Raw genomic sequence first — 230686 nt, forward strand, 5'->3', positions numbered from 1 at the left:
CTCGAATCCGATCAGGGCCCGATCTATTTGGTCGGCAAAATTTCGGTGACGCGCGCGAAATGAGCTGCGCTAGAGCAAGAGTAGGCTGCTAGCAAGGAAGACCGCGCGGAACAAAAACAGTGACGGCGAAAGTTGAACGACAAAACGAAGTGCGGCGAAAAATCGATTGGCAGAACTGTCGGCGGAAAACATCGTATCCAGCCACATCTGCTACTACTAATTGGAAGCTCTCCACAGTACGCGCGCACGGCAAGCGTACGAGTAAAGGCCGAGAACGCTGGTAAACTCATGCAGCGCGTTCGTACCATTGGATCAGCCCGCCGAGTCGTTCGCAACGACTGTTTCGCGAGCTGCTCACATACCGCTCACCATCGCTTTGAATCTGCCGATCATACAGATGGCCCAGCCAGCCTTGCACTTCCCGCCCGACCGTGACTGCCGCACGGCAACTCTATCAGCAATAAGATGCAAACACGTTAGAGGAATCGACCCCTGAAAGAACCATGATACTACGGGATTCCGTGGCAAACAGCAGCGACGCCCCGCACCCTTCGCGCCTTGGATATCTGTTTTCGCAGCAACTGAAACTCTGTTAAATGGTGTGGGGAACGGTTCATTGGGCCACCGTATTTGTCGTTGGTTGTTTTCAAGGGTTTTGTTTGCAATTCCTTTACTGGTTCAAGTCATGTCTGTCGCGGTTTGTGGACGTCGATCGCCGTTTCGTCTACGTAAAAAAACCGCCGGTCGCGGGCGTCGTTGGGGAGGATCGATGCCCTCCCCAACTTCGCCGCCACCAGCGGTTTCCCCCAAACACTTCCACTTTCTAGAGGTGGTACTCGTTCTTTACCGTGTCGTACCATGACGCATCCCTGATACTCTCCTCAGCTTGCCAAAACTTGATGCCGAAAATCCCAGGTTTCAGATTGTGGTGTTGTACGATGTGGTCGTAGCCCCCACCGCTGTACAACGTGTCTGTGGTATGGTCGTTGCCGCCGTCGATCCAATCGTTTCCGGCACCACCGGACAAGTAGTCCGTGCCGCTTTGACCGTAGAGCTTGTCGTGGTCGTTGTTGCCAAACAGGTGATCGTCGCCGCTCCCTCCATACAAGGCGTCGTTACCACGCCCCCCTCCCAGGCGGTCGTTGTCCTTACCGCCGTTCATCACGTCATGGTCGTTGCCGCCAGACAGATAGTCGCGGCCGGCCTGCCCGGTCATGATGTCGTTGCCGTTTAGCCCGTAGAGCCGGTCATTTCCGCTGCCTCCATCGATCCGGTCGTGGCCATCGCGGCCCACCAACCTGTCATGTCCATCCATGCCCCACAGCGAATCATTGCCGCCCCCGCCATAGAGCGTGTCGTTGCCGGTTTCACCATATGCCGTCATTTCGATGTCGCTGCGATTGACGACGTAGTCATTGCCGGCCCCAGCGAATACTTTGATTTCGTCGACCTTATCCAAGTCGTAATCCTTGCGTTTTTTCAACTTCCATTTGCCATCCTTTTCCTGGTAGATCTTGACTTCAACTTCGTCGTGATCGTGGTACTGAATGTAAATCTTCTCGGATTTTTCCGAGCCTTCGACTTCCAGGACGCCGTCGTCCAGGTCGATGTCGACACCGGCGGTCATCACACGGCGATCTTCCAGGTTCTCAAACTGCATCGTTCGTTTCTTGGTAGCGTTCATCGTTTCTGTTCCTTGCGTTTTCTTGTTTCAGTGTTTTGGTTGTTTGAATCTTCCGTTCCTGCCTTCAGATCACCTTCGCGATACGTCCGCGGCCAAATGTGGTGGCTTTTTTTGAAAAAACGCTCGAATTGGTGAGTTGTCGCAGTAAGTCCTTGCAGTGCTGTAAGTTGTTGCCAATAATCGAACGGCGTGGCCCAGTACTTCGCCCAAGATGAGAGCAATTCCGTGGATAATGGACCGACTCCTCATTCCGATTTGGTCGAGAATCTAGTGTTTCGCTTTGAAACGGCGTGGCAGGAGGGCGAGCCACCACGGATCACGGATTTTCTACCGGAACGGAAGGACGACCGGTGGGGCGTGCTCGTGGAATTGGTCCATGTCGACTTGGAGTTCCGAGTCAAGTCGGACAATCACATACGAGTCGAGCGATATTTCGATCAATTTCCCGAATGGGCCGATCATGCGGACGACGCTGTCGAGTTGATCGCCGCCGAATACAACTTCCGCGCCCGCGACGATTCGCCGCCTAGTCTCGATGAATACCGCGGGCGGTTCCCCAGGCTTTGGGATCGGCTGTTGGATCGGCTAACGGCGACATTTCGCGCGGCCGGTGAGACGTTGCAAGGCTCACGTTCGCAGTTGGACAATGATGGAGAGCAAACCCAGATTTACGGTGCTACCGGTGACCCAGCAGTTGCCTCGACGGGAAATCGCGGTGGTTTTCGTTATCGCATTATTAGTAACCATGCCAGCGGTGGACTGGGGGACGTGTTTCTCGCACACGACAGTGAGGTCTCTCGTGAGGTAGCGCTTAAGCAGCTTAAATCTCAATTCGCGGATGACCCCGATAGTCAGGCGCGGTTTCTCCGCGAGGCGGAGATCACCGGCGGGTTGGAACATCCGGGCATCGTTCCAGTTTACGGGATGGGGGCGTACGGGGACGGGCGGCCGTATTATGCGATGCGGTTCGTGCGGGGCGGCAGTTTCAAAGCGGCGATCGAGCGGTACCACGAGATCGTCGGCGTGCGAGAATTGGAGAGCCTACGCACGTTGAAGCTTCGCAAGTTGCTGGCGCGGTTCATCGAAGTGTGTCACGCCATCGACTACGCCCACAGCCGAGGCGTTGTGCATCGCGACATTAAGCCGGCAAACATTATGCTCGGTAAATACGGAGAGACGTTAGTGGTGGATTGGGGGCTGGCGAAACCAATCGGCCGGGGGACGACCAGCAGATCAACGGATGAGGTCACGCTGCGTCCGCAGTCGGGCAGCGGTTCGTCGGCGACACAAATGGGCAGCGCCGTGGGAACACCGGCGTACATGAGTCCCGAACAAGCGGCCGGGCAGGTCGATAGTCTCGGACCGGCGACGGACGTGTTTAGTTTGGGCGCCACGCTTTACCATCTGTTGACCGGCCAATCTCCACAGACATCGCTGGAGGTGCCCGTCGTGATAGGCCGTGTCACCCGCGGCGAATTTCAGTTACCAAGTGAAGTTTGCGGTGATGTTCCCGCGGGGTTGGAGGCGATCTGCCTCAAAGCAATGGCGTTGCGACCTGAAGACCGCTACCGAACAGCCGGTGCAATCGCGGCCGACATCGAGAATTGGCTGGCTGACGAGCCGGTCGCTGCGCATCGAGAACCGTGGCAGGACCGCGCGCGGCGGTGGATGCGGCGGCATCGCTCATTCGTTTCATCGGGAGTAGTCGCTGGCGTACTATTGATCACCACTGCAGTTGCTGGGCTATTCACATGGGAACACGCTCGTCAAGAAGCTCGTTTCCGCCGTGACCAGGTTCAAACTGCCGTCCTTACCGCCGACGAATCGGCCATCGCCGAATTGCGCGGGGATCGTTTTTCGGCGGCCGTCGCGATTCTCGACACCGCGCTTGAGCAACTCAAGTCCCAGCCACAATTGACGGATCTTCGCTCGCGCATTGAGCACCGCCGAGAACACGTGCAACAACTCGTAGATTTTTATAGGCTCGCCGCGCAAGCTGAAGAACTGGCTATTTTTGAAAACGACGCTGCGGCCACCATCGCATCGCAAAGCGCATTGGATGCGTTGAAGATCTTCGACTATGCCGATTGGTGGGAGCATCTGCCGGACGAGGAACTTTCGGCTCAGCAGGCCGATCGCTTGCGCCAGGCTGTCTATGACCAGCTGTTGTTGCTGGCGCTTTTCAAGGGCAAGTCGATCCTTTTGAATATTCTGTCACCGACCTCGGTCGAGGAGAGCCGCCAGTTGTTGGATATCGCAGAGTTGGCGCAAAGTTTTCGACGTGCGGAGTCGATTACCGCGTTGCAGGCCTGTGCGAATATGCGGTTAGGGAGGGGGTTGGTTTTTCCCGACATTATGAGTCTCCGACCAAAATCTGCTGCTGATAACAATGCGGTCGGGATCATGATATGGAGTATGTCGCAAAATCCCGTCATGCGCAATTTGGTCCTTGCCGGGCGGAGTTTCGATGGGGATTTGCTGGAGGTCGCGCGAGGATTTCTTGTTCGGGCGGCCGCATTGGATCCGGACCGCTATTTGACAATGTTCACACTGGGGTTTGTCTGTCGGCAACTTGGGGATTACGCTGCAGCTCAGCAGGCTTTCAATCAATGCATCGTGTTGCGTCCCGATGACTGTCTCGCGTATTGCATCCGTGCGGAAACGTATTTAGCTGAAGCCGCCGATACCGGGAACCAACAGCGGAAAACCGCATTATTGCATGAGGCACTGGTCGATGCAGAGAAAGCCCGCGATCTCGCCCCAATGACCCATTATGTGCATTGGTACCGCGGACTCGTTCTTCGTGATATGGAACAGGCGCCCGAGGCGGTTGCCGCATTCATCGAGGCGGTACGACTCGGCAAACCGGCCGTTCGAGACCTCAACCGGGTGCTCAACAAGAATCGTGAATCAGTCGAAGAAACTCGAGCGTATGCCAACCAATTGTTAGAAATCGAGCCGGACAATACCGACTATCGGATGTTGCTGGCGACGGCCGAGTGGTCATTGGGAAATGATCCTGCCGCGGCGGTTGCGGCCGAAAGCGTACTGGCAAAGCAACCCAATCGTGCGGCGGCACAGGCGATCCGGGGGACTGCCGCAATTCACTCAGGTAATCGAATTTCTGCGATTTCGGATTTTCGTGCCGCACTGGACAATGATCCTGAGAACTATGAAGCGGCGATGGGACTGAGCCGCAGCCTCGTGTTCACAAAGGAATACCCGGCCGCCCTCGCGGCATTTGATCGCGGAATTTCAATTGCGAAAACGGACTGGCAAACCGCCGAAGCCCAACTGGGCCGAAGTGAAGTGCTGATGCGAATGACGCGGTTCTCTGCTGCGGCGCACGCTCTGCGAGCTGCTGTGGCCCACGACCCAAGTTGCAATTTTGAGAAGGTCGCTAAACTAGCTGCCGAATACAAGGCGACTGCCGTCACGGAAATCATTGACAGCCGACGAGCTTCGAAATTCGGCGAAAAATCATCTCGGCGTCATTTTCCGGTGCTGCCCTTATTGAATGGTGGCTTTGAGTTAGGACTGTCTGCGTATTGGGGACAGGCCGAAGCAGGGAAACCGATTTGGTGGAATCGAGGTGGATGCCGATCGCTCGCTGAAGTTTCAGGTGATGATCGGCACAGCGGTGAATTGTCGTTGCACATCCAGCACACATCACCGGCCGCTGACGGGGTGATTGCAGAGACAAGTCAGACTGTGCCCGCCACACCGGATGCCCGTTACCAAATCTCATTGTGGGCCAAGGCCGATGGTTTGGCGGTCAATGGGGCGTATGTTGTCATCGGTTCGGCAGCCAACGTCCCGCACGTCGCACTCCCTGCGGGCACGTACGACTGGCAGCAAGTAACTGGCGAATACACTGCCAAAGGTGACCAAGTGCGGTTGCGAATCATATCCCGCGATGTGGGCGACGTGTGGTTGGATGACATCCGTATTGAATTGGCAGGGAAATAGACGCGGCCGGCGAATCGTTATCAGCGTTCCGCAACGGTGCGAGTTGTGCTCTGCCGCGTTTGACCAGGAGGATCCGTCGTACGGATTCAAATGAGGCGGTTCGGCACATCCGGTCATCCTCGTCGCGTCACGATACGTCTGATCGGGTCGCCTCGGTCAGGCGTTCTTGAATTTGTTTGAGTATTCGCCGGACGCTACGTTCGGCGCGGCCGGTTTGTTCGGCAATTTCGATGCTGTTATAGCCCTGCAGTCGCAATTCAACGATCGGCCGGTCTTGAGGCTTGAGCGTTTTCAGGAACGCTTCCGTTTCGTCGACAAGCATGGTAGCCTCCTCGGGACCGGGCTCCCCGCTGCCCGGGATATGGTCCAACGGATCGGCATCGGCGCGGACCGATTGGTCTTTGGACATGTCCCGTTTGCCGGCGCCATGATATTTTGCGCTGCGGCGAACTTTGTTGAGCGTCATCGTGACCAACAACTGCCACAAATCCCGTCCGGCCCCTAATTCGAACTCGCCTTGTTGCACACGGACAAAAAGACTTCGGTAGACGGATTGCAGGATGTCCTCGGGGTCGACCCGCCGGGCCAAGCCGGCTCCCATTTGCCTGCGGGCGACCGCGACCAACCCGGCAGTATGATCTTGGACAATCTTCACCGCTGCTACCTCGTCACCGGCCCGTAGTTGATCTAACAGGATGCGAAATGTTTGTTCTTCGGTCATGGAATCACTCGAGTGGATTTGTGTCTTGAAACAAGACGTTGCTCCGCAAGGGGGGGGGAGTCACGCCCCCTATTCAACCTTTTTCAAAACTCCGTTGCGGTGGTTCAGGAAACTAACCTGCAAGATGTTGTCGAACGTGTCACAGAATTTCAGAACTTCTTAGGAATCGTTCTCACCATGAGGTGCGACGTCCGCAGTGAGTCGAAAATCTCCAAGAATCGCGTAAAGACACGGGATCACCAACAAGACCAATACCGTGGATGCCAGCAAGCCAAAGGCGATGCTGGCCGCCAGCGGGATCAACACCTGCGCCTGCAGGCTGCGTTCGAATAGCAGCGGAAGCAAGCCGGCGATCGTCGTCAAAGACGTGATCACAATTGCCCGAAAGCGTTGCCGGCTCGCCTGTCCTGCCGCCTCGACGATGTCGGCGCCTTCTTCACGGCGCATTTTTAAAAATAGAACCAGTAGAATCGAATCGTTGACGACGATCCCTGACAAGGAAATGAAACCTAAGCCACTGGGCATACTTAAGTCGATACCCATTAGCCAATGCCCCCAAATCACACCAATCAATGCAAACGGGATCGCCGTCATCACAATCAGTGGTTCGGTGTAACTACGAAACTGAAAACTCAACAGTACAAACACGCCAATTACGCCGATAATCATGGCTGCCATCATTGAATTTAGAGTGGTGGCCGATTGTTCGACCTCTCCAGAAAATGAAACTTCGATGTCCGGAAATGTTTCATGGAACCCTGGCAAATAATCGCGTTCGATTTGATTGAACAATTGTGCTGTATTGACCAGTCGTTGATCGACGTCTCCCAGCAGGGTCACCGTGCGGCGGCTGTCGACCCGCCCAATTTTCGACCAACCGCGGGTGCGGTCGGCAATCGCAATTGATCCGAGCGGCACCAGTTTGCCACCAGGGATGGCGAAATGGAAATACTCCATGTCGGCGATGCTGTTTTGGTCTTCTGGGCGTAGTCGCACGTCAACTTCGTAGGCCTCACGACCGATTTGGATCTCATCAGCCGTCACTCCGTAAAATCCAGCCCGAACCTGTCGGGCGACAGTGGCGGCGTCCAAGCCCAACCCAGTGGTTCCCTCACGGAGGCGAATGCGGACTTCCGGTTTACCGCGACGAAGATCGTCGGTGAGATTTAATACGCCGTCAAAACGTGCTAGCCAAGAGTGAAACTGCGTCGCCGCCACATCTAATTGTTCAAGATCGTCCCCTTGTAAACGAATTTCAATGGCGCGGCCTTCGGGGCCGATTATGGGTTCAGCAAAGTTCATCATGTCGACGTCAGTCGGCCGCACGAGTTTTTCCCGCCAGGATTCGACAATCTCATCGATGCGCCCGTCGCGAATCTCGGCCTCAAGAAGATTGACCGAGACTGTGGCGACGTGCGGACCGGTCTCAAAGGCGTCAATGTTTTTGTTGAATTGTACGTAGACCGACTTGATCAGGTCTTGTTCACCGAATTGTCGTGATTTGAACTCGCGATTCACATCGACTAGTGCGTCGGTAAGTTGTTGAACAACCTCTTCCGTCCGTTCAAGCGGGGTGCCCTGCGACATCATCAGCCGCGCGTCGATGACGTCCCCATCGAGGTCTGGAAACGCCTGGAATTTAACAATCCCTCCAGCGAACATTGACAGTGTGCCGATCAACATGGCGATCACACAGCCGACCCATAAATACCGCCACCGCAATAGTACGTCGATGGCGCTGCCCAAAACGCGTTCACGGCAGATGTCGATCATGCGGTCGATCAATCGCCTGACGGCGTTATCATCTCTGCTGTTCTTGTCCGTCAGAGAATGCGCCAAGTGCGATGGCAAGATCAAAAATGCTTCTACCAAACTTACAGCCAACACGAGGATCAAAATGATCGGCATCACCCGCAGGACTTTGCCGATGTTTCCACTAATCGTCACTAACGGCCCTAGGACGCAGACGGTTGTGATGAAAGAGGAAAACACGCCTGCCTTGACTTCATTAACGCCGTCGATTGCGGCTTGAGTTGCTGGTTTTCCGCGGGCGGAATGTGTGGCAATATTTTCGGCGATCACGATGCCATCGTCCATCAACAAACCCAATGCCATGAGGATACCAATCATCGTGATCATGTTAATCGTCATTCCAATTTGCTCGGCGAACCACAGCGCGCCCAGAAACGAGACGGGCAGGCTCATGACTACCCAAAACGATAACCGCACGTTGAAGAATAGCCACATGGCCAAGAAAACGAGCAGTCCTCCTTGCCAGGCGTTCTTAATAATCAAATTCAGCCTGCTGTTGACGAGGGTCGACATGTCCTGGGTGACATCAATGGTCATCTGTGGATGCCGGATGCGCTCATTCTCGACGATTGATTTAACGACATTTGCCACGTGGATCGTGTCCTCAGTCTTCGTCTTCTCGACCACCAAAATTCCCGCCCGGCGGCCATCGACGAGCACCTTGTCCTCTTCGAGTTCAAAGGTATCGGTGATGGTGCCAAGATCCCCCAACCGAATTTCGCCGCCCCCATGGCTACCGACGATCACAAGCGTTTCTAATTCTGAGGGTGAGCGGCGTTCCTCGACAAAACGGACAAGAATTTCGTGTTCGCCGGTTTCGATGGCACCGGCCGGTAAGTCGACGTTTTGGCGGCCAACGACATCGGCTACGTCCGCGACGCTGAGGTCGTATTGCATTAGCGCATTGGCGGACAGTTCAATCCGCAGTTGATTGTCCGAAAACCCTCGGATATTAACGGTAGACACCAGAGGATCTCGCTGCAGTCGCTCCTTGAGGTCTTCGCAGTACGCCTTCAAATCTCGCGGCGATATGGGGCCGCTCACAATCAGCGATAGTACCAACTCCGTGGTTCCGAGCCGTTTGATCACTGGATCTTCGACGTCGTCGGGGAAGTCATCGATGGCAGCGATTTCTGTTTCAATGTCGTCCTTAAATACCGCGAATTCGCCGCTGTCGACCATCTCGACCGTGATAATAGCGATGTTTTCCCGCGCTTCGGAGCGAATTTCCTTGACGTACTTGATGCCATCTAGGGCGTCCTCGACGCGTCGGCAGACGACGTCTTCCACTTCCTGGGCCGTTGCTCCGGGATACGGGACACGAATCTCCACTTCAGGGACAGTGAAATCCGGAAACGTCTCGCGGCGCAGAGTTCCCGCCGTCATGATGCCGATCACCAGGAAAACCAGCATCAACAGATTGGCAGCCGTAGGGTGCGTGGCGAAGAAGCGAATCATTTGACGCTCCCTTTGCCTGTTGCCTGCGCTATGATTTCGTTCAGTAAGACATCGTCTTCAACCGGATCGACTAGCATCCCCAGAATTGCGGGTGTTGGATCCGAGACGACGACAATCTCTCCGGCGTGAAGTCCCGTATTGATGCACACAAAATCGCCCTGAAGAAAATCGACATCGATGGTCCTTCGCTGCAAACGGCCCTCACCATTGATGATATACACCGCGCCTTCATGCATGGCGCTGCGAGGTATCACAACTTTGCCCACGCGCGGTTTGGACCACAGTTCGACTTCACAAAACATGCCTTTGACCAACGGCGGGCGTTTACCGGGAATCACTTTCTTATAGGGATCGTCGACTGCTACCACGACAGCGACACTCCGCGTAGTAGGATCGATCTGTTCGCGGATGCCGGTCACGCGAGCCTCCCAATCGATGGTCAGGTCTCCCGCACGCACGCGCACCGCCGCCTTAATGCCGAACAATTTGGCGAGTTTCTCCATGCTGACGCTCAAGGGCGCGATCGGCGCCGCGTTGGCGCCCATCAACTTGCGGGCTTGATCCATGGGAACCTGCGCCTCGACTTCTGTGATTGCCGTGCTATAAGCCTCGAAGAGGACTTCGCCGCGAACGAGAAACTGCCCTGCTTGAATGTCGACGTCCGCCAAGCGGCAACTAAACGGTGCTTTGATAACGCATTTTGAAATGTCGATCTCGGCCTGTTTCAGACTCGACTGTTTAACCGCCAACTCCGCATTGTGGGCCTGCAACTTAGAGGGGAGCAAGTTCAGGAGATTGCGCTGTGATTGCACACTTTGCCGTTGCGCCAAAACTTCGCGTTCCTTGGCATCCACGTCGGCAGGGGGGATGGCGTTCGTTTGCGAAAGTTGGCGGAGCCGGCGCAACTCCTGTTCTGCCAGTGCCAATGCGGCATCCTCGATTGTCAACGATGCTCGGTAATTGGCTTCGTTCGTCTCCAACTCCGACAGTTGCGCCTTGACGCGGTCGATGTCTGCTTTGAGTTGGGCTGCTACCAACTCCAGTTCGTGCGGGTCAATCTTGAGCAGCGTTAGCCCTTTGGCAACAAGGCTCCCTGCTTTCAGGTGGGGATTTGTTTCGATGACACGTCCCTGCACCTCGGCGATGGCCTTCCAGGTGCGGCCCGGTTCGGCCGTACCATAGCCCCACACACGGGGCACCACATCGACTTGGGGGGCCGGAATCACCCGCAGCGTCCGCGAGACTTCGATGACCGGGTTGTGCTTAAGCTGTGTCCGTCCTGCAACCATATATATAGCGACGCCCACACCAAGAATTAGAGGTGGAAAGATGAGCCATTTGCGGAGCGGCCGTGCCGCCCCTGGGTGGTCAGTCATGGTCAGATCCCTGTCTGGAGACTTTGAGATTTTGTCGTGCGCTCGTTTGCTCATTGAGGCACTGGCTCAATTACGGTCGATTGTAAGCAGAGAATCCGCGCGAAATCAGCAAGTTTTTCAAAAACCTGCGGATTTGTACGATCATTGATTTTTTCCCACGATGCCGTTCGTCCGTCGACTTCCTGTCATTGAAGCACGGCTGGCGGATCCCAAATGCGGTTCGCCCGGCCATGTTTCGTATGCGTTTCCTCATTCTGCAGATCCCGGTCTGAAGCTCTCGATGAACAAGAAACCTCTGACGCGTTTCACTTAGCATTCCCCCAATAGGTGATCTTACCATTGGGTTGGTTTTGAGAAGGGGATTTAGGGTATCCCCAATGATGTCCGCCACTCCGGTGATGACCGCCGCCAATCTCCATGGAAATAATCGACAACCAACGCCAGTCCTTCCTCCAACTCCGCCGAGACATCGCCCATCTCCTCGTGTCCCAACTGTTGGCAGCATGGATAATCGATCAGTATTTCGATGTGGCCCCGACGAAACGTGGCACGAGGACATCCGTAAAGTTCGCTACGTCTTTTCCCTAGATACTTTGAGTCATTCCTGGTCTCTTCATTCGCTTCATAACCCAACAACTCATATTCTTCATCATCACACCTAAAATCCTAGATGCTTTAGCCCATTGCTTTTCTTGTCTTTCGTTTCCCACTCTTCCCAAGCAGTCTTTTCGAAGGTCCAGACTTGGAAGCAGCGCGCAGTTCGTCGTTATCCAAAAGATTCGACGCGCCCGAACGGTTCGCCCGATGGAAGTCGAGGCTGGCGACCATTGTCAGTAGCGGATCGCGATTGCTGTACGCATTTCGGATTTGCTGCTTTTGCCATGTATCGACACCTTTGTATTTCTTGCCAACTTCCACGTACCAATGCTTGATCCAATCATGGTTCATCTGGTCGCCGTACTTTGCTCCCTCGGAGAACTTACTCGATCCTCCCTTTGCTTCAAACATGCCAAAGATGTCTAGGCTGCTGTTCTTGCCCCAAAAGTCAGGGCCGTTGTTTTACCGCTTCCAACTTAATTTCCAGTCTTCAAAGCCCAAGGTCTGCGCGATCATTCGCAGGCCGTCTTCGCCGATAATTTCCGTAACTATGTTAGTCTTCGTCAACACGCCAGCGGCGGCACTTCCAAGTTCATAAACGGATCGCAGAGCCATCGCAACTCGGTTTCGCGATCGAACTCGCCGACGTCGGTGATCGTTCCCGTCGTCTTCATCTTCCTCCACAGAGAACCCTATCATGGACCTAAATATGCGCGAGGTTACTGGCCGGAACTGGCCGCGTTGATTGAAATGCTTCGACGTCGCGGTTCAAAAACAATGATGAGCCTAAGCTGAACCTGCAATGGATATTTGCTTGAATCAGACTTTGAAAAACTGATGGCGAAAATAACCTACCGATGATCGATTGATAACACAATTCGTGAGCTTGTCTCCGCCGGTGCGCAACGGCAGCGCCGGCAGTGCGGCTTCGGATGGTCGAAAGCTCATGCAGCGCGCTCGTACCACTTGATCAATCCGCCGAGACGTTCATAGCGAACGATCTCATCGAGTACGATCGTCTCATTTTCCGGCGGTGGGTCGGTGCACGGGGGTGTCAGGAAATATCGCGAAGAATGCGCACGATCGTCGTTGAAATATTGGACATATTCACGGACGAGGTCGTTCAGATGCTGTTCGCCAAACACCAGGAAATAGTCCAAGCTTTCTTGCTTGATACTTTGAATCACTCGCTTGCAGCGCGAATTCAGGTTCGGGCTCTCCACGGTTAGGACCTTAACCTTCACCCCTTCGGCTTTGAGCACATCGTCGAAATGTGCGGTGAATTTTGTATCGCGATCGCGCATCAGGTAGGCCGGCTTTTTGTCGCCATCCGAGGTGTGCATCAAAAGTCCCTCGCCTGCCCTGCCCCGCTCTCGCCATAGGGTGCGTTCGCTTTTATTTGTTACGGCGGTTAACAGCCACGATTTCGCTTTGTCCAAAGAGCTGTTTGGATCGAAGAGGGTTTTGAATGGGGGGCGACAAGGCAAAATGACGCCCGTCATTTAATAGTCGTTTCCTTCGCTCAGAATCAGACCGTGACACTCCATCCACGTCGGCGGCTCGCATTTTTCGGCCAGTTTGCGGATCACCGGCTCGGGAACAGCGTTGCTGCGAGCATTGTTCTGGTGCAGCAGTTTTTCAAATGGCGGTTCGAGGTAAACGATCTCGATGCGGGCGTGGTAGTCGGCGAATAGGTTGATCCACCGTCCACGGGTTTGCCGCATTGTGTTGGTGGCGTTGAAGGCAAACGGAGTTCCCGCTCGAAGAAACTCTCGACAACGCTCTTTGGCAAGTTGGGCGACATTTCCCTGGTCGTCGGTTGGTTCAACATCGAGTTCGCTACGAATGTCGTCCAATGACACAACGGGAAGATCACTACGTTGTTGTCGTAGCCATGTGTCCTTTCCACTGCCGGGTAGTCCGGACATGAGGGTCACGTGGCCGGAGTACTCCTCATGTGGGGCATAATGCAGGTTCGGCGTGTCCTGGCGAAAGAAGGTGAAGCGTGCGTGGTCCGTGGCAAACGGGTATGGCTGGTCAAAGCAATCGGCGTCTTCTGCCATTAACTTCCAGATGTGCAGGTTTTCTTCCGGGCGGGACATCGAATCGGTATCCCGACCACGGGTGTCTGCCAAGGCGAACAAATACAACAATTGGTTACTGACTAAGCAGGAGAGACGCACCACTTCATGGGTTGGCTCGTCCCGTTCAAGCAGAAATGCGGGGCGACCGTGATAACGGACCAGCCGGGCGATCTCTTCACGAGTTGTTAAATCGCAACCGAGTTCACGCAGGACCGTACGGGCAACATGCTCGCCTTTGACGGCGTGTTTCGGCGAACGGACTCGTCCCGTCCCGGATTCGACTTCGGTCGTCAGCGGCTTGGCGACATCGTGAAATAAAGCCGTGAAGGTAAGTACGGTTCGCTCATGTGCAGAGAGCGATGGCCATTCATCAAGTTCATGGAGTTGCCGGAGCACCAATTTTGTGTGTGTCCAGACATCTCCTTCGGCGTGCCACTGGACATCCTGGGCGCAATCTGCCATCGCCTGACACCACGGCTGAGATTCCGCCCAATCCGTGAGGTCCTCCAGTGATGCTTGTTTGAGTTGCTCCCAGTTCATGACCAGATGTCCATGCCGTCTGCCAATAGGTTTGGCACCATTTGCTGATGCTGCCAGTGGGTGCTTTGTTTGATCTTCTCAACAAACTCCGGGCGCACAAATTTCGCCCGCCCGGTGACAATTCCGTCAGCCTCGATTCGCAGGTACAACCCTTCCATCAGATTGTCCGTTTGCTTGGTGATGGGATTGTCGAAGCGGCTGTCGAAATGCGACGGGGCAATCAGATGCTCCAACTCCTCACGGTCAACGGTGCCGGCGTGCAGGACCGGGACCGTCTCAATGCCGGTACCCTCCAACAAGGTCAGCCGCTGCTCCAAATCAAGAAACGCCTGCCGCCCCTTGTCGTAAATGTCGAATTCGAAGAAATAGTGCGTGAGACTCCGGTAATGAATCGAATGCCGAGCGTAGACCCATTCTCCGAAGAGAATGTGGCGATTCTCCAACTTTTTCTCCAGCACATGCCGCTTCACTGCCGCCCACTGTTTGAAGAGATCGTACTGCGGGTGCATCCCTTCGGTGATGAGATGCCCCCGGCATTGTAACACCAATTCACCAGCATCAGAGAAGTGAATGCCGACATTGGTGCCGTCGATCTTCTCTTCGACAATGAGCGTTTTATTCGAAACAAACGCCTGCGATTCCGCTTCGCCGAGATGCTTGTCGTCATCTGTTCCCGTTGACCCAAACAGGTGCGGAGTGCGAGGGTACTTGGTGAATTCACCATGCGACCTACCCATCAGATGGCTCCTTTTGTTTGAGATTGAGAAATAAGGGATCGAATCAACTGATCGTATTCATTTTTCATCGGCAACTCGAACTCAGTACGAATCCGCCGACGACGTGCCGTGACCTCTTCACCTGTGACCGGATTGACTGCAGGCTTATCATACTCTTCCCACAGCAATCCCACTCCACGCTTCTGCCAATTGGGGATGTCGTTGAAGTTGATCCCGTATTGAAATAACAGTTCGTTCTTCTGGCTCACCGACAGACCCAACAGTCGCTTCGTGGCTTGCTGCTCGTTTTGGCCGTCTTTGCGCAGAGTCCAATAGCACAAGGAATTCAATGCGTTGCGGGCAGCATCTTCGTTCCGCCAGCGGTAGTAATCTACCACCAGTTCCAACGTGGGCAACTGCGAAATCCGGCAATCGAACGATGCAGCTTGGCCAAGGCGCAGCGAGAATTGGGCGCTGGCTTCACCAGCCAGTGTTGAGTTGTACTTGCGGAGTTTTCGACCAAAGAGCTGTTCAGCCGGATCGAACAACAGAGAAATCTCGTCGCTCTCCGTGTAGGCGTACAGCACCCGAAATCCGCACGTCATCAGTGACTCAGTGGTCTGTACCATCAGATCACGGAAGCGCACGTCAAACGGAGCCTGGAACCGGCAGACCTCTTTTGTAAGCCGAGTGAAGCTGCGACCGTCCAGCCGTGCGACCATGAACATGCTCGGAAGCACGCACAAATCGGCGCTGGTCTCAAAAACCCGCATCTTCTTGTCAAGATCGTCAAATTTCATCGTTCCACTCCTCGACGACAAAACCGGATCCTGTCAGTCGGACGTAGTACAGCTTGTCGAATCCTTCATCAATTCTCGGTAATTCGAGCTTTTTGGCGGTGGACAGGATTCCCACTTCGGGAATGCTCTCAACTCTGTTCTGATTTCGACCAAGGCATTCATCGACCTTCGAGCGAAAGTAGTAACCAGCGACGGAATACTTGGCCTCCTTCGCCGCAGCAATATACTTCCCTCGCTCCTCACGGTTCGGATTTGTGTTGTCGATGACAAATGGTTGTTGCGTCTCCAGGCAAGCCGCCAAGAACTGTCGTTCCCGGTTGCGAGTATTGAGTAAATCGAGGCTGATTCGAACGTGCGTCGAGAAGAACCGTTCCTTGTAAAAGGACGATTTTCCAGATGCTTGCAGCCCCATAAATACCACTGCCTCCATTTGACTCTCCATCCGACTATCCCAATACAAAAATCCCGCACGGTTGACCTGCACCGTGCGGGCTTCGGTTGAATTAGTCTTTAAAAGTAGTGGTGCCGGTATACGCCGTCAAAAGCAGCCTTTTTCGAGACAGCATCTCTTGAAGAGTTTGCCGGAACCGCAGAGGCAGAATTTATTTTGCCCCAACTTTTCCTCAAACTGTTTCTCGCCGTGAATGATCCGTATGCCACGCTTCACGTGTGTTTCGGACAAGTAGCCCTTGCGACGTTTACTCATCGTCTCGAAAAAAATATCTGTACGTCAAATTGTTCATAGTGCAGCTGTCGCATGGCGCACTTGCTCCTTTGTTTTGGTGATGCCCCAATTGACACCCCTTCGCAATAAAAGTTCGCCTCGTCAGTGTGGGGCGGAGCGAATCGTGAAACGAACCGTTGGGGCAGATTTGGTGTCAGAGGCATGGTAACCTGTTGTCTCGGCAATCGTTGTGACTCTTGGCTTTGCCGACAACAGATTAGGTTTCTGCAACATGGATGAAGTGCCCACGTGCTCCTGACGATCACCACAACTCAACATCCTGCGGCCGATCTGGGGTATTTGCTGCATAAGCACCCGGATCGGTTGCAGAGCTTCGATCTCAGCTTCGGAAAGGCGCATGTCTTCTATCCCGAGGTGTCGCAGGATCGTTGTACGGCTTGCCTGTTGCTGGATGTTGATCCTGTGGGGATGGTGCGGGGCAAGAACCGCAATCAGAATTTTCTGCTGGGGCATTACGTCAACGACCGGCCCTATGTCGCCTCGTCGTTCATGAGCGTGGCAATCTCGCAGGTGTTCGGTTCGGCGCTGGGCGGGCGTTGCAAAGATCGGCCTGAGTTGGTGACGACGCCGATCCCTTTGTCTGCTCGGATCGATGTGCTTCCCGTGCGGGGCGGTGAAGATTTCGTGCAACGGCTGTTCGAGCCGTTGGGCTATACCGTCGAAGCGACACGTCATCCCCTGGACGAGCAGTTTCCCCAGTGGGGTGAAAGCCCGTACTTTTCAGTGACGAACACTGGCGTGAAAACGCTGGCAGAACTGTTGTCTCATCTGTACGTGCTGATTCCCGTCTTCGATAACAACAAGCACTACTACGTCGGCAACGAAGAATTGGAGAAGTTACTCGCCAAAGGAGCGGACTGGTTGGCCGGGCATCCCGAGAAAGAGCAGATCACCCGGCGTTATTTGAAGCATCAGTCCGGCTTGTTTCAAGAAGCCATGTCTCGTCTCATCGAAGAGGAGGATAGCGAGACAGTCGATACCGATAGCCCCAACGGGGGTGACGAAGACGTCATGGAAAGGCCGCTCAGCCTCAACGTACAACGACTCGGTGCGGTGTTGGCGGTGTTACGAAGCAGCGGTGCCAGAACGGTGCTGGACCTAGGTTGCGGCGAAGGGAAGTTGCTGCGTGAATTGATTAAGGATATTCAGTTCGATCAGATCGTGGGCCTGGACGTGTCGATGCGTTCGCTGGAAAAGGCCCAGCAGCGTCTCAGATTGGATCGACTCCCCCAGCGGCAAGCGGAGCGGCTGACGTTGATGCATGGCTCATTGATCTATCGTGACAAGCGATTGCATGACTTTGATGCTGCGGCGTTGGTGGAGGTGATCGAACACCTTGATCCGCCGAGATTGGCGGCACTGGAACGAACCGTTTTTGAGTTCGCTCGCCCGGGCACCATCGTGCTGACCACGCCGAATCGGGAATACAACGTGATGTGGGAGTCGTTGCCCGCCGGGAAGTTCCGGCATGCGGATCACCGGTTTGAGTGGACCCGGCAGGAGTTTCAGGCCTGGGCGAACACAGTAGCTGAGCGATACGGCTACACGGTGCGATTTTTGCCGGTGGGGCCGGACGATGATATTGTCGGATCGCCGACGCAAATGGGGGTATTTGAACTTGAATAAACGTGTCCATCACCACTCAAACCTCATATTCTCTGTCGGCACGCAAGTCGTGGCGCTGCGGGATCTCATCGGGGCCAACGGTCGCATCCTGCATCCTCGTGGGTCGGTCGGCGTGGTAGTGCGTCCGCCTCGGGATTTAGAACATTCGTACCGGGTCAAGTTCCTGGACGGCGTCGAAGAGTCACTCAAGTCAGGGGAGTTGACACCATTGGCGAAGTTCAAGGAGGGGGAGATTGGTGATAGCAATGTCACCGTTGAGCGGAGCAATCTGTTTGAGCGAGTGATTTTTCGTTGTGTGATCGGTTCCCGGGCTTACGGTTTGGACGATGAGCAGTCGGACATCGACTACCGGGGCTTTTACTTACCGCCTGCCGATCTCCAATGGTCGCTGTACGGCGTGCCGGAGCAACTCGAATGTGAGGAGACACAAGAGGCATACTGGGAGATTCAGAAGTTCTTGATCTTGGCTCTCAAGGCGAACCCCAATGTCCTGGAATGCCTCTACACTCCCCTGGTGGAGAAGGCAACCCCGCTGGCAGAGGAATTGCTCGACATGCGGTCGATTTTTCTCACCCGGCTGGTTTATCAGACCTACAACGGCTACGTGATGTCGCAATTCAAAAAGATGCAAGCCGACATCCGCAACCACGGAAAGGTGAAGTGGAAACACGTGATGCACCTGATCCGGCTGCTGATCTCCGGCATCAGCGTCCTGCGACACGGCTTCGTGCCGGTCAAGGTGGAGGAATACCGGGAGGAACTGCTGTCGATCAAACGTGGTGAGGTGGCCTGGGAGGAAACGGAAAAGTGGCGGCTCAGTTTGCATGCGGAGTTTGACAAGGCATTGGCTGAGACAAAATTACCGGACCGGCCTGATTACAGCAAGGCGAATGACTACCTCATCAAAGTCCGGCGAGAAGCGGCGCTAGAAGGTTGAAGGAGAAAGGCTGGAGGATGAAATCTGATTCGGGGGTTGTTGATTTGAAACGTCGGACGATGGCGTTTGCCGTACGTATTGTGAAATTGTACGGGGCATTGCCGAAGACCACGGCGGCACAAGTGATTAGCAAACAGTTGTTGCGGTCCGGGACATCGGTGGGTGCACACTACAGGGAGGGCATGCGAGCCCGCTCAGCGGCGGAGTTCATCAGTAAGATCGAAGGTGGTTTACAAGAGTTGGAAGAAACGGACTATTGGGTGGAATTACTGGTCGAAGCGGAAATTGTTCATCCCGATCGTCTGGCAGATCTCCGCAAAGAGATCAACGAACTCACCGCAATCCTTGTCACATGCGCCAAAAATGCAAAGCAAAAAGCAAAGTAGCAATGTCTAATTTCATCCTTCCCCCTTCATCATTCCGCCTTTCAGAGCACCCCTTCCCACTGCTGTTCGCAACGATCAGCGGAGCGCACCTGTACGGCTTCCCTTCGCCCGATTCGGATTTCGATCTGCGGGGGGCGCATCTGCTTCCGCTGGAGGACGTGATCGGCTTGAATCCCGGAAGGGAAACGGTCGAAAAATCCGGGATTCACGACGGTCTGGAAATCGATCTCGTCACGCACGACATCAAGAAGTTCATGGGGCTGCTTCTGAAGAAAAACGGGTACGTGCTGGAGCAGTTGCTCTCGCCGCTGGTGGTACACAGCACGCCGGAGCACGAAGAACTGAAAGCCATCGCTCCCCAGTGCATCACCAAACACCACGCCCACCATTACCTAGGCTTCGCCGCTACGCAGTGGAAGCTGTTTCAAAAGGAAGACCCGCCGAGGGTCAAGCCGCTGCTGTATGTGTATCGCGTCCTGCTGACCGGCATTCACCTGATGCGGACCGGCGAGGTGGAAGCTAATCTCGTTCGTTTGAATGAAACAGCGAAGCTTCCGTACATCCCGGAGTTGATCGAACGGAAGGTCAGCGGTACGGAAAAAGGCACGCTCGATCAGGCGGACCTGGCGTTTCATCAGCGGGAATTCGACCGTTTGTTGTGTGAACTCGAAACGGCACACGAAGAGAGCCGCTTGCCGGAGCGTCCGACTGCGGGTGTGGTGTTGAATGATTTGTTGGTGCGGATGCGGTTGAAGTCTTCAACATAGGAAAGAAACGGAGCCAGCCAATGTCTCGATTTAAACCCCGATTCGCAACCGCCGCAACTCCGAACGAGCGAATGGATGCGTTGTGTGAATTCATTGAGTACTGGCTTGGTCCTCGGATGGACGAGTACGGCGAACCCAATGAAGCTGTCAATGCATGCTCATTGCCCATGCCGCTGCGAATACTCTATCAATTTGCGGGACGATGGCCAGGATTCGACAAACGGCGAGAGTCAATTTGGGCCGTTGGTGCCTTTTCTTGTCAGGACTCCCTACGGTCGCTCAATAAACTGGAGGTGTCGGGGAAGAATCGAGTCAGGTTCATCGACGAGAATCAAGGATGCTGGGTTTGCTCAACGCAAACCGATGGGGATGACCCTCCAGTTTGGTGTGACGGCGATCTTTGGGATGAGGATGGCGAGCCACTCCAGGGAGAGAAAAAAGTCTGTGAATCATTGTCTAGGTTCCTGGTAACATTTGTACTTCAAGAAATTACAGTCGGCTCTCGATTGTGCCTAAGTGACAACGGCCTCAGTAAACGATTTGAGGAGACGAAAGACAAAGCCGTGGTGGTTTGGGAAAATGGACCCTACGTGTATGGCTCCGAGGCAAGCTTTTTCTTGTGGAATCACGTATTGGTAGCGAATCTCTGGGGAAGTCTTTGTTTTGGAGCAAACGATGACCGAGCGCTCAGATTTCTAAGGGAGAATCAAGGTGAGGTTTTCACGATAGGTCTGATGGCCGGGCTGCCGTGGCGACTCGACATCAGACAAGACGGGTCTGCTTATCTCAGGTACTTCGACTGGCCTGTTGAGGAGGAGGCAGAAGTGGGAGGTGGAACATTCGACTTTGGTTCCCTGTTGAAGCTGCTTACGGAAGAGATTTCTCCCGAGGGGCATTCAGCCAATAGCCCGGTGCTGTTCCTCCAGCGCCGAGGCCAGTCATATACCGAAGGGAATCATTTTCTGAATGAGAAAACAGTTTCTGAGCTTTTCGAGCAAGCTCTTAGAAACCTGGCTCCTTCCAACGATGAGTTGCCTCGATTTTACAGAGAACGATGGCCGTACTGATGATGCACATCAAAATCCCCAAACTCTCCCTCGTCGTCCTCGTCGGCCCCAGCGGCTCTGGCAAGAGTACGTTCGCACGCAAACACTTTCTGCCGACCGAAGTGCTCTCCTCCGATGCGTGCCGGGCGATGGTTAGTGATGATGAAAATGACCAGACCGTCACGCCGGACGCATTTGAGTTGCTCACGTACATTGCCGCTAAGCGGTTGGCGTTGGGGCGGCTGACGGTTGTGGATGCGACGAACGTGCAGCCCGAATCCCGCCAGCCGTGGGTGCAGTTGGCTCGCAAGTACCACTGCCTGCCGGTGGCGATCGTGCTGAACGTACCTGAGAAGTTGTGCCACGAGCGAAATCGAGGGCGTGAGGACCGCTCGTTCGGTCCGCACGTTGTACGGCAACAGCGTTCGCAACTTCGGCGGTCTTTGCGACGGCTGAAGCGAGAGGGCTTTCGGCATGTCTTTGTGTTGGAGAGCGTCGAAGAGGTCGAAGCGGCAACGGTGGAGCGGGTTGCGTTGTGGAACGACAAGCGGGATGAACACGGGCCGTTTGATATCATCGGCGATGTGCACGGCTGCGGTGACGAACTTGAACAATTGCTTGAACAATTGGGATACGTGAGGACAAGGCTGAAGGCTGAAGGAGGAGGGATGAAGGAAGCGGACGCCCTGTGGTTTCCGCCTTCATCCTTCAGCCGTCAGCCTTGCGTCTATGCTCATCCTGCAGGCCGCAAAGCCGTCTTTGTCGGAGACTTGGTGGACCGAGGACCACGTGTTCTCGATACCCTGCGAATCGTTCGTAACATGGTTGAGCACGGCAGCGGACTGTGCGTTCCCGGCAATCACGACGTGAAGTTGTTGCGGAAGCTGAACGGCAAGAACGTCCAACTCACGCACGGTTTGGCCAATTCCGTCGCCGAAATCGAGGCTCTGCCTGATGACACCCGTGATCCATTCAGCAAGGCCCTCGCCAAATTCATCGATGGTCTCGTGAGCCACTACGTCCTGGATGACGGCAAACTGGTCGTCGCCCATGCGGGGATGAAAGAAGAAATGCAGGGACGTGGTTCCGGCAAGGTTCGTGACTTCGCCTTGTACGGAGAAACCACGGGAGAGACCGACGAATTTGGTTTGCCTGTGCGCTACAATTGGGCTGCGGAGTATCGTGGTTCGGCGACGGTGGTCTATGGCCACACCCCCGTTCCCGAACCAGAGTGGCTCAATCGCACGATCAATGTCGATACCGGTTGCGTCTTCGGCGGCAAATTGACGGCACTCCGCTATCCTGAGATGGAGACTGTCTCCGTCCCGGCGAAGCACACCTACTGTGAACCGTCACGCCCATTTCTTGTTGAGGAAAAGGAAGCACCGGCACTGTCGGCTCAGCAACTTCATGACGACGTGCTGGATGCGGAAGACGTGCTCGGCAAGCGCATCATCTCTACCCGGCTGAGCCGCAATGTCACGATCCGTGAGGAGAACTCCACAGCTGCGCTGGAAGTCATGAGCCGTTTCGCCGCAAATCCAAAATGGCTGATCTACTTGCCGCCCACAATGTCGCCACCGGAAACGACCAGCGAGGAGGGATTGCTCGAACATCCCGCCGAAGCATTCCACTATTATCGCAGTCAAGGTGTTGCGAATGTCGTCTGCGAAGAAAAGCACATGGGATCGCGGGCTGTGGTCGTGGTCTGCCAAGACGCTGAAGCGGTCCAAGAGCGATTTGGAGTGACCGAGGGCGAGGCCGGTATGGTTTACACACGAACAGGCAGACGATTCTTTAACGACTTGGACCTGGAAGAACAATTCCTGGCACGCCTGCAAATCGCATTGACCAATGCTGGGTTTTGGGAGCAATTCAACACATCATGGGCCTGTTTCGATTGTGAATTGATGCCGTGGTCTGCCAAAGCGCAGGAACTATTGCGCACGCAGTACGCTGCAGTGGGAGCTGCGGGAAATGCCTCACTCCCCCAGGCTGTCGGAGTTCTTCAGCAAACAGCAGGGCGGTTGAATGATGGGCACAAGATCGAAGAGATCGTGACTTGTTATCGTCATCGCAGGGAAAACGTCGAGAATTTCATCACGGCTTACCGGCAATATTGTTGGACCGTTGATTCGTTGGATGATCTGAAACTGGCTCCGTTCCACCTGTTGGCAACGGAGGGTGGCGTTCATATCGACCAGAACCATATCTGGCATATGGAGACGCTGGAGAGAATTTGTGCGGAAGATCCTACGTTGATGTTAGCCACTAATTTCCATGTGGTTGATGTCACCGATTCGGACAGTCAAACTGAGGGGATCGATTGGTGGACCGGTCTGACTGCCGGCGGGGGTGAAGGTATGGTGATCAAACCATTGGAATGGGTCGTGCGCGGCAAAAAAGGGTTGGTGCAACCTGCCGTGAAATGCCGTGGCCCAGAATACCTGAGAATCATCTACGGAGCCGACTACACGGCGGACCAGCATCTGTCACGCCTGCGAAACCGCAGCTTGGGACGCAAGCGATCATTGGCTGTGCGAGAATTTGCTCTTGGAATTGAAGCCTTGGAACGATTTGTGCGGAGGGAACCATTGCGGCGAGTCCACGAATGTGTGTTTGGCGTACTGGCCTTGGAAAGCGAACCGGTCGACCCTAGGTTGTAGGATGACTGCTTATTGCGCTGCCCGATATTTACTGCTACCTCCAAATTTTTGCCCCGCCGATTTTCACAAATCGATTGACCGTTTTCGCTTCAGCGATCTGGTGTCCTCTAGTAATCACCGGGAATTGTTCCCTCATCCAATCGCATGGGCCGAGGTAACTGCATTATGAGGAGCCCGCCCAATGAAACGAACATTTTGTGCCTTGTCGATGCTGCTGTTAGCTGGCTGTGGCGACCAAAGCGAGCAACCTTTGATCCAGGGGCCGATACGTTTTCTTGAAGTTAAGACCGGAGAAAACAGACGTGAGGGTGGCGGTTGTTTTACAGATGCCAGATACGGGAGGTTGTACCGGGATTACTTGCTGGTAACTCGTAACCCCAGCACGGAAGACGAGTACACGGAAGTGATTCCTGCGAATCGTATCTGGAAAGTAGAATTCAATAAAAAAAGTGGGGTTAAGCCCACTCCCCCTGCGTCACAAACATCCACAGTCCCCTCCGCCGATTCCACTCATTGACCAGCATCCCCCTGACTGGCATTATTTATTTCGTTAGGGTTGCTTGCACTCCGCTGCTGGACGGGGGCAACGCCAGTTGCAATGCCGGTTTGCGGCATCATGATTCGCTCTGGCCGGTGATATTGCATCATCGCCAGCACGGCGTAGGGGGGAATTGTAGTGTCCTTCCAGTATTCACTGGGCAGCAGCACTCAAGTCGCGGAGCGGTCGGCCTTGGTGATGATCCAGAATTCCACGTCATCTTTGAGGTGATAGGTGGAGAAGATGCGACCGCCGTCGCTCAGGGCGTCTTCGTTGGTTTGCTTGTCCTCATCGCACAGATCGCCCCAATCCCCTGAGACGTGGCGATGAATGAACTCTGTGGGCGTTTGACCAGTCTTTTTAAAGGCATCCAATGCACCGGGGTGTCAACGATTTGTCCGAGAGGGAATTTGGAATTGGTCATCAGCGTCTCCTTTTGTTTGAATTGATTGACGCTGGTGTAGGTGGTGTCCCCTGGTTGATGGGAATGGAAACTAGGTGGAGATTCTGTCCGCAGCCCAGTGACCGGGAAGAGGGACAGGGATTGCGGGTGCTTGTAGAAACAGAAAATGATTGAGCGTCATCGGGAGCGGGTGGAGCGGGCTAAGCGAAGGCACCGGGGACTTTGAGCCAGTCGACCGACAAATAGGACTGCCTATGATGGCCTTTACGCTCCAAGTCGGTGTTGGAAAAATGGGCGGGACTGGTCGGGTTGTGCTTGTTTTGCGGGTTATGATGTGGCAGGATGGGACTTACGTGACTGTGTTGAATCGGTAACACTAACTATCCACACCGTAAGAACCACTCGTTCAACCCTCTGCTTTTGCCAGGAAAATGGAATGAAAATCGTCGCTGTGCTGACCGCTACCATTGCTCTTTACGCTTCTCATGCCCAGGCAGCGATGATTTACCAAAACGATTTCGAGGGAACTGTTGGAAGTGAGTGGTCCAACACATCCACATCGGTAACCCCCATCGGTGGTCGGACCTTTCTCGGAGAGTTCACCACTGAAACAGTATCGCTGTCGCTAACGGGACTTGCTCCACACACGGTAACAACGATTGAATTTGATCTTTTCATTCTGAAGTCCTGGGACGGAAGTCAAGTCAATCATACTGGAGGGAACCAAGGTGTTGTTGGTCCCGATTCATTTCAATTTGGAGTGGACGGTGTGACCCTGTTAGATGAAACATTTCAGAATCCATTCTACACTTTCACGCAATCTTATCCTGACGGTGGAAGCAATCCACCACTCACTGGAGCCGAAGAACATAACACCCTTGGTTACTATGGAACTGGAACAAACCAAAGGTTAGAGGGAGATTCGGTCTACCATTTGGAATTCACAATCTTTCACTCGGCGAACGACATTAAACTCGACTTCTCGGCGTTTTTGCAGGATGAGGCAAACAATGGCGATGACCCGAGTCCTGCTCGGCATCGGCGGCTTGGCCCTGGTCGGATACGGCTGGCGACGTAAACGGCAACAAGCTGCGTGACGATCAACCTCCAAACAATTTCAAACCGTTGGCGTGTAAGCGTCGGCGGTTTTTTTGTTGGTGTGTTTGAATTGCATTGCGATGTCCTCACTCCCCCGTCTCTTCCCGATAACGTGAAAGGCAACGGTAAAAACTCGCTCGGCTCTTCCCTGTTTTCTGACGCCAGTACGTCTGTTGTTCGTTCACGTCATCTGGATGTTTCGCCATCGCCTCCCGCAAACAACGAACGTCATGAGCCTTGGTGCCCTGGCATGCTCTCCAAAAACTGATCCAGATGTTATGAGAATCTAATAGCCCGATGTTGGGCAAGGAGATTCTCTGATGAAGAAGACACGGCGGCGGCATTCGCCGGAGCAGATTGTTAAGAAGTTGCGTGATGCGGAAGTCATGCTCAGCAGTGGGAAGAGCATGGTAGAGGTAGACGGCAAAGCCTATGACCTAATAAACGGAACCACGATTCTATTTAAAAATCGAGATGGCAAAGTCGAGGTTAAACAAATCACTAGCTTGCCGAGTAGTTTCAGTTTTGATCAAGCATCGCTAATAAAATACGCTCACGAAAAACAAGAAGTTGTCGATTTCTACAGCGACGAGCAACCATCTGAGGGTCAGTTGAACGAGACCCCAAAGGATTAGGCAACCCGTTGCATCCCAAACGCCTCTCCAGGCGGCCTGACATGCTAATCAATCGATTCTAAGGGGCGTTGGGAGTCCCCAGTAATTTGTCATCAGTTTCGTATCACCGCCACCACAATTCTCTTCGTCTGCAATTTTTCCAATGGTGAAAAAGCAGCACGATGAAAATAGGATATTTGATCGCTAACTACGTCTAGTTCCGCGAGTCTTCCTTGGATAGAATACGGCAGGATAACTTGTCTTTAGGACGAGTTGCTGGCCAAAGCCTTTCTGAATCAACGACGATGTGAGTTAGTCCATGATCTGGCAATGGATCTTCATCTTGGGTGGTGCGTCGGTTCTCTTTTTTTGATCACAGCCGCCGAGAGAGCACGTTTACGCAAATTGCTTGATCGACCGTGTGCCGGTATCCATTGGCATCGCCGGTTTCCAACAGTCAAGCATGACGACATCCGTGAATTTCTCGCCTTATTCACTGAGGCGTTTGCCTTCGATTCCATTCATCGAAGCAAGTTCTCCCCCGACGATCAGCCCATGGCGTTGTATGAGGCTCGGTACATCCCACATCTGTCGATGGACGACCATTTTGAGTTCGAGTCTCTCGATGAAGTGCTGGATTCCCGTTATGGGATCGATTTGTCATCCGTGTGGCACCAAGACATAACCCTAGGCGAACTCTTTGCCCTGACGCAACTTACAAGTACGCCCCGAGCCACCAAACTCTCTTAGGGACGCTCATTTGTGCCAATGCCTTGGCTGGCGTTATTCCGCTGGTGGTGTCCATATGATGCGGCAATCAGGTAGAGCTTTTTGGAGTTTATCGATTCCGGCTTGAGTGACTCGAGTGTTGTCGAGGTCCAGAACTTCAAGGTTGGTCAATCCTTGGAGATGTTCAAGGCCAGCATCACTGACTTGGGTGTTTGAAAGTCTAAGATCATAAAGGTTGGTAAGCTCTCGGAAATGTTCCAACTCCACATCGCTGACATGAGTGGTTCCGAGCGAAAGTACGTATAGTTTGGTCAATCCTTGAAGATGCTTTAAGCCGGCATCACTGACTTGGGTGCCAGCTAAATCAACTGTAAGGACTCGCTCGAACGCTCCCAAATACTCATCATCCACTGCATCAGGAATCCAGAAAGGACGAATGATTTGTGATTGCGTCTCTCCGCCAAGCATTCTAACCTCAGCAATGACTGTTTGATTGCGATGATACGGCAACCAGACCATCAACGCCCCACCGCTAATCAGCAACACCACGGCGATGAGCACCAGCGTGCCCGTGCGTGGTAGGCGGCTTTTGGGGGCAGAGTCAGTCATGATGTACGCTCATTTGTGTCAGTGGTTCGACGTTATTCGGATGATGGTGTCCACTCGATTTTGCAATCGGGTAAGGATTGTCGGAGTTTCTCGATTCCTGCTTGCGTTACTTGGGTGTCCCCTAGCGACAGATTTTTTAGGTGGGTCAACCCACGAAGATGCTCAAGCCCGGCATCACTGACTCGTGTGTTTGTGAGTCCCAGGGTCTTAAGGTTGGCAAGCCCTTGAAGGCTTTCAAGTCCTACATTGCTGACTTGAGTGCCGTTGAGAGATAGACCTCGAAGGTTGGAAAGCCCTCGAAGATACACAAGTCCCGCATCACTGACGTGGGTGTTGGTGAGTGACAGGATTTCGAGATCGGCAAGCCCTTCGAGATGCTCAAACTCTGCAGGACTGATTTGGGCACCGGTTAATCTAATTTGAGTAACTCTTCCGAATACACTCAAATATTCATCATCTACTGAATCCGGCATCCAACTGGGGGGAAAAACCTCGGTCACAACATCACCACCCAACCGCTCAATCACCGAGGTCGCCCGCTGCCCACGATGATATTTCCTATACGGTTGCCACACCATCAACACTCCATCGCCAATCAGCAACACCACGGCGATGAGCAATAGCGTGCTCGTGCGTGGCAGGCGGCTTTGGGGCGATTGTGATTCGGTCATGGCGAACGATCCTTTCCGCTCGGATTGTATCAGGGTCCAATCTAGGAGGGCAGAGGAATTGCGTGAGCAATACTTTTGCGGAGATAATGATCTGCAACGTTATTCGCCAAGAAGATCAAAGCCGGTCCTCTGGACACCGTGCCGCTGGATGAGAATCCGTATGCCGACTGGTCAGCCCACCTGTTCACGGTGGATCGCACCCAATACATCATTCTGTCAAACACGAAGTCGCTTTGTTCGTGCGTGATATTCGGTAAAGGAATCCCTGATCGGCTATCGCCCAAAGAACCCCCGTTCGATTCTGAACTGGCTTACCGTTTTGAATGCCGTACACGGGCAGGATGGACTTTGCATCTACGATGTTTCTCAGATCATGAATCAGCGATTGAATTCTGCTGACTTCGCCCTAGGTTTCTTTTGCGGAGGCTGCCACCTCCTGAGTCGTCTGCTTTTCCTCAGTGGGCTGATCTTTCGGCTGACTTTTTGTCAGTTGCCCACAAACCGTAGCCGTCATTGTCGTCATGCCAATGACGAAGAAGCCGACCAGCCTCGGAGAACAAAGTGTGGTGCAGTTCATCGAATGTCTTTCGCAGGACCTAAGCGAGCCGCGATCGGCACAGAGAGTTGGAAGAGGGTTTGGCACGGGGAGGCCGGTCGCCAATTAAAACTCCCCCTGCCCCTCCCGCGTCTGACGTCCCGATTTCATGTCTCCCCTGCTCTGCTGCGTTTAGTTTCAGACGGGCCAAAGCCGTGCGCTATCAAAACGTGCGTATCAAGCGGGGCCTTTGACGGACTGATCGGTCAGCGTGACATTCAACTCGCGTGCGCCCTTAGCTGCGGAATTTAGAAAAATCCCAAATTATTGAGAATATTGTGTTAAGTTCGGGGCCGATTGGCTAATGCCTAATATTAGAAGGGATAAATATGGTCCAACAGATCAAAGAGCAGGCTTTCTGCATGAGTGATCCGACGGTACATGACGCCACTCCCGAGCAACTTGATGAGGACTTCTGTCAAAAATTAGCCTCGGTGCAGAACATATTGTTGAGCTATGTCATCTCGCTTGTTCGGGACGTCGACACGGCACGTGACATCACTCAAGAGACCAACTTAGCGCTCTGGCGGAAGCGCCGCTCGTATTCACCTGCTGAGAGCTTCAATAGCTGGGCGCTACGATTTGCTCATCTCCAGACACTGGCGGCCCTGAAATCGCGCCGACGTGATCGTTTGGCATTTGATCAGGAGTTAATGGGGCAGTTGGCCAGTGAGGCAGCCGATGTCTATGGGGATCTCGAAGATCGCGTTCTAAAGCTGCGGGAATGTTTATCCCGGTTGCCCAGGCACCAGCACGACATCGTCTTGCTGCGGTATCACAACGAGTCCCAATTGACTGCAGAAGTTTCCCCGGGGGCAAATACCATTGATTTTGAACTGACGTCGTCCTGACAGTCCTGGGAGGTCCGGACAACAGTAGGCTCCCGGCGGTTTGCCTTTTATTCGATCCCAGCTGGGTACATAGTGATGAATGGGCGTGTTTCGTAACATTCAAACGTCAGCAGTGCCGGTTGACAGGTCGATGTCGATGCGGGAGAGGGAACGATTGATTCAGTTGTCCAAAGAGTCTGACTCAGTGCATCCCGAGAGTGTGCCAGCTTCTGCTCGGCACGTACGCTGCCGTTCCCGTTGATCGTTGAGACCTGACTCAACTGCAACAAGTTCGACAAGGAAAGTAACCCAATGAGACGTTTGAGCTTCTGCATCGCGCTGATCACTTACTTGAATGCTCTTGCCGCACCCCAAGTCGTTCGCGGGGAGGAACAAACGGAGCTTTCTCAAACGGCAAAGCCGCCGAATCTGTTGTTCATTTTGACTGACCAACACCGACAGGACGGTGTGGGGGCATATGGCCTGAGTTCTGTCAAGACGCCACACATTGACCGTCTAGCTATCGATGGAATTCGTTTTGAGCTCGCCTATGCAGCTCAGCCTGTCTGTTCTCCCAATCGCGCTTCGATTTTCTCGGGATTGTATCCGCATGGGCATGGCGTGCCGGAGAATAATATCCCTCTTCCCGAAAAAGTTGTGACGTTTGCAAATCGGCTGCAGTCTGCCGGCTACGAGACCGGCTACTTTGGAAAGTGGCATCTTGGTCGCCGCTTTGGAACGGGCTTTGAACAGTTCCCGGAATATCCAGCAGACGGACGTGGGAAGGATCATTATTTCATCATGGCCGATGGCAGTCGACGATATGCACCTGACGTGTTGACGGATGATGCGATCGAATTTCTCCGCAAGAAACGGGACCGTCCTTTCTTTGCAATGTTGAGCTACTATCCCCCGCATCCACCTTATTCGGTTCCGCAGAAATATGAGGATCTTTATCTCAAGGACTATCCTGATGAGCCGTTGAGGCGTAGTTATTACGGAATGTGCACGAAAGTGGACGAACAGATCGGCCGTTTGCTGGATGTTCTTGATGAATTGGATGTGCGGGACAATACGCTCATCGTGTTCACCACGGAACACGGACACTTCTTTCAGGGGGGAGGGGGACGAGGCGACCGCCTAGACAAACGGAGTCTCAAACGAGCCTGCTATGATGAAGCCGCTCGGATTCCCCTAGTCATGTGTCTGCCCGGTGTGATTCCCGACGGGCAGACGAGCCGTCAGCTGATTTGCTCGGTGGATCTCAAGCCGACGCTGCTCAATCTACTTGGGCTTGAAATCCCTGAAAACCTGCACGGACATGACCTGAGTGAGGTTGTCCGGGGGCGCGTCAAGCAACTTCGCAACTATCTCGTCTTTGTCAATGTGCCGTTCGTCGAACAGCCTGAGCGCGGACTGGAGCGTTGCGTCCGCAATGACCAGTGGAAGCTCATTCTGTCCGATACGGTCAACCCCGAACTCTACGACATGCACAACGATCCCCAAGAGCATCACAACCTTTATGAGCAGAGGCGGGACAGTCCAGTAGTTCGGGGGCTGGTCAATGACTTGGCCGAATGGTCCGACGAAGTTCATGATCCGCTGACGCCACAGCTGATCAATCAGCTCGCACCATCTGAGGCCGGCATCCAACAATCTCCCTGATATGGCGACGGATGGTTGGTTGGTGTATTCTGCCATATTGTCTATAGCGGGGCATTCCAGAATCGGCACTTTGAGGAAGCACAATATCTGATGAAAAATTCTGAATCATCAACTCACCGGCGGCGGTTTCTGAAATCAGTCGTGGCCGGTGTTGCAATTGGATCGTCTGGTGTGCAGGTTCGTTTGGCAGAGGGAGCTGACAATCAGAAAGGCCAGACACCGGCGTCATTTCCAGAGATCGCCAAAGGTGAAGTCCTTCGCACAGATGGTGAGCTTGTTGCTGAGAATGCACTTCGTGAGTCAGCGCGCACGATTCCGGTCGCTGGCCGGAGCGATGTGCTCGTCTGTGGCGGCGGGCCGGCTGGAATTGGCGCAGCTCTGGCGGCGGCTCGTGCCGGAGCGAGTGTGCAGCTCATTGAAGTCGGCGGTTGTCTGGGAGGGGTTTGGACGGCCGGACTGCTGACCAAAATTCTCAATGGCGGGGGGAAAGCAGGAGTCATGCAAGAACTCCTCTCCGACTTGGCTGAGCGCGGTAGTTCCGTCGCGCGGGAGACATCCGGAACCGTCTACGACCCGGAGTTGATGAAGCTGCTGCTTGAGGAAAAGTGCATTGAAGCGGGTGTGAAAATCCAGTTACATACACGGCTCGTGGGAACCGTCACCAATCAGAAGAATCAGATTGTCGCGATCATCACGGAATCAAAATCGGGTCGGCAGGCCTGGGTGGCACAGCGATTCATCGATTGCTCCGGCGATGGCGATTTGGCTGCACAGGCGGGATGCCAGTTTGACGTTGGCATCGGCTCCCAGTGCGAATGCCAACCGATGTCACTGATCGCGCTGCTCACAGGGATTGAACCGTCGGAGGTTACGGAATTCATACGAGAAAATGGATCAGCGGCCAAATCTCGATTGCTAAAACTCATGCGGGGGGCAGGAATCAAACCTTCCTATCGCGCTCCCACGCTTCGGCATCTGCATAGCGGCATCTTTTCGCTGATGACGAATCATGAGTACGGGGTTTCTGCGACAGATGCCGGCCAGGTTACCGAAGCGACGATTCGCGCCCGCGCCGAAGTGCATGCCATCGTTCATGATCTCAGAAAACTTGGCGGACCATGGAGCAATCTTGCAGTCGTGTCGTCGGCGGAACAAATTGGTGTTCGTGAAGGCCGCCGCATTCGCGGCCGCTACACCATTACCGGCAATGATATTATCACCGGATTGCGACACAAAGATGCGGTCTGTCGGGCGAATTTTGCCATCGATGTTCACAACGTATTCCCCGATGGTTCGAATCCTGCTGACGTGAAGCGTTATCGATCTGCGGGGGTCAAGGCATATGACATTCCGCTTCCCGCACTGATCGCGGCTGATGTGGACGGTTTGATGATGGCCGGCCGCTGCATCAGCGGTGACTTCATCGCTCACTCAAGCTACCGCGTGACCGGGAATTCTGTGCCCATGGGCGAAGCAGCTGGTTTGACGTCCGTTGCGTCCCTCAAACAAGGAGTCATGCCACATGAACTCTCCTGGGACACGGTCCAGAAGGCTACCTAATTTCACGAGCTCGAGGATGGCGATGATCGATTGCGGTAGGGGCGACCCTTTCGGGCCGCCCGCCGTGCAAATCCGTATGTGAGGGATTACCGCATACGGCTCCTCCCTTGAGTCGGGCGCGAAACCGAACGTCGGGGTAGAGGTGAAAAATGCGGAACAGGTGCTTGCGAACCAAGCGTTGCTTGCGTTTCCAAGTCCAGCGCTGTCGGCCCCGCTGACTGCGCATGGAACGCTGTCTTACTAACACACCCTGAAATCGATCCGGCAGCGTGCCGTTTAGAACTCGCCGATGATTTCGCCACCCGAGCGAGTCCAGAGCGCGCGATAGAGTGTCTCGTCAATCGAATCTCCCGCTCCACGGACGCTCCCATCCATCAACAGGACATTGGCAATGCCGGAGTGATAGCTGCGGGCAGCGGTTAGTTTTGACGAGCCGGAGATCGCATCGGGGATCTGGCTGTTGGGCGTCAAGAATCCGTTCATCACCGGGCCAAAGGGAACAGTCCCTCGCAGCCAGGCGGTTAATCGAAAGCCTTCCGTATTCGCATAGGGAGGTGCGGCGGCAACTTCAGCGTAGCCCCCTTCGGCAACCATAATAAAATGCATCGCCTCGGCGCTTCTGATGTGTGGTACGCCAGTTACCGCGTGCCGCGTACGGCTCGAATCGGTTACAAGCTCGCACTGGATGCCATGGCACCCCGTTCGCAATCGGATACGGACCGGGCCTTCCCACTGCCGCTCGTCGTCCTGGGGTTGGGATTGATTGGTGTCAATCCTGAACAATGCCTGCCCATTGTCGTCGAGCAACCACGGTTGTTGCAGGATCTGACTGAAAGTGCCGAACGCGCTTCGGTGACCCGCCAGGACAACATCGTAATTGTGGGCATCGATCCGGAACGCGGCTTCGGCACGGACCATCCGCTGTTCCAACTGGACTGGGTAGCCGGTTCGGCGGAAGAGGCGGTGAAACAAATGCGTCAAAGTCGTGCTTGCATCGTGCCCGATCACTTTCTGACTGAGACCGGACTGCAGGTGGGTGATGGGTTCGATCTCGTTCCGCCGGACCGGCCCGAGAAACCAGTGCTCTATACCATTGCCGGAGCGGTTCGGCTTCCCGGTTGGCATTGGCAGACCAAACTCACTGGCTTTCGGTCTCGGACGCATCGTGCGGCGGCACTGGCGTTTGCCAATTATGACCTGGTGGCTGAAGATTTTGACTTCCCTGTCGCGACACATGTCTGGTTGAACTATACCAATTCGCAGGCAGACCCCGATAAGATTGCTACTGCTGCCCAGACAATTCATGACAGCAGTTCGCAGCGCAATCCCTCGCAGATGAGCGGCAACGGCGAAGAACCAACAGTACGCATCATGCCTGTAGAAGCCATACGCGACATGACAGGAACCAATGCCGCCAGGTGGATTTGGGCGATCAGCCAACTACCGATCCTGGCCACAGCCATTGCGGCGATTGGCGTGCTGAATGTTATTTTGGCTTCGGTGCGATCCCGGCAGTGGGAGCTGGGCGTGCTGCGCTCGATTGGGATTTCGCAATCGGAGATCATCCGCTCCATTTTGGCCGAAGGCCTGTTGATTGGTATTGTGGCGAGCCTGCTCAGTCTTGGCTTTGGAATCATGGCTGGTTGGTGCGGTTGCGGGATAGCGCAATACGTCAGCTTTTTTGGAGGTCTGCATCCCGCGCTGCAAGTGCCGTGGCTGGCAATCGGTGTCGGTTTGTTGTTTGTTTGTGGGCTATCTGTGTTGGCCGCACTCTGGCCCGCCCTGGCAATCGGCCGCTTGCGCCCGCTGATGTTACTCGAACGTGGCGGAATCGCGGGGTGAGCCCAAGGTGGCAATTGTGCTCCAACGTGCGGTATGCAAAACCAGCGACGAGGCGACCGTCTCGTTGAGGCACTGAAATAGGCCCATCTGCGCGGTCGAAAAACCAACTTCAAAAAGTTCGAAGAGAGTTTGGCACGGGGAATGTATCGCACGAACTGAAGCGGGGCCGGCGTTTACCTGCGGGTGCTACGGGCGATCGGCTTTCTGGTTATTTACCCATCTCCCGTTGAAGCCACGCACGGGCGTAGGACCAGTTGCGTTTGGTTGTGCGCGGAGAAACTCCTAGAACCTCGGCTGTTTCTTCGATGGTTAGGCCGGTGAAGTACCGCAGCTCGACGAGCTTTGATAACTGACTGTCTTGTTGGGCCAGTTTTTCGAGTGCCTCGTCCAATGCGAGCAGGTCGTCGACATTCTCGGGATTGGTGATCGATTCATTGTCGTCTAAGTCGTGGCGATTGAGTTCGCCCCCCCGTTTGATACGGCCCTTGCGACGCGCGTTCTCAATCAGAATCCGACGCATTGCTTCGGCGGCGGCCGCAAAAAAGTGCCCGCGCCCGTCCCACTGCTTTGAGTTATCTCCCACAAGCCGGAGAAATGCTTCATGGACCAGGGCCGTTGGCTGTAGCGTTTGCCCCGATCTCTCTTGTTTCATGCGGCTCGCTGCCAATCGACGCAGTTCATCGTAAATCAGCGGCAACAGTTCGCTCGCTGCTGCCTGATCGCCCTGCTCGATGGCGGAAAGGATTTGAGTGACATCACGGTTCATTGCATACCTCTTTTTAAGCTGCGGCACAGTCTGGATGTCGATGCAACGAAGAAAATCTAAATAATGTGGCCCTCGTTAATCGGAAATGGCGCATTATACCTTGTCCGGCAAATGTCTTGCACATCAACAATGCACGAAATCTAAGGAGTCGCAGAATGTTTCAACGAAACCTCCAATGCGTTATCTTTTCTGGCATCCTCATGGGGTCCAGCCTGCTGTTTGCTCAGCCACCCGGCCGCGGTGGCCCTCCTGAAGGTCCGCCGAGGGAAGTGATTCTCCGAATCTTCCAACAAGCAGACAGTAATCGCGATGGCAGCGTAACAAGAGCGGAGTTAACGACTGCTTTGCAAAATCAGGCGCGCGGGAACCGGCGTGAGCGTGGAGGTGCGCCGCCTCAACAAGAGAACCAAGCAGACCACCCGCGTCGTGAGCGCGGAGAGCAAGGAGAGCACGGCCATCACGGACCGCCGCAGCCGGGCCAGGTATTGCCCGAACCGGTTGCCGAATCTTTGGATTTGAACGAGAAACAGACGCGCCAGCTCGCTGCTTTGCAAGCCGACGTCGACAAACGTCTTGCGGCGATACTTACGGACGAGCAAAAAGAGCAACTCAAGAACGCTCGACCGCCGCATGGACCGGGTCAGTTCAAAGGAGAAAAAGGCGAGCAACCAGGCGGTCGTCCCCAACGCCCGCAGCGACCGGAATAACGCGGAGGGTGTTGACTCTTTCGCAATGTCAGGCAGCACGGTTGAGCCGGAGTCATGGAGTGGGCCAGCTGCCGACTGCAACGATTGTGTTTCGCTGGTAAGCCGAAATCGGAATGGATTAGAATGTGATAATGGCCGATTTATCCGAACGCACAATTTTCTTACAAGCGATCGAAGAGGAAAACCTCGACGATCGCTTGGCCTATTTGGACTCTGTGTGCGGTGATGATAAGGATTTGCGTGCCTCGGTCGAAGCCCTTCTTGCTGCCCACAACGGACCTGCTACGTTGTTGGACCACCCGATCGGTTCCGACGGCAGTCGCCCGTCGCCATCTCACTTCGAATTGGGCGAACCGATCGATCACATTGGCATGCAGATCGGTCCCTACAAATTGTTGGAGTTGATTGGCGAAGGCAGTTTTGGCCTCGTTTTCGTGGCCGAACAAGAACACCCCATACGTCGCAGAGTGGCATTGAAAATCCTCAAGCCAGAACTGGGGTCGAAGGAGGTGCTCGCACGGTTCGAGGCCGAGCGCCAGGCCGTCGCGATGATGAATCACCCGAACATTGCTCAGGTGTTTGATGCGGGTGTTACGCCAAATGGACGGCCCTACTTTGCGATGGAACTGGTCCGCGGGCTGCCGATCACCCAGTTATGCGATAAACAGCGACTGAACATCCGCGAGCGACTGGAGGTCATGGTCGATGTCTGTTCGGCGGTTCACCATGCTCATCAAAAAGGCATCATCCATCGCGACTTGAAGCCATCCAACGTGATGGTGACACTGCATGACGGCAAACCGGTCGCCAAAGTCATTGACTTCGGGGTGGCCAAGGCGCTCGGTGAAAAACTGACCAACAAGACTGTCTATACTCGCTTTTTCTCCATGGTCGGTACACCATTGTATATGAGTCCTGAGCAAGCCGAAATGAGTGGCTTGGACGTCGATACACGCAGTGACATATTCTCGCTGGGTGGGATCTTATATGAATTACTCACCGGCGACACTCCATTCGACCGCGAGCGATTGGACTCAGCTGGTTTGGATGAGCTGCGGCAAATCATTCGAAAAGAAGAACCCCCTCGCCCCAGTTTGCGACTTTCCACCAGTCGCAACTCTCTAACCACGATCGCGGATCGGCGGCATGTCGATCCGCGCGGCCTTGCCTCGACCTTACAGGGCGACCTGGATTGGATCGTGATGAAGTCGCTCGATAAGGACCGGTCTCGCCGTTACGACTCCGCCGCATCGCTTGCCCAAGATATTCGACGTTATCTCAACAGCGAACCGATCAATGCTCGCCCACCGAGCACCTTTTATCGACTCCAAAAGTACGCCCGGCGTCATCGTGTGGCACTCGTGACCGCCGCGCTTGTCGGAATCACAATGATTTTTGGAACAGCCGCAAGCCTTTGGCAGATGTCGAATGCAATCAGCGAGCGGAACGATAAGGACGCGGCACTGCAAGCGGCGACGCAAGCGAAAGCCGAAGCGATTGCGGCCAAACAAAAAGTTGAACAGTTTGCGGAGAACCTCGTCAAAGCCAACGAACTGGTCGTTAGCGGTCAGTCACATGCCGATGCGGGGCGTTGGGCCTCCGCTTCGCGAGACTACGAAGCGGCTGTCACGATTCAGCCAAGTTACTATCTGCCGCGCGTTCAAAGAGCACAGCTTTTTACAAGATTGGGACTTTGGCCCGAAGCAGCCAAGGATTTCGCCATGGCGATCGAAACCGGTGCCTCGACTTCGCAATCGCAGTGGTGGGGCGTTCCTGCGTTGTTTCTCTATACAGGCCAGAACGATGCATTTCGTCAAATCTCTGAGCAACGCCGGGATCAAATTGTTGCAGATACGACGCATCCACAATGGATGCTGTTGCGCGACATCGCGGTGAGCAGCGAAGCTGCGTCGACGGAGGACTATAAGACATTCCTTGCGATTGCCTTGGAGTGGCTGTCTGAGCAGAGGTCCGCTGGGAAGCCACCGCCGCCTGGCCCACCACCAGGCAGACGCGATCACGGAGAAGGACAGGATGGTCGGTCGGGGCGACCTCCAAGGCACGATGCATTTGGTCGCGTTGTGCAGCCCGATAGTACTCCGCGTTGTGTGTGTCAGTACATTACAGCGATGGTTTATCTTCGCGCCGGGGAGTCGGATGCCGCAGTGGACTTGCTGCAGAAGGCCGCGCAGGACCCTCGTTGGCCCGCAAAGTACTTGATTCACGCCCCCATCGCATTGGCCCACTATGGTAGCGGCAATGTCAAACAAGCTAGAGAAGCGCTTGATCGATCCGAGGCGATGCTCCTGGAGCAGCTCTCAGCTTCCGGTGAGCGGCCATTGAACGGCATGGTGTCCCCATGGTTCGACCAGATCGAAGGGTTGCAGATTTACCACGAAGCATCGCAAGTTATCGGCGGCACACCATCGTCTTTAACGTTAAAACTCGATCAACGACGAGCAGCATCGCTAAAATTGCTCAAGGGGCGCCAACTGTAGCTTGTTGTGAATCTCTTGCCTGTGAGTATCAATGGCGACAAACGACTGTTTGCGGCGTTTGGGAGATTTTCTGCGGATTGGATGGCCCCTGGGTCCCATAAATGACGCATTGAACAACGGCGGTCGGAACCCGCTACCGAGCCCATTAAGAGGTTCAGGATCGGTCAAGACGTTTTCAGCCCAATCTAGGAACTTACATCCAATGTTTCGCTCCCTCCTCGCCGTGGTTTGTCTTTTCAGTTTGAACGCTCAGCTATCTGCCCAAGACTGGCCGGAGTTTTTGGGGCGGGGAGGCACTGCGAAATCGTCGGACGTGGTTCCCACCTTTTGGAGCAACTCCAAGAACCTCACCTGGAAAGTCGAACTGCCGGGGACCGGTTCGTCGAGCCCAATTGTGGTTGGCGATAAGCTGATTGTGACCTGCTATGTCGCTAGCGAGTCGGAGGCGAAACGCCGAGTGCTGTGCTTTCACAAAGTTTCCGGCGAACGCCTCTGGTCCGTCGATTTTCCGATCGACTACAGTGAAGATCGCTTTCAGGGATACATCACCGAGCATGGGTACGCCAGCAACACGCCCGTCAGTGATGGTGAAAACGTCTACGTCTTTCTCGGAAAAGGAGGTGTGCACTCGATCACCTTGGAGGGAAAGAAACTCTGGAGCGTCGACGTCGGCAAGGAATCGAGCAATCGACAATGGGGTTCTGCGGCGAGTTTGATCCTTTATCAGAATAGCGTTTTGGTAAATGCCTCTGAAGAGTCGCAGTCGATTATTGCGCTGGAAAAGGCCACGGGAAAGAAGCTTTGGGCTCAGGAAGCAGAAATGCTGGAGCTGACTTACGGTACTCCGCGCATCGTCAATCTCGATGAGGGCGAGCGTGAAGTCGTCATTAGCGTGCCCGGTGAAATCTGGGCACTGAATCCCACGACCGGCAAGCTCAATTGGTATTGCCAGTCACCGATGACCGGCAACGTTTGCCCGTCAATAATCGTTGATGGGCAAACAATCTACAGCTTTGGCGGCTACCGGGCCTCCGGCAGTATCGCCGTAAAAGCTGGCGGGACGGGGGATGTCACGGACTCCCGTGTCATTTGGACCAACCGATCAAGTTCGTATGTTGCCACTCCGCTGTTGCACAACGATCGATTCTACTGGATCGATGACCGCGGAATCGCCTTCTGCACATCGGCTACCGATGGCGAAGTTATCTATCGCAAACGCGTGGACAACTTGGCAAGCGGTCGTCCCGTTTATGCATCGCCTGTCCTGATCGGCGAACATATCTACGTCGTCACACGCCGGAGTGGAACGATTGTGTACAAACCGGGCGATTCGTTTCAGCCAATCGCACGAAACGTCCTTGCCAGTGATGATTCCGACTTCAATGCCTCACCCGCCGTGTCTGAAAACACACTGTATCTTCGCAGCAACAAAGCCCTGTACTGCATTTCAGAATGACGATAAGAAGTCCGTGCTCGGTCAAACAACTACAATCCGTCAATGACAAACGACGACAATCTGGCGTCACACGTTGGAAAACCTCTACTGATCGCGCAAGCTGTCAACCAATGGCTCAAAGGTTTTGTCACTTCCCTCCGGTTAACGCAAATCGAGAAGTATCTGTAAACCAAAAGTCGCGTGCGAGAAGGTCGATTTTGTCCCGCGATGCCGATTTCGCGTCACCTACCCTGCCCCGCTCGCTCCGTAATCTGCGCTCGATTTATGTCTTTTTTACGGCGGGTACAGCAACTCCTGTTTAGAGGCGTGGCTGCTTCAATGAGGTCCGTGGTGGCCCGGAAGCCTTACTGAAATGGCACGAAACGCAGTTAGGACTTCCAGTGCCTCCAATTCACAAGGCGGATCGAATAACGGAGTACGCGGCTGCGGTGTCATCTATGGGGGCAGGTCAAGAAGCCGTTGCAAAAGATGATCTGGATTCGTCTCACCGACCAGAAGAGACAGACCATCCTCAATATGGCCCATTAATTCTTAGGGAAGTCCCTAGGAGCCCGTTGAAAAACCTCGCTTGACACGCACGTTATATTGACGTCTGACTTTGCTCCGCGGGTAACTTAACTCGACAGGGAGCGTGCAGCGATGGGCATGGGACGGCGGGTGCAGGAGCAGCAGGGGGAGTTTTGAGTGGCGACCGGGGCGCTGCCGAATGTGCCGCAACACATTTTCTACGACAAACTCAACGCGATCCTTGCTGCCGGCGACTTCGATGACTTTGTCGAGGAGTGGTGCGAACCGTTTTATGCCGACAACGTTGGTCGGGCGGGGATTCCGCCGGGGGTTTACTTTCGCATGCTGTTCGTTGGTTACTTCGAGGGCATCGATTCGCAACGCGGCATCGCTTGGCGGTGTGCGGACAGCCGCTCGCTGGCGCGATTCTTGGGTTATGGCCAGAACGAAGCGACGCCGGATCATTCCAGCCTGACGCGGATCCGCGACCGACTGCCGCTGGAAATTCACGAACAGGTTTGCCTTTGTGCTCTCGCTGGCCGACGATCACAAACTGTTGGCGAACAAAACGGCGGCTGTGGATTCGACGTATCTAGAAGCCAACGCGGCGATGAAATCGATCGTCCGCAAAGAGACGGGCGAGGATTGGAAGGAGTATGTGCGGCGTCTCGCGGCCGAAGAGGGAATCGACATCGACAACGACGAAGACCTGCGCAAGTACGACAAAAACCGCTCCGGCAAGAAGGTTCCCAACGCCGAATGGGAATCGAAAACCGACGGTGAAGCCCGCATCGCCAAGATGAAAGACGGCCGCACGCACTTGGCGTACAAGGCGGAGCACACGATCGATTTGGATAGCGAATTCATCCTGGACGCGAGCATGTATCACGCCGACGAAGCCGACAGCGCGACGTTGTTAACGAGCATCGAGGCGGCGCAACAGAACTTGTTTGAAGCCGAAGTGTATCGCGAGATCGAAGAGGTCGTGGCGGACAAGGGGTATCACAAAAACGAAACGCTGGCGGATTGTCGCCGCTGGAACTATTGGGGTTTGCGGACGTACATTCCCGAACCGGATTCGCAGTTTGAGAGGCGTTGGACCGACAAGCCGCCCGAATACAAGGAGGCGGTGTATGCCAACCGTCGACGGATGAGCGGCAATCGAGGCAAGCGTTTGCAGAAGAAGCGAAGCGAGTTTGTCGAGCGAAGTTTCGCCCACGTTTGCGAAACGGGCGGAGCACGGCGGACGTGGTTGTGTGGGTTGGAGAAGATTAACAAGCGTTACAACATACAGGTTGCTGCCCGCAATTTGGGTTTGCTGATGCGCAAGCTATCCGGCATCGGCAAACCACGTTGCCTGCAGGGGGGATGGGGGCTTATCGATCATTGCCAGCTTGCCAAAACAGCGATTCAAAACGCGCTGAGCCGGATCTGGAACTTGTACGCACCCCGACAACAGAAACTACATTGCATTCCACCAGTCGCGACGGCGGTTTAATAATTGCGGTAAAGCTGACTTTCTCAACGGGCAGTTAAGTCGTGTCTAAACTGAAAATGAAGAGTTTTCGGCCCCCTTCGAAGACACCATAAAACAGACATTCGAAGGGGGGCCACAGCTCGGTCACAGACTCTCAAACGACTGGGGGTCAAGAGGTCGCAGGTTCAACTCCTGTCTTCCCTGCCCTCCTCGTGTCGATGCGGTCTTGGTCACTTAGAGTCACTGGAAGAGAGGTAGCGGTCTCCTGGCGACCGTTTACTGTGTCGAAAACAACCGTTACCACGAATGGCGTTGGCTTAAAAGTTGGTATCGTTCAGCGGTCACTTACACCAACGCAATTTAGATGCCCGGCTTCGCTTCCGGGATTTGTTCACCTGAGTACAGAGAACAAAATTACATACTGCGGACAGTGGATGGAGCCTCCGCGTTTCTGTTTATTCTGACGGGTGGGGGGCCCTCAAGCCATCTGTGCCGGGTAAACAATAAACCGTGCCTACCAAAACGGGGAAAATTTCCTTGCTTAGCAGCGATAACACGTGCTAGTTTGGCGATATTCGCGAATATTTCTCTCTTAACCGGTGTGGTCACGGTGCTGCGCCCGGTCCTTTTTCTGGAGGATCTGAGTAATGTGGAGATCTACGGCGGGTTTGTTGATGGCATTCGTGGTCGGCGCCTCCAGTTGGCTGGGCCTCCCCCAGCAGGCGGAGGCTGCCATCATTAGCGCACTGGGTGGAACAGTGACGCTCGATGGTCAGACCGGCCTCGAATGGCTCGACATGACGGCCTCGACCGGCTTTGGCTACCAGGAGATCCAGGCCGAACTGCTGCCCGGTGGGCAGTTTGAGGGCTTTCGACTGGCGACGCGTAACGAGGTGCGCACGCTCTGGGAGAACGCCGGCGCCACGACCATCGCGAACAGCGGCAACTCGTCGACCAACTATCAGCCTGGGAATTTTCCGGCGATCAATGCGCTCCAGACCCTGATGGGCGCGCCCGACGCTGGTTTCAACGTTGGGTTTGACTCGATCATGACCTATGGTTTGTCGGCGGACATTATCGATGTGCTGGGCAATGACCGCGTCGCGATGCCTGGTATGGGCGTCGACACGGCGGGGACGTTGGGGTATGCAACGCTCACTCAGTACGCCAACCCACTCGATGCGAGCGGCTACTCGAGCTTCGGCTCCTGGTTGGTGCGCGACACCAATCTGCCGCTGGTCATTCCGATTGGTGACGGTTCGCAATCACTGGACTTGGTGACGGGCAATGTGTGGCTCGACATGACTCTATCCACTGGGCTCAGCTTCCAGGAAATACAGGCGGAAACAGCGGCAGGCGGCTTGTTCGAAAGTTATCGGCTCGCGACGCGCGCCGAGGTGGGGGAACTTTGGGAGCATGCGGGCATCGTCGATATTGCGGCGAGTGGCAACAGCTCTATCAACTACACGGCCGCTAACTTTCCGGGCGCCTCGTATTTGCAAGGCTTGATGGGCGCGCCCGACGCTGGTTTCAACGTTGGATTCGACTCGATCATGACCTATGGCTTGTCGGCCGACATCATCGATGTGCTGGGCAATGACCGCGTCGCGATGCCTGGTATGGGCGTCGACACCGCAGGGACGTTGGGGTATGCAACGCTCACTCAGTACGCCAACCCACTCGATGCGAGCGGCTACTCGAGCTTCGGCTCTTGGCTCGTTAGCGACACACCGATCTCGGGTGTCTTCATCGATCAAGACGTAGTCGCCGTCCCTGAGCCTTCGTCACTTGCGTTGTTCGCGATCGGTGTGATCGGCCTTGGCACGTTCGCTCGACGTGCCCGACGCTTCCGTTGATTCTTGGAGAAACACTTCTGGGGGAACTGCTTGTCGCCAACGTAGCAAGAAGGTGCTACGGCGGCTCCGCTCTCTCAAGATGCTTGCAACCATTGCGAGTGCTTTGCTGGTTACCGCGCAGTCCCAAAACTGTGACGGACGGAAGTCGAACGACAAAAGAAGTTTCGCGAGAAAAATACGTGAAAGAAGAGATAGACCCGAGCGTCGATGGAGATTTCGGGAAGTGGCTTACATGTGGAGGGAAGCCAGGGTCAATCCGTAGCGGAGACACGAGTTTCGCAAAATTGATGACGAAATGCGGACGGAGTCAGTCCGGCTTTCTTTCGGAATACGCGCGACAGGTATTGCACATTCGTAAATCCAACCTGAGTTGCTACTTCCGCGATTGTAAATGAAGTCGACGCAAGCAGGAACTTGGCTCGCTCGATGCGCACCAATGAAATCTGTTCTGCGATACCTCGATCCAAAAGGCATGCGACAGAAAGTAGGCGTTGCGATTGCGCTCGCAAAAAGCGCCAAAGTGTTGCTGCTTGACGAGTCGACCTCCGGTCTTGACCCCAGTGCAGCGAACGAGTTTTCGAAGATACTCGAATCGCTTCGCAATGATGGAGTTGCGATTCTGATGGCGACCCATGATCTGTTTCGTGCAAATGAAATCGGTGATCGTATCGGCATCACGCGAGCGGGCCGATTGGTCGAAACCATCAAAGCCAAGGAGACGACTCTATCCGAACTGGAAGCGACGTACCTCCATCTTTCCTGAGAATTCACCGTCGGTCATGCGGCCTGCTTATCAGGCCCCGATGCCTCTTTTTGCAAAGAGATATGTGGTTCCAAGAGGGCTTTGAACGGGGAGCATGCTCGCGGTTGATTGGTTAAAGGGCCATTGAGATGATTCTACGGGGCGGCGTCATCCGATTTGATGAGCCAGACTTCAGAAACCATACAGCCACGGCCGTCGACGAGGTTCCATTCTACGTCCAGAGTACCGCCTCGCGTTGCTGCCTGGGGCACGTGGTAGCTGACTGGCCAGATGGGGGCCGGTTGAGCGACAGGACCATGAATGCCGAACTCATCGTTCAAAGTGAGCGTCATGCTGGGGCGGAAACGACCGGCGTATGTGACTTTGAGTCGGTACTGGGCTTTCGGATCGAGACCTTCGTACCTCATCTTGAGGGGCGTGCCGTAGAGAGTCGTGATTTGTGTTTGCCAAGACCCCCGCAATTCTTGACGTCCCGTGTGGGCTCCTGCCACGCGGGCCACTTCTTCTTTGAATGCCAAATCGTCCTTTTCCGTCTGTCCGGTCTGCTTTGCAATCGTCTTGGCGTCCGCCTTGTAATTCGGGAAGGCCACGCGAGAAGTGTGATTGCCTGAAGGGTCTTCTTCCCAGCTTCGTTGCGAAATTACGTGCGAGTACTTTCCGATTGTTCCCAAATCATCGTAGAACCCGCCGGGTCCTGGATCCTCCCAGTTCAGGATGGTATCGATCTGAGCGAGCTGATCTGCCTGGTTGGGGAGTGCCAGAATTGCTTCAAACCGCTGTTCCAGCCAGGGCCGGTTATTTAATGGCTGATCCAGCCAGTCCAGCATAGCGCCACGCTCCGAATTTCGGGCGAGATAGGGTGGCTCGACGCTCAGTTGATAGCCGATGCTCTCCAGCATCAGGGGCCCCAATGCCTCAAGTCCGGACCGCAGCGCAGGTGCTGCCGGCCGGTCAGCTTGAGCCAGCGCCGCACGGGCATTTTCGATGGCCTGGCTCACGCCAGTCTGTGAGGCATCGGCCAGTGCGGCGAGTGCCTGGGCTTCATAACCTTTTTGAGCACGGGTTTCTGCCTGGACGTTGGCATCAAATCGGGCGCGGAACAGATACATTTGTGCTCGCCAGTTTTTGTCAAATTTGGGAACGCGCTTCGCAATTTTTTCCCACAAGGCCAGCGTATGGGGAATTGCTGTGTTCTCCGCAATAGGTCCACTCCAATTGGCCTCCAGCCCGCGCAGTCCCTCTGCAACGTCTTTCGCCAAATCGACTCCAAACCAGACTTTGCCGTACTCCTCAAGGGCGGCATCCATGTCTGACTGCGGATCCCAGCCCAGGACGTTCCAGACCTGTTTGTTCAGATCATCATGGATTCCGTCTGAATACGTGCCGAAACCGTCGCTGACATTTAGGTATCTGCGGTAGATGTGAGACTGCATTTTGGGCATCGGCATTACGGGTTCTCGGCCAATGGTGTGCGCAAAGGCCGGGTCCCAGTTGGGGATCGGGTACTGGCAGCGCACCGTGTGGTTGATGTCCGGATACCGCCGGATGGGATAGCGGGTTGGTGTGCGTTCACGCATTTCCTCCCATCCCATCTTGATCCATGGTCCGTAGACAAGTCCGGCGAGCCAGTCAGGACTGTTGGAGGCGAGGTAGTCGAAGAAGTAGTCGTTTTCTTCCAACGTGAAGGTCTGGTTGGAAACCCAGATTTTGGCATTGGGATGGATCTCCTTGAGAACGACCGACAGTTTCTCCAGGAAGGGCATCAGATGCACGGCCGGTGTATCGCCATCGTCACCACCGGGAATAAACAAGTGGTCGATCGCCGGATAATTCTTGAGAAATGTGCGGCGTAGTGCGAGCGCCTTCGCGGTGCCTTCAGGTGTTGTCACGTCTTCACCCTCGATTGCCATGACCGGCGACCAGACCCAGACGTCAATACCATACGACCGGATCAGCTCCGAGAGCGCCACGTTCCTCGAACGCATCGTCTCGGTCATAACGGGACCATCCTTGGCATTCGCGTCAAGGTTGCTGATGAGCTCCACACCATTGCACCCGAATATGATCAGATCGCGGATGTATTGCTCATACATGCCCACCGTCCAGGCATCGTAGGTATTGGCCGTATTGCGGTATGCCAGCTGGTGCGCGCGAATCGGAACGTCCGGCGTCGAGACGATCGGTTGATCGAGCTTCAAGGTCAAAACTCCCGGCCGATACGTTGCGAGGCGAATCAGTCGCCCCGCAGCATAGAGTGCGCCCCGCGCGTCATGACCGACGAGGCAGACTTCTCCCTTGCGGACAGCGACCGCATAGGATTCAGGCTTTTGAGGTACCTCGACATCCGAGATATCTGCCGATGTTCCCAAACGGATGACCAAATCATCTGCGGGTGCGGATTTGGCAATCGGCAGTGTGATGCCGCTACGCTCAGCCAACTCTTCCTGCAGCATCACTGCCGCCTTCGCCACGACGGGCGACGGTGAGTCTGTCACGATTGTTGCCGTCGACAAATCGATCGTCGAAGCCGCCATCGCGGTAGCAGGACTGAGGACAAGGAACAGCAATCCGCCTATGATTCTGTGATACATCCGTTCAAACTTCTCACTCTCTGTCATGCGGTCTGACTTGGTTGTTGTAATGGATGGGCCGGGCACTCGTATCGTCCCGAATTATTGCAAACAAGACTCCAAACCAAATGGCGATCTATAAAACCGCTTTGTTCGAGAGTCTCCACATGAAATCGGTCCTGGTCACGTCTCAGGGCGATTTGTTGGAGTATATCTGGAACTTGACTACTCCGCCACAATTTCATTGCCATTGCGACTGTTCCTTCGTACGTGGGACGCCCCTCAACGCGCATCTCTCATCCTGCGTTCAGACCGTCCGCGCCTTCCTTCGTCTCAAGCTCCTCAATCGGTGCGGTGAGTGGTGTTCCTCCCCACTGGTGACCGACAAACGCCGTGCGAGAGTTGCGGCGTTTGTTCGTATATGCTTGTAGCAGGCTTAAAAAACTTTGGGGCATGCGGCCCAACCCAATCAACCTCTCTGGTTTTGGGGGGCGGTTGGTTAACAGGCATCGTGGTACGAGAATCAAGGAGACTGTTACAAGCCTCACGGTAATTTTGCCATCTACGTTCAGGTTTATCGAGGGCTGATCCGGATTTACTGTTCGGCGAGGTGTTTCTCGAACCAAGCAGCCATTTCCGTAACGGCTTGCTGCATGTCCTCTGGTACGAAGCCGTGTCCCGAGTTTTCATACTCGATCAATTGGTTTGGAATTTTCTTAGCATCGAACTCCGCTTGAATCTTACGGCTATGGTCGATCGGCACGAGGGCGTCCTTTGCCCCGGCAAGCAAGAGTGTCGGGGCGTCGTCGGGAGTGACATACTTCAAGGGGGAATGACTTTCCGCTTCCTTCATCCCCAGATCGAGCGCCGGGAAATTCGCGTAAGCTGGTAATCGCTGCGGGTGGTCTTTCACCATAATCGTCAAATCGGTGGGAGCCACAAACGCCACAACGGCCTGCACCCGGTCGCTGAATCTACCGACGGGGGCCTTGTCGTCCGGGTTTCCTTCGTCGGCCGTTGTGCCGAGCATCAAGGATAGGTGTCCTCCCGCGCTCATACCAAACACGCCCAGGCGATTCGGATCAATCTTGTACTTGTCGGCGTTTTTGCGAATGAAACGGACGCTGCGGCGAACGTCGGAGACGGCATCGGGAATCCCGTAACGCGGACTGCTCCCATGCCGGACCGCGAAGACCGTGAATCCTTTGTCGGTCAGCGGCTTGAAAAGTCCCTGCACTTGCTCCGGGGGCGCCCAATGCGAGTACCACCCACCGCTGACCATAAACAGAATTCCAATGCCTTTTGCGTCGTGCTTTGGCGTGAATACGTCAAACGTCAGCGCGAGGCCGTCCTTGTGGCCGTACACGACGTCGGGCGTAATGCTCACGCCGGTATCCTCAGCAACAGCGATCGTCGGAACGAGCAGCAAGCAAACCGCGATGAACGTCCGCATAGTGTCAATCCTCAAATGCAATCGTGGTTTAAGAGGGAGCGGTCAGCCGATTATCCATAATGGATTATGGCCAAGCTACGTCGGCAGTCAGTTCCACCGATGATACCCTCGTGCAGCGTCGTATTCCATGAAATGAAGTCGTTTTCACCCGACTCGACGCACCACGAGTGGCCGGAAAGGCCGACTAGCCTCTTTTCCACTCAAAGGATACCCCTGGTTCGAAGCGTTTGGGCCGTAGTCCGTTCGGGAATTTGGGCTTGGGGATTGGCCCCGTTCGGAACTCGCGAACTCTCTGAATTGGTGTAGGCTGGTGTTTTACTGGACAGGCAATAGTATGCTGATTTGCCCCGCCATGAAATGCTTTCGCTCTCGCATGGAGTTGACGCAGCGGTTATGATGTGAATGTGCCGAAGACTTTCAGAGTCATAGTCGAATGAATGTTAGGTGAGACACTCGTTCTTCGAGGTTGCTGGATGCTAGAGTTTGTTGATCCTTGGGCAGGATTCCACGACCGAGTGTCGCGGCGTGAGGTAGTCACGCTGGGTGGAATTGGCGCGCTGACTTTGACCGGCATGGCTGCCAACACAGCAGCTCAAGAATCCACGTCGCGAGGCACCGCGAAGCGATTGATTTTTCTATCGCTCTTCGGCGGACCTCCGCATCAGGAGACTTACGACATCCAGGAAGAGGCTCCGGCGGATTTTCGTGGCGAGTTTCAATCAATCGCCACATCGCAGCCCGGGTTTCGGATTTGTGAATACATGCCCAAGCTGGCTAAGCTGGCGCACATGTATACTGTCATCCGTTCTATGACGCATCCAGACAACGGACACGAGTCGGCTTACTATGCGTTGATGACCGGTCGTCCTTATCCGCAGCCGAACACGGCCAACGCAAGACCCGCTCCGACAGATTTCCCCAACTATGGCTCCGCGATTAGCTACTTGCGGCCAATACAAAAACCGGTTCCCAGTTTTGTGCTCACTGGAGGGTTGATCTCGACACACATCGGCCAAACCGGCGGCTTTCTGGGACAAAGTTGGGCACCTTATGTTCTCAAGCAAGACGCCAATGAGCCGGATTTTAATGTGCCCGAATTTAAGCTATTGGACGACATTCCACTGACGAGACTTGATCGCCGTCAGGGACTGCTCGATAGTTTAAGTACACGCGATAAGGCCTCGAAACAACAACCTGGCGCGAGCAACTTTGCGACCTACCAGGAGCGAGCGTTTGACATTTTGACCAGTGCCCGTACGCGGGCAGCGTTCAATATCGAAGCGGAGTCACCGGCAACGCGGGCCGCCTATGGGGATCATCCTTTTGGTCAGAATGTGTTGTTATCGCGGCGCTTGGTGGAGGCGGGCGTACCCGTTGTGCAGGTGAATTATCGCAATCGGGGTGATGGCGGTCTGGATACGCACCACGACAATTTCAACATCTGCAAGGGCCATTTGCTCCCGAAACTAGATAGTTGCATTTCAGCCTTGCTAATAGACTTGGAAGAACGTGGCCTGCTCGACGAGACGCTGGTCGTGGCTTCAGGGGAATTCGGTCGCACACCAAGAATCAATCACAATGCCGGCCGCGACCACTGGGGTGGCTGTTGCTCGCTATTAATTGCCGGAGGTGGCATCAAGCGGGGATACCTCTATGGATCGTCGAACCGGACGGGCGCTTATCCAGCAACTGACCCGATCGGACCTTGGGATCTGTACGCCACGATCATGCATTGTTGTGGTGTCGACCCTGAAACCATGATTCATGATAGCGAGGGCCGGCCACATCGCCTTTGTGAAGGGACGGTCATCGACAACGTTTTACAGAAATCGTAGAGCCGAAATGACACCGCGACTCACACGGATAAACAGCAAAGATCGCACGACGCTGATCCACATTCCCGGTGGTGAATTCATCATGGGAAGTGATGAGTTTTCCGTTGAGCGACCGCCACATCGCGTGCGGGTTTCGCCGTTTTGGATGGGGCGAACCGTAGTCAGCAACGCACAATATCGACAGTTCCTGAAAGAAACAAACGGGACGCCATCGGAGTATAATAACAAAGCACTCTATGATCACCCGGACCAACCGGTGGTGGGAGTGAGCTGGGAAGAAGCGGCGGCATATTGTCGTTGGGCCGGCGGTCGTCTGCCGCGCGAAGCGGAGTGGGAATTCGCAGCACGTGGCAGTGACGGAAGGCGCTACCCGTGGGGAGATGAAGAGCCCAACCCAAGCCGGGCAGTTTACGGTCGCATCTTGGGCAAGGGAGGGAAACCGGAGGTGGTGGGGGCGACGCCCGGGGATGTCAGTCCCTTTGGGATCCTGGACATGGCGGGGAACGTCATGGAATGGTGCAACGATTGGTACGGTCCTTATCCGACTCATTCCGAATCACCGCTGATCGATCCGATCGGGCCTGCCGCGGGGGCCAAACGAATCATGCGGGGCGGTTGCTGGAACTTCCAGTCCACATCCTTACGGGCAACTGGGCGGTGGCCAACCGTCCCCTCACTGCAAAGGGGAACAGAACATATTGGCATTCGTTTGGTCGTTGATGTCGATGCTCGGCATGATGGGTAATGGATGCCAAAGACGCATGAATATGCAACTTTTTGTGAAATGCAGCGAAGTTATGGCTGGCCTACGTTTATCAACCATGTGTTGGCCGGCCACCGCTGATTGGTCAAGTTCTGCTCCGCGGCGGGGCATGCAAGTCTGCTAACCACCTCGAACTTGTTGGCATTCAGTGGCAGTAGTATCATTCAACCTGCGTGGCTGTTTATCCCTAAGTTGAGCGAGTAGCCTAAATGGCGAGAATGAATCATGTGAACCGTCGTCAACTTTTGCGAGTTGGCTTGACCGGTTTCACCGGCCTAACATTGCCCGGTTTATATCGTGCTCGAGCCGAATCGAATCCCACGGCTCCGGCATCCGAAACCGCAATCATTCTGGTCTGGCTACGCGGCGGGCAAAGTCATCTCGACACATTTGATATGAAGCCGCTGGCCCCTTCCGACTATCGCGGGCCGTTCAACCCGGTCGATACGAACGTGCCTGGCATACAGATTACGGAACTCTACCCGCGCCTGTCACAATGTGCCGATCGATTCGCATTGTTACGGTCGGTGGCTCACAACGCCGGCGGACATCCTTCGGGGTCATTGCGCGTCCTGGGCGGAGATCCCGCGACTGCTGACAAAACGACGCCGACCTATCCGGACTGGATGTCGATCGCAAGCTATCTGCGTCACAATTCTACGCAACAGCTTCCCAACTATATCGCTATCAATCCGGTCGACCGTTACGATTCGTTTCAAATCGCCGGCCCGGCGTATCTGGGGCCCTCCTACGAACCGTTTCAGGTGACGGGCGATCCGAACAAACCGGAGTTTACCGTACCCAACGTTGGGCTACGTGATCCCAACGCAACGCGGCGTCTCAACGAACGGGGCGAACTGAGACGCAATATCGATCGTATGCGGCGTGATATTGACCAGACCGGACTGATGCGTGCCTTTGACGATTTTGACGCACAGGCACTACGACTGCTATCCAGCCCCGAAGCGGCCCGAGCGTTCGACCTTTCGTTGGAAGCGGACAAGCTCCGCGACCGCTACGGACGCAACTTATGGGGACAGCAATGTCTGATGGCGCGACGACTCGTTGAAGCGGGGGTCGATATTGTGGCCACGGAATTCGATGGCCCGTTGTGCGGACGTGTCGCCAACTGGGATGATCACGCCGTCAACCATCACGTGTTTGATGCCAATGCCTATCGCGCCCCGTTCTTCGATCAAGCCATTTCTGCGTTGATCGAAGACGTCTATGACCGCGGGCTCGACAAGCGGGTCATGGTCGTTGTCACGGGTGAGTTTGGACGTACGCCGCGAATTTCACATGTTGCCAGCAGCGGCGGCGGAGTCGCCAGCGCGCCGAAAGGAACGGTTCAGCCCGGCCGCGATCACTGGCCGCGGGCCAACACCATGCTGTTTGCAGGGGGTGGAATTCAAACTGGCCAGGTGATCGGCGCCACAGATGCGCGGGGTGAAGACCCGATATCTCGACATGTCACGCCCTACGATTTTCTGATGACGATATTTCATCACCTCGGTTTCGACCACGTGCAACTCGGGCTTAAAAGCTTTGCCGGGCGGCGAAATCCAATTTTTACTAAAGGCGACCCGATTCGAGAACTGTCGCGTACTGCCTAGACGAGGCGCAGGTAGACGAACGTCGTGTTCATTTCCGGTTTAAGCGCGCATGTGCATCTGACGGTTCACGACGGGACACCGGGGGATTTTTTTGCGTTTGCGAAACAGGCCGACGACGTTGGCCTGTGTCGCTGAATAGACGGGGTGCCGGGAAAAGTCCCTCCAACAAGAAAACGCCCCAACGCGGCCACCATGGGGCGTTAGTAGCGAAGCGGGTTGCTTCTTAATCGCAAACGACCCGCGATCCGCTTTCGCAAACCGCGAGTCATCGCCCTTGCGTCCGATGTATTCCGCCGGGGCGGGCCCCACTTTTTCCATAGTCAGGGGCTGATGCACGGCATGGAAGGGTATGAGCAGGTCTCTGACGGTTTGCGTACTCGAATTTGCGCGACATCATAGGGTTGCAATATTCGAGAATAAAAATCGGACCTGAACGTCAATCGAAATCCTAACAAGGATTTCAAAGGCTGATGGCAACTCGATGGCGAAATCGGTGAAGCGATCAACGCTTAATGTCACCCTCATCATAATTTAACAATTTTATAACTTAATAACCGGGTGAGCTGATTTTCGATGCATGTCTTCTCGCTGCCACAGGCTTTACGATTCCACGGAGCGCAGTTTCGTGACCGCCTTCCTGTATCGCGTTGATACGAGAGACATCGTCGTAACCGAGGCAATTGAGACAGTTCCTGCCAATCCATAAGGACTCACCATGAAGACTGACGATATGCATCTCCAAGCGGACGAATACTACGGGGCACGACGAACAGATGGTTGGCTGGTATTTTGTCTAGCAACTGCGCTGCTTGTGGTTGGGACACTACCGGTCGACGTATTGGCTGTTGAATCAACTGTCGTTTTGCGTGGTGCTGACTCGGTCGATCAGGATGACATGTGTTTTTGGCTGAACAAGAAGGACCCATCAAAAAGTACCGTGATCACGTCGGATAAAAGCGGCGATTCCCTGTTTGTGTATGATCTGCAAGGCGATTTACTACAAAAGGTCAGTATGCCGAAGCCGGGGAATATCGATATCCGCAGTGATTTTCCACTCGGCGAGAATCGCGTTGATATTGTAGCGGTCAATCAGCGTGAGGATGGATATCAGCTGAGGGTCTTTCAGGTTGATCCGGCAACGCGTCTGCTGACGCGCATCGATGGCGGGATCCCGACAGGACCAAACTACGGCGGTTGCCTATATCACAGCCGGAAGAGTGATCGATTTTACTTCATCTGCACCTCCGATTCAGGCACGCTCGAACAGTATGAGTTAACCGCTTCTACCGATGGAAAAACCGTGACGGGAACAAAAGTCCGTCATTGGAAACTCGGAAAGTGCGAGGGAGCCGTTGCCGACGACGAGCACGGAGTGGTGTACATCGGCGAGGAAAATAAGGGCGTGTGGAAACTCAATGCGGAACCCGATGGTGCGACGCCTGGTCAATTGGTAATTGAAATCGGACAGAACAAGCTTCAGGGGGATATCGAAGGTCTCACCCTTTATCGCTCGGAGGGTGGTGGTGGCTATCTGATCGTCTCGGATCAGGGCCGCAATACCTTTATGGTTTACGAACGAGGCGACAGCAACCGTTACGTCGGGCAATTTATGATCGATGGCGTTCAGGAGACGGATGGAATCGAAGTCCTGAGTATTGGTCTGGGAGATCACTTTCCCGATGGGGTGTTTGCCTGTCACAACGGCGCTGATCCGGAACCGCATCCCGTTGTGTTGACACCTTGGACAAACATCAAAGCCCAGCTGAAATCACGCTGATGGATGACTTGGCGGCACTTGCAATCCACTACAGCGGAATCGTTTCCGGCGTAGCTGGACCTATGAGTCTGGCAGAGGATTTTTCTCGAAAGCGATGTTGAGAACAAAGTCGGTTTACGGGGAATTGCTTAGCTCCCCCCTGCTCTGTGACTGGAAGCCTCGCATTCTCAGCAAAGTCATCAGCAGACATAGGCCAGCGTCATTTGACGGTTTGCGGTAGCAACGATCGCCGAATCCTATCTAACGAAGCTTTCCTCGATTCGCGGCCTAGCTGATAATATTTGTAATTCAGCGTGTCGAGATCGATGTCCAGCATTGTTTCCAGGCCTTGCTGCGCGAATTGACGGTTGATGAGATACGGGTCATCGAGCGCGTTGATCAGGTCCGTTAAAGCCCACTGCGCATTGGCTTTCGTTAACGCATCGACACCAATCAGCCGAGTGGCTTCGCTTGATGAATTGCGTAACCAACCCAACGCGACCGCTAGGTTGCGATCTGGGTAATTCTGTGAAAGCATTTGTTCCGAGTAGTCAGTATGTTCTTCGCCATACCATTTACGCAGATTGTGAATTGTCCAATCAATGTTTTCCTCGACATGGCATAAATTGCAGGCGTTGGGTTGATTGGCTTCGATCATCTTGCGGTTGGTTGGGCTAAAGATCATGTGCGTTCGCACGACATCCTGCAGCCCCTCGCTGATCTTCGGCATGTGGCAATTCATGCAGCGACTTCCAGCACTACCTGCGCTGTGGTGCGTATGCATGGCCCGCGCGTCTGGCTCGACAAATTGCTGATGACATTGCAGGCAGCTGGCATCATCCTCATCAGGTGTTCGTGCCCACTTTTGACCGATTGCCTGATGAGGATCGTGGCAGTGCACGCAACTCAGCGCGTTGCCCATCTCGTTATGGGCGACATCAGCATTCGTTGAGCCCCGGTAGCAATGGCCATTCATCGCATCGGTCGCTTCCTGAGAATTGAAGCAAGCCATGCCGCCTGCATACGTCACATTTTGGGCGGAATGGCAGCGTGCGCAGATGAAATTGATGTTCTCCTGCGTACGCCCCCAGATATCGTGCGAGGGTTGATCTTCTAAAACAGTCAGATGCGGGCTTGCGGGAAAGAATGAGGGCCGATGTTCTTTGGGTTGTGCGACATGGTCGCGGCAGCCATTGTGGCATGCTTCACAACTGATCCCCAATGTCACAGCGAACTCGGGAGCCGGCAGACTTTCCAGCTTGTAACGTAGTGAAGCAGCGGCTTTCTTAGACGGCATTCGCCCGTCAGGGATCAAGGCCGCTAGCTTGGGGTGTGCTTCTGAAAAGTACCCGCGTGTGTCAAAAGCAAATGAGTGCGGCGTATAGATTTCCGCTCTCTTCCAAGACTTATAAGACCACAGCCAGTCGCCGATCGGACGTGTCGTATGGCATGACGCGCAGCCGGTGGAATAGACGCGGAGGGTCTTCGACTCGAAAGGGTCCACGCGTTGCTCGTCTGGTGTTTCTTCGCTTAAGTGCGTTTCGGGGACCCATTCTTTTTGTTGGATCCAATACGTAAATGGAATATGGACGTCCAGTTGCCAAAGCGGGTCATTCTTAGGGTCCGGTCCATCAATCAAGCGGCCGACATACGACTGGTAAAACCGTCGACCAATTGTGCGTTCGATTCGAAATTCGCGAACAACATCGTTGCGAGAAAGCCGAGCATGAAATTCGCCATTGGTTCGAAAGAACGAAGCGTCTCCCCCCATGTAGTTCGTTTTCGACGCGCCGGAAAAATCGCCTAGTACTGTCTCTTCTGTCGCATAGGCATTCATCCAGCGGTGGGAATGCTCAGACCAGTTATCGTGTTGCTCCTTATGGCAACTTTGGCAAGTATCCGGACCGACATAATCACTTCGACGGATGTTTGATGCCGGAGCTTGGACTTGAGATTTAGCAGAGGCCACCGCCGGGGGGTTACCCCATAGGAACACTGCGCGTTCATCAAAATAGTTCGTGACCCGCGGCGGTTTTGCACGGTCCTCAGCGCGCTGATTGCCTTGGGTTCGCGGTGTCCGAACCGACCGAAAGTAGGCCGTCGTAGCTACAGTTGAAACCACAACAAGCATACACACGGCAATAACTCGATAGCGGAATTGCACGTCTCGAAGTTCTCCATACCGAATGAATCGCGGACCTAGGATACGTACCCAATGGAATGGGGCGCGAAGAAGCTTTCAACGATAAAGGCGATGGTCATTCTTTGGGGGCGGAAGGAGTCGCCCAGCTAAGAGATTATAAACAACCGTGAGCGATTCTATTGTTAAGAGTCAGTGAACTTGATGAATTCGTGATGATTACCGCGACGTACTGATTGCTATGAGTTTACGTGAGTTGCATACTGTCACCCGATTGGATTTCTGGAGCTCGAAGAATAAGCATCCAGGCTCGCCGTTAGGATTCCGTAATTGGGAACTTCGCTCGTATGGCTACATTCAATGCGTCAAAGTCTTCTTTAGAACACTCGACAATCCCGCGTAGGACGTTCCTACACGCATTAGGGGGCTTGGGAGTCTCCGGAACTCTTGGTGAATTTCTGAAGCGCTCCGCTTACGGAAAATCAGATTACACGATCGCTGGCTACGGCCCGCTGCAACCAGTTGCGGATCAAACGACGGGACTCAAACTACTGCAGCTTCCCGAAGGCTTCCGTTATTTGTCGTTTGGTTGGAACGGTGATGTGATGGCCGACGGGGGCCTGACACCGGGTGTACACGACGGAATGGGGATCATCGGCGAGCAAGACGGCGTGATCACGATGTGCCGGAATCACGAGTTGAAAGCCAAGTCCGGTCCTTTTGGAACGGATGCCATCCGTTACGACCCTGAGGCGGGCGGCGGATGTTCGTTGTTGACCTTCGATGCGAACGATGGAAGCTGGCTCGAAGCGAAACCGGCATTGGCAGGGACTGTCAAGAACTGCGCGGGAGGAACAACCCCTTGGGGCACTTGGCTGACTTGTGAGGAATCGGTCCTCGGTCCGGGAGGAGTCGATGGCGACGAACGCTTCGATTTCCAGCGCGACCACGGTTGGATCTTTGAGGTTACTGCCGATGGTGCGGCATCTCCTGTTCCTCTCAAAGCGATGGGCCGATTTGTTCATGAGGCGGTCGCAGTCGATCCGGTGAACGGATTCGTCTACGAGACAGAAGACCGAGGAACCGCGGGGTTTTATCGCTTCAAACCCAATGAACCCGGGAAGCTTGCCGCAGGCGGGCAACTGGAAATGCTCAAGGTGCCTGGTGTTGGGGATCTTCGTCGCGGAGTCAAAGTGGGGCAACAATTCGATGTCGATTGGGTTGCGATTGAGGACGTCGAACGAGCGCATTCCCCAAAAGGCAGCGGTGGCGACAATCCCGCAGGGGACGAGTTGGGTGTCTTCATGCAAGGGAAGATGCAGGGCGGCGCGACATTCGCCCGCCTTGAAGGCTGCTGGTGGGGTAATGATCTAGTTTACATCGTCTCGACCTCTGGTGGTGAAAAAGATCTCGGACAGGTCTGGCAATACGATCCGCGCAACAACCGCTTGAAACTCATCTTCGAGTCTCCCGACTCAAGCGTCGTCGACAGTCCGGACAATATTTGCGTGAGCCCGCGCGGAGGTCTAGTGCTCTGCGAAGATGGCGACGTCATCCCGCAACACCTGCGTGGCATGACCCAGGATGGTCGGATTTTCCCATTTGCCGCCAACAATGTCGTGCTTCACGGTGAGCACAACAATATCCGCGGCGATTTTCGAGGTGGAGAATGGGCGGGAGCCAACTTCTCCAAAGATGGACAATGGCTCTTCGCCAACATCCAAGATCCTGGAATCACGTTTGCGATTACCGGTCCCTGGGGAAATGAGTTGCTGTGATTCGCAAGCAACAGCGATTCAACACCCGCTCACATTTTTGATCGGGTGATCACCATATTTCGGACAGTTCTTCGTCAATTGGCTGGCGTTTTAGCGGAACCAAACACTCAGGATTAACTTTTACCAGTTGGAGAATTCTATGCTCAATCGAAAAAACCGCGTCAAAGGCTTTACGCTGATCGAGTTGCTGGTGGTGATCGCGATCATCGCGATCTTGATCGCTCTGTTGCTTCCCGCTGTACAGCAGGCACGTGAAGCGGCCCGTCGCACGCAGTGCCGAAACAACCTGAAGCAACTCTCGTTGGCAATGCACAACTACCATGACGTCTATGGATCATTTCCTCCCGGTCTTATTGCTGACCCTTGCGATGATATGTGTGCCACCCAATTTCCGGGTGCCGGATATGCGGGTAACGACACGGATGGATTCTCGTGGGGGGCCTACCTGTTGCCGTACGTCGAGCAGACCGCCTTGTACAACGCAATTGATGTCAACGGAATTTCAGGCCGGTTTGAAGCCGGGATTCCCGAGGCCAGAGTTTCACTGCGTGCGTTCAAGTGTCCCACCTCGACGCTCCCTTCCCAGGTCCAGGCGATAACCATCAATGGAACTGAATCGGGTAGCTATTACGGCGACGGCATTATTGTGAATTTTGCCGATGACCCCAGCGACTTTCCCGTCTCGACCCCTCCCGAAATGGTGGGCTACCCGACGTCTGACTACAAAGGCAACGTGGGGTTCACTGACCAGGGGGTTTTCATCAAACTGGAAGATTCAATTGGGGATCGGAGTAGCCCGGCGGTCGTTCAAATCAAACACATCACTGACGGCACGAGCAACACACTCGCCATTGGTGAGTCGTCCTACATGAACGATCCGGAGTCGTGGCCGCTGGCACTCGGTGCCATGCTGGAAGACGAATCGGTGCTCGCCAAGACCGATGCGAATGCGATCCCGAACACCACGTTCGACGACGACTCGTTCATGAGTTTCCATACCGGGGGAGTCTTCTTCGCCCTGTGCGACGGAAGTGCTCGATTCATCAGTGAAGACATCGATGCACAGGTCTATTTCAACCTCGGTGAGCGCAACGATGGCAACGTGCTGGGCGAATTCTAAATCCACTCCGTATCGGGTTGAATTTGTTCTTACCGATTTCGTACCCCAAAAGTGGGCTTTGTTGTCATGAGACTTTTGAAGAAGTGCTTTTTAATTGTGGCCGTCGTTCTGTCGGGGGCAAGTGTCCCCGGCTGCGGCGGCGGGGCGTTCGACACGGCCGAAGTCAGCGGTCGTGTGACTTGTAATGGCGAGCCAATTAACCGTGGCCAAGTCATATTTCGGCCTTTTGTCCAGAATTCCGAAGAGAGACCGGGCAAGTCGGCCATCGGGCATCTGAATGAAAACGGCGAATTCAGCATGCTGACAACTTATGATCTCGGTGACGGCGCAGTCGTGGGCACTCACAAAGTGCAGGTGATTCCCAAGGGCTATGTGATCGATGATGACGATGAAGAAGAAGAGCAATCGTCCGCACCGGTGAAACGGTATCCCTGTATCCAGCGAGGCGGATTCACTGAGCATATTGTTGAAGTCAAAGGTGGAGAGACCAACATTTTGGATATCGAACTATCGAGCACTAAGTGAGGTTCAGCTGAAATCACTTATGCTCTCCGTTCAGCGGGCCATGTTTGTACGATTTGTATTCATGTCCAGCAAATTGCAGGCCGGTTGGTACGTTCGTTTGCCGGGGATTGTGTGATGACGAGAACAACCACGTCCTCGGTTCAGGCGCCACAACTCACTTCCGCTGAAAAAACATCGGCGGATTCTCCCGCGAATACTGCGGACAGTCGCGACGACAGTAAAACAAGCGAGCAGGGATTCAACCACGTTGGTCGTCACCGGATAAGCGAGCGGTTGCTTGAAGAATTGCTGTCCCCGGTTAATAACGCCAGCTTAATGGTGTTTCGGGTGGCTTTCGGACTAGCGGTGGCGTGGTATGCACTCAGATCTCTGCTGAGCGGCTCAGTCGCCTATAACTACATCCAGCCCCCGATGCACTTTTCTTTTCAGGGGTTTGAATGGATTCACCCTTGGCCCGGCGCGGGCATGTATTTCCATTTCACCCTGATGCTGACCGCCGCACTCTGTTTCGCCGCCGGGTTTTGCTATCGACTCAGCTCAGTGCTCGTCTTCCTGACGTTTACTTTTACATTCCTCTGTGAACGGTCGCTCTACAACAACCATTACTATTTGATGAGTCTGTTAGCGTTTCTCTCGATTTTCATTCCACTGCATCGTCGCTGGTCGGTGGATGTCTTCAGGTCACCGGAAATCGCTAGTACGTATGTCCCAGCCTGGACTGTGTGGCTCCTGCGATTTCAGTTGGGAATCGTGTATTTCTACGGGGCTGTGGCAAAACTCAACGCCGACTGGCTGCAAGGGCAGCCCATGCGGATGTGGTTGGTGAAACTCTCCGATTATCCCGTCTTGGGGAGCTACTTCACTGAGGAATGGGCCGTCCAAACCTTTGTTTGGGGCGGTCTGTTGATTGACCTATTCGCGGTGCCGTTGCTGTTATGGCGGCGCTCGCGGCTTTATGCCTTTGCCGTGATCGTCCTGTTTCATGTCATCAATTCGACGTTGTTTGACATCGGCGTGTTTCCCTGGCTGATGATCGCTGTGACCACGTTATTCTTTTCACCAGATTGGCCGCTACGACTCGCGGGGCAGAAAAGCAGATCCGCTCCCAGCAGCTCTCCTCAAACGGTCCGTTGGACTCCGAAGCTAAGATGGGGCGTGGCTTTGTTGTCCGTCTATGTTTTACTCCAACTCGTCGTCCCGTTGCGGCATCATCTGTATGACGGCCAGACGAGTTGGACAGAGAACGGGCATTTCTTTTCCTGGCGGATGATGCTTCGCAACAAGATCGCAGCGGTCCGTTTTTATGCGCGGAATCCAGAGACGGGGCGGGAGGGGATTGTGGACCTTCGTCCCTATATCACTCCGTTGCAACTCTCTAAGATGGCCCGCGATCCCAACCACATCCTGCAGATGGCCCATTTCCTGGCTGATGATTTCCGGAAACAAGGCTTGGGGAACACCGAGATTCGCGTGAGGGCCTTGGCCTCGCTGAACGGCCGTAGGCCTCAGTATTTGATTGACCCGGATGTGGATTTGGTCAAGCAACAACTCGGCTGGTTGAAGAGCGATTGGATTGTGCCCTTGAAGGAACCGTTCCGACACGACGCCTGGGACCGTCCGGTACAGTACTGGGAAGAAGAACTCGGCCTGTGAAATGGGAGTTGCTCCATCCTGATGATTCAATGACAGTAATGGACGGCCGTCGAATACCCAAAGGAGATTCGACTTAACGGATTCGGGAAGTACGTGTGGCAGAATGAGCGTACCGAGCTGAAGTCGCGTGCGGCAGACCACAGCATTTGGTTCGCCCTCAGCGAGGTCGCCCAACGCACCCCCAATGGCAGATTCCCCAATGCCTGATGCGGCCGCTCCGTGTGATAGAGCTCGACGTATACAGCGATCAGGTAGTCGAAGTGCTTTGGCCCACATGTGATGAAGTAACCCAACGCTGGTCCGCAAAGCCTGCGCAAATTGCCGCAGTAAATTTGCCGCGCAGGTTGTTCACCCGTTGGAAATATCGAAGAGAATTCGTTACGTTCCGAGACAGCGTGTCGGTCTCGAATTCTTGTAAACCCTTGCAAATCCGGGGTTTCAAATCAGGTCCAAAGAGCATGGTTACGAAGAGGTTTGGGCACGGGGCGGGGGCTCTTTATTTTGTCTGCAGCGGCGTCCAGGATTGTTTCCCGCTTGCTACATCCCATAAGGTCACTTGACCTCCACGTCCGCCAGTGGCGAGTCGTGTGCCGTCGGGGGAAAACGTGACCGTCGTCACGGCAGCAAGATGTCCTCCGGTGCATTCGTGAAGTTTCGTTCCCTGATCAAGGTCCCAGATCACGATCGTTTGCGCGTCTTTGCGGCAAAAAATAGTCGCTAACTTGTTTCCGTTGGGAGAAAAGTAACCAGCACAACCCTTTAACTCGTGAGCGACTGATTGCGTTGCCAGATCCCAGACCTTCAATCTGTCGTTGTCGTCTCCTGTTGCTAACCATTTTCCATCGGGTGAAAAGCGGAGACTGCGCACGCGATGTCCTTGTTCCAACGTAGCTAGTAGTTTCAATGGTTGTGTTGCGGGGCGAGGGCGGTCTGACAGGTCCCATATTTGCACAATTCCCGATCGATCATCGCGACCCGAAGTCGCCAGCTGTCGACCGTCCTGTGAAAGCGCCGCATGATAAGGTTTCGACAGCTTTGCAGTCGCGATCAATAAACCGGAATTGACGTCCCAGACCCGAACCAGATCGTCGCGGTAACAGGCGGCGACAATATTGCCATCCTGCGAGAACGTAACGCTGCCTTGAGGTCGAATGCCTTGTCCCAGAGTTTTTATGGTCTTGCCGTTCGACGCGTTGTACAGCAGAATGCCGTCGCCGATTGCGGCGAATCGTTTGCCGTCGGATGAGACCGCGTCCGGTTTGACATTGCGTCTGTAGGTCGTTTCCTCGCGCGGTTGCCAGTCCTGCGTATCAAACTCCGTCTCCCAACTATTGCTTGCACTGGCCACAACCAGCGATTTTGAATCACTGGTGAACGCCAGGTCGATGATGCTCGATTGATAGTCGCCGTGCCGGTCACGTTCCTCTTGCCGGTTGTCGGTTGCGAATGAGTCCAGTCGCCAAACCGTAGGTTGATAGGCAATTGTTGCAAATCGAGTCCCGTCGGCTGAAATTGTCAATTGCCCACGCATATTCCGCCTGGAATCATTGCCGTAGAAGACCGGACCCATCAATTGCACAGCCTTGAGTGTCTGCGTCTTGATGTCCCACACCCGAATTGTTGAGTCAGCGCCGGCCGTGATGAGTTGTGATCCGTCCGGTGTGAATCGCATGGCGGTGATTTTGCGAGTGTGCCCGTCCAGATATCCCAGGTCTTCACCGGTGTGATAATTAACAAGCCTCACCCGGTACCGCGTTTGAAGGGGGTGCACGCCGTTGAATTCGGATATGGCCAAAGTTTGATTGTCTGGAGAAAACGTGCGACCAAACATGCGGCGTTTCCAGGATGACCACGTATGGACCACTTTCTCGGTAGCGATATCCAAAAGCCGGACTTGGTGTCCGAACGAATATCCCTCTACGACTTGCACTCCAATGACCGCTAGGAATTTGCCATCCGGCGAAAACGAGAGCGCCTTTTCTAGAAAGTCCTCGGACTTGAGAACCTTGCGTCTCGATTTCGTCTCGACATCCCAGAGAATGATTTGACTTTTCTCCGCATGGTCATAGCGATCAATAATGGCCAAGGATTGACTATCCGGCGAAAACGCGGCATCGTCGGCCATGAAATTGATGTCCTCGATTTGCGCATGTAATCTTCGTTGGGGGATATTCCACAGGAATACTTCCGTCGCCGCGGTTCCCCGTGCGGCCAAAAACCGACCGTCGGGAGAGATCGAGAGCCAGGGATGGCCTGATGAGCCGACAAATGTTGCCAACTCGCGCCCCGTGTTGATCTCATGAAGATGAATCTGGTTCTTACTGTCGACGATCGCCACCATCGATCCATCGGGAGTCAGCGCCATATTTATCGCCGATTCGTCCGTCGGCAGTGTGACAGTCGGCGGGAGTTGGTTGATGATTTGTTCCACAGCCCAACTGCGGGGAACAATCACGAACGGCCGACTCGTTGTTTGTGTGAAAAATCGCAATTCCTCCCCCGCCTCGACATACCGGCGAAAAAGCTCGTGCCGCGACAATTGGCCGTTGTCCAAGCGTCGCGTCACCGATCCCAACGGTTGCCAATAGCGTTCGATGAGATGCTCGCGTGTCGTTCGTTTTGAAAATAGTGGGTGCTTGGGGCTTGGTGAGTGCTCCCACGATGCAGCCAGCATCAACAGACCCGATTCTTTGACATGAAGATGCACCTCAGCAGGATTGGATGTTTGTTTGGCATTCGCGGCCTCGAAGGCAACGGCATGACCATCAAGCGTCTCGGGGATGTCTATCCACCCGTTGGTATTCTGAAAGACCGCCCGAAATGCGTCCACCACATCGATCTTCGCCGGTGGAGGTGTTCCCACTTGGTCGTCGGCGCAGCGGCAGATAATTAAGTTCCGCTCGAAGGGTGTTTTCATGCCAAGAACCCGCGCGACATCCTCGGCCGTTTTGGCGGGGGGATGGGTTCCGCTGGGAGCGAAAAAAAGGATGAGCTGCAGATCGACGGGAAGTGGAACTTGGTAGCTCTTTTTTGCATTGAACACGAACCACATCAAGTATTCCTGTTCCGGTTGGATTCGCCCTCCTTCAAGAGAGTCAAACCCAACGGTGCCGTTTTCGTCGAGTTGCACTCCTGCCAATTTCACATGGCTTACGATCTTCGATCCGCCCAGGTCCTTTTCACTCCCCTGTTCCGAAATGAAGCCGAGACGATGAAAGGTGTTGTTATTGACAACGGCCCAATACAAATCCGCCGGAACATCGAGCGGCGATTTGAATCGCAGGGCGTCGAAATTGGTGTTGTTTTGGTTGAGTCGGACAGTTTTCCATTGCACCTGCTCCGCCTCAGTCTGCCCCTCTACGGCGGGAAAAAGACTCATGTCCTCACGCAGCGAAAGATAATATCGATCACGCTCCGATTCCTCTGTCGGCGCAATCCTGACATACTTCCAATAATCAACAAGTTTCTCCACGTGCGGCACGTCGGGCAAATCCCACAGGCGGATATCGTGATCGTCACCAGCCGAAGCGAACGACCGTCCATCAGGAGTCACGGCGACCGCGTGGATTTCTAGGGAATGGCCCAGAAAGGTTCTCGTGAGCAGTTTTTGTTCTACCTTGAGCAGCTTCGCGCGGTGGCTATCGGCTTTCACGACATATTTCGTTCCGGGAACGAAATCGCAAGCGGCGGTGATGCCGATCACACCCACCTCGTCCTTTTGAACCAGTTCACCCTGTGAGTTCCACTGGATATAAGTATTCACCATGTCGATGGTGCTGAGAACTTTGCCGTCCGCTGAAAACGACAAGCCGACCGGGGGAGCTTCGTGGCCTTCCAAGACTTTAATGAGCTGACCCGTCTCAACAGACCACATCCGCAGCAGCTTGCTCCCCGTTTTCCGCGAACTAAAATCCAGCAGCGGGGTGCCTTCACGCGCGACCAATGTTTTCCCATCCGGCGAAAACACAATTCCTGATACGGTCTCCTCGTGTCCGTCAATTTCGCGAATCTTGTTCCCCGTTTTAACATTCCACAGACGAATCTTGCGATCCGTGGCCCCTGTCGCCAGGGATTGTCCGTCGGGCGCAAACGCCAGCGATTGCACGGTGCCTGGATGTTGCAACACGATTGGCAATGCTGTGCCCGATTGCAGATCCCAGAAACGGACCGTCTTATCCGTGCCGCCCGACGCGGCGAGTTTTCCGTCGGGTGATACGGCGACGCACCGCACGACGTCGGTGTGTCCTGCGAGCTGATGCAATTGCTGACCGCCAGTGACATCCCAGACACGCACCGTGTTGTCGGCTGCTGCGGAGACCAATCGTTGTCCATCGGGAGTAAAACAGAGATCCCACACCGGCTGGGTATGCCCGCTGAAAACGCGGATTTGAAACGGCGGCGATTCGCTTGTCCCGTTCGCGGACTGTTCTTGGGCCGCATACAAGGGACTCACAGCTGTGGTCAGCAGTAACGCGGCGACGAGGCCGTTGACGGGTATTGATAAACTCATGGCGAGGGCTTTCCGGCATCCGTTGGCGTAACGGGCGGGGGAGTATTGACAACGATGGGGAACTTGACCGTGATGTCGTAATGCCGCGATCCGTTTCTAGCGTCGTCCATATAAATAACGCACCAGTCTTTAGACTTTTTTATCGTGACTTTCCCACGCCCGCTGTTTTTCTTGACTGTTGCATTTTCAAAGGAAACGGCCTTTGAGAGCAGGTCGACGAAACGCGGATCGGTGGAAACGGGTAACTTGTCAGGATTCCAGGGAACGCCATTGATCGTTAATTGACTGGGCCAGTTCCAAGCGCGATGCGTCCATTTCAGATGCGTTTTATAGAGCCGCAGTTCCTCCTTGCCGTCCAGGATGAGTTTAAGATGGAGCTCGGCAATTTCGCTACGTTGCGATCGGTTGAGGTTGCGTATGACAATCTGCGAATCAGACGCGATGAGCGCGAACTGATTGTTGGGCGTAAATGCAATGTGTGCCGCCGTTAAATCGGCGAAAGAAATTTGTTTGACCTCTTGAGTCAACGCACCATCCCATTTACGAATCGTATCATCCAGAGAAGCGGAATAGACATGTTTACCGTCGGGGGAAAACGAAGCTGAAGTCACTCCGCCTGCGTGTCCATAATAGCGACGGATCATCTCGCCGCTATTAATGTTCCAAAGCCGCATAATGTTGTCATTGCAGGCGGCCAACAATTCTTCGCCGTTTGGGGAAAACTGCAAGGCATTGACCGTCGCGGGGATGCCACGCAGGGTGCGCAGTATTCCTGACATCTTGAAATTCAAAATTCGCACGATTCGGTCCTCGCCAGCCATCGCGAAGGTTTGGTTATCACTGCTAACGGCAATCGCGGTCGCTTTGATGTCAATACCTCTAAATCGCTTGATGAGTTCCCCAGTCTGTACGCTTCGTCGCGTTATGGTTCCAGCACCACTGGTGAAAATAATGGATTCTCCATCCGCGGCAAAAGCAACGTGATTCACTGGTTCGACTGGAAAATTACTCGCCGTGATCTCTTGTCCCGAATCGACACGCCACAGTTGCAGGCCTTTTATCGTCGCTGCGGCGGCCAATGTACCGTCCGGTGAGACAGCCAAGTTAGTGATCACTCCACTCGCTTGCCAACGGCGGATCTCTTTTCGTGTGTTTATGTCCCACAACACAATTGTCTTCTCGACATCGCCAGTGAGCGCATAATTGCTCTCCGATGATGTTGCAATCGAGGAGACGGTTGCAGAGTGTCCACGAAACGTCGCGTCGGTTTCGTCGGGCGCATCGGTTTCGTCTGTTTTATTGGGCGACTTGGGTGCGTCGATTTCTGGTTGGGTGGGAGCTATCTGTGGTGAGGAATCAGTTTGGCCCCCCGTCTGCGGCAGCCTCCAGATTCGCAAAGTCCCATCTGAATTTCCGGTGGCTGCAAGCTCGCCAGTCGGAGAGATCGCAAGAGCGGAAATGTTCGTCATCCCGTCTCTCCAAGTTTCCAAAACGCCAGGTCTTTCGCTGGCTGTGTTAAGGACCTCGACTTCGTTTCTTCCATCCGTGAGCAAAAATAACAGGCGGCCATCTGGGGAGATCGCAGATAATCGCGAACGGTTTGATATATACAACCGTTTGCCTGTTTCCAAATCAAACAGTTGTATCATCTGATTACCGCCACCGGCGGCGACAAGATTTCTGATCGAAAACAAATTGCGCTCGCCACCTCTCATATCGGTGAAAACACGTTTTTTTTGGCCGCTCTCTATATCAAGGACATTTAGCGTGTCGTCATTCGTACAGATAAGTAAGTTTCGGTTGTCTTGAGAAAATGCAAGGCCGTAGACATGGCCCGCATGATCCGAAAAGGTTTTTAGTTGTTCTCCCGTATTGGAATCCCACAAAACAACCAATCGGTTAAATCCACCGGCAGCGGCAAACCGGCCATTTGTGGAAAAACTGACGGCATAGATTGATCGCAAGCTCGTGGTTGCGAGTTGGCGTCCAGAATCCACGTCCCAAAGCCCGCCGTTGTCGTAACCACCAGTGAGTACGCGACGACCATCGGGAGAAATTTCTGCGACATTAACTTCACGGCGATGTTCAAAGGTGGCGAGCTTGGCCCCCGTCTCCACGTCCCATACGATCGCTTGTTTATCTTTAAAGGAAGACGTCACAAATCGACGCCCATCCGCGGAAAAAGACTTGCCAATTTGTATCGTATTACCTTCCGCAAAATATCGTTTTATTACGACTTGTTTTTCGATATCCCACAGTCGCAACACCAGGTCATCATGTAGAGACAAAAGACGTCTGCCGTCCGGTGTGAACACGACTTGGCGTACCAGACCTTCGCACCGGCCCAACAGGCATACCAAGGGGTCCTGTGTTGCGCCATCCAGCAACAAGCGCCTCGTGTTGGTTTTGGGCAAGGTGGAGTCGACGGGGGTCATTTCCGTAAAGGTCGAGCGTCCGTCAGATATCGTCCCTAACACGGCTAACTCAGGTTCTGGCAATAAAAACGATCCCGCCACTAACATGCCCAAGCCAATCGCGACAGCTGCAACCACAAAGCGCAGTCGCAGCCATTTCCGTCGCTTTCCGCCGCCGCGCCCCACGTGCAAACGGGCCTCTGCCGTATTCAATCGTGCTACGAGCACTTCGCGCTCATTATTTAGCTGCTCATACTTGGCCCTCGCCTTCGCCTGCTGCAACCGCATCGTCTCGAGTTCTCGATCCTGCACGGCAATCTGTTCATCCAACTCGTCGGCAATACGATCCGCTTCGGCCGCAGCTTGCTCTGCCGGTTGCACGCCTGTCGCATCGGCAGTCGTTCCCTGTTTTTCCCGACACTGCTCGGCCTCTCGACGATAATCCTGGGCGTGGCTTGTCAATTCGGCAAGGACCGATTCCGCTTCTTGGATGACTTTTGCCAACTGCGCGGCGCGCATTTTGTAAGTATGCAGTGCGCCGTCGATTTGTTGCCGTGTGTTTTGCAGGTTTTTGACGGCTTGGGGGGCATGTCTCTGAAACAATGAGAAAAAACGCTCCCGCTGATTCGCCCACCAGTTTGGGGAGTCGGGCTGTTCGAGCGCGGCTGGCAATTCCAGATCATCGTCGAATTGTGGGGCTGCAATGACTAAGCTCAGCGGATTCTCGTCCCCGCGGCTTTGCGAGAACATTGAACGGGGTTCCGTTTGAATGCGCGTCGGCGCGGCGGGCGGTTCGTCGCTATCGATTGCATGCGGCAACGGTTCACCCGATTGAAACGCGCGTAAATCCTCCAGGACCTCATCGGCCGTTTGGTGTCGGTCTTCAGGGGCTTTGGACATCAGCTTGGCCACGATCGCCACCAAGGGGGCGGGGATGTCCGCAGCGGCATCTGATAACAATGGCGCCGCCTCGTAGACGTGCTGGAAGATCATCGCCGTCGGACTCTCCGCTTCAAACGGCAATTTTCCACTGAGCATCTGATACATCAGCACGCCAATGGAATAAAGGTCCGACCGGGCGTCGATCTCCTGTCCACGTCCTTGCTCGGGCGAAATGTAATCAACCGTCCCCATGACCACGCCGGTCGCGGTTTTCGTGCTCGCATCATTGATACATTTCACCAAGCCAAAGTCCGCCAACAGCGCCCGTTTGCGTTTGCTGTCAATCAGAATGTTGCCAGGTTTGATGTCACGGTGGACCAGTCCTTGTTTATGTGCCTCCGACAGACCCGCCAGCGCTTGTTGGACCAATGCCAACGCATTATCAATGCCCAGTCGCGATGTATTTGTCAGAATATCTGCCAGGGATTTGCCGTTCACAAACTGCATGGCAAAAAAGTAATAACCCTGGTCTTCCCCGATGTAATAAATCTGAATGATATTCGGGTGCACCAACTTCGCCGCGGAACTGGCCTCGACGAAAAAACGCCTGACAAAGTCTTTTTGCCGCGCCAACCCTGCCGGGAGTACTTTGATCGCAACGGTCCGTTTCAGGTCCGGTTCAAAACCTTTGTACACATCCCCCATACCGCCATAGCCAATCCGCTCGAGGATTTCATAATGCCCGAGTCGGCTAGGAAGTTCCTCCCTGTCAGTTTCGTCGCCGGATTGCGTTTGGGGGGAAATGGTTTTTGTGTCTCGATTGACCGATTGAGAGATTGGCGTCGTGTCGGGCATCCGAGGCCTATCGACATCGACAGCATCTTCATGAGGAATCGTTGCCGGCATCTCTGCGTCGTGCTGCGCAATTGCTGCGGTCAATCGCGCTACGAGCGTCTCGGCATCATTGAGAAGGTTGCGTTGATCAAATCCCAAGGCCGCATCAATCACTTTGCGGGCACCCGGTGGGACCTGTGCTACAATCCGCGGGCTACGTAGATAGTCATTCGGCGAACGCCCCGTAACCATCCGGCATAACAATGATCCCAATTGAAAAATATCAATCCGCCGCGGGTCGATACTCACGCCAGCTTGCTCAAGCAATTGGGCCGCTTTTTTCAAATCTCGCGGTGCGTCCAATTGAAATCCCAACGGCCATCCTGGGGGATTCTGCCCGTCGTCGCCGACTCGGATGTTTTCGTCCGGGGACGGAGGCAATTGAGGAGTCTGATTGGCTGAGAATGTTATGGTGTCAGCGTCGATCCGTCGCTGGAATTCTCCCTTCGCATGACGCTGTGCCAACTGCTCCGCTAATGATTGTGTAATCCGCAGCGCGACCATTGCTCCCAACCGACGATGCTTGGAAATCGCGGCTGCGAGGTTCGTTCCGGCTTCCAAATCAAGGAGCGTGTCGGTCATAGTATCACTTTGAGAATGCTCCCTAGAGCGGGATAAGAGCCATCCTGAACCGGCTCGACGCACAGGTTGATCTTATCAGGAAATCACACCTAAACCGAATGGTTTGATACGAATCATACCAAAACAATGGACCAGCCACACCGGTATATTCAATTCGAAGCAAAGGCGAGGATCTTGCGATAACCACGATGGATCGACTCAACGGGTCTCATTGTAGGTCGCGTTTCATGGCATCCAGTTGATTGTCAATGCTGTCATTGACCGCCGTAGAGCAATTCGAGGCGGCTTTAAATGATTTGTCAGCCCCTCCCTCTAGTTCCGCTAACGCTTCCGCTTCGGCTTCGGTCCGTTCGACACGATCGCGCAGACGGTCGAATTTGGCGAAGGCTCCGTCGTCGAAACCCAATTCCTCATCGGCGGCTTGCAAGTGTATTTTCTTGCGGACATTGGCAGCGCGCTGACGGGCCGACAAGGTTGCCAGTGTCCGTTTCGCTTCCGCCAACTTAGCCTGCATTGCTTCGAACTGATGCCGAAGTGTCTGGCTCGCATCCTGAGCCGCTGCCAATTGATCGCGTAGAGCAACTGCCAATTTGTCGTGTTCTTGCTTACGCTGTAAAGCTTTGCGGGCGAGTTCGTCATCGCCTGCCTGCACCGCCTGCTGGGCACGATTCTTCCAGTTCAACGACTCCGATTCGTTACTGGCCAATTCACGCTCGACCAATTTGGTACTAGCCATTGCTTTGGCGGTTTGCTTGCGAGCTTCGGCAATGGAATCCTCCATTTCCCAAACGGCTTGTTTGAGCATTTTTTCCGGGTCTTCGAATTGCTCTGCCATGTCATTGAAGTTCGCCGAAATGATGTCGCTAATACGATCAAATAGTCCCATTTTCGTTTCTCCGGTTTCTTAGATAAATTGCAATCGTTTTGCTCAACGCGCCAGGAACTGTTTATGTGCTCCAAGTTGTTGAAGATCGTCGGACAGTCAGCGATCTGGGAAACAGCAACACCACACCGAGGCCAAACACAAATCCCAAAAGATGTCCAAAATGGCCCCAATGCCAACGACCTGAATTGAGCCACCAGCAGAACATCCCCACGGTTTCCATAATGGGAACGAACAGCAGGCACCACACAACGGGGACCTGAAATTCGCCTCCACGGACAAACCAGAAGATGCCGTATTTGGGCCGACTGATCATGCCCAACAAAATCGTGAATGGAAACACAGCGGCATAGATCACTGTCATCCGTGCCGCGGGAAGTAATAGGGCCGCGATTCCAATAACCGCATAGATCGCCCCTGAAGCGCCAACCAACGGCACTGCAAGGAACAGATACGCGAATAGCCCCAGGGTGAGGATCGCCCCCAAATAAGCTAATAGATAGTAGCCGTTACCGAGTCGGCGATTCACCGGATTGCCGAAGACCCATAAAACCCACATGTTGAATACCAAATGCCAAAAACCGGCGTGAGCGAAGCCGTGGCCTAGTATAGAAATCGGCGAAGCAGCTCGATGCACTCCCCAACTAAGCGGATCGAAAAGCAGGAAAACCACCACATTTAGGGCGATGATCACACCATTGGCGATCGGCAATTGTGTGCGTTGGAGGCGAGTTTCTGAGATTTGCACCGGCAACGGAAAAAACATGGATGACTCCTTTGAAGTTGCTTGATATCACTGCCGCCCGTCTCCGAAGAGTTCTCCCGGGCACGGGGATTCGTAGTATGGGGCTCTTCACGAAAGCTGGATTGCCTGGCACGTCGCTCTCACTATGAATGTAGTCAACGTGCAGATTCTGCATGAAATTCTCAGCGTTTTTTAGAATTCTTCGCAACGCGGCCCCGCGATATCGGGGATCTTCGCAACCATGACCGTTTCCCGAGGAAATGCCGTTCTTGACACCACACTGATCTTTGTGCCACTATTTCTTGTTAGAATGCCAACGTAGGCAAACAGTCTTTTCAATTGGCCTGTCGATTCCAGCTGTACGATTCGAGTCAGATCTTCATCCCGTTGGCTAATGCTCACCCTTTCTCCTGGGGATTTAAACAAGTGGCGTTTCCAAACACTCGCCTAACCTTAATCCAGCGGCTTGCAACTCAAAGTGATAATGCCGATTGGAACGAATTCCTGCGGGATTATTGGGGCCCGGTTTGCCGTTTTGCGCAGTGGCAAGGTGGATTGTCGCACGAAGATGCGGAGGATATTGCCTCGGCGACATTCGAAGTGATATTCAAAAATAATTTGCTGCAAAAATGGGTGACTGATAGAAATGCGAAGCTCCGCACGCTGCTTTGCGTCGTGTCCCGCAATCTCATCTCAAACCATCTCCGCGTGCGCGAAGGACGCAAGCGACTAAGGCGAGATCATGCGGATCGTTTTGATGAACGTTTTGTGCTCAAAGACATCGACGTTCCGGCCGATCAGCAAGATCAGTTTTATGCGGGATGGGCGGCTGACTTGATTCAGCAGGTGCTGGACCAGTTGATGCAGGAATACCACGCTAAAGGGCGTGGTGACTACTTTCGCGTGCTGCATGGAAAATTGTGTGACCGCATGCCCATGCGTGAAATCGCCGAAAGTCTTGGCATGAGTGCAAGCACAGCGGAAAACTATTACAAACATGTCCGTCAACGGTTAAGCGTTCTGTTGGAATCCGCTATTCGTCAGCATGTGCGACGGTACGCTGCTCCCTCCGAAGTGGATGAAGAGTTTGCCACTGAATGGGCCGATCTCGCGAAACATTTGCGTGGCCAGGGAGGATTGGAGTCCACCATCGAAAAGATGTGGAGCGGCGAAGACGTCGATCAGTATGATTCACGGCAAAAGTCGCTCAACCGAGCAGTCGCGCAACTCGATTCATTAGTCCACGTTCCCCCAGCCCGGCCGTAACGCGGATATTCGGAATATACCAAGACATCAGCGCCGCGCGGTCCAAAACAATGACGGATTGTAGTCAAACGTTGAATTGAGGGTCGACGGAACAGTGCTTGGATAGCATTGTTTTTTGTACCTCGCTGGGATTCGTGCCACAACGATGTGGTGCCCAAACTCCCGCAGTGTTAACCGCTGTAAAAGTCTCTTCGTCGCGCAAAGAAGGTTTTTCTCGACTCCCCTGCCCCGCTCACGCCGTCACGTGCACTCGTTATCTGAACTTTCGGCGGTTAGTAGCTCCAATGTTTCTTTGCACAAAAAGATATTGGTTCAAGGAGGATTTAGAACGGGGAGAGGGGGATTTTATTTCAAGGCGACTATCACCCCACCGTGAATCAGGAGAACACTTCATGCACGACTCCGCCCCCTGTGACGCCCAGCGGGGTTTCTTTTAAACCGTGGTGATCGAAAATCAGCCGGTCGGAATCTAGGCCGGTTGCAGATAAGATGGTTGCGTGCAAATCGGTTGGTTTCACAGGGCGCTGCGTCACGACATAGCCGATCGGATCGGTTTCACCGATGATTTGTCCTCCCGTTACACCGCCGCCGGCAAGCCAAACAGAATAGGCGGCTGGCGAATGGTCGCGTCCTTTGCCTCGCCCCTCCATGGTCGGCGTGCGGCCAAATTCGCCTCCCCAGACCACGAGTGTGGAGTCGAGTAACCCCCGGCGTTTGAGATCTTGCAATAACCCGCCAATTGGCTGATCCGTTCGTTTGGCCATTCGTTTGTGATTTCCGGCGATGTTTCCATGTGCATCCCATCCGCCCACACGAATCTGCACAAAGCGAACTCCCCGTTCCACCATGCGCCGCGCGAGCAGACAGCCACGACCGACGGTGCTTGAAGCGTCGTCACCTAGTCCGTACAACTGCATCGTCTCCATGGTTTCGGAATCGATGTCAAACAACTCCGGAGCGGAGGTTTGCATCAGAAACGCCGTTTCGTAACTTCGAATGCGAGCCTCTAATTCGCTGTGCTGGCCGATGGAATCCATAAACCGGCGGTTCAACTTGCGGATCACTGATAATTCTTGTTGCCGTCGTTCGTTCCCGACCCCTTCGGGCATTTCGATATTTTGGATTCCCTGGTTCGGGTCGACGACGGTGCCTTGAAAGCGTGCTGGAAGAAATCCACTCGACCACCCGGCCGCTTGCGGATGTTGCATGCCGTCGGTGTGTAAGTTCATGGTAATGTATGCGGGCAATTGCCGGTTGGCGGTTCCCAGGCCGTATAATGACCAGGCCCCCAAACTTGGCCTATGCCCCGTTGCATCCCCGGTCAGTGCAACGCACTCGCCTGGACCGTGAATTGGATTGCGATGGGTCATGGAGCGAATCACGCATAAGTCATCCGCGTGCTTGGCGATGTTTGGGAACAATTCCGAAATCGGCAGTCCGCTTTGCCCATGGCGATGAAACGCCCAGGGAGAGGCCATCAAGTTTTTCAAACCGGCACGTTTGATTTTGGGGACAGTCTTAGCGATCGACTCAGGCACATCTTTGCCTGCCAGTGCAGCCAAATCCGGTTTGGGATCGAAGGTATCGACTTGGCTAGGTCCCCCCGACATGAATAATGAAATCACGCTGCGCGCTCGTGGCGGGCGATGCGGTGCCTGTACCGGCATCGCGGGAGCCGACTCGTCGGCCATCAATGCACGTAACGCCAAGGTCATGGCTGAGCAGCCGGTGGCCGTTAATACATTTCGACGTGTAATCATTGGGTTACTCATGGGATATAAAGAAACTCGCTGCAGTTTAATATCGCTAGACACGCGCTGTGCAAATCGGCCTGCTCAGCCAGAGCTTCGAGGTCCGTTAATTCCTCGGCAGTCGGTTTTCGCCCCAATGCCAGATGAAAGGCATTTTCCACTGATTTCGCCCGCTGGGCAAATGCAGTGGCGTTTTCTTGGACGAAGTGACTATTGAGCAACCACAAGGGTTGCAACGCGGAAGTGGAGACGCGGCGATGAGAGCAAACGGTAATACCATCGGCCCCGTCGAAAAGTATCTGTTGGACCGGCAGGGCGCCACGTTTTTGATGTCTATACAGACTGCGTCGTTTGGATTGTCCAATATCGCTGGGACCACCCGTTTCAGCGTCCAGACAGCCCGACACGGCCAGGATGGAATCGCGAATCGCTTCCGCTTCTAACCGCCGCGGCAGCCACCGCAACAGCATGTTGTTGTCAGGATCGGTTTCAGAATTATGTGGTTGGAACTGTGAGGATTGACGATACGTTGCCGAATCGACGATCAACCGGTGGATGTGTTTGGTGCTCCAGCCGCTATCAATTAATTCGCTTGCTAAGAAGTCCAGCAATTCCGGATGCGTCGGTTTGCTTCCTTGTGTCCCGAAATCTGCGCTCGTCTCGACCAATCCACGACCGAAATGCCATTGCCAGAGACGATTCACCCAGACCCTGGCGGTTAACGGATTCGCGGGATCGGTCATCCACGCTGCCAACTGTGATCTGGGTTTCTCCGATCGGTCGGGCATGGGACCGAATAACGCCGGCCAGCCGGGTTGCACAACTGGGCCGCGTGACTGCACGTCCCCTCGTAACAAGATGGCCGTCTCCATAAGCGGCGAATCTCCGTCGATGCGCGGGAGCGGCCAGCGCATGTTGAGCGGTGCGACCAGTGCTGGACGCTCTGAGGCGGAGGGTGCGTAGAACCCCCATGTTTGGGGAAATTCGGAAAGGGTCTTCCGCAATTCCTGAAAACGGGTCTTTTCGCTCTTGCGCATTCCATTGATGACACTTGTGGGCGTGACATAGATCGGCTCAGGATGTCCCTGTTTGCGTCGAACATTCACGATGCGGTCGTGGACACGATCAAATATTTGCCAATACTCGTCGATCAACGAGCGGACCGTTTCATCTTCGGCGATGATGACGTTTTCAGGTTGACCTTGTGCAAAGAACGCTTGGAAACGGTAGTAATCCCGTATTGAAACTGGATCGAACTTGTGACTGTGACATTGTGCGCATTCCATGGTCAGTCCCAGGAACACTTGCGCTGTCGTATTGGCTACGTCGACTAAAATGTCGTTGCGTTGAATCGACTTGTCCAACTCATTGCCGCTGTAGCGTGCCGCCGCCAAAAAGCCCGTGGCGATCACGCTTTCGTCGGACACCGGTTCCAATTCGTCACCGGCAATTTGTTCGAGTAGAAAGCGGTCAAACGGTTTGTCATCATTAAACGCGTCGACCACCCAATCGCGATATCGCCAAGCATGCGGCCGATTGCGGTTGTGTTGATGTCCGTTGCTTTCCGCCCAGCGCACGATGTCCAACCAATGCCGCCCCCAACGGGCCCCATATGCGGGACTGGCGAGGTAATCATCCATTGTCTGTTTGTTGTCAGACGGTGGTAAACCCGTTAGATCGAGCGAAATACGACGCTCCAGGGTTTGCGCGTCCGCCTCCGGCGCTGGTGTTAGTCCGAGTTCTTCATGCCGACGGGCGATAAAACTGTCGACCGGCGTCCGGACCCATTGCTGGTTCTTAACGTCCGGCACGTTGGGCCGACGGATCTTTTGAAACGCCCAATGATCGGTCACTGGGGGCGGCGTAGGCAGCAGCTTTTCATCCCAATCCAAACCCTCGTCAATCCATGCCTTCAGAATCGCTTTTTCATCGGCATCGAGCGGTTCGTCGTCTGGCGGCATTTCTCCTTGTTCTACGACTTCAAACAGACGACTTTTCGCGGCGTTGCGGACTACAGTTTGGTTCAACACTTCATCAACCAAGTCGAGACGTACATCCGATTCAGGCTCGTCTCCAGAGTGACACTCGAAACAGCGGGATTTCAGCAATGGCAGTACATGGGTTTCAAAATTGACGGTCCGTTGAACGACCGCTGGTTGTGCCGGGACCGATTTCTTTTTCGGCGGAAGATTGAGAATCGATTCCCATGTTGCAGCGAGATCGACGTCCCACACTTCGATCTGATCGCCCGCTTCTGTTTTTGCGCCGGTCGAGAAACCAATCCAATTCACAGCCGTGATCGACTTTTGACTATTTGTTGATGCACTGGGTTTGAATTCTTCGTTGTCTTGAGGATCCACCCAGAGATCAAAGCGGTCAAATGGTTCATCGTCGCCGGAGGCCGATTTCCAAAGCCGCCCGACAATCAGAAATTCGCGATTGCCTTGCAGCGCAGGCCCGAATTTTTCACCCCCCGACGAATAGCGGACCATGAACCGGTTCTCGCCTTGAGAGACATGAAGCCCCAAGTTTGGCACGCCACCGCTATGTGTCGTCGTGTCACTCCCTTCCGCACTGTCCAACCACAACACGAAAAATTCACCGTTGCCCTCCTCCGGAGTGTCGATGGAGTCAGCGTCATATTGAATACGAAACCGGACGAATAATTCATCGCTCGCAAACGGGGCGCGTAACTTCCGCCGCAGCGGATTGTTCCTGCTTCCCGTGCCGCTAATTTCGTATCGAGCGACGGCAAAGCCATCACGCTTCCATTGGGAACCTTCCAGTAAACCATCGGCGGCGCATAAGGGGCGCTGAAATAGAATGAAAAATGTGATTACGATGAGCAATCGGAGTGTAACAAGCATATGCGATGTTCCATTGAGTGCGGCGATCAACGGTTTCTGGGGCAATCTTCCATTCTAACCGTGACATTGGGAGATTGCACGCACTCAGCCTGGATTGAGAGTCAGGCTGGATTCGAAAACAAGTTGGACTTCCCCACGAATACTGGGCGCTCAATCAAGAGCTTATACTACTTGGGAGAAGGATGAAAGATGTCGAAGCGGAAACAACATCCTACGAAGCAGGACTTTCGGAGGAGAAGCGGATGTTGCATGACGTTCAATAAAAGCGACGGCGTTCTTTGCCAACGAAAAGAACTGAGATTCGGCTTCATCGAAAGGCATCGAGAAGAATAGCCGATCACGGTCTGCGTGCTGCAGCCAGTCTACGAGGGGCGCGTTCTATGAGTTTTTGCACGAAGAAAACAGCACGTTCAGCATGAGCCGCCTGGGGAACTGGCCGGACAATGCGAGAAAAGAGAGTTTCTTCGCGACGCTGAAGAAGGAGCGGATGTATCGCGCGGTTTATGCGACGAGGTCAGCAGCGCGGGCGAGTGTGTTTGATGGCATTGAGCGATTTGCCAACCGGACGCGTCGTCATTCAGCGTTGGGTTCTATGAGTCCGGAGCAAAACGCGGCGGTGGCTTGATGCTTGCTCGAACCTCACCGTCAAAGGCCATGGTCCGGGCTGGCCTTCCCGCCAAGAAGTTTGGGACAGTTGCTCTGTTTTATCTAACCCAATAGATGCGCCAACTCGTGTTGGGGAAGTTCACGAGTCTGACTCGAGACCAGAGTCGTTCCGTGCGGTGGACTTTAGTGGCCGATCAGCGATTCCTGTGAGCTAACTGCGACCGTAGGGTAGCCCCAGGAATCGTCCTCAACAGACACGGGTCAATCGTTCCGTTCAATCCCAATGGCTACTCTTCAAGAGTGTCGCTATCGTTCCAACGGTTGCGTCGGTATCGCTCGCGCTGTGATCGCGGACGTTTGAGCTTAGTTAAAACCTTTCGCCTTGCGCGACGAGTTGCCTGAGCGACAGCGGCCCATGGACTCTCGTCTTTCGCCGTTGTCGCAATTTCGCCAATTCCGGGCATTCGCACGCTGACGCGACACTGTTTGTCGACGCCACCACGCAGTCCGTTTACGTCGGTTAAAGCAATGTCGACGCGAGCAATCCGATGAGAGAATCGTGAAAACATCCGCCGCAATCGTTCTGTAACGGAGTCACGGAAACCGTTGCGTTTGGATTTGGACGGGGCGGTGATTGTAATGTCCATGGAAATCTCCTCATGGTCGAAATACGTGAGCCAGTCCGAGAATGTTGCATGTCGGTCAAATGTGTCAGACGACAACTCCATCGCGTTCAGGCTGAAACACAAGTTCTTCGATCTTAAACTGGATTGCTCCACTGGGCACTTGCCATTCAACTCGGTCGCCGACGCGGTATCCAAGAATTGCGGTTCCAATTGGAGCCAGCACCGAGAGCTTGCCTTCCGCGATATTCGCATCGGCAGGAAAGACCAACGTGTAGGTTTCAATTTCTTTGCTGTGCAGCTGCCGCAACCGGATGGTTGAGTTCATCGTCACAATGTCTGGCGGGATTTCTTCCGGCAGCAGAATCCGTGCGCTGTCCAATTCGCCTTGTAGCGACTGAAGGTAGGGTTTGTCGCTGAAAGTGGCCGCGACACCGCTGAAGAAAAGATTCTTCAGCCGTTCGTGATCTCCTTTGCTTATAATAATTTGCCGTTTGGTCACCATCGTGAAAATCCTGCCTAGTATGTTGTAATCGGAATCCAAAGAAAGTTCGGATAAAATAGATAGATAATGTGAAACAGGATCAGTGGAGTCACAGCAAGGACTGCCATCCAAAACACGGCTTTCTCGCTGAACCTCATTTCCTCGTCGTCTGTGACTGGAGGCAGTGAGTAGCGTTGGATTAGTTCCCGTCGCTTCCGTCGTTCTTTGATCAGGTTGACAGACATGATTCCACCTCGTTGCTGGAGTTCATGTTTGTAGCTAATGCAATTAGCGGACCATTGAATCATCGAACGTCGGTTTTTCGCTTCGTAGCCTCGAAACGACAGGAAATCGCAGAGGAACCGACAGTTTAAGGCGATCTCTGATCCTGTTTCCGGCTATACGGAGGCCGGAAGTGTCAACTGTGGGTGACGGTCGGAATCATGAGTAGACACTGTATTGCGAGCGTCATCGCTGGGAATATGGGGCACAACAAGCGCCAGCGTCGAACCGACAACACCCAGCAGCAACCGGGTTTCAGGAAATAATGGATGTTTGTCCGCAAACGACTTCGTTGCCTGAATCACTAGTTGAGCAACATGATAGTTGCGAGAAGTCGCGGATAAGACGACGCAGTTGTCATCGGTTAGATCAACCGAGAGGTCGGATATTAACCCACGCGTGCTGTGCTGTATTGATTCACGAAAAGCATTGAGCAGCTCGTTGTGTTCGCTCCATTGCTCGAGAGACATAGATACCATCCTTGTAAAAGAAGCGGAGAATGAGGTTCCTCTCTCGCTTCATTGCAAAGACTGTACCGCCGGTCCAAGATTTATGGACGATACTCGGTGGCATCCAGTCCATGTCGAGCCAGCAGTTTGTGCATCCCCTGGCGTGACAGACCAGCTTGGCGAGCGGCTTGCGAGATATTCCCGCTATGTTTTTTGAGCAGTGCCGTCAGGTAACTTTGGTCGGCGTTGTCGAGCGCCTCTTCCCGCGATATTTCCGCCAGCATGGAAACAGCCTGCGGCGTGGATGTTTGGGGTTCACGCATCGGCTTGGGGAGGTCAGATAATTGAATCGATTCCCCACGCGACAATGCAACAGCGCGTTCGATCACGTTTCGTAATTCTCGAATATTACCCGGCCATTCGTAGCGGCGAAAGCAGTCAATCACTTCATCTGAGATACCGGTGATACGGGCATTGTCTCGTTGAAATTCTTTCAGGAAAGCGTCCGCCAGCAGGATCACGTCATCACCGCGATCACGCAGTGGCGGCAATTCCATGTGGATCACACCCAGTCGGTAAAACAGGTCCTGCCGAAACCGCCCGGCGTTGACTTCTTCCTGCAAATCACGATTGGTCGCGCAGATGTAACGCGTGTCGACGCGATGGAGTTCATTCTTGCCAACCGGCGTGAAAGCCTGTTCCTGCACGGCGCGCAACAGTTTGGCCTGTGACGACATCGGCAGTTCGCCGATTTCGTCGAAAAACGCCGTGCCGTGATGACTCCGACTCAGTAAACCGTCCTGGTCCATGATGGCACCTGTGAAGGAACCTTTGGCATGGCCGAACAAAACGGACTCGAAGAGTGACTCTGGAATCGCCGTACAGTCGATGACTTGGAAGTTGTGTTCGTGGCGACGACCGTGACTGTGAATCGCCTGAGCGATCACTTCCTTTCCAGTGCCACTCTCACCCGTAATCAGCACATTGGTATCGGTGAGAGCGACCCGGTCAATGACTTCCAGCAGTTCCAACATCGGCTCACTACGGCCGAGGATTTCAGGGAACTTCGAGGAGAGTGTTTCAAAGTCCAGCTGATCTGTCGTTGGTTCGGAATCAGATGGCGGCGGCTGGGTTAAGGCTCGTCTCACGCTTGCCAACAGGTCTTCGTACTTGACCGGTTTGAGCAAATAATCCGCAATCCCCAGCCGAACGGCTTCAATCGCGGTCGGCAACGAAGGGACACCGGTAATCACAATCAGCGGAATATCCGGCCACTGCGTACGACCTTGTCGCAACAGTTCGAGTTTTAGGTTCCCGGGCATGTTCAAATCGGACAGAATCAAATCGAACGGTTCGCTGCGAAGTTTCTCCAAAGCGGCATCACCATCCGGAACGCATTCGCATACGTAGCCCGCTTTGCGTAACAATTGTCCGGTCGTCCGCAGGTACAGCGGCTCGTCGTCGGCGATGAGGATTCGCTTAGCCATTTGTTGTTCATTCATGGGTAGAAATCCGGCGTGGCAGCATGATTTTAACGCAGGCGCCTTTTGCACGTTCGTTCTCGATGACGATTTTTCCTCCCATCGCTTCGGCTAGGCTTCTCGAGACAGACAGGCCAAGCCCCATACCCTGACGCGTTCCAGTTTTTGTGCTGAAAAACGGTTCAAACATGCGGGCAGCGACTTCGTTTGAGATGCCTTTGCCTTGATCCGACACTGCGATCGTGACGAGATCAGTCGAGGTCGTAACGTCAATCTGCACCACAGCAGACGACGGCGATGCCTGAATCGCATTGCGGATGACGTTCAACAGAATCTGCCGTAACTCGCTTTCCCGCAAAACGACTTCCGTCGCACCAAGTTCTTTGTCAGGAACACATCGATCGCTCTGCGATTTGACCTCCACGTTTGATTTCTCAGCCATCGGTTCTAGCAACACGACGACGCTTGCAATCACGCGGCAAAGGTCGAATTTGGCGGGCGACTGTTGGCTGGGCCGATAAAGCTGATACATCTGATGCGTGATTGAACTGATTCGTTCGATCTCACCATCAATCAATTCCAGCAGTTCATAGTTTTCGTCATCGGCGGAGAGATTGCTTTTGAACAGAGCGAACGCATTGCGAATTCCGGCCAGTGGATTATTGACTTCGTGAGCAACACCGGCCGCCATCTGACCGAGCGCAGCCAGCTTTTCCATTTTCAGTCGATGCTCTTCAAGTTGAGCGATCTTTGCCGTTCGTTCTTGAACGAGTTGCTCCAGATGTTGGTTGTAGAGCCGCAACTCTTCACGAAATTGCTGACGCTCAGTGATGTCTCGCACGCTTGCTCGGAAGCCAAGATGCTTTTGCGATTCGTCATACATCGGTTGCCACGACACGGCTGCCCACCGCATCGAACCGTCGCGATGGAGAAGTTGAAACTCGACATCGTTTCCACTGCCCCCATTTTTCGCGTCTTGAAGAACGTTAGCCACCTTTTCACGGTCTTCTTCAGCGACCAATGCGAGTGGATAGTCCGGCATCTTCAAACACTCATCGCGCCGATAGCCTGTCATCCGTTCGACAGCCGCATTCAGCCACAGCAGCCTGCCGTCTGGTGCATGCCAACTCTCCCAGTCGTACGTGTAGTCCGCGATGGCGCGAAACACGTAGCTATCGAGTTGACGATCGGTTGTCTGATCCTGTCGTTGCTCGTTGAACATCCTGTTCATTCTATGCATGCCCTCATTGGGACTGCAAGAAAATGGCTAGCAACAACATCAACAACAAAATCAGCATTCCGCCCAGCTGTTTGCGCGGAGTCATTTCATCGAAAGAAGTGTGATGTTCGTTGCTATCATGGTTATCAGAAAAAGTCGTCGACATGATTCGGCTCTCCAGATCAAAAGGTTCGGAACGTCCGTATTGACATGTCGAACGATGAGAGCAATCCCTGTGCCATTCAGGAATCGGGCGAATCTGTCGCAATCTGTTCAGTGAAGTAGCAACCGTGGTCGGCAGTGTCAATTCGTAGCGACACTACTGTCTGACCGATATGCGCAACTGATTGGGCTACATTTCTTCATTAGCATTGTCCACATCGGCTCCCGAATGCGCAAGGGGCGACTCATCAACGACCGTGCCTTTCCATTTGGGGATCCGCTGTTGATGCGCGGCTCGGCCAATCATGTGTGCAGCCACCGGAGCAGTTAGGAACAGGAAGCCGATAACCAGAATGGCGACGGTGGTGGTTTCCGTGTCATTAAATCGGATGGCAGTCGCAAGTATTGTGCACCCCACGCCCAACGTTGCACTTTTGGTGGCACCGTGCATGCGCGTGAACAGATCCGGCATGCGCACAATCGCAATTGATGCCAATAGGGCGAAAGCCGTCCCGGCGACGAGCAGTATGATCGTTACGATATCGCTCAATGGTCAGGCCCTCGTTGCAGGTACCAGCAAAAACCGATGGTCCCGATAAAACTAAACAATGCCGCCACCATGGCCACGCGCAGGAAAATCACGTCGCCCGTTTCGATTGCGCTGACCGCAATCATTCCCACCAGCAATGTGGCGGCAAGATCTAGAGCGACTACGCGATCGGGTAGCGTCGGTCCCAGCACAAGTCGCAGGAACGCAAACCCCAGTGCAATCACCAACACAATCAGCGAAACTTGTGCCGTCACATTCACCAATGTTGTCGCCGCGAGCATCGGCGTGGCTAGGGTCAAGTCCGTTGTCAAGAAATTCATCGTCATCGAATCAACTCCAGTAAACGCCGCTCGAATCCGTTCTTGATGCTATCGCGAACATTGTCGGGGCTGTCGACAAACATTGCATGCACGTACAGCGTACGACGGTCTTTCGACACGTCTAGGCTCAGTGTGCCGGGTGTCAAGGTGATCAGATTCGCCAGCAAGGTGATTTCCAGGTCGGTTTTCGCGTCGAGCGGCACAGCGACGATTCCTGGTCGCATATATAACCGTGGCGTGATGACGTCGTAAGCGACCCGCAGATTGGACAACAGCAGTTGCCAGAGGAAATAACCAAAAAAACGCAGACCGACCGGTAATCTTTGGAAGTAGCGAGACGGCCCCATAATCGGTTGTGAAAACCACAAGATGCCGTATCCCAGGGCAAAGCCAACAACAAGGCTTGATAAGGAGATTTGTCCGTTCGCCAGTCCCCAGACCAGCGCCAGAAAGATGTTGAAAAAGAAGTAATTCATCGCACTGCCCCTTCGCGGATTGATGCCAGAGGTCCATGCGACTCAAGGTTCTGTGCAGCGACGGAAGCAACGTTTGTTTCCGGAACGAGAAACCCCGTTTGGCTCTCCGTCAAATGAGAATCCGGCAATACGGCTTTGATGTAAATATCTGGATCGAGCAGTTGTTCGGCAGTGGCGAGGGAAGCAATCATCACCGGTCCCGCCATCACACCGATTCCCACGGTAATCGTCGCCAGAAGGAGTGTTGGTCCGAACAGGCTAACTTGCTCAGTCGTCGCGCGAGGGTTTCTAGACGCTTTCACCCCCGTTCCCTCAGGCGTCGGTTTCCAAAAGACTTCGGCCCAGATTTTCGTCATCGAAAACAGAGTCAGCAGACTCACCATCAATGCCGCCGCGACGATGGCGTAACGTTCCGCCTCCAGTCCGCCTTGGATCAAAGTCAGTTTCGCGAAGAAACCCGATAATGGCGGAACTCCGGCCAGGGACATCGCGGACACAAAGAACAATGTCGCCAGCACCGGCGCCGAGCGATACAGGCCCCCAACCTCCGCCAGACGGCCGGTACCAAAACGTCGTTCGACGATTCCACCAATCAGAAACAGATTCGTTTTCACAACGATGTGGTGAATGATGTAAAAGATGGAACCAGCTAAGGCCAGCGGCGTGAACAAGGCAAGTCCCATCAGCATGTAGCCGATCTGGCTGACGATATGAAACGACAGAATACGGCGAATCTCGGTCTGAGCCATCGCTCCGAGCACGCCGGTCACCATCGTGAGCCCAGCAATCACTAACAGCAAATTGTGGGTGAATTCCAAATCGGTCACAAACAGCAGTGTGAACGATCGGATGAGTGAATAAACGCCAACCTTTGTGAGTAGACCGGCGAAGATTGCAGACACGGCGACCGGCGGAGTGTGGTACGACGCCGGCAGCCAGAAAAACAGGGGGAACACGGCTGCTTTGGTCCCGAAGGCAATCAGAAACAACATTGCGAGAACAGACACAATGCCTTCGTCTGGAAAGCTTCTTAGCTTCAGAGCGAGGTCTGCCATATTCAGCGTTCCGGTGGCAGCATAAATCACCCCGATGGCCGCCAAAAACACTGCGGAAGAGACCAGATTTAATGTAACGTATTTGATGGCTCCTTCCAGTTGCCCACGTTCGCCGCCGAGCGTCAGCAGCACGAACGACGAAATCAGCATGACTTCAAACCACACATACAGATTGAATAGGTCTCCTGTCAAAAACGCTCCGCACACGCCCATGAGCAGCAACTGAATGAGTGGATGAAATCCAAAATCGATGCGGCGGTCGTCAATTGTTGCGATGGAATACACCGACACGGCAAACACCATTAACCCTGCGAGCATCACCATGATCGAACTCAAACGGTCTGCTACCAATGTGATTCCAAACGGAGGGGGCCAGTTTCCCACCTGCAACACAAGGATTCCGTCACGGTCAACCAACCACATGAGCGCAGCGGCGGACAGTAGCAGCAGCGCCGAACCGACGACGCCGATCACTTTCTGAGCGGCAACGGAATTCCACGCCAGCAGCAGCATCGCCATCGTAGCTAGCGGCAGAGCGATCGGAAGTATAATGGCAACCTGAGCAATCATGTGTCGGTCGCCTTGAGTTGGTCCAAATCTTCCGTCCCCAAGGATTGGTACGTGCGGTAGATCAGAACGAGAGCAAACGCCAACACAGCGAAACTAATCACAATGGCTGTCAGGATGAGTGCTTGAGGTAACGGATCGGCGACGGTTGTCAGCGGTTGGGATTCACCGGCTGGCACAACGGGAACACGGCCGCGCACGATTCCACCTGCGGTAAACAGGAGTAGGTTGGCGGCGTGGCTTAGTAGGCCAAGTCCAATCAGCAGCTTGACGACGCTGCGCCGCAACATCATGTAGATGCCTGCTGCATACAATCCGCCGACAGTGATGGCTAAAACAATGTCCATGGCGCTTATTCTTATTCTTCGAGTAGTGAAAAGACAAAGACGAGTGTGACTCCTGTCACGACGCAGAAAACACCGAGATCAAATAGCAATGGCGTCCCAAGATGTAGTTCTCCCAATCCGGTGATCGTTGTTGATGTCCACAGCCCGGTGAGAAAAGGTCGGCCCAAGAATAACGGGACCAATCCACTGCTCAGCGACATCAGCAGCCCTGAACCAATAAGAACCCGCGGCGATACGCGTACCACTTGCCGAGCTGCCGCTGCATTGTATGTCATCGCGTACAACGCCATTGCACCGCTGGCCACCAAGCCACCAACAAAACCACCTCCCGGTTCGTTGTGCCCACGGAGAAACAGAAACACCGACGAGAGCAGCAGCAATGGCAATAGGAAGCGAATCGCTGTCTTTAGAATTACGGAATCCATGGTCATGCTCCCTCCTGTTTGGGAGTCAGACTCGAATCCGTCGCGACATCGTTAGTTTTCTCCGCACGGTCAATACGTTTGGGCGGTCGCAGCATCAGCAGCGAATAGACGCCAATCGCCGCGATCGATAGCACAGTGATCTCGCCCAATGTGTCCAACGCACGAAAATCCACCAGGATCACATTCACCACATTGCGCCCGTGAGCCTCTGGAACGCTTTGAGCGGCATAGTAGTCGGATATCGGATGATCCGACCGAACGGTCATGGCAAACAGCAACAACACCGTGATCGTACCACCTGCGACTATGGCAATCAGAGCATCTCGACCACGTGTGCGAACGGTCGAGAGACGACGGAAGTCCGGCAGACGCGAAAACGCCATCACGAACAGCAGCACGGTTAGCGTTTCGATCACGAATTGTGTCATCGCCAAATCCGGGGCGCCAAACAACACAAAAATGCCCGCGACGGAGTAGCCTACAATCCCGAGAGCCCCCACCGCCAGCAGCCATGTGTTCGCTCGAACGGCCACAACTGCCGCCATTAGAATCAAACCCACCAACATGACTTCATGGAGACGAAAGTCGAGTGGCATCGGTTTCAGGTGCCCTCGCAATTCGTCTCCCAGCGCCATCCATACACTGATTACTGTGAGCCCCACCATCGTGAGCAAATAGAATCGCAAGTATCCGTTTTGCAGGAGCGCAGTCTGCCGACGTGCCAACTGATTGACCGCTTTCAGCAGCCAGCCATACACCCACGATGGTCCATACTGCATGAAACGGTTGAGCACCGTGAAGACGCTTTCCAACCGCTGCCGCTGCCAGTACAGGGTGAATCCGCCTGCCAGCGTCAACAGTGACAACAACAACGTCACGTTCACCCCATGCCACAATGCCAAATCGACAGACACGATTCGTCCCGCGACAGCACGACTTCCAGCGGCTATCAATTCGCTGATGCGTGTTGGCATCAACCCCATATACAAACCCGTGATGCCAAGTGCTATCGGGGGCCCCCACAACGCCGGCCCCCCCTCATGTGCCTGTTTCGTGACCTCGGTTCGGCTTCCAAAAAACGGTTTGACACAAACCATTCCCACTGCGACGACCAAACCAATGTTCGACAACACCGACGCGATCAGAAAAGGGGCGTCCGCCGGGTGCTCGATCGCTTCATACCACGTCTCCTTCGCGATAAAGCCAAATGTAGGTAAGATCCCCGCCATCGAAATACCGGCCAGACAGGCCGCCAGAAACGTCCCAAGCATCGCTGAACGCAGTCCACCCAGGCCACGAATATCGCGCTGATGCACCGCATGGTCGACATTCCCGGCCACCATGAACAATCCGCATTTGTAGAATGCATGAGCCACCAGCACTGCCAAAGCAGCGGTCAGGGTCGCTTCTGTTCCAATGCCCAGCAGCATGGTCAAGGTGCCGAGTACACTGATTGTGGCATAGGCCAGAATCTGTTTCAGGTCCGTCGCCCGCAATGCCAGCACTGCGCCCATGGTCATCGTGATTGCACCCACCGGAGCGATCATCCAAAACCATTCCGCCGTTCCGCCCAGAAGCGGATGCAGCCGTGCAATCAAATAGACGCCCGCCTTGACCATCGTCGCCGAATGCAAATACGCACTGACCGGGGTGGGAGCCGCCATGGCATTGGGCAGCCAGAAGTGAAATGGAAACTGAGCCGACTTCGTGAACGCTCCGATCAGAATGAGAAGCAGCATCGGCACATAAGTCGAATGCTGACGAATGGCTTCTGCATTGTTCAGCAGTGTCGACAATTCGAACGAGCCACCCGCCGCTCCCAGCAGAAGCAAACCCGGCAACAGTACCAATCCGCCACCCCCCGTCACCAGCAACGCCTGCAATGCAGACACGCGGGATTGGGGGAGATCACTGTTGAAACCGATCAACAAGTACGAAGTGATGCTGGTCAATTCCCAAAAGATAAACAGCGTCAAAAGGTTATCCGCCAGCACAAGCCCCAGCATCGACGCCATAAACATCAACAGGAACATCCACAACCGTCCCAGTCGATTGTCGCCCTTTAGGTATCCGCCAGCGTACACTAGAACCAGAGCCCCAATGCCAGTGACCAGCAACCCAAATAGCAGACTGAGGCCGTCCAACCGCAACGAAATCGCCAGTTTCAATGCTGGCACCCAATTGACAGAAACCGACACATCCCGCTGCTGCATCACCAGCGGCCACTGCTTCAGGAGGAACACGAACACTCCTGCCGGAACCATCGCAAGACCCCACCCTCCGCGCGAACCAACAATGCGGTTCACACCCGGAGCGAGCGCAGCAGCGATTAAAATGGCCCACAACCAGAGAAACATCAACACTCCTGATAAAATCTTCAGGGACGGACTTCATAGTGTCTGTAAACGAAACGAAAAAAGCAATTCCCATGCCACTGGCCGCTACGAGACGTCCTGGCGACTCGAAAAACTGAACCGTCCAGTGAGAGCGGCAGTGCTATCACTGACGTGGTACACGACTTTGCTCGCGTTGAAATGTTAGAGAAACAGCTGACGAAAACAAACGCGTGGTACAGTCTGCATCAACACGATTGCGGCGAGGTCGCTTGGGTTCTGGTCACTCCTCTTGGTGACGAAACAATTGTTTTGGGATTGTACCGTTTAAAGTTTGGCATGACGATTGCATTTACGGCGGAACCGGTGTGAGTGATCGCGGGGCAATCGGCATGACATGCGATGTTTTCCGTTGAGTCACGAGCAGTCGAACTGATCTTCCCCACCCCTACCGTGTCAACAAAGACATGGAGATCATTGATGGCCAAGCGTCAACCAGAGATACGAATTGCGCGAGCGTACAATCCGCCGCCGGCGGATGATTGTTATCGAGTCCTCGTGGATCGCCTATGGCCGCGCGGGATTAAAAAAGAGAATTTGAATCTCGACCGCTGGATGAAGGACCTGGCCCCGAGCACCGACTTGCGTCGTTGGTTCAATCACGATCCACAGCGTTGGGATCAGTTCCGCAAACGGTATTTCAAAGAACTTGACGCACTGTCGGACAGCGTGTCCGAGATGTTAAATACGGCAGGAGAGCGTCCGATCCTGTTTCTCTACGGCGCTCGCGACGAACAACATAACCAAGCGATTGTGCTTAAAGAGTGGATCGAGAAACATGCGGAGGCGCTGAAATAAAACGAGATCAGGAATTGCGGCCATGTCATAAAAAATGAGAATTGCGACCTATTCGCCCGTTGAAAAACAAAAAACGTACGAGAGTTGGGGGGGGCTGGGGCTGCTATGTCCCCATCGAAGGGTCACGCAAAGCATAGGTGCCTTATTCGCAGCATCGTGACACAAGAACGCCCAAAGCATAGGCCGCAAGCAAAACAAAGATCATAGTGAACCATTCACACATCCTTTTGGCGTTGTCTTGAGAATATCGATTGCTCATTGAGGACTCCTTTTATGAACCTTTCATCCGACGGTCGCACCATCAACTTGAAGACAGCAAAATCTATGCCGTCACATGCCATGCAAGGAACGCGACTCGTTCAGGCCTACGGGATGAGATTGGACTGATGGATACGTGCGGTTGACAGCGATGGCCTGCCGTGCCTGCCCTGTCAACCCTGGGTGACAGTGTCGCGATCCATGGACAGATTTGTTCAGAGCAACGCGTAAAGTGTTCTCGGCCCAAACGAGTTATCATCCATGTTGCTCTGTTTATTTGTGTTTGAGGGCATCACCCCATCGCCCCGGCTTGGACTCGGTGGGTATCCTCAGTGGCACGAGTTTGACGATCGAAAAAACCTCTCGAAATGGGTAAGTATGCTCGGGTCTGCCCGCAGTTGCGACCTATTTCTGCCAGTGAAGCCGACGCGTCACGTCGCTTGGTTGAACGGCATTTTACATTTGATGGTCGAGACGATTGGTTCGACCACACGTTTGCAAAGCGAGACTCGCGAATCATTCATGACTCACCCATGGCTCGAATTGCCATTCGTGGAGAGAGCGTTTGACAGACAGCTCAGGCGTGTTGATCATGAGAACCGTTAACAGTATGCCATGCGTCCCCGAACGTCGGAACTTGGCGGATGTTCTCGGCGTCGTCCTGGGAGAGCGGTTTTGTTGATAACAAACGACCTTGGTTTACAGCATTTCCCGCCCAGAAGTTCTGTTTGAACTATGTCGTCTCGCTATGTGATTCTTGAATTATTCTGCTCGGATACAAACCATGATCAAGCGGGGAATGGCAGTGGTTGTCGTTGTCGCAATCTTGATTGGTGGGCTGATCTACAGTCAGCAGCGGCCCGAATTGCTGAAGGTATCGGGGTTTATCGAAGCGGATGATATTCGAGTCGGCTCGCGTATCGGCGGCGGGCGAGTCACTGCCCGTTGTTCCCGCCCGCGATGAATGGGGGAAGGCTGCGTTGGCGATCGAGATGCGAGCCCGACTGCTCTACAACCCTAATCTAGAAAGTTCGCACTTCTTTGTCCCCGGACTGGTCGGCATCATTTTGCAATTTGTCACCCTTTTCTGACCTCCTTCGCCATCGCACGCTACCACAAACAACTCGGATGATATGCTGTCATCGAGCAGGTCAAGCATAATGACACCGTGCGGTCCACTTTGCGAAGTGCCATTCACGACTCGTACGACTGGGGTTTAGAGTGCCGAACGCAGTCCAGAAGAACGCGTCAAACGGTCACAACTGGCGAGCTCGTTGCGTCGCAAGCACTTAATGCTTGTTAATCTCATCGGGTGAAATCAGCAGGTCACCATTACGATCAAGTCGCTGAAATGCCGGCTCGTCTCCGATGAATTCGCGGCTTGAGATGTCCCCATCTCGATTTCGGTCCATCGCAAGAAACCATTCCGGGGCATCGTACTTAACGGCCGCAAGCAGTTTTTGCGGTCGTCCCCGGCTGAAGATCATGCGGATTTGCCGGGGAACATCTGCGTGGGCAAAAGTGTCTGGAGGATACCGGTGGATTTCCTGCACGTTCTTCGCGGAGGATGCGATTTCACGTAGCGAAAGACGCCCATCAGCGTTGGTGTCGAGAATCTCAAACAAGCCCCGACGAAAGTCCAAAACGGTGACGAGAACCTGTCCAGCGGCCAATTTTTCTTGCAGCACAATCCATCGATCCAGTTCCTCAATTGTCAGTTGGCCATCGCGATTATGATCTGCAGCTGCAACGAGTGCCCGTAGGTCGGCCTGGTTTTTGCGTTCTGTTTCGGCTGCGTTTAAGCAGGAGTCGTGATTTGCATCTGCAGATTGAAACCGCGTCCGCAATTTTTGCGCGGCTGCTTCCAGATGTTCGCCGAGTTTTCCCTCGTCGCTACGTAGGAGGACACGCACCCGGTCTGCATCGATTCTCATGGTCGTCGATGTAAATGACTTGGAAAAATTGACCTTCATGGTCTGCGCATGGACTTGGACCTCATCTTTTTCCAGTTGGTCCGCCTGAAAACTGTGATCAACATCCATTGATTGAGGAAGGAACCGCAGGGGTAATTCCCGGATGACGGTGTGTTGATCGGCCCTCGATTTTGTTACGAGCCATCGATAGGCCCCACTTGTGCCGGGATAGTTCAAGCGGGGAAGAATCTCTTCAGGCGTAATCGTCTCGTCAGCGTTTACGTCAAGTGCGGAAAGTACAGTCGGCGCATTCTTCCATTCCGTGGTGCTGATCCTCCGATTGTTGTCATGGTCCAATATTTTGAGGATCGCCGACGTCAACGCAGTTGACGAGGGAGCAAGTCCCGCACTGATGGTCACTCCGCCGACGCCGCGCTTTCGATACCAGTCTGTCATTTCGATCTGTGTGATGCTTCCATCACTATTGGTATCTAGGTCCATCGGGGAATGGTAGCCGTGACCAAACTGCGAGATCGGATTCCATAACGTCTGCCTCAAGTTAAATGGCGAGGGGAGCCGCATTGCTTCTTTGAAGGTGAGTTCCCCGTTTTGGTCGTTGTCGTAGTAGGCAAACAACTCGGCAAAGGCGTCGTCCCAGATTGTGGAGAGCGGTTTGCCGTTAATTTCCACCGGAATGGCAATCCGCTCGATTGTTCCCCTGTCCCCGACCAACAGAAAGTCCACGTCAGCTGCGCGTGAATCGCTGGAAACTGCATCACCACCAATTGTTGCGATTGCGAGGAATATGCTGTAGCGAAACATTACAGTAGCTCCGTGATGACTTTGGCATCGGGATCGGCGATGCGGATCGGGCGGCTGACATTGGAGAGATTCTGCTTACGCGGGTCGATGTCGACAATTTTGCAGACCGTGGCGATCAGATCCGGCACCGTTAGCGGGTGGTCGACCACTTGGGTTCCGTCTTGGCTGGTGCGACCAATGGCTTGTCCGCCTCGAATACCGCCTCCGGCCAAAACCGCCGACCAAGTGTTTGGCCAATGGTCGCGTCCGCTGTTGCCGTTAATGCGTGGCGTGCGGCCAAACTCTCCTTGGCAGACGATGAGCGTGGATTCGAGCAAGCCACGGTCTTTGAGGTCGCCCAACAAGGTGGCGAAGCCAATGTCTAGCTGCTCCGATAGTCCTTTCACTTGCTCGAAGTTATTGCGATGGGTGTCCCAACCGCCGATGGCGAGTTCGACGAAGGGCACACCACGTTCCACCAGGCGGCGGGCGAGCAAACACCCTTGACCGAATGTCCCCCGTCCATACCGGTCACGTAGTTTGTCCGATTCGTCATCAAGATCGAAAGCAGACGCGGCCTGTGGACGCATCAGGCGTACGGCGCGATCCGTAGCCGACAGCAGTGAATCGACAACTAGGCTGTTCCGATTGTGGGCAAATCCTGTCTCCAGTCCTTCAAGAAGTTGGAGCCGCGTTTTCTGTGTCGCGGGTGACACACCTTCAATTCCCGATAGGTTGGGCACAGTGAGGTCTCCATTTTGACCTTCTCCACCGATGTTCAGTGGTGAGAATTCCGGGCCAAGAAATCCGCAGCCGACTTCGCTCAATTGCAAACTGGGAGCGATACTAACGAAACGCGGCAGGTCGGCCGAACGATCATCTCGCTCGTGTGCCATGATGGCACCGAATGCAGGAAAACGGATGGCTCCCTGGGGCCGGTAACCGGTGCGGAGCAGATGTGTGGCGCGCCGATGGTCTCCTTCACGGCTCGTCAAAGAGCGAATGATGGCCATCTCCTGCATCTGCCGGGCGAGTTGTGGCAGGTGTTCGGAAATTTGCATCCCTTCCACCGCTGTATCGATTGGCTTAAACGGCCCGCCATTTTTATGGCCTGGCTTGAGATCCCACAGATCAATGGTGGCCGGACCACCGGTGAGCCAGAGCATGATGACCGACTTTCCCGTTGGTCTGTCATGGGCTGTATCATCTGCCAATGCTTCCAACCAGCCGATACCACATGCTGCACCAAACGTACTGAACCGCAGCCAGTTGCGGCGACTGAGTGCGAGATGTTCCTCAAACATAGACTGCCTCCATTTTAATAGTCGTACGAGGAGATAACCTCACCATTGGCTCGCGTAAAGATAGCCAGCAGAACGAATAAATCGAGTTGTTCGGATAAAAAGCGAACTTGCCCGTCAGCAAACAGGAACTGCGCTCCCCCATTGTGAAAACTGTAAACCGCATCATCGTTCGTGCAGTTGATCGTACAGGGGCCGGGCCAGTTGCGGCCATCGGGCTGATGACCGTGGGCCTGGAAGTAGGGCGCACCATCCGCCCAGGCTCCAAAACCGCGATTGCCATACATGGGATGTGGTTGTTTATCACGGAAGACATACAGCGAAGGCACGCCGGCTGCTTCGGCGATCAGCAGCGTGTTCGATAAACCGTCGGTAACGTCGCTCGGTCTACACCATTCCTCTCGACTGAACATCCCTTTGACATTCGTCGATTCCGGCAACCATCCACGAGAGACGACTGCAGGGGACACACGGTTGCAGGCGAGATAGTCGAGCACAGCGCCGGTATAGGGCGCCTCGCAACGCTCAATTGTGCCTTGCGACACCCGTTTGCCACCGGCTGCAGGACATTCGAAGACCGGAATGTGGGTTTGAATGGCCTGAGCATTAGCGGAATCACACCAATGAACGGAGAAGTCGTATTGCGGGTGAATGGCCTCTCCCCCCGGCAGGTAAGGGAGAATAAACGACGTCCAACCGTGCGACTTTGGCACGCGCATATAGGCTGCCGGAAACTGTCCGGAATGACTGACATAGCTTTGTACTGCCACACCGATCTGCCGCAGATTATCTGCACATTTTTTCTGGCGGGCGATTTCACGCGTCTGCTCGACCGCCGGGCCCAGCAAGGCAACAACAAGGCCCACTATGCTGATGACTACGAGCAGTTCTACGATCGTGAATCCCTTGCGACGCGTGTAACGTTTTCGGCTGCTGAACATGGCATTCGCTTCGGTTTTAGTGGTTGGTGTTGAATTCGCTACTGTTGAGCAACGCCCAGAAAATGTCCGCCAGCGCTGCAGAGCGGTCCTCGCTCTGTTTCAAATGATCGGCGAGCGGCCTCCCCTCCCCTTCCGATGGGCGGCGCGAATACGTTGCCAAAAACAATGTCTCAACGCGTTCCTTGTCAGACAGAAACGGAGCGCTTTCTATGGCAACAAGCAGCGGTGTCTGGCCGGCTGCTGTGGCTTCGCCGGTCAGTGAACCATTCATCAACAACAGAGTCTGCACAAGAGCCCGTTGTCCTTCACTGGGACGTTGCACAAGAAAGCGTGCCGCAAATTTCTGACGTGGGTGCTTGCGGTAGCCGAGGTGAGTAGCCGTGACGTCCTGTTTCAATCCGGCAGCCGTTCGGAGACTGTTGTAGAGCTGTTCGCCGGTGAGTGAACGTGTTGGCATCTGTGCGAAGAGTTGTGGATCATCGACCAACGACGAGTCGCTCGATGAAACTGTGGACAACTGATAAGACCGACTTAGCACGATGGTCCGTACGAGAAACCGTAGGTCGAAGTCACTTTGGACGAAAGCCTCTGCAAGCCGATCGAGTAATTGGGGATGGCTGGCGGGGATTGCTCCAGAAAGATCGTCCAATGGTTCAATGAACCCGGTGCCCAGAAAGTTCGCCCACATTCGATTGACCGCGTTGCGTGCAAAATACGGATTCTCGCTGGAGATGATCCAGTCCGCCAAGAGTTCGCGCCCCGTGCCGACTCTGATTTTATTAGGCCACTTAACGGGTTTAGATGTAAAGAGTGTCGCCTCGACTGTCATCTCTGTGTCATCAACGGCAATTGTCAACGCAGCGTTGGGCTGTGCGACGTCGGTTGAAGGCCGAGTAAAAAACGCCGCTGTTTGCCAAAATTGCTCACGCGTCCAGCGGGCGAACGGGTGATCGTGACACTGGGCACAATCGATGTTAATCCCCTGAAAGGCACGGGCTGTGTTGGCGGCCAGGATTTCCGGCTTCATGTCGCTGACGGCGATGAATGCCGACGAGCCGATCTCATCGCCGTCTGGATTGATGGGAACCGCCATGCCGTTCACTGGGACACACAATTGCTGGCGTACCAATTCGTCAAAAGGAGCACGTTCGCGAAGCCGTCTTGCCAGCCAGCTTTCGTAATCAAAAATGAGTCGCTTGAATTCCTGTGTATCGGTCTGGGGAATCCACATCCGCCGTAAAATCGTCGCGGCATGATGTGCAAACTCCGGCGACGATAGAAGGCGATCCACCAAGCGTTCTCGCTTCTGCGGTTTGTCGTCGGCTAAAAATCCCCGTACTTCGGCAATCGTAGGGATACGGCCGACCAGATCGAGCGAAACGCGTCTCAAGAATTCGCTATCGCTCGTGATGACCGCCGGGGTTACTCCCTGGCCCTTCCAGCCTGCTTCAATCCGATTGTCGATTTCCACCTTGAGACTGTCCGCCTTGGGCGCATGTTCTGCTGCACTCAAGGTGGGAAGTCCTAAGAGCAGACAACTGCTAAGCACCCCGAGCAGGCATGCCCGGTCACGTTGCGACAAGTCGCTCATTATTCCAGCTCCCATGTGGGCAACTTGGGGTTAGACTCTTCAACGGTGACTTTCAGGACGGATTTGTCCGGCGTGGCATACCGCCCGCGCAGTCGGTCCGGGCTGGGACCGCGTGCCTCTGGGTTTTCCGGCCAGATCACGGTGACCTTGTATTCACCGGCAGGCGCACCATCGGAGGTGTCGTAGGTGGTCACGTTGAAAACGCCGTCCTCTCCTACGCGTGCGAATGGTTTATTTCCTTTCGTAAGCCCCACATCCCCCACAGGATGCAACAACACATACGCACCGTACGCCGGCTCCCCACGAACGGTCACATTGCCGCTGACCGGAAAGACTGGTGTCTCGACGTATTCTTTTTCGCCGGAGCATCCACCCAGCAGAATCAGGATTCCCAGGCAGACAACGAAATGCCGAGGCAAACCCGGCAGCGGACCCTTTTGAACAGACATGCGAGCACAACCTTCTTCTCAGCCAGCAACAGTCGACCGGTGACGTCTAAAATAAAACGAGTAAACACACAACGAACGATAGTCGTCAGAACGGCAACTGAATGACTTCCCCGTCATCCACGCTGATCATCTTCATCACGAGGTCAACTGGTATGCTTTCACCAATCATGTGAGCCGACCCATCTCCCATCAGAACGTGACTTCCGCCGGGGTGAAAAGAATATATCCCTTCCAGGTTGCTGCAATTGACGACGCAAGGTCCGAATTTCGTGAGCCCGTCGTGTGTATAGCCACTGGGAAAAATCCGCTGAGGTGCGGCCCACATACCCCACTCATTAAAGTAACTGACTTTCGAGCTATCCGGTTGCTTAACGCCTCCCGCCCAATAGTCCGGGCGTCCAGCCAGTTCGGAAACGGCAATGCTGTTGGTCAATCCATCTAGCACATGACGGGGCCGGCCCTTGTTGATGTGAAGCATCCCGGAACCGGAATTGGGCGTGATCTGAATGTCGTAATAGCCCACCAGTGCCTGATAGTCGCCCACCATGCTTTCCGTGGGGGGCTCACCAATGTCGTTGATGGTGCCGGCGGTGTCATTGGGAATCAGCCGAGCCCCGCCCGGTGTTGACGGACAGACAAACACTGAGACGAGTTGTTGCGTGGCGGCCTCGTTCTCACGATCCCAGTAGTCATAGTCAAAGTCGTAGTCGTTTTGCAGATTGGTCCGCTCCAGGAATGGCAAAATCAGAGTGCACCAGCCGGTTCGTGGCGTTCGCAATCGGCCGGGAGGGAACCGGCCATGCGTGTCGAGATAATTATGCAGTGCAATGCCGATCTGTTTGAGGTTGTTCTTGCACTGCGTTCTACGAGCCGCTTCTCGCGCTTGCTGCACAGCTGGCAGCAAGAGTGCAACAAGAATGGCGATAATGGCGATCACCACGAGCAGTTCAATGAGAGTAAATCCGCGCTGATTACGCATCGAAAGTCCTTTCGCGTCTCTGAAAGTCAATCTAATGGATATTCCGATCGGCGAAAGATGGTCTGTTCGCTTGCAAGCTGACAGCAAGTTGGCTGCGTTGGTCGGAATTTTGTCTGAAACAGGCGTACGCAAATATCGCGCCAAGTGTGCAACTCGGAGAAAAGGCCTGCGCACCGGTGTTTTTCTTAGGCGTCAAAACGTACGGTGGACAAAAAACCGCCAACAGATGTCAAATTTAAGCCGCTGCATTTCGTGTCGAATGACAGCATCAAGCGCCTCGGACCGCGCGGTCAAAAAACAAGGACGGTCGAACGTGGAAGGACGAAACGAGGTTGGCCCCAAGATTTCTTTGTAGGCGGAAATCATGCTGTCCACCCGCAGTTGAGACTGCAAATTGGGGGAGGCTTCACGAAACGCGCGCAAGGATAGCAATGGCGTTAAGATCGTGGGCGCTGGGCAATCAAGCGGCACGTTCGTACCGTGGGAACCGACCGCGGTGTCGTTCGCGGCAATTCAGTACGATCGTGTGATTCTCCGGCAATGGCTGGGTGATCGAGACTTGCCGACGTTTGCACTGCCGAAGATCACACCCTTCGCTCAAGCCCCACGCGTTTCGGAATGCCGGAATTTCCGCCAAGCCACGACCGGCAAACCACAGCTGCAGGTTTGCGAATTTCGCGAACAGAACCAGCAGCGGGGCGAAACCCCGTTCCACCTTGAATGAAGCCCTTCAAATTCAGCAGTTTTCTCGGGCTGTTCACGGCTATTGCTATACCGCTGAAACGCTCGCCACACGCACTTGATCGGTCGAAAGCGGCTCTCTGGGCGGATTGCCCCCTGCAGACCAAGAGAGGCTCGTCGGTGGCTTCAATTGAGGACCGGAACCGGAACCGAATCGAGGATTTCTTTGACGATTTTTGGACCGGAATCAATGTCGACTGCCAGTCGAACCTCCAAGATTGGGCCGGCGACATGTTGGATGTCATCAGGAACCACAAAGTCCCGGCGTTGAAGGTGCGCCCACGCCTGAGCGGCTCTTTGCCAGGTGAGTAACCCCCGCGGGCTCAGCCCGAGTGTGATGTCGCGATGGTTACGTGTCGCAGTGGCCAGATCAACAAGATACCGTTGAACGTTCACGTCTACACCAACCCCTGCAACGTGCTGCTGTAGCAATTGTAACTGAGCCGGATCGATGATTGCTTTCGAGGCTGTGGGGTTTTGTTCTTGAGGGCCGACATTCGCCGCGAGCATGGAAAGTTCACTGCTCGGATCGGGATAACCGATGCGCAATTTCATGGAGAACCGGTCGAGTTGGGCTTCTGGAAGTGGAAATGCTCCGTGGCTCTCAACTGGATTCTGAGTAGCGATGACAATAAACGAGTCACTCAGCGGGTAGGTTTGATTATCGATCGTCACTTGCCGCTCGGCCATCGCTTCAAAGAGCGCGCTTTGTGTACGAGGTGTGGCTCGATTGATTTCGTCGGCCAGCAACACATCGGAGAAAATCGGCCCTTCTCGAAACTCGAAACCGCGCGACTTCTGATTGAAGATGTTAAAACCGGTGATGTCACCAGGGAGCAAGTCCGGGGTACATTGTACGCGGGCAAATCTTCCTCCTATGACTCTGGCGACTGCTTTGGCTAAAGTCGTTTTTCCTAGACCGGGAAGATCGTCGAACAAAATGTGCCCCCGCGACAGGACGCAGGCGAGCACGAGTTCCACAATATCCGACTTGCCGATCAATGCTTCGTTGAGTGACAACCGTAAACCATCAATGGTGGATTGATATTGGCAATGGCCTTCTGTGCTCGGGGCCTCTTGATTTTTTGAATTCATGGTTTCTAGTTTAGTCATCGCTGATGGTCTCCTTGTTGGGCCCAAGAACGTAACTGTGGCGTTCGCAGATGCTGGATCGCGTTTCTGCAAGCATGGGCCGTTTGGTCACGATCGGCGGTTTTTAAAGTCGCGGGAGCATACAGAGCACGCTCCAAGATATTGATGAAAAACGATAATTGATTTTTTGATTCTTCCGACAGGCCTTGGGAGCGATCGAGGTACCATTGACGAACCGTCACTGTCGAAGGACGCGGTAATCCCGCCAACCAGGAGCGATACTCCAACATGTACAGGGTGGCTCGAATTCTGTGGATCGGATGCCCCCAACGCCAAAGCCGGATTAAGCTGATGAGGCCCCAATCGAGCCAAGTGAATCGGGTGTACCAAATCCCCAAAAGCACGAATCCTCCACTCATTAGCAGGAAAACATTCGCTTTCAGCCAGCCCGTTAAGGCCGCTGCAAGCTGAGCGAATTGTTGCTTCCAGGTCAAAACTTCCGGCGGTGGTTCGTAGCCGGGTGTCGGTTCGACAGCAACCCACTTAGAACCACCGACTCCGACTTCCACCCAAACATGAACGTCTTCCGGTAAGACGATGGTCTGCCCTCCGGCGCGGTCGTAGTTTTTAGGGTCAGCATAGAACCCGGTGACAAGCCGGGTCGGATATCCTTGTGAGCGGAGCATCACCGCTGCCGTGGTGGCAAACAAATAATCCGGGCCGCAGCCCGCATTCAGAAAATGATTCACCACATCATCGGTCGCTTCCGGAGCGGTTGCGAGCGGATCATGTGCGAAGTCCGATCTCAAGTGCGAAACGATCGCTTCTACCTGCTGCCAACCACGGGGAACACTAGCCGTCCATTCCGCAGCGAGCGTGGCGGCTTTTTGACTCTGAGGCGGAATCGCCAAATGCCGTTTTACTGTTGCGGACGCGATCGCTGCCCGTGATTTCCGTTGATCTTCACGAAATTTCCGATGGACCGGGAGATTCTTCGTGAAATCCAGTTCGCGTAAGCAATTGAGATTCACTTTGGAGGATTGGGTGTAGAGCACTGTCAATTGCGGGATCAAGTCGCGTTGAGGCATCTCCACGACTCCATCTGTCGACCAACCATAGAAATCCACGAGGTCGATCTTGTCGATATGCACAGCTGTGATTTGCGGAGGAGAGGGGACACGCTTTGTCTTGAGGTTAATGATTTTCACACCATGAGTTTCCAGACCACCTGGAATGGCAAAGTTCGCTGCAGGTTGTACTTGCACCCACGGCTTGTCCTCTCGCATCTGAAGCGAGAGATTGGAATGATTTAATTTTTCGTTAGAGTGCTCCCAGTCACGGCCGTTGAAGGTGTCGTACCGCTCGATGGCCAAGTGCAGCGGGACACGACCGACGACATGCAACAAAGCCGGGGCTTTGCGATCTTTGAGATCCAAATGTTTTCGCGCGACCATACGCCGAATGGTGGAAAATTCTTTCCCGCTCCGCTCCGTTTTCGCAGTGCGCTGGTGCGTGATTTTCATGTTGCCCTGCGGGAGACCTTTGGCGCGCTCTCGTTTTTTGGGAGGTTTCGGCGGCTCACCATATGTTTCGTTCATCATGTCGTATAAAGAAGGCATTTCGGATTCGAGAAACAAATCGCTTTCAACCGGTCCAAAACTGCTGGCGTCTTCTTGGGCAGCGACCATCGCGTCTCCGTCACCGACTCCCGAACGTGCCAAATCATTGCTGTCGTTATTTCCTCCGGAGGTCGGCATGAAACCGCCTAAAACATATGTGGCCCCACCGGTTGTGCCGAAGAGCACCGCCAGCAGCAGCAGGCCCCCGGCAACACTCGCCAACACAGACGAACGGACCGGGAGACAGCGGTCGGAACGATGTGAGGCGTAGGTATTGCTGACCCGCTCCCAATAACGAGCCATGAGCCACCACAGCATCATCACACCGAATAATCCCGCCAGAACAAAAACCACAGGCTGTGTACAAATGATTAAGACGTAAAGCGTCATAAAACTGCTGATCAAACAAGCGACTTGTTGGCAGCGACGCCAATGAGAATAAGCAGCAGCGATCAATCCCGCATTTTGCAGGGTCGTAAGCATCAGGGTTTCCGGGGCTTCTCCCAATCCGATGGCGCGAGAAAGAAGCTCCGTCAGCGTCGGCCACAACACCCAGCCTGCGATGATCGCGGGCGCAAATTTGATCAGCTTGTTCTTGGGGGATTGGTCTCCACGGAGGAACCACCAAATGCTCCAAGGCAAACCGACTGATAGCAATGCCGAAAGAAACAGCAAGCTCACCGATCGCGTGGATTCAAAGCGGGGTATCAATAAGGTGATCGCGGCCACTGTTGCTAGCAGCAGAGTCCCCGATTCCGAAGGTTTTTCAGAGAACGGTTTCATGTGCGATCGCGGCAATGGGGATGCGCCAGCTTTAGTTGGTAGACCAGTTGTCATGGCATTGCCTTTCCCATTGATGTCGAAGTTGTTGGGATGTGTTCTCAGAGACATCGAACCACATCCAAGCTTTCGTACTTCGGTCTGTGGATAGTGACGTTCCGGTGCGGTCTAAGTCGTATGCTGGGGTCTCTTCGTTGTTTTGTAGAGATGATCGTTGATCTAAAACGATCACGTGAAACGAAGGGAATTCGCTAAGCAGTGACGATTCACTGAGACGTTCCCAACCGGCAACAGTTGTCACAAACAGAGTCATTTGAGCCCGTTCACCTGTGGTGAGGGTAATGCTTTCTTTTTGTGATGCAGACAAAGGTGCAAAACGTGCCAAGCGATCGTTGATTTGTTGGATGCTGCCGTGAGCTGCCGGGACCGCTTGACGCTCATCATTGAGTTCACAACTCAAATCACAAGCGTGGCCATGAAACTCTTGGCAGAGGCTGGCGACGGTCCGCAGTCCCCAGTCGAGCAATTCTCGCTCTTTGGGGGTCTGATCGGAAAACGCCCAAGGATCAAGTGTGACGACAATCCTCTGCCGCGAGGCTGTCTGGCGCTCACAGACAATCAATCGGTCTTGACGTGCCGTATGTGCCCAATGAATCCTCCTTAGCGAGTCCCCTTCTCGATAATCTCGAGCGGAAAGAATATCTCCGTCGCTGCCCGCTCGATCCACAAAGGCTCCCACTGCTGAAAGTCGCTCACCTAGAAGGAGCGGCAAAGATTTCAAATCGACACAACGTGGCCAAACGATCAATTGCTCGTTTAAGACAATCGGCTGATGAGCCTGCCATAAACCGAAAGGAAATCCCGTACCCAACAACGGTGGTTCCAGCGGATAGACTCCCCGGCGAGGAGGCACATACTCAAAGGTGAATTGGGTTTTCGACCAACCGCTGACACTGGCCAAAGCCGTTGTCGCGGTTTCGCATTGGACTTCACCTGCGCTTTCGAAGAATCCTCGTTCAACCAACAACCCCCAAACCGCCCAAGGCCAACGATTGGTCACAACGAGTGTCACCTGTATCGAATCCTGTTCATGGCAGCGGTGTCGTTCAAACTCGATTTCAGCCGTCAATCCCCGCATCGCCAACCAAGGCCATGCCACCCCCAGCGCGGTCACCAACGAGACCACTCCGCAGACGAACCAGCCTTGTGGAACCGCAAAGAGTCCAATGACCGCCGAAGCGATCGCAGCGAGTACAAACCAGCCGATCGGTTGCTTAAGCCAGTAGACGTATTTGTTGGCCCAGGGACAATAATCGTAGTTGCCGACCGTCATGATCCGGTCGGTAACCCGGGATAGAAATTCCGACAGATTTCGGCTCATTCGGATTCCTTCATAAATTAGCAAGCAGCCTAAAACCGGCCGGCTCAAATATTTTTCTAACAACGCTGATTCAGAGAAGGCTGGTTCTGTTGTAAAACTAATTCAACTCCGTTGTGCGAAATTCTGAGCGACAATATCCGTAGGCTTTCTCGACATAGGTGATCATGGTCCGCGCTTCTTGAAAGCGGCCAGCCACCACATAATCCTCCAAAGTATCGAGACTGTAGAGAACCTCCTCCACACTCTCTTGCTGAGCTGGGGTTGGCTCTTGCCAGCGGATCAAAACGCTCGTTGTCAGCTTCTCAGCATGACTGCGCAATTGTTCCAAACGGCGTCGAGACTCCCGTGTGTCCTGATCTCGAACAGCGTCATAGGCGTCGACGCGAATGTTGTTCATGTCCTCGAACAAATCGTCGGTGGAGGGGTAATACAGGAATAAACCCACGACTCCCAAGGCCACCGAGCAAACGGCTCCGACGAAATAGAGCTGTAACGGGGTTAACCTAGGATTCCAGCGAGAATTGGCAGTCGTCGCGACCTCTCCTTCGTCTTTGCGCATAAGATGTTCGATGCTCACTCGGTCTCCCAGGATTCTCAAGACAATCCCCACCAGAGCCAACAATAAAAACAGTCCCAAACCACAGATTTGATCGATCGTGATTTTTCGTGAGACTTCCGACCAGACCCAACCGAAATGCGATTGTTCTGCACTGACAACCGCTAGCCGTGTGAAGGGGTCGAATGCGTGCGTATGATCAGCAACCGTGGCGTTTCCGCTGATGATGGTGCGATCTGCCGTTAATCCGATTGCAAGTGTCGCTCCGATCAATAGTGAGACAAACAACAGGAGCGACTTCACCCCATAGTCGCGGCGGAGCCAATTCGCGACACCAACGTTGGCTCCCGCTCCAAGAATGATCAGGGCAAAGGCCGCGCCCAAAGAGTAACCGTCCCGCACGATGTGCCCGAAGTGCATCATGACCTCAGTCGGGGTGACGTACACGGGAATCGCCACCAACCCCATGATGACCGGCGCGAAGACATTGTCGCGCGTCAATCCCGTCTGCAAGACGCCGTGAGGCAAGAAGGCTCCCAGAAATCCGACAGCCAGCAATGCTAAGCCGTAATCAATCGCGGCCGGCCCGACCAATGACCGAGCCGTCGTGCTGCCCATCACAGCCAGGCGATCAATACTGCGGCGGGGCGCTTGCTCAAGATCTTCCGGATCAATATCCCGTTTGTCGGAGACGACGCGATTCCAAATTAAGCCAATCCCGACGGACACCACGAATGTGCCCACCGCAAAATACAACAACATCACCGGCGCAATGTGACTGAGCCCGTAGACAATCGACACCGGGTTGAGCACCGGGGCTACCAGGACGAAACTCAACACCGTCCCGCTTGGTATTCCAGCGCGACGGAGTTCTCGAGCAACCGGCAACGCGCCTAATGAACAGATCGGCAATAGGACACCCAATGCCCAAGCACGAAAAGGGCCGGTCCAATGACCGACGCCTAGCAGGCTCCGCACGCGTTGGGCTCCTACCAAACCACGTAAAAGTCCGGCTGCTAAAACGCCCGCGACCAGAAACGGTGCTGCATCGACCATGGCCTCGGTGATTCTCAGCACCGCACTCCAAAAGGTCGTATTGAAGTCAGTCAGAAAACCGCGATAGCCGGCGCCGTCTGCTAAGATGGGTAGAAAGTTCATGGTTACTTCTCATCCTGATGGTGATGCTCATGTGTGCTATCGGAGTCTGCCTCCTTGCAAGAGATCGAGAAGCTGAAGTTCATCCGTTCCTGTCCCACCTTTAATTTGGGAATCACGATCATTAATTCTTCTGCATCTGGATAGACATCTTTTAAATTTGCGGAATATTTTAAGGGCTGGCCTTCGACGTCTTCAGCGGTAAACTGGATCTCTTTAGACTTGGGCCGCTTCTGACCGACTGCGTCGACTAATGCAAGAATCTCTTGGGCATCGGGGCGATAATCTTCAACACCACCGTCGTCGGATTCTCTCGCCACGAAGAATTGAACTTCGTCTGCAGTCTGCGGCATGACCTCCACGAAATAATGTGTCGCCCCATCTTTGTTGTGTGTATGGCCAATTTCGACCAGTTTGCCGCCGTGGAGCGGTTGGGCTTTGCTGTGGTCATGGGCATGCGAGTGTAAGCCATGATGTTCTTCGTTGTGGCTATGCTCTTCAGAGACAGGCTTGGAATTGGATTCTCCATTCTGGTTGGCTTCATCGACCGCTGTCCCACATCCGCAAACACTGCCGCACAATGCGATGATTATGCTCAACTGAAACTTCAACGCGCGCATCTTTCCTGCCTTTCTGGATTAAAAAATTCTGCTCTTACTCTCGAACCACATGGAGAGGGATTCATCGAATGACTCTTCCATGAATACAAGCACGGCCTTTGCGGCAGCATTCGCTGGACGTAAGTCGATGCAATTGCGGGGTCTTGTTGGTGAAACATGACAACACGAACTGCACAGCGACGCCGTCATCCCAAGCTGAGCTTGGTCACAATCTGTATTCGGATTGACATCAACGAAATGAATTGTGCGCGCAACAAAACACCGCAGAGTGAAACTGCTGAACAATTGGCGGTGCTTAGAAATTGCGATTCAACTTAGTCGCGTGCTGCTAGCGAGCAACATGGCGGAGCACGGGACCGGCAGCCGGCCGGTTTGAAAAGCGGGCGATTCGGCTGGGCGAGATCATCAGTGAAATGCACGATGCCCAAGGCCGATGAAAGGGTCACAATCGTGCACAGGCTCTGCGCTTGGCAAAGCAGTTTACAGATGGCACAGTCAGAAGGATCGTGCTTCTTCGGGGTGGGCGAAGGAGCTTTGGTTGGATTTTCACCCGCATGGCTGTGTGAATGCCCATGGCCGTGTGAGTGAACGTGGCCGTGGCAGCATGTCGAACTGGCATGCTCACAGCTTGCCTCACACTGTCTGCAATCAGCTGTCGAGCAGTGCAAATCATGCAGCGCATTGCCGCACGTTACTTGCAGGAGAAATGCCAGCAACGCCGCGATGGTCACAAATTGTCGAACAAAGTGTACCAAGATTTACCTTCGAACCAGGACGCCGTAAAAGCGCAATGGAAATTGCCGAATCAACTCATTATCAATGGTACGCTGGCGACAGTCAATGCGTTTGAGGTGTGTTTGCAAATGTTATGCAAAAGCATCTGTGGTGTAGGGATGCGGCCCGCTTTGTGGAACGGACGGCCGAGAACCACTGGGAGAAATCGAGCAATTTACCGGCCCTGGCCGCGGCTTTGCCGTAAACCATCGACGCCTGATCCCGGTTTGGGCCGCCACTGACCTCCCCAAATACACTATTTGGGGGGATTTCTTGTTGGAAAATACGACTTCGTCAAGGTTCAGTTCGCTCTGCCACACTGACGAAGTCCGCTCACCTGTGGAGTGCCGGCTCCACGATTGGCCCCGTTTTCACGCTGCGATCGCAATCGAACGTGGTGATCTCAGCGTATTTTCGGCCGCTATCTGGAATGGTTCGCCCTGTGAGAGTGTGACTGCGGCTTGGAATCGCCTCGGAGAGGGCCGATCTCGCGCCATCAATTCGGCGAGAAATTTGCCCCAGTTGAGGCCTTCGCAGCCGCAGGAGAGGGAGGCAGACTGTCGAGCGAAACATCGAGATTTAGAGATCGACCGCCGTCTGCCTCAAGAATCCGGCAATGTGCAAAAAAGCATCCGCGTTCTCCTCGAATGATAATGGATTATTGCTATGATAAGGACAATTCCATTCCATTTATACTGCGAGTATTCTTCGAAGATGACTGAAATCAAGCGACTGTTAGCTGCAAATCGTAGTGAGATTGCCATCCGGATCTTTCGGAGTGCCCACGAGTTGGATATCCAAACCGTGGCGATCTACTCTCATGAAGACCGTTATGCCTTGCACCGCTTCAAAGCGGACGAAGCTTACCAAATTGGTAAACCGGGCGAGCCGATCCAAGCTTATCTGGATATCGATGCCATTATCACCTTGGCAAAAGAGCAGAATATAGACGCAATCCACCCTGGCTATGGATTTCTCTCCGAGAATCCGCAATTTGCTCAGGCGTGTGAAGATGCGGGAATCATTTTTGTGGGACCGCGTGTCGAGACGCTCAAGCAATTGGGTGACAAAATTTCAGCACGTGTCGTCGCCGAAAAAGCGAACGTTCCAGTACTCGGTGGTGGCGGTGGAGCGATCACTAATGCTGAGCAAGGACTGCGGTTCGCGGAGCAGGTCGGATTCCCAGTTATTCTCAAAGCAGCTCACGGTGGTGGCGGGCGCGGCATGCGTGTTGTACGTGATGCCACAGAATTTGAACAGGCTTTCGATCAGGCTCGGCGGGAATCACTCATCGCCTTTGGCAGCCCAGACATCTTCGTCGAAAGATTTATTGAACGGGCACGGCACATTGAAGTGCAGTTGCTCGGCGACCAGCATGGACAACTGGTCCATCTCTATGAACGCGATTGTTCCGTGCAAAGGCGGCACCAAAAGGTCGTTGAGATCGCGCCAGCCCCCAATCTGGAGACAAGCCTGCGCCAGGCGCTCTGTGATTCTGCTGTGGCCATCGGTCGAGCGGTGAACTACGAGAACGCGGGAACTGTCGAGTTTCTCGTCGACGCGGATACCAACGATTTCTACTTCATCGAAGTCAACCCACGGATTCAGGTCGAGCACACGGTAACCGAACAGGTCACCGGTGTGGATATCGTCAAATCTCAGATCCTTATCGCACAAGGGGCACAGCTTGAGGATCCCGCGATCGATCTGCCGTCTCAAGAGGCAATTGCTACCCACGGTTTTGCCATTCAATGCCGCGTGACGACAGAGGACACAGAGAACCTCTTCATGCCGGATTATGGCCGAATCACCCATTATCGTTCCGCCAGCGGTATGGGAATTCGCCTCGACGCAGGTACGGCATTCTCCGGAGCGGTGGTTTATCCCTTCTACGATTCTTTACTAGTGAAAGTGACCTCTTGGGCCCGTAATTTTCCGGGTGCTGCACATCGCATTGAACGCTGTTTGCAGGAATTTCGTATCCGGGGTGTCAAAACCAATATTCCGTTCCTCATCAAGCTGGTCATGCATTCCACTTTTATTGAAGGGAACTGCACGACCACCTTTATCGATGAAACTCCGGAGCTATTCGACTTCCCGCCGCGAAAGGACCGGGCCACAAAGTTGCTCGCCTATCTGGGGGAGATGATTGTCAACGGCAATTCACTGGTGAAAAACCGACCGCAAGCAACGCGACGCATTCCTGCCCCTCTGCCCAAATTTGAATCGACGGCGCCGATTCCCGACAGCATGCGGCAAAAGTTTCAGCGACTCGGAGCCGAAAAGTTTTCCAAGTCATTGCTGGAGCATAAACCGCTGCTTCTGACTGACACGACGTTTCGCGATGCCCACCAATCGCTGTTGGCGACGCGGCTGCGAACCTATGACATGCTGCGAATTGCCGATGTTTATGCACGGCATTGTCCGGAACTATTCTCACTGGAAATGTGGGGCGGAGCCACGTTCGACACGTCGATGCGTTTCCTCAAAGAGTATCCCTGGCAGCGGCTTTCCGAAATGAGAGACCGGGTGCCCAACATTTTGTTTCAGATGTTGTTGCGAGCCTCCAATGCGGTGGGCTACACCAATTATCCCGACAACGTGGTTCGAGAGTTCGTCAAGGAAGCCGCGGGAGCTGGCATTGATGTCTTCCGTGTGTTTGATGCATTGAACTGGGTCGAGAACATGCAAGTCGCGATGGATGCCGTCATCGAATCGGGTGCGATCTGCGAGGCGACGATTTGCTACACCGGCGATATTCTTGACCCGCACCAAACCAAATATGACTTGAAATACTATGTCGAGATGGCAAAACGCCTGGAAGGTATGGGAGCTCACATTCTCGCCATTAAAGATATGGCGGGGCTTTGCAAACCGTATGCGGCGGAATTGCTGGTCAAGACGCTGCGTCAAGAAGTCGGCCTGCCCATCCATTTCCATACCCATGATACAGGTGGGGTGCAGGCGGCATCGCTCGTCAAAGCGGCAGAAGCCGGGGTCCACATCGTCGATGCGGCGCTGGCTCCGCTCTCCGGCGGAACGTCGCAGCCGAATTTGAATACGCTCGTCGAATCAATAAAGTTCACCGATCGCGAAACCGGTTTGCAGTCGGCTCGGCTCGATGAAATTGCGGATTATTGGCGCGCGGTCCGTGAATTCTATACACCGTTCGAAAGTCCCGTCCTGCCGGCCGGCAGCGATCTTTATCAACATCAAATGCCGGGCGGTCAGTACACCAACCTTTATCAGCAAGCGCGCGCTTTGGGTTTGGCCGATCGTTGGAGCGAAGTCTGTCGCATGTATGCGGATGTCAACCAACTGTTCGGCGACATTGTGAAGGTGACGCCTACATCGAAGGCGGTTGGCGACATGGCACTCTTTTTGATATCGAATGAGATGACAACCGAAGATGTCGTCTCTTCAGATCGTGAGTTGGCTTTCCCTCAATCGGTCGTCGATTTAATCAGCGGACGGATGGGCCAAACGCCGGGTGGGTTTCCTGCCAATGTGCAAAAGCGAATCTTGCGGGGGGAATCACCTGTCGAAGGACGTCCCGGTGCGAACCTTCCCCCGGCAGATTTTGAACAGTCCCACGAGAAGCTCCAAGAAATTCTGGGCCACAAACCGACACACCGCGAAGCTTTGTCACATCTACTCTATCCAGAGGTGTTTGAAGATTTCGCACGTCACGACCAAACCTACGGCGACACGAGTGTCCTGCCGACACCAGCATTCCTCTATGGACTGGAGCCGGGAGAAGAGATCTCTGTCGAAATCGAACCGGGCAAGACACTGATCATTCGCCTGCAAACCGTCGGTGAGCCGCACGAAGATGGGCGCCGCACGGTTTTCTTCGAACTCAACGGTCAGCCTCGTGAAGTCACCATCACCGACCGGTCTCTGGAACCCGATGCCCCGCGTCGTCTCAAGGCCGATGCCAACGACCCATCGCATGTCGCGGCCAGCATGCCCGGTATGGTCGTGAACATCGCCGTTCAACCGGGAGACGCCGTTGCCAAAGGCCAGAAGCTCCTCATGCTTGAAGCGATGAAGATGCAGACGATCGTCGCTGCTGAACATGATGGAATCGTCGGGGAAACTTTAGTACACAGCGGAACTCAAGTCGAAAGCGGCGATCTACTGATGACCGTAGAACCGAAGGAGTGATGGACGTCGATTCAGGAGGAGAACTCCTGACCGCGGCAGCAGTCTTCCCTACAAGTCGTTTCAAAACCCTCTGGCGCGTCTCACTGACACTGTTCTGAACGTTTCTAGAACAAACGCAACCGGGTTTTGAAACTGGTTCTAGCTCGTTGGCTGCTTGACGACAGAGAATCTATATGCATCCATGATCTGAATGTCGTGCTTGGATTGCTCTGTAGGGTTTGCCACAGGTGGGGCGAATTCCGCCAATGGACATCCGCTGTTTGACGTAACCAGCTTATTCAAATACCACGGGCGTGAATGGAAGTTCGTTGGTGGTACGCGGTTTGAACCGGCCCCGCTGAATCGCTTTGAGCTTGTGTCGCTCGGCGCTCGGGTCTTTTTCTGTCATCGGTTTCAAGGCCCGGGTAATAAAACGAAAGACTTCTGGATAGCGCCATTCTTTCGAGCGACCGACATGCGCGGCACCGCGATGCAAGTGATAATCGTGTTCAATCGCTGCGTCGAACAACAACCGGTGCAGCAACTCCACGGAGCGGAAGTTCCCGTTTGCGTCTTCATCGCCGACTTCGATGAGCAATTGCAGGCCTGACTCTCGCAGTTTCTTCGGATGATCGATGACCATCGTCGGAGGATGGGTGCTACGCCAAAAAGTTCTGTCCACGGGATTGCCAAAACGGGATCCGTGATCAGCCAAGACCTTCGCGTCGAAATAGCTGATGTCCCAATCCTCCAGCTTTAGCACAGCGGGAAAGCCGGGGGCGATGGAAACCGCTGCGGCGAACATTGTCGGGTGCCGAAATGCGATCCTCAGCGTGCCCTGCCCTCCAAATGAACTCCCCCCGATCACGGTTCCCGATCGGTCCGGTAGGACCTGATAATGTTCACGCATGTATTTTAACATCTGATCGGTGATAAACGTGTCCCATTGGTTTGTGCCATCCAGCCAGTCAATATAGAAGGACGCACCTGTGACCGGTGCCACTACGACACAAGGCAAAAGATCTCCGGTCGCCCAAGCCTTCTCGATGTAGGACCGCATGTGCTTTCCCAGGACATCTTTCCCAGAGGTTCCGCCATGCAACCAGATAAACAACGGGAAAGGCTGGGAAGCCTGTTGATAGCCTGGCGGTAGGAGCACATCGACGGTGGCGGGGCTGGGGACGAGTGTGGATTCCAGCTTGAGTTGCTCCATTTTGCCGGGCAATGATGTTTGCGCGCTGCAAGTAGAGGCACTCACGCCGAGGATCACGAACAGAATCAGGTATCGCATGGACTCGCCTCGATGAAGATGAATTTTGATTCCGACGCAGTTCACTGGTATCATTCGCCGAAACCCTCGTCATTCCGCACTCTGCAAAATAGAGGAGCGCATCCGTCCGGTCAATTGTTGCTACAATGAGCAATGTTTATCATCCGTTCAATACGGATCATGGCCTGCAGGTCGGTTGAGAACAATCATTAAACCGCACTCAATTTTTCCAAATGGAGGTGCTGATGATTATTGGACCGGACGAAGTCATCGCTTGCCCAAGATGTCGTGAACTGGCGAAGTACCAATCACTGATTTCCGGAAACACGTTTGGTGCGATCTGTTTTTCTGACGGTAAACAAATTGCCCCCATGTTGCCGAGTCCTCCTGCTGTTGTGAACTGCAGCCAATGCGGCAAATGTTATTGGCTGAAAGATGCATTAGTCGTTGGCACAGTCGAGAGCCCGACGGATGAAATCGATCCCAATTGGACTCAAGCTCCGATGATTGAGGAACCCACTGCTGAACAATACTACCAAGCAATAGGAGACGGATTGGCACAAAACATTTCGGAGGAGAGAAAACTCCGAATTCTTGCGTGGTGGCGAGACAACGACTACGACCGTGGTGGAGAAGCCGAGGACGAAATTCAACGTAGGCCCCCATCTTCGCTGCGCAATAAAAACCTCGAAGCACTTATAAGACTCGCATCGACCGATACAGACGACGAGAAGCTATTAAAGGCCGAAATGTATCGCGAACTCGGTGACATAGAGTCCGCGAAGCAGTTGCTAGATCAAGTCGAGGCTTCTGAACTGGCATACGTCGTGGACGAAATTCGAAAAATGTGTGAAAATGGTGAAACGAAAGTCAGGATGCTCCTACCATAGCGATGCACGATGAATCGATTACCAATGCCTGTCCGCCATGCTTGATTGCGCTGTTAAATTCTGCTGGGAATGTCTGCTCACAATCAAAAAGGATGTAGCGGAAAGTTGACTGTAGGCTACCAGGCATCTGTTCAGTGATGTGCCCACGGATTGTCGATTGGCGTACGCGGCCATATTGTCGTAAGCGATTCATTCCAGAATCGACTCTTTGAGGTCGCACAACATCTGATGGAGAAGTCTGAATCATCAACTCACCAGCGGCGGTTTTTCAAATCAGTCGTGGCTGGTGCGGCAATGATATCATCACCGGTTTGCGCCACAAAGATGCGGTCTGTCGGGCGAATTTTTCCATCGATGTTCACAACGTCTTCCCCGATGGTTCCAATCCTGCTGACGTGAAGCGTTATCGATCTGCGGGGGTCAAGGCATATGACATTCCGCTTCCCGCACTGATCGCGGCTGATGTGGACGGTTTGATGATGGCCGGCCGCTGCATCAGCGGTGACTTCATCGCTCACTCCAGCTACCGCGTGACTGGCAATTCTGTGCCCATGGACGAAGCCGCCGGCTTGACGTCGGTAGCGTCCCTCAAACAGGGAGTCATGCCACATGAACTCTCCTGGGACACGGTCCAGAAGGCTACTTAACATAGCCGGTTCTAGGTGCGGACTGAGGAGGGGATAGCAACTCGGTCTTTAAAACGAGGCTGTTTGATGCGTGCTGGATTCTGGCTGTGCTTTGAATGAAGAGCTCAACCCACGCGAATCTATCCTATTTCCACGTAGGCAGGGCCTTTTTACAACTGCTCAAATCTGACTTTTCCCGCGATCTTTCTTCGAAGCGATGCAAAGACGACTGCTATCCATGCAGCGCTCGATGGGCCTTGCAAAGAAATCGCAGCGACAGATCTTCACGGATGGAACTCGAAACCAACGTCTTGCTGCCGTCAAAATCCAGAGCCTCGTCCTGCTGAGCTTCGACGGTGGCGGCGAACGCTTCGGGAGAGATGAATTCCTCGAGGCAGAAGCGGAGGATGCTTTTTCGCAGCTTGGAATAATCGACGACCGGACAGACCGTCAGAAAATACACAATCCGTTCGGCGGCCACAGTTTCTGCCGGTCGGTTCTGATCGTCGATCCATGCCACGCCAACTTGGTCAAGGAGGCCGTACAAGTACTGCAAAACCACCGGTGCCACAGAAACGACTTGGTCCAACTCTGCAAGAACAGACTCAGGTTCGGAGAGTAGTCCGGTAAGAACGGGGACAATAGCGGAACGGACATTGTTCGACGCGTTCCAGATTTTTGGCATCTCCTGCAGGAGCAATCGAATGTGTATATTTCCTACCGTGGGGAGTCCTTTGATGCCAGCCGCGAGTTCCGTTAAGTAGTCAAACTGTATGAGTTCGCTCCCCATTTCAAGTTGGAAGCTATCGAATAATGCGATTTCTTTGCGGCAAGTCTCAAGAATTCTAGCGGCATCCGAGTTTTGGCTCCAAGCGGCATGGTTGGCAGCTGCAATCGTCAGTCGCACCCATTCCATCGGAGAAAAATCAACGAAGGTTGTGCGATGAACAATAAGATCTTCGCGTATGACCCGCCAATTCTTTGCGGTCGCAGCATGCTTCCATCGCTGACGCAGTAATACCGATCGAGAATTGGCCGGAAAGTTCTTGAGAAATTGCCCGGTTTTGTCACTGAGCGCGAATCTTGGTTCACAGATCAGTTCTTGCCGAAAAAGTTCACGCAGACATACAGATCCGTTCGCTCGTGAAAGGCCATGCAACAACCAGTCGGCCGGTTTTCGCCGCGAGTCGAGATCAGGATTGAGAATTAACTGCCAATAGAGGGCAGCAGCAGTCGTTTCCGAAGGATGCTGTTCGTCAGCTTGAATGAGACTACGGTACGCCTCAACAACACGCTTTTCATCATGGTTTGCGAATAGCCCCCCAACATCCGGGGCGTGTTTGCGCCCTCCCCTAGCGGAGGGTGGTCCATTCGAACCGATTGGCGAATCGAAAGATCGTTTGCCGTTGCCGTTACCGTTTCCACTGGGCGAATGTTGATAGGACGAACCGTCATGGGACCAGTTTTCACTTGACGGGTTTTCATGAGAGGGATGCTTGGGGGGAACCTGACTGCCGAGAATCGCTTTGAGTCGTTGATAGGTCTCATGGATCCGTTGGAATTGCTCTGGATGAGTATCGGGGCGAAAGTGGCGTATTAGTTGGGAATAGGCTCGGCGAAGTTCAACACGCTTGGCATTGGGCTCCAGCCCAAATAGCTCCCAGGGATTGAGCGGCCACTGCGAGGAGTCCTCGGGCAGAGAAATATCAGTCATGGTTGAACCTTCCCCGCGTTGCGCGCTTTGAGGGGCTGGTTCGTATCTAACTCTTGTACACCCTTTGCTGCGGAGTTCTTGCCATGCTCGCGAAGAATGGTTTCGTTCGTGGAATTGACCAATTCAAGGATTTCCTGGAATCGATCATCCGCCTGCAGGTGCTTGAGTGCGGCTGAATTGGTCATCATCTTGGAGTCCACGAATCCCGACATCACGGCAAAGGTCAACGTTCGAAATATCTCGCGCCGAAGATCGTCCAAGTCCGCGGGGGCATCGATGGGGTCAGCTTGTTTAATAAGAATCCCGTCGGCGACTGCAAGTCGTTCGGAGATTGTGAACAGACGGCGGGCATTGGATCCGTAAGGCATCGTACTGGCACCGCAAAAGGCTCTGTGCTCCAGCAACACGCTCACTGCATCTTCGGCCAATCCGTTTTTCAGAAGCGCATGACTGAAGTTGTGTAAGTTGATGTCCAGGTATCGCAGCGCTGTCTCGTTCTGCGGATCCATTCTGACCGCTTGTCGCTGAAATCGAACGGCTGACTCTAAATGGTCGCGAATTTCGTTGGCCGCATCTTCCTGATTGAGCTTGAGCGTAAGATTGTTTAGCAATGCGCCGAGAATGCTGAGAGTCTCACTCGATGCACGGCCTGCCTCAGCCAGTGGCAACGCAGCATCGATACCGGTCTGGAAAACCTGGCGAGCATCGTCGATATCGTCGGTCGCATTACCGACTGTTAGGCACGTGAGCACACATTGCCTGATATATTTCTCGTTGTCGGGATAATCACGGGCCAAGTCTTTGAGTAGTGCGAGTGCTTTTCGTTGAAACTCCTGTTTGTCGTAATCCGGTGGATCCATAAAGCTCTGCGCCGGCGCGGCGTCGTCAATATCGACTTGAGATTGCTGCGCGCCGAGTAAGTAAATTTGGGCAAGTTCGTAGCGGATTTCTTCGGTCGCAGTTCCGTTGGTAATTTGTCTCTCCAGATCCGGTATTCTACCCAGTAAAATTATGGTGGCGAATGAAGCTCTCAATTCCTTTTGATCCATATTCGCTGCCGGTGGCAATTGAAAGTTCGGCATCGTCACAGAAGGCACATAGGGGCTCTGCCGATTGGGCCTCCTTGGTCGGTCGCTTGCGCGAATGATAAAAATGAAAATTGAACCCACAAAAATGGCAAGAAACAGAATAGGCTTCAGTGGGAGTATCTCACCTCTGTTCGCCTTGGAGAGTCGCAGTTTATTTCTGCGTTTCTTTGCCGCAACGGAATAGGCATGCTGAGCTGAGTCGAGTTGGGCGATTTCGTCAATGAATCTTGTGCCGAGGTGACTTTGATCGCGGGCTTGGGCTGCATACTTTGAGAACTGAAGCTGCCGCGCACAATTCGCCCACGTGTTTCGATCAAGACGCGCGATCTGGACCATCTGTTGCCAACGTTCCGCACGCTCTTTCGGTCCGAGGAACCGCAGTTTCAAATCCCATGCCGCAATGGCGTAGGCTGTCGGTTGAGATGGATCTTGTTCTAGACCCGTCAGATCTGCATCAAGTGCCGACTGAATTTCATCCAGTCTGGCGCGCAAATGCGGAAGACGTTCCGCTCGCAGATACAGGTCTGCCAGTTCGTCGGATAGTGCGCTCTTGTTCTTTAACCGCTCCTTCAGTGGGATATCACAACAGCGTTTGGCAAACGCACGCACGGCCATCACCTCGGCCTGTTCGTCCAGCCAAAGTGTCGGCCGTGGATCAACCGCTGCACCGGCGAGCACGCGAATGGCCATCGATGTGTGTTCGTTGGGCGCAAAACCTGTATTAACAATCCGCCGGCGAATTCCGCTTTCGATGCCCTCCTCTTTGAGCCCCAGCACTTTCATCGCCCATTTGTCCCGCGGCGACGGTGGTTTCGGGTGAGCACCTCCTGGTTCAGTCATCGCAAGACCACTCCTCAGGTGATTCGGGATCTGCCGTATCTAAGAAGCGTAAAAGATAGCTTGTTGCGAGTTCGATTGTTGTCTTGTCCTGCGACTCAAGTGCTGATTCGAATGCATCGAGAAGTTGATCGAGTTCGCCTCGAGCGGTCAGTTCGAGTTGCTCATACACCCGTTCGGCCCGCTTCAGTAAATATCGATTCTGCTCCTCGTCGCGGGGGTGTGTTTTTAACGCCTGCATACGCTGCAGTGTTTGTTCAATTTCCCCGTCGGACAACTCACCAGCCAACTGGGTAATCACGTGGCTAAACATCTGCCCGGTTTCTAAAATGGTGGCCTCAGCCTCCAGGACACCGTTCATGTCGTAGGTGAAGCGGATCGACACCGATTCTCGCGGAGGGCCGGATGGAATGCCCACGACTCGGAATTCACCAAGCTGTAAATTGTCTTTAACCATGCGACATTCGCCCTGGTAGATCTCGACTTGGATTTCTGTCTGATTGGCGTATATCGTGCCCACGTTATGCACGCGACTCACGGGAATTGTTGTATTGCGTTCGATAATTGGAGAAAAATAGCCTGGGCGATGCTCGGTTCCAAATCGTTTGGCGATTCCGATTCCCAACGTAAAGGGGGCGACATCCGTAACGACGAGATCTTCGAGCGCCGCATCGCGCGCGATCAAACCAGCTTGAACCGTCGCCCCGATTGCCACGACTTCATCGGGATTCAGACGGCATTCGGGATCCTGCTTGAAATAATTGCGCACATATTCACGCACTGCCGGCATTCGAGTCGCACCGCCCACCAGCACAATGGCGTCGACATCACGCCGGTCAAGACCTGCATCACCCAGGGCACGGCGGATGGGGATATCCATTCGACGGACAATGTGTTTCGTCCAGTCTTCATACATCTCACGCGTGACGCGCTCGGTTGTGGGAACCGGATTGAGTGTCCCATCCGTATCGGGAAATGGCACTTCGACGACCGTTGTTCTTGCTAAATCGCGTTTTGCCGTCTCGCACAATTGCGTCATGCGAGCGACCAATCGTGGCGCATTCAATTCTGCTTGCTCAAACACATGACCGCGTTTCTCAAGCAGTCGAGCGACAAATGTCGAGGTAAAGTCTTCGCCCCCTAAGAAGCATTCGCCGGATGAGGCGCGAACTTCCACGACACCTTCGAACTGGTCAATAATCGATATGTCGAAAGTACCGCCTCCGAGATCGAACACCACAGCAACGCGTTCCGACTGACTGTCGTGCAGACCATAGGCCAAAGCCGCTGCGGTTGGCTCGTTCACAATACGCGCGATACTGAGCCCGGCAAGTTCACCGGCACGAATTGTGGCGCGACGTTGGTGTTCATTGAAGTAAGCCGGAACCGTGATAACGGCCTGCTCGATCGATTCGCCGAATTGCAGCTCTGCATCCTTTTTCAAGGAATTCAAAACCAACCCTGACAACTCGATCGGAGTAAAGCTTTGGCCCGCAAGTTCATAGACACGCTCTGTTCCCATGGCCCGCTTGAATGCCGAAGCACACCGTTCAGGGGCCACAACCTGCAACTCCTTGGCCGTTGCCCCAACCACCACGTTGTCTTCCATATCGATCCCGACAACCGACGGGGTCAATATTTGTCCCAGTGCATTGGGAACCAGTGTCGGCGCACCGTCAATGATCGTTCCTAAAGCCGAATTTGTCGTTCCCAGGTCGATTCCGACTATCATCTGTTGGTTCCTGATTGTTCGTTGCTGCGACAGACAGAACTCCCGAATAAACCAATCCGATTGTACCGGCCAGAATCGTCGTTGGAAATCGGATTATAGGATTGGCCCTGCGAACGGAACTCTGAACCGGGGGTTATGGGCTAGCCAGCAGTGGATTTATCGCAAAGCAACAAAATTGAAGAATCTTGGAAGTAGCGGAAGATCCGTCAAGCCAAACCAAGTGCTTGATTTTGTATTAAACAAGGCGGAATATGCCCGGTGGGGGAAAGAGTTGGAGGAATACGCACGGAACGGTTAGATCAAGGTGCTTTTAACCGACACGACATTCGATCAGACAACGCGGATGGTAGGAGAGACTATCTTCGAACTTCGCGATTGGGCGAGTCTTGGATGGAAAACTTTTAATCCGTAATTTGATATACGAAAGTCGAGCTAATATATGAGCGGCAGCCAGCAGGGTAACGCAGATCACAACATCGATGCGGCGGCAGTGGAAGGTATCGTAGAGAAAGCGCATCGCCGAATTGCGGGATTGCAGAAATCCGAAGCAGATCTGGGGGTAACTAACGATCGGCGACAAGGATATTTAGTTGACGCTAAAGATGCATTTCATGCTTTATATGTGCTTGGCGATAAAAAGTCTGCTCGAGTATGGGCAGAGCGAGGCGTGGCGTATGCGCTGGAGTTCTTTTTTGGTGTGTGGCGAGATCAAGTCCCGTCAGGCAATGGGCGTAACCAGCCGCCCAACCGGGAGTGGCAGGATCGATCCCTCAATTGGGTAGAACCATTGGAGGAAGCGTTAGTGCTAGCGACAATATTGGAGCGCTGGGATGATGTGCGTAGGCTAGCGGAGTTCCCGCGCGACGATATTAGTGAGAATGACGGTATCGTTGCAGTCATGGATGCTTGTTGGCTTTACCTGTGTGGGGTGATTCGAGGACGTGATCCCCAGGAGCTTGAGCCGTTTCAACAGAGGGTGATTGATCAAGGGCGAAAACGGGACAAGCTGTTTTTAGAGTTTGTCAAAGCACTAGCCCGAGGTGAGGGCGTTGCACTGCAGCAGGCAGCCGACGAGTACTTCAAACAGTTTCTGCGTGTTGAGACGAGGAAAGACATGACATCCTTTGATTGGGACGGCACCATTCTCGTGCACTATGCGACACATTTGGGTTACGACTTGCAAATTCCAGAAAAGTATCGCAAATACTTTGTAACTCTTTCGTAACATTGCCGAATAAGTTGTGCCCCAACGAAAAATGAAAAGAGCTGCCGATGAGCATCTGTCTGACCGCATACATGCTGGAGTTGGAAAAATTGGATTCTATTTTGGGGTCGAGTGCCATAGACCAAGATTTACAAGAGCGACTCCAGCAGTACGCCGGCAATCAGCAACGGATGTTTGTGGGTCAGGATTTCGCGCTATTGGTCGAGCAATCTGCATTTCGTCTGCTAGCGGGTGAGTTCGCGAATGCGGCACACGACGATCTGATTCTCGAAGGTTTTGAAGCAGTGTGTGCGGTGATCGGCGTCCCGATTGGCGTGGGGCCATTCGCCGGATGCCGGTTCGAACTATTTGAGGAGTGCGGCCAAACAGGTGAATGGTTGGCCGCACGGGGCTGCCCAATTTCAAAAGTCGCTACCGCATCGGACATCTATCGGCAGATGGGGTATATTCGACATTCGGAAATGCCCGGATTATTGGCCGAGGTGACGTCACGTATCGACGGCACGGATGATATTGTCGAAACCGAAGTGATGGATGCATGGGAAACCTTGGAGGATTGGTTTACCAAGGGCATAGATCGCAAGCTAGATATAATCAGTTTTCAGCACTAACATCCCGTTGCCCTCCTGCCTGACGCACATGTAACACTACGATCCTTGGCAGTACCCGCACCGTCCTCGATGCGGCCGCGGCGTTCGTACAGCTCTACGCCGACACCGCCTACGGCAGGGCCATCGGCTTCGACGAAGCCGCCGCCCTGACAACCCGAGTTTACAGCGGCGAAGCCTGGGACCAGTTCAGTCGGCTCAATTCAAGTTGCATGAGGTTTTGGCGACGGTGCCTCTCTCTGATTGTGCGATACGATGCTGAGATGAGACGCTGGGAATTGTGGTGAAATTCGCGAAATAGCCCTGTTTCTCGGTTCTGCCAATAAGCATGCCATCCGCGTCGGTCACGCGCTGTCTGGTCGTTATCCGCTGCTGAGCATGACTTCCGTATCACGCAACTTCTTGACAATCTGCTCCGGCGGATGCCGCTGGCGTGTTTTCTTCACCGGAGAAACTTCTTGCCCACGATCAGGCTGGTAGATTTTCATGCCCTCTGCAACAGCTTTTGGGGAGCAGGCCACTTTGACTGAGTGCGGGACCGGCAGTCCGTGCGAGGGAAGAATGATTGATCTTCCCCAGGTGGTTGCTTAGGCCGGACTGTCATAATGCTCCATGTCGGCCTCTCCACCGTAATGCCGATATTTTCTCGCAGGCTTCCAAACGTCAATCTAACCGGAAATAGTCAAACCCATCATTATTTGAGCAACCACTGTCAGAGACATTAGATTTTTGTTGAATACAATTGCTTCCTCCCGTACATTGCTTATCCAGTCAAATTTTATCAATTCTCACTTTTTCATTTTGGCTATCAATACCTCCACTTTCATTCTTTTATTGGAACTATAAACAAAATGACAAGAACTCTTTTTTCAACGATCGAAACCGCGGTTGAAGCGACAGCAAATGGGAAAGCGCTCCATAGTGTCGATTCAAAAAACCGCGATAACCTCGGCACGCATTTCATCAACAGCGAAGAGCTGAGTCAGTTTGAAATGCTGCCATTGCCCGGACCCTCGCCGCAATTGGCATGGGAGCCGATGGTTTCGTAGACCAGGGACAAGAATGAGCCCTAATTTGTAAGTCCCGTTGACCATCGTCGCTGCTGTCACGGGAACTGTCGTCATGCACAGTCGCTGACAGTTCGCTGGATGTTCGACGCGACAAGCTGAGCGGAAGGCCTCACTTGTCTCGGGCTCTCCCGACCGCACGTAGCGAAATCAGGCGGATTATTGTTGCGTACCGGGTAGACGGAAGTCGTTGTCGAGCTTTGCCGAATGGCAGGACTGCCTGTTGCGAGCGTGATCTTCGAAGTCTGAAAGCCGCGATGTCACCGGTCTGGCGTGCCGTTCGAAACGGACTCAAACCACGAAACAAATTGAGCTTCATATGATCCCGATAGATGACTTGGTATAGTATTGAGAGCGAAATTCGTCAAATCCAATGCAATTGGAAGACTTCACAATCCCTTCAAAAGTGCACGTGAACTGGAATACCGACATGAACAAGGGAATCCAACACATCACACCATCGGGCATTACAAATAGGGTCCGACGAACTCCGACAAACAGCGCGCTTCCTGACGGAGAGGTAATCACCATTGTCACAAATGGTGCCAACGATGAGATTGCGGCACAAGCCGCTCTCCGACTGGGACAAGAAGGAATCCCGGCAAAAGTGGTTCACGGAAGGTATGTTACGAATTCCGAGTCTCACCGGCTCGACGAGACAGCGGACGGGGTCAGTGCATTTCTGATTCTTGACCCGGATTACGAGGGAACCGCAACGGCGGCCTCGCTGCCGGACATCTCCAACAAATCCAAATCGACCCGCACTGCAAATAAGCTGCGACTGGACCCTGCTCCGGCTGACAGTTTGCCACCGCATCGCTCGACTCAGAGCCGTGTCGACAGGATTGTCCAAACAGTGCGTAGTTTCAAGCAAAAGGATCTCCCCCGTCAACGGGTTACGCCTGACGCCTACAATCGGTTTGATTCCTCCGGATCGGGTCGTGATCCAATCTCCAAAGAATTTCGGAAGCGGCCGGAAATAGGGGAACAGTTCGAATTATCGGAAGACTTGTTGCAACGAGAACTGGAGTTGGTCAAGGCGGCGAGACTCAGCGAAGAGGTCGAAGCGTTTTTTGACGTCTATTCTCAGGTCGGTGCCCGGACGCGATTTTTGTGGCAATGGTGTGTCCACGGCGCGGAGCTGACGACGATCTCCAACGTCGCGCCGCAATGGCGACGTCACGTATGTGACACAAAGGTTTTGTCCATCATGCTTTGCGTGCTCTTGGACGACGTCGCTGATGAACAAGGCAATGAGCCGCTGCTCGAAGCCTTGATGAAAATCATCGAGGGGCAGCCCGCTCCAGCGATGCAAAATTTTTCAGCAAAGGACCGTAAAACTGCTGAGGTTACTCAGTACTTGTCCCAAATATACGAAAGCCGAATATCAGAATATCCGCTACACGATGTGTACAAACGATTACTGGAATTCGATTTGATGCAATATTTCAACACGATGAGGTACTCCTGCCTGCTGAACGAGAACCTCAGTCTGCTCAACGTCACCGAACACGAACTATACTTGCCTCACGCCATGCACATGATGAGCTTCTCGACACTGGACCTGATGTGCACGCCAGAATTTGACGTGCACGAACTGGGACGGTTCCGGGAAGCAATTTGGCATGCCCAATGCATGGGACGCGTCGGTAACCTGCTTAGTACGTGGGAACGCGAGATTGAGCAAACCGACTTCACGAGTGGTGTTTTTGCTCGTGCAGTCATCAAGGGAGACCTGAACGTTGACCAGCTGAATGCCAGTGATGCCCCCGCGATTGAAGCGGCCATCCTCGGCGGAGGTCACGAACAATATTTTCTGAACCGTTGGCATGAACATCGAGAATGCCTCAAGACGAAGCTCGCTGAGATTCATTCGGTTGATTTACACGGATTTGTCGAAGCTCAAGAGCGATTCTTTCGGATGCACTTAGCCTGCCGGGGAGCGATCTGAGCATTGAAGTCGACCGGTTGGTTCCGGTGGCAAGAGATTATCAGAATGACTGAGTGGCTATTAAAAAAGACCGGCGCTCACTACATCCTGGCGATGATGATTTTAACCCGCCCGATTTGCCTCATCGGTGGTGGGCTAACGATCTATTACATCAACCTGACGATGAATCTCGATGCACGCATTTTCCATTTGCTCATCGCCTATTCGTCAATCTTAATCCCGGTAGCGACCGCGCTGACAGTATTCATGGCGCTGCGTGAGACACGCACGTTGCGAAAAGTGCTCGCGCAAATTTCTCGCAAAGAAGAAGTCGATGCAACCGAGGGAAAACAAGCCGGTCGCGAAGCGGTGGTTTTTTCTAGGGTTCACCATAGTCGGGAAGCGGTCTATGTGACCCTTATCTGCGTGGTGCTGTTTTGTGCCCTGCTGGTGTTTCTCAACCAAGCCCCCTTGAAGGTGGCAATTCAGATTTCTTTCGCCGGATTCGTCGGCATTGCATCCGTTTTGATGGGGACCTTTTTTGCAAGCGAACGCTGGATGGTTCCGGTGATCAACTTGCTGATTCGACGGGGCGTGGCGATCGATTACGCCACGATCCCGGTCGGCAAGATTCAATGGCGGATGAACATTTCGTTCGGACTGACCATCTTGGTGACCGCACTGATGATCGGTGCTTTGGCGAATCAACGAGCGTGGGAGATTTCAGAAAATCCAGGACAGGCAGCTAACGCAGTCACAATCCTGAGAAGGCACACGTTTTACATCACCATGGCAGCGTTTTCGGTCGGGCTGTTTCTCTCGCGGATGCTTGCGAATTCCGTAGCGTCTCGCATCGACATGCTGATGACCGCGATGAAGCAAGTCCAAGATGGCACGCTGTCGAAACGCGTCCTGATGACAGGAAATGATGAGATTGACGTTCTGGGACGTCAGTTCAACTTGATGGTTGGAAAGCTTCAGCAAGATGATTACACAATCCGGGACCTGAACACCAATCTTGAACAAAAGGTACAGACTCGAACCAGTGAGTTAGAAATCGCTCGCGCTGATGCCGAAGCCGCCAATCGCTCAAAAAGCGACTTCATCGCCAATATTTCGCATGAATTGCGGACGCCCCTCAACGGGGTGATTGGAATGACCGAATTGTTGCTCAACACGACTTTGAACACTCAACAGCGCAAATATGCGAAGGTAGCCGGAATCTCGGGAACCACTCTACTGCAACTCCTGAACGAAGTTCTGGACTATTCAAAAATTGAAGCGGGTAAACTTGAAATTGAAAACATCGACTTCAAGCTGTTGGATGTCATCGAACCCGTGTTGGAGATTGCCGCACATCGCTGTTGCGAGAAAGGCATTGCACTGGCCAGTTATGTGGATCCAGCCATTCCACTCACCGTGAAAGGCGATCCGGGACGTGTGCGGCAGATTCTCAACAACCTCATGAACAACGCGATCAAATTCACCGAACAGGGGAGCATCGTGTTGCGCGTCGAGTTGGATCGTGTTGACGGTGCAACCACAACGCTTCGCTTTAGCGTTGCCGACACCGGAATCGGAATTCCGCCCACTCGATTCGATCGATTGTTCAAATCGTTCTCACAGGTCGATGCCTCAACGACTCGCCAATACGGCGGAACTGGCCTGGGATTATCGATCTGTAAAGAGTTGTGCGCGTTGATGAAGGGGCACATTGGGTTTGAAAGTCAATCCGGCGTCGGATCGACCTTTGCATTCAGCATCCCCTTCGAAAACGTACCGACCGCAAAACTCAATTTTTCACAGGTCGCTGCGGATCTCAAAGGGCACCGAGTGCTCCTTGTCGAACACGACGGCGTCGCCAGGACCTTGCTACACAACCAGTTGAAGGCCTGGGGCTGTCTTGTCGATGCCGAGTCTGCCGGTCATGCAGCAATGGATCGGTTGTACCAAGCCACCGCAGAGAAGCAGCCGTATCACACGGTGTTGATCGAGAAAGATTTAGCAGACCCCGAAATGGTCGCCTGGATCACACTGGCGCATACCGAAACGACGATACGCGAACCACGCCTCATTCAACTGGTTGCATTGACCGATCAAATAGACGAGCCCACGTTACGCAAGCAGGGGTTCTACGGCTCTCTCGCGATCCCCGTGTTACCGTCGGAACTCATTCATGTGATTGGCCCCACCAGCGTCGATTCCTCGCAGAGCGACGATGCGATGTCATTTGCCCGCAAGTGTGCTGAGATGCGCGGCAACTCTCAACACAGGAAACTGAAGAAAACGGGGCACAGCAACGCACGGATTCTTGTGGCTGAGGACAATTACATTAATCAGGAGGTGGTCGCCGAGATTCTGTCTAATGCCGGCTACGCGTGTCAGATCGTCGCCAACGGCCGTCAAGCGCTCGAAACCGTTCGCAAAGATCAATACGACTTGGTCTTGATGGATTGCCAAATGCCGGAGATGGACGGGCTGGAGGCGACGCGGGCCATTCGCGAATACGAAAGCGAAAATACGAATCAGGAATCCAAAGCGCTACCGATTGTGGCTTTAACGGCGAGTGCCTTGACCGGTGAACGCGAACGGTGTTTAGCCGCAGGAATGAACGATTATCTCAGCAAGCCGCTAGACCCATTGCGTTTGATCGAAACGATTGAAGCCCAATTATCACAGTGGGATGAGACGTCACTCCAAGTTGACGATGGACAGGCTGCGAGCCTGCCATCCGCGGCCAGTAGCAATGAATCGGACTACGAGACGAAATCAAACAACGACGATGCCGCCGTTGATATTTTGGATGTCGACGGGCTGCTACGGCGATGTAACGGAAAATTGGAACTCGCCGAACGATTGCTCGGTAAATTCCACGACCGTTTGGACGATGATTTGCAGAAGATCGAACACAGCGTTGAAAGCTGCGATCTCAAACGAACCGCAACGCTGGCTCACGCACTCAAAGGCTCCTCTTCCAATCTTTCCGCCGAAAGGATACGGCAAGCCGCGACAGACCTGGAGCAGGTGGCCCGGACCGATGATGTCGAAGATCTGTACCAGTTCTTGGAACTACTGAAAACGGAATGCGAAGTATTCTTAAATATGGAACCAACCTTGTCGGAACACCGCCAACTTGAATTGGTGGAATCTTCGATGACGTCAGTGAACTGACTCAAAACCACGGAAAGAAATCCTATGCCCATCTTGATTGTTGATGACGACGATATTGCCCTGGAATTGCTTCAAAATACTCTTGAAGACGAAGGGTACGAAGTCGAGTCTGCAAACAACGGATACGATGCCTTGGAAAAATTGCGGTCCGGCCGCTTTCAGACCGTCGTCTCAGATTGGGAAATGGACATCATGGACGGAGTCCAGCTTTGCCGCGAGGTGCGGAAACGCTGTTTCTCCAGTTATATCTACTTCATTCTTGTGACCGGGCGTACTTCGACGAAGGATGTCGTGGAGGGACTCGATGCCGGCGCTGATGATTTTATCGCCAAGCCGTTCGAGCCTGCGGAATTGTGCGTGCGGCTTCGAGTTGGTGAGCGGATTCGTGCCTTGGAAAGTCGCAATGGCATGATTTTCGCGCTCGCCAAGTTGGCGGAATCGCGTGATACCGATACAGGAAGCCATCTGGACCGCATCCGCGACTACTGCCGCGTTTTAGCGCAGCAGCTTTCCACATTGCCTGCGTATCGCGACATCGTCGATGGGGACTACATTCAAACTCTCTATCAAACGAGTCCCTTACACGATATTGGAAAGGTCGGCATCCCTGACAACATCTTGCTAAAACCAGGCAAGCTGACCGAAGAAGAATTCGCCATCATGAAGACACATGTCGAAATCGGAGCTGAGACGTTGGCGGCGGTTGCAGCGAATCACCCCGGCATGGACTTTTTGGATATGGCATTGGAACTGACTCTGTCGCATCATGAACGATTCGACGGGAGCGGCTACCCCCAAGGCCTAGTTGCCGATGAAATCCCATTGAGTGGGCGAATCTTGGCATTGGCGGACGTCTATGACGCGATCACGACCGAACGAGTTTACAAAAAGGCTGCGACGCATGATGTGGCGCGCTCAGTGATCGTTAAAGGACGCGGGGCACATTTTGACCCTGACATCGTGGATGCTTTTCTCGCTGTGGAAAAGGAGTTCATCGAAATCAAAAGTCAGTTCGAATCGACGAATGAGATCACTGATTACCCATCCAGCCTGCAAGTACAACTTGCCGTTTAACGTAATAAACGGACTTTCATTTACTCTCATACCAGTCGCTGCTTTTTGGACCGGAACGATGTGAACCCGCAGACTAGGTTATTTCAATAGCTTTCTCCCCCTCTGGAAGGACAATTATGAAGATCCTCTTGCCGAACCCACACGGTTTTTGTGCTGGGGTCGTCATGGCGATTCAAAGTCTCGAAAAAGCATTGGAGTTATACGGCGCACCGATATATGTGTTTCATGAAATTGTCCACAACAAACATGTCGTCGATGGGTTTTGCCAACGCGGCGTCATTTTTGTGGATGGTCTCGATGAGATCCCCGAGTCAAGCCATGTGTTGTTTAGCGCCCATGGAGTCTCTCCCGACATCCGGAAACAGGCAAGAACCAGGCGGCTGAAAACGATTGATGCCACTTGTCCGCTCGTTTCAAAAGTGCATACAGAAGCCGTTAAGTTTGTCGCGGCCGGCTACTCTGTGCTACTCATCGGCCATGCCGGACACGATGAAGCGGTGGGGACCATCGGGGAAGCCCCCGATCAAATCCAACTGATCGAAACGATTGAAGACGTGGACACGGTGAAGGTCCCTGACCCAGAGAAAGTTGCTTACTTGACGCAAACAACTCTGAGTCTCGATCATGTCAAAAATATCGTCGACCGACTTGAACAGCGCTATCCCCGAATCATCGGACCTGCCAAGCAGGACATTTGCTTCGCCACACAGAACCGGCAAACGGCTGTGAAAGAATTGCTTTCGGAGGCTGATGTTGTGTTGGTGATCGGTAGCCAAAACAGCTCCAACAGCAATCGCTTGGCCGAAGTCGCGAGGGAAGCCGGCAAACCGTCCTACCTGATCGATCATGTCGGCGAAATCGATCCGAACTGGCTTCGCCCGCAGGACACTGTCATTTTGACGGCAGGAGCAAGTGCTCCGGAAGAACTTGTCGATGAATGCCTCAATTATCTTTGCTCACAATTTCAAGCCACGGTGGAATCGCGGGACATCCGGCAAGAGCGCGCACGATTTGATTTGCCGGTTGAACTCCGTTCTGTGCTCTAAGAAATTCACTCTGACCGCTGATGCTCGTATTTCACGCAACTCGACATACTTCCCGAGTTATGCGTCTGCTTTGATCGGTCGATCGCGTAATCCACCGTTTGCTATAACACGGCGCGCGGGGCAACGGCCTCTGCGACACGCCTTTGCTGCAATCTGCGCAGCACTTGCGTGCGGGCGGACCTCTCTACCGAGCATTTAAAATAGAGTTGCCCGCTTCACAACCGCTGATTTCGCAGGGGGGGGCAACCCCGGCAGGCTCGAGTAGTCTAATCGCTGCTCTAGCTGATCCCACAATCCAGGGGAATCGAAGTGCTCAGCCCGGCTGCTTGGCTGAGAGCAGAAACGCGGGCGTCCACTCAACATTTCTATCGTACCGGCTACTTCTCGGGTGTTTTCCCCAGCTTTTCCGAGCCGCGCAACGACCAGGACACCTTGCTTGGCTCGTCAAATCTGGTTGTCAATGTTTTGGTCGCGCCTACAATATCAGTGTCTAATACGTTTAATTCCCCGCTAAAAATGGCTATTCGTGACTGAAATCTCCCCCTTACTCGTCAATGCTGCAGTCGTTGCAGGCATGATGCTCTGCGTTTGGCTGGTCAGTCTGCTCTTGAATGACGTGAGTATCGTCGACTTGGTCTGGGGGGTGGGGTTTGTTGTGATCGCTTGGGTGAGTTTTCTGATTACTGGAATGCCCACGCCTCAGAAATGGATTATTGTGGGACTGGCGAGTCTTTGGGGACTACGTTTAAGCGGCTACCTGTCCTGGAGAAACCACGGAAAACCGGAGGATTATCGGTACCGTGAGATGCGAGAGAAGCACGGTCGCAGTTTTCCACTGCGCAGTCTGTTTACCGTTTTTGGGCTGCAAGGGATGATCATGTGGATCGTTTCCCTGCCCCTACAGACGGGGCAAATTGAGAACAATCAAGCTCGCATTGGTATTCTAGCTGTTTTGGGCATGGTTCTGTGGTGCATTGGATTTCTATTCGAATCAATCGGCGACTGGCAGCTTGCAAGATTTAAGGCAGATCCGGCGAATGCAGGCCAAGTAATGGACCGTGGATTGTGGCGTTACACGCGACACCCCAATTATTTCGGCGACTTTCTTGTCTGGTGGGGGCTTTATTGTGTTTCCTTTGGTCGCGGCACTGCATGGTGGTCGGTCATTGGGCCGATTGTGATGTCCGTTTTTCTCATGCGCGTATCAGGCGTCACGTTACTGGAAAGCTCACTGAAAACTCGCAAAAAGGGATACGAGGCCTATATCCGACGCACGCATGCGTTTTTTCCATTTCCACCAAAACGCGAGACAACTCAGAAGCTTTAACAGGTCGCATCCTGACTTGTGTTTCGGGCGACGAGCGGAAGTGAGCAATGGTTATTGGTCAAATCAAGACAGGTCCTCACATGCCAAATCAGCGATCCATTCTTCTCACTGGTGGCACAGGTTATGTCGGGGGACGCCTCATCCCTTTACTGGAGAAACAGGGATACCCGCTGCGCTGCGTTGCACGCCAGCCGCAACATCTCGAGGCGCGCGTCCAAGCTTCGACAGAAATCGTGCAAGGGGACCTTTTCGAACCTGAGTCGCTGCGCACCGCGTTGGACGGCATCGACACCGCCTTTTATATGGTCCATTCGTTGGGGACCGGACAAGACTTTGAGAAAGAAGACCGTACGGCAGCACTCAACTTTGCTGAGGCGGCGCGGCATGCCAACGTGCGGCGGATTATCTATCTTGGCGGGCTTGGTGAATCACAGGATGGCTTGTCGCCTCACCTGCGCAGCCGGCAGGAAGTGGGAGACATCTTACGCCAGGCAGGATCGCAGGTCATTGAGTTTCGCGCTTCCATTATCATTGGGTCGGGAAGTTTGTCTTTTGAATTGATCCGCAGTCTGGTTCAAAAGTTACCCGTTATGATCTGGCCGCAATGGGTTTCAACACCGGCGCAGCCGATCGCGATCGAGGATGTCTTGGCCTATTTGATGGCAGCGATTGAATATATCGACCAGGAAAGTCGCGTCTTTGAGATTGGCGGGCCGGATCAAGTGTCGTACGGCGGCGTGATGTTGGAGTATGCAAACCAACGTGGTCTGAAACGTTGGACAATTCCCGTCCCGTTTTTAAGCCCCCGTCTTTCGAGTCTGTGGTTGGGCTTAGTCACGCCGGTCTTTGCGCGCATCGGTCGAAAACTGGTGGAAAGTTTGCGTAATCCGACAGTGGTCCACAATGACGACGCGCTGCAAGCTTTTCCCGACATCCAACCGCGCAGTTCTCAAGCGGCGATCGCTCGCGCACTGGCCAAGGAAGACCAGGAATTTGCCGAAACACGGTGGTCCGATGCCATTTCCTCGGCAGGTTCCCCCAAGAGTTGGGGGGGAGTTCGTTTCGGCAATCGGCTGGTTGATTCGAGGACAGCCACCACTCACGTTTCCGCAGAACGAGCCTTTGAACCCATTCGAAAAATCGGTGGAAAGACCGGTTGGTACTTTGCGACTTGGTTGTGGAGAATCCGCGGCTATCTGGACCTGATGGTTGGTGGGGTCGGAATGCGTCGGGGACGCCGCAATCCGAATACTTTGACTGTTGGTGAAACCCTCGATTTCTGGCGCGTACAAGCCTATGAGCCAAATCGCAGGTTGCGGCTTGATGCAGAAATGAAACTTCCTGGACGGGCTTGGCTGGAGTTCGAAGTGACCGAGTCGGCGGGGGCAACGACGATTCGCCAGACGGCTGTCTTCGATCCGGTGGGTTTACTGGGGCTGATGTACTGGTATGGAATTTATCCACTGCACCGCTTGATCTTCGCCGGAATGTTACGTGAAATCGTAAAGGCGGCTGAGCGAACGAATTCTCCAAACACGTTTCCGGAAAAACTAACGACAGCATCTATAGGCGAGGATGTCACTCATGCAAACACAAGCTCCTGAGCGAATGCAGTGCATGGAGGTGTGGGGGGGCAATCGCGCGGTTGACCGCACTTTGACAACGACCGGATTGGACGTGAGTGTCCATAGCAGCCCGCATGCAAATTCTCAAAGCGGGGGTGACGTGTGCTATGTTTCCTCTTGTGCTTCGGGGCGAATCACACGCATTCTGTTGGCCGATGTCAGCGGTCATGGTGACGCCGTGGCGGACCGCGCGGTTATTCTTCGACAGCTGATGCGCCGCAATATCAATCGGATTGATCAGTCCTCGTTAGTGAACTCGATCAATCAAGAATTCGTCGTGGCTTCGACACAAGGGCACTTTGCGACAGCGCTAATCGGAACGTTTTTCTACCCAACAGGAATGTTGACGCTCAGCAATGCCGGGCATCCACATCCGCTGATTTATCAACACAAAACCGGGAGATGGCGAGAGCTGAAAGCAGAAGAACCGGAACCGACGGAAGCATGTAATTTCCCTCTGGGGATCGAAGCAGATGAAAGCTATTCAGACCTACGCACGCGGTTAAACCCTGGCGATTTGGTGCTTGCTTTCACCGACGGTCTCATCGAAATCGAACAACCCAACGGACAACTGCTTGGTGCCGATGGCCTGTTACAGGTCGTTTCTCGCCTAGAACACTCCGATCCGAACCGTTTCATCGAATCTTTGATCCAGGAAATCGCCCCTCGGAAAGACGCACTCAATACGGGTGACGATGTGTCGATCATCTTATTCCAGACCAACACGGAGAGTGTCTCACTCCGTGATAACCTGCTCTCACCCTTCCGCGTTGTCGCTGGTTTTTTCCATCAAGGGACTGCTTGAAACCCGATCATTGATTTAGATGACATGAGTGTCACGAAATGAGCGAACGGAGTTGCAAAAAGCATGACTTCATCTTGCCACTTTGTGCTTTGGGACGATGGTAGACAAGCCACCGTCGACTCCGATCACTTGGCCGGTGATCCAAGTGTTTGCCGGTTGAAGCAGCCACTCGATCGCTGAGGCAATATCAGAGGGCTCCCCTAATCGTCCAAGGACATGCATCGCAACCGAGGCTGACTCCGCTGCTGGAGTCTCCCACAATGCCTTGGTCATTTGTGATTTGACGAGTCCTGGTGCGACCGCGTTCACTCGGATTCCGCGACTGGCGTACGTTGCCGCCGCCGAACGTGTTAAACCGATGACCCCTGCCTTTGCAGCAGCGATTGCTTCGTGAGTTGCGAGCCCGATTTGAGCAGCGGCCGATGAAATCAAGACCACCGAGCCTCCGGTACGACGCATGAGTTTTCCAGCGGCGCTGACGACGTAAAACGCGGACGTCAAATTGACGGCAATCGTATCGTTCCACTCCGCCTCGGAGGTCATGTGTGCAGCCTTGAGAATCACCGAACCGATGCAATTCACAACGCCATCAATCTTGCCATGACTCTCCACCGCATGCTGCAGACATTCATGGATTGATGCCGGACGATTCGCGTCGACAATGTGAGAACTCGCATCCAACTCCGTGCTGAGTTGATCGAGTTTTTCCGAGTTCCTTCCGCCCAGCACCACCTGGGCTCCAGATGCGACCAGCCGACGACTTAATTCGGAACCGATAGAACCGGTCGCCCCCAGGACCACAAATACAGGGAGTTCAGCGGCTTGAGCGTTTGTCATTGAAAGTCCTCCTTCGTAACACACCATCTGGACGTTGATGTGATGTCATTTCGGAAATCACTGTTCCCGACCGTGCTTCGCAAATAAATAGTGTGAGACCCACCACTCATTGCCACTGCGGAATGCAAACAGTTCCTCGCATGCCATGAAGAACAGCCGCCAACGTATGAACCATTTTTTGGCTTCGCCAGTTCCGTACGTTTTATTCAATAGCGGCATAACGTCGTCCCGGCAGGCATCCAAGTTCTTGAGCCAGGCACGGCATGTTTTTTCGTAGTGTCGGCCATTCCAGCGCCACTGTCGTTCAACGGATAGGTCGTCTTGGTAACGCAACAGCAAGTCGTCACTCGGCATGATTCCGCCGGTGAAGAAATGACGCCCCATCCAATTCTGGCTGCCTTCGGTTTGGAAGGGATAAGTGAGATGTCGGTGACAAAACAGATGCACGAATAACTTTCCATCTGGTTTAAGCCACGTAGAAATCCGACGCAGCAACTCCTGATGATTTCGCATGTGCTCAAACATCTCGACCGAGACAACACGGTCAAAGCGGTCCTCAATCTCAAAATCGTTCATATCGGCTGTTAACACGCGCACATTCGTCAAGCCCCGCTCCTGCAAACGCTGGTCAATGAACCGCCGCTGAACAGCCGAATTGGAAACCGAAGTCACCCGGCAATTCGGAAAAGTTTCGGCGATCCATAGCGACAATGATCCCCAACCGCATCCGAGATCCAGCACGTCCATCCCGTCCCGTATATCCGCCCGCACGCCGGTCATCTCCAGTGCGAACTGTTCCGCTTCATCCAGCGATGTGACTCCGGCGGGCCAATAACAACAACTGTACTTCAGATGCCTGCCTAGCACGCGATGGAAAAACTCAGCCGGCACTTCGTAGTGCTGCTGATTCGCTTTTTCGGGCAGTGGAGCAACCGGTCCGCTGGCTGCCGCTTTCATGAATGAATCCAGCCGAGCTTGCTGGTCTTCACACGTCCCCCGGTTTTCTACCTGAAGACGTTGCCTTAACAAGCGACGAATGCCATAGCGAATAGCCGTATCAGGCACGTAGCCGCGTTCGACCGCGTCTAAGGCATTGTTCACGACAAATAACGTCATGGGAATTCAATCCTGTTGCTTTTAGTTGGCCGGAACTTCATCGATACGGCACTGAGGCTGCGCCAGCAGCATTTGTACGACTCCTGTGGCACGTTCGCTAAAAGCTGCCTCGCAGTAGCACAAATAGTAGTGCCACATGCGCACGAAACGTTCAGAGAATCCAAGCTCGCGCACCGCATCAATTTGATCCCAGAAATTTTTTCGCCAACATCGCAATGTATGAGCGTAGTGCGGCGCGTAATCCTTAACGTCAAGAATTCGCATGCCCGTTTGCGATGAGACCGAGCGGTTCATCGCAGAAATCGATGGCAGGCAACCGCCCGGGAAAATGTAGCGTTGAATGAAATCGACTGATTTTAAGTACTGAGGGTAACGCTGCTCCGACATCGTGATTCCTTGAAGCAGCATCGCCCCATCGGGACCTAGCAATTCGCCGCATTTCCGAAAGAACACATCATAATGTTCGTGCCCTACCGCCTCGATCATTTCAATCGAGACAAGCTTGTCGTAACTCCCGGACAAGTCCCGGTAATCCTCTAGCAAAAGCGTGACGCGATCGCTCAACCCCGCACGCTCGATGCGCCGGCGGGCGTAGGCCAACTGTTCCTTCGAAATCGTCGTCGTGGTCACGCGACAACCAAATGTTTTGGCCGCATACTCTGCGAAACCACCCCACCCTGTTCCAATTTCCAGCAAATGGTCGGAGGGTTGTAGATTCAGCTTCCGGCCAATCAGATCCATTTTCGCAATCGAAGCATCGCCGAGAGACATCTGATCGTCCTGAAACACTGCAGAAGAATACAACATCGTTTCGTCCAGGAAGAGTTCAAAGAAGTCGTTGCCCAGATCGTAATGCTCGTGAATATTGCGACGTGCCCCTGCGCGTGTGTTGGTTCGCAGCTTGTGAATTGCCCGCGCCCCCCATTTCGCCAACCGTCCAAGACCACGGTCCAATTGCCGAGACTTATCGAGATTGCGGGCAAAGAGGCGAATGAGTTTGGTGAGATCATCGCAGGACCAATCGCCGGCGAGATAGGACTCAGCCGCCCCCAAGCTTCCACCTGTTAGCACCTGTGAATAAAAGTCTGCATTGTGAACGGTCAGCGTTGTATGGAGATCCCTCTGCTGATCATCACCTAACACGTGTTTCTCTGCCCCATCGACGATGGTCAACTGTCCGGCTTGTAAACCGGACAATGTCCGCAGCAAGGCCGCTTTGACCAGTCGAGTTTTCAGAGTGACTGCTTGGTTCCTGGACTGGGAGCGACTGCCTGATCCGATACGGCCCAATGCTGCAAGTTCTGATGGTTTGGCCGGCAATTGAGTCATGATGCAGGGACTTTCGATTGTTGAGAGGGACTGGGATGGGGATAGTAGGGACACTGTTTCCACCACAAGCGCAGCGCTTGCCAGTAAATAGCGGCGACAACCTGGCCAGTGACAAAGGGGTAACGAATCAAGACCCGCGCCAGTTGTCCGGTCGTTATCGGCCGGCGAGCGAGCGTCATTGTCGCATCGAATAGTTTTGTGCCCTGCTCGAAACTGCTGATGTGAACGTCCAGGCCCTCGCCGGGATGCGACAGCGCCCACTGGTAATGTTGGGCCATGTCCATGAAGGGGGAAACGTGAAACGCTTTCGGATGGTGCGCAGAAAACGACGAATCCTGAGCAGTCGTATCTCGCTGCAATACGTAACAATGCTGCTCACCCCAGGGCGTGTTATTCACTTCCGCGACAATTGTTTCCACCTGTTCACCCATGCTGTCGAAGCAGTAATACAAGCAGAGCGGATTCATGGCATAACCAAAATAGCGCAGGTTGGTCAGCAGGCGTATCGGCCCGTTTGGACGCTGTCCTGTTTCCTCCTCCACGAGATCGCGCACTGCCGTTTTCAAGGGGATTGAGGCATCTCCCAGATGATCTTCGCGGTGAAAACGGGCCAGTGCGGTTCGACGTGTCGACCATAACCAACGATTGCGAAACACGGTCTCTAATTCGTCCAAATCCAGAGAGAGCAAGTAAAGGCTGTAGCCAAATTGATGATGCACCGGCCGTGTGCGGCGGTGGTGGATTCGCCCTTCGTAGATGCAACTCTGCATGGTCAAACCGCCTCCTGAATCGCAGCGGGGCTTGACGTATTTGTTTTGGGAATGACGATTGGCGTTTCTTCAAACTGCCGACAGACAGCCAGCGCGCTGTTCACGCCGTCCTCGTGAAATCCATTGCCCCAATAGGCGCCGCAGAACGAGGTCCGATTGCGGCGGATCAGTCGGCCGTGTCGCTGTTGAGCCAACTTCCGTTGGGTCGTGAAGATGGGATGGCTATAAGCAATCCGTCGAATGACGCGGTCCGGATCAATGCGATCGTTGTCATTCAATGTCACGCAAAAGTCATACTGTGATTCGATGTGCTGCAGAATGTTCATGTTGTACGTGACAGTCGCTTCTTGCGAACGGCCGCGATGCAGATGATAGTTCCAACTCGCCCATGCCCGGCGGCGTTTGGGCAGCACTGAGCGATCAGTGTGCAAAACGGCAATGCTATGACTGTAAGGAAACGCCCCCAGCAAATGCTCCTCAAGCGGGGACTTATCCTGGAGGATTCGCAATGCCTGATCGGCGTGGCAAGCAAAAATGACTTCGTCATACTGCTCGGTTTGGCCGCCACTGTGGATCAACTCCACGCTATCGGCCAAACGCCGAACCGACTGCACGGGACATCGCAATCGAATGTTTTCGCGAAAACTCCGCGTCATCGCTTTGACATACTGAGAAGATCCGCCGCGAATCACCCGCCAGGTTGGCCGGTTGGTAAGGCTCAAGAGTCCGTGATTTTGATAGAACTCGACGATGAACCGCATCGGGAATTGCTCAAACGTCTGCGGGGGACAGGACCAAATTGCGGAGCCCATCGGCAACAGATATTGTTCGACAAACTGTTTTGAGTAACTGTGCTGCTGCAGATATTCAGAAACGGTCAGCGTTTCCAGACGATTTGCTGCCAACAACTCCGGAGCTTCTCGATTGAATCGCATGATGTCGCGAAGCATGCGATAGAAACGTGGCCGGAATAGATTACTCCGCTGGGCAAAAAGTCCGTTGAAATTCGTACCGTTGTATTCCAAGCCTGTGGCATCGCACGAGACACTAAAGCTCATTGAGGTCGGATCAGAAGCAACACCCAATTCGTCGAGCAGTTTGACAAAGTTTGGGTACGTGCGGTCATTGAAGACGATGAACCCCGTATCAATCGTGTGCCGTTCACCCTCCAGGTCGACCTCAACGGTGTTCGTGTGACCTCCGACATAAGAATTCGCTTCGAAAATGGTGATCTCGTGGTGCGAAGACAGCCGGTACGCGGCAACTAGGCCGGAGATTCCCGATCCGATCACTGCAATTTTCATCCGATTCACCTTGCCCCATTCCAAGCGCTTGACCAGATTAGCGCGAGTCACATGCGTATAGAACGTCCTAGTGGAGTGCCCACCAGGTCATTGCAGCGCGTCGTGCAGTGACATCTCAATGCTGCCCACCTGCGGATTGACCGATTGTTGACAAACAAAATCGCGATCTGTCGCAATGAATTCTCACGCAAACGGATAAATGTGGTCCCATAACCCAGTTCATTGTAGGCGGCAGCGTCGACTGAACCACAAAAAACGCCTGATTTATTGACAATTGCCGGATGATTTCGCAGTCGATCATCCTCGGTAGCTGATGTCGTGTGGCGGATACGATCCACTCTTGCCCCTTGGCTTGAGGCTGGATTCAGGACAGGAAATTGGCCCCAACATGGCCGCCTGGGAACTAGAAATCATTGCCGGAACCATGGCCACGTGGTGCTGTCCGAACCTGCGCAGTTGATCAATCGTTCACAATGAAAATGACTGGGCTGAAATGCTGCGCCTATTCCGCTGGATGTGGGGGGCCACTTCTTGAATGAATTGCGCAATCAAGCCTCGTGGGCGAACTGCATTCATATTCCGTTATCACCGGTGAACGCGAAACTGGATTGTGACCGTTGATAACTCGTCGATCGCGAATTTATACTTGATTAGGGGAAAGCAAAGAAAGACGCTATCGGTTTCGGACGCAGCAGGCGGAGGGACTTCCATGAGTGCCTCCAAGTCGACAGATCACGCTGGCCAAGCGAGACTGGAGAATGGGCAACGAATTGTGTTGTCGTACGCTGTCGTAACAGGGAATCAATTCTTGTTTGTAAAGCAGCCTTGGACTTTTGACTTTCGGTGACTCAATTGAAATCGGGGCGTAGAGTCAGTGACTTGCAACAATAAGTAACCACACATTTCTAAACCTGTCATTGCTGCGAGACAGCGAATTGCCAATAGACGATGACGATACTCTATTACGATCCGATTTTTCTTGAACACAAAACGGGAGACCACCCCGAATCAACGGAACGAATCATTCCCGCCGCGCGGCGCATGCAGCTGATGGCATTTGATAACCAAAGCCGCCGCCCTGCATGGGGCCCGGCAACGTTGGATCGACTGTTGCGGGTTCATTCCCCCGATTATCTTGACTTGATCCAAAAATTAGCGGCCTCTGGAGGGGGGGCTATTGACGCGGATACGGTCGTCAGCGCACGCTCCTATGATGTCGCCTCCATGGCAGCCGGTGCAGTTTGTGATGCTGTTGAACGTGTTTTGAAGGGTGAAGACGAGACGGCTTTTTGTCTCGTGCGGCCGCCGGGCCATCATGCGCTTGAGGATCGCGGCATGGGCTTTTGTTTATTCAACAACGTCGCCGTCGGAAGCCGGTTGGCGATCGACGAGTTGGGACTCGACCGGGTTATGATTGTGGATTGGGACGTGCATCACGGTAACGGCACGCAAGCCACATTTTGGGAAGACCCGCAAGTCGGCTACTTCTCCATCCACCGGTCGCCATTTTATCCGTGGACGGGAACAGCCGATGAAACCGGTGTCGGCGCGGCGCGGGGAACAACCTTGAATTTGCCAATCTCCTTTGGCACACCACGGGATGAGTATTTAGAGACGTTCGCCGAGGGCGTCGAGCGATTTGCCGCGGCACTCAAACCACAGCTGATATTGATCAGTGCCGGCTTTGATGCGCATCGTCTGGATCCGGTTGGCTCACTGGGCTTGGAGAGTGAGGATTTTAGTCTCATGACGAAGATTGTATTACGTGTTGCTGCAACGCATGCCGGCGGTCGAGTCGTCAGTGTATTAGAAGGCGGATATAATCCGGTCGCACTGGCGGATTGCGTAGAGCACCATTTGCACGAATTATTATCGATATGACAGACCGCGACGATGGGTTTGGCGATTGAAAACGAAAGTCCGCAAGCATGCCGATTCGTAACCTCAAGAAAATCTTCCAACCCGAGAGTGTCGCCGTCATCGGTGCGAGCAACCGCATATCGAGCGTTGGACGAACGGTCCTGCGGAATTTGATCGATGACGGATTCGCCGGTGAGATCTATCTCGTCAACCCAAAGCACAAGATGATTGACGAGATCCCCTGTTTCGCCAAGGTGGCCGATCTGCCCAAGCCGCCGGACCTAGCCATCATTTGCACACCGGCAGCCACTGTGCCTGACTTAGCGCGACAGTGCGGCGAAGTTGGCGTCAAAGGATTGGTGATCTTATCGGCAGGGTTTCGCGAGACAGGTCGTGACGGGGAGATGCTGGAAGCAGAATTGGCTGCGCAGGCCAAACAATTCCCCGGGATGCGGATCATCGGCCCCAATTGTCTAGGAATTCTCGCACCGCATGCGTCGCTGAACGCCAGTTTTGCTACCGACATGCCGGCAAAAGGCAGCGTGGCTTTTCTTTCACAGTCCGGTGCGCTCTGTTCCTCGGTTCTGGATTGGGCGCTGCAGGAAAAGATTGGATTCTCCTGCTTTGTCTCTGTGGGAAATATGCTCGATGTGGGCATTGCCGATTTAATTGACTACCTGGCCATGGATCAATGGACCGAGTCGATTATTCTGTACGTCGAATCGATCACAGAAGCTCGCCAGTTTATGTCGGCCGCGCGTGCGTTTACAAAAAGCAAACCAATCATCGTCTATAAGGCCGGGCGATTTGCAGAATCGGCCAAGGCGGCCGCATCCCATACAGGCGCTCTGGCAGGCGTGGACGCTGTCTACCAAGCCGCATTCACGCGAGCCGGCATGGTACGCGTTTTTGAGATCGATCATTTGTTTGACTGCGCGGAGTTGTTGGCCCGCCATGCGTCTCCCAAGGTTTCTCGCTTGGCGATTGTCACAAATGCCGGTGGTCCCGGCGTGATCGCCACCGACGCGTTATTGGAACGGCACGGTTCATTGGCAAATCTGAGCGACACAACGCTCGCTCAACTGGATAAGCAACTTCCCAATGCGTGGTCGCATGGAAATCCAGTCGACGTCTTGGGGGATGCGACTCCGGCACGGATCGGCAAGGCGGTCAAGGTCGTGTTGTCCGACAAACAAGCCGACGGTCTGTTGGTGATTCTCTCTCCACAAGCGATGACTGATCCCACGGGAGTTGCTCAAGCCGTGATCGAGGCGACGCAGCAATCGACGAAGCCCGTGCTTACGGTATGGATGGGGGGGCAAAAAGTACGCAAAGGGATCGAACTTTTCAATCATGCAGGCATTCCCACGTACTCCTCACCTGAACAGGCAGTCCGCGCGTTTCTCTACTTAGTTGCGTATGCGCGAAATCGACAACTCCTGACTGAAACGCCGCGCGAAATGCCTGTCGAGTTTCCACTCAACCGCGCCAAATTGCGAGCCGTCTTCGACACCATCCTCAGTGAAGGTCAGGATATCCTGACAGAGAACACCTCCAAAGCGCTGCTCGAAGCGTATGAGATCCCTGTCGCCCAGACATATGTCGCCCGCAACGCCGACGATGCAGTCGAGTACGCGATGCGTGTCGGATATCCTGTCGTTTTGAAGGTGTTTTCGCCGCAGATCACCCACAAAACTGATGTCGGCGGCGTCGAGTTGAACCTCGCTGGTGAACAAGACGTCCGGGCGGCGTTTGAGCACGTTGTGGCAAATGCCAAACGGCACCGGCCCGATGCAGATGTACAGGGGGTCACGGTGCAGCGCATGGTTTCTGCCCCCAACGGACGCGAACTGATCGTCGGGGCAAAACGCGACCCGGTGTTTGGTGTGGTACTCCTGGTGGGAGCCGGCGGGGTTACGGCCGAATTGTATCAGGACACGGCGTTGGAATTGCCGCCGCTGAATGAGCGACTGGCGCGGCGGATGTTGGAATCGCTTCGATCCTGGCCGCTGCTCAGCGGCTACCGCGGAGGTGCCGCTGTGAATGTCGATCGCCTCATCGAGGTCTTAATCCGCCTATCATATTTGGTGGCTGACTATCCCGAAATCAAGGAGTTAGACGTCAATCCGCTGCTCGTCACCCCCGACGCAGTCACGGCGCTGGATGCCCGGATCGTGTTGGATCACGAAGCTATTTTGCATCCCGCTCGCCCCTATTCCCATCTGGCGATCCGTCCCTATCCCGAGGAGTTTATCCGACAAGCCAAGCTCAAAGACGGTACGACCATCTTATTGAGGCCGATTAAACCCGAGGACGAACCGCTCTGGCACGCATTATTGGCGAGTTGTTCTCCGGAATCGATTCGCTTCCGATTTCGGTATATGTTCAAGAAGACGACGCATGAGATGGCTGCACGGTTTTGTTTTAATGACTACGACCGCGAAATGGCCATCGTTGCCGAAACTGAAATCGACGACAAACGCCATCTCATCGGTGTTGGGAGACTCGTGGCGGATGCCGATCACAGCAAAGCAGAATATGCAATATTGATCGGAGATGATTGGCAAGGCTTGGGGTTGGGTTCACTGTTGACCGACTACTGTCTCGAGGTCTGCCAAAGGTGGGGTGTCACAGAGGTCACAGCTGAAACGGATCCGACAAACCATCGCATGCTCGATATCTTCCGGAAACGGTCGTTTACCTTGGATGCCACGAGTTGCCCCGATTCAGTTCTCGTGGCAAAGCACTTGTGAATCAAAACCAAGTGTTCCACCGGCGACACCGGCGACACCAACGACAATCCAACCCAATTGTAAACAATCGACAGAAAACCTAGCTCTTGGGCTGAAGAAGCCAAAAGAGTCAGAGACGTTCAATTGACCAAAGTCCCTCCGGTGGCGAATTCCGCTGCAGATGCGGTGAGGAGTCGGTCTCAGCATGGATCGTTGTCAAGAACGAATGGGCTCATGGTCTGTTCTTATTTGATTCACGATCGTCGTATCTTTGATCTTGTCATCTTTGGCCAACAGGTAGGCTTTACTCAGAATTAGGGAAAGTGTGTTGTCGCCTTCGAACGGCAAATAAAGATTGTCAGTTCGTCGCGTTCCTCCGCCGCGTTTCTGCACGATGCACAGATAACGATCGTTGGGTGACATCAAAATATTGCTCGAACCAAGGTGAATTTTGTACGTCCGAAGTTTGCCGTCGACTATGAGAAACCGACCGTCCAGCCGACATTGATCCGCAATTTCGAGCCGAGGCAAGATTTGTTCCAGCGCTTTTCTTCGCGTGAGAGCCGATTGTGAGAGTTCGCCGAAGGAAAACTGTTCCCAGTAATCGTCGTGCTCAGCAACGCCCTCTCGCTCCCGCCATTCCGGATCGTTTCCAATACTCGTTACGCCCACGAACAAATCAACGTCCCTCATCACCTCGGAGAATACAATCGGATCAATCGTCTCCAACGGCAAAGGGGTTGCTAATTCGGGGGCACCGTCTTGCAGAGCAAAGAACTGTACGTGCGAGGTGGCGACGTGCGTATAGACGAAGTTTTGAGTGATATTGGTATCGCCTTCCAATGGATCTACGTAAAACGCGATATGCAGACCCTGTTGGGGCAAGTCCAAGCTGGGCGCATTCCATGAGTCCCAGTCCCCCTGTAAGTCATACCTCCAACCACGCTGCTGGCAAAGTGCGGCAAATTGATGCTGGCGAATGATGTGGGAGGAAAAACGAAGAGAGCGATCAACGGTTTCACGCTCTGCATCCGTCACAACATAGACCTCGCGATGGGCTTGTTTGAACGGCTGAGACACTTGGTGCGCGTCCAGCCATTGTCGCCACTGCAAGACTTCGTTGGCTGAACAGTGCATTGGATGCCAGAGGGAAATACGGCATTCAGGATCGGGTAGGAATGAGTGGCCAGCCGAAGTGACCCACTGTCCCTCGTGCCACATCACCGCGGTGATGCTCGCATCTTGCCCAACATTCCAAATGAGTCGACAAGCAACCACACCAACGAGCGGATGGTCCAGAAAACGCTTTCGGAAATCACTCAGGTTCCAAGATCGCTCGGTTAGATACAGATGTTCAATCCGGTAGCGGAGTGAAGGCATGAGTATGTCGATGTCCTTTAACCGCTTCTTCAACTGCTTAAGTTGGTCACTGCACGTCTCTTTGACTGCTTTGGGCACCGTCTTTTGAATGCTGCCGTCTGGCCGACGCCAGATGAGTTGGTGCTTCTGATGAGCGTTGATTGTTGCTTCCGCCGTAAACCCAGCTATCTTCTCATGCAGCTGTCCGACGCGTGTCAGTCCATATCTGGGCACGCTGATTTCAACCAGATCCTCTTCCACCATACCGGCGTTGGAAGCAGCTGTTTGAAAGGCCTTGGCGATCTGCTTTCTGGTCGATATGTGCTTGGCTCGTGATTGCAGTCGCCCCAATTGGGCAATGGCGCAGTCGCTGGCCAATGTTGAGAGTGCAATCAGACACGCATTGCCAATTTTGGGTGACCGCGGTCCGACCTCCCGAATCTTTTGGAAGCATTTTTCCGCAGCATCACCGACGCCGCTGATCAACGACTCGTCATTGACAAGCGATGTCGTCCACACCAGGCCTCTCAAGCAGTCGATATGTGTGTCATGGATCTCAGTTTCTTCGCTGTACTCTATGCGATAACCGTAGTCGAATCGCTGGCATTCTCCCGGCTGTCCGATTGCTGCCAAAATGGAGACCGTCACGCGGACAAACTCGCTGGTGCCGATCCCGTCGAGACACTCACGCGACTGCTTGATGAACTTCTTTGTGGGCTTCGATCCTTTGGCCGTGCTGCAGTGCCGCAGGAACTCGTGCCATCTGTTTCTCGATTCGTCGGGCATCTTGCCCAATTCAATCAGCAAGGCGTTCGTCCATGCTTCTCCTGTGTTAAAGTCTAAAGCGACAGAGGCAATGGGTGAATCGGCATCATTCGGATCCACCTTGCACTTCGATTCCAGCGATTCGAAAGCCTTGGCATCACACGCGGGCATGGCCAACAAAGCTTCAATTCTCTGCCCCGCTTTGCGAGCATCGCTGTAGACTGAACCAGAATTGTATTCTGTGGCCATCCGCTGTAGCTGCTGCCGTATCGAATTGCACAAACCGTGCTCGGCGACGTGCCGTTCGACATTGGCAAGAATCGGAGTGATCGGCAAGCCTGTGATGATGAATGAGACATTGGCCAGCGGAGTTAATAGACCAACGATTTCAACGTCCGTGTAAGGCAGTTTTCTTCGCAGCAGTGATGACAGCACCACGTCGCAGACTTGATCGGTTGTTAGGTCAATGAAGTTCTGATTGCCAAGATGCTTAAGAGCCAAGGCAACGGCAGCCTTTTGAGTCGCGTGATTTGCCGTCTGGATATTTCGGCCCGACTCGTAGTCTTTTAGGCTGATTTTTCCTGAACCACGTCGTATCGCAGATGCTTCGTCATTCAGTTGCATCGCGGCTGCAAGCCAGCCACCGAAGTGGGGCTTTGAGGCTTCCAGTTCGTTGTTTTGTTTGACTTCTGCGACAAGCTGTGCGATTTGTTTTTCCGCATTGTGCCGAGCAGCGGTTGGTTCGCTTCCCATGTCCGCAATATCCGGGTTGGAGACCTGTGAAACCATGGATTGTTGCCCTGTTGAGCCTAGTTCATTGAGAAATTCCTAGCCGCCCATCAGCATTGTTAAATGTAAGAACTTGATATCCGTTGAAGGTTCAATCCTGACGACTGCATCCAGCGAATTGAATTGCTCCTCGTTGATGAAGACCAATATCTGCTGATTCCGGAATGCCTCCTTGGTTTTGTCAAACTCTACCCGCCAGTCAATTGAACTTGATTGCGCCGGCTGAGTTCCATTTAACATCACTTCGTCCTGGCTCGGAACGACCAGTGGCGGTTTCGGAGGCGCAACGGCTCGCTGAACATTGCAGTCCTTGACTCGCTGGAACACGTAGCTTCGAATCACCTCTTCAACCGTGACCTGGCTTTCGCGCAATTCGATATGAGTTGCTCCAAGCGTCTTTCCTGCCGTGGATTCGTCTCTGATCGTCAGTGTCGCCATCATCGCCCTTCCTCAAATCTGATCCCCAAGGACTAGCTATTCAAACGTGGCATATCCCCCGGTGCGTCGACGGCCCGGCAGATGCAAAGTCAGCCGCGCGAAACCGCTGACGTAGGACTATGTCGATTATGCCAGCAATACTGACCCTCCTGCAGCGAATTCTTAGCAGCACGGGAATTCCATATGGCTTAGTAGGATTGGGACTTCCGCCCGCCTCGTGGGCATTCAATCGAAAGACACACACTGGCTCGTCCCACCAACGGCAAATTGGCGGGATTCCGTCGAAATTCAGGCTATCGATCCACGTCCTCATCCTCGGTGCGATGAGGATTGGGTGAACCCGCCTGCCATGTATCGCCCTATTCCTGCGATTCCAACAGACGATTGAGATGTTCCTTGTCGAAGTGAAGTACGGAGATTTGATTATGATCCCACGTAGGTGCCGGAGCAGTGCCGATGTAAAGATGATGGACATGCTCTGTTGCGTTGGGTAGCAGGTTGGGAGTCACATGGCCGTAGGCATCGGTTTCTTGGCCCGACTTTTCTGCCAGCAGTCCCAAATCACGCCATTGCAGACCATCTGGACTTGAAGCCCAGTGGGTTCCTTTCCCTGACTCGTACAACAGAACAAGCTTGTCCCCCAGCCTCTTCACGTCCACACCTCCAGCGTTACGACCGAAGACAGGGTTGTTGTTGTGCCGAACCCAATGCAGTCCATCTCGGGACGTGGCGTAGCCAATGTCTCGGCGTGACTTGGACGATTTGGGGACATTGCTCACCGGTGAGTGGAGCGGGAAGTCCTTACGTCCGTCGTACCACATTTTGAATTGCCCATCTTCGTACAACACGGTCGGCCGACCGACCGACAGGGCATCCCATTGCCCAGCGGCCCCAGGTGAGAGAGCGACGCCATTTGTCTCCCAGTTCAACCCATCTTTCGAGGTTGCCACATCAATTTGATCAATCACATCTTTCTCGGCGCGCGTGTAGAACATGTAATACACGCCATCGACTTTGATCACACTGGGGTCGTTGACGTGATTGGCTGTTCCATTGGAGAGCACGACACCTTTGCGAATCCAATGCTCGCCATCCTTTGACTCGGCATAGCTGATTCGGTCGTGGCCATCTTTTCCTTGGCAGCCATACCACATTTTAAATAGTCCATCATCAACCATCACGTCCGGAGCATAGATGTTGCCTTTGCCGTGAGGCGCGATTTCCGACTCTCCTTTTCCCCTCAGCAGAAGTTTCAACTCGGGAGGGGACGTTTTCTCGAACCGCACAAAGTACGATTCATCGAGCATGTCTTTCTTTTCCTCGACCTGCTTGAAACCGGATTCGAGGATCTCTTGGGTGAAGACTTCCTGTCCGGCACGGACGTGGGTCATCAGCCATTCTCGGCTAACGCCTTCAATGCGGTGAAAGTCGATGAGGATCAATTGCCCACCCGGTTTCAGAGCACGGTGAATTGACTCCATGGTTTTGTGCGGAAACTCGAAGTGATGATACGTGTCGCAAATGAATGCCAAATCGATGGAATTGGGCGGCAGGTTGACGGAATCCTGTTTGCAGACCACGCCAGTAATGTTTTTGAGGCCCTGCTCCTGCGCCGTGCTCTCAATGTGCTTCAGAAACTTCTCGGAGATGTCCACTGCGTAAATCCGCCCCGTGGGACCGACCAGGGGTGAAAACATGCGAGTGAACAGTCCCGTACCTGCTCCAATATCAGCAACGACCATGCCGGGCTTGAGTTGGCAGGCTTTGACGATCTGATGACGGTGGTCATAAGCGTCTCGCCCTTCATTCTCAAAACGTCCGATGAACTTCTCCACATCGACATCTTGGAATGCCTCATTGATGCCCGGCTTGACGCTCTTCTCTTGAGCAAAGAGCGGTGCCGTCCCCACAAGCACGAGCAAGGTTGCACACAGAACTTGAATGCCAAAGAATCTGATTAGGTGCCGCACAGCGTTGGTCTCCGCATCATCTGATGTTTGTTGAAATCGACGTGCCAAAACAAGGGAATCCGATTCCTCAAGTTTAACGGAATTCGATGGAATTGCTATCGGTGCCATTCCTCAGGTGGCCATTGCTCAGTCGAGCGGTCCTCAACAAAACCAGAGTCGCTAGAACTTGGATTGTCGTACTGAAGCCCCTCCTGAATTCTCGTTGACATAGAGACCATGTCTTCCGACAACTCGTTTTTGCTTCTGCGCAGATTGCGGGCTACGTTGGCTTTTCTGCCCCGTAAGCAGCGAAGCCATCCCCTGCCCCAGCAACAGGGACGAGAGCAGAGAACACACCGAAAGCCGCGCCATTCAATACCGCTTCCGTAGAAGTTATCCCCGAATGACGGTCTTGCGACTTACTTCTGATTCCGTTGATTGTCACCGCGAAATTTGCACCCACGTCGGTTATCAACGCGGTGTTGCCGACCTCGGTGAGGAACGACCTCTCCGTCGGAATCTAGCTTTGGTCACCCTATCTTCGGTTCCACAGAGGGGGGGGCTCAAAGAGCACAGAGTCGGAGGCTCAGAGCAAGTGGAGTCGATGCGTTTCGGTCTGCTCGCCAGGGGCTTACAGAAAACTCATGCAAGACCTGTTGGCTCATGGGTTCTCGACAGAAATGACTGCAGGCAGAGCTGCGACTGGCAAACCGATTCCGTGATCGAAATAACAACAGCGATTCTTCCCGGCCGATTTGGCAGCGATAAGACATGCATCAGCCCGTTTGATGAGCTCTAATTTTTCAAGGTTCTCAGTCTGTTGGGCAATTCCGATGGTCAATGTGATTTGCCGCACTTGATTCTCGATGCCGAATGTGTGTTTTGCGAACGATTCCAAGAACTGCATGCCGCTCACTTGGGCAACGCTGATATCAGAGGCGGGTAGGACAATCGAGAATTCATCTCCACCGTACCGAGCCAACTGATGTTGTGGCTTTAGCGAGGCGGCAAGTACCTCCGCCACCTGCTGAAGAACGCGATCCCCTTCAACATGGCCTAGATCATCATTGATTAACTTGAAGTCGTCGATGTCAATTAACATCAAAGAGTAGGCTTCGCCGTACAATCGGTAGCGTTTGAGGCTGTGGTCCAACCAATCGTTCATCGCACGGCGATTGAATAAGCCTGTGAGGGCGTCAGTCCGTGCTTCGGCTTGGGACAATAGCAACCGCTGTTGTTGCTCAGCGATAACCAACCTTGCATGCTTGAGTTCCGCAACCATCTCGGCATAGTCGTTCCGATCATTGATTTCCGTTCGAACTTCGTCCGGCAACAAAGATCGATCGTCAGCAGCACTCGAATAATTGGGCCCAATGGGAAACGAGCTTGCGGCCCATTCAGTGACAGCAAGTGCTTCTCGAAGTTCTTGATGAGATGCGGAGAGTCCAGGTTTTTCAAGGGACTGTTGAGTTGTCAAATCGTCAGAGTGCGATGTGAACTCACGCGTTGAGTCTCTTCGCTTGCACCACTGAGACCCCAGCCAAGCCCCGAGCAGTCCACAAGCCAGAGGATTTAGAAAATCAAAAATAGTCAAAACACTACCTTTGTCATCCTGGCTCTGTGCGACAGTTTCTGGTTCGACTACCAATGAGTGGAACCGTAAACGTTTCGGTATGAAAGCCTACGATTCTGCCGCGCTGCCTGAATTCGGAGTCCTGAAGTTCTCGAGATTTCAGCACAATTTCAGCACCCTTGAGCACTACAATCCCTACTCTGCTTTTAAGAGGAACTCACAGAAACTGCTGGTCTGTTTCAGAATCGAAATCCAGTCGCTCCAGATTGTTCGTACAGCAATTCATCGCTGGGCTTGTGCTGAGAAGCAGGTTGACACTCAGGGCCGTTAAACACTGTCTCCCCCCTCCCCGACTCACCCCTGCGAGCAATTTTGAGAGTGGCCGATAGAGAACAGTTGCATGTTACGGAAGATCTAACGGTTGTGCCGAACTTTCTAGAGAATCTGGAATTTTGAGAAATTCACATTGTACGGACCGATCAATAGACAGATGACCATTGGGGAATGACCTCGTGAGATCGACTGTATTCTCATTTCACACGCATTACCTTTACAAAATCTCCAGAATTCAGAGTCTTGGAGGCGTTCGGCGATACTCTGACTTAGGGTTTGACGGAAATCGGGACGAATCATGAAGAAAATTGTGGCTTATCTGCTTCTTGCTGTAACAGCCCAACTGCTGGTCCCTAGTCGCGCCCAATCCAATGGTGTGGTTCGAGACAGCATTGGTGCGACAAGTTCGGGGCGTGGCGGGACCAACCTCGCGCATCATGACAACGGGGCCGTCATTCTGAACAATCCCGCGGCGATGGTGAACGTCAAGGGTTCGGGACTCTCCGAGTTTGGCGTCGATACCGTAATCACGGATCTTGACTATTCCGATCCGGAAAATAACACAAGCGCGGTCAATACAAATGTCCTTCCGGAAATCTCGGTGATCCGCAAAAGCCTGGACGGCCGATGGGCCGTGGGATTTGGCGCCTTCGCACCGGCCGGATATGGTGCGACATGGAAGCTGTCGAATCCAATTTTAGGAACAAATACCTACAAGTCGTTTGGCGCACTGGGCAAAATCATGCCCGGGGTGGCCTACCAAGTGAATGACGATCTCTCCATCGGTGCATCAATGGGGGTGGCGGTCAGCCATCTGGAATTCGAAAGCCCGTTCTTCCTGCAAACCGGTCCGCTGGCCGGAGCTCCGACCCAATTCGATTTGCAGGCCACCGGGGCCAGCCTCGCCTGGAACGTGGGTCTGCAATATCAACTCGATGAGTGGACGACTATTGGAGCCGGCTTTATTGGCGAGACCCGCATGGAATACGATGGCAATGTTCGCGCTGCTGTGGTCGGATTGGGACCGCAGCCGATCGAAAGTCGCTTCGATGCGGAGGTCGACCTGGCTTGGCCACGTTCTGCCGGCGTGGGGGTAGCCCACTGGCTCAATTGTCGGCAACGGATTTCCACAGATCTGATGTGGTACGACTGGTCGAACGCCTATGACCAACTCGACATCCGATTGCGAAACTCAACGAACCCGATCTTTCCCGCCGTTTTGGGCCCTGAGATTTCCGACTCCTTTCCGCTCCGTTGGCGTGACAGTCTGTCCGTTCGACTCGGCTATGAGTTGTTCACTCCCAACGATTCCGTCTTTCGGGCCGGATACGTTTACAATACACGCAATTTGCCCAGCGCCACGCTCACCCCATTGATCCCAGCGACCCTGGAACACTCGTTTACGGTTGGTTACGGGAAGAGTTGGAGTGATTGGCAGTGGAACTTCGCCTATCAGTTTTCCTTCGGACCAGAACGATCGGTCGGCACCAGTGCTCTGGCAGGCGGAGATTTCAGCAACAGCGAAAGCAATTCACAAGCTCATTGGATTTCGCTCAGCCTCATCCGACGGTTCTAAGCCATTTGGCAAAAAGGCAAGCTGAACGAACGATTCCAAAATGGGACCGCGGACTAACTTCGCGTACAACCCGGAAGCGGGTATCCGCCCCCCGAGGATAGATCAAAAGACGCCGAGCGCAAAATGCCCGGCGTTTTTTTGTGCGCGGTGCCCGACGCAGCACCTGTACATCACCGACCTCTGGGCAATTCTGGTTGCCGGAGCCGAAACAGAGAAAGCGGAGGACAAACACGTTACAAATTCACGCAGCGCTGGCATCAGCTGAGAGCCTTGATAAAATGGGATCCACACAGAGCTTGGATCAGCTCCAGGCTTCATCGATTTGGGAATGGTCGGTTGGATCAATCGAGGAAACACCATGCTGCAAATTGCCTACGCTCTGCTGGTCGTTGCTCTGCCTGCGGCGCCGCTCTATGAAGCGGAACTTGTCTTTCCCGGGGAGCCTAAACACAATCATTCGCCGGGCATTGTCGAAACGGCCGATGGCGATTTGCTGGTTTGTTGGTTCCATGGTGTTGGGGAGAAAACCGACGACTCGTTGGTGATTCGTGGGGCACGTAAAAAACGCGGGGCGGATCAGTGGTCGGCTCCGTTTCTAATGGCGGACAACCAGAATCTTCCCGATCAAAATTGTGTGCTCTTTATTGATCCGCGCGGCAAGCTGTGGCTGTTTTGGATTTCGTCGCTCGACAACACGTCGGACACCTATCTCCTGAAATATCGCACGTCGAGCGACTATGCCGGAGACGGCCCACCAAAATGGGATTGGCAAGATGTGCTGCATTGCCGCCCGGTCAATCTGCAACAGCGTTACCCGGAAAGTGCCGAGCAGGCGCGTGAGGAATTCGCCGAAGAGATCAAAACCAACGAACGGCTGCGGACCCGCCTGGAATATGGTGTGACCGCCTCCAAAGACAAGTTAGCGCGGCGTCTGGGCTGGATGACGCGAACACATCCCATCATGCTCTCCGACACCCGAATGATGGTGCCGCTGTATTCGGACATTTTCAACTGTTCTTTGGCCGCATTTACTGACGATTGGGGCAAGACCTGGGAATTCAGTGAGCCGATCCTGCCGCTGAACGTTCAGCCGAGTTTTGTTCGCAAGCAAAACGGCGATATTGTGGCCATGATGCGCGACAAAAGCCCCCGCCGCCGCATTCCGCGGTCGGTCTCCCATGACGGCGGGCAAACCTGGACGCAGACGCAGGGAATGGAAATCCCCAATCCCGATAGCAGTGTGGAATGCATCGTGCTGAAATCCGGAAATTGGTTGTTGGTCTGCAATGACACGACGGGCGGAGACCGCGGCGGACGTACACAAATGACCGCATACCTATCCGACGACGAAGGGAAAACGTGGAAGTGGCATCGCAGCTTGGAGAAGCACGATGCCTCAACGGCCGCTGCGTATCCCTCCGTGATTGAATCTCGCGACGGCAGCATCCTCTGTGCTTACACACACTCGCCCAGCCCTAACGAGACGATCAAAGTCGTGCGGTTTAATGAGGATTGGGTTCGCGCCGGTGATGCGGCAGAATAAGTTCCATCCCAGGTTAATGCGGCTTTGCCGCTTACCTTCAGGATGCGATGTCCCCCCTTCGGGGCTTTCGATCTAAAGCTAATCATATCCGCGGGGAAACAACGTTTTTACGCCCCCCTGCCCTGAGGAGAGTTCTATGCGTTCCCGTCTCTTTTGCAGTGTCGCATGCGGCGTCGTTTTCATAGCGACCATGACGCATGGTGCCGAGTATGAATCGGTTACGATCCGCGTAGGAGCGGAGGCGGATTCCGTGGAACTCAAAGTGGCGGAATTGCTGCAGCAGCGGATTGCCGAACCCAGCGGGCTCCCCACGCGCGTCGAACGGACTGCCGGGGATGGGCCGACGAATTCTCTACTCATACTGCTAGGCATTCCGGCGCATCATTCGGAGCTGCAAAAACAACTTGAAGACGATCAGATTCCCGCTCTCACCCAGCGCGATCCCGGACCGGAAGGTTTTCTGGTCAAGATGCTAGCCGACAACGACGTACTACTGGCAGCCGGTGTGGACCAACGAGGGGTACTCTACGCCGCTGGTGAGATTCTGCGGCAGTTGGACATCAAAGAGAAATCGGTCGAAATTCCTGACACTCTCGATGTGCGCACGGCACCTGCATTTGCCATTCGCGGCACACAGTATGGCCAAAGCGGTGTCGCCAAAAAGCTGGCGAAGGTTCGTGATTGGACGCCGGCAGAGACGCAGCGGGTGATTCTGGATTATGCACTGGCCGGTGCGAATACATTTTCAACCGGCCCCGGGCCGATGTTTGATTTCATCAAGTCGTTCGGCTTGATGACCCAAGGGGGCTTCGGCGCCAACACCGGCCCCGGTCCGCCGGAATGGAATGCCAAAGAATCGATCGGTCGGATTGGGTACCTCTGTCTGTCGGTCCCTGAAGCCCGTACCGCTCAGCTCAAACGCTGTGAAGACCAGTTCCGCTCCAGTCCCACATACGACTTTGTCAAATTCCACGGTGGCGACGGCGGGGGGTGTGAATGCGACCTGTGCGATCCTTACGGGCTGAAGTTTATCAAGCTTGTCGAGAAGATGGCGGCGATTATTCACAAGTACCATCCCACGACCAAAATCTATTTTACCAACCAGAAATTCGACAACGCCGACGACAACGCGATTTTTGAGTACTTGCAAGAACAGCCCCGCGACTGGTTGTGGGGCTGGGGTTACGGACCGGGATCGGATGCGACGTCGTGGCAGCCAGGACATCGCCAGACGCACCGCATGGATCTGTTTCGCTATCCGGGTTTCGGTCCCTACGGCCTTTACCCCCGCGAAATCCTCCGGCAACTTCCGCCGCGGCATCAACTCGTGTACTACAACGAAATCACGCACTGGCGCTATGCTCAGCATGCGTACATTCAAATGTACCCCCGCGCCGACCGCGATGGGGAACTCCCGCCGCGCACATCGGGACACGAAATCTACGAGCGACGGCCGGATCAGGGACTGACCATGGTTTATGACCGGCTGACATTTTATGCTTGGCCGCGGTTTTATCATCGGGTCTTCAACGATCTGATGCGTTACGGCGTAGGAGACATCACCCATTCCAGCGGACACCACGACCATTTCAACCAGTGGATGTGGCAACGCTTACTCTGGGCTCCGCGGACCAGCGTCGAAGATGTCGTTGATGAATATTGCCAAACCTGGTTCGGCCGCGAAGCCGCACCGCTGATGGCCGAGGCGATTTTTCAATTGGAAGAGAACCTCGAGGAAGCCCCCGCGACTCCGCTGATCGAAAAGGAGGGTATCGACCGCAACTTCATTCTCGTAAGCCAGGCCAAGGACGAGATACCGGAGATTCATCTCCGGAACAACTGGCTGTGGCGGCTATTCATGCAAAAGGCTGCGCTTGATAAGTACACGCAACTCGCGGTGCGTCAACAGACGGAATTGCAGACCGGTATTGAAAATAGCATTTCCAAGGCGCTCGCTGGAGGTGATGTCGCGGCCGCCATTGATCATTCGCTCGCAAATCTCGATGCATTGGCCGAATCAGCCGAAATGGCCCTGCTCCGTGAGGAAGCCGGAAAACTGGGGGAAGAAAGCAATGCCCTGTTCGGCGTGCGGAATGAAGGATATTTCAATTTGAAGCACGATTTTATCGGGCTGGGCTGGCTGAGACGACAACTCGAACAAGCGAAGCAAGCGAACGGCACTGATCAAGTCGAACTGCTCAAGATGATCGTCGACTACGAGAATCCCGGGCCTGGCGGCTTTTACGACAATCTCGGCACCAACAACCGTGCGCCGCACGTTGTGAAGGGTTACCCCTACGATCACGGCCAACCGTATGTTTCGATGATGCTGTCCGAAGGCAATCGCCCCAGCCAGCGTTCTATGCACTTCACGCAAGACGAATCCAAGGGAGTCACGCTCAAATATCACGATCTCGATCCCAATGCTCGTTATCGTGTGCGCTTCACGTTCGTACGCCCGTGGTATCAATCACGCTATGCGGAGCGGATGAATCAGAAATCCCAGACGATCCTGGCTGACGATTTGGTGCTTGCCGAAGATCAGCCGTTGCCGGAACGGATGAGCGAGTTTTTTACATTCGACATCCCGCAAACGGCGACCCGCGATGGCGAACTGACGATTCAGCTCCGCAAGGCCAAAGATGTCGCCAACGGCCCGCGCGTCGAACGCGAACAATGGCGCAACAGCGGCGGTTGGGGCACGCTGGTCTCGGAAGTCTGGTTGATGAAACAGGATGATTAACACCGCCAACACACAGACATGGTTTCCGGATTGCTCGGGGCAATTCGCAATAAATAATAAACGATCGCTTCGCTCGGGCTTTGTGCCATTTGGCAGAACCTAATCGAACGTCGCAGTTCATTGGTTTTCATGTTATGGTGATTTAGCTGTCAATCACGCCGTCGCACTCGACCGTGAGCGACCAACCTGGACTTTTAACACATGGGGAACAACATGGCATCCTTCTTGGCACGATTCCTTAGCATTGCTGTGACGGCCCTCTTCTGCGGCCTCACGAATTCCCCCTACGCCAGCGCGGCTGATGGGAAGACTCTCGACCTGTCAAAGGTGGAAATTGTTGGTACTCAGGATGGTTCATTGCCTGCGAAGGCGGCTGCGTTATTGACTGACGAAATTGAGAAGCGAACCGGGATCCGCGTGCCGGCAGTGGAGGGAGCTCAGAAACCGGAAACTCCCTCCATCGTGATTCAAACGCTTGCTAAATTTCAGGACGGCAAACTCCCCGATGGCCTCGAGCCGCCGAGTCGCGACGATGCCTATGCGATTTGGGTTGATCAGTCGCAGCCGAGTCCGACCGTCATGTTGCTGGGTTTCGACGAGCGCGCGACACTCTATGCAGCGGGGCGATTATTGCGGTTACTATCCATGACCAAAGGCAAGTTGGAACTACCCGCGGATGTCCGTATTTCCACGGCTCCCGATGTCGCCATTCGTGGCCACCAACTCGGTTTCCGCGAAACGGCCAACAGTTACGACGCTTGGGATCTGCAGCAATACGAACAATATCTCCGCGATCTCATTGTATTTGGTACCAATGCCATTGAATTGATTCCTCCCGTCAGCTCAGACGAGCCGCGCGGTCCGCTGATGCCGCTTCACCCCTGGGAAATGAATCAGAAACTGAGTGCGTTGATCGGCTCTTATGGGTTGGACGTTTGGCTGTGGGTGCCGGTCGAAGCAGACGTGAACGATCCCAAACAGGCCGAGGAAGAACTCAATCGCATGCGGACGCTATTTCAATCGTGTTCGCACATCAACGATATTTTTGTACCGGGAGGAGACCCTGGGCATACTCCCCCGGGCATTCTGCTGCCCTGGCTCTCCCGGATGGCCGCGGCACTTCACGAGACGCACCCGGATGCAAACTTGTGGGTTTCCAACCAAGGATTCACTTCGGAGCAAAACGAAGTCCTGTTCAATTACTTGCGGACCTCTGAACCGGATTGGTTAGAGGGGATTGTTTTTGGCCCCTGGGCGAAGATATCTCTGGCCGAAGCCCGTGCGCGGACGCCACGTAAATTTCGCATCCGTCGTTATCCGGACATCTGCCACACACTCCGCTGCCAGTACCCTGCCCCCGATTGGGATCCCGCTTTCTGCCAGGCGCTGGGCCGCGAACCGTACAATCCTCGTCCCCGGGCGATGGCTCACATTCACAATTCCATGGCAGATTTAGCCGACGGGTTTGTCGCCTATTCCGACGGAATTACCGACGATGTCAACAAAACCATCTGGAGTGCGTCGGGTTGGGATCAGAGTCAGGGTGTCGAGGAGATCCTGCGCGAGTACGGCCGATATTTCATCGGTGAAGAGCAAGGCGAAGCCATTGCGCAAGGCCTACTCGGGCTGGAAGAAAATTGGCGGGGACCGCTGCTTGCGAATGAAAATATCGAAAAAACACTCGCCCAATGGCAAGACATCGAAAAACAACTTCCCGAGGCAGCTCAGACGAACTGGCGTCTACAACTGCCGATCTTGCGGGCTCATTACGATGCCTACCTCAAACAACGGCTCCTCCGGCATACGCAAATCGAACAGGAAGCCAAAGACCAACTTCGCCAAGCCCCGAAAATCGGTGTGAAACCAGCGATCGATCAGGCGCGCAAAACACTCGCCCAGGTCGAAGATGATGACACGGCGCATGACCTGCGCAGCAAACTCGTCGAATTAGGAAAGTTGCTTCACGAAAGTGTCCGCCTGCAATTGGATACGCCCAACTACGGAGCCAACCGACCTGATCGTGGTGCCGTACTCGATTATCTCGACTTCTCACTGAACGATAGCCCCTGGATGGAGGCCCAGTTCACGGAGATTCTCAAGCTCGACGACAAACAAGAGCAACGACGTCGCATTCAGCAAATCGTCAATTGGGAAGACCCCGGTCCAGGGGGATACTATGACGATCTGGGACGCGTTGGGCGTCAGCCGCATCTTCTGCCTGCGATGCGCGAGAACGCCTGGAAAGCGGACCCCGGTTTTGTCGGCTCGTCGCAATCAGAGTTTGGCAATCGAGTCAACAGGGACCTCTTGAAGTTGAACGATGGAAAGCTCTCTTGGCTAAACCAAGCGGAAACGCTGTTTGGCACGCCGCTGCGAATGCGCTACACGAATCTTGACCCGTCAGCGAAGTACCGCTTGCGCGTGACCTACACCGGTCGCTTCCGCGCGACGATGCGTTTGCTGGCCGACCAAAGCCACGAAATACACGGCCCGCTTCCACAACCGGCTGAACCGTGGCCAATCGAATTCGACATCCCACAAGCCGCCACCGCCGACGGTGTTCTGGACCTGCAATGGGAACTGCTGGCTCAGCGCGGGTGTCAGGTCGCAGAGGTGTGGTTGATCAAGCAATAATGGAGTAACTCCTGAATTCTTCAGCGCGGTGGAGTCGCCACCAGATCGACGTTCTAATTTAGCCACAGGTGAAACAGGGATAAAACACAGATTAGTAGCCCGTTGTAAAACCAAAAACAGACGAGAGTCGGGCGGGCTGTTAGCGGACGTGGAACCGCAAAGTCCCAAACCGACGGCTTGCCGTCGCGCACGGCGATCCTGGTCGAGCAGCATGACCGAATGATCTCCAGCGCGAATCATTCGGCCGAATCGTCCAGCATTAATTTTTCCATATGGCCGCTGTGCACTTGAACAACAATAGGCCCTGCTGCATGAAAAATTGCGTAGAACGCAAAACCTGTAAACATTCGTAGCACGAATACTCGGCAATACCTTTCTACGCCACGACCAGCCATTTCGTGTTGAAAACGTCAATTTGATTGCCCGACCGGTTCCGGAATGTTATTTTGAATGCAACGACACGACCATTTCCATTTTCCGCCTTCGGCGAAACGACCATCATAAGCGGCTCAGAATCCGTTCACGGCACACGCTGGACAGACAAATGACCAAAGGGAAATACCAGAGGACGCAGGATTACCAATCCGAATTGCCTCCGCCTCCCGTTCGGTGGCCGCTGGTGCTTGGTCTGTCTCTCGTGCTCGGAATCGCTGTCTTTGTTGGAGTGATCGTTGTCACGTCCGAAACAGGATTGCCGGAACGCCCGAGCGGCGCCGGGGCGAGACGGCTGGAATTTCATAACGCTTCGCAAGCTGGCAAAGCACCGCAGAATACACCACATATAACGGTTTGGTGGGACGACATTCCTGCTCTTCTGCGGGAGTCGACGGGACAGCGCGAGAACGCGTCCAGCAACATCCACCCCGGGGACTACGTCGGGCCGGAAGCCTGTCGTGAATGTCACAAGAAGAACTATGACAGTTGGTCACATCATCCGCATCGCTGGATGAACGCGTTGGCCGATACGTCCACTGTTGTCGGTGATTTTTCCGGCAAGAGCATTTCTTACCTCGGCGGCAAGGCAACGTTTTTCAAGGAGAACGGCGAATACCGCATGCGGCTCGAGCGAGAAGAAACGCAAACCTATGCGATTCATCAAACAATCGGCTCGCGTTTCTTTCAGTACTACATTGGCAAACAGATCGATGGTCCCCAAACCCCAAAACAACCGACCGATCAGCAAGAACTCGACCACGTTCTGCCGCTGGGCTATTGGATCGAACCCGGGGAATGGGTGCCAATTGTAAACGTCGCACATGAAGAAGTGCCGGATGGCCAGCGGATGGACCCATTCGACGCGAAAAGCTACCAGACCAACTTCTGCGTTTACTCGGATGCCTGTGATGTCTGTCACACCACAAGCCCGTTGGGTGATCTGCTGTCGGGCAATGCAAACCAATTGGCCCGCGAAGTCCCTGGCAACATCCAGTGGGAGGTCGCGAACTATTTGGCGGAAGAACGCCCCCACTGGTTGCCACCACAACATCGGTCCTTGCCTGACGAACAAGCAGTTGGCGTACTCAATTCGCTCGATGCCATCCCAGCATCGGAGCATGCAGTCACGTTAGGCATCAGTTGCGAGTCGTGTCATCTCGGTTGCCGCGAACATGCCGAGCACCCGGAAATTCTCCCTGCATTCTTCCCGTATAGTCCACACCTACTGTCCGGCTCCGTGGACAAACCGACCGACTTGGGGCGTACGCATGACAATGTCAACTGGGCCTGCGGTCGCTGTCACTCCGGCGAGCGTCCTCAGTTTGCCGGCGGCATGTCGACATGGAACTCGACCGAATACTCCGACGCCATGCGAGGCAGTTGCTACAGTGAGCTAAAGTGCACCGACTGCCATAACCCGCATCAGGCGATTGGTCAAAAATGGTCGTCGACACCTGCAAAAGACGACGCCCTTTGCATTAAGTGTCATCAGCAATATGCGTCGGAAGAAGCACAAGCCGCGCACACGCATCATCAACCGGGCAGCGAGGGGAGTCGTTGCATGAACTGCCACATGCCCCGAATCAATGAAGGCATGCAGGACATCGTACGCACGCATACAATTTTCTCGCCGACAAACACCGACATGCTCCACGCCAATCATCCCAATGCGTGCAATCAGTGCCACACAGACAAGTCGATCGACTGGACGATTGACAATTTAGAGAATTGGTATGGTTCGAAATTTGACGACAATAAACTGCAGCGTGAATATGCGAACCGTTCGCAATCGGCAGCTTTGGGATGGTTGCAGAGTGAGAACGAAGCGGTGCGGAAGGTTGCCGCGGATGCTCTGTTCCGTACGAGATCTAAATGGGACCGGGATACGACCATTCAAGAGGCGTTGATCAACTCCCTAGACGACCCGTTTTTGCTGAACCGTCAATTCGCACTTCGCGGATTTGAAGGCATGTTGGGCGTGAAACTGCGAGAGACTGGCTACCGTTTCTACATGACGCCGGAAGAACGCAAGAAACATATGGCCGAACTGCGAAAGATCATCCGGGCTGCATTCGCAGAAACGACGCTTCCAAATGACGAATGAACGAAACCCTGGAAGGAGCCGTTTGCTGGCTTCATTTGTTCCCATCGTCTTGCCCCGACGCCTCGATCTTCGCGAGGGCTGCCTTTAGGACAGAGGCGGTTTCCGGATTGGTGAAGTAGGGTTGAAATCTTGGTTCTGACTTGAGTCTTTCCGCATCCTGGAACCCGGCGCTCATCAGCTTGTTTATCGCAGCATTGAACAAACCGGTATCCGATCCATCAGGGTAAAGACCATCCAGGCGAGCGCGGTTGAAATAGACCTCTTGGCAAAGCTGCTTCTCCTCTTCGGACAAGTCCTCAAAGGTTTCCTGCAAACGGTCTATCTCCAGACAGGCCGAACGAATGGCGACCGCCATGTTGAATTCAAATTCGTCGATAACGTTTCCGTTTTCGTCGGTTGGTTCATTGGCGAAGAATGCGGCCAGTTGCGCCTTGCAGTAGGCGACCTTAGCCGCACGATGCCCGGGGACTTGCGTCAACAGACTCATTGACAGCTCGACAGCTTCGTCAGCTTTTTTGGGATCCTGCTTTGCTGCCTCCAGCAGTTCGTAAACCTGGGGCAACGTTTCGTCAATCTTTGCTTCCTTCTCCAGAACTTGTTCCGGCGTATCGGGCGGAGACACCGGATATTTTTTTAAAAGTTCTTCCTTCTGTGCCTTGGCTTCATCTTCGTTAAATTTTTGCGCACCAGTCTGCCCCTGACCGCAACCGACTGCAACGAGAATAAGACTACAGATGAAACCTCGTACGACCACGGTTGCCCAACGTGGTGACGCCACCGTAAGGGGGGCGTGGACGACCGGCGCACACTGCGTATCATCGAGCCGACACCGCCGATTTGTGTGATTCGACAGCCACCGCTCACAGTCGGGCCGGATGGAAACGGTAACGGGATCGTTGAATGATCTGGCAGATTCGTGCGACACGGTAGAATTGTCCTAAAAGAGGTTCTAACTGAAGGGGCGGGATTAAACAGACATCACCGAAAAACACACGAGCTTGATTATGGTAGGAACGATGCAGGCATGCAAGCTCCCTAATTGTGATTTCAGAGGTGGCGTTCACTACGCCGTGCAGGGTGCGTGAGCTACGAAGTTCCACACGTTTCCGGCATGCTCAATGCGAGACCGCGGTTCCCACGATCACCCCTTTGTCTCTTGGCCTTGGGGAACTGTTCTCTCCCCGACAGGTTTGGTCAATTCGCAGCAACTTCACAATCGACCTGTGCCGTCGAGTTGCATGGTGCGACGCGGTTCCTTTTTTCATGAGGCGTTTCACTTCCCCTTCCCACGCGTTCTGCGAACACTTCTATGCAAATAGATAAAACTAACAGACGCGGGTTTTTCAGCTGTTTTTAGGAAAAACGCCTTTATTAAACCAAGCAATTGATCATAGACTACGAACACCACTTCTGAGTAGAACGCCTTGCTTATTGCGACGATCCAACAATGTACAAGAACTCCTCTTGAGTAACGGGCAACGGCCCCATCAGTTTTCTTCAGATTCTGTTAATAATTTTGTTGAACGCCAAACTCAGCCACGCTATGCTGACCGAATGTTCTATCGAGGAGGTTTCAACAATCGATTCAAAGGAGTTGGAGACAGCCCCTCGGGTAAGTCTTCTTCCAGCGATCACTGGCTGATCGACTTCGGTCATGATCCTGGCACTAGAACGAATCGCGGTTTTGAAACGTACTCATATATGTCATGTCATTTTGCGATGTCCCGTTTCCCTTGTTCGTATTTATTGAGGAGAGGCTCGTATGGATTCCAAAAGACGCGGTTTTACGTTGATTGAATTGTTGGTGGTAATAGCCATTATTGCGATTCTGATTGCATTGCTCCTACCAGCGGTCCAACAGGCCCGCGAGGCAGCACGTCGCACGCAGTGTCGGAATAACATGAAGCAAATTGGCCTTGCGATGCACAACTATCACGACATTCACTTGGCCTTTCCCATCGGACGGATGGTGCCCTCGAAGTTGCCGAACGGCGATCCTCGGGAATGCTGGTATGGCTGGGTATCGCCCCTGTATCACGTTCTCCCGATGATTGATCAAGCCAATGTTTGGAATAATCTTGATCATCATAACACGCGCGTTCGAAAAGGCTCACCACTCTGCGTTGCCAACGCCTTTGTGACTGACCTTCCAATCCCGGCGTTCATGTGCCCGACCGATCCCCGCCATATGTCCGGCGTCAATACGAACAGCTACCGCGCCAACTGGGGCGTGACTGTCGCTGGCGGGAGAAACTTCGGTGACCAGGAAGGGGTCGATCCCGTCTTCACGCCACGTGTTGCGAGCGAAATGGACGGTAATCTGGGCGGTGCGTTCTGTGATCGAGTGCGGAGAATCCGCGACTTCACCGATGGCGCCTCAAATACGGTCCTGTACGCTGAGCGGATGATCGGCACCAATGACAATTCCTCCCTTAGCAAAGGGAACTACATGTATCGAAATGCGGGAACCAACATCATCACCACGGGCAATGCTGCTGCAAACACGACTGCAGCTGTCGTTGCCGCTTGTGCTGCTGGTGACCCTACGGATCCCGCTAACTACAGGACCGATTTTGGTTGGACAAGTGGTGATGACCCCGCTTGGTATTACTCAACTTATCAGCATGGAGCGTACAACCACATTTACACGCCGAATGCTGAACTACCAGACTGCGGGTCCGGCTCTATTCCGGACTCCCCTCACGAAGTGGCTATCATGACCGCTCGGAGTCACCACACCGGAGGCGTCCAGTGCTGTCTGGCTGACGGTAGTGTCCGCTTTGTCGGTGACAGCATCGACTTGGGAGTCTGGCAATCGGCCGGCACCCGAGCCGGTGGTGAAGTTCAGGGTGAATGGTAGGAATCTTAATGGCGTAGAATTCGATTCTTCCCGGCCGCTCCAATGCGGCCGGGAAGGTCTTATTTTTTAATACACCATTGCCTCTGGACGCGTCTGCAGCCGGAAACTTTTCAGTTTCTAGTTGGCTGCCCGCAGATTTCCATGTCTGTCCGGCTGTTATAAACACACTTCAAACGGTCCGTACCGCGAAACCGGAACCGTTCCTCAGAATTGTTCTGGACTTGGGTGTGACAAACAGATCGAGGCGGCATGATTGGGATTTCACGACATAAATCATCAAAGGAAATGTAACGATGATTAACGGGCTTCGTTTGATGGGTTTCTTGTGTTCCGTCTTGTTGCTGGTGGGTTGCGGGGAAAGTCGGAATAGCATGGACACGCGCGGGTATTATGGCGCGTTCAACATGATTGTTTCAGAAGTTGAAAACCTGCAACAACAAGTTAATTCCGAGCATTACCGCGGGCGTGTCAGCCCAATTGAAGACCAACTGGGCAGCGCCATCTACGCCTTTATGAGAAATGAGGACGTGAAAGGGACGCCGCTGGAAGCCGAGGCAAAGAAATTGGCAGATAAAGAACAGGAGATTTTGAAGATCTGGAAGTCTCCGGACGGATCGGTGGAAAAAATCAGAACTGCCGCAAAGGAGATGCAGGACCAGGTCGAGCACATGAAGACGATGCTGTAATGAGTGCCTCATGGAAATGGCCAGAGCATACTGGTTTCTATTCCTGAGCCAGACCTGCTCTCTTTGTGCTGTAATGCTGCAGTTGTACGGAAACGGCAGGCAGCGACCGCCTGCACATTTCCACCGCGAGTCATGGAAGAGGATACGTAGTCAGCCTGTAAGCAATGGACGTCATGCAATGGCTGTTCACTTCGACTCGTAAAGTACCTGCCATACTGCTTGATCAGAACCAAATCGTTGCTGGCCACACTTGGTAACTACGCGCAGATCGACACGTTTGAATTCGTGCAATTTCACGAATCGGACAGCGTCATAACAACCCACATGTCCTGCGCAGTTTGTCGGTTCAGTCAATCCTCACCGCTCGTGCGGTGAGTTTGATATGGGCTTTGAGATTCCGCTGACGTGGCTGTCCCCGATGCAGGACGTGACGTTGTTTGGGCAAGGCGCGGCCGTAAACCATTTGCTGCTTTGGGGACTCATTTAGATACTTGCGAAACTCCTCGAAGTCTGTCTAGCAAACCCCAGTCACTGATTACCCCCCTTTAGTATGAAATGTCTATGCAACGCGTCTGAAGCTGCTGAACCAACAGTCTTGAATAAACACGAATTGCCAATTGAGGGAAGATTTCATGTCTTTGCGACGCATGGTGACCGCAACCGCGATGGTGTTCTCGACTCTCATAGGCACGGCATGTATTGCAGACGAGAACCTGGACCTCGGCCAAACGGTATTAATTTCACCCGTTGAAGGGCCGATCGGAAAAGCGGCGGATTTTCTCAGTGATGAAGTTCATGCGCGTACGGGAATCCGCTGGTACATCCGCGATCACTTTGACGGTGCAACAAAGCTGGTCCTCTGTACGGTCGACGACGTACCAAAGGGCGTCACACTTCCGACCGACCTGAAGGTTCCGGAAGCGGCCGAAGGTTTTGCGATTGCAGTCAAAGGAGACACGGTCTTTCTAGTCGGCCGCGATCCGCGCGGCGTGCTGTATGCCGCGGGGCGACTGTTGCGGGAAATGGAATTGCGACCGCGAAAGATCTCGTTACCGCGTAGTACCCAGGTCTCAACTTCGCCGAAATACCCGATGCGTGTCCATCAGTTAGGATACCGAAATTCGGCGACCAGCTACGATCTCTGGACGGAGGAGAACTACGAACAATACTTGCGGGAGTTGGCGATTTTTGGGTGTAGCGGAGCTGAATTGATTCAGGAATCCCCGCCCGGTGAAAAAGACAGCGTGTTGATGGCCGAGCCTCAGTGGGACATGAACCTGCGGCTCGGGAGACTGCTCAACGACTATGACCTCGATGTGTTTATGTGGTATCCCGTCCCCATTCTTGGGGATGATCAGGAAAAATACGATCGAGAGATTGGGTATCGGGAACGCTTCTTTGAGGAAATGCCACGGATCGATCACCTCTTCGTCCCCGGCGGAGATCCTGGAAACAACCATCCCAAAGTTTTAATGCCCGCATTGGAACAGATGGCAAAAACGCTGCACAAGCGATTCCCCGATGCGGGCGTATTTGTTTCGAATCAAAAGATGATTCCCGAATGGACTGAGTGGATGTTTAATTACATCCGCGAGGAGCAGCCCAAATGGCTGGGTGGATATGTGTACGGGCCGGGGACGAAACACTCGATCATGGATGCGCGCAAATGGTTGCCGGAACAGTATCAAATCCGCCGCTACCCGGATATCACACATAACGTACGCTGCCAATTCCCTGTCCCGCATTGGGATGGCCGGATGGCTCAAACGGTGGGACGCGAAGGGGTCAACCCGCGGCCGGGACACAACCAACTGGCCCACAACACCTATGCCGAATACTCCAGCGGCTTTGGTTCGTATTCCGATGGAATCAATGACGACCTAAATAAAATGATTTGGAGCGCGCTTGCCTGGGACCCGAATACGGACATTCACGAAATCGTCGTGGATTACGGTCGCTTATTCTTTGGCGAAGATGTCGGCCAGGATGTAGCCGACGGGCTATGGATGCTGCAGGAAAACATGACGGGCGATTTGCTCGAAAATGAAACCGTCCCCAAGACGCTGGCCCAATGGCGTGCGATTGGCGAGAAGGTTTCTCCCCAAGTCCGCAAGAGTTGGCGCTATCAGATGTATCTGATGCGGGCGCTGTTCGATCAATATACCCGCGAGCGTTATCTCGACGAGATGAAGCACGAAAAGGCGGCCTACGCTGCTTTGGCAAAAGCTCCTCAGGTGGGAGCAGCCAAGGCGATTGCCGCGGCGAAAAAAGAGTTGTCCCAAGCTGATCACTACCAGAAGGGTGACTCATTGCGACAGGAAATGGCTGAACTGGCCGACGACATGTTTCACAGCATCGGATATCAGTACAGCGTCAAACCTCCTTATTTCACGCGGAATCCAGAACGGGGCGCGCTGTTGGATGCGTTGGACGTTCCTTTGAACGACCGGCCGTGGCTTGAGGATCAATTCCAACAAATCTTGGAGCTGGAAGATTCGCAGGAGCAACTCCAGCGGATCGATTATCTTGTCAATTGGGAAGATCCGGGGCCGGGCGGATTTTACGATGATTTGGGCGATCCCGAACGACAGCCACATGTGGATCATTTGTCAACTTATGAAGACAACCCCAGCCGTATTGACCGCATGACCGAAGCGCATTATCGCTGGGTTAATAATGACACCATCCAGGTCGATCCGCGATTTCGGTATTCCATGTTAAGCAGCGCACAAACACTACACGGTGCGCCGTTGATCATGCGATATGAGGGACTGGATCAGGACGCGGAGTACAAACTTCGCGTGATTGAGTTCGGCCGATTCGGGGCATCGATTGATTTGGTTGCTGATGACAAATATCCCATTCACGGCCCATTGCGCCCCACACTTCCCCTGGCACCGGTCGAATATGACATCCCGCAACAAGCAACGGCGGACGGGAAACTTGAGTTGAAGTGGGGACTGGTCGAAGGCCGTGGAACGCAGGTAGCCGAGGTCTGGTTGATCAAAAAGAAGTAACGCCCGCTGAGTTGGGAAGAGTCGGGACAACCTAGCGGCGTTTATGATATCGATAACAAACGCCGCGGATTGAGTCATTCAAAGCGGTGAACTCAGTTACTTGCTCATCTCGTACTTCAGCACGAATTGATGATCGTCGACATCTGGTGCGATCTTCGTTCCGCTGCACAGCTCTTGCTGCAGTGGGCTGTAGGTCATGACCGAAATCTGATTTTGTTTCGGTTCGAAACGATAGATCCGCAGGAATCCACCCCGGTAGTCGCTCAGGCACTCGTGCACCGAATTACCGTGCTCACCTTCCACTGTGCGGTGCATCGCTTGTGTGCGACTCTGATCGCCGCAGCAGATAAGAAATAGATTTTCATGCTTGCTGAAGCACTTCTCCCACATCTGTTGGGGAGTGTTGCCCTGTTTCCCTTGCGTCTTGTGCCACCGCATGCGGCCTTTGGTCGCGTCGTAGTAGTCGCGCGATTCACGAGGCCGGTCGCGTGGCCCCAGATACATGTGCGTTGTGACCATCGCACGTCGATCGGCATGTTTTTCCAACACGTCATTGGCCCAATCCAGCACGTCATCCGGCGCGTTGCACTCTAGATGCAAAATGACAAAATCCATCCCGCCGGCTGAGATCAACTGGTAACTGTCCGCATTATTCTTGATCTGTCCCCCGTACCATTTCTCGTTCTCGAACAAGGAGGCGGGGAATGTTTCTTGAAACTTCTGCGAGTCACCCCCTGAGAGCATATCATGGTTCCCGACCGAAAACGCAAACGGCAACTTGCCGGAAAGCCGTAGCATGTGCTTGCGGGCGATCTGCCATTCTTCATCGCTTTTGTATTTGTCAACAATATCGCCGACATGGCTGACAAATACGATCCTCTGTTTCTCGCGATTGTCCAAGATCCAATTCACCTCAGCTTCGAAATATGCTTCGTTTTTCTCGCTCACGTACCCTTGAGTGTCGGGCAGCACGACGAAGCTAAAGGTCCCCTCGGGCGCAGCTGCTGGTTCCTCCGCAATGCCACGTGCTACGCACATTGTGAAGAGTGCGACGGTCAGGACCGTGATCTGAAAAACGTGGGGTTTCATCTTTTGCCGCCTCATAGAAAGTTAACATCAACAGAATTTTCCGCAGCTTAACGGATACCCATTTGCCACCTCAACGCCACCTGGATTTTGAGTGGCTATGCGACTCGTGCCAACTGTAAATATCGGCTGCTGTTGATCCTCAGGCTGGCTTGGCGCCGGGCTGGCCATTTTCGATGACAAATGACGCCTTGGTGAGAATGGGCGCACCGGGTTTGTCGACATAGGGAGTCACACGGAAGTGAGACGTCCAGGTCTGCGGCGTCAGTTCACAGGAAACATAGCCTCGATTGGAATTGTACCAGCGCACAAAATCGTTTTGGGCCGCGGCTCGTTCGTATTCAGGGATGTGATTCCCACCGTTACCGCTGGAAGTCATGGAGGTGCCGACCAGCTCGGTGCCAACCAGCGGCGATTTCGGATCTTGAAAATCGAGCTGCAAATCATTGACCCAATTGAGGTGAATGTCGCCGGTCAGCACGACGGGGTTGGGAACATTTCGTTCATGGAAGAAACGCAACAAGCGGCGGCGACTGATTTCGTAGCCTGGCCATTGGTCCATACTGTAACGACGATACTCCCCTTCCCCACGGTTGAGAGGCGCCATCATGACCTGCTGAGCCAGCACATTCCAGGTGGAGGGTGAACTCAGGAGGCTCGACATCAACCAGTGCTCCTGCTTGGCGCCCAGCATGGTGGCCTGCGGATCGAGGGCCTTGCCGATCATCGGTTTCTGGTGGTCGCCATTGGGCTGATCTGTGCGGTATTGCCGCGTATCGAGCACATGGAAATTCGCCAGTCGACCGTACTGGCATCCTCGGTAGAGTTTCATGTGCGGCCCTTGTGGAAAGGACCGACGCCGCAACGGCATGAATTCGTAATAGGTCTGATAGGCGTTCATCCGCCGCGCCAGAAACGCTTCTGGAGAAATCCCTTCTTCCTCGGAAACCAGGTTCGCATAATTATTGTCAAACTCGTGGTCGTCCCACGTGACGAGCCACGGAAACAGACGATGAGTCTCCTGCAGCGTCTCGTCGAGGCGATATTGCGAGTAACGGATGCGATAGTCGTCAAGGCTTTTGACCTCGCCCCCGATATGTTTGCGCGGCCGTTTGTCGACTCCGCCGTATTCGTAGATGTAATCGCCCAGATGGACAACGAGGTCGAGGTCCTCCTTTTGCATATGGGGATAGCCGTTGAAGTAGCCGCTTTCGAAATGTTGGCAGGATGTGAACGCAAATTTCAGGCAATCGGGCATAGCATCATCAGCCGGTGCTGTGCGTGTGCGTCCGACAGGACTGGTTTCATCGCCGGCATGAAACCGATAAAAATACCAGCGGTGCGGTTCTAGGCCATCGACTTCGACATGCACTGAATGCCCCAGTTGTGGCATTGCCCAGGCGACCCCACTTTGGACCACGTTGGCGAACGCCTCATCATCGGCGACTTCCCACCGAGTCGGCACCGCATCATTGGGCATGCCGCCGCCCTGAAGTGGATCCGGAGCGAGCCGTGTCCACAACACGACGCCATTTGGCTCGGGATCCCCAGATGCCACCCCGAATGTGAACGGGTTCCCGCCAAATCGCGGGCGTTGCGCTACCTGCCCCTCGGCTCGCAGGGCAATCGTGGGAATCGCTGACACCGCTGCGATGTAACTCAGAAAGTCACGGCGTGCGATACCGTATTGACGGGGCTGTGATGATTTTCTGTGGTGAGCCATCTGTGAAATATATCCCATAATCCAGGTGTAAAACAAAGTCTGAGCCGCGGTTCGACCAGTCGGAGGAGAACGCTATCATATCTGAGGAGCGAACCAATCGGAAGGTTCGAAGTACCACGGCAAAACAGCCCACCACACTTGGTTTATCACACCTCATTCATCTAGAAGGCTCTAATCAATGAGCAACACGAGTCTCTCGGTAGCTTGCAGAACGATCATTCCGCTCGGCGAAATGAATGTCCTGTTTTTAGACCGGCGACGAAGACGACAAGTGCTACGGCTCCCAGGAAGAAGACCGTGTCGCCGGGGACGCGCATCCATTTCAGGGTTTGCATCAGATCCGTCTGCATGAATTCCGCGCTGCGGGCGTACCAATAACCCTGTTCGACGGAAGCTTTCGTCTGCAACAGTCCAACCGGCAACAGGCTGAGCAGGCACATGGCCATCAAGCCGCCATTTAACGTCCAAAACGAGAATCGCAGCAGACCGTCTTTCCACTCGCGGCCCGGAACAAGGACGCGCAGGCACATCAGCATCAGTCCGATTCCCAGCATGCCATACACGCCGAACAAAGCCGCATGGCCGTGCAGAGGGGTCGTGTTCAGTCCCTGCATATAGTACAGCGCGATTGGTGGATTGATCATGAATCCAAACAGGCCGGCTCCGATCATGTTCCAGAACGCAACAGAGACGAAAAAATAGATCGGCCACTTGTATCGTTGGACCCATTGCGACGAACGCGAACGGCGTAGGTCCTCGGTGGCATCGAAACCGACCAGAACCAGCGGGACGACTTCTAGAGCACTAAAGACAGACCCCCAAACCAAAGCGACGGTCGGGGTTCCGGAAAAGTACAAGTGGTGACAGGTGCCGATGATTCCACCGGAAAGAAATATAGTTGCCGACAGCAAGGCGGCCGCTGCGGCGATACGGGGGCGAATCAAATTCAGCCGCATAAAAGTGAACGCGATCACAGTGGTGGCAAACACTTCAAAAAAGCCTTCGACCCACAAGTGCACAACCCACCAGCGCCAGTATTCCACCATCGAAAGGTGAGTGTGCCGTCCCCAGGTCAGGCCGGCTCCGTAGAACAGTGCAATCGCTCCCGTGGCCACAGCCAACAAAATGACAAGTTGACGTTGCTGCCCAGTTTTTCTCATCGCGGGCAGCAGTACACGAATCATCAAGAACAACCACAGCAGCAGACCCACCATTAGCGCGATTTGCCAGACGCGCCCCAGATCCACGTATTCGTAGCCTTGATGTCCAAAGTAAAACGATACGGTATCGGTCATCTTGTTCTGAATACTGAGCCATTCGCCTGTTAACGATCCGACGACCACAATCAACAAGGCAGCGAACAGCACGTTCACACCGAGTCGTTGGCCTTTGGGTTCGTGATCGCTGACGAGCGGGCCGATGAACAGTCCGGCAGCCAACCAAGCCGTGGCGATCCAAAACAGCCCCATCTGCACATGCCACGTGCGTGTCACGCTGTAGGGCAACCATTCGGACAAGGGAAAACCGTAAAAGCCATCCCCTTCGACACCGTAGTGCGCTGTGATGACGCCCAATAGCATCTGCACCAGAATCAACGCAGCGACGACCCAGAAGTATTTGACGGTGGCTCTCTGTGACGGCGTAGCTTCCCACAATGCCAGCGGATCGGATTCGGGCGGCAACGGTTCCTCTTCTTCGTTTCTTTTCGATGCGTACCACCACGCCATCCCCGCGATGCCGGCCAGCAATACAATGATGCTCACACCGGTCCAGACAATATTGTCACCCGTCGGGCGATTGCCAACCAGCGGCTCGTGAGGCCAGTTGTTTGTGTAGCTAACCGACTCGTCAGGGCGATTTGTCGAAGCCGCCCAAGAGGTCCAAAAGAAGAAAGCGGATAGATTTCGCAGACGGCTTGATTCAGAAACGGCACCGGCAGGAATCGCATAGTCAGCGTTTCCATTTGAAAACACGTCGCTGTAGTGAGCCAGGTTTGATTCAAACGCATCCACGCGAATCGGATCGACCGTGACAATTCCGGTTTCCGTATCTAACGTGTTCGTTCGCAGCAGAGCAGTCAATCTCGCCTGGAGTTGAGCTTGTTTTTCGTTATCGAGTTCCTCAAACGTGCTGCCGTAATCGGCGTCCGCCCAACGATCCAAGATGAAGATGGCTTCGCGATGCAACCAGTCGGCCGTCCAGTCGGGAGCGACGTAGCTACCGTGCCCCCAGATCGATCCGACCTCCATTCCTCCCAGCGACTGCCACACATTCTGACCGGCTGATACATCTCCGCTGTCGATCAACGTGTTGCCATCGGTTGTGACCACTTTATCAAACAGAGGCGGCATTTCCTGATAAATCCGAGTTCCGATCCAGCCCAGGACCAAAAACGAAAAGAGCATTACTGCTGAAAAAAGTAGCCAAAGCCGTCGCATCATGTTCTCGCTTTGTGTTTTGAATTTGAATTCATTTGAGTTCAGATGTTGAACGTTGCTGACCGGAAACCCCAAAAGCTCACTGGGAACGCCAAAACACTCTCTGCAACAAACAGCGGCAGACAGAGAAACGCCTAGGTTCCCTGTTTCTTCCAATGCAATTTTGCTAGCGGAGCCGCAATGGAAATAACCTGAAAATCACACAGCGACACTGATCAGCGTATTGCGAACACGCTCATCGTGCTGCCGACACTTGTGCGGAAGCCTCACCCAATTCGGCCGCCAGTTGTGATGCGCGCGGGAACAACACATTGTTCTCTTTGTGAATGTGGCGATGCAGGTCGGCTTCCAATTCCCGCAAACCATCGAGCATTGCTCGAAATGTGTTGCAACCGCCGTCCGGTAGCGTGAAGTCCGACGAGGCCGCGCGAATATCACGCAGAGCTTGACCGGCGATATCGTGTTCGTGTTCCATCATGCGTATTGGATTGTCGACCGAACCAAACGGGAATGACGGCAGTGCACGTGATTGTTCGATCGTGCGGATGGCCGGAAACAGAATCTGCTCTTCCTTGAGCATGTGCGGAACGAGTTCGTCCCGGAGCTGCTGGAAAGATGTTCCCATACGTTCCAGCCAGGCATGTTGGCTGCCATGAACGGACACAACTTTGTCGACAAGCTGCGTGAGTCGTGGTAACTCACGCTTCAGATACTCGTGGTGCGTTGCCTCGATCGAATCGCACATATCGGCCAGGGACTTTGACGCAAAGTCGTTCTCTGAGGCATCTTCCCCTGCGTCACTCGCAATAACATCGAGCAGTTTCTCAAGAACGGCCTGCGCATCAATCTGCCCCATGCGGCACGCTTCTTTCAACGGCCGACCACCGCCGCAACAGTAGTCGATTCGGTGCTGTTCGAACACGCGAGAAGTCGCCGGATGTTCCGTGACCCACTGGCCAACCGAGTCTGTTAGATTCAACGTTTTTGTCATTTTTGATTTCCTTATGTGCAATGCCAATTCGTTTCAACAAACAGCTGTGCGATGAATCAGGCAGGCAACGCTGCCGCCTCCAATTCCTGCTTGGGACCGAAGAACTCGTAGCGCATGCGGTGTTCGTCGACGTTCAGTTCCTGCAGGCTCGCATGAATGTTCGCCATGAATGGTCGCGGACCACAGAAGTAAAAGTCCGCTTCTTCGTATGGGGTCCAGTCACGCAGAAACTCAGTCGTCACGAACCCAGCTTTGTCGCAATTGCCCTCTACAAGGTCGCCCGGCAACGGCGCATCGTACAGAACCTGTGTCTGCACATTCGGACCCGTCTGCGCCAGGTTGCGAATCTCATCTGCAAACGCATGGGCCTTGCTATTGCGCGCGGCCTGAACAAAGTAGATCACTGCTTCGGGGTTCGCATGAATGATCGACTTGGCCATCGACAACAGCGGCGTGACACCGATGCCACCTGCCAGCAATACAATCGGCTTGCTTGCTGCCGTCTCAGGATCAACGGTGAATTCGCCGCAAGGCGGACCAATTTGAATGCGATGCCCTGGCTCGGTCACTTCGTGTAGGTGGCAGGAGATCAGACCGTCCGGTGCATCGGGCGCAAGTCGCTCCTCGCGCTTGACGCTGATACGGAAGTGCTGCTCCCCGGTTCGATCAGACAAGCTATAGTTGCGCGGCGAGGTAGGTGTATGAAGGTCATCAATGTGAACGGTGATGTACTGTCCCGGTTTGAAGGGCGGCAATTCTCCCTCGTCCTCCGGTTTCAGGTAGAACGAGGTCACGACATCGCTTTCGGGTACTTTGCGATCGACCACAAAAGTGCGGTAACCATTCCAGCCGCCAGGCATAGATTGCTGCTCATCATAAATCGCTCCTTCGCGGCCAATGAAAATGTCCGCCAGAAACCCGTAGGCTTCCGCCACAGCAGCAATGATCTCGTCGGTTGCCGCCTCGCCCATGACATCTTTGATCGCGTCGAGCAGATGTTTGCCAACAATCGGGTAATGCTCGGCCTTGATGCCCAATGAGCAATGCTTCTGAGCGATCAATTCGACGGCGGGCATCAACACCGCGGGATTGTCGATATGGGTAAAATACGCACAAATCGCCCCCGCCAGAGCTCTCTGTTGGCCACCAGAATGCTGATGCGCCTGATTGAAAAACGCTTTGACTTCCGGGTTCCCCTGAAACATTCGTTCATAAAACCGCCGCGTAATGGTTTCCGCATTGGCAGCAACGGCCGGAGTGATTTCCTTAACGATTTGGACCGTTTTCTCGCTGAGCATGTCTGTTCCTGCTTATTTCGTTGTTGCTGTCTAGATCCGAGACGGATAAACTTAATTCTTCACCCAAAGGTATAGAATACAATAGTGGACGTCAAGGTAAAGAATAGCGGCGAGGAGAAATTCCGGAGAAAAACCATGATCTCAAAAACAGCCGAGTACGCGTTACGTGCCGTAACCTGTCTGGCGAACGACACCCACAGCCCTGCGTCGGCCGATGTATTGGCAAAAAAAACAAAGGTGCCACGTCGTTACTTAACACGCGTCCTGCAGGATTTGGCGGCCGCGGGCTTGGTCGCCTCGCGTAGCGGGCCGGGAGGCGGATACGTGCTCAAACAAGAGACCGGCAAATTGACGATCCTGGATGTCATCAACGCCGTCGCTCCATTGGAACGTATCAAGTCCTGCCCGTTAGGACTCAATTCGCACACGTCTTTGTGCCCATTGCACTCAGAACTCGACCGAGCTTTTGCCGCCACCGAAGCCGCGTTTGCCGCGGTGACGATTCGCCAGCTCCTGGAATCAACGAATCCCATTGTGCCGTTGTGTGAAGATTCCAAATGAAGCAGCCAATTACCGGATTTCACAGGGATGACGAGGACCATTGGGTGGCCCAACTCGCCTGCGGCCACAATCAACATGTTCGCCATGATCCTCCGTGGATGAATCGCAAATGGGTCACCACGGTCGCAGGGCGCGAGCAAATGCTGGGATATCTGCTTGACTGCATTAAATGTGACGAACAAGCTCCACCGGATGATCGGCCGAACATAGAGCCGGCTTGATTCCGTTTAGCTCCCCGAAGTCTTTCCCACCGCGACAATAAGCTCGCCGCAAGAGGCTGATTCCTAAACACCGGAATCAATTGGTCTGATCAAACGCGAACATCATTCGGGATTGCATTGCGAGACTTGAAAGAGGCGAGCAAGAAATTGACCCTCTTTCTAGATTTCAATACACTCCGTCATTCCGTAGCCCACCCAATCTTTCCTCGCAGGAGCCGGTGCCCATGTTGCTGAATCGTTATTCACTCTTGCTATTGCTTCTCGTGGGGTATCTGGCGATCGGCACTTTGCCAGCTGCAGAGCCAATTGATGGGGACATATTGCTCAAAGGCGGAACGGTAATCGATGGGAGTGGCAGTCCGGGACTAGTGGGTAATGTTGCACTTCGCGGCGATCGCATCGTGGCGGTGGGGACCTTTGAAGTCGGCGAGTTTCCACAGGTGATTGATTGCAACGGGCTAGTGATTGCTCCGGGATTCATTGATTTACACAACCATAGCGACGAACAAATCGTCGAGCCCGAAACCCGCGGCTGTGTCAACTATCTGATGCAGGGCTGTACAACGATCGTAACGGGAAACTGTGGATTCGGGCCGGTGAACGTGGCCGAGTACTACTCCAAAATCAATGCCTCCGGCGCTGGGGTGAATGTCGTGCATCTATTGCCCCAAGGTTCTCTGCGTGCCGACGTGATGGGGCTAGCCGACCGCGCCCCGACGGACGATGAGTTACAACGCATGCGAGCTTTGGCCAAACAGGCGATGCAAGATGGCGCGTGGGGAATGACGACCGGTCTGATCTATGTTCCCGGTGCATCAACCAAGACCGATGAACTCGTTGAGATTGCTAAAGTTATTGCCGCTCACCAGGGGTTTTATGCCAGCCACATGCGTGACGAGGGGACCGGTTTGCTCGGCGCTGTTCAAGAAACGCTCGAAATTGGTAAGCAGGCACAACTGCCCGTGCATGTTTCACATTTCAAATCAAACGGGATTGAGGCCTGGGGATTGATCCGCCGCGCCGCTGAAATGATTGAGCAGGCGCAGGCTGAAGGACAAAAAGTCACCGCGGATCAATACCCCTACATAGCCTCCAGCACTTCGCTCAGTGCAATCCTCTTCCCGCGTTGGGTTCGGGCGGGTGGCAAAGAAGTCATGGTGAAACGACTCGACGATCCCGAAAAAAGCGCGGAGATTCGCGAATTGGTCATTGAAACGTTGAAAGAGCGAGGCGAGCGTGCCCCGGTACAAATCGGTCGCTACAAACCCAAACCCAATTGGGTCGGACGTAAAGTCTACGAAATCGCACAGGCAGAGAATCGCCCGGCAGTGGACATTGTCTACGAAATCGTGCGTAACGGTGATGCAGGCGCGATTAGCTTCGGCATGAATGAAGAAGACGTTCGATTTGGGATGCAACTCCCCTGGGTCGCAACCGCATCGGACGGACGCGCCTATCTCCCCGGATCTGACAAGCCGCATCCTCGGAGTTACGGGACCTTTCCACGCAAGATCGGACACTATGCGATCCAGGAAAAGGTGATCCCACTCGCCAAAGCGATCCGCAGTTGCAGCAGCCTGCCGGCGGAGATTTTGGGATTAGCGGACCGGGGACGGCTGCAGCCGGGACTGGTGGCCGACATCGTGGTCATCGATCCGCAAACAGTACATGACACCGCCGAATTTGCCGCGCCGCATCGCTATGCGACGGGAATCAAGTATGTCTACATTGCCGGAAAACCGGCGGTGTTTGACGGCGTCCCGACAGGCGCCTTGGCCGGACGCGCCCTGAATCGGCGTGACGCAAAGCCAGATTCCACCAGTGACGAGTGACCAGCCGCATCTCGCAATTCCCTAGAGCGTTGCTAGTTCGCGATTTTCGTATACGGTGCGATGTGAATGGCGGAAAATTTTTTCTTGAGTGTCCCAGCGCCTTCAGGGGTCACCGCGGTGTCGGTCACATTCAGAATTTCGAGTGTGGGAATCTCCATGAGATACTGCATACAACCATCGGTCACCTGCGTGCGGCTGATGTCCAATTCTCGAAGTTTAGGCATTCCCTGAAGCTGCTCAATTCCGTCATCTCCCACGTCCGTATCCAAAAGCCAAAGCACGCCCAACTGGCTCATCCCTTTGAGATGCGAAAGTCCGGAACCGTTGACCTGAGTGCCTTCCAGGTCGAGTTCCTCTAATTCAGTCAAATCCTTCAAGAATTCCAACCCGGAATCCGAAACGGCCGTGCCATTCAAGTTTAGTCTCAGTAGATGCGACGCTCCCACGAGATAACTCAAGGCGGCATCGTCGACTGCTGTATGTTTGAGGTCGACGTCGCGCAATTCTGCCAGCCCTGCAGCGTTTTTCACTCCCGAGCTAGTCACTGCGGTGTCGGCAAGCCAGAGAACTTCGAGTTCGGGCATCTCTTTCACAGCAACCATCCCGCTGTCGTCGACTTTCGTTTCGTTGAGATTCAACTTGCGCAGTTTGGTCAACGCTTTGAGTTGCTGCATGCCGGCCCCGGTGAGCGAGGTCCCTTTTAAACCCAAATTTTCCAGTTGCGAGAGTTTCGCAATGTGTTCTGCACCGTCATCTCCAATTTTGGTTTCGAACAGGTGTAATTCCTGAAGCTGCGGAAATTCTGCCAAAATTGCCAGCCCCTCATCAGTAATCGCAGAGCGGCCGAGATGGATTGCCGTCACCGGTTTTCCGTCTAGTCGGGGGTTGGTCTGGACCCTACCCCCTAACTCCTTAATTGTGGCGATGGCTGCCTCTTGAGTACTTGGACCGCCGGTAACGTTGGCGCCCGATCCGCCCTGTTGTTGATCACCGCAGCCCGTAAACAATAAGGCTGCATACAAAGCGCATAGTTGCAGGGAATAGAAGCGACGTGTGCCGGTGGCCGTCATCATGTCTCTCGATGCCTTTTTGTTTTTAACAACACGATTTGACTTAGCGACAGTGATATTCAGAGTAGCGACCGAAGCCTCAACGTCCTGTGACGATAGACTTGGCACAGGCGAAACGACTTCAACCGAAGACAGCTACTATTACTTCGAGCAACAAATACTTCATGGAACTTACTTGGTTTCCAAATCAAAGTCGAACGTATTGTTACCCGGCTGCACATCGCGTTTCAGGTCTGATTTGCTATTATACTTGGGCGGAATGGGATCGCTTTCCCCTGCTGGCGGCTCGCCGTCGGGCCATTCTGTCACGATCCGCACTGTGGACGGTCCGACTTTCGTGCCTTCTTCGCCATCGACATATGTCAGGTAATAATACCCCTCTTCATCAGTGACTCCCGTGCCAGCGCGACCCCCTTCATCGGAATAAAACTGCACGATTTTACCGGCTGCCGGCTGTCCGTCGATCTTCACCGTTCCTTCAACGTAGCCCAGTTCCGGAATGTCACTACGTCCACACCCGACGAGATGCAGACAGGCCATGAGAACGATGACCCCAGTAACTTGACGTTTGGATAAGTTAGACTTTATCGACATTCTACGTTCTTCTTTCACTAATATCATTTAATATTCTAGATCAGACACATCAGTCCACGAAGACCCCACAAGGCATCGTAAGTCCGCCTGGACCGGGGTGACGATGTTGCTACGATTTCGAGACGCGTTTTTTCGCCGATACGACATCGATCCGATCGATCGATGCATCGGTCGTTCGTGCGATTCAGGAACGCAGTTCTTAGAATTCTCGCGCACGGGGAATGTCATTGTGGCGAAAACTGATCCGCAACGACTCAAGGTTTCCCCCCTGAGTTGACGAAGTTGGTCCCGATGCATGGCACAGTGTCGGCGAACCACGATCGCGATCCGTTCAAGCACCCGAGAGTGAGCTTTCTTGAATAGGGCGAGCAAGGTATCGCGTGACTGAAGTCGTTCCAGCCACGCGATACATTAAATTTTCCCTCGCGAAACGTTGAGAGGCTGTGCCAAACGTTGACACCACCTACAACAGTTTAGAATTCGCCGTTCACTTGACCATCCCGGCGATCGCAGAGTCTCTCGTACGTGCTATTCACGTGCTCAACACCCAGCCCAATGCTCCCGCCTTGGTGGTCAATGCTATCACTGAGGAAATGCACTGAACCATCACAGAAGACAAAGAACGCACCACCTGTGTGCGGGCTGTTGAACGAACGCGCTTGGTGTTGTTGATTGCTGGAACTGTGGTTAATCCCGTCATAAGGCAGCGACAGCACGTTGGTTCCCGCTGCTTTAATGTTCCAACTGCTACCTTGGTCAAGGTCCGGAACACTAGCGCTTATCGCGTAAATCGTACCTGCACCGGCGACGACATCTCCATACTTCCATGCCCGTTCGCCGACATGAATCGTGTTCGACGTTCCATCGATCACGTTCCGGAAACGAACACTTGAGTTCTGATATCCCATGCCGCGTGCTGCGCCATAATCAGCGGGGTACACAGCTGGCGTAGTACTGTTTCCAGAATCCATCACCATGACATAGTTCGACGTCGCGATCGGAATTTTGTCAGTGCCATCTGACGTCAGTTGGCGATTGTAGTAGGCACCAACCATGATGGAGTCATTATGGGTATTGTCAAAATCGTTCAGTGCCGGTCCGATATCCGTTGGGCACCTGAATGCAGGAAGAGGAGTTCGGAGCGCAGCTAAGCCTTCAGGCGTTGTCAATTGGTCCTCGGCCAGCGTACTGTCCGGTGAGAGTACCTCGTAGAGGTTCCCCTGTTCCAGGTAAGGCAGAATGAGCGTTCCCCAGGCCCACAGGCTTTGCTCTGAGGAGGTCTTGTTGTTGGGGATCTTGGCGACATATCCTGGAGGGAATACGCCGAAAGTCTCCGCGTAGTTGTGCAACGCCAACCCGATTTGCTTGAGGTTGTTACGGCATTGAGTTCTTCGTGCTGCTTCACGAGCCTGTTGAACGGCCGGCAGCAGCAGAGCAATGAGAATTGCGATGATTGCGATCACCACCAACAACTCAATTAATGTGAATCCACTTCTGGTACGTGCTTTCATAGTGTTCTCCGGAGCTAGAGATGAGCTGATATTTAGAATGACGTTACCAAAGATTCTGGCCGCTTCTGATGGGAAGCAAACCAATGAGTCGACTGCGAAAAACTGAACTCAAAGAAGATCTCGCTGCTGGAGAATGCTTTCTTCCCCCAATCGCAACGAGATAGTTCGCCGCAGTCGATCACGCAGCTCGATGAATGTGACACCTCCTTTTTATCTGCCGCTGTGGCCCGTAACTCCGCTGCATGAGCTTAGAGAGCCTGCCATGGATGTGAGAATGATTGAATGAACAGCAATCTGATTTACTTCAAACATACAAATCATGAATTAATGATTGATGGTGAAAGAAAAAGGCCGCTGGACGACACCGAAAGAGCTGATTGATTGAGAGGAATGATTCTCCTCTTCTGTGCTAGGGTAATTCCCCTAAACGAAATGTTAAAAACCCTTATGCATGAGCAATTCTGCAACACGCATGCGCATCATCCTGCACTGCTGCAAACAAAAAAGCAAGAAAATTCCCTAGGAGATTTTCGGATATTAGAATTTCACAGGACCGTGAAATAGGCGACTTGTAACATTACTCTTACTACGCGGGCTCTATAGACGCCGCACGCATTTTGCCTATTTGCCCCAGTCTCACTAATGGCGAGGCCGACGTTGCAACAGGGTCGATCCCCATGCTCCGGCAATTGTTGACGCCGCACCGATTACGGAATACCACGGCCAAGCGATCGGAGTACCAAATTTCACAAAGCTGACCACAACCGCACCAGTCAATATGCCGACAAGTGCGTCTCGTTGTTGGGTGCGATGCGCATACACCGCCAGTGCAAAGACTCCCAGCATGATTCCTCCCACAAAGCCCGCAATTGCTAGTGCGTCTTCCACCACATTTTGCGAAATCCGTGCAGCGGCAATCCCCACACCGATCTGGACGATGCCAAACAGAATCGTCAACACACGGCTAATGCTGACCGCATTTCCGGAGAATGCCGGACCTTTTCGAGGCAGATACAAATCATTCAACGCAGCTGTGGCCGACGAGTTCAACGAACTCGATAAGGTTGACATCGCCGCTGCAATCACGGCAGCAAGCGTGAGTCCCATGATGCCTGTCGGCATGCGTGTGACAATGAAATGTGCGAATACGCTATCGCCATGTTGAAATGGGGAGGTTGGTGGATATTGCTCGTAAAACGCGGCGAGGCCAATCCCCACGAAGAGAAACAACGCGAACTGAACCAAGACCACGAATCCACTCAGTCCCAAAGCACGTCCGGCATCTCTTTGGCTGCGTGCGCTGAGATAACGTTGGACCATCATTTGATCCGTGCCATGGGTCCCCAAGGACAAAAAGATGCCGCCGATGATTCCGGACCAGATCGTGTATTTCTCGGTGAGGCTGAAATCAAAATTGAATAACTGAAACCGGCCTGTCGTAACCCCGAAATCCCAAAACTGCTGCCACCCACCGGGGAGTTGTTGCAGAATAAGCAACAATGCGACGATCCCACCGGCGATATAGATGATAAATTGAAGGCAATCATTCCAGACGACTGATTTCATGCCGCCAAAAAACGTATAGAGGATGGTCACCACACCGATCACCACCACGCTGAGCGGCAACGGCAGCCCCACCGACTTCTCGAGGACAATCGCCGTCAAAAACAACCGCAGGCCGTCTCCCAGATTGCGCGTAATGAGAAACATCACCGATGCGGTCTGCTTGGTGAGGCTGCCGAAACGCTGTTCGAGGACCTCGTAGGCTGACAGCAAACGGCCGCGAAAAAATAGCGGCAAGAGCGTAACCACAACGATCCACCGGCCAATAATATAGCCGAAGGTCAGTTGCAGAAACTGCAGGTCTCCACCAGTAGCAAACGCGATGGCGGGCACACTCAGAAACGTGGCCGTGCTGGTTTCGGTGGCCACGATTGAGCCGAGGATCGCCCACCACGGCAGATCTCTTCCTCCGAGCAAATACTCATCGAGACTTTTCTTGCCGCGCCCCACCCAGATCCCCAAGGCGAGCACACAGCCCAAATAGGCGACAACGATTGCTGAATCGACTAAGCTAATGGCTGGGTTCACAATGTTATCCTTTAGTCAACATCGATCGAAGCTGCTATTCTCCAGTGTCGTTGGCATATGACAAGTCACTCGCTGAATCTCGACCACATGACTACCGAGCGCCGCAATTCGGCATCGGAATCGCTCGACCGCATGACGGCTGAAGAAATTGTTGCGCTCATGAACGCCGAAGACGCACAAGTGGCCACTGCCGTCTCTGCGGAATCAGCAGCAATTGCGCGAGCGATTGATGTCATCGCGGATCGGCTAGCAGGCGGAGGCCGTCTGATTTACATAGGCGCCGGCACCTCAGGCCGACTGGGAGTTTTAGATGCGAGCGAATGTCCTCCCACATTCAATTCCCCCCCGGGGCAAGTTGTCGGTGTGATTGCCGGTGGGAAGGTTGCACTGACGTCTGCTGTTGAAGGTGCCGAAGATCAGCCGGAAGACGCGATCCGCGACTTACAAGCGATTGCACTTTCGGCAACGGACGTGCTGGTCGGCATTGCCACCAGCGGCCGAACCCCATACGTGCTTGGTGGACTCAGTTACGCACGGGACGTCGGTGCCTACGCGATCGGCTTGGCATGTAATTCCGATTCGGAATTATCGCGCAGTGTGCAGTTGATGATCGCGCCGGTTGTTGGACCGGAAGTCATCACCGGGTCATCACGGCTCAAAGCGGGGACGGCAACCAAGATGGTGCTCAACATGTTGTCGACCGGTGCGATGGTGCGATTGGGAAAGACATTTGGCAACCTAATGGTCGATCTACAGGCCAAAAACCAAAAACTCTTAGAGCGTTCGCGACGAATCGTGTCGCAGCTGACGGGCCTGTCGATCGAGGAAGCCGATAGACACCTTCAACGCTGCGGAGGCGACGTCAAGACAGCCATTGTCGCTCATCAGCGGCAATTAACTCCCGCGACCGCTCGGAACTTGCTCAGCGACGTACAAGGACACCTCCGCAACGCCTTGGAGTCTCCACAGTCTGAGGATTAGGGCGGAGTTCAATCGGAAATATCGATGAGAGGATAACAGCAATTGTCCGTGTCTGGGTTAGTGATCGGCATCGATGGGGGTGGGTCAAAGACGCTGGCCTGGCTTGCGGATGCGACTTATTCCTACGGAGCGGTTCCGCTGGGAGTCGGTGAAGCGGGACCCTCCAATCCGCAGTCGGTTGGCTGGGAGACTGCTTTGGAAAACATGGGGCGAGCGGTCGATACGGCTTTTCTCGCCGCTGGTTATTCGCCCTGCAAAATCGCAGCGGCTTGCGTAGCCATGGCCGGAAGTGATCGCGAAAACGCGCGTCATCGCCTCAATGAATGGTCGGCAGGTCGGGAGCTTGCTGAACGGTTTTTGCCTGTCCACGACGCGGCCGCACTGCTTGCGGCAGGCACGCCCGACGGTTATGGGGTTGCCATCATATCGGGTACGGGAAGTTTGGCGTTTGGTCGTTCAGAGTCGGGAAAGACAGCCCGCAGCGGCGGATGGGGGTATCTATTCGGCGATGAGGGCAGCGGCTATGCAGTGGCAATTGCCGGATTGCGGGCGGTGGCATCCGCCGCCGATGGTCGCACCGCCGCAACATTGCTCACGGATCGATTTCTCCATGAGTTGGCCATTGCTTCACCAAATGAAATGGTGCAAGCAGTTTACGCGCGGCAGGACGACCATACCTGGCTGTCATCGTTGTCGCAGATTGTGGTGAGCGCGGCCAATGAGGGTGATGCTGTCGCGTAGTGCATTCTCGAAGCGGCGGCCGACGCTCTGGCCGAACAAGTGACCGCCGTCACACGCACCCTGGGGATGGACGACGAGAAGTATCCCCTCGCGATCGGCGGAGGACTGTTGGTTCAGGTCGCGTCACTACGCGAGAGGCTCATCACCCGGCTGCAACAACATGAGTCGCATCCCGACCCGGTTACGGTTGTCTCACACCCCGTCGCAGGGGCAGTGATTCTCGCTCGGAATTTAGTGACCGCTGCCGAAGAAATGAATCCTGCTGACTGAGAGTGTGGTCACCAGCAAGGCATTATCGACGGATCACCACCTCGTCATCGTAGATCCGCCGCTCCCAGTCGATGACCTCTCCCTCATTATTCATGATCGGAAAAATATAGACAGGACTGATCGTTGTTTGCCAGCTTCCGTTTTCTTCTGAAACGTTGACTTCCAGATGTCCGTAATGCTTGCCTCCCTCGACCAGCTTCTTCCCGTCCCAGACTTCCTTTGCGTTGATATGGGCTAAGAAGGCCTGATTGGCATTCGCACTTTTGCGACCGGTCGCGCCATCGGGCCCGCTCGATGGTCCGCGTAAACCATCGCCGCCGATGCCGATGTCGTAGTAGTGAATGCCGTTGACGACGGAATGCTCATACATCTCGTCGTGTCCACAAAAGACAGCCGCCACTCCATATTTCTCGAAGAGCGGCGAGAGGATGCGGAGCGGTTGACCCGATTGGGTGTCTAATCCTTCGCCTCGTCCTGCGGGAAAGCCATGAGGCCCCACGGAATAAGGGACGTGATGGAATTGGACAAATGTGAATTTGCTTTTCTGCTTGGCATCGGCCAACTGTCGCTCAATCCACTCGTATTGAATCGACCCGGGGTTGAAATCAAATGGCTCGCCGTTGCCGTTGTCGCTGCGGAGCAAAAAGTTCGTGTCGCTGGCCGATTTGTCTGGACGGCCGTCGCTGCCATCGATTGTCAGAAATGTGATCGGCCCATGATCGATGCGATAAAAGCGATCATCAAATGCCGATTCACCGGTGCCGTTTTGCGGCGTCTCGAAGTAGGTTTGAAATTTCTTCACGGCAAGGCCGGCCGCTTCGGTGCCATAACCTCCGCCCGCACCGGCATAGTTCTCGTGATTTCCCACTGCGGGGAAAATGGGAATGGTACTAGCAATATCGTTCCATTCACCCGCGTTGTGACGCCAGAATTCGTCCCAATCGCGTTGCTCTCCTCCCGTTTCAACCAAGTCGCCCGCTATCGCGATGAAGTCTGGTTTCCTCGACTCGATGAATTCTAAATTGCGGCGATAACCGTCTGTTTGATCAACCAGATACACCCGTTTCTTCTCGCCAAAAGGCTCGGGCCAATTCGTTTTTTTGCCGGTTGACTCTGGTTCTGTTTCGGAATCCGCATAGACCACAAAGCGGACGGATGCAGCATCTGTGGGCGATGAACGAAACTGCCGTGAGAAATCGGTGCTTCCCTGACTCACCGTATAATCATACGCCTTTCCAGGCTGCAGATCGCTCACGCGGACGCGGTGAATATAGGGCAACGCTGGCGGTTTGCCTTCGGGAAATGAGTCCATTTCCGTCGAAAGATAGGCGAGGTCCTCGGCTAAGACCGGCTTGGACATTTCGTCAAACACCTGAGAACCGTCCGCTGCTTTGACAACGAGCCGTCCCGGCGCGTCACTACGGGACAGCCAAGTGATCGTCATCCCGGTCGGCGCTGGATTTTGCAGATACGGATAGACAACCAAATCCGCAGGTCCGCCCTGAAACAACAGCAAGACAGCTGAAATGGCAGCCGTTGCAGTCCCTAGCAATAGTTCCTTCATTTGCGTCACCCTTCAGAGTTGTGAGCGATTCCGACCATCAAAGGTGAGTTCGGCAAGCCTGTCACGACTGGCCGCCATCATAACGCGAGAAATTAGTCTATCGCGGTTTTCGCCATTTGTCACTCGTACGAACTCTGCGGTCCATTTTAGGCAGGATTACAGTCTGGGCTTGGGAGGTTTGAGTAAGTTACCAACCGAAAGTCCTTTCGCGTTCATTTTTCGTTTGTAAATGCTGCCACCACAGGTCACGTACAGCGTGTTGAGATCCTTGCCACCGAATACAACATTCGATAGCCAGCTGCCCTGTGGTTTAGAGAGAATCAGATGCACGCGTCCCGGTTGGTCGCAGACTTGCACTCCCATCCGCGTGGCCACGTACAGTCGGCCTTGGTCATCGACGGTCATGCCGTCCGCGCCGGTATCGGTTTGAGTCGGAGCGATGTGTAGGTGATGGAAAGGTTGCTTGTAGCGTAACGTTCCGTCGGGTTTTACTTGGTAGGAGTTGACGTATTGGCGGCGGGTGTCGGCGACGTACAGCAGCGACTGATCGGGCGACAACACAACTCCGTTGGGGAATTCGAGTCCCTTGTCATCGACCACGCTGACTTTTTTGTCCCAGCCGATGTGCAAGACGCGTTTGTTCTCCGGGTCTGTGACATAAATCCCGTTATCACCGATAACCAAGTCATTGCAGCTGACATTTTCGGCAATCACTTCGGATTTGCTATCGGGCGAGTAGGCGACAATCTGTTTCTTTCCGCTGACGCAGGCGTATAGTTTGCCATCTTTGCCAAACATCAGGCCATTGGCGTTTCCCGTCTCTTCGGCGAACAACGATACCATGCCGTCCAGCCCGATTTTGTAGATCTGACTGTTCGGGACATCGGTAAAAAAGACTTCGCCCTTGTCGTTGACGGCGGGTCCTTCGGTGAATTTATGCCCTTTGCTGACAAGCTGCCAATCTTCTCCGGGAATGAGGATGTCGGTGCGGCGTTTGCCGCCGCCTGTGCCGACGCGAATCGGTTCCGGATAGTCGCGCCACAACCAACGCATGGCATCAGGCAGAATTGCCGCCCCTTGTTTGCCGTTGTGTCCTCCCTGCCCCCATGCATGATTCACGTCGTAGCCTGCCCACGTCAGTGATGCCAGCATGTCCTGATTCGCGACCCACCAACTCCCGCCGTACAGGTCCAGGTCGTTGCTGCCGTCCTGCAAAAAGACGCGGATCGGCTTCGGTTCGACTTTACGGACCAGTACGGGAAACTCGTTGGCGCCGCGCAGTCCCACGAAAGTCCCGATGGTGCTGAACACCCGGCGAAATTGATCGGGCCGTTCCCAGGCGACGTTGAATGCGCAAATGGCCCCCGAACTGGCTCCGGAGATCGCCCGGTCGTTGGGGTCCTCACTGAGATTATAACTCTTGGCGACTTCGGGCAGGATTTCTTCGAGCAGAAAATTCGCGTAGCGATCACCGAGTGAGTCATATTCAAAGCTGCGATTGAAGCGAGCCTGTGCGCCTTCGTGCGGCGCCGGCACCACGCCTGGGGTAATGAAAATCCCGATCGTGACCGGCATTTCACCTTTGTGAATCAAGTTGTCGAAAACGGTCGGCATTTTCCAACCCTTGGCCCGGCCTAGCCCATCTTGTACAACCATCACGCAGGCCGGTTTGTCCTTGTCATACTGCGCCGGCACGTAGATCCAATATTCACGCTCGGTGCCGGGAAAGATCTCGCTCTTCCACGGAAATGGCCCTTTGATTTCCCCCTGGGGCACGCCCTTTTGCGGCAGTGAGTCCGGATCGATGTCGTAGTTCTCTTCAGCCGCCGACACTGCACTGGTCAAAACCAGTCCACCAACAGACAACACCATTAAAAAAGTGAAAATTCGTTTCATGTTATTCCTTGAGTGTGATTATCATGGAGTTGATCGCTAGTTATTGATTGCGCGACAGTGGACGTTGCCAGAAATTCGAATCGACACAATCTGCATTGGCCAGCACCGAGCCACAGTCCCGTTGTTGGGTGCAATTGACTATCATTGTCACCACCTCTTGCAACGAACCTGCCCCCGGAGCTTATCCCATGTTACACCGAACAATGGCCGGCGTCAGCCAACTGATGACATATGCGTGTGCGCTGCTTTGCAGCGCCGCGATTGCAGCAGGCGCCGATCAGCCTGTCCCGTCGGGCGGAGCGTTGGACGGCGACAGGCCCCGCGTGATCATCTCCACCGATGTGGGCGGTTCAGACCCCGACGATTTTCAGTCGATGGTCCATCTCCTCGTCTACGCCGATGTGCTGGATATTGAAGGGCTAATTTCATCTCCACCACAGAAGGGCCGCGTAAAAGATATCCACGAAGCAATCGAAGCTTACTCAACGGACTATCCGACCCTCAAGCAACACTCGCAGGGCTTTCCAACACCCGAATCATTGCGAGATGTCACCAAACAAGGTGCGGTCGATCCGGCCCCGCGCAGTGGTTGGAGCAAACCGACCGAGGGATCTCAGTGGATCATTCAGCGGGCAAAGGTCGACGATCCACGTCCGTTGTGGGTGCTGGTGTGGGGCAGCATCACGGATGTTGCGCAGGCTGTCCACGATGACCCGTCGATCAAAAGCAAAATCCGCCTGTACTCGATCGGCTCGTGGAACACCAAGCAGGACCGCGCCGCACGCGAGTACCTATTTAATAATCATCCCGATTTATGGTGGATCGAAAGCGACACCACGTTTCGCGGGATGTACGTGGGAGGCCGGCAAAACGACAATTGGGGCAACCGCAGTTTTATTGCCAACCACGTCCACAAACATGGCGCGTTGGGCGATTTGCTCTTCCGAAAAAAAAGCGACATCAAGATGGGCGATACGCCATCGCTACTGTACTTGCTGCGGAGCGAGGCGGATGACCCCACAACGGCTCACTGGGGCGGTTCCTATATCAAGACCGATCACGGCCAGCATTATTGGACTGATCGACCGGATCGCAGTTTGTCCGAAGCTAACTATGCCGGAGCCAAGACCGTCAACCGTTGGCGAATCGACTTCCTGACCGGCTGGCAGCAGAGAATGACATGGACGATGAAACCATGAAGACCAAAACGAAACTCTCGTTGAAAAAGAAAGTGTTGTTTTCTTTGACAACGTGCGTTTTGTTTTTCCTCACATTGGAACTTTTCCTGAACGTATGCGGGGTGCAACCGACTTACTACGACAACGATCCCTTTGTCGGGTACTCCTCAAACTCGCCGCTGTTCGTCGCATCGAATAATCACGACAGCGCAGAGATGGTGACGGCCGCCAATAAGCTCGTCTTTTTCAACGAACAACATTTTCCCCAAGACAAACCGGCGAGAACCTATCGCATCTTCTGCTTAGGCGGATCGACGACTTACGGTCGGCCTTACGATCATCACACATCCTTTTCCAGGTGGCTTGGGGAGTATTTGCAGGCGGCCGATCCTACTCGCGACTGGGAAGTGATCAACGTTGGCGGGATTAGCTACGCCAGTTACCGTGTTGCTGCGTTGATGGAGGAATTGAACCGCTATTCCCCGGATCTATACATCGTTTACACGGGGCATAATGAATTTTTGGAACTTCGGACCTACGGCCAGCAGATGGATTCGCAACAATCACTGGCGGGTCTGAGCAACTGGATTGGCCAAACCTGCACCTTTGAATTGGCTGAGCGGTTGTTTGCAGATCGCGACGAACAAGCGTCGGGAAATTTTGGGCAGAAGCAAATCCTTCCCGAAGAAGTCGATGCCATTCTGGATAAGACCGTGGGCCCGGAGACGTATACCCGGGACAAACCATTGTGGCAGCGGACCTTAAAACATTTCGAGTTCAATCTTCAGCGGATGGAGCACCTGGCGGACAAGGCAAGTGCGGAGATTCTGTTCGTCACGGCGGCCAGCAACATCCGTGACTTTTCGCCATTCAAGAGCGAACATCGCGCCGACTTAAGCGTTGACGAACAAGCGCAATGGGAATCACTCGTCCATTCAGCCAATGTGTCGAGCCAAGCTGAACAGAATGAAGAGGCCCTGGGCTCTTTGGACAAAGCGTTGGCCATCGACGACCGGCACGCCGAGTTGCATTATCAACGTGGGCGATTGCTGGACCGACTTGGAAAAATCGACGCAGCATGCGCAGCGTACCAGCGGGCTGTCGATGAAGATGTCTGCCCATTGCGAGCCCCATCACAATTTCAAGACGTGGTTCGTCAGGTGGCAGATGAAACGGACCATCGAGTCATCGATTTCGAACGCTTAATTCATCAATGGGCGAAAAATGGAATTCCCGGCGATGATCTGTTTCTGGATCACGTGCACCTGACGATTGATGCGCACCACAGACTTGCCGCTGAACTGTTTCAACACTTAGAAGATTCCGGCACAGTCTCGCCCAATGCATCCTGGTCCGACTTGTCGAGGCAAAGGATCGCACAGCAAATCGAGGGAGAAATCGATACTGCTCAACAGGGCAAAGCGCTGAGGAACTTGGCACAGGTCCTTTCCTGGGCTGGCAAGCACCTGGAAGCGAAACAACTCGCGCTGCAAGCGATCCAGCTCGCCGGAGAAGACGCCCATACCAACTTTGTGGCCGGCCACATGCTCTACCAATCGGGCGAGTTGGAACAGGCTGCGAGCTTTTTACAAAAAGCCATCGAGCTCGAGCCAAACCACGTCCTCGCCCGCTTGGATCTCGCCGAGATTTACCTGCAGCAAGACGAATGGGAGCAAGCAAAATCGGTGATCGAGGAAGCGATTCAACTCGATCCCGAGCGACAGCAATCCTACGTAATCTTGGAAAAAGTGCTAGAGAATGAGCCATCCGAAAACAGTGACTCGGCGGGTCTGTGATAGGAGACCTCACCAGTCAGCACTCCCAACACATTGACCTCAAATGCTCTAGCGCTTCCAGAGTGGTTGCTACTGTGCGGTCGAGTCCTCGAATGTTGACAGCTTGCGCCCGGTTCTTTTTGCAAATTGCTCCAAAAGCGGAGCGCAGCTGTTAGCAACAATATAAAAAACACCGTCGAGCGCAGAAAGCTTGCACTCGACGGTGTTCGAATCAGTGTGTCAGAAATACTTCAGAGAATGTTAGTATTCTCCGATGACTTCGCCCTGACCAGCTGAGACTGCGGCGCGCAGGACGCCGAAGTCCATACTGTCAGAAAGGAAGCGGACACTCCCGTCACAAAACGAAGCGTGACATCCGCCGTCGTGAAAACTGAACAGCTCATCATTGGGACCGCAGTTCATGTCGACCCAGGGACAGGAGGGGGGGCCGCCCCACGGGCTCTTATGGAAATTCGGTGTGAAAGAAACACCAAACGCATTGTCAGGTTCTGCCCAACGCCAGTGTGATCTCATGCTCCCGACTTCAACAGGATCCGCATACAGCGAGTCCATCCCGTCGTTTCGCCCGACACATTCCCCCAGCGCCATGGTGTTGCTTAAACCGTCAGTGATTTGCCGAAGGTCTGTTCCCTCCCAACGCAATCCCCCATGAACCATCGTGGAGCTATCGGGAAGTCCGGTCACGGGACTGATATTCGTGTGAATGGTGGGACCGTAATCGATGCCACCATACCCTTGGCTATCCGTGTTTCCTTCGCGGAGTGCAGCGCTGGGACACAGGTACATCGACAACGCGATCTTCGTGATGGCGATATTCTCAGGCGTCTCGTTGTAATAGGACCCATAGTCGAATTGATTTGTGATGTTCGCTTGATCAATGAACGGTAGCACATGCGTGAAAAACGAGTGGCGGTCAAAGTTCTGCCCGTAAGGACCGCTGCCCAGCCCCTGCCCCGAAGAAGGAAAACGTCGGAAGGTTGATTCATAATTGTGCATGGCCAACCCCAGTTGCTTGAGGTTGTTTTTGCATTGGGTGCGACGAGCCGCTTCCCGAGCCTGCTGCACGGCCGGCAATAACAAGGCAATCAAAAGCGCGATGATGGCGATCACCACGAGGAGTTCGATGAGGGTAAAACCTCTCTGCTTGGTCCGAATTTGCAACACGCTCATGAGAACGAAGATCCACCAAAGAACTAAGTGACGGGAAAAAGAGACAATTTTAAAGAGAAATCAAAGACCTGTAGACCCGCACGGTTTAAGAAGAAAGAGAGGCGGGCATTGAATCACAAAAGGATCTGATAGCTCGAATATTCACGAAATCATCCGTAACGAAAATTGTACAGTACGGCGGTAGCGATTTCAAATTGTTTCTTTACAGACCAAGTGCACATTTCCAGCAACAACATCCGCAGTCAGGATATCTGGGTTATGTCAACAAAATCCCTTGTATGACAGTTATCACTGGGAAACGACAGCGTTTCGCAACCGCCCAACCGCCTCCTTCTCCGCCCTGTCAGTTATACATAACCCCACAAACAACCTCACAATTTTCCTGCAGTTTGGCACAGCATTTGCGCCAGTAGGAGAGACAGTTTTATTCTGTCACTACCTCCGGGAGCAAACGAATGTGCCATGGAATTTGTCACGAACTTCAAGGAATTGACCTTGGGGATAAGCGATTGAATCAGCGAAGCAAAGGCATTCTCCAGAAGCTTGCCGCCGATCCGCAGGCCAGCATCAATGCGGCGTGCAACGGTTGGAATGAAACCATTGCGGCCTACCGCTTTTTCGACAATCCCGCCGTCACACCACAACGAATCCTTGAACCGCATATCGAGGCTACCAAGCAGCGTATCAGCCAGGAACCTGTCGTGCTGATTGTGCAGGACACCACCGAACTGGATTTCAGCACGCATCCACCGGCAGACGCGAAACACCTGAACACCCAAAACCGACTCGGCCTTTATGATCATACACACCTGGCCGTCACGCCTCAGCAATTGCCGCTGGGAATCGTTGGTGTTGAAGAATTCGACCGTACCCTAGAAAGTTTAGGGAAGACTCGCGAACGAAAATCGCTCCCCATCGAGCAGAAGGAGAGCTATCGTTGGCTCAGCGGATATCGCCTTGCTTCGCAATTGGCGGCCGAGAATCCCAATACACAGATCGTAAATATTGCTGATTGCGAAGCCGACATCTATGATATTTTCCTGGAAGCTGAGCAGCACCCCACGCCGGCCCACTTCGTGATTCGGGCCAAGGAAAACCGCAGCACTCCACAGCGCGATCCCGATTCGGGTCCGGCGGCCTACTGCAAGGTACGCGACGAAGTGTGTGCGTCTCCACTGCGCACGACGCGTACGATAGCGCTCCCGCAAACTCCTCGACGCGAAGCCCGTCACGCCGAATTGGAGATTCGTGCTTTGCGGATCACCGTGAAGCCGCCCCATCCCCGCTCTTCACTGCCGACGGTGACGTACAATGTCGTGCTGGTGGAAGAAGTCAACGGACCGCGGGACGAAACTGACGTGTCGTGGTTGCTGCTGACCACATTGCCAATCGATTCGGTCGACGCCATTTTGCGTGTGATCGACAATTACGTGTCCCGCTGGACGATTGAGATTTACTTCCGCACGCTGAAGACGGGGTGTCGCGTGGAAGACATCCAACTCGAGACACTCCAGCGTCTGCGCAACTGCCTCGCGTTGTATCGGATCATCGCTTGGCGGGTGTTGTGGCTGACCTATTTGAACCGCGAATGCCCGGGGTTGCCCTGCAGTGTTGTATTTGCCGAATGCGAATGGAAATCGGTCTGGCGCGTGAGCACGAAACAAAAACTTCCACCGACCCCGCCGCCACTGTCGGAGTTCATGGATCTGTTGGCGCAACTGGGTGGCTACAATAATCGACAAAGCGACTCCCCGCCCGGCCCACAAACAATCTGGACCGGAATCCGCCGCATGACCGACTTCGCCATTGCTTGGCTAAACTTCGGCCCGAGCGGATAAACTATTTATGTATAACTGACAGTTCTCCGCCCCGCACTCACTGGAAGATACAAGCATTTTTGTGTCTTGGGACGGAAGACCGACTGGAATCGAAACAATGATTAAAGGAATGCGCACGGAATCGAACGGTTTAAGGTTTAGGGGGAACTTCATCGCCACTCCAAAATAATGACAGGGTCAACGCAATGGCAGCTCAAAATCGCTGAGAGGATCGCCATGAAACTCCTCGTCGAGTAAACTGGCAATGAAAGCACCGTCCCCCCTCCTCTCCCTCCCCTTTTTACGCATGGCAATTTCAAACGGCCCCATGCATTTGGCCAACGAAAACACCCCCACAAAGCAACATGACCACATCGCACACTGTCGAAAATCCTGTGGAACTTCTCACCTTTGTTTTTGCGTGCCATCAGGACGTGAAGAAGAATAAGGTGCGGCAATGGCTGAAATACGGTTCGGTGAAAGTCAACGGACGGTCGATCACACGCTACAATCACCGCCTGCAAGCTGGGGATGTGGTCTCGATTCGAGGCAAAGAAGAGGTCCTCTCAGAGAGTCTATTACCACGCGGCATGACAGTTTTATTCGAGGACAAGTCACTCGTTGTCATCGAAAAGCCGGCCAATCTGCTGAGCATGGCCACGACGAGGGAACGGAATAAGACAGCGTATTCGTATCTCACAGACTACGTCCGCCGCGGAAATCCCCAAAGTCCGAAACGGGTGTGGATCGTTCATCGGTTGGATCGCGATACATCTGGGCTGATGATTTTTGCAAAGTCCGAAGACGCGAAGCAGGTCCTGCAGGCGAATTGGATGCAGGCTGAAAAATGTTATCTGGCCGTGATAGAAGGTGACTTACCGGCTGAGAGCGGTGAGTTGAGTTCACAGCGTGACGAGAGCGGTCCATTCGCAGCCGACAGTGCTCCCCCCAACAAGCGAACACGCCTTGCGGTGACCAAATACCGAGTGCTGAAGCGAAGCGCTGACTGCGCGTTAGTCGAGTTGACACCACAATCAGGTTCCCGTAATCAAATTCGCGAGCACCTAGCCGATGCAAAATGCCCGATCATCGGCGATCGAAAGCACAAGGCTGTCACAAACCCGGCCCGTCGTCTGGGACTGCACGCAAGTTCCCTGCAATTCCCACACCCCTTGTCCGGCGAAATTCTTAATTTCACCTCCCCCCTTCCGCGGGTGTTGTCCCGGCAGGTATGAGCCGCATGTCGGTAGACAAGCGTAAACGCGACCGCCTCAACCACGCTGAATGCTACGGAGCAAAGGCCCCACCGAATTGAGTTGCCACCTTCGATTGGGTACTATGCGGTTCCTACCAATTGGTCCACGTTCGCTTCAGGCAAACCCCCTCTACTGCGTTCAGGGGAAGCTCGTCACTGTTTAGACCACGCGAACTTTTGGCTGATTCCTGCCTTGAAAGATAAAACCATGCACTGTTACCTCCCAGTCTCAAGGTCTTTCCTTTCGAAACCAGATTACCGTCGGTTTAACCTGCTTAGGCGTAACATGACGACACTTGGAATCGGACTGTTGGTCGCCCTCGTGCTGTCTACCTCAAGCATCGCGGCGGAAGAGCCCGACGAAGCGCAAGCAAAACCGGCAACCAATCAGACCGAAGCAACAGATGATCTTGCGGAAATTCTGGCGGGGCATTCCTATCATGGTGAAGTCTTCAACGAAGGGCCGCGGCAAAAGGCCTACCTGATGGGGGGGACCGGGCATGTCGATTTTCCGGTCACCACAAACCATGAAGAGGCGCAAAAGTTTATCGACCAAGGGCTGGGGCAGTTGTACGGCTTCTGGAATTTCGAAGCAGAACGTTCGTTTCGACAAGCGGCTGCTTTGGACCCCAACTGTGCGATGGCATATTGGGGCGCCGCGATGGCCAACCTGGGGAATCAAGAACGCGCACAGGGATTCATTGAAGAGGCCGACAAGCGGAAAGAACAAGCATCCAAACGAGAAGTGATGTACATCAAGGCGATCAAAGCCTACATCACGGCTGACAAGGACAAAAAAGAAAAACGCAACAATGCTTATACCAAGGCGCTGGAAAACCTGATTCTCGAATTCCCGGATGACCGGGAAGCGAAGGCGTTATTGGCTTTGCATTTGTATAAGTCAAAAAATTCAAGCACCAGCTATTTCGCCGTCGATTCTCTGCTGCAAGATGTTTTCGACGCGGAACCGATGCATTCGGCGCACCATTTTCGCATTCATCTTTGGGACCATCGCCATCCGGAAAAAGCGATTCCCTCAGCCGCTTTGTGTGGTCAAACCTCTCCCAGTATCGCCCATATGTGGCATATGCCGGGGCATATTTTCTCGCGATTGAAACGCTACCACGATGCGGCATGGCAACAGGAAGCCTCAGCGCGGGTCGATCATGCACACATGATGCGTGATCGCGTGATGCCGGATCAGATTGAAAACTTTGCCCACAACAACGAATGGTTCATCCGCAACCTGATTCATGTCGGCCGCGTTCACGATGCTGTCGACTTGGCCAAAAACATGACGGAGTTGCCGCGTCATCCGCGTTACAACTCATTCGAGAAAAAAGGGAGCAGCAAATACGGGCGTCAGAGACTCTTCCAGGTCTTGCGAACCTATGAACTGTGGGACGAAATCATTGCCTTGTCGCAAACGCCGTATCTTGAACCGACGGATGTCGACGAAGAGCAGATTCAACGACTGCGACATTTGGGAATGGCTTACTTTTTAACCGGAGATGTGATTCAAGGCCGTGCACAGATCGCAGCAGTCCAAAGTCGACTCGATGCCAAGCTGCAGGAACAGAAAGATGCGGTGGCCGCCGCCGAAGAAAAGTCCAAAACAGCAGACGCAGAAAAACAAGCATCGAAAGCTGCAGACGACGAGAAATCGAAACCGGAAAAATCCGATAAAAAAACAGACAACGACGATGCTGTCGCCAAAGCGCGGAGTCAATTCTCTTCAGAAATCAAAGAGCTAAAAAGCACCTTAGATGCCTTGAAAGGATACGAAGCCGTTTCCCAAGCGGAATACCAACAGGCATATAAGTTATTGAAGAAAGCCGACGACGTGGATCCGCTCTATCTGGCAAAGGTGCAGTGGCTATCCGGCGACAAAGAAAAAGCAGAGAAATCAATTCGCAAGGAAGTGAAGTCCAATAAAAACGAAGTTCATCCACTTGCGATCCTTATTGAGACCTTATGGCAGTCAGAAAAGAAGAAAGAGGCGCGCGAAGTATTTGAAGAACTACAAAGTCTTTCCTCCGCGATTGATCTCGACGTTCCTGTGTTTGCGCGGCTGACGCCCATCGCCGAAGAACTCGGATACCCAGCGGATTGGCGCGTCGCCGCAAAGCCTGCCATGGATATTGGCCAACGCCCACCGCTCGATTCGCTCGGCCCATTCCGCTGGCGCCCCTCCCCGTCGCAGGAGTGGGAACTCAAAGATGCCGAGGGCAAGATTCGTTCTTCTGCTGAGTTCAAAGGCAAACCACACATCGTGATCTTTTATCTCGGCTCTGGATGCTTACACTGCGCAAAACAACTTCAAGCCTTTGCGCCGAAAGTGAGCGAATTCGAAGCCGCCGGCTTAGCGATGGTTGCCATCAGTACCGACGACCAAAAAGGGTTGAAAGTTTCGATTGATAACTACGACAAAAAAGGGATGCCCATTCCGTTGGTCAGCAATGCAGATCTCGACGTGTTCAAGGCCTATCGAGTTTATGACGATTTCGAGAATCAACCATTGCATGGGACGTTCATCATCGATGGCGACGGCATGGTGCTCTGGCAAGACATCAGTTACGAACCGTTTATGGATGCGGAGTTCGTCCTGAAGGAAGCCACACGCCTGCTGGCCAACAATTGGAATGATGAACAGGACAAGCCAAAGCCCCATGCAGGCAAACAGGCAGCCACCTTTCATCCTTCAGGACACACAACCGATTCACTCGAGACGGTCCATGAGCGGTTGGCCGACAAATCGGCCGTTCTGGTCGATGTGCGGGAACGAGGAGAATGGGACGCAGGGCACCTGGAGACCGCAGTGTTGGTGCCGCTTAGCGAACTCAAACTTAATGCAGCCAACCAGAAATTTGCCGAACAGCTGATGAAGACACTCCCGCTTGGAAAAATCATCTACTGCCATTGCCAGTCCGGTGCGCGGGTTTTAGCTGCTTCGCCACTATTCAAGGAGCTGGGCTACGATGTGCGCCCACTCAAAGCTGGCTACGGTCAACTCCTCAAAGCTGGTATTCCTTAAGCCGTTTCCAAGCCCAGCTCGCTATGGCAGAACCCGCGATACCTAGGCCCGCTCCTTCGGCGATCGATGAACGCGTAACGCGTTTAGAAAACCGGGAATTACGGACTCCAGATGGACACAGCGATATGCTGTTGTGGGTTTTCAGCTGTGGCCCAGTAATAAATGGCGACAAGCTTGCCATCCGATCGCTGCACCAAGCGGGGATAACCGATGTCCGTGTTGAGGCCGGTGCTGGAGTCGGGATCGTCCGGCAAAGCTTGGAAATCATCGCGAATCACCAATTCCGGGCCCCAGGTCTTACCGCGATCACGGCTGTATCGCCCGCGAATCTCACCAACGTGGCGATCTCCATAAACACAGCAAAGCCTGCCGTCGCTCAGTTTCAATAAGGCGGGCGGATTGGAATGCGTCGGCATTTCCTTAATCGTGCTGAGACGCTGCCAAGTCTTACCCCCGTCCGACGAGTGGTAAGCTTCGATTTCATCCTGTTTGCCGGGATTGCGGTAGATTTTTCGATAGGCCAACACAAATTCCTGGTCGGACAGCTGAACCGTTTGGCTCATGATCGCACTCGCCTCCTCAGACTCGGGCGTCACCCATGAGACAAATTCGAATGTCTGCCCACCGTCGGTCGTCTGAATGCAAGCGATCCTCTTGAGCTTTGGATCGTCGACATGCGTGGAAATGAAAACCATGCAATGACCAGGGCTTTGAACCAGATAATCGGTTCGCGGAGAAAGAAGTTTGTCTTTCATCTCCGGATGATCTTTTAATCCTGTCAGTGCATAGGGGCCGTTCCAATTTGCACCGCGGTTGTTGGAATAAAAAAATCCACCTTCCGGATCATGGTTGCCATGGTAGCCATCAGCGAAGATTCGTAGCGCAAATCCAGAATGCCGGAAATCGAGCGGCTGCGTTAACTTTGTTTTGCCCTCGCCGAGATATTGTGCGTTTTCGTCATCGAGAAAACTCGGTGGATCGAACATCTGCCACGTCAGCCCGCCATCTTGGCTGCGAGCCAACAAGCTATCTTGGCGTCCCGCAATGTTGTGCCCCGACTTCAGTTCAAAATCACCCTGCGTAAAGCCCACCAGAAACTCGTCGCCCCATTGCCACACACCGTTGTTCGCAGGCCAACCATGAAAACGGTCCTCTTCGATTGCGGCGATCTTGTGCTCGATGGCAACAGATTCTTCAGCACTTGAAACAAGGCTGTGGGACGTGAGAATCAGGGCAAAGCAGAACGACCAGAAGATGCTAATCATTGTTTTGGGTTGTCTCATGCAAACTGATTTCATTTGAATTCCCTGTTATTTCTGTTGCCCGCTGAATCGATTGTGCATTGTACCGAAAATGGCTGGCACCTGCACATTGGGAGGTGTTTCCGTTAATTGTTCCATTGCTCGACTCCCCAATTCTTTGTCTTTCCACACAGGAAATCATGTGCCGAGATGGGGTGGATCCCTTTCTGCGCTCAGAAATTGCCAGCGAATCCGTCGTGCTGTGTCCAGCGGCACCAAGGGGTTACCGGTCGTCGTCTCTTTCGCACTCCCATTCTCCCCCCGCGCGATGCTATACTAGACCTCGCCCACAACTTTTGCCCACCACACAAGCAGCCCTGGATCGAGCGTTAAATTCCGCCCTCATACAGCATGCGAGGTTGGAAGTTCTGGCGGAACTGCAAACGTCCAAGTTGAAAACCTCTTATCAACGACATCAGTGTCCTACCTGATTTTATGTCAAACAAACTCCCCATGCTCACTCCAAGACGACGACCCCGGTTGGTCCAGTTCTTCAGCAGACGTCTCTTGCCAATGGCGACGTCCCTGGCGATCCTGGTTTCTGTCGGCACTGCAGTGTTGTCGGCGGACGAGACTCCGCAAAAAAGCAATCGCCCCAATGCCGAGCAAATTCGGTTCTTCGAGAATACGATCCGGCCGCTCTTAGCAACATATTGTTACGACTGTCACGGAGCTGACGTACAGGAATCGGAGTTGCGGCTCGATACGCTGGCAGGAATACTGACCGGCGGTAATGCGGGAGCCTCGATCAATCCTGGCAAACCGCAGCAAAGCCTGCTCATAACCGCGATAGGCTACCGCGACAATGAGTTGCAAATGCCACCCGATGAGAAGCTATCCGATCGTCAAATTGCCGACTTGACGCGTTGGGTCGAGATGGGTGCCCCGCATCCGGATAGTGGCACCGTAAAAGTTGCTCCACGTACGACCTTGGACATTGCCAAGGGACGTACACACTGGGCGTTTCAAACCCCGTCAAAACCAAATGTTCCGCGCGGCGGTCCTGTTGAATCCATTAAGAATCCGATCGATGCGTTTCTTAGCGCGGCACAAACAGAGCAGGGACTCCAACCGCTCGGTCCTGCCGACAAACGGACTTTGATCCGTCGTGCGACCTTCGACCTCATTGGCCTCCCCCCCACTCCCGCAGAGATCGACGCCTTTCTGGCTGACGAGTCGGACGATGCGTTTGGCCGGGTGGTGGATCGGTTACTTGATTCGCCGCACTACGGCGAGCGGTGGGGGCGTCACTGGCTCGATATTGCCCGCTATGCCGATTCGAATGGGCTGGATGAAAATGTCGCCCACGGGAATGCATGGCGGTATCGCGATTATGTCGTCCAGTCGCTGAATCAAGACAAACCGTATGACGAGTTTGTGGTTGAACAACTTGCCGGCGATCAACTGGACTCCGGAACGGACGTCTCTCTCCGAAACGAACGACTGATCGCCACCGGTTTTCTGGCGCTCGGTCCGAAAGTGCTCGCGGAAGTTGATGAAGCGAAAATGGAAATGGATATTGTCGACGAACAAGTCGACACCATTGGCCGCAGCCTGATGGGACTGACACTCGGCTGCGCGCGCTGCCATGACCACAAGTTCGATCCGATCGGGCAGGACGACTATTACGGGCTGGCGGGAATCTTTAAGAGCACCCGTACCATGGAGAGTTTTAAAAAGGTCGCCAAATGGCAAGAGAATCTCATCGCGCTGCCAGAGGAATTGGCCCGTAAGGAGAAACACGAGCAACGAATCTCTGAGAAAAAATCGCAGATCGAAGATCGGATCGCGATGGCGAAAGGTAAGTTGGCTCCTCCCACGGGCGAGACAGTGCCAGAGGACTTGGAGAAACGTTTTCCACAGGAAACGCAAGACGAATTGAAGCAACTGCGCGACGAACTCAAGAAGCTTGAGAAATCGGTGCCAGTATTGCCCACCGCCATGGGAGTCGTTGATGGAGACATTGCAGATGCTGCCGTGCACCTGCGCGGCAGCCATCTCACTTTGGGCGATGTGGTCCCCCGTCGTTTTCCCAGAGTTCTGTGCAGTGACACCCCACCGAGTTTGCCGAGTGGCAGTAGCGGTCGCCTAGAATATGCGCGTTGGCTGACGACCCCGGGCCACCCGTTAACCGCACGCGTGATGGTCAATCGCATTTGGCGGTGGCATTTCGGCAAGGGCCTGGTGTCGACTGTTGATAACTTTGGGCTACAAGGGCAACCACCGACGCACCCGAAGCTGCTGGACTGGCTCGCCGTTCGATTCGTCGAAGAAGGCTGGTCGATCAAGGCGATGCATCGTCTCATCATGCAATCGGCTGCGTATCAGCGAAGCAGTGGTTTCGATTCACACTGCGCCAAAGTCGATCCGGTCAATCAATATTATTGGCGGTTTGATGTCCGGCGACTCGAAGCGGAGACGATCCGCGATGCGCTGTTGGCAACCAGCGGGACACTCGATCGCACGCTTGGTGGAAACCTGCTGGCGGTGAAGAACCGCGACTACCTGTTCGATCACACGTCGCAAGACAAGTCGAGCTATGACATACGTCGGCGTTCGATCTACGTGCCGGTGATCCGCAATCACTTGTACGACATGTTTCAGCTCTTTGACTATACCGACGCCAGCGTGCTCAATGGTAATCGCAACACCAGTACGATCGCTCCACAAGCGCTATTTCTGATGAACTCCAAGCTAGTCATCGACCTCACGACCGCTATGGCCGACCGGTTGTTGGATGCCGAGGGAACCCGTAAGGAACGCGTCACACAACTATTCCTGGAAGCCTATGGCCGACCGCCGACAGAAGATGAGTTAACTCGTGCTGATCTTTTCCTGACGCAATTTGTGGAATTGACGGCACAAGAAAAAGAAGATCCGCAAGGCGATGCAGACACAACACAGCAGGCATGGCAAGCTTTGTGTCAGTCGGTCATTTCATCCAGTGAGTTTATCTACGTACGATAATTGATGATCGCAACGTTCAAAAAGCAATCATCGAGATTCAGCGGAACCCAAACATGACGATTTCACGACGACAACTCCTCCAACAATGCAGTGCCGGATTCGGATCGCTCGCGTTGGCCTCGCTGTTGGCCGATGACGCGATTGCGGCGCCAAGTCATGCACAGGACCCTGCCGAGACCCACCTGCCTCACTTTCCGGCGAAGGCGAAACGCGTCATCTTTTTGTTCATGAAAGGCGGCCCGTCGCACATGGACACATTTGATTACAAACCGCAACTCCAGAAAGACGACCACAAACAGCTGCCATTCGACAAACCGCGCGTCCAGTTCGCCCCCACCGGCGAATTGCTTGCGTCGCCTTGGAAATTCAAGCGATATGGCGAAAGCGGCATCGCTGTCAGCGAGTTGTTTCCCCATGTTGCTGAGTGTGTCAATGACCTGTGCATCATCAACTCCATGCACGGCACAAACCCGGCGCATGGGGGAGCCAGCTTGAAACTCCATACCGGCAGCGACTCCTTTGTCCGTCCCAGCATGGGCTCCTGGGTGACGTATGGTTTGGGTACTGAGAACCAGAACCTCCCCGGCTTCATCACCATTTGTCCGACGCTGGCTCACGGTGGGACCAAGAATTGGAGTTCAGCATTTCTGCCTGCCAACTATTCCGGAACGCCGTTGGGAAATGCGAGTCAGTCCTCAGAGCAAGCACGCGTCAAATATATCCACAACGCGCTGCTCAGCCGCAATTCGCAACGGCTTCAACTCGATCTGATCCAGTCCTTCAACAACAAATTCCTCGATACAACGGGACCGGATCTTGCCCTAGAGGCTCGGATCAAATCGTTTGAATTGGCGTTTCGCATGCAGACCGAGATGCCCGAAGCGTTAGAGCTATCCCAAGAAAGCCGCGCGACGCACGCGTCCTACGGGACCGATGATCCAGTGACTGCGGATTTTGCGCGACAGTGCCTGATGGCGCGGCGGTTCGCCGAACGGGGTGTCCGGTTTGTACAGGTGACACATAGCAATTCCGAGGTCCAATGGGACCAACATGGTGATCTTCGCAAAGGCCACGTGCAGAATGCCGCCGAAGTTGACAAACCGATCGCGGGCCTGCTCCGCGACCTAAAATCACGCGGCCTGCTGGACGACACACTGGTGTTGTGGGGCGGCGAGTTCGGCCGTACGCCCACCTGCCAGGGCAAAGGACACGATGGCCGGGACCACAATCCAGAAGGATTTACGATGTGGCTGGCCGGCGGCGGAGTCCGCACTGGAATCCAATACGGGGCGACCGACGATTATGGCTACTACGCGGCGGTCGACAAGGTGCACATCCACGACTTACACGCCACACTGCTGCACCTATTGGGTCTCGATCACCTGCGACTCACCCACCGCCACGCCGGTCGCGACTTCCGCCTGACCGATGTCGCCGGGGACGTCGTCCAGGGAATCATTGCGTAGCGGATAATGATCCCCCTGCGCGCGTCTCATACCGGTATTGGTTGAACAGCAGCAGCAAGCCGATGATCGGCAGGAAAACGTCCGACCAGAACATGATCCCTGCGTTTCCCGGTGCGAAATTGTGCGCCGTGACCATTTGGTAAACGTGTCCGCCGGCAGCGCCCCACAGAAAACAGGTCGGTCCCAAGACTGCCGCAGTCCGGAAACCGAGTTTCTGTCGAAACGCCAGTAGTCCCACGATTCCAAATCCCAGGCTGGCAAATCCGACTTCATACTGAAACGGGCTGTTCTTCCAGCCGATGAACGCAGCCGCCATGTCCGCAAAAAAGACGTGCATCACAAAGTTGTAGATAAAACTGACACCAATGCTGAATAGCAAAAAGTAGGAGAAAAACGCCTCGTTGACGACCGGGCTCTTGAGCGGCTTGGGCTGGATTGCCAGCACAATCAGCGAACAGATCAAACCGATGACCAGAAAGGTCAGCGTAAAATTCCCCAGGACGAATCCGATCAACTGGTCCATGACGAGCAGCCTCAATCAATGCTGGCTAGAAGCCGAAAAAGCGGTTCGCCTATGAAACGCGTGGCGGAACCTTGGAATGGCAACCATCGTAGTTCGCGGCAGTTGTGGTTTCAAATCAGAAACGTTTCACGCTGCGCTTGCTCGGAGGTAGATTTTCAGTGCCGGCAAAGTCACAATGCAGTCATGTGCCATCGATTCCAAGCCAAACTGCGATTAAAAGCTCTTGTGGAGGAGTTTGCCCTCACACAACAGGAGACCTTGCCGTTCCCAACGGGAGATCGCTTTCCGGGAAGCGATGTGGTGGCGATCCATTTGGATCCTGACCGGGAACGCCAGGTAAAACTCCTCAACTGGGGACTGCTGCCGCGCTGGTGGAAGCCCTCTGCTAAGTTTCACTCTCCGCAATCATTTCAACGCATGACGTTCAATAGTCGCAGTGAAACGATTCATGAGAAGCCCTCTTTTCGCGATGCGTTTAAGCAGCGGCGGGCTTTGATTCCGGTGACTGCTTTTTATGAAGGCGGACACTTCTTCGGCCTCAAAGATCATGAGTTGTTTGCCCTGGCGGGTCTGTGGGAATCTTGGCAACTCGGCGAAGACAAACTGGAAACCTGCACCGTGGTCACCACAGCAGCGAATCCGCTGGTCGAACAGTACCATCCGCGCAAACGAATGCCGGTGATACTCTCGGGAGAGGAATCCTACGCCCGCTGGCTCGATCCTGATGTGAAAGATCGCGGCCGGTTGGAGGATTTGTTTATCCCCTTCGAGGAACAACTGATGACGTGCGTCGCCGAGTCAGATACCGTCGCCTAAAAAGACCGGCATGCGGTCGCTACGGGTCATCACCTTGTAATAATGACTGGCCGGCTGCGTGAGCACATAAACGTGCGGAATGCCCAGCGCATCGTATACGAGGATTCCTCGAATGCCGCCGACCGTTTGGTACCAGACTCCTTTGTGCCAAACGTAGCTGGCCGGAATCTCGACCGGCTGCGGCTCTAACCAAGACCATCGGCCCGCTTCGAGGCTTTCGTTGTTGCAGCAACAATTCGTGGGCAACCGTGATTGTGCCCCCGGCCCCCAGGTCCAGACCCACAGTTGTCCGCCGGCCCAGACCGGTAGCACAGGCTGCCTGTCGCGCTGCAGAAACTGGACTTCACGATCGGCCTCTTCGCCCCGTTTCACGAGACGGCGTTGCAAACCATGCTTGCCAATCAGTTCGTCCGGAATCTCCCGCCATGATAATGCTACGCCGTCACACATGGTGTTCCTCAAAAGCACGTCTTGTCGCGGATGTCGCAAACGTCGTAGTTAAAAGCCTCGTCGTTGTAGATATCGGTGAGCGGCAATGTAGCGGCACTCCTCAGTGCGAAGCGGCCGAGCTTCTCGTTGGTTGCACGCTTCAGCTGCGCAATGCTGGAGTTGCCTTCGTCAGCCTCAAACAAACTGCGCTGTTCGGCCCCCCGATCACAAAGCCGTTCAGCGATCAGATCGATGTGTGTGACCGCCTGTCCTTGCAGCTCCAGGCAAGCCACAAGATGCAGACGATGAGCCGCCTCAAGCAGCTTGTCGAAGTCGCAGGTCGGAGATGCAAACCGCACCGACCGTGACCAATCTCCCGCTGTCTTGTACGAGAGCTTCATCACCAACTCGCCCACCAACACGCGGTGAAAGTCGAGTTCCTCAATCAGCCGTTCCGCATCGCGAACGGTCCAGGCCCACAACCGCTCCCTATCGGTCGATGGCCGTCCAATACTGCCTCCCCGCGCGATCGCCTTATGCTTTTTTCGCTCCGTTAAGATCGGAATCACCGCTTCTCCTTGAAGTTCCCACCACAAGGCTTCGCCTTTGATCGTGAGCAACTTGCGAATGAAATGCCGGTTGGCTTGCGTGAATTGCCAGCAAGTCCGGATGCCGTGTTGGTGCAGCTTGCGCGTGCTACGAGATCCGATGCCGCACAGTTCTTCGACCGGTTGTAGATGAATAAAATTCTCAATCGCGTCCTTCTCGGTGATCGTGCAACATCCGAACGGCTTACGCACATCGCTCATCAATTTGGCCAACGTACGAGACCGTGAGATGCCAATACTCACCGGAATGCCGACTTCCTGGAGGATGCGTTGCTGCAAATTCTCCGCCGGCTCGCGCAGCGCCGACGCATCAAAAAACATTTCGTCGATCGAGTAATATTCGACTTGTGGACTCACGCTGCGAATGACACCCAGCAGTTTGCGCGAGAGCACCTCGTACCAACGAAAGTCGCGTTTGACAAACACCGCGTCGGGACAGAGCGGCGCAGCATCCCAAATCGGCATGCCGGTCTTCACACCGCGGGCTTTCAGCTCGTAGGATTTGGCAATCACGCAGGCGCCCTGGTTCCCCAGCACCCCCACCGGAATGTGCCGCAAGTGCTCATGGCGGACACGCTCTGCCGAGACATAAAAGCAATCAGAATCGACGTGGCCAATTAATTCATGGGTTTTCATGTTGCCAGGATATGTGTTCGCATGTACACTTTCAAGCCGTAGGTTGGGGAATTCAAAACGGCAACCACTTACCGCAACACGCGGCCAAGCCCCGTTCGACAAACGGCCGTATTTCCCCAACCCGTACTGCGGTCATCCGAAGTGGTGGTCGTAAAATCGAGAACGGAGTCATGCATCACAGAGAAAGCACTCACAAGGCGTTTGCAAGGACCCCGGCGTTATTTTGCAGCGCTCGGTCTGTATTCAAACGTCGGGACAAATCATGGAAATCGCTCGATCACACTCTCGATTTGCGGAACAAATGCGACTGCATGTTTCGTCTCAAGTTTGGTTTTTTGCCCGGCGCGAGCCATTTGCCATCGATTAGTCTTCAAATTGCGTATAATGTGTGAATGGTGACTCTAATTACCAAGTTCAAAAGGCAACAAGTCATGGCCGATGACGAATCAATTGCTTTACTCGCACGCTGGGAGCAAGGTGATGAAAAAGCGGCCGATGAAATCTTCGAGCGTTATTTGTTGCGATTGACAGCCCTGGCGCGGTCACGGTTGTCCAACGAGATTCAAACCGTTGTCGATCCAGAAGACGTAGTACAATCTGCTTATCGCACTTTCTTTTGCAATGCGGGCCAAAGAAGCTATACGCTCAGTCGAGGCGGCGATTTATGGCGGTTGCTAGCGGCCATTACGGTCCACAAAGTGCTCCGTCAGGTGGAGTTTCACCAGGCACAAAAACGGTCGATTGGAGCCGTGCGAAGCATTGGGGGATCCAGCTGGAGTATTCGCCCCGAAATCATTGCCCGAGATCCTTCGCCGGAAGAAGCGCTGGCCATCGCGGAAGAGCTTGAGGACCTGATGCGGCAGTTGAGGCCTAAGTATCAAGTTATTCTTGAGTTGCGGCTGAAAGGGGAATCGGTGGAAGACATTGCCGCCGCGACAGGTCGCACAACACGCACGGTCCAGCGCGTGATGCAGGGTATCCGAAAGGACCTCGAAATGCGGCTATTTGAGGATTCATCACTTGGCGCTCGTCAGGAAGTGACTAAGGCGTAGCCAAGCGATACCGCCATCAAGCCATTCATTCCTGCAACGTGCAGGTTTGTGAGCCGCGTCTTGCCATTCACGCCGAATGAGCGCCCCCTGCCCCAAAGCGAAACGCGATATTTGTGGACTTTCTTCAATTTTTTCAGAATTCCCACCTTCCGCATGTCGTTTTCCCAGCGTTTTCCTGATTACCCCTTAGGGAAAGGGAAGTCCAGTCGACAAGTAGCGCTGGTTGATCCCGACCTGACCGCTTGTTGGAGGAGAGTCAGGTCGTCGAATTCTGGGCAGAGACTCGTATCGCGTTGAATGCATCGCCATGGTTGCTCGTCGGAAACGATCAAGCAGCCGTGGATTAGGTATATGCGCAGCTTTATTGTCATGCTGGTGTTCTGGGTGCAGTTTGCGATCGATTGCGGGCACGATATCGCGAATTGCAATATCACGCGGATGTCAATGCATCCGGTCAATTGCGATCGGTGTGAAAACGTTTTGAAATCAATTTCAGTTGCTATGCAACTCCCAGCCCTGGATTAGTTGGGGGCAGTGGCGTGTAGAGCGACATTTTTATTGAATTCTCAACGCGACTGCCGTACTGTGAAATCCAAGCACGATTTTGCGCGAGACGTTTGCCGAAGGATTCCTCATGCACGACCACTCGGCTGTTTTTGAACAGCAACTCGAAGATTTTGAAGAGGCTTGGGAAGCTGGAACGCCTCCAATGATCGACCAAGCCCTGCAGGCGGTGCCGGATGAGGAACGTTGGGACCTGCTTGTCGAGTTGGTAAAGATCGACCTAGAGCGCCGTTGGCGCGATACCAATCCACGCACTGCTGGAAGCACCTTGCCCGAGCGGCCACGGCTCGATGACTACGCGCGCATTTATAGGCAACTTGCCCCAGTGGAACAATTACCGGTCGATCTGGTAGCTGAAGAGTACCGCGTGCGGCGGTTATGCGGCGAACATCCTCGGGAAGAAGACTACCTGAAGCGTTTCCGGCTCAAACGTGCGGCCTGGCTCAGCTCAGTCAAGCGTGTGGAAGAGGAGCTCTTTGATAGAACACCAAGCAAGTACTCAACTCGACAGGCAAATGTCGGCGAGCTACCGATCCAGACGCGATGCCCCCATTGTCAAAACCATATTAATATCGCGGATGAAACGAAGTTAGAGGAGATTATTTGCGATGCGTGTGGAAGCGGCATCAGCCTATTGGGCAGCCAAGCGACTGAGACGCTCGCACAAGATTTGTGTCGCACATTGGGCCACTTTGAGTTAATCAGCCGACTCGGCACCGGTCATTTTGGTACAGTCTGGAAAGCGCGCGACAAGGACTTGGAACGGATGGTCGCCGTAAAGATTCCCCGCAAAGGGGCGTTGAGTACCACTGAGTCGGCCAACTTTTTTAAAGAAGCACGGACTGTTGCCCAACTGAATCACCCGAACATTGTCCCGATCCATGAAGTGGGGCGTGACAACGACACGGTCTACATCGTTAGCGAATATATTCAAGGAGCCACATTACGCGAATGGCTCAACGGCAAACAGTTGGACATGACACAGATTGCCGAGCTGTGTGAGCAACTAGCTAACGGACTGCAGCATGCTCATGAGGCCGGCGTAACCCACCGAGACATCAAACCGAGCAACATTATGCTCGACCTGACCGGTACGCCACATATCATGGATTTTGGGCTCGCCAAACGCGACGCTGGTGAAATCCAGATGACTCTCGACGGCCAGATTCTCGGTACGCCGGCCTATATGTCGCCCGAACAGGCAGAAGGAAATAGCCACAAGGCGGATAGCCGGAGTGATGTCTATTCACTAGGCGTCGTGCTGTACGAGCTTCTCACCGGCAACTTGCCGTTTCGGGGCGACATGCTGATGTTGATCGTGCAAATCACGGCCGAAGAACCTCCCAGTCCGCGCAAACTTCATGCTCACATTCCAGTGGATATGGAGACGATTTGTTTAAAATGTCTCGAGAAGGATCCCGCCAAACGGTACCAATCGGCCCAAGAAGTTGCCGCCGAACTGCGACGTTTCATTGAAGGAAAACCGATTCACGCCCGTCCGGTCGGGCCGGTCGCCAAGACCTGGCGGTGGTGCAAACGCAACCGCGCTATCGCCGCACTGATCGTGGCGGTGATTAGCACGTTTGCCTGCGGGACCGCCGTGTCGTCAGCAATGTACGTGCGTGAAGCGGCTGCCCTGTATAGCACTAAAGAAGTGCTTTCGCAGATGTACGTCAAGGAAGCTGAATTGCAGGATTCGAACGCTCTGATGCGCGGCCTCACTTGGTTGGCAGCGGCACTGGCGCTCGACGAAGGGAACCCGCAGCGAGAACCGATCAGCCGCATGCGCGTGGCAGCCGCGCTCCAATCCAGCCCGTCATTAGAGCAGATGTGGTTTCACACCGGCGGAATTGGCTTCACCACCATCAGCCCGGATGGACAAATGGTTTTGACCGCTGGTGTCGACAAAACCGCCCGGGTATGGAATGTGACCACCGGGCTGCCGGTAACTGAGCCTTTCGTACACACAGACCGAATTCGTCACGCTGAATTCAGTCACGACGGAAAATACATTGCAACTGCCTGCAACGACGGAACGGCGTACGTCTGGGAAATTTCCACCGGCAAGCAATTGGCCCGCATCAAGCATGGGAATCGTAAAAACAACCCGAATCTGCCAGCTTTCGTATCTTGTGTGCGGATTTGCCCACCCGATCCAGCTCAGCCTGAGCAACTTATTATCGCAACGGCTAGTTTTGATCACACAGCGACTGTGTGGGACGGGCGAACGGGTGAGCAGCTTGCCCAATTGTCACATGATGGCCCCGTCTCAGACGTGGTTTTTGACTCGACAGGTCGTAATTTGTTTACTGCGAGTGGGGATGAGACCGCACGAATTTGGAATTGGCGAAAACCAATTGAGGAGGGAGGAGAAAATCCCAAGGTCCTCCATCACGATAATGCGATCTCGGTGATGGCGATCACGCACAACGATCAAACGATGATTACGGGGACAAACAGCGGAGACGTTTATCTATGGGACGTCGCAACCGCGGAAGAGGTCGACTCAGAACAAAATGTACACAATGGCTTGATTGCCCACATCACCTGTAGCCCCGACGGTAAACTGTTTGCGACAGCCAGCCATGACAGAACGGCTCGTCTGTGGCGCGTCGCAGACGGATACACTCTACATAGCGAGCCGTTTGTGCACCAATTTCGTACGAACTCGGTGGCGTTTAGCGATGACAGTCGCTTGCTGGCGACAGCAAGCGAGGATGGCACGGTGCGTATTTGGGATACCACAACCGGCAGCCCCGCCACACCACTGATCCCCCACAGCGGAAGCGTCTCGCATGTGGAGTTTTTGCCGGGCCGGGACCAAAAGCTCAAATTGCTGACAAGCTGCACCGACGGAACCGCACGACTCTGGGAATTGGCCACTAAGCCGAGAAGGCTCCCTTTGCCGCATATGTCTCCAGTGAATTGTTTTGCGAGCTGCCCGCAAAGCAATTGGTACGTGATGACGAACAAGGGCAATCAAAACTCGCTGATGACTGTTCAAATCACTGACGAAGGAGAACTAAACACGCAGACAATTCCAGTGAACATTGAAATCGATGGGATCGCACTGCACACATCCTGCGCAACACTGAGCGCAGATGCAAAATATTTAGCTGCCGGTTTCACCGAAGGTTACGTGACCACTTGGGACCTAGTCAATGCAAACCCCGTCTCGGCACTGCTGGCGCATGACGGAGCAGTCCAAACCATTGAATTGAGCGACGACGGGAAACTCCTCCTTGTCCGCTGTCGCAATGGCGCGAAAGAGCAGACTGTCACGTGTTGGGATACCCAAAACTCTGACGAGCCCCTCTGGTCACTCGATGGGGCGATTGCACATGCCACGTTCAGTCGCAAGGGGACTCAAGTCGCAGTTGCGAATGGAAATGAAACACTGATACTAAACGCCCTTACGGGAATCTCCACTGGCGTGAAGATCACACACAACCACCGAATGCGACACTGTCAGTTTTCCCCTAATGGACAACTGTTGCTAACGTGCAGCGATGACAAGACAGCGCGGCTGTGGAATGTTTCCTCCGGAAAACCAGTGGGAAACCCGCTCGTCCATACCGCCTCGGTTATTTATGGCATGTTCGACCCCACGGGAACACGAGTCGCCACTCTCGCCTACGATACCACGACGGTCTCCGGAGAAAATTCGGCACGAGTATGGGATGTTGGCACCACAACTCCGCTCACGAAGCGTCTTCCGCACTTCGTCCTATCAGCATCGTCAACAGCGACAAGTTCTTTAATGTTTAGTCAGGATGGCAAGCTGCTATTGACCGTAGGAAAGAGCCCCGACGCAGCCTATGTGTGGGGTGTGGACACCAGTGAATTAGCTCTGCCACCGTTGTCATCGAACGCCCCGATTTTAGCTGCAGGTTTTGCCAACAGCGATCAGTCAATCCTGCTCTTGCATGGCAAAGATCCCGCCGAAGATACGCTGCACTCGTTGAGTCTGCATGAACTGCCCAAAGATACCCGCGATGTCGACACCATCATACAACACACCAAATTGCTCTCAAGCCAGCGGATCGACAAACTGTCCGACGCCATGCCGCTGACGCCGACTGAGCTTCATAATTTGTGGAACAAATTCCGCAGCCCTGCCCAATAAATTTGACGCGCGATTCATTTCCATGTGACAATGAATCGCGAACCGCGATCCTACCCCTTTTCTTACCTGAGATGGAGATTGCAATGGAAGTTACTCGCAGAGAAATGCTCACGGCTGCCTCGGCAGTTGGTGTAACAGCGGCACTGGCTCAGGGACAGGCGGCAGCCGCATTACAGGAACAGAAGGAAACAGTTGCAAGAGTAATTGTCGGCGCTTGGAAAGAGGACGATGTTGTTGAGGGACATTTCTCTAGAGCGGTGCGTCTCATTAAACGTTCATCCCCAAAGGTTTTTAAATATTTCACCAAAGGCAACCTCATTCGATTTGTTTTTGACGAGAATGGAACCAGAATCCCAGGCCATCGCATCCGTGGTTTTTATAAAGACAGCGAATTCGATCAAAAGAATAAACTGAGCTATGTGTATGCATATTCTTACGAGGAAAATGCACCTAGAACTTGTCACTTTTTGGCGGTCGGTAGTGTATCGCGTGACGCTAGAAGAAAAGTGCGAGAGACTATCGAAGAGATTATCGCGGATCTCCAGGAGCACAGAGAAGATATTGGAATTCCCACCCTAACCTTTCCCGACATCCCCACCGCCTTAATGAAAGACAAATCTTTCCTGTCGAAGATGTTACGATATTTGGCAAGCAATCAAGACACTATGGATGGAGTCAGCTTTACCAAAAACACCCCTCCGACCAACTGGACGTTGGAACTCACTCGGCCATAAACGACAAATGTAATTGCCAAATTGAATTCACGACTTTCTACACATGAAAGGGAAACTATACAATGGCAGGATATTTCACCGTAACAATTTTATGGCCGCCACCAGAAGCACTTAAAGCGTTAACGGGGGGAGAGGCTGTCGTGACAACTGAGGTTGTATCCGGGGGAGGGTGCAAAGGGACAGTCACACTCGACTATACATGCGAGGCGACCGGCAGCGGAGACGATCCTGAATTGAGTAAAACCACGGACTCCGTGTTTATCGATAATGGAACCGACGGATCGAGTAGCGTTAAGATTACGGGAGATCCTGGGCAAATCGTTGAGTTAACGGTGGAAGGGACACATCCCACTTGTGGGTATGATACTGACTCGGAAACGATAATCTTGAGTTCTTAGAAATTGCAGGCGAATCTAGACATCCCTAGAACCAGTTTCAAAACCCGGTTGCGCCTGTTCGAGAATCTAAAATACAAGTGCGAGCGCGACGCATCAGAGGGTTTTGAAACCAGTTATCGGTATGAAAGGCGGATGTGCACCATGTCTTGGCAAAAACTCGTCTGTGAGGAAGAACACGCGAGATTTGCGGAGATCATGCGGCTTATGGATGAGCGTTATAGCGCGCTCCGCTTTGATCAATTTCAACACTGGTTGCAGTGCAAACAGGAAGCCGAAAAACACCCGGAGCTATTCGGTTGGTTTGACGGCGACCCCACTGACCTCACCAATATCCGGCAAGTGATGGCCGTCACATCCGATCAGGATGATGACGGTCATCGCTCCGGTTTAGGAATCTCGATGCTCGGCATTGCGGCGGATGTCATCCCGGAAACGGAGTGGAATCTGCAGAATGTCGAAATGTGGCTGTCGCGATTTTTATTGTGTGTTAAGCAACTGATCGGCCTGGACGCTACGATTCGGGCCATCCGCCCTAAAACAATGACCTGGAAAGCTGCCGAACAGATCCACGATTTGATGAAAACGGGCATCGTGTTCGACTCGGATGTCGCGGCCGAAGGGAGACTGCATGCTGGGGTCTACCAGGAAAGAGACATCGGCGATTCACTGTATTGGAAGATGCGTATTACCCGCTTGGACCAACGACCGCCAAGTGAATCCGCCGCAACCGGTGTATTGGGTGAGAGTCTGTCGGTTCAGCGATAGATCATTAGGGGAATCATATCTGCAAGGCGACTGCTAAAAAGGGCCGCCGTATATCCGCGTAACCAATCAACCTCAGGTGGTTGGCGGGGGAGCGTTGTAGAAGCGGCCCCATAGCTGATCGAAGATGCCCACCAGAAGAATGGAAACGCCTGCGACAGGCAGGACCAGTGCGCAGAGGACCACGATTCCCCAACCCCAATTGGGGAGCGAACGCGCAGGACGTCGTGGGAAACCGGTACGGCCACTCGGCTTCCGCATCCACCACATCCACAGGCCGGTGATCGACAGCGCCAACATGACGACCGCAGCGATCAGGGCCAGGATCTTGGTGGGTGTTCCAAATATTTGCCCCATATGTATGGAGACAGCCCACAAACGGACCCGGTAGAGTAATTTCAGGTCGCTGCCATCGACAACGTTCAGCAACTCACCGGTGTATTGATCGACATCGACTGAACGGTAGGAGTTTTTGTCTTCGTCCTGTATTAGAAACGCGCGATGCGCATGTTCGGGCGATTCTGCAAAACGAATTCTGACAGCATCGTTGGGTCGTGATTGGGCAAGAAATGTCGGCACAATTTCATCCAACGTTGCCACCGGCGTGCCCTCAGCAACCGGTTTCGATTGAGGAGGAATGAACCATTCCTTAATCGGCCAATGCCCTGCTTTTTTCGCCGTGGTATTAAATGCGTTTCCCATCAGCGGTGAGAAAAACAAACCCGTGGCGGTGACGATCAATAGCAGCGGGACCACGTAGATCCCCGTCACCGCATGCCAATCGCGCAGGATCGCATAAAGCTTTCCCCGAACCCGGGGCACCCAGACCCCCACATTTTTTTTGCTGCGAGGCCACCATAGAAAGACCCCGGTCGCTAACAAAATAATACCCCAACACGTTGTCAGTTCTGTGACAAAGCGGCCAGTCGTGCCGAGTAATAGATTGCGATGCAGTTCGAGAACAATATGAAAAAAATCGTGCTCGGCAATCTGCGTTCCCAGCAGCGCCCCCGAATAGGGATCAATGTGAATGAGCTTGTGCTCCTCGGGACCATGCTCCCCTTCTTCGCCGTGATGGCCGACAAACTGAATCGAACGCGTGCTGTCCGGATAGACGATGAGTGCTTCCAGGTCGCTGGAACCATGGGCGGTGACGGCCACCTGTTTGAGTTCTTCGTAACTCATTCGTTGTTCCGCCGGCGTCACGCGCAGCAAATCGTGATCGCGAAACTCGGTCAGCTCCGTGCGAAAGACGTAGAGCGCCCCAGTGATGGTAACGATCCACAATATCGGAGCGGTGAGTAAACCGGCATAAAAATGCCAGCGCCAGACATTCGCATACAGATTCCCAGACGCGGCCGGTTTGGGGGAGGCGGCTGCATCGTTTTGCGAATTGCCTTCCCTCTCGAGCGCGGGGGCCTCCAGTTGCGGAGAATCCTGTGCAGAGCCATCGTGCTGCACATCGTGAGCATCCAACGAAGTATCCGTCATGGGAGCAGAACTCATCTAGGAGAAAAGCTTGTCGGTCGTTAGCCGTATAGACACCGGTCTGCGGTGGGAATTTCGCAGACCGGTTTAAAACGTCGCATCGTTCACTGGCGGGCAAGCCGCCAGTGGCACCCCATATTGGGATGACCATGTACTTGATGGAGCGCTGTCGTACTAACACACCCTGAAATCGATCCGGCAGCGTGCCGTTTAGAACTCGCCGATGATTTCGCCACCCGAGCGAGTCCAGAGCGCGCGATAGAGTGTCTCGTCAATCGAATCTCCCGCTCCACGGACGCTCCCATCCATCAACAGGACATTGGCAATGCCGGAGTGATAGCTGCGGGCAGCGGTCAGCTTCGACGAACTGGAGAAAGCATCGGGGATCTGGCTATTCGGCGTTAAGTATCCGTTCATCACCGGACCAAAGGGAACAGTCCCCCGCAGCCAAGAGGTTAACCGAAAACCTTCCGTATTCGCATAGGGAGGTGCAGCGGCAACTTCAGCGTAGCCCCCTTCCATACGATACCTTTTCACATCGTTGTCCGTCCCGGTCGTATCGGAGCCCGGTCCACGCGTCGACTCGGCAAAGGCAATGGTATTCGTCGTCCCATCGATACAGTCACGGATCTTGGTGCTGGCTCCCGCCCAAAAAAGGCCGTTCCCCTTACCGAGCGGGTGAATCGGAGGATAAGCACTGCCGTTGTCGTAATCTATGCCATCACCCTGGTTGGCTGCATAGTTGCACCCCGCATACTCATATAAATCTTGATAAGGCTCGATGGCGTTCGTGACCGCTGGATCACTGGGACACAGGAACATCGAAACGACCGTCTTGGCAACCGGTTGCATTTCAGTGGGAAGTGGTTGAATTGCCGGGTGCCCCAGCTTCAAATTGAAGTCCATTAGGTTTTGCAGGTTCGCCTGATCGCAATAAGGGAGCAGACGCGACAGGGGAGAAAAGTCGTCCGGATAGCCGGACTCCAATGGATTCCCCGCACTCGGCAGAGTCGTGGCAAAGACATCCATGTAGTTGTGTAAAGCGAGCCCAATCTGCTTGAGATTATTCCGGCATTGGACGCGGCGGGCCGCTTCGCGCGCTTGTTGGACGGCTGGAAGCAGGAGGGCAATTAGGATCGCAATGATGGCGATCACGACGAGTAATTCAATGAGCGTAAAGGCACGTCGCCGGGCACGCTGAGGTGCAAGGTGCATCAAAGGTCTCCTAGGTCATCTGTTCAGGCAAAGTCCAGCGCGACGTCAACTTGGCTGGCTAGGATGACCTTGGAGAGAAGGCAATTGGCTGGCGGGCGTACGAACGCGAAACTCAAAATAACGAGACTGAGTCTCAGTGTCAACTCACTTCTCGGGTGATTCGCATGCAAGCAGAAGCGTCAATCCGCTCCGCCACCTACTACTACGACACGCGACCAGAAAGCTGATTCTTTGGACGTCCTTAGCAGACCGGAGCTCCGAAGAACCGGTACAGCTCAACTCCGTGGGGATTACGATGCCACCCGAAGCCGACGTCAAGTTTCGTTCCCAGACGCGTCGTGCGGCGTCCTGGGCTTTTGCCAACTGAGACGCCAACTCAGACATAGTGACTGAAGTTTTTGAATTTCTCGTTGCGACACATGTCTGGTTGAACGATGCCCACTCGCAAGCAACACCCGACAAGTTAGCTGGGTTGCATGGAGGGCATGGCACAACTCAGTGGGCGAACCTTTCCCGGCTGCCAGAATCACGCTTACGGGTCGCGTTCGCGGATTCCGGTTGACCTTGTAGAGCCTGCATCTTAGAGTACATGGAGACTTTACAAGAAGCGGAGTTTATTCGTGTTGCATCGCATAACAGCTATTATCGGTATTCTGACGGTGTTGACATGCCCCATCGTATGTCGCGCCGCATCGATATGCTGTTCTCCGACACAAGTCGAAGCCAGTGTCGATTGCTGTCATGATTGCCAAACGAATTCTGATCCTTGCCACGAGAAACAAGAAGCGCCGGAACACGAAGACTGCACAAAATCGTGTTTTTGCAAGGCCGCCATTTGTGGCAGCGCCATTTCTGGGCTCCCTCCGCTGAGCCCGAGCCTAATCCAATTGCCGGTAGTTCCAGACGGTAAGTCGGCACTGCCGACAGCATTTGACCATCGCGGAGAAGCGAGTTCTCTGTCTAGCAGCGGCTTGCGAATCGCGCTGCGCTCGCTGTTGTGCTGATGAATGCGTTCCGCCCATCTTTGATGGCGGACTGACGTCTCGCACGTTTGATGACGTGCTTTGAATCGACGTATTCTTCAATTTAGCACTTGGATGCCCATGGTCTTCTTTCGACCGCTGCCGTGGGAGTACGGCATACGCAATCTATTGCGCCGGCCGTTGCGCACGGCGCTGACACTCGTTGCCCTGACCATCGTCACCTTACTGGTGATGGTTGTGCTGGGTTTCGTGCGCGGTTTGGACCGCTCACTCACCACCGGAGGCCAACCTCAAACGGTGATCGTCTTCTCATTGGGTATGGGGGAAAACTTAGAATACTCCTCGGTTCCCATGCGAACAGCCGATCTGCTGGCGGCGTCGATTCCGGGTATTCGCGAACGCTATGGAAAGAAGTCTTCCTCGCCCGAACTTTATCTCGGTACGAAGGTCAATCGCGCATTAGAAGCCGAGCCGGAAATGGGGCTGGTGCGAGGAGTCACGCCGACAGCACTGTTGGTGCACGAAAATGTCGAAATCACACAGGGAAATTGGCCGCGGGTGAACGAAATCTTGGTCGGTCGGATGGCGGCCACCAAATTGGGACTGACCGCCGCAGAGATCCAACCGGGACGGACGCTATTTTTTGAGGGCCGGGAATGGACCATCAGCGGAACCTTTGCCGCAGCGGGTGCCACCTATGAATCCGAAGTGTGGTGCCGGCTCGGCGATTTGCAACAGGCGATGAAGCGTCAGGATCTGAGCCTTGTTGCTTTGAATTTGGGACCCGCAGGCACGTTTCAGGACGTTGATCTGTTCTGCAAGGAACGACTCGATTTGGAACTGCAGGCGATTCGTCAGACCGATTACTTCGCTTCCCTGCAAAAGGACTATCGTCCCGTCCGTTTGTTGTCCTGGCTGGTCGTAGCGCTCGTCTCCAGTGCGGGGGTGTTCATCGGCTTGAATACGATGTACGGAGCGGTCATCGGCCGGATTCCCGAATTGGCAACACTGCAAACGATCGGCTTTTCACGCAGGGCGGCCATTTTGAGCATCATGCAAGAAGGGACCATCCTCGCCATGACCTCTGCCTTGCTGGCTTCTGTTGTGGCGTATGGATTGGTTCATAAAGCAGCGGTCCGATTCACGATGGGCGCCTTCGAGTTGCAAATCGACACGACCACATTGTTGATCGGATATGGAATTGCATTGTTTTTAGGAATCGTCGGCTCACTTCCGCCGGCGATTCGAATTTTCCGCCTCTCCGTCGTGGACGGACTCAGGGCAATTTAACACTCTACGAAAAGGATTTACGAATGCTACACAACTTCAAGTTGGTCGGAACTTTAATCACAATCGCAGCAGTGACCGGCTGCTCCACTGAAAATGCGAGCGATAAAGCGGAAACAGCAAGGCAAGCTTCTACTGAAGGAGCAGCCTATCTGACCACCACAGCACCCGGCTCCCCGTTGGACATCATTCCGATGCGCGAGAGCGTTGAAGGGGATGAGGACGTGGTGGTTGTCGGGCGCATCGGCGGCAGTCATGAACCTTGGGTCAATGGAATGGCCGCGTTTTCGATCGTTGATCGTTCGTTGCCAGCCTGCACGGATATCCCGGGCGACAAATGCCCGACTCCCTGGGACTATTGCTGTGCGACCGACAAATTGCCCGGTTCCACGACCTTGGTAAAAATCGTGGACGACAAAGACCAGGTCATTTCCACAGATGCCCGCGAACTCCTGGGGCTGACGGAATTGCAGACCGTGATTGTAACCGGCAAAGCCAGCAAGGACGATGCCGGCAATGTGACGATCCTGGCCCGTAAGGTCTATGTCGACCCTGCCAATCCCGGTCAAGTCAAACGCGGCAATCCCGGAGAGACCCCAGAGCATGCACATGACCATGATCACGACCATGGACACGATCACGATCATGATAAAGAACATGACCACGACGACGACAAGGACGCGCATTCTGACACCAAAGGTGAGTCATGAGCACGACCTCAAAGGTCAATGTGAAAGAACTGGCCATTCAGCGTGACCAGGAGGATCGGCCGCGGATCGCGCCCAAGCGGCGGATCGTCTCCCGCGTGGTTTTGCCGGCGCTGATGATCGTCAGTTTTCTTTCGGTCTTGGCGTGGGCGGCGCGTGACGTCTACATGCCGCGAACGTCCGTCACAGTCATTCCAGTGCGGATGAGTCTGTCGGAACTCCAGGCCCAAGGGACGCCGCTGTATAACGCGGCGGGCTGGGTTGAGCCGCGCCCCACGCCGACGCGCGTGGCGGCGTTGGCGTCGGGGGTGGTGGAAGAGTTACTTGTCGTGGAGGACCAGTTCGTCACCGCAGGTGAGCCGATTGCGCGCTTAGTCGATGACGATGCGACTTTATCACTAGAGCAAGCCCAGGCGACGCTTGAATTGCGGAAAGCGGAGATTCAGGAAGCCGAGGCGGGTGTGGAGGCGGCGCGGGTTAATTTTGACATCCCCGCTCACCTCGAACTTCCCGTTGCCGAGGCGGAAGCTGCCTTGGCAGCCATTGAGACGGAACTATCCAATCTGCCACACCAAATCAAACAAGCGGAAGCGCGGCTGCGATTTGCCACCTATGATTTGAAAACCAAGCAAGCTCTCGGCGATGTCGCCACGCAAACAAGCATCGAACAAGCACAGAGCGAACAAGATGCTGCCGCAGCCGGCGTGGTGGAATTGACCAATCGACGCGCGGTGCTTGTCCAGCATCAGCGGGCACTGCGCCGACAAGTGGCGGCGGCCGCTAAGCGGTTGGAACTGAAGACCGATGAACAGCACGCATTCAAAGCGGCCAAAGCGCAACTCATGGCAGCCCGTTCTCGCTTAAAGCAAGCAGAGGTCGCTGTTGCCGAAGCGGAGTTGCGACTCGCACGCATGACAATTCACGCACCGGTCGAGGGGCGGATTCTCAATCTTGTCACACAACCGGGGTCGCATTTGATGGGCAGCGCCGGTTCGATGCAAGGAGAGGACCGCAGCACGGTCGTCAAAATGTATTCGCCCGACCAACTCCAGGTCCGCGTCGATGTGCGGTTTGAGGACCTGCCTAAGACTGGGCGGGGACAACCGGTGGAAATTCGTAGCCCCGCCATTGCGGAACCACTGACGGGGACAGTTTTGTTCCTGACAGGCTTTGCCAACATTCAGAAAAACACCTTGGAGGTGAAAGTCAGCATCGAGAATCCGCCGGCGGTGTTGAAGCCGGAAATGCTGGTGGATGTCACATTTCTGGCGCCCGATACGGAAGCACCGGCTGAGGAAAACACCGAGGAGTATCGGCTCTTCATTCCCGGTGCACTCGTTGCGCAGGACGGCGAAGCAAGCTTTGTTTGGGTGGCTGATGTTGCCAATCAGGTCGCACGACGACAGCCAGTGACGGTCAGCGATCAAGCGTCCGGCACGTTCATCGAAGTCACGGGTGGGCTTACCGCTGCCAGTCGTATCATTGCCTCGGGCTACGAAGAATTGAATGACGGCGACCGAATCCGGATTACCGACGAGGCAAACATTTTTGACGAAGAGACAACCTCTGCCTCCCACCCCCAACGTTTTCCGGACAAGGCACACAATTAACAGCGAGGAACTTTCGCATGTCGCTTATCCATATTAAGCAGGTCAGCAAATTCTTCCACAAGGGAGATGAAAAGATCACGCCGCTGGACAACGCCGAGTTGCTGATTGAGCGCGGAGAATTCGTTTCGCTCATGGGAGCCAGCGGCACCGGTAAGTCGACCTTGCTGAACCTGATTGCCGGGATTGATCGGCCCACCTCCGGGCACATCATCGTGGACAACGTCGACATCACCGGGATGTCACGGACCAAGCTGGCGACGTGGCGGGCTCGTAATATTGGTTATGTGTTCCAGACGCACAACCTGATCCCGGTCCTAACGGCCTACGAAAATATCGAGCTCCCGTTGTTACTTTTGCCGATGAATCGATCCGAACGGCAGCGCCGCGTTGAACTCGCGTTAACGGCTGTCGATCTGTTGAACCGCGCCAATCATTATCCTCGCCAACTTTCCGGCGGTCAGGAACAGCGGGTGGGAATCGCCCGGGCGATTGTGACCGATCCCACGGTCGTTGTCGCGGACGAACCAACCGGCGATCTTGATTCTGAGACCTCGTCCCAGATTTTGGATTTATTGCAGCGGCTCAATGTCGAACTGGGAACCACGTTTCTCATGGCGACGCACGACTCCGAAGCTGCGGCAATGGCTGGACGTCAATTGAAACTCGACCGGGGGCAGCTCATTGAAGTGGGTGAGCGCGCTATGGTCTCAGTGCATCCGGAGGCCTCCTGATGTTTAAGTTTGCACCGTATCTGTTTAAGACTTTGTGGCGGCATCGCGTGCGGACGCTGTTGACGGTCAGTGGATCGGCGGTCGCTCTGTTTGTGTTTTGTTTTGTCCTATCCGTTCAGCAAGGGCTTGAGCGACTCACACATCAAGACAATTCGGTGCTGGTCGTGTTTCAGGCGAATAAATTTTGTCCCGCCACCAGCCATCTTCCGCAAGATTATGATCGTATCATCGAGGAAATGCCCGGCGTGCGGGATGTGCTGCCGATTCAAGTCTTCACGAACAATTGCCGCGCCAGCCTGGATGTCGTTGTCTTTTATGGAACCGAAGTTGAGAAAATCCGCAGGCTGAGGAATTTCGAACTTGTGACCGGCAGCTGGACGGATTTTGAAGGCCACCAAGACGCGGCCATCGTGGGACGCGCGTTGGCGACGCGGCGTGGTATTTCGGTGGGAGAGAAGTTTTCCATAGGCGATGTCACGGTGGCCGTTGCGGGGATCTATACCAGTGATAACCGAGCGGAAGAGGATTACGTCTACTGCCACCTCGATTTTCTACAACGGACGCACGGACTCGATCTGGTCGGCACCGTCACCCAGCAAGAAGTCTGGCTCGACAATTCCGCCGACCCCGACCAGACCGCCGTTGCCATCGATGCCCAATTGAAATCCGGGCAGATCGAGACCGACACACGAACCAAAGGCGCCTTCCAGTCGTCCAGCATCGCCGATCTTGTCCACCTGATCGATCTGTCCCATTACCTGGGTTGGGCCTGCCTCTTATTAATGGCGGTTTTGCTGGGAACGACCACGATCATGACCGTCGAAGATCGCATCGGAGAGCATGCGGTTCTGCAAACGTTGGGGTTTACGACATTTCGCGTCTTTCGACTGGTGATGTCCGAGGCGGTTCTACTCAGTGTCCTCGGCGGCTGCTTGGGCACCGCGTTGGCAACCGTCTTCCTCTTCGAATCAGGACTGTCATTAGGAGCCGAGGCGGTGAGCATTGCGATTGTGCCGACATGGAACATGGCCATCTATGCAGCGATCACGTCGTGCGTAATCGGCATCATCGCCGGAATCGCCCCCGCCACCCACGCCGCCCGCGCGGACATCGTCACTTCGTTACGCATGGCGAGATAGCCGACAGATGCAATGTTCAAAACCCTTCGCGGCTGATGTTGACGGCGCAGGATTTGTAGGAGGGTTGCCGGGAATAGGGATCGAAGACCGGGTCGGTGAGGCGGTTGGTGGGTTCGTAGTGCATGGGGATGAACAATTGACCGGCCTTGATAGCGTGTGTCACCATCGCCTTGGCCCGCAGGCGCCCGCGTTGGGATTCGACGATGGTCCATTCGCCCGGACGGATATTCAGCGCGCGGGCATCGGCGGGATTGATCTCGACGAACGGATTTTCCGGATACAATTTACGGAGCACCGCCGATTGGCGGGTGCGGGTTTGCGTGTGCCATTGGGCTACCGTTCCGCGCCCGGTCAGTAGAATAAAGGGATAACGGTGAGTCGGCTTTTCGGTGAGCGGTCGTGGATCCTCGAAGAGGAACTTGGCTTTGCCATCGGCATGAAAAAACTCCCCATCGGCGAACAACCGTCGCTCCCCAGCATTGTCAGCCCTCTTCTCCGGATAAGGCCATTGAATTCCCCCCGCCTTGTCGATCATTTCATAATCGTCGATTCCCGAAAAATCACACGGCGTTCCTCGCGAGCATTCCTTGAGCAATTGAAACACCGCCTCGGGGGACTCCCATTGCGCAAACATGTCTCCGCAGCCCCAGTACTCGGCGACGAGTTTGAAGATCGAAAAATCGGCGAGTGCTTGTCCCGGGGCGGGCCGCAGTTTTTTGACGAGTCCAATCCGCCGTTCGGAATTGATCTGCGTTCCTTCCTTTTCTCCCCAGCCGGCGGCGGGTAACACCAAATCAGCCATCTGGACGGTTTCGGTATTGCCGTACATATCTTGCACAACCAAAAAGTCGAGGCGATCTAAAATGTCGCGGCACTGGGTTTGGTTGATCCAGGAATGCGCCGGGTTGGTGCAAATCACCCACAGGCCTTTGATTTTCCCCCGCAATATGCCTTCGATGATTTCGTCGTACGCCCAACTGTTTTGGGTCGGGATCACCTCGCTATTGATGCCCAGTATGCCGGCAATTTTTTCGCGGTGCTCGGGATTGGCAAAGTCATGTCCGCCCAGCAAATTCGTAGTGTTTGAGAACAACCGCGAGCCCATCGCGTTGGCTTGTCCGGTAATAGAATTCGCCCCCGTGCCGGGCCGGCCGATGTTGCCGGTCATGAGTGCGAGATTAATAATCGCCTGCGCGGTGCGGACCCCTTGGTGGCTTTGATTGACTCCCATCGTCCACCAGAACGAGACCCGTTTTCCGTCGTGGATCAATTCGGCGAAACGCTGAATCTGTTGTTCCGACAACCCGCTTTCACGCGCGACACGCTCCAGCGAGAATTGTGCAACGTACTCTCGAAATTCCTGAAAGTCGTTTGTGTGCTGATCAATATAATCGTGGTCGACCCAATTGTTCTCGATCAGAATACGAGCAATGCCGTACAACAACGTCTGATCCGATTTGGGAGCCAATGGCAAATGCAGCGACGCATTCATCGCCGTTTCGGTCATGCGAGGATCGACGACGATGATTTCGGGGTCATGCGGATTGCGCATCACCCGCTCCCACATAATGGGATGCGCGATACAAATATTGCTGCCGATTAATACGATGACATCCGATTCCTCAAAATCGGCATACGTATAAGGCGGGGCGTCGAAACCGAATGCCTGTTTGTAGGCGACGACGGCAGTGGCCATGCATTGCCGTGTATTGCCGTCTCCGTGCACAATCCCCATGCCGAATTTGGTCAGCGCGCCGAGCAGCGCCATTTCTTCTGTGGGAATTTGCCCGGTGCTGAGAAATGCGACCGACTCCGCACCGTGCTGTTTTTGTATTCCTTGTAACCGCTCGACGAACGTCTGCATCGCCGTGTCCCAGGTGACCGGCTCTAACTTACCCGAAGCATTGCGCAACATCGGAACCGTTGCGCGGTCCGGCGAATCGAGGACCGTCAGCGCTTCCCAACCTTTGGGACACGCCATGCCTAAGTTCACCGGATAGTCGGTGGTCGGCGTAAGTGCGACTGCGGTTCCTTCCTGCAGATGGACATTGAGCCCACAACCAGTCGAACAATAGCCGCAAACCATATTTGTCGTTGCATCGGGCAGTTGCCGAGCGGGAACTTTTCCCAGCCCAAACTCGCCCGGCTTCAACAGCAATTCCCGCGTGAGCGGGCCGGTGCGTTGATGTAATAACGATTGCAACTGGTCCATCCGTGTCGGATCGGCGGTGGTACTCATGAGCGCAGCCCTCCCGGCATGCGTGGTGCGGAGACCGCGGCGAAATACTGGTAGCGTTCCAGCAGTTCCCCCGCCAAACAGGCGACGAATAGCATGACGACAATAATAATCGTGGCGACTTCGGAGGTCCGCTGTTGCGACATTAAAAACACGGGCATCACGACGCCGCCCAGGACCCCCAAGGCAAACCGCGCAAACGTCTGATTCGAGAGTGGCCCGACGAGCAGTTGCGCAGACCGTTTCAACGGACTCACCCGTCGTGCTGCCAGATGGCTCAGCATCGACAATTCAAACACGAATTTACAACCACTGGTGACAATCAACGCCTGTAGCAAGGTATCGCCCACGTCGCGCGACAACTGCTGTGCGGCCGGATTGTTGAAGACTGCGCCCAACAACAAAATCGACAACCACGTGGCGGCGATCCCTAATATTGCAGAGGTCAGATAAAATTTGGTCACGGTCTGTGTAAAACTCCAGAATTCGCGTTTTGTGAAGACGTAAATCATGACCGAACAGAAGACTGCCACAACACCAATAGCCGCGACTCCCCAACTCAAAGACACAACGACAGCATCAGGAATGCCGGGAATCCAAGCCGCAGCGGCGTAAACGCATGCAGCTCCGGCGAAGACCCCGAATGCTACGATTTCACGACTCAGCCAGGAATGCTTTAAGCCGACGATAGCGCGAAACGCGTATTGTGGCCGCCCCAGGTGAAAGGTGCTGGCGGTCAGCGCCAACAAACCAAAGCCGAGGGCACTCGCCGCGTGCAATTGCCGAAAGGCAATCATGTCGTTGGCGTCCAAGCGGGTTTCCAGAACGCTCCCAACCACAAATGCCCCAACGGACAATTGTGTGAGGACCAACATCACAATTAACGGCCAGTGTGGATGCTGCGGATTGGTGGCGTAATAATCGGCGGGCAACATGTTGCGGGGATAGACGCGCGATGTCTTATAGCGCGTTGTGGGCAAGGTAATGTGGGGTTCGGGAGCGGCGGGCAGGAAGTTGTCTGCTTCGGAATCTTCGATCACCTGCTGAACGTCGACGACCGTGATGGCGATTGCCTCGTGCGGACAGGCTTGCACGCACGCGGGAGCTTCTCCATCGGCCAACCGATCGCTACACATGTCACACTTGCGGACGATTCCCTTACCGCTGTGGTATTTGGGAACGTCATAGGGACAGGCCAACGTGCAGTATTGACAGCCAAAACATTGATCATCGAGATGTTTGACGATCCCCGTTTCTGGGTCTTTCTCGTAGGCATCGACCGGGCAGGCGGACATGCAAGCCGGTTCGAGGCAGTGGTGACAGGCGGTGGTCACGTGCTGCATCATCGGGTTGGCAGCCGTCCCCCCCACCAGCAATCCGACGTCGCGCCACGCTTCCTCTTCATCCAAACCGTTAAGTGTATGACAGGCGGTGACACAGGCTTTGCAGCCCGAACAGCGATCGAGATCGACTTCGAAGGCGTACTGTTGTCCCGGACCGGGGGCGGAGGTGGGCACGAGTTTCGAATAATAGCGGGACTGTGCAGGCAGGCCACCCAGATCATGGGCGCGGGAAAATTGCTCCACAGCGGTCATTTGTTGTTGATCGTTCAATAGACGTTCGATCAACGTGGGACCGTCTGGAGGGACGCCCAGTATGGGGAGCGAGGAGTCTGTGCCCCCATCGGCAACGCTGGTTGGGTTGCCGTTTTTTTTGTGCAGGGTGTCCATGATTCCGTCCGTCAAACCGTCGCAGGTGCCGGGGTCGCGTGAAACTGTTCGGTATGCACCCGGTCCTCAGGCACACCCGCCTCGGTCAGCGCAGCCCGCAACTCATCCATAAACTCGTTTGGCCCACACAAGAAGTAGCGACTTCCCGCTACGTTCGAAACGAATCGTTGCACACGTTCAAAATCAATACGCCCCACTTCACCGGTCCAAGAATCATCAGGCTGTGTGAGCGAAACGACATATTGAAACGCCCCGCCATCCGTTACCAGGCTACGACATTCCTCGTGAAAGATGATGTCGGATTGGGTACGTGCCCCGTATAACAGGGTGCACGGATTGGAGCGGCCGGTGTCCTTCAAAAACCGCGTGATCGCCATCATGGGGGTGATTCCGCTACCGGCGGAGATCAAAACCAACGGCTCCCGGTGACGGTCCGGATCAAAGCAAAAGCCCCCCAACGCTCCCTTAATGCGAAGCTTGCTACCCGGCTGTATGTTTTCAAATAAGTAGTTGGTGGCAATTCCGTCGGGATTCAACTTAACGGTCAGATCGATGTGCTGACTGTCTGTCGGTGAAGAGCTAATCGTGAAACTGCGCCACAGTTCCCCCTCTTCGACTGGTATGCAGACCTGTGCGAATTTGCCGGGGAAATCCTGCGGCAGGACCGTTTGCGAGTTGTCCAAACGAAAGGTACGGACGTTGGGAGTTTCGGCGATGACATCCAACACACGTAGAGAAACTTCAGCCGCTTTGACCGCTGTCGCCGGCGACAGGTCCGGTATATCAATCCCCCCCGCATTGCTCGCTGTTTTAATAAATACGTCG

General features: G+C 54.0%; 166 protein-coding genes and 3 pseudogenes (2 of these 169 cut by a window edge). 82 read left to right on the top strand and 87 right to left on the bottom strand.

Translation table 11 applies throughout. The features are described 5' to 3' along the window. On the top strand, nucleotides 1–63 hold the final stretch of the coding sequence (locus Mal52_RS14765) for a glycoside hydrolase 5 family protein (protein ID WP_145376964.1). It extends 1170 nt beyond the left edge of the window; the window shows 63 of its 1233 coding nt (coding positions 1171–1233); its start codon lies beyond the left edge, outside the window; it ends in the stop codon at nucleotides 61–63. Between the two features lie 760 nt (nucleotides 64–823). On the opposite strand, the gene Mal52_RS14770 is transcribed toward Mal52_RS14765, so the two are convergent. Further along, nucleotides 824–1684, bottom strand: coding sequence for a calcium-binding protein (locus Mal52_RS14770; RefSeq protein WP_145376965.1), 861 nt, complete (start codon nucleotides 1682–1684; stop codon nucleotides 824–826). Between the two features lie 225 nt (nucleotides 1685–1909). Here Mal52_RS14770 and Mal52_RS14775 point away from each other — a divergent pair, with 225 nt between their 5' ends. Next, nucleotides 1910–5653 carry a protein kinase domain-containing protein gene (locus tag Mal52_RS14775; RefSeq protein ID WP_197534931.1) on the top strand — a complete coding sequence of 1248 codons (3744 nt, stop codon included), beginning with the start codon at nucleotides 1910–1912 and terminating at the stop codon, nucleotides 5651–5653. A 127-nt stretch (nucleotides 5654–5780) separates the two neighbouring features. Here Mal52_RS14775 and Mal52_RS14780 read toward each other — a convergent pair whose 3' ends face one another. The 10 genes from Mal52_RS14780 to Mal52_RS14825 all read right to left on the bottom strand — a co-directional run bounded on the left by Mal52_RS14780 (nucleotide 5781) and on the right by Mal52_RS14825 (nucleotide 16463). Next, nucleotides 5781–6374: an RNA polymerase sigma factor gene (locus Mal52_RS14780; RefSeq protein ID WP_145376967.1), complete on the bottom strand. Its 594-nt coding sequence runs from the start codon at nucleotides 6372–6374 to the stop codon at nucleotides 5781–5783. 159 nt (nucleotides 6375–6533) lie between these two features. Then, a complete protein-coding gene (locus tag Mal52_RS14785; protein ID WP_145376968.1) occupies nucleotides 6534–9644 on the bottom strand; it encodes an efflux RND transporter permease subunit in 3111 nt (1036 codons plus the stop codon). Further along, nucleotides 9641–11020 carry an efflux RND transporter periplasmic adaptor subunit gene (locus Mal52_RS14790; RefSeq protein WP_197533966.1) on the bottom strand — a complete coding sequence of 460 codons (1380 nt, stop codon included), beginning with the start codon at nucleotides 11018–11020 and terminating at the stop codon, nucleotides 9641–9643. Before Mal52_RS14790 ends, Mal52_RS14785 begins: the two co-directional genes overlap by 4 nt. Nucleotides 11021–11695: 675 nt before the next feature. Next, a complete protein-coding gene (locus Mal52_RS14795; protein ID WP_145376970.1) occupies nucleotides 11696–12028 on the bottom strand; it encodes a hypothetical protein in 333 nt (110 codons plus the stop codon). A gap of 533 nt (nucleotides 12029–12561) precedes the next feature. Further along, nucleotides 12562–12960 (bottom strand): integrase core domain-containing protein, encoded by a 399-nt coding sequence (locus tag Mal52_RS14800; RefSeq protein ID WP_197534932.1) that lies wholly within the window; start codon nucleotides 12958–12960, stop codon nucleotides 12562–12564. A 159-nt stretch (nucleotides 12961–13119) separates the two neighbouring features. Further along, nucleotides 13120–14241, bottom strand: a complete 1122-nt coding sequence (locus Mal52_RS14805) for an AAA family ATPase (RefSeq protein ID WP_145376972.1) — start codon at nucleotides 14239–14241, stop codon at nucleotides 13120–13122. After that, complete coding sequence (locus tag Mal52_RS14810) at nucleotides 14238–14978, bottom strand: RNA ligase family protein (RefSeq protein WP_145376973.1); 741 nt, start codon at nucleotides 14976–14978, stop codon at nucleotides 14238–14240. The genes Mal52_RS14805 and Mal52_RS14810 overlap by 4 nt, the downstream gene beginning before the upstream one ends. Continuing rightward, nucleotides 14978–15757 carry a tRNA(His) guanylyltransferase Thg1 family protein gene (locus Mal52_RS14815; RefSeq protein ID WP_145376974.1) on the bottom strand — a complete coding sequence of 260 codons (780 nt, stop codon included), beginning with the start codon at nucleotides 15755–15757 and terminating at the stop codon, nucleotides 14978–14980. Before Mal52_RS14815 ends, Mal52_RS14810 begins: the two co-directional genes overlap by 1 nt. After that, the gene (locus Mal52_RS14820; RefSeq protein WP_145376975.1) at nucleotides 15747–16187 is read right to left on the bottom strand and encodes an AAA family ATPase; all 441 of its coding nucleotides are present in this window, start codon (nucleotides 16185–16187) and stop codon (nucleotides 15747–15749) included. The genes Mal52_RS14815 and Mal52_RS14820 overlap by 11 nt, the downstream gene beginning before the upstream one ends. A gap of 108 nt (nucleotides 16188–16295) precedes the next feature. Further along, a complete protein-coding gene (locus tag Mal52_RS14825) occupies nucleotides 16296–16463 on the bottom strand; it encodes an SEC-C metal-binding domain-containing protein (RefSeq protein WP_145376976.1) in 168 nt (55 codons plus the stop codon). A gap of 267 nt (nucleotides 16464–16730) precedes the next feature. On the opposite strand from Mal52_RS14825, the gene Mal52_RS14830 reads away from it, so the two are divergent. From Mal52_RS14830 to Mal52_RS14860, 7 genes are all read left to right on the top strand, one after another. Continuing rightward, complete coding sequence (locus tag Mal52_RS14830; RefSeq protein ID WP_145376977.1) at nucleotides 16731–18128, top strand: 3' terminal RNA ribose 2'-O-methyltransferase Hen1; 1398 nt, start codon at nucleotides 16731–16733, stop codon at nucleotides 18126–18128. Then, complete coding sequence (locus Mal52_RS14835; protein WP_197534197.1) at nucleotides 18121–19065, top strand: nucleotidyltransferase domain-containing protein; 945 nt, start codon at nucleotides 18121–18123, stop codon at nucleotides 19063–19065. The genes Mal52_RS14830 and Mal52_RS14835 overlap by 8 nt, the downstream gene beginning before the upstream one ends. A 17-nt stretch (nucleotides 19066–19082) precedes the next feature. Beyond that, on the top strand, nucleotides 19083–19451 hold the full coding sequence (locus tag Mal52_RS14840; RefSeq protein WP_145376979.1) for a four helix bundle protein: 369 nt from the start codon (nucleotides 19083–19085) through the stop codon (nucleotides 19449–19451). A gap of 2 nt (nucleotides 19452–19453) precedes the next feature. Beyond that, nucleotides 19454–20218 (top strand): nucleotidyltransferase domain-containing protein, encoded by a 765-nt coding sequence (locus Mal52_RS14845; RefSeq protein ID WP_145376980.1) that lies wholly within the window; start codon nucleotides 19454–19456, stop codon nucleotides 20216–20218. 20 nt (nucleotides 20219–20238) lie between these two features. Further along, nucleotides 20239–21285, top strand: a complete 1047-nt coding sequence (locus Mal52_RS14850; RefSeq protein WP_145376981.1) for a hypothetical protein — start codon at nucleotides 20239–20241, stop codon at nucleotides 21283–21285. A 2-nt stretch (nucleotides 21286–21287) separates the two neighbouring features. Continuing rightward, on the top strand, nucleotides 21288–23930 hold the full coding sequence (locus Mal52_RS14855) for a polynucleotide kinase-phosphatase (RefSeq protein WP_145380659.1): 2643 nt from the start codon (nucleotides 21288–21290) through the stop codon (nucleotides 23928–23930). A 181-nt stretch (nucleotides 23931–24111) separates the two neighbouring features. Continuing rightward, on the top strand, nucleotides 24112–24447 hold the full coding sequence (locus Mal52_RS14860; protein WP_145376982.1) for a hypothetical protein: 336 nt from the start codon (nucleotides 24112–24114) through the stop codon (nucleotides 24445–24447). A gap of 191 nt (nucleotides 24448–24638) precedes the next feature. Here Mal52_RS14860 and Mal52_RS14865 read toward each other — a convergent pair whose 3' ends face one another. Continuing rightward, nucleotides 24639–24842, bottom strand: coding sequence for a hypothetical protein (locus Mal52_RS14865; protein WP_231962357.1), 204 nt, complete (start codon nucleotides 24840–24842; stop codon nucleotides 24639–24641). Between the two features lie 465 nt (nucleotides 24843–25307). Here Mal52_RS14865 and Mal52_RS14870 point away from each other — a divergent pair, with 465 nt between their 5' ends. Beyond that, nucleotides 25308–25949 carry a hypothetical protein gene (locus Mal52_RS14870; RefSeq protein WP_145376983.1) on the top strand — a complete coding sequence of 214 codons (642 nt, stop codon included), beginning with the start codon at nucleotides 25308–25310 and terminating at the stop codon, nucleotides 25947–25949. Nucleotides 25950–26289: 340 nt separating this feature from the next. Further along, nucleotides 26290–26604: a hypothetical protein gene (locus Mal52_RS14875; protein WP_145376984.1), complete on the top strand. Its 315-nt coding sequence runs from the start codon at nucleotides 26290–26292 to the stop codon at nucleotides 26602–26604. Between the two features lie 762 nt (nucleotides 26605–27366). On the opposite strand, the gene Mal52_RS14880 is transcribed toward Mal52_RS14875, so the two are convergent. After that, nucleotides 27367–27921: a leucine-rich repeat domain-containing protein gene (locus Mal52_RS14880; protein ID WP_145376985.1), complete on the bottom strand. Its 555-nt coding sequence runs from the start codon at nucleotides 27919–27921 to the stop codon at nucleotides 27367–27369. 32 nt (nucleotides 27922–27953) lie between these two features. Next, nucleotides 27954–28592, bottom strand: coding sequence for a leucine-rich repeat domain-containing protein (locus Mal52_RS14885; protein WP_145376986.1), 639 nt, complete (start codon nucleotides 28590–28592; stop codon nucleotides 27954–27956). Nucleotides 28593–28706: 114 nt separating this feature from the next. On the opposite strand from Mal52_RS14885, the gene Mal52_RS30540 reads away from it, so the two are divergent. The 4 genes from Mal52_RS30540 (at nucleotide 28707) to Mal52_RS14900 (ending at nucleotide 33242) form a co-directional block, all read left to right on the top strand. After that, the gene (locus Mal52_RS30540) at nucleotides 28707–28991 is read left to right on the top strand and encodes a DUF6933 domain-containing protein (RefSeq protein WP_420824954.1); all 285 of its coding nucleotides are present in this window, start codon (nucleotides 28707–28709) and stop codon (nucleotides 28989–28991) included. A 525-nt stretch (nucleotides 28992–29516) separates the two neighbouring features. Continuing rightward, complete coding sequence (locus tag Mal52_RS14890; RefSeq protein ID WP_145376987.1) at nucleotides 29517–30038, top strand: sigma factor; 522 nt, start codon at nucleotides 29517–29519, stop codon at nucleotides 30036–30038. A gap of 291 nt (nucleotides 30039–30329) precedes the next feature. After that, nucleotides 30330–31682, top strand: coding sequence for a sulfatase family protein (locus tag Mal52_RS14895; RefSeq protein WP_145376988.1), 1353 nt, complete (start codon nucleotides 30330–30332; stop codon nucleotides 31680–31682). A gap of 90 nt (nucleotides 31683–31772) precedes the next feature. After that, complete coding sequence (locus Mal52_RS14900; protein WP_145376989.1) at nucleotides 31773–33242, top strand: FAD-dependent oxidoreductase; 1470 nt, start codon at nucleotides 31773–31775, stop codon at nucleotides 33240–33242. Nucleotides 33243–33518: 276 nt separating this feature from the next. Here the strand turns inward: Mal52_RS14900 and Mal52_RS14905 are convergent, their stop codons facing one another. Further along, nucleotides 33519–33848: a DUF1559 family PulG-like putative transporter gene (locus Mal52_RS14905; protein ID WP_145376990.1), complete on the bottom strand. Its 330-nt coding sequence runs from the start codon at nucleotides 33846–33848 to the stop codon at nucleotides 33519–33521. Here Mal52_RS14905 and Mal52_RS14910 point away from each other — a divergent pair. Beyond that, nucleotides 33843–35084 (top strand): FtsX-like permease family protein, encoded by a 1242-nt coding sequence (locus Mal52_RS14910; RefSeq protein ID WP_145380660.1) that lies wholly within the window; start codon nucleotides 33843–33845, stop codon nucleotides 35082–35084. The two genes, Mal52_RS14905 and Mal52_RS14910, sit on opposite strands and share 6 nt — an antisense overlap. Before the next feature lie 208 nt (nucleotides 35085–35292). Here Mal52_RS14910 and Mal52_RS14915 read toward each other — a convergent pair whose 3' ends face one another. Both Mal52_RS14915 and Mal52_RS29810 read right to left on the bottom strand, forming a co-directional pair. After that, complete coding sequence (locus tag Mal52_RS14915) at nucleotides 35293–35850, bottom strand: sigma-70 family RNA polymerase sigma factor (RefSeq protein ID WP_145376991.1); 558 nt, start codon at nucleotides 35848–35850, stop codon at nucleotides 35293–35295. Nucleotides 35851–36182: 332 nt separating this feature from the next. Continuing rightward, nucleotides 36183–36596 (bottom strand): hypothetical protein, encoded by a 414-nt coding sequence (locus Mal52_RS29810; RefSeq protein WP_197534198.1) that lies wholly within the window; start codon nucleotides 36594–36596, stop codon nucleotides 36183–36185. A gap of 92 nt (nucleotides 36597–36688) precedes the next feature. Here Mal52_RS29810 and Mal52_RS14925 point away from each other — a divergent pair, with 92 nt between their 5' ends. From Mal52_RS14925 to Mal52_RS14945, 5 genes and pseudogenes are all read left to right on the top strand, one after another. Then, entirely contained in the window at nucleotides 36689–39055 is a 2367-nt protein-coding gene (locus tag Mal52_RS14925) for a serine/threonine protein kinase (protein WP_145376992.1), read from the top strand. A gap of 202 nt (nucleotides 39056–39257) precedes the next feature. Then, nucleotides 39258–40511: an outer membrane protein assembly factor BamB family protein gene (locus Mal52_RS14930; protein ID WP_145376993.1), complete on the top strand. Its 1254-nt coding sequence runs from the start codon at nucleotides 39258–39260 to the stop codon at nucleotides 40509–40511. Between the two features lie 708 nt (nucleotides 40512–41219). Next, nucleotides 41220–41498, top strand: a pseudogene (locus Mal52_RS30545) (transposase); the annotation flags it as partial. 46 nt (nucleotides 41499–41544) lie between these two features. After that, nucleotides 41545–42516 (top strand): transposase, encoded by a 972-nt coding sequence (locus tag Mal52_RS14940; protein ID WP_231962358.1) that lies wholly within the window; start codon nucleotides 41545–41547, stop codon nucleotides 42514–42516. Nucleotides 42517–43169: 653 nt separating this feature from the next. Beyond that, complete coding sequence (locus tag Mal52_RS14945) at nucleotides 43170–44351, top strand: PEP-CTERM sorting domain-containing protein (RefSeq protein WP_197534199.1); 1182 nt, start codon at nucleotides 43170–43172, stop codon at nucleotides 44349–44351. A gap of 251 nt (nucleotides 44352–44602) precedes the next feature. Here the strand turns inward: Mal52_RS14945 and Mal52_RS30550 are convergent, their stop codons facing one another. Continuing rightward, on the bottom strand, nucleotides 44603–44785 hold the full coding sequence (locus tag Mal52_RS30550) for a helix-turn-helix domain-containing protein (RefSeq protein WP_197533971.1): 183 nt from the start codon (nucleotides 44783–44785) through the stop codon (nucleotides 44603–44605). A 32-nt stretch (nucleotides 44786–44817) separates the two neighbouring features. Here Mal52_RS30550 and Mal52_RS29820 point away from each other — a divergent pair. Beyond that, nucleotides 44818–45114, top strand: a pseudogene (locus tag Mal52_RS29820) (AAA family ATPase); the annotation flags it as partial. A gap of 134 nt (nucleotides 45115–45248) precedes the next feature. Here the strand turns inward: Mal52_RS29820 and Mal52_RS14955 are convergent. Next, on the bottom strand, nucleotides 45249–47312 hold the full coding sequence (locus tag Mal52_RS14955; protein WP_231962360.1) for a hypothetical protein: 2064 nt from the start codon (nucleotides 47310–47312) through the stop codon (nucleotides 45249–45251). Between the two features lie 175 nt (nucleotides 47313–47487). On the opposite strand from Mal52_RS14955, the gene Mal52_RS30220 reads away from it, so the two are divergent. Next, on the top strand, nucleotides 47488–47700 hold the full coding sequence (locus tag Mal52_RS30220; protein ID WP_231962361.1) for a hypothetical protein: 213 nt from the start codon (nucleotides 47488–47490) through the stop codon (nucleotides 47698–47700). 579 nt (nucleotides 47701–48279) lie between these two features. Here the strand turns inward: Mal52_RS30220 and Mal52_RS14960 are convergent. Next, nucleotides 48280–49137, bottom strand: coding sequence for an alpha/beta hydrolase (locus Mal52_RS14960; RefSeq protein WP_145376999.1), 858 nt, complete (start codon nucleotides 49135–49137; stop codon nucleotides 48280–48282). Nucleotides 49138–49610: 473 nt separating this feature from the next. Between Mal52_RS14960 and Mal52_RS14965 the strand changes: the two genes are divergently transcribed. The 4 genes from Mal52_RS14965 (at nucleotide 49611) to Mal52_RS14980 (ending at nucleotide 55125) form a co-directional block, all read left to right on the top strand. Further along, entirely contained in the window at nucleotides 49611–50972 is a 1362-nt protein-coding gene (locus Mal52_RS14965) for a DUF1501 domain-containing protein (protein ID WP_197534202.1), read from the top strand. A 7-nt stretch (nucleotides 50973–50979) separates the two neighbouring features. Beyond that, complete coding sequence (locus Mal52_RS14970) at nucleotides 50980–51717, top strand: formylglycine-generating enzyme family protein (protein WP_197534203.1); 738 nt, start codon at nucleotides 50980–50982, stop codon at nucleotides 51715–51717. Between the two features lie 227 nt (nucleotides 51718–51944). Continuing rightward, a complete protein-coding gene (locus tag Mal52_RS14975) occupies nucleotides 51945–53348 on the top strand; it encodes a DUF1501 domain-containing protein (protein WP_197534204.1) in 1404 nt (467 codons plus the stop codon). A gap of 715 nt (nucleotides 53349–54063) precedes the next feature. After that, the gene (locus Mal52_RS14980; protein WP_145377002.1) at nucleotides 54064–55125 is read left to right on the top strand and encodes a phytase; all 1062 of its coding nucleotides are present in this window, start codon (nucleotides 54064–54066) and stop codon (nucleotides 55123–55125) included. A 199-nt stretch (nucleotides 55126–55324) separates the two neighbouring features. Here the strand turns inward: Mal52_RS14980 and Mal52_RS14985 are convergent, their stop codons facing one another. Further along, on the bottom strand, nucleotides 55325–57073 hold the full coding sequence (locus tag Mal52_RS14985) for a hypothetical protein (RefSeq protein ID WP_145377003.1): 1749 nt from the start codon (nucleotides 57071–57073) through the stop codon (nucleotides 55325–55327). Between the two features lie 518 nt (nucleotides 57074–57591). On the opposite strand from Mal52_RS14985, the gene Mal52_RS14990 reads away from it, so the two are divergent. The 4 genes from Mal52_RS14990 (at nucleotide 57592) to Mal52_RS15005 (ending at nucleotide 62320) form a co-directional block, all read left to right on the top strand. Continuing rightward, nucleotides 57592–59022, top strand: coding sequence for an alkaline phosphatase PhoX (locus tag Mal52_RS14990; protein WP_145377004.1), 1431 nt, complete (start codon nucleotides 57592–57594; stop codon nucleotides 59020–59022). A gap of 139 nt (nucleotides 59023–59161) precedes the next feature. Further along, the gene (locus Mal52_RS14995; protein WP_145380662.1) at nucleotides 59162–60142 is read left to right on the top strand and encodes a DUF1559 domain-containing protein; all 981 of its coding nucleotides are present in this window, start codon (nucleotides 59162–59164) and stop codon (nucleotides 60140–60142) included. 66 nt (nucleotides 60143–60208) lie between these two features. Then, entirely contained in the window at nucleotides 60209–60667 is a 459-nt protein-coding gene (locus Mal52_RS15000) for a hypothetical protein (RefSeq protein WP_145377005.1), read from the top strand. 114 nt (nucleotides 60668–60781) lie between these two features. Then, complete coding sequence (locus Mal52_RS15005) at nucleotides 60782–62320, top strand: HTTM domain-containing protein (protein ID WP_145377006.1); 1539 nt, start codon at nucleotides 60782–60784, stop codon at nucleotides 62318–62320. A gap of 496 nt (nucleotides 62321–62816) precedes the next feature. Here the strand turns inward: Mal52_RS15005 and Mal52_RS15010 are convergent, their stop codons facing one another. The 4 genes from Mal52_RS15010 to Mal52_RS15025 all read right to left on the bottom strand — a co-directional run bounded on the left by Mal52_RS15010 (nucleotide 62817) and on the right by Mal52_RS15025 (nucleotide 73251). Then, entirely contained in the window at nucleotides 62817–66830 is a 4014-nt protein-coding gene (locus Mal52_RS15010; RefSeq protein WP_145377007.1) for a WD40 repeat domain-containing protein, read from the bottom strand. Beyond that, complete coding sequence (locus Mal52_RS15015; RefSeq protein ID WP_145377008.1) at nucleotides 66827–71602, bottom strand: protein kinase domain-containing protein; 4776 nt, start codon at nucleotides 71600–71602, stop codon at nucleotides 66827–66829. The genes Mal52_RS15010 and Mal52_RS15015 overlap by 4 nt, the downstream gene beginning before the upstream one ends. Before the next feature lie 208 nt (nucleotides 71603–71810). Further along, nucleotides 71811–72488 (bottom strand): PspA/IM30 family protein, encoded by a 678-nt coding sequence (locus Mal52_RS15020; RefSeq protein WP_145377009.1) that lies wholly within the window; start codon nucleotides 72486–72488, stop codon nucleotides 71811–71813. A 61-nt stretch (nucleotides 72489–72549) separates the two neighbouring features. Next, a complete protein-coding gene (locus tag Mal52_RS15025) occupies nucleotides 72550–73251 on the bottom strand; it encodes a rhomboid family intramembrane serine protease (protein WP_145377010.1) in 702 nt (233 codons plus the stop codon). A 405-nt stretch (nucleotides 73252–73656) separates the two neighbouring features. On the opposite strand from Mal52_RS15025, the gene Mal52_RS15030 reads away from it, so the two are divergent. Beyond that, nucleotides 73657–74496, top strand: a complete 840-nt coding sequence (locus tag Mal52_RS15030) for an RNA polymerase sigma factor (RefSeq protein ID WP_197534205.1) — start codon at nucleotides 73657–73659, stop codon at nucleotides 74494–74496. 377 nt (nucleotides 74497–74873) lie between these two features. On the opposite strand, the gene Mal52_RS15035 is transcribed toward Mal52_RS15030, so the two are convergent. Next, nucleotides 74874–76256, bottom strand: a complete 1383-nt coding sequence (locus Mal52_RS15035) for a DUF1501 domain-containing protein (protein ID WP_197534206.1) — start codon at nucleotides 76254–76256, stop codon at nucleotides 74874–74876. An 8-nt stretch (nucleotides 76257–76264) separates the two neighbouring features. Continuing rightward, on the bottom strand, nucleotides 76265–79114 hold the full coding sequence (locus Mal52_RS15040) for a PSD1 and planctomycete cytochrome C domain-containing protein (RefSeq protein WP_145377013.1): 2850 nt from the start codon (nucleotides 79112–79114) through the stop codon (nucleotides 76265–76267). A gap of 406 nt (nucleotides 79115–79520) precedes the next feature. Here Mal52_RS15040 and Mal52_RS15045 point away from each other — a divergent pair. Beyond that, nucleotides 79521–79739 (top strand): annotated as a pseudogene (locus Mal52_RS15045) (IS3 family transposase); the annotation flags it as partial. A gap of 268 nt (nucleotides 79740–80007) precedes the next feature. Here the strand turns inward: Mal52_RS15045 and Mal52_RS29825 are convergent. The 13 genes from Mal52_RS29825 to Mal52_RS15105 form a co-directional block, all read right to left on the bottom strand. Then, nucleotides 80008–80367 (bottom strand): hypothetical protein, encoded by a 360-nt coding sequence (locus tag Mal52_RS29825; protein ID WP_197534207.1) that lies wholly within the window; start codon nucleotides 80365–80367, stop codon nucleotides 80008–80010. Between the two features lie 64 nt (nucleotides 80368–80431). Then, entirely contained in the window at nucleotides 80432–80959 is a 528-nt protein-coding gene (gene rnk / locus Mal52_RS15055) for a nucleoside diphosphate kinase regulator (protein WP_231962362.1), read from the bottom strand. 266 nt (nucleotides 80960–81225) lie between these two features. After that, on the bottom strand, nucleotides 81226–81579 hold the full coding sequence (locus Mal52_RS15060; RefSeq protein ID WP_145377015.1) for a hypothetical protein: 354 nt from the start codon (nucleotides 81577–81579) through the stop codon (nucleotides 81226–81228). Between the two features lie 80 nt (nucleotides 81580–81659). Continuing rightward, complete coding sequence (locus Mal52_RS15065) at nucleotides 81660–83060, bottom strand: sigma-54-dependent transcriptional regulator (protein ID WP_145377016.1); 1401 nt, start codon at nucleotides 83058–83060, stop codon at nucleotides 81660–81662. After that, nucleotides 83053–84270 carry a two-component system sensor histidine kinase NtrB gene (locus Mal52_RS15070; RefSeq protein WP_231962363.1) on the bottom strand — a complete coding sequence of 406 codons (1218 nt, stop codon included), beginning with the start codon at nucleotides 84268–84270 and terminating at the stop codon, nucleotides 83053–83055. The genes Mal52_RS15065 and Mal52_RS15070 overlap by 8 nt, the downstream gene beginning before the upstream one ends. 13 nt (nucleotides 84271–84283) lie before the next feature. After that, on the bottom strand, nucleotides 84284–84424 hold the full coding sequence (locus Mal52_RS29830; protein ID WP_197533978.1) for a hypothetical protein: 141 nt from the start codon (nucleotides 84422–84424) through the stop codon (nucleotides 84284–84286). A gap of 186 nt (nucleotides 84425–84610) precedes the next feature. Then, nucleotides 84611–84970 (bottom strand): monovalent cation/H(+) antiporter subunit G, encoded by a 360-nt coding sequence (gene mnhG, locus Mal52_RS15075; protein WP_145377017.1) that lies wholly within the window; start codon nucleotides 84968–84970, stop codon nucleotides 84611–84613. Beyond that, on the bottom strand, nucleotides 84967–85233 hold the full coding sequence (locus tag Mal52_RS15080) for an MrpF/PhaF family protein (RefSeq protein ID WP_420824956.1): 267 nt from the start codon (nucleotides 85231–85233) through the stop codon (nucleotides 84967–84969). Before Mal52_RS15080 ends, mnhG begins: the two co-directional genes overlap by 4 nt. 59 nt (nucleotides 85234–85292) lie before the next feature. After that, on the bottom strand, nucleotides 85293–85766 hold the full coding sequence (locus tag Mal52_RS15085; protein WP_145377018.1) for a Na+/H+ antiporter subunit E: 474 nt from the start codon (nucleotides 85764–85766) through the stop codon (nucleotides 85293–85295). Next, nucleotides 85763–87391, bottom strand: coding sequence for a Na+/H+ antiporter subunit D (locus Mal52_RS15090; RefSeq protein ID WP_145377019.1), 1629 nt, complete (start codon nucleotides 87389–87391; stop codon nucleotides 85763–85765). Before Mal52_RS15090 ends, Mal52_RS15085 begins: the two co-directional genes overlap by 4 nt. Continuing rightward, on the bottom strand, nucleotides 87388–87735 hold the full coding sequence (locus Mal52_RS15095) for a Na+/H+ antiporter subunit C (protein WP_145377020.1): 348 nt from the start codon (nucleotides 87733–87735) through the stop codon (nucleotides 87388–87390). The genes Mal52_RS15090 and Mal52_RS15095 overlap by 4 nt, the downstream gene beginning before the upstream one ends. A gap of 11 nt (nucleotides 87736–87746) precedes the next feature. After that, complete coding sequence (locus Mal52_RS15100) at nucleotides 87747–88160, bottom strand: Na+/H+ antiporter subunit B (RefSeq protein WP_145377021.1); 414 nt, start codon at nucleotides 88158–88160, stop codon at nucleotides 87747–87749. Nucleotides 88161–88162: 2 nt separating this feature from the next. Continuing rightward, nucleotides 88163–90517: a putative monovalent cation/H+ antiporter subunit A gene (locus tag Mal52_RS15105; RefSeq protein WP_145377022.1), complete on the bottom strand. Its 2355-nt coding sequence runs from the start codon at nucleotides 90515–90517 to the stop codon at nucleotides 88163–88165. A gap of 456 nt (nucleotides 90518–90973) precedes the next feature. Between Mal52_RS15105 and Mal52_RS15110 the strand changes: the two genes are divergently transcribed. Together Mal52_RS15110 and Mal52_RS29835 are read left to right on the top strand one after the other, a co-directional pair. Beyond that, the gene (locus Mal52_RS15110; RefSeq protein ID WP_145377023.1) at nucleotides 90974–91351 is read left to right on the top strand and encodes a DUF488 domain-containing protein; all 378 of its coding nucleotides are present in this window, start codon (nucleotides 90974–90976) and stop codon (nucleotides 91349–91351) included. Between the two features lie 1042 nt (nucleotides 91352–92393). Then, the gene (locus tag Mal52_RS29835) at nucleotides 92394–92573 is read left to right on the top strand and encodes a hypothetical protein (RefSeq protein ID WP_197534209.1); all 180 of its coding nucleotides are present in this window, start codon (nucleotides 92394–92396) and stop codon (nucleotides 92571–92573) included. A 325-nt stretch (nucleotides 92574–92898) separates the two neighbouring features. On the opposite strand, the gene Mal52_RS15115 is transcribed toward Mal52_RS29835, so the two are convergent. The 6 genes from Mal52_RS15115 to Mal52_RS15140 all read right to left on the bottom strand — a co-directional run bounded on the left by Mal52_RS15115 (nucleotide 92899) and on the right by Mal52_RS15140 (nucleotide 99584). After that, nucleotides 92899–94344, bottom strand: coding sequence for an EF-hand domain-containing protein (locus Mal52_RS15115; RefSeq protein WP_145377024.1), 1446 nt, complete (start codon nucleotides 94342–94344; stop codon nucleotides 92899–92901). Next, on the bottom strand, nucleotides 94344–95627 hold the full coding sequence (locus Mal52_RS15120; RefSeq protein WP_145377025.1) for a DUF1501 domain-containing protein: 1284 nt from the start codon (nucleotides 95625–95627) through the stop codon (nucleotides 94344–94346). Before Mal52_RS15120 ends, Mal52_RS15115 begins: the two co-directional genes overlap by 1 nt. A gap of 14 nt (nucleotides 95628–95641) precedes the next feature. After that, nucleotides 95642–96565 (bottom strand): DUF1559 domain-containing protein, encoded by a 924-nt coding sequence (locus Mal52_RS15125; RefSeq protein WP_145377026.1) that lies wholly within the window; start codon nucleotides 96563–96565, stop codon nucleotides 95642–95644. A gap of 16 nt (nucleotides 96566–96581) precedes the next feature. After that, nucleotides 96582–98156 (bottom strand): DUF1549 domain-containing protein, encoded by a 1575-nt coding sequence (locus Mal52_RS15130; protein WP_197534210.1) that lies wholly within the window; start codon nucleotides 98154–98156, stop codon nucleotides 96582–96584. Next, nucleotides 98156–98605: a hypothetical protein gene (locus tag Mal52_RS15135; RefSeq protein ID WP_145377028.1), complete on the bottom strand. Its 450-nt coding sequence runs from the start codon at nucleotides 98603–98605 to the stop codon at nucleotides 98156–98158. Before Mal52_RS15135 ends, Mal52_RS15130 begins: the two co-directional genes overlap by 1 nt. An 85-nt stretch (nucleotides 98606–98690) precedes the next feature. Then, a complete protein-coding gene (locus Mal52_RS15140; protein WP_145377029.1) occupies nucleotides 98691–99584 on the bottom strand; it encodes a DUF1559 domain-containing protein in 894 nt (297 codons plus the stop codon). Between the two features lie 496 nt (nucleotides 99585–100080). On the opposite strand from Mal52_RS15140, the gene Mal52_RS15145 reads away from it, so the two are divergent. After that, on the top strand, nucleotides 100081–100308 hold the full coding sequence (locus tag Mal52_RS15145; RefSeq protein WP_145377030.1) for a hypothetical protein: 228 nt from the start codon (nucleotides 100081–100083) through the stop codon (nucleotides 100306–100308). 143 nt (nucleotides 100309–100451) lie between these two features. Here the strand turns inward: Mal52_RS15145 and Mal52_RS15150 are convergent, their stop codons facing one another. From Mal52_RS15150 to Mal52_RS15170, 5 genes are all read right to left on the bottom strand, one after another. Next, nucleotides 100452–101420, bottom strand: coding sequence for an AAA family ATPase (locus tag Mal52_RS15150; RefSeq protein WP_145380666.1), 969 nt, complete (start codon nucleotides 101418–101420; stop codon nucleotides 100452–100454). 14 nt (nucleotides 101421–101434) lie between these two features. After that, the gene (locus Mal52_RS15155) at nucleotides 101435–103819 is read right to left on the bottom strand and encodes a transglutaminase-like domain-containing protein (protein ID WP_197534211.1); all 2385 of its coding nucleotides are present in this window, start codon (nucleotides 103817–103819) and stop codon (nucleotides 101435–101437) included. 31 nt (nucleotides 103820–103850) lie between these two features. Beyond that, nucleotides 103851–105197, bottom strand: a complete 1347-nt coding sequence (locus Mal52_RS15160; protein ID WP_145377032.1) for a DUF58 domain-containing protein — start codon at nucleotides 105195–105197, stop codon at nucleotides 103851–103853. 97 nt (nucleotides 105198–105294) lie between these two features. Then, nucleotides 105295–106911: a permease gene (locus tag Mal52_RS15165; protein ID WP_145377033.1), complete on the bottom strand. Its 1617-nt coding sequence runs from the start codon at nucleotides 106909–106911 to the stop codon at nucleotides 105295–105297. A gap of 2 nt (nucleotides 106912–106913) precedes the next feature. Then, a complete protein-coding gene (locus Mal52_RS15170) occupies nucleotides 106914–107528 on the bottom strand; it encodes a hypothetical protein (RefSeq protein WP_145377034.1) in 615 nt (204 codons plus the stop codon). A gap of 1488 nt (nucleotides 107529–109016) precedes the next feature. On the opposite strand from Mal52_RS15170, the gene Mal52_RS15175 reads away from it, so the two are divergent. Beyond that, on the top strand, nucleotides 109017–112469 hold the full coding sequence (locus Mal52_RS15175) for a pyruvate carboxylase (RefSeq protein ID WP_145377035.1): 3453 nt from the start codon (nucleotides 109017–109019) through the stop codon (nucleotides 112467–112469). A 274-nt stretch (nucleotides 112470–112743) separates the two neighbouring features. Here Mal52_RS15175 and Mal52_RS15180 read toward each other — a convergent pair whose 3' ends face one another. Next, a complete protein-coding gene (locus Mal52_RS15180) occupies nucleotides 112744–113739 on the bottom strand; it encodes an alpha/beta hydrolase (protein WP_197534212.1) in 996 nt (331 codons plus the stop codon). A gap of 212 nt (nucleotides 113740–113951) precedes the next feature. Between Mal52_RS15180 and Mal52_RS15185 the strand changes: the two genes are divergently transcribed. Both Mal52_RS15185 and Mal52_RS15190 read left to right on the top strand, forming a co-directional pair. Beyond that, nucleotides 113952–114608, top strand: a complete 657-nt coding sequence (locus Mal52_RS15185; RefSeq protein WP_145377037.1) for a hypothetical protein — start codon at nucleotides 113952–113954, stop codon at nucleotides 114606–114608. A gap of 311 nt (nucleotides 114609–114919) precedes the next feature. Further along, nucleotides 114920–115255 (top strand): FAD-dependent oxidoreductase, encoded by a 336-nt coding sequence (locus Mal52_RS15190; RefSeq protein WP_231962365.1) that lies wholly within the window; start codon nucleotides 114920–114922, stop codon nucleotides 115253–115255. A gap of 211 nt (nucleotides 115256–115466) precedes the next feature. Here Mal52_RS15190 and Mal52_RS15195 read toward each other — a convergent pair whose 3' ends face one another. From Mal52_RS15195 to Mal52_RS15205, 3 genes are read right to left on the bottom strand one after another with little or no spacing between them, the layout of a single operon-like run. After that, the gene (locus Mal52_RS15195; RefSeq protein WP_145377039.1) at nucleotides 115467–116948 is read right to left on the bottom strand and encodes a J domain-containing protein; all 1482 of its coding nucleotides are present in this window, start codon (nucleotides 116946–116948) and stop codon (nucleotides 115467–115469) included. Next, a complete protein-coding gene (locus tag Mal52_RS15200) occupies nucleotides 116945–118876 on the bottom strand; it encodes a hypothetical protein (protein WP_145377040.1) in 1932 nt (643 codons plus the stop codon). The genes Mal52_RS15195 and Mal52_RS15200 overlap by 4 nt, the downstream gene beginning before the upstream one ends. Beyond that, the gene (locus Mal52_RS15205; RefSeq protein ID WP_145377041.1) at nucleotides 118869–120605 is read right to left on the bottom strand and encodes an Hsp70 family protein; all 1737 of its coding nucleotides are present in this window, start codon (nucleotides 120603–120605) and stop codon (nucleotides 118869–118871) included. The genes Mal52_RS15200 and Mal52_RS15205 overlap by 8 nt, the downstream gene beginning before the upstream one ends. A gap of 439 nt (nucleotides 120606–121044) precedes the next feature. Here Mal52_RS15205 and Mal52_RS15210 point away from each other — a divergent pair, with 439 nt between their 5' ends. Then, complete coding sequence (locus Mal52_RS15210) at nucleotides 121045–121830, top strand: type 1 periplasmic-binding domain-containing protein (protein ID WP_145377042.1); 786 nt, start codon at nucleotides 121045–121047, stop codon at nucleotides 121828–121830. 47 nt (nucleotides 121831–121877) lie between these two features. Then, the gene (locus Mal52_RS15215; protein ID WP_145377043.1) at nucleotides 121878–122441 is read left to right on the top strand and encodes a DUF7691 family protein; all 564 of its coding nucleotides are present in this window, start codon (nucleotides 121878–121880) and stop codon (nucleotides 122439–122441) included. 359 nt (nucleotides 122442–122800) lie between these two features. Here the strand turns inward: Mal52_RS15215 and Mal52_RS30365 are convergent, their stop codons facing one another. Beyond that, nucleotides 122801–122926 carry a hypothetical protein gene (locus Mal52_RS30365; RefSeq protein WP_261343585.1) on the bottom strand — a complete coding sequence of 42 codons (126 nt, stop codon included), beginning with the start codon at nucleotides 122924–122926 and terminating at the stop codon, nucleotides 122801–122803. 363 nt (nucleotides 122927–123289) lie between these two features. Here Mal52_RS30365 and Mal52_RS15220 point away from each other — a divergent pair, with 363 nt between their 5' ends. From Mal52_RS15220 to Mal52_RS15255, 8 genes are all read left to right on the top strand, one after another. Further along, nucleotides 123290–123487 (top strand): hypothetical protein, encoded by a 198-nt coding sequence (locus Mal52_RS15220; RefSeq protein ID WP_145377044.1) that lies wholly within the window; start codon nucleotides 123290–123292, stop codon nucleotides 123485–123487. A gap of 448 nt (nucleotides 123488–123935) precedes the next feature. Beyond that, complete coding sequence (locus Mal52_RS15225; protein ID WP_145377045.1) at nucleotides 123936–125456, top strand: hypothetical protein; 1521 nt, start codon at nucleotides 123936–123938, stop codon at nucleotides 125454–125456. 45 nt (nucleotides 125457–125501) lie between these two features. Further along, nucleotides 125502–128606: a response regulator gene (locus Mal52_RS15230; protein ID WP_145377046.1), complete on the top strand. Its 3105-nt coding sequence runs from the start codon at nucleotides 125502–125504 to the stop codon at nucleotides 128604–128606. A 24-nt stretch (nucleotides 128607–128630) separates the two neighbouring features. Next, entirely contained in the window at nucleotides 128631–129680 is a 1050-nt protein-coding gene (locus Mal52_RS15235) for a response regulator (protein WP_145377047.1), read from the top strand. Between the two features lie 116 nt (nucleotides 129681–129796). Then, nucleotides 129797–130726, top strand: a complete 930-nt coding sequence (gene ispH, locus Mal52_RS15240) for a 4-hydroxy-3-methylbut-2-enyl diphosphate reductase (RefSeq protein WP_145377048.1) — start codon at nucleotides 129797–129799, stop codon at nucleotides 130724–130726. A 526-nt stretch (nucleotides 130727–131252) separates the two neighbouring features. Then, nucleotides 131253–132053: a DUF1295 domain-containing protein gene (locus Mal52_RS15245; protein WP_231962366.1), complete on the top strand. Its 801-nt coding sequence runs from the start codon at nucleotides 131253–131255 to the stop codon at nucleotides 132051–132053. Nucleotides 132054–132133: 80 nt separating this feature from the next. Then, nucleotides 132134–133657, top strand: a complete 1524-nt coding sequence (locus Mal52_RS15250; protein ID WP_145377049.1) for an SDR family oxidoreductase — start codon at nucleotides 132134–132136, stop codon at nucleotides 133655–133657. Then, on the top strand, nucleotides 133638–134483 hold the full coding sequence (locus Mal52_RS15255; protein WP_197534214.1) for a PP2C family protein-serine/threonine phosphatase: 846 nt from the start codon (nucleotides 133638–133640) through the stop codon (nucleotides 134481–134483). Before Mal52_RS15250 ends, Mal52_RS15255 begins: the two co-directional genes overlap by 20 nt. A 69-nt stretch (nucleotides 134484–134552) precedes the next feature. Here the strand turns inward: Mal52_RS15255 and Mal52_RS15260 are convergent, their stop codons facing one another. From Mal52_RS15260 to Mal52_RS15280, 5 genes are read right to left on the bottom strand one after another with little or no spacing between them, the layout of a single operon-like run. After that, nucleotides 134553–135320 (bottom strand): SDR family NAD(P)-dependent oxidoreductase, encoded by a 768-nt coding sequence (locus Mal52_RS15260; RefSeq protein ID WP_145377051.1) that lies wholly within the window; start codon nucleotides 135318–135320, stop codon nucleotides 134553–134555. Nucleotides 135321–135377: 57 nt separating this feature from the next. Beyond that, entirely contained in the window at nucleotides 135378–136436 is a 1059-nt protein-coding gene (locus Mal52_RS15265; protein WP_145377052.1) for an SAM-dependent methyltransferase, read from the bottom strand. Nucleotides 136437–136457: 21 nt separating this feature from the next. Further along, the gene (locus Mal52_RS15270; RefSeq protein WP_145377053.1) at nucleotides 136458–137765 is read right to left on the bottom strand and encodes an SAM-dependent methyltransferase; all 1308 of its coding nucleotides are present in this window, start codon (nucleotides 137763–137765) and stop codon (nucleotides 136458–136460) included. Continuing rightward, nucleotides 137762–138535 (bottom strand): DUF1365 domain-containing protein, encoded by a 774-nt coding sequence (locus tag Mal52_RS15275; protein WP_145377054.1) that lies wholly within the window; start codon nucleotides 138533–138535, stop codon nucleotides 137762–137764. The genes Mal52_RS15270 and Mal52_RS15275 overlap by 4 nt, the downstream gene beginning before the upstream one ends. A gap of 2 nt (nucleotides 138536–138537) precedes the next feature. Next, nucleotides 138538–139839, bottom strand: a complete 1302-nt coding sequence (locus Mal52_RS15280) for an NAD(P)/FAD-dependent oxidoreductase (RefSeq protein ID WP_145377055.1) — start codon at nucleotides 139837–139839, stop codon at nucleotides 138538–138540. Nucleotides 139840–140787: 948 nt separating this feature from the next. Between Mal52_RS15280 and Mal52_RS15285 the strand changes: the two genes are divergently transcribed. After that, on the top strand, nucleotides 140788–141720 hold the full coding sequence (locus Mal52_RS15285; RefSeq protein ID WP_145377056.1) for a histone deacetylase family protein: 933 nt from the start codon (nucleotides 140788–140790) through the stop codon (nucleotides 141718–141720). 47 nt (nucleotides 141721–141767) lie between these two features. Continuing rightward, nucleotides 141768–144452 carry a bifunctional acetate--CoA ligase family protein/GNAT family N-acetyltransferase gene (locus Mal52_RS15290; protein ID WP_145377057.1) on the top strand — a complete coding sequence of 895 codons (2685 nt, stop codon included), beginning with the start codon at nucleotides 141768–141770 and terminating at the stop codon, nucleotides 144450–144452. Nucleotides 144453–144647: 195 nt separating this feature from the next. Here the strand turns inward: Mal52_RS15290 and Mal52_RS15295 are convergent, their stop codons facing one another. The 4 genes from Mal52_RS15295 to Mal52_RS15310 form a co-directional block, all read right to left on the bottom strand. Continuing rightward, nucleotides 144648–147344 (bottom strand): DUF4132 domain-containing protein, encoded by a 2697-nt coding sequence (locus Mal52_RS15295; protein WP_145377058.1) that lies wholly within the window; start codon nucleotides 147342–147344, stop codon nucleotides 144648–144650. Nucleotides 147345–147383: 39 nt separating this feature from the next. Then, nucleotides 147384–147785 (bottom strand): hypothetical protein, encoded by a 402-nt coding sequence (locus tag Mal52_RS15300; protein ID WP_145377059.1) that lies wholly within the window; start codon nucleotides 147783–147785, stop codon nucleotides 147384–147386. Nucleotides 147786–148141: 356 nt separating this feature from the next. Further along, complete coding sequence (locus Mal52_RS15305) at nucleotides 148142–149800, bottom strand: methyltransferase domain-containing protein (protein WP_197534215.1); 1659 nt, start codon at nucleotides 149798–149800, stop codon at nucleotides 148142–148144. Between the two features lie 592 nt (nucleotides 149801–150392). Beyond that, nucleotides 150393–151064 carry a GGDEF domain-containing protein gene (locus Mal52_RS15310; protein ID WP_145377061.1) on the bottom strand — a complete coding sequence of 224 codons (672 nt, stop codon included), beginning with the start codon at nucleotides 151062–151064 and terminating at the stop codon, nucleotides 150393–150395. Between the two features lie 871 nt (nucleotides 151065–151935). Here Mal52_RS15310 and Mal52_RS15315 point away from each other — a divergent pair. From Mal52_RS15315 to Mal52_RS15335, 5 genes are all read left to right on the top strand, one after another. Beyond that, a complete protein-coding gene (locus tag Mal52_RS15315; RefSeq protein ID WP_145377062.1) occupies nucleotides 151936–153213 on the top strand; it encodes an OmpP1/FadL family transporter in 1278 nt (425 codons plus the stop codon). Nucleotides 153214–153571: 358 nt separating this feature from the next. Continuing rightward, nucleotides 153572–154756, top strand: a complete 1185-nt coding sequence (locus Mal52_RS15320; RefSeq protein WP_197534216.1) for a sialidase family protein — start codon at nucleotides 153572–153574, stop codon at nucleotides 154754–154756. A 136-nt stretch (nucleotides 154757–154892) separates the two neighbouring features. Continuing rightward, nucleotides 154893–157499 (top strand): DUF4838 domain-containing protein, encoded by a 2607-nt coding sequence (locus tag Mal52_RS15325; RefSeq protein ID WP_145377064.1) that lies wholly within the window; start codon nucleotides 154893–154895, stop codon nucleotides 157497–157499. Between the two features lie 213 nt (nucleotides 157500–157712). Next, nucleotides 157713–160133: a hypothetical protein gene (locus Mal52_RS15330; protein WP_145377065.1), complete on the top strand. Its 2421-nt coding sequence runs from the start codon at nucleotides 157713–157715 to the stop codon at nucleotides 160131–160133. A 544-nt stretch (nucleotides 160134–160677) separates the two neighbouring features. Next, the gene (locus Mal52_RS15335; RefSeq protein ID WP_145377066.1) at nucleotides 160678–162672 is read left to right on the top strand and encodes a cytochrome c3 family protein; all 1995 of its coding nucleotides are present in this window, start codon (nucleotides 160678–160680) and stop codon (nucleotides 162670–162672) included. 31 nt (nucleotides 162673–162703) lie between these two features. Here Mal52_RS15335 and Mal52_RS15340 read toward each other — a convergent pair whose 3' ends face one another. After that, nucleotides 162704–163450, bottom strand: a complete 747-nt coding sequence (locus Mal52_RS15340; protein WP_145377067.1) for a hypothetical protein — start codon at nucleotides 163448–163450, stop codon at nucleotides 162704–162706. Between the two features lie 984 nt (nucleotides 163451–164434). Between Mal52_RS15340 and Mal52_RS15345 the strand changes: the two genes are divergently transcribed. The 3 genes from Mal52_RS15345 (at nucleotide 164435) to Mal52_RS15355 (ending at nucleotide 169235) form a co-directional block, all read left to right on the top strand. After that, nucleotides 164435–165532, top strand: coding sequence for a DUF1559 domain-containing protein (locus tag Mal52_RS15345; protein WP_145380668.1), 1098 nt, complete (start codon nucleotides 164435–164437; stop codon nucleotides 165530–165532). A 293-nt stretch (nucleotides 165533–165825) separates the two neighbouring features. Beyond that, entirely contained in the window at nucleotides 165826–166218 is a 393-nt protein-coding gene (locus Mal52_RS15350) for a hypothetical protein (protein ID WP_145377068.1), read from the top strand. Nucleotides 166219–166850: 632 nt separating this feature from the next. Next, complete coding sequence (locus tag Mal52_RS15355; protein WP_145377069.1) at nucleotides 166851–169235, top strand: beta-N-acetylhexosaminidase; 2385 nt, start codon at nucleotides 166851–166853, stop codon at nucleotides 169233–169235. A 96-nt stretch (nucleotides 169236–169331) separates the two neighbouring features. Here the strand turns inward: Mal52_RS15355 and Mal52_RS15360 are convergent, their stop codons facing one another. The 5 genes from Mal52_RS15360 to hmpA all read right to left on the bottom strand — a co-directional run bounded on the left by Mal52_RS15360 (nucleotide 169332) and on the right by hmpA (nucleotide 176771). Then, nucleotides 169332–170324, bottom strand: coding sequence for a metallophosphoesterase (locus tag Mal52_RS15360; RefSeq protein ID WP_197534217.1), 993 nt, complete (start codon nucleotides 170322–170324; stop codon nucleotides 169332–169334). A gap of 139 nt (nucleotides 170325–170463) precedes the next feature. Then, nucleotides 170464–172044 (bottom strand): alkaline phosphatase D family protein, encoded by a 1581-nt coding sequence (locus Mal52_RS15365; protein ID WP_197534218.1) that lies wholly within the window; start codon nucleotides 172042–172044, stop codon nucleotides 170464–170466. Nucleotides 172045–172259: 215 nt separating this feature from the next. Next, a complete protein-coding gene (locus tag Mal52_RS15370) occupies nucleotides 172260–174482 on the bottom strand; it encodes a nitric-oxide reductase large subunit (RefSeq protein ID WP_145380669.1) in 2223 nt (740 codons plus the stop codon). 235 nt (nucleotides 174483–174717) lie between these two features. Further along, nucleotides 174718–175473 carry an iron-sulfur cluster repair di-iron protein gene (gene ric / locus Mal52_RS15375; RefSeq protein WP_145377072.1) on the bottom strand — a complete coding sequence of 252 codons (756 nt, stop codon included), beginning with the start codon at nucleotides 175471–175473 and terminating at the stop codon, nucleotides 174718–174720. Nucleotides 175474–175529: 56 nt separating this feature from the next. Continuing rightward, nucleotides 175530–176771, bottom strand: a complete 1242-nt coding sequence (hmpA, locus tag Mal52_RS15380) for an NO-inducible flavohemoprotein (protein WP_145377073.1) — start codon at nucleotides 176769–176771, stop codon at nucleotides 175530–175532. 135 nt (nucleotides 176772–176906) lie between these two features. Between hmpA and Mal52_RS15385 the strand changes: the two genes are divergently transcribed. The 3 genes from Mal52_RS15385 (at nucleotide 176907) to Mal52_RS15395 (ending at nucleotide 179385) form a co-directional block, all read left to right on the top strand. Further along, complete coding sequence (locus tag Mal52_RS15385; protein WP_145377074.1) at nucleotides 176907–177332, top strand: RrF2 family transcriptional regulator; 426 nt, start codon at nucleotides 176907–176909, stop codon at nucleotides 177330–177332. After that, nucleotides 177329–177553 carry a DUF3565 domain-containing protein gene (locus Mal52_RS15390; RefSeq protein ID WP_145377075.1) on the top strand — a complete coding sequence of 75 codons (225 nt, stop codon included), beginning with the start codon at nucleotides 177329–177331 and terminating at the stop codon, nucleotides 177551–177553. Before Mal52_RS15385 ends, Mal52_RS15390 begins: the two co-directional genes overlap by 4 nt. A 224-nt stretch (nucleotides 177554–177777) precedes the next feature. After that, complete coding sequence (locus Mal52_RS15395) at nucleotides 177778–179385, top strand: N-acyl-D-amino-acid deacylase family protein (RefSeq protein WP_145377076.1); 1608 nt, start codon at nucleotides 177778–177780, stop codon at nucleotides 179383–179385. A gap of 32 nt (nucleotides 179386–179417) precedes the next feature. Here Mal52_RS15395 and Mal52_RS15400 read toward each other — a convergent pair whose 3' ends face one another. From Mal52_RS15400 to Mal52_RS15415, 4 genes are all read right to left on the bottom strand, one after another. Next, nucleotides 179418–180458 (bottom strand): leucine-rich repeat domain-containing protein, encoded by a 1041-nt coding sequence (locus Mal52_RS15400; protein ID WP_145377077.1) that lies wholly within the window; start codon nucleotides 180456–180458, stop codon nucleotides 179418–179420. A 168-nt stretch (nucleotides 180459–180626) separates the two neighbouring features. Further along, the gene (locus tag Mal52_RS15405) at nucleotides 180627–181049 is read right to left on the bottom strand and encodes a transthyretin-like family protein (RefSeq protein WP_145377078.1); all 423 of its coding nucleotides are present in this window, start codon (nucleotides 181047–181049) and stop codon (nucleotides 180627–180629) included. A gap of 473 nt (nucleotides 181050–181522) precedes the next feature. Beyond that, nucleotides 181523–182560 (bottom strand): DUF1559 domain-containing protein, encoded by a 1038-nt coding sequence (locus tag Mal52_RS15410; protein ID WP_145377079.1) that lies wholly within the window; start codon nucleotides 182558–182560, stop codon nucleotides 181523–181525. Nucleotides 182561–183199: 639 nt separating this feature from the next. Further along, nucleotides 183200–184651: a sodium:solute symporter gene (locus Mal52_RS15415; RefSeq protein ID WP_197534220.1), complete on the bottom strand. Its 1452-nt coding sequence runs from the start codon at nucleotides 184649–184651 to the stop codon at nucleotides 183200–183202. 57 nt (nucleotides 184652–184708) lie between these two features. Between Mal52_RS15415 and murQ the strand changes: the two genes are divergently transcribed. The 3 genes from murQ to Mal52_RS15430 are packed head-to-tail and all read left to right on the top strand — an operon-like array spanning nucleotide 184709 to nucleotide 186643. Beyond that, nucleotides 184709–185632: an N-acetylmuramic acid 6-phosphate etherase gene (gene murQ / locus Mal52_RS15420; RefSeq protein ID WP_145377080.1), complete on the top strand. Its 924-nt coding sequence runs from the start codon at nucleotides 184709–184711 to the stop codon at nucleotides 185630–185632. 48 nt (nucleotides 185633–185680) lie between these two features. Continuing rightward, on the top strand, nucleotides 185681–186373 hold the full coding sequence (locus tag Mal52_RS15425; RefSeq protein ID WP_231962705.1) for an N-acetylglucosamine kinase: 693 nt from the start codon (nucleotides 185681–185683) through the stop codon (nucleotides 186371–186373). A 39-nt stretch (nucleotides 186374–186412) separates the two neighbouring features. Then, entirely contained in the window at nucleotides 186413–186643 is a 231-nt protein-coding gene (locus Mal52_RS15430) for a hypothetical protein (RefSeq protein WP_145377082.1), read from the top strand. A 22-nt stretch (nucleotides 186644–186665) separates the two neighbouring features. Here Mal52_RS15430 and Mal52_RS15435 read toward each other — a convergent pair whose 3' ends face one another. Together Mal52_RS15435 and Mal52_RS15440 are read right to left on the bottom strand one after the other, a co-directional pair. After that, nucleotides 186666–188207 carry a purple acid phosphatase family protein gene (locus Mal52_RS15435; protein ID WP_145377083.1) on the bottom strand — a complete coding sequence of 514 codons (1542 nt, stop codon included), beginning with the start codon at nucleotides 188205–188207 and terminating at the stop codon, nucleotides 186666–186668. A gap of 156 nt (nucleotides 188208–188363) precedes the next feature. After that, the gene (locus Mal52_RS15440; protein WP_145377084.1) at nucleotides 188364–190103 is read right to left on the bottom strand and encodes an SMP-30/gluconolactonase/LRE family protein; all 1740 of its coding nucleotides are present in this window, start codon (nucleotides 190101–190103) and stop codon (nucleotides 188364–188366) included. Between the two features lie 188 nt (nucleotides 190104–190291). Here Mal52_RS15440 and Mal52_RS15445 point away from each other — a divergent pair, with 188 nt between their 5' ends. Both Mal52_RS15445 and Mal52_RS15450 read left to right on the top strand, forming a co-directional pair. Then, a complete protein-coding gene (locus Mal52_RS15445) occupies nucleotides 190292–191302 on the top strand; it encodes a DUF1593 domain-containing protein (protein WP_197534221.1) in 1011 nt (336 codons plus the stop codon). Next, complete coding sequence (locus Mal52_RS15450) at nucleotides 191299–193077, top strand: tetratricopeptide repeat protein (protein WP_197534222.1); 1779 nt, start codon at nucleotides 191299–191301, stop codon at nucleotides 193075–193077. Before Mal52_RS15445 ends, Mal52_RS15450 begins: the two co-directional genes overlap by 4 nt. Before the next feature lie 240 nt (nucleotides 193078–193317). Here Mal52_RS15450 and Mal52_RS15455 read toward each other — a convergent pair whose 3' ends face one another. After that, nucleotides 193318–194247 (bottom strand): DUF1559 domain-containing protein, encoded by a 930-nt coding sequence (locus Mal52_RS15455; RefSeq protein WP_145377086.1) that lies wholly within the window; start codon nucleotides 194245–194247, stop codon nucleotides 193318–193320. Nucleotides 194248–194702: 455 nt separating this feature from the next. On the opposite strand from Mal52_RS15455, the gene Mal52_RS15460 reads away from it, so the two are divergent. The 3 genes from Mal52_RS15460 (at nucleotide 194703) to Mal52_RS15470 (ending at nucleotide 200353) form a co-directional block, all read left to right on the top strand. Beyond that, nucleotides 194703–196085 (top strand): IS4 family transposase, encoded by a 1383-nt coding sequence (locus Mal52_RS15460; RefSeq protein ID WP_145377087.1) that lies wholly within the window; start codon nucleotides 194703–194705, stop codon nucleotides 196083–196085. 344 nt (nucleotides 196086–196429) lie between these two features. Beyond that, on the top strand, nucleotides 196430–197299 hold the full coding sequence (locus tag Mal52_RS15465; protein ID WP_145377088.1) for an RluA family pseudouridine synthase: 870 nt from the start codon (nucleotides 196430–196432) through the stop codon (nucleotides 197297–197299). A gap of 306 nt (nucleotides 197300–197605) precedes the next feature. After that, entirely contained in the window at nucleotides 197606–200353 is a 2748-nt protein-coding gene (locus tag Mal52_RS15470) for a redoxin domain-containing protein (protein WP_197534223.1), read from the top strand. Between the two features lie 98 nt (nucleotides 200354–200451). On the opposite strand, the gene Mal52_RS15475 is transcribed toward Mal52_RS15470, so the two are convergent. Then, nucleotides 200452–201636: a sialidase family protein gene (locus Mal52_RS15475; protein WP_197534224.1), complete on the bottom strand. Its 1185-nt coding sequence runs from the start codon at nucleotides 201634–201636 to the stop codon at nucleotides 200452–200454. A 531-nt stretch (nucleotides 201637–202167) separates the two neighbouring features. Between Mal52_RS15475 and Mal52_RS15480 the strand changes: the two genes are divergently transcribed. Together Mal52_RS15480 and Mal52_RS15485 are read left to right on the top strand one after the other, a co-directional pair. Next, nucleotides 202168–204621 carry a PSD1 and planctomycete cytochrome C domain-containing protein gene (locus Mal52_RS15480; RefSeq protein ID WP_145377090.1) on the top strand — a complete coding sequence of 818 codons (2454 nt, stop codon included), beginning with the start codon at nucleotides 202168–202170 and terminating at the stop codon, nucleotides 204619–204621. 53 nt (nucleotides 204622–204674) lie between these two features. Beyond that, a complete protein-coding gene (locus Mal52_RS15485) occupies nucleotides 204675–206087 on the top strand; it encodes a DUF1501 domain-containing protein (RefSeq protein WP_145377091.1) in 1413 nt (470 codons plus the stop codon). Here the strand turns inward: Mal52_RS15485 and Mal52_RS15490 are convergent. Continuing rightward, entirely contained in the window at nucleotides 206077–206610 is a 534-nt protein-coding gene (locus tag Mal52_RS15490) for a DUF6790 family protein (RefSeq protein WP_145377092.1), read from the bottom strand. The two genes, Mal52_RS15485 and Mal52_RS15490, sit on opposite strands and share 11 nt — an antisense overlap. Before the next feature lie 183 nt (nucleotides 206611–206793). Here Mal52_RS15490 and Mal52_RS15495 point away from each other — a divergent pair, with 183 nt between their 5' ends. Continuing rightward, nucleotides 206794–207426 (top strand): SOS response-associated peptidase, encoded by a 633-nt coding sequence (locus Mal52_RS15495; RefSeq protein WP_197534225.1) that lies wholly within the window; start codon nucleotides 206794–206796, stop codon nucleotides 207424–207426. Here Mal52_RS15495 and Mal52_RS15500 read toward each other — a convergent pair. After that, a complete protein-coding gene (locus Mal52_RS15500; protein WP_145377094.1) occupies nucleotides 207409–207876 on the bottom strand; it encodes a hypothetical protein in 468 nt (155 codons plus the stop codon). The two genes, Mal52_RS15495 and Mal52_RS15500, sit on opposite strands and share 18 nt — an antisense overlap. Nucleotides 207877–207884: 8 nt before the next feature. Further along, nucleotides 207885–209099 (bottom strand): DNA polymerase Y family protein, encoded by a 1215-nt coding sequence (locus tag Mal52_RS15505; protein ID WP_145377095.1) that lies wholly within the window; start codon nucleotides 209097–209099, stop codon nucleotides 207885–207887. A 431-nt stretch (nucleotides 209100–209530) separates the two neighbouring features. On the opposite strand from Mal52_RS15505, the gene Mal52_RS15510 reads away from it, so the two are divergent. The 4 genes from Mal52_RS15510 to Mal52_RS15525 all read left to right on the top strand — a co-directional run bounded on the left by Mal52_RS15510 (nucleotide 209531) and on the right by Mal52_RS15525 (nucleotide 216738). After that, nucleotides 209531–210151 (top strand): RNA polymerase sigma factor, encoded by a 621-nt coding sequence (locus Mal52_RS15510; RefSeq protein ID WP_197533201.1) that lies wholly within the window; start codon nucleotides 209531–209533, stop codon nucleotides 210149–210151. Nucleotides 210152–210785: 634 nt separating this feature from the next. After that, a complete protein-coding gene (locus Mal52_RS15515) occupies nucleotides 210786–214841 on the top strand; it encodes a protein kinase domain-containing protein (RefSeq protein WP_145377097.1) in 4056 nt (1351 codons plus the stop codon). Between the two features lie 83 nt (nucleotides 214842–214924). Continuing rightward, nucleotides 214925–215575: a hypothetical protein gene (locus Mal52_RS15520; RefSeq protein ID WP_145377098.1), complete on the top strand. Its 651-nt coding sequence runs from the start codon at nucleotides 214925–214927 to the stop codon at nucleotides 215573–215575. A gap of 539 nt (nucleotides 215576–216114) precedes the next feature. Then, nucleotides 216115–216738, top strand: coding sequence for a hypothetical protein (locus tag Mal52_RS15525; RefSeq protein WP_145377099.1), 624 nt, complete (start codon nucleotides 216115–216117; stop codon nucleotides 216736–216738). A 72-nt stretch (nucleotides 216739–216810) separates the two neighbouring features. Here the strand turns inward: Mal52_RS15525 and Mal52_RS15530 are convergent, their stop codons facing one another. After that, nucleotides 216811–218226 carry a PepSY-associated TM helix domain-containing protein gene (locus Mal52_RS15530; protein WP_145377100.1) on the bottom strand — a complete coding sequence of 472 codons (1416 nt, stop codon included), beginning with the start codon at nucleotides 218224–218226 and terminating at the stop codon, nucleotides 216811–216813. Between the two features lie 207 nt (nucleotides 218227–218433). After that, the gene (locus Mal52_RS15535) at nucleotides 218434–219438 is read right to left on the bottom strand and encodes a DUF1559 domain-containing protein (RefSeq protein ID WP_145377101.1); all 1005 of its coding nucleotides are present in this window, start codon (nucleotides 219436–219438) and stop codon (nucleotides 218434–218436) included. A 1103-nt stretch (nucleotides 219439–220541) separates the two neighbouring features. On the opposite strand from Mal52_RS15535, the gene Mal52_RS15540 reads away from it, so the two are divergent. From Mal52_RS15540 to Mal52_RS15560, 5 genes are read left to right on the top strand one after another with little or no spacing between them, the layout of a single operon-like run. Beyond that, nucleotides 220542–221711 carry an ABC transporter permease gene (locus Mal52_RS15540; protein ID WP_145377102.1) on the top strand — a complete coding sequence of 390 codons (1170 nt, stop codon included), beginning with the start codon at nucleotides 220542–220544 and terminating at the stop codon, nucleotides 221709–221711. A gap of 23 nt (nucleotides 221712–221734) precedes the next feature. Then, entirely contained in the window at nucleotides 221735–222418 is a 684-nt protein-coding gene (locus tag Mal52_RS15545) for a hypothetical protein (protein ID WP_145377103.1), read from the top strand. Continuing rightward, the gene (locus Mal52_RS15550) at nucleotides 222415–224025 is read left to right on the top strand and encodes an efflux RND transporter periplasmic adaptor subunit (RefSeq protein ID WP_145377104.1); all 1611 of its coding nucleotides are present in this window, start codon (nucleotides 222415–222417) and stop codon (nucleotides 224023–224025) included. The genes Mal52_RS15545 and Mal52_RS15550 overlap by 4 nt, the downstream gene beginning before the upstream one ends. Before the next feature lie 17 nt (nucleotides 224026–224042). Beyond that, a complete protein-coding gene (locus Mal52_RS15555) occupies nucleotides 224043–224756 on the top strand; it encodes an ABC transporter ATP-binding protein (RefSeq protein ID WP_145377105.1) in 714 nt (237 codons plus the stop codon). Then, complete coding sequence (locus Mal52_RS15560; RefSeq protein ID WP_145377106.1) at nucleotides 224756–225895, top strand: ABC transporter permease; 1140 nt, start codon at nucleotides 224756–224758, stop codon at nucleotides 225893–225895. Before Mal52_RS15555 ends, Mal52_RS15560 begins: the two co-directional genes overlap by 1 nt. Before the next feature lie 16 nt (nucleotides 225896–225911). Here the strand turns inward: Mal52_RS15560 and Mal52_RS15565 are convergent, their stop codons facing one another. The 3 genes in view from Mal52_RS15565 to Mal52_RS15575 are tightly spaced (at most 11 nt apart) and all read right to left on the bottom strand, a layout consistent with a single transcriptional unit that may run on beyond the window. Continuing rightward, nucleotides 225912–228134 (bottom strand): molybdopterin oxidoreductase family protein, encoded by a 2223-nt coding sequence (locus tag Mal52_RS15565; protein WP_145377107.1) that lies wholly within the window; start codon nucleotides 228132–228134, stop codon nucleotides 225912–225914. Continuing rightward, complete coding sequence (locus Mal52_RS15570) at nucleotides 228131–229861, bottom strand: DmsC/YnfH family molybdoenzyme membrane anchor subunit (protein WP_145377108.1); 1731 nt, start codon at nucleotides 229859–229861, stop codon at nucleotides 228131–228133. Before Mal52_RS15570 ends, Mal52_RS15565 begins: the two co-directional genes overlap by 4 nt. 11 nt (nucleotides 229862–229872) lie before the next feature. Further along, a protein-coding gene (locus tag Mal52_RS15575; protein WP_145377109.1) for a Rieske 2Fe-2S domain-containing protein crosses the window boundary here: on the bottom strand, nucleotides 229873–230686 show its final stretch. It continues 2021 nt past the right edge of the window; 814 of the gene's 2835 nt are visible here — the last part of the coding sequence; its start codon lies beyond the right edge, outside the window — the gene reads right to left on this strand; its stop codon occupies nucleotides 229873–229875.

The sequence above is a fragment of the Symmachiella dynata genome, from assembly GCF_007747995.1.
GTDB classification, from domain to species: domain Bacteria; phylum Planctomycetota; class Planctomycetia; order Planctomycetales; family Planctomycetaceae; genus Symmachiella; species Symmachiella dynata.

Excerpts from the sequence above, each read along its gene's own strand:
- Mal52_RS14770 (WP_145376965.1), bottom strand. The coding sequence starts at position 1,684 with ATGAACGCTACCAAGAAACGAACGATGCAGTTTGAGAACCTGGAAGAT.
- Mal52_RS14780 (WP_145376967.1), bottom strand. The coding sequence starts at position 6,374 with ATGACCGAAGAACAAACATTTCGCATCCTGTTAGATCAACTACGGGCC.
- Mal52_RS14785 (WP_145376968.1), bottom strand. The coding sequence starts at position 9,644 with ATGATTCGCTTCTTCGCCACGCACCCTACGGCTGCCAATCTGTTGATG.
- Mal52_RS14790 (WP_197533966.1), bottom strand. The coding sequence starts at position 11,020 with ATGACTGACCACCCAGGGGCGGCACGGCCGCTCCGCAAATGGCTCATC.
- Mal52_RS14795 (WP_145376970.1), bottom strand. The coding sequence starts at position 12,028 with ATGTTTGAAGCAAAGGGAGGATCGAGTAAGTTCTCCGAGGGAGCAAAG.
- Mal52_RS14800 (WP_197534932.1), bottom strand. The coding sequence starts at position 12,960 with ATGCACACCTCGGATGGCGACAAAAAGCCGGCCTACCTGATGCGCGAT.
- Mal52_RS14805 (WP_145376972.1), bottom strand. The coding sequence starts at position 14,241 with ATGAACTGGGAGCAACTCAAACAAGCATCACTGGAGGACCTCACGGAT.
- Mal52_RS14810 (WP_145376973.1), bottom strand. The coding sequence starts at position 14,978 with ATGGGTAGGTCGCATGGTGAATTCACCAAGTACCCTCGCACTCCGCAC.
- Mal52_RS14815 (WP_145376974.1), bottom strand. The coding sequence starts at position 15,757 with ATGAAATTTGACGATCTTGACAAGAAGATGCGGGTTTTTGAGACCAGC.
- Mal52_RS14820 (WP_145376975.1), bottom strand. The coding sequence starts at position 16,187 with ATGGAGGCAGTGGTATTTATGGGGCTGCAAGCATCTGGAAAATCGTCC.
- Mal52_RS14825 (WP_145376976.1), bottom strand. The coding sequence starts at position 16,463 with ATGAGTAAACGTCGCAAGGGCTACTTGTCCGAAACACACGTGAAGCGT.
- Mal52_RS14840 (WP_145376979.1), top strand. The coding sequence starts at position 19,083 with ATGAAATCTGATTCGGGGGTTGTTGATTTGAAACGTCGGACGATGGCG.
- Mal52_RS14845 (WP_145376980.1), top strand. The coding sequence starts at position 19,454 with ATGTCTAATTTCATCCTTCCCCCTTCATCATTCCGCCTTTCAGAGCAC.
- Mal52_RS14850 (WP_145376981.1), top strand. The coding sequence starts at position 20,239 with ATGTCTCGATTTAAACCCCGATTCGCAACCGCCGCAACTCCGAACGAG.
- Mal52_RS14855 (WP_145380659.1), top strand. The coding sequence starts at position 21,288 with ATGCACATCAAAATCCCCAAACTCTCCCTCGTCGTCCTCGTCGGCCCC.
- Mal52_RS14860 (WP_145376982.1), top strand. The coding sequence starts at position 24,112 with ATGAAACGAACATTTTGTGCCTTGTCGATGCTGCTGTTAGCTGGCTGT.
- Mal52_RS14870 (WP_145376983.1), top strand. The coding sequence starts at position 25,308 with ATGAAAATCGTCGCTGTGCTGACCGCTACCATTGCTCTTTACGCTTCT.
- Mal52_RS14875 (WP_145376984.1), top strand. The coding sequence starts at position 26,290 with ATGAAGAAGACACGGCGGCGGCATTCGCCGGAGCAGATTGTTAAGAAG.
- Mal52_RS14880 (WP_145376985.1), bottom strand. The coding sequence starts at position 27,921 with ATGACTGACTCTGCCCCCAAAAGCCGCCTACCACGCACGGGCACGCTG.
- Mal52_RS14885 (WP_145376986.1), bottom strand. The coding sequence starts at position 28,592 with ATGACCGAATCACAATCGCCCCAAAGCCGCCTGCCACGCACGAGCACG.
- Mal52_RS14890 (WP_145376987.1), top strand. The coding sequence starts at position 29,517 with ATGGTCCAACAGATCAAAGAGCAGGCTTTCTGCATGAGTGATCCGACG.
- Mal52_RS14895 (WP_145376988.1), top strand. The coding sequence starts at position 30,330 with ATGAGACGTTTGAGCTTCTGCATCGCGCTGATCACTTACTTGAATGCT.
- Mal52_RS14900 (WP_145376989.1), top strand. The coding sequence starts at position 31,773 with ATGAAAAATTCTGAATCATCAACTCACCGGCGGCGGTTTCTGAAATCA.
- Mal52_RS14910 (WP_145380660.1), top strand. The coding sequence starts at position 33,843 with ATGCATCGCCTCGGCGCTTCTGATGTGTGGTACGCCAGTTACCGCGTG.
- Mal52_RS14905 (WP_145376990.1), bottom strand. The coding sequence starts at position 33,848 with ATGCATTTTATTATGGTTGCCGAAGGGGGCTACGCTGAAGTTGCCGCC.
- Mal52_RS14915 (WP_145376991.1), bottom strand. The coding sequence starts at position 35,850 with ATGAACCGTGATGTCACTCAAATCCTTTCCGCCATCGAGCAGGGCGAT.
- Mal52_RS14925 (WP_145376992.1), top strand. The coding sequence starts at position 36,689 with ATGGCCGATTTATCCGAACGCACAATTTTCTTACAAGCGATCGAAGAG.
- Mal52_RS14930 (WP_145376993.1), top strand. The coding sequence starts at position 39,258 with ATGTTTCGCTCCCTCCTCGCCGTGGTTTGTCTTTTCAGTTTGAACGCT.
- Mal52_RS14945 (WP_197534199.1), top strand. The coding sequence starts at position 43,170 with ATGGCATTCGTGGTCGGCGCCTCCAGTTGGCTGGGCCTCCCCCAGCAG.
- Mal52_RS30220 (WP_231962361.1), top strand. The coding sequence starts at position 47,488 with ATGACCAAATCATCTGCGGGTGCGGATTTGGCAATCGGCAGTGTGATG.
- Mal52_RS14960 (WP_145376999.1), bottom strand. The coding sequence starts at position 49,137 with ATGCGGACGTTCATCGCGGTTTGCTTGCTGCTCGTTCCGACGATCGCT.
- Mal52_RS14965 (WP_197534202.1), top strand. The coding sequence starts at position 49,611 with ATGCTAGAGTTTGTTGATCCTTGGGCAGGATTCCACGACCGAGTGTCG.
- Mal52_RS14970 (WP_197534203.1), top strand. The coding sequence starts at position 50,980 with ATGACACCGCGACTCACACGGATAAACAGCAAAGATCGCACGACGCTG.
- Mal52_RS14975 (WP_197534204.1), top strand. The coding sequence starts at position 51,945 with ATGGCGAGAATGAATCATGTGAACCGTCGTCAACTTTTGCGAGTTGGC.
- Mal52_RS14980 (WP_145377002.1), top strand. The coding sequence starts at position 54,064 with ATGAAGACTGACGATATGCATCTCCAAGCGGACGAATACTACGGGGCA.
- Mal52_RS14990 (WP_145377004.1), top strand. The coding sequence starts at position 57,592 with ATGGCTACATTCAATGCGTCAAAGTCTTCTTTAGAACACTCGACAATC.
- Mal52_RS14995 (WP_145380662.1), top strand. The coding sequence starts at position 59,162 with ATGCTCAATCGAAAAAACCGCGTCAAAGGCTTTACGCTGATCGAGTTG.
- Mal52_RS15000 (WP_145377005.1), top strand. The coding sequence starts at position 60,209 with ATGAGACTTTTGAAGAAGTGCTTTTTAATTGTGGCCGTCGTTCTGTCG.
- Mal52_RS15005 (WP_145377006.1), top strand. The coding sequence starts at position 60,782 with ATGACGAGAACAACCACGTCCTCGGTTCAGGCGCCACAACTCACTTCC.
- Mal52_RS15010 (WP_145377007.1), bottom strand. The coding sequence starts at position 66,830 with ATGAGTTTATCAATACCCGTCAACGGCCTCGTCGCCGCGTTACTGCTG.
- Mal52_RS15015 (WP_145377008.1), bottom strand. The coding sequence starts at position 71,602 with ATGACCGACACGCTCCTTGATTTGGAAGCCGGAACGAACCTCGCAGCC.
- Mal52_RS15020 (WP_145377009.1), bottom strand. The coding sequence starts at position 72,488 with ATGGGACTATTTGATCGTATTAGCGACATCATTTCGGCGAACTTCAAT.
- Mal52_RS15025 (WP_145377010.1), bottom strand. The coding sequence starts at position 73,251 with ATGTTTTTTCCGTTGCCGGTGCAAATCTCAGAAACTCGCCTCCAACGC.
- Mal52_RS15035 (WP_197534206.1), bottom strand. The coding sequence starts at position 76,256 with ATGATTACACGTCGAAATGTATTAACGGCCACCGGCTGCTCAGCCATG.
- Mal52_RS15040 (WP_145377013.1), bottom strand. The coding sequence starts at position 79,114 with ATGCTTGTTACACTCCGATTGCTCATCGTAATCACATTTTTCATTCTA.
- Mal52_RS29825 (WP_197534207.1), bottom strand. The coding sequence starts at position 80,367 with ATGGACATTACAATCACCGCCCCGTCCAAATCCAAACGCAACGGTTTC.
- Mal52_RS15060 (WP_145377015.1), bottom strand. The coding sequence starts at position 81,579 with ATGTCTCTCGAGCAATGGAGCGAACACAACGAGCTGCTCAATGCTTTT.
- Mal52_RS15065 (WP_145377016.1), bottom strand. The coding sequence starts at position 83,060 with ATGAATGAACAACAAATGGCTAAGCGAATCCTCATCGCCGACGACGAG.
- Mal52_RS15070 (WP_231962363.1), bottom strand. The coding sequence starts at position 84,270 with ATGAACAGGATGTTCAACGAGCAACGACAGGATCAGACAACCGATCGT.
- Mal52_RS29830 (WP_197533978.1), bottom strand. The coding sequence starts at position 84,424 with ATGTCGACGACTTTTTCTGATAACCATGATAGCAACGAACATCACACT.
- Mal52_RS15085 (WP_145377018.1), bottom strand. The coding sequence starts at position 85,766 with ATGAATTACTTCTTTTTCAACATCTTTCTGGCGCTGGTCTGGGGACTG.
- Mal52_RS15090 (WP_145377019.1), bottom strand. The coding sequence starts at position 87,391 with ATGATTGCTCAGGTTGCCATTATACTTCCGATCGCTCTGCCGCTAGCT.
- Mal52_RS15095 (WP_145377020.1), bottom strand. The coding sequence starts at position 87,735 with ATGGACATTGTTTTAGCCATCACTGTCGGCGGATTGTATGCAGCAGGC.
- Mal52_RS15100 (WP_145377021.1), bottom strand. The coding sequence starts at position 88,160 with ATGGATTCCGTAATTCTAAAGACAGCGATTCGCTTCCTATTGCCATTG.
- Mal52_RS15105 (WP_145377022.1), bottom strand. The coding sequence starts at position 90,517 with ATGTTTCTCTGGTTGTGGGCCATTTTAATCGCTGCTGCGCTCGCTCCG.
- Mal52_RS15110 (WP_145377023.1), top strand. The coding sequence starts at position 90,974 with ATGGCCAAGCGTCAACCAGAGATACGAATTGCGCGAGCGTACAATCCG.
- Mal52_RS29835 (WP_197534209.1), top strand. The coding sequence starts at position 92,394 with ATGATCAAGCGGGGAATGGCAGTGGTTGTCGTTGTCGCAATCTTGATT.
- Mal52_RS15115 (WP_145377024.1), bottom strand. The coding sequence starts at position 94,344 with ATGTTTCGCTACAGCATATTCCTCGCAATCGCAACAATTGGTGGTGAT.
- Mal52_RS15120 (WP_145377025.1), bottom strand. The coding sequence starts at position 95,627 with ATGTTTGAGGAACATCTCGCACTCAGTCGCCGCAACTGGCTGCGGTTC.
- Mal52_RS15125 (WP_145377026.1), bottom strand. The coding sequence starts at position 96,565 with ATGTTCAGCAGCCGAAAACGTTACACGCGTCGCAAGGGATTCACGATC.
- Mal52_RS15130 (WP_197534210.1), bottom strand. The coding sequence starts at position 98,156 with ATGAGCGACTTGTCGCAACGTGACCGGGCATGCCTGCTCGGGGTGCTT.
- Mal52_RS15135 (WP_145377028.1), bottom strand. The coding sequence starts at position 98,605 with ATGTCTGTTCAAAAGGGTCCGCTGCCGGGTTTGCCTCGGCATTTCGTT.
- Mal52_RS15140 (WP_145377029.1), bottom strand. The coding sequence starts at position 99,584 with ATGCGTAATCAGCGCGGATTTACTCTCATTGAACTGCTCGTGGTGATC.
- Mal52_RS15150 (WP_145380666.1), bottom strand. The coding sequence starts at position 101,420 with ATGAATTCAAAAAATCAAGAGGCCCCGAGCACAGAAGGCCATTGCCAA.
- Mal52_RS15155 (WP_197534211.1), bottom strand. The coding sequence starts at position 103,819 with ATGAAACCGTTCTCTGAAAAACCTTCGGAATCGGGGACTCTGCTGCTA.
- Mal52_RS15160 (WP_145377032.1), bottom strand. The coding sequence starts at position 105,197 with ATGAGCCGAAATCTGTCGGAATTTCTATCCCGGGTTACCGACCGGATC.
- Mal52_RS15165 (WP_145377033.1), bottom strand. The coding sequence starts at position 106,911 with ATGAACTTTCTACCCATCTTAGCAGACGGCGCCGGCTATCGCGGTTTT.
- Mal52_RS15170 (WP_145377034.1), bottom strand. The coding sequence starts at position 107,528 with ATGCGCGCGTTGAAGTTTCAGTTGAGCATAATCATCGCATTGTGCGGC.
- Mal52_RS15175 (WP_145377035.1), top strand. The coding sequence starts at position 109,017 with ATGACTGAAATCAAGCGACTGTTAGCTGCAAATCGTAGTGAGATTGCC.
- Mal52_RS15180 (WP_197534212.1), bottom strand. The coding sequence starts at position 113,739 with ATGCGATACCTGATTCTGTTCGTGATCCTCGGCGTGAGTGCCTCTACT.
- Mal52_RS15185 (WP_145377037.1), top strand. The coding sequence starts at position 113,952 with ATGGAGGTGCTGATGATTATTGGACCGGACGAAGTCATCGCTTGCCCA.
- Mal52_RS15195 (WP_145377039.1), bottom strand. The coding sequence starts at position 116,948 with ATGACTGATATTTCTCTGCCCGAGGACTCCTCGCAGTGGCCGCTCAAT.
- Mal52_RS15200 (WP_145377040.1), bottom strand. The coding sequence starts at position 118,876 with ATGACTGAACCAGGAGGTGCTCACCCGAAACCACCGTCGCCGCGGGAC.
- Mal52_RS15205 (WP_145377041.1), bottom strand. The coding sequence starts at position 120,605 with ATGATAGTCGGAATCGACCTGGGAACGACAAATTCGGCTTTAGGAACG.
- Mal52_RS15210 (WP_145377042.1), top strand. The coding sequence starts at position 121,045 with ATGAGCGGCAGCCAGCAGGGTAACGCAGATCACAACATCGATGCGGCG.
- Mal52_RS15215 (WP_145377043.1), top strand. The coding sequence starts at position 121,878 with ATGAGCATCTGTCTGACCGCATACATGCTGGAGTTGGAAAAATTGGAT.
- Mal52_RS30365 (WP_261343585.1), bottom strand. The coding sequence starts at position 122,926 with ATGAAAATCTACCAGCCTGATCGTGGGCAAGAAGTTTCTCCGGTGAAG.
- Mal52_RS15220 (WP_145377044.1), top strand. The coding sequence starts at position 123,290 with ATGACAAGAACTCTTTTTTCAACGATCGAAACCGCGGTTGAAGCGACA.
- Mal52_RS15225 (WP_145377045.1), top strand. The coding sequence starts at position 123,936 with ATGAACAAGGGAATCCAACACATCACACCATCGGGCATTACAAATAGG.
- Mal52_RS15230 (WP_145377046.1), top strand. The coding sequence starts at position 125,502 with ATGACTGAGTGGCTATTAAAAAAGACCGGCGCTCACTACATCCTGGCG.
- Mal52_RS15235 (WP_145377047.1), top strand. The coding sequence starts at position 128,631 with ATGCCCATCTTGATTGTTGATGACGACGATATTGCCCTGGAATTGCTT.
- ispH (WP_145377048.1), top strand. The coding sequence starts at position 129,797 with ATGAAGATCCTCTTGCCGAACCCACACGGTTTTTGTGCTGGGGTCGTC.
- Mal52_RS15250 (WP_145377049.1), top strand. The coding sequence starts at position 132,134 with ATGCCAAATCAGCGATCCATTCTTCTCACTGGTGGCACAGGTTATGTC.
- Mal52_RS15255 (WP_197534214.1), top strand. The coding sequence starts at position 133,638 with ATGCAAACACAAGCTCCTGAGCGAATGCAGTGCATGGAGGTGTGGGGG.
- Mal52_RS15260 (WP_145377051.1), bottom strand. The coding sequence starts at position 135,320 with ATGACAAACGCTCAAGCCGCTGAACTCCCTGTATTTGTGGTCCTGGGG.
- Mal52_RS15265 (WP_145377052.1), bottom strand. The coding sequence starts at position 136,436 with ATGACGTTATTTGTCGTGAACAATGCCTTAGACGCGGTCGAACGCGGC.
- Mal52_RS15270 (WP_145377053.1), bottom strand. The coding sequence starts at position 137,765 with ATGACTCAATTGCCGGCCAAACCATCAGAACTTGCAGCATTGGGCCGT.
- Mal52_RS15275 (WP_145377054.1), bottom strand. The coding sequence starts at position 138,535 with ATGCAGAGTTGCATCTACGAAGGGCGAATCCACCACCGCCGCACACGG.
- Mal52_RS15280 (WP_145377055.1), bottom strand. The coding sequence starts at position 139,839 with ATGAAAATTGCAGTGATCGGATCGGGAATCTCCGGCCTAGTTGCCGCG.
- Mal52_RS15285 (WP_145377056.1), top strand. The coding sequence starts at position 140,788 with ATGACGATACTCTATTACGATCCGATTTTTCTTGAACACAAAACGGGA.
- Mal52_RS15290 (WP_145377057.1), top strand. The coding sequence starts at position 141,768 with ATGCCGATTCGTAACCTCAAGAAAATCTTCCAACCCGAGAGTGTCGCC.
- Mal52_RS15295 (WP_145377058.1), bottom strand. The coding sequence starts at position 147,344 with ATGGTTTCACAGGTCTCCAACCCGGATATTGCGGACATGGGAAGCGAA.
- Mal52_RS15300 (WP_145377059.1), bottom strand. The coding sequence starts at position 147,785 with ATGATGGCGACACTGACGATCAGAGACGAATCCACGGCAGGAAAGACG.
- Mal52_RS15315 (WP_145377062.1), top strand. The coding sequence starts at position 151,936 with ATGAAGAAAATTGTGGCTTATCTGCTTCTTGCTGTAACAGCCCAACTG.
- Mal52_RS15320 (WP_197534216.1), top strand. The coding sequence starts at position 153,572 with ATGCTGCAAATTGCCTACGCTCTGCTGGTCGTTGCTCTGCCTGCGGCG.
- Mal52_RS15325 (WP_145377064.1), top strand. The coding sequence starts at position 154,893 with ATGCGTTCCCGTCTCTTTTGCAGTGTCGCATGCGGCGTCGTTTTCATA.
- Mal52_RS15330 (WP_145377065.1), top strand. The coding sequence starts at position 157,713 with ATGGCATCCTTCTTGGCACGATTCCTTAGCATTGCTGTGACGGCCCTC.
- Mal52_RS15335 (WP_145377066.1), top strand. The coding sequence starts at position 160,678 with ATGACCAAAGGGAAATACCAGAGGACGCAGGATTACCAATCCGAATTG.
- Mal52_RS15345 (WP_145380668.1), top strand. The coding sequence starts at position 164,435 with ATGGATTCCAAAAGACGCGGTTTTACGTTGATTGAATTGTTGGTGGTA.
- Mal52_RS15350 (WP_145377068.1), top strand. The coding sequence starts at position 165,826 with ATGATTAACGGGCTTCGTTTGATGGGTTTCTTGTGTTCCGTCTTGTTG.
- Mal52_RS15355 (WP_145377069.1), top strand. The coding sequence starts at position 166,851 with ATGTCTTTGCGACGCATGGTGACCGCAACCGCGATGGTGTTCTCGACT.
- Mal52_RS15360 (WP_197534217.1), bottom strand. The coding sequence starts at position 170,324 with ATGAAACCCCACGTTTTTCAGATCACGGTCCTGACCGTCGCACTCTTC.
- Mal52_RS15365 (WP_197534218.1), bottom strand. The coding sequence starts at position 172,044 with ATGGCTCACCACAGAAAATCATCACAGCCCCGTCAATACGGTATCGCA.
- Mal52_RS15370 (WP_145380669.1), bottom strand. The coding sequence starts at position 174,482 with ATGCGACGGCTTTGGCTACTTTTTTCAGCAGTAATGCTCTTTTCGTTT.
- ric (WP_145377072.1), bottom strand. The coding sequence starts at position 175,473 with ATGACAAAAACGTTGAATCTAACAGACTCGGTTGGCCAGTGGGTCACG.
- hmpA (WP_145377073.1), bottom strand. The coding sequence starts at position 176,771 with ATGCTCAGCGAGAAAACGGTCCAAATCGTTAAGGAAATCACTCCGGCC.
- Mal52_RS15385 (WP_145377074.1), top strand. The coding sequence starts at position 176,907 with ATGATCTCAAAAACAGCCGAGTACGCGTTACGTGCCGTAACCTGTCTG.
- Mal52_RS15390 (WP_145377075.1), top strand. The coding sequence starts at position 177,329 with ATGAAGCAGCCAATTACCGGATTTCACAGGGATGACGAGGACCATTGG.
- Mal52_RS15395 (WP_145377076.1), top strand. The coding sequence starts at position 177,778 with ATGTTGCTGAATCGTTATTCACTCTTGCTATTGCTTCTCGTGGGGTAT.
- Mal52_RS15400 (WP_145377077.1), bottom strand. The coding sequence starts at position 180,458 with ATGATGACGGCCACCGGCACACGTCGCTTCTATTCCCTGCAACTATGC.
- Mal52_RS15405 (WP_145377078.1), bottom strand. The coding sequence starts at position 181,049 with ATGTCGATAAAGTCTAACTTATCCAAACGTCAAGTTACTGGGGTCATC.
- Mal52_RS15410 (WP_145377079.1), bottom strand. The coding sequence starts at position 182,560 with ATGAAAGCACGTACCAGAAGTGGATTCACATTAATTGAGTTGTTGGTG.
- murQ (WP_145377080.1), top strand. The coding sequence starts at position 184,709 with ATGACAAGTCACTCGCTGAATCTCGACCACATGACTACCGAGCGCCGC.
- Mal52_RS15435 (WP_145377083.1), bottom strand. The coding sequence starts at position 188,207 with ATGAAGGAACTATTGCTAGGGACTGCAACGGCTGCCATTTCAGCTGTC.
- Mal52_RS15440 (WP_145377084.1), bottom strand. The coding sequence starts at position 190,103 with ATGAAACGAATTTTCACTTTTTTAATGGTGTTGTCTGTTGGTGGACTG.
- Mal52_RS15445 (WP_197534221.1), top strand. The coding sequence starts at position 190,292 with ATGTTACACCGAACAATGGCCGGCGTCAGCCAACTGATGACATATGCG.
- Mal52_RS15450 (WP_197534222.1), top strand. The coding sequence starts at position 191,299 with ATGAAGACCAAAACGAAACTCTCGTTGAAAAAGAAAGTGTTGTTTTCT.
- Mal52_RS15455 (WP_145377086.1), bottom strand. The coding sequence starts at position 194,247 with ATGAGCGTGTTGCAAATTCGGACCAAGCAGAGAGGTTTTACCCTCATC.
- Mal52_RS15460 (WP_145377087.1), top strand. The coding sequence starts at position 194,703 with ATGTGCCATGGAATTTGTCACGAACTTCAAGGAATTGACCTTGGGGAT.
- Mal52_RS15465 (WP_145377088.1), top strand. The coding sequence starts at position 196,430 with ATGACCACATCGCACACTGTCGAAAATCCTGTGGAACTTCTCACCTTT.
- Mal52_RS15470 (WP_197534223.1), top strand. The coding sequence starts at position 197,606 with ATGACGACACTTGGAATCGGACTGTTGGTCGCCCTCGTGCTGTCTACC.
- Mal52_RS15475 (WP_197534224.1), bottom strand. The coding sequence starts at position 201,636 with ATGAGACAACCCAAAACAATGATTAGCATCTTCTGGTCGTTCTGCTTT.
- Mal52_RS15480 (WP_145377090.1), top strand. The coding sequence starts at position 202,168 with ATGGCGACGTCCCTGGCGATCCTGGTTTCTGTCGGCACTGCAGTGTTG.
- Mal52_RS15485 (WP_145377091.1), top strand. The coding sequence starts at position 204,675 with ATGACGATTTCACGACGACAACTCCTCCAACAATGCAGTGCCGGATTC.
- Mal52_RS15490 (WP_145377092.1), bottom strand. The coding sequence starts at position 206,610 with ATGGACCAGTTGATCGGATTCGTCCTGGGGAATTTTACGCTGACCTTT.
- Mal52_RS15495 (WP_197534225.1), top strand. The coding sequence starts at position 206,794 with ATGTGCCATCGATTCCAAGCCAAACTGCGATTAAAAGCTCTTGTGGAG.
- Mal52_RS15500 (WP_145377094.1), bottom strand. The coding sequence starts at position 207,876 with ATGTGTGACGGCGTAGCATTATCATGGCGGGAGATTCCGGACGAACTG.
- Mal52_RS15505 (WP_145377095.1), bottom strand. The coding sequence starts at position 209,099 with ATGAAAACCCATGAATTAATTGGCCACGTCGATTCTGATTGCTTTTAT.
- Mal52_RS15510 (WP_197533201.1), top strand. The coding sequence starts at position 209,531 with ATGGCCGATGACGAATCAATTGCTTTACTCGCACGCTGGGAGCAAGGT.
- Mal52_RS15515 (WP_145377097.1), top strand. The coding sequence starts at position 210,786 with ATGCACGACCACTCGGCTGTTTTTGAACAGCAACTCGAAGATTTTGAA.
- Mal52_RS15520 (WP_145377098.1), top strand. The coding sequence starts at position 214,925 with ATGGAAGTTACTCGCAGAGAAATGCTCACGGCTGCCTCGGCAGTTGGT.
- Mal52_RS15525 (WP_145377099.1), top strand. The coding sequence starts at position 216,115 with ATGTCTTGGCAAAAACTCGTCTGTGAGGAAGAACACGCGAGATTTGCG.
- Mal52_RS15530 (WP_145377100.1), bottom strand. The coding sequence starts at position 218,226 with ATGACGGATACTTCGTTGGATGCTCACGATGTGCAGCACGATGGCTCT.
- Mal52_RS15535 (WP_145377101.1), bottom strand. The coding sequence starts at position 219,438 with ATGCACCTTGCACCTCAGCGTGCCCGGCGACGTGCCTTTACGCTCATT.
- Mal52_RS15540 (WP_145377102.1), top strand. The coding sequence starts at position 220,542 with ATGGTCTTCTTTCGACCGCTGCCGTGGGAGTACGGCATACGCAATCTA.
- Mal52_RS15545 (WP_145377103.1), top strand. The coding sequence starts at position 221,735 with ATGCTACACAACTTCAAGTTGGTCGGAACTTTAATCACAATCGCAGCA.
- Mal52_RS15550 (WP_145377104.1), top strand. The coding sequence starts at position 222,415 with ATGAGCACGACCTCAAAGGTCAATGTGAAAGAACTGGCCATTCAGCGT.
- Mal52_RS15555 (WP_145377105.1), top strand. The coding sequence starts at position 224,043 with ATGTCGCTTATCCATATTAAGCAGGTCAGCAAATTCTTCCACAAGGGA.
- Mal52_RS15560 (WP_145377106.1), top strand. The coding sequence starts at position 224,756 with ATGTTTAAGTTTGCACCGTATCTGTTTAAGACTTTGTGGCGGCATCGC.
- Mal52_RS15565 (WP_145377107.1), bottom strand. The coding sequence starts at position 228,134 with ATGAGTACCACCGCCGATCCGACACGGATGGACCAGTTGCAATCGTTA.
- Mal52_RS15570 (WP_145377108.1), bottom strand. The coding sequence starts at position 229,861 with ATGGACACCCTGCACAAAAAAAACGGCAACCCAACCAGCGTTGCCGAT.